Here is a 176,023-nt window from a genome sequence, read left to right on the forward strand (position 1 = left end):
GTTTGCATGAGCACTTTCGAACTCCTCTACCGCACGCGTCATCTGCGCCATCGTGGCGTCACTCTGAAACCCGGCCTGATGAGCCGCATAAAATTTGGAAATTCGCTGTGAAAGCATCCGCTGACGCCCGGCGATATTGACCGCGGAAACGGTCTTTTCGGCCTGTTTGCCCTCAAGCTCCATGACAACCGCCTGATTCAGTCCCAGTAGCGTCTCACTCAATTCGAGCATGGTTGCTCCACCGAACTTGACATAGGGCGCCTGGGAGATCTTGACCATCTTCTCCAGCAACGGGTCAATCTCATCCAGCAATTCCCGCACCCTGGCATCGGTAACCGATTTTTTCAGGACATCGTGATTGTTCACCATCAGGGCAACGCTGCCCTTCATCTGTCGTGTTGCCTTGCCGGCGCGGATCTGTCCGCCCAGAAAGAGATAATCCTTGGCAATACGTTGCGAGAGCATCCGCTGCATCCCTGCGGTATTCACCAGTGCCGCCATGTCGGCCGCAACGGCACCGGAGGCACTCATCGGCAGCCAGAGCAGCGCTGCAAACCAGAGTATTATCAGCGCCTTATATTTTACTTTCATGCTTATCCCCATCCCCTTATTCTGAAATCAAGCTCACAGCCCGGTTATAACAAAAATTTTGCCAGCACAAAAGAAAATTAATCCTGGCAGCCCTGGATCTCGAACCGGAATTGTCTGGGAGACTCGCTACTGAGCGGGGTGTTGATCTGCTGTTGACTGGATATCTTGGTGACTAATTCGACACGAACTTGACTATCTCTTCGGTAATCCGCGCCGCGCCCGCACCATACAGCATGGTGATGTGGTTGCCCGGTACCTCGCTATAGCTGCCCTGGGGCAGGGCGGCAACAGTTGCTTCTGCCTGCTCACGGGGTAGTAACGGAGGCGCGCCGGGCAAGCCATAGCCTCCCGTGGCATTGAGCAACAGGGTCGGCTGACCGATGAGTGGCAGCTTCTCCCGCCACGCCTCGGCCAATACATGCTCCACCGCCTCGGTAATGGCCGCGGGAGATGAGCGGGACACCACCTGGCCACTCGGCAGCGTCTCTATATCTGCGCGAAAATAGCTCTCGATAGCCGGGTCCCACCACTGATGGAAGAAGGGCATCACTTTAACCGCGGCCAGGTAGGTTTCCCATGACGGTACCGGCTTGCCCAGTCGATCAATGGCAGGCTGTATCAGGCGCCGGGTATCCGGATGCATCTCCGCCGCGGCATCGATTACCACAAGCTTCTCCACCCGTTCCGGGTTGTTTGCCGCCAGATAGAGGCCCAGCAGGCCACCGTAGGAGTGGCCGCCGAGTATCACGCTATCCAGCTCCAGCCGGTCCAGCAGGCCAATCACATCAGCCGCATGATCCGCCAGGGAATAGCCGGATTCGGGTTTGTCGCTCAAACCCCGTCCGCGCAGATCCAGCGCCAACAGCCGCACGGCGGGTACCAGTCCGGCACTCACCAGGCCATCAAACGAGTGAGCATTGGCGGTCAGCCCCGGCATCAGCAGCAGAGTCGGACCAGCCGACGCATGATCCAGATAGTGCAGCCTGATACCGTTTGCCTGTAAAAACCGATCCACTCAACACCCCTGAGTTACTGAATAACAATCACGATGGAGAGGGTTGCCTCCATCATGGACAAGACACCACAAAGTCAGAGCCTGGGTCCGCTACATGCCAAGAGGCGGCGTCGCCCCGGCCAGTGCAATACCGGGTAGACGGACGCGGCAGGGTTATGCATTTCCTCCGGCTTAACGTCGAACACCCGCCTTCCTCGAATGCACCGGACCAGCCGGGTAACCTGCTTACTCCTTCGGGGTGATTCTGTCCGATGCATCCAGCTTGTTACTGAACCCGCAGAATCTCCGCAACTTGACGATGGACTCAATCCGTACCTGCTTGTGATCGATCGTCACACCCTGTTCCCGAAGCGCGGTAAAGGTACGGGACAAGCCCTCCTGGGACATCCCCAGAAGCGCCGCCAGCATCTTTTTAGTGTGGGGAAGGATGATGCAGTTTTCCCCCCGACCCTGGTCATAGGCCAGATCCAATAGAAATGCCGCCACCCGCTGCGCGGTGGTGCGCAACCGCTGATTCTTCACCTGACGCACCATGCTGCGGTACTGGGTTGAAAGGGTCGCCATCATGTTGAGGCCGAAGTCACCACCATGCCGGATCAACCCTACCAATTCAGCACCCGGTATCTTGAGTACACGGGAACTTTTCACTACCTCGGCGGACATCAGAAAACGCTTGCCGGTGATCACTGCTGCCAGGATGAAGGAATCCCCCGGATAGAGAATCTCTATCACGGTCTGCTGCCCCTCCGGTCCCTTTGCCGTCATCTGCGCCAGCCCGCTTACCAGCACATAAAGGTACTCCGCCTTATCACCTTCACGGAAAAGGATATTGCCTTTCTCACAGACCAGCTCTTGGGTGTGTTGTGCCACCCGCGCCAGATCCTCGCTACTCATGTCGGAAAAGAGAGGTATCTGCTCCAGTAATTTTGCTGCATTCATAATTGGTAGGTTTATCTAGAGTTGGCATAACCGGCATCCAAGCACCCGACTGCGTCCTGCGGACTATAGAGGTTAACACATAAGCATGAAAAACAGTCTGAATTACAGCGCCAGCGACCGCTGGCGTTAAACGCGGAGGGCTTCTTAAGGGGAATAATGACACCTGATGGTCATGCGGCTAACGACAAAGCCTGGGGAATTCAGTCAATACCTCCACCTCGCCAGGTCTCGACCAGCTGCTGCAGTTTATTCACCAGATAGGGATCCAGCTTGGTTCCGGCCTCTCCCGACATGATATCCAACGTCTCTGCGACCGGACGCGCTTCATGATAAGGCCGGGTTTTGGTCATCGCATCATAGCTGTCAGCCACCGAAATAATGCGGGAGAGAATCGGTATTGTCTCGCCCTGCAGGCCATCCGGATAGCCCCCGCCATTGAAGTGTTCATGGTGATGCCGCACTACCCGGGCAATCAGATCGCCGGCCTTCAGCCCCAGCTCCCTGACGATTCCCTCCCCCTTGGTGGCATGGTCTTTCATCACCTCCATGTCTTCCACGGTGAAGCGTTCCGGTTTTAGCAGAATATGATCGGGAATACCGATTTTGCCGATATCGTGAAAAAAGGCGCCCAGCTCAAGCACCTCAAGATCGGCCCGATCCAGGCCACAAGCAAGGCCAATCAGCCGGGAGAAGCCGGCCACGCGTCGGGAGTGGCACTGGGTGTAGTGATCCCGCTCATTCAGCGCCGCCCCCAATGCCCGGGAGCCGGGATCAAGTTCGAAGTGATGGAGAAACTCATTCATGCCTTGCATTACCACCCAACGGTGCAGATTCATCCTGGATAATATCCGTCAACCTCAATACCGCACGACCACTGGCGATATTGCCACACTTACCCGCCGAAACAGTGACGGCCGTCACACCGAGTATAGCCGATCAGTCATGAAATTCCGGCGTATAACGCCCCGTCCGCAGGCGTATATTGACCCTGTTTCTCCCCTCTAAGCCCGCCTGGGTTGTGGTGACAAACCCGGGGTAAACGACGCCCCGCTATCAAAAAAATGTGTTAATTGCCACATAAATTAAAGAAATAGGCCATATGCCCGAAAACCTAGTATGCCAGCAGGCAGTAACCCCGTCGGGCACGGGACGGCACAAAATGGAGGACCACAGGATCGAATAACACCAGCGGTCACTGACGCGGGAACTGTCACCACAAGCCTCACCAGGGATGAGAGAACCCTGGATAAAATATTATTACAAGTCAGAGACCGAACAATGAGCCTATATACTCAGATCGAAAAGAGTTTCTTCTATACCCTCACCCGTAAAATCATCGGCAATGTGGGTTTTCTGCTTCTTTTTCAGCTCCTTACCTTCTGGCTGGCCTACAGCCATATCACAAACACACGTTCCATACTGCAAGAAGGCACAACGGATGCCGCACTGGCCGACCAACTGACGACCCAGTTGGATAACCACCTGATGTTGATGCTCGGGGTCACCCTGCTGAGTGTCGTGGCAGCGATCGGCATCATGCTCTACATGCGGCACCTGTTTCTGCATCCCATACAGGGGATCACCGATATCCTGAGCGGTATCACCGAAAAGGACGGCGATATCTCGGCCACACTGCCGATCACCACCCAGGATGAGATTGCTGAAATGGCACGCAGCTACAATCGATTTGCGGAAAACCTTCGCAATATCATCGACAAAACCCGCCGCCGTACCGTCAGCGTCGCGCTGGGATCAACCCGGCTGGACAAGATCATTCACTCTGCCCACCTGCGGGTCGACCGGCAGGAGATGAACGCTACACAAGTATTTCAATCCAGCAGCGAGGCAACCCGCGCCATTGATGAAATTGCCCGCCACACCAACGCCATCTCGGAACAGAACAGCGCCAATCTCGAGGTGGCCAACAGCTCATCAGAGCGCCTTGGTGCGGTAACGGAGCAGGTGGCGGCCGTCGGCAAACTGCTGGACGGGTTCAATGACACCGTCAACCTGTTGAGCAAGAACTCGGAAAATATCCGTACCATACTGACCATGGTGCAGGAGTTCTCGGACCAGACCAACCTGCTGGCGCTTAATGCCGCCATCGAGGCGGCACGGGCCGGCGAGAACGGCCGCGGCTTCGCCGTGGTGGCGGACGAGGTGCGCAGCCTCTCGCACAAGGTCAACAGCGCCACCGGCGAGATCAGTAAGAACATCAGCGAAATGTCCCTGTTGGTGGAAAACACCAAAAAGGGCACCCAGGAGATACAGAGTTATACAGAGAACACACAGACGGTGATCGGCGACACCGCCTCCCAGTTTCGCAAGATGGTGAGTGATTTTGATTCGGTCAATTCACAGCTGATTGAGATCAGCGCGGCTATCGAAGAGCTTTCGATCACCAATAAGGAATCTCACCGCAACGTCAGTGAGATCGCCGAACTGAGCAAAAACATCAAGGCCGACATGGATGATTCGGAGAAATATTCCGATGAACTGGAAGTGGCCACCGAACAGACCCAAGAACTGCTCTCCCGTTTCATCATCGGCCGCGGCGGTTTTGAGAACATGATCCTGACTGCCCGGGAGTGGGCCGCCCAGGTACAGCAGATACTCAATGAGCTGGCTTCCCGGGGCACCGATCTGTTTGATACCAATTACCAGCCCATCCCCAACACCAACCCGCAGAAATACAACCTTCCCTACGTATCCGCCTTTGAACCGCTGATCCAGCCGCTGATCGACAGCTTTATCAAGGCGCGCCCCGAGTTCATCTATGCGGTCGCCCTGGACAAGAACGGTTTCCTGCCGGCACACCACAAACACCTGTCCAAACCCATGACCGGTGACTTCGAAACTGACAATCTCAACAGCCGGCATCTCAAAATCTACAACAACAGCCGGGCGGAAAAACGCCGGGCAGCCAATACCGAACCTTTCCTGCTGCAGACCTACACCCGGGACACCGGCGAAGTGCTCAATGACTTGTCACTGCCACTCTATATCGATGGCACGCACTGGGGCGCCCTGATCCTCGGCTTCACCCCGGACCGGCTGCTGGAGCACGACTAACAGGAGCGGGCAAGCATGGCCGCGCGTGGATAGCCGGAGGTGTTATCCACGCTCCCCGACAAACTTCGGTATACTGCCCCGCCAGGAAGTGTGTCAGGCAGGCTGACGCCGGCGGCGACAGGTAAACACCCATGCAGATTCAGTGGTACCCGGGCCACATGCACAAGGCCAGCAAGCAGATCAAAGAAAACCTGCCGAATGTCGATGTCATTATCGAGGTGCTGGATGCACGCATCCCCTACAGCAGCACCAATCCCATGCTCGCCACCCTGCGGGGCGACAAGCCCTGCATCAAGGTCCTGAACAAGAGTGATCTGGCTGACCCTGTAATGACGGAACGGTGGCAGCACTGCCTGGAGCAGGAACAGGGGGTAAAAAGCCTGGCCATCAGCTGCCAGCAACCGGCTACCCTGAAACAGCTTCTGCAACTCTGCCGCCAACTGTTTCCGGCAAAAGCCAAAAGCGTCAAGGGCATTCACGCCATGATTGTCGGGATTCCCAATGTCGGCAAGTCGACCCTGATCAACATCCTGGCCAACCGCACCATTGCCAAGACCGGTAACGAACCCGCCATCACCAAGGCACAGCAGCGCATCAATCTGGGTGACGGCATTGTCCTTTCCGACACCCCCGGGGTACTCTGGCCCAATATTGAAAACCGTAACAGCGGCTATCGCCTGGCCACAACCGGTGCGATCAAGGAGACGGCCATGCAGAATGACGATGTGGCCCATTTTGCCGCCGAGTATCTCCTGTCGGCCTATCCGGACAATCTCCAGCAACGTTATTCCCTGGCGCAGATCCCCGGGACCGAGCAGGAACTGCTGGAACTGATCGGCCGAAAGCGGGGTTGCCTGCGCAGTGGCGGCAGGGTGGACATGGAGAAGGCGAGCAAACTGCTGCTGACAGAACTGCGCGCCGGCAACCTGGGACGAATCACCCTGGAAACGCCGCAGATGATGGAGCGGGAGCAGGAAGAGACCCGGCGCATCCAGGCGGAAAAGGTCGCCAAACGTGCAGCCAGGAAAGCGCGCCGGTCGCCAAAAGGGTGATTGAATCCGCTGCGACCCTGCGGGCCCCGCTATCGGTCTGCACGGCGCCAATCGCCTGCCACTGCATATTTTACGGGGTTGAGATAAGCGGCAAGAATCGGCAAACTGCAGACCCATAAGACAGCGTCGGATCAAGGTCCGTCAGCTTCACCAAACTGCTGGACCGCTGTGATGCGACCTGATCCCAGCCCCGGCCACAATTTCAGACTCGTTGATGAATAACTCACAAGAATCATTCATAACCGGATTTTTCAAGCTCGAATCCGCCGGTGGCATTATCCTCATGGTCGCCGCGGTTTTCGCCATGATTTGCGCCAACACGCCGTTGCAGTCTTACTACTCCCTGATCCTGGATACCCCGGTGGAGATCCGTATCGGCGCATTCGGAATCGCCAAACCGCTGCTGCTGTGGATCAACGACGGCCTAATGGCGGTGTTTTTTTTCCTGGTCGGACTGGAGCTGAAAAGAGAGCTGATTGAAGGTGAGCTGGCCGACCGACGCAACATCATCCTGCCGGGCATCGGCGCCATCGGCGGCATGGCGGTACCCGCAGCGATCTATATCTTTTTCAATCTGGACGACAGCACCGCCATGGCCGGCTGGGCCATCCCGGCCGCGACCGATATAGCCTTCGCGCTGGGGGTTCTGATGCTGTTGGGATCACGCGTTCCCACGGCCATTAAAATCTTCCTCACTTCGCTGGCCATCTTTGATGATATCGGCGCCATTCTGATCATCGCGGTCTTCTACACCGCAAAAATATCCCTCAGCTCCCTGATCGTGGTCGCCTGCTGTATTCCGCTGTTGTTGCTGTTCAACCGGCGCCAGGTCGAGTCGAAGAGCCTGTATATGCTGGTGGGTATCATCATGTGGGCCGCCATGCTGAAATCCGGTGTGCACGCCACCCTGGCCGGGGTGATTCTGGCCATGTTTATTCCGATGAAATCGAAGAGCGACCCGCAACACTCTCCGCTCAAGGAGATGGAGCATGATCTGCACTCCGTTGTAGCCTTCTGGATACTGCCGATATTCGCTTTCGCCAATGCCGGCATCACGCTTACCGGCGTCGGCATGGAGCAACTGCTGCATGATGTACCGGTGGGTATCGCCCTGGGTCTGTTCATCGGCAAGCAGCTGGGGGTGTTCGGTTTCTGCTGGCTGGCCATCAAGCTTAGCCTGACCCGCCTGCCCAGCGGCATCTCCTGGGGTTCACTGTACGGCACCGCCGCCCTGTGCGGCATTGGCTTTACCATGAGCCTGTTTATCGGTTCGCTGGCGTTTGAGGAGACCGATATCAATCTCATTTTCGACGAGCGGCTCGGTATTATTATCGGTTCGCTGGCTTCCGGTCTGATGGGGTATCTGGTGTTGCGACGCAGCCTGCCGAAATCATAGAGGCGGTACGGCACCTGCCCCTACCCTAATGAATGAACCGATGTGTCCGTAGGTTGGGAAGAGCGGAGCGAACCCCAACGAATGAGGGTACCGTTTGACGCCACATGTTGGGGTTCGCGGGCTCACCCCAACCTACGGGCTACGGGCCTAAAATCGTAAGGCATGGGTTCGCGTTGCGTAGAAACGGCTACGGCAACAACACCGTCGCGCCGGTGGTTTTCCGCGCCTCCAGGTCACGGTGCGCCTGCGCCACATCGGCCAGCGGGTAGGTCTGACCGATTCTGACCTTGACCGCCCCGGACTGCACCGCATCGAACAGGTCACCGGCACACTGATCCAGCAGTTCGCGACTGCGGATATAGGTGGCCAGGGTCGGCCGCTGAATATAGAGCGAGCCTTTCTGTGCCAGCAATCCGATATTGAAATCGCTGATCGGGCCGGAGGCATTGCCGAAGCTAACCAGGGTGCCGGTGGGGCGCAGTGAATCGAGGGAAGCCGTCAGTGTCGCCTTACCGATTGAGTCATAGACGGCCGCCACACCCGCGCCACCGGTAATGTCCCGCACCCGGGCGGCCACGTCCTCATCTTTATAGAGGATGGTGTGATGGCAACCGTGCTCCTGCGCCAAGCGGGCTTTCTCCGGACTACCGACACAGCCGATCACCGTGACACCCAGATGATTGGCCCACTGACTGAGCAGCGTACCAACACCACCCGCCGCCGCCATTACCAGAATGGTGTCGCCGGCCTGCACCGGGTAGGAGCTCTTGAGCAGATAGCGCGCTGTCATCCCCTGCAGCATCATGGCCGCGGCGGTCTGGTCCTCAATGCCATCTGGCAGTTTAACCAGCTTGTCGACACTTATCGTTCGTTCGTTGCAGTAAGCGCCCAGGTCCATGGCGTAGGCCACTCGGTCACCGGTGGAAAATCCTTCGACATTCGGCCCGACCGCCTCAATGACACCGGCCGCCTCCATACCCAGGGTCTGGGGAAAAGCACCCAGCGGATAGAGCCCGGTGCGCTGATAGACATCAATAAAATTCAGGCCAATGGCGCTGTGCCGGAGCCTGACTTCCCCCGCCGCCGGACCACCAGCCGTCACGGTCTCCAGGGTCAGGACCTCCGGCCCGCCATATTGATGGATACGTATTGCGCTGTTCACGGGCTCTCCTCCGGCTTGACTGGATATCTGTCATACAAGTGTAACGGCATTGAACCGGTATACCAGCAAAAACTGATATCCCCGCCAGAGAGAGCGGAATGGAACGGTAATGGCCCCGAACTTCAGGCTATTTCAGGGTGGAAATAATCTCTGCCTCAACCGCGTCGAGATCCTTGTGCCGGACATCTTTCCCTTTCACCAGAAAGACTACATAGCGACTGATGTTTTTGGCATGTCCTCCAATACGCTCAAGCGCACGCAATCCCAGCACCACATCCACCATATGTCCGACACTGCGGGAGTCCTCCATGATAAAGGTGGAGAGACGACGCAGTGCGGAGCGGAAATCATCCGACACAATACTGTCGCGCCGGATCACGTCCATCGCCCGATTCAGATCCAGATCGTCAAAGGCATTGACCGAATCCTCAACCATCCGGTTGACGAAATCGGCCATTTTGTTCAGATCATCCAGCAGATGGCGATTGGGTGGAATAACATCCCCATCATAAAAACGAATGGTCAGACGCGCCAATCGCCGTGCCTGATCACCTATCCGCTCCAGGTCACCGACTATCTTTGCCACGGTCATAATCTCTCGCAGATCACGCGCCACCGGTTGACGCTTGGCTATCAGGCGGATAATCTCCTCGTCCGCCTTGATATCCAGCGCGTCGATCTCCCGATCACTGACAATCACGGCCCGGGCCAATTCGACATCCTCATCCTCCAGCGACCGGGCCGCTTCCCTTACCTGTCTACAGGCCAGGTCCTTAATCTGGATCACCAGCTGATGAAGGTGATTCAGGTCCTTGTTGTAGCTGCTGACGATATGGCCGTCGGTCATCTCATTCATACCTTATCCGAACCTTCCGGTGATGTAGTCCTCCGTCAGGCGATGACGGGGATTGGTGAAAATATCATCCGTCTTTCCCACTTCGACCAACTCGCCGAGATGGAAGTAGGCGGTGCGCTGGGAGACCCGTGCCGCCTGCTGCATGGAGTGGGTAACAATGGCGATGGTGTACTGTTCACGCAGCTCATCAATCAGCTCTTCGACCCGGGCGGTGGCGATCGGATCGAGCGCGGAACAGGGTTCATCCATCAGAATCACTTCGGGGGCAACCGCAATGGTGCGCGCGATACAGAGGCGCTGCTGCTGGCCACCCGAGAGACCGGTACCCACCTCATCCAGGCGATCCTTTACCTCGTCCCACAGGCCGGCCTTCAACAGCGACTGCTCGACAATCTCATCCAGCTCGCTTTTGCTGCCGGTCAGACCGTGAATGCGCGGACCGTAGGCCACGTTGTCATAGATCGATTTGGGAAACGGATTGGGCTTTTGAAACACCATGCCCACCTGGGCGCGCAGCGGCACCACATCCAGGCCACTGTCATAGATATCCTGATCATCCAGGCGGATCTCACCCTCTACCCGGCAGATATCGATCGTGTCGTTCATCCGGTTCAGGCAGCGCAGAAAGGTGGACTTGCCGCAGCCGGACGGACCGATCATGGCGATCACTTCGTTTTTGCCGATATCCAGGCTGACGTTGTTGATCGCCAGCTTGTCACCGTAATAGACATTGACATGGCGGGCGGTCATGCGCGGGTCGATGGCGGTGATATCACCCACCGTGCCATTGATCGCCCGTGAGTCATCCGCGACCGGGCTGAAGCCCGCGGCAATGACGCCCGCCGGTGCGGTGACCGTACCCATGGAGTCTGGCGTTACACTTAACATTTCGTCGCTCCTGTTCTGCATTCAGTTATCTACTCTGTTTTTTAACCGTCTTAACTTGTTCACTAAAATCAGTTACCAGCGACGCTCAAACCGCTTGCGCAAGATAACCGCGATCACGTTCATCAGTATCAGGAAGCCCAGCAGCACCATGATGGCCGCCGAGGTCTTCTCCATGAAGGCCCGCTCCGGACTGTCGGCCCAGAGAAAGATCTGTACCGGCAACACCGTGGAGGGATCGAGTGCACCGCCGGGAATATCCACGATGAAGGCGACCATGCCGATCATCAGCAGCGGCGCGGTCTCGCCCAGCGCCTGAGCCATACCGATGATGGTGCCCGTCAGCATGCCGGGCATGGCCAGCGGCAGCACATGGTGAAACACCGTCTGCATGCGCGACGCACCGACACCCAGCGCGGCTTCACGTATTGACGGCGGCACCGACTTCAAAGCCGCCCGGCTGGCGATGATGATGGTCGGCAGAGTCATCAGGGTCAGCACCATGCCGCCCACCAGTGGCGCCGACCGGGGCAGCCCGAAAAAGTTGATGAAGACCGCCAACCCCAGCAGACCAAACACGATGGAGGGCACCGCCGCCAGGTTGTTGATATTGACCTCCACCAGGTCGGTCCAGCGGTTGCGCGGGGCGAACTCCTCCAGATAGACCGCCGCCGCCACTCCGATCGGGAATGACAACAGCAAGGTGACAATCAGGGTATAGAGTGAGCCCATCACGGCACCACCAATGCCGGCCAGTTCCGGCTCGCGTGAGTCGCCACCGGTAAGGAAGGTCAGATTGAACTGTTTTTCTATCGCCCCGGTCGATTCCAGCTGTTCGACCCAAGCCACCACGCGATTATCGAGACGCCTCTCCGACTCCGGCAGTCGGCGATCGATATATCCCTTCACCAGCATGTCGATATCATCATCCACCGGCAGCCAGAGCTGCTCGCGGGTACCGATCAGGCCGGGATCCGCCATGACCCGCCGGCGCAACTCCAGAAAGGCTCCACTGCTGAGCATGCCATAGAGTTCGCGCTTCTCCCCGCGCCCCTGCACGGCAGGGAAAAGCGCCCGCAGCGAAGACTTGACCAGGGCGGCGTAATCTGCCGATGAGAGGGTCGCGGGATCGCGCGCCCCGGTTGGATCAATCACCTCCGCACGGTAGTCGATCTCCAGCAGAATACGGGTCTGCTGAAAAGCGCTGTAACCGTTGCCGATGATGTTCAGGAACATCAGACCGACAAACAGCAGGCCCAGCAAAACCGCGCCGAGACCAAACCGGCGGAAACGGCACTCCCGGTTATAGCGCTGCTTGAGAGTGGCATTGACCCGGTCAATGGTTCGCATCTGTTCAACTGCCGGCTTATTCATAGGCTTCCCGATACCTTCTCACCACATGCAGGGCGACCACGTTGAGAACCAGGGTGATCAGAAACAGCAGCAGACCCAGGGCGAATGCCGCCAGCGTCTTGGGACTGTCAAACTCCTGATCCCCCACCAGCAGGGTGACGATCTGCACCGTTACCGTGGTCACGCTCTGCAACGGATTGGCCGTCAGATTAGCCGACAGACCCGCCGCCATTACCACGATCATGGTCTCTCCGATGGCCCGGGAGACCGCCAGCAGAATGCCGCCGACAATACCCGGCAACGCGGCAGGCAGGATCACCTTGCGCACGGTTTCAGAATGGGTGGCACCAATTCCCAGGGAGGCGTCGCGCATGGTCTGGGGTACCGCATTAATCACATCATCGGACAGGGAAGAGATGAACGGAATAATCATAATCCCCATCACCAAACCGGCCGCGAGGGCGCTCTCGGAAGAGACATCAAGCCCCAGCGGCGCGCCGTTGTTGCGGATGAATGGGGCCACGGTGAGTGCGGCAAAAAAGCCGTACACCACCGTCGGAATACCCGCCAGGATCTCCAGTAGCGGCTTGGCCCAGGCACGGAAATGCGCTCCGGCATATTCGGAAAGATAGATGGCGGACATCAGTCCGATCGGTACCGCCACCAGCATGGCAATCAGGGCGATCAGCAAGGTACCGGCAAACAGCGGGATCACGCCAAAGGCACCCGAAGAGCCGACCTGATCCTCGCGGATGGCCATCTGCGGGCTCCACTCCAGGCCGAACAGAAACTCCGTGATGGGCACCGTCTCAAAGAACCGGATCGCCTCGAACAGTACCGACAGTACAATACCCAACGTGGTGAAGATGGCGATGGTGGAGCAGCCCACCAGTAGCCACTTGACCACCGATTCCACCCGATTGCGCGCCCTGAATTTGGGTGTGATCAGGCGCCACCCCAGGGACAGGCCGGCCAGCGCCAGGCTCAGTACCACGACCACGGATGCGGCGTAACCCGTCTGCTGCAGGCGCTGATAATGCGCCGCCGCCTGCTCCATGGCCGGGTTCACCTCAGCGGAAACGATATTGCCCTGGGCAAGATTCTGGATATCGTTTATGACCAGGCCCAGCTGTGCCGGCGGCAATGCACGCTCCATTTCCGGCAGATCCGAGATCACCAGGTCCCGGATCACCCCGGGCTGCAGCGAAACCCATAGAAACAGCACCAGCAGCGCCGGCAGCCCGCACCAGAGCGCGGTGAAGAAACCGTAATAGGCAGGCAGTGAGTGAAGGGCGCGCACGCCACCGGAACCCGCAACCAGTCGCCGGGAGCGGCGCACGCCCAGCCAATAGGCGAGCACCATCAGGCCAAGCAATATCAAAATGAGTAGGGTGTTAGACATAGTACTTCAGCAACAGCTACTTCCTGGCTTATGCACGACAACACCCTCTGCCGATTCCCGGAAGAGGGCTTTGTCGCGACAGGCTATTCCCGACCGGAACAGCACTTTGCATAAGAGATAAATTTACTTGGCCAACCTGAGAATATTCAGCCCCTTGACATCGGCTGCAAACTGGCTGCGCTCCTGGTTAGGCATCGGGATCATGCCCTTGTCCACCAGGTAACCCTCTTCACCCCAGGCCTTGTCACTGGTGAACTCGGCCAGAAACTCCTGGATGCCCGGGATCTTGCCAACGTGCGCCTTCTTCACATAGAAGTAGAGCGGACGCGAGACCGGATAGCTGCCATCGGCAATCGCTTCAAAGGTGGGTGCCACATTGTCGACAATGGAGCCCTGCACCTTGTCGGCGTTCTGGTCGAGGAAACTGAAACCAAAAATACCCAATGCCGCAGGGTTACTCTCCAGTTTCTGCACAATCAGGTTGTCATTCTCACCCGCCTCGATGAAGGCGCCATCTTCGCGGATGCTGTGACAGATCCCCTTGTACGTCTTCTTGTCCTGTTTCTTCATCGCCTTGATGAAGTCGAAGGTCTTGCAGCCGCCTTCCATGGCCAGTTCCACAAAGGCGTCACGGGTGCCGGAGGTGGGCGGCGGACCCAGCACCTCGATCGCGGTCGCCGGCAGACTGGCATTGACATCCTGCCAGGTCTTGTAGGGGTTATCGATCAGCTCGCCGCCACCGTTGACATTCGGCACCTTCTTGGCCAACGCCAGAAACAGGTCACGACGGGTCAGGTTAAACTGCGGTGCGGACTTGGCATTGGCAATCACGATACCGTCATAGCCGATCTTTACTTCAACAATGTCATTTACGCCGTTGCTGGCGCAACGCTCAACCTCGGAACTTTTGATGCGACGTGACGCATTGGTAATATCCGGATGCTCAACACCCACTCCGGCACAGAACAACTTCAGGCCGCCGCCGGAACCGGTGGATTCGATCTTCGGGGTTTTGAACGCAGTGGTCTTGCCGAAGGTTTCGGCCACCACGGTGGCGAACGGGTAAACCGTGGAAGAACCGACCACGGAGATGTAGTCGCGCGAAGCGGCTTGAACGCTTGATGCGGCGGCAGCGGTCAGTGCGGCAGCCAGGATAAGACGATTGTTGATCACTGAGACCTCCAGGTCATTGAGTAATTGCTATATTCAACCTGGAGAAAATTATCGGGATGTTTTGTTACAGGAGTCTTGGTTTAGTGTTACAGATTCGTGACAGCGCACCGGACCGGCGGAAAGAGTGGTTGGCACGGATCGCTGTGTTAATCGGCGGGCATGGCCCGCCCTATGGAACCGCAAACTTCACGAAGCCACCCGGGCATGTGGAAAACAGCAGGTGAAGACGCTCCCGTTGCCCGGCTCACTCTCCACAACCAATTTCCCATCGTGCCGCGTCAGCACATGCTTGACGATCGCCAAACCGAGACCGGTACCGCCGCTCTCCCGGGAGCGGCCGACATCCACCCGGTAGAAGCGCTCGGTCAGCCGGGGAATGTGCTCCGGTGCAATCCCGATACCACTATCGGTCACGGAGAAACAGGGACCACTGCCCGACAGCCACCAGCGAATACGAATCTCCCCGCCCGCCGGGGTGTAGCGGACCGCGTTATAGACGAGATTGGCAAAGGCACTCTCCAGCTCGTGGCTGTTACCCACCAGACGCAACCGTTCATCCGCTTCCAAGCTGACTTGATGTCCGCTGTCGCCACTCAATTGGCGCGCCCCTTCCACGATTCCGCGTAACAGTGAGTAGACTCCAACTACCCCCTGCCCCTCATTATTGCGCCGCGTCTCCAGGCGGGAGAGCAGCAGCAGATCGTCTACGATCCGCTGCATGCGCAGTGTCTGCACCTGCATCTGGCCGAGGATTCGCTTCCAGGGTCCCAGAAACGCCTCGCTGCTCTCCAGCATGGTCTCCACATAACCGTGCACCACGGTCAGGGGGGTACGTATCTCATGCGAGACGTTGGCCACGAAATCGCGCCGCACGATCTCCAGTTGATGCAAACGGGTAATGTCCCGCGCCTGAAGTAAGCGCTTACCTTTGCCATAAGGAACCACCCGCACCTCAAGACTGATATTGGCATTCACCGGCGCCGGCATCTGCAGCGACCGGCCATAGTGGCCGGCATGCAGATAGTTCAGGAACACCGGATCAGAGATCAGATCATCAATCAGTGCGCCCTTGTCCCGCTTGCGATCGAGGCCGAGAAACTCCGCGGCCACACTGTTCCACCAGTCCAGCCGGCCCTCGTCATTCAGCACCAGCGTGGCATCCGGCAGCGCCCCGGTGGATTCAAGAAAGCCACTGAGCATGCGACTGAGCTTGCGCTTGCGTTTCCGCCCACGGCCGGAGAGTTCGTCCACCCGCTGCATGAGGGGGCGCCAGATACCGAACAGATGGGGGCGCGGATGACGTTTGGGTTTGCCGAGCCAGCGGGTGAAGCGGTAGAGCTGGTAGAGATGCCAACCAAGGTAGAGCGTCAGGCCGCCCCACAGGAGAGGGATCAGGTAGCCGGTGCCCAGACCAAGCAGAATCAGCGGCAGGGCGAAGAAACCGGTACCGACCAGTTCACTCCGCCACGCCTGCTCCAGGCTCATCGAGCTGTAACCTGCTCCGAGAATCGATAGCCTGCGCCACGAACCGTCTGGATCAGACCATCCATGTCAAAGGGTTCGAGGGCCTGACGCAGGCGTCGGATGTGCACATCCACCGTGCGCTCTTCAATGTAAACATTGGTGCCCCACACCTTGTCCAGCAGACGGGAGCGGCTGTAGACCTTCTCCCGGTGGGTCATGAAAAAGTGCAGCAGCTTGAACTCGGTCGGACCCAGCTCGATCGGCCGGTCGCCCATGGTGACGCGATAGGAGACCGGATCAAGCCGCAGGTCACCTGCCTGAACCGCCTCCTCGGTGGCGTGGGGAGCAACCCGACGCAGGATCACCTTGATGCGCGCCGCCAGCTCCTTGGGCGAGAACGGCTTGGTGACATAATCCTCGGCACCGCACTCCAGCCCGCGTACCTTGTCATCCTCTTCGCCACGAGCGGTAAGCATGATAATCGGGATATCGCGCGTCACCGGGTCCTGCTTCAGTTCACGGGTATATTCCACCCCGCTGACCCCCGGCAACATCCAATCCATCAGGATCAGATCCGGTGGCGCATCGGCCATGCGCTCCTTCGCCTTGTCCACGCTCTCCGCGCCGATCACATCGTAACCGGACTGCTCAAGTACGAACTGGATCATGTCCCGTACTGCGGATTCATCTTCAACGACCAGGATCTTTGTCGCCATACGCGTCACTCTGCCTTCTCTGATTGCCAACCGCGGGTTGTGTGAAGCGAATATTACACCGTCACAACATTACAGTTTGATGACAACCCGGCAGGCAGATTCGGCTGGATCAAGACAATACAGGCAGTGAGTAGTTACCAACTGAACAGTACCCACTGGGGAATGGAGATTTTCCCCGGGCGCGCCTCTTCACGCACATCCAGCACGCCATCGCCGTTATTGTCCAGCAGATAGTAGGCCGGGCCGGCGATCGGGGTGATCTTCACCATATAGAGCCGGCCGTTGATACGGTACTCCTCGGTAGTGCCCTTCTCGCTCTCGATAATGGTCACCTCCGGCTCCAGCACCTCGCCGCTCTCCACCTTGGGCGGCAGATCCGGAGGCTCGGGCTGTGCGGCGGACTCCTGCGCCAGGAGCATGTGTGGCGCCACCAGCAGAAGCAGCGTGGCCAGTAATGTTTTTTTCATCTTCTTCTCGTTTCCTTTTTCCGGGCTACCTGATCATATTAGGTATCAGACAACGCCCATGGTTTCTGAGACAGGGGTTCAAACACCAACCATTAACATCCGCTCAAACCCGGCAAAAGGATAGGCGGCAGCCGTTAATATGACGTTACCCTAATGGTAATTTTAGCGGCCCTGGGTGTTTTTTCTGAACCGCGCCCGGACCTGACGGGTAAACGCCGGAAGCGGAATCATATTACAGTTCCAGAAGGATTTCCTGCTCGGAAAATGAGGGTTCAAAACCGCGCGATTCATAATGGGCGAAAATGGCATCCACCACCTCCTGGGGCTCTTCGCAAAGCTGCACCAGTTCCAGGTCGCTGGCGGATATGGTGCCGGTAGCACACATGGTATTGCGCATCCAGTCGAGCAGTCCGCTCCAGAACCCGGCGTTTACCAGAATGATGGGGATGCGCCGGGTCTTGCCGGTCTGTATCAGGGTCAGGATCTCGGCAAACTCATCCAGGGTACCGAAACCACCCGGCATCACCACATAGGCCGAGGCGTATTTCACGAACATTACCTTGCGGGAGAAAAAATGTTTGAAGTGCAGGGAGATATCCTGATAGGGATTGGGCTGCTGCTCCTTCGGCAGCTCAATGTTGAGCCCCACACTGGGCGCCCGTCCCCGATGCCCGCCCTTGTTCGCCGCTTCCATAATACCGGGACCGCCACCGCTGACCACCGCGAAGCCGCTCTCTGACAGCAGATAGGCAATCTGCTCCGCTTTCAGATAATCCGGGCTCTCCCTCCCGGCCCGCGCCGAACCAAAGATACTGACCGCCGGCCAGATACCTGAAAGCTGTTCAAAACCCTCGACAAACTCGGCCATGATCTGGAATACCTTCCAGGACTCCCGGGAGAGTTGGCTCTGTTGCGGCCGCTCAGAGTAATCTTTGTTCTTCGCCATCTGGTCTATCCCTCATCTTTTCCGCATAATACCGGCAGTGACCCGCCAGCACTTCCACACGAACCATTAGATTCTATCCTGTTTTCTGTCCAAAGAGATGTCTGACCTGAATCCCAGCCAGCTAGAGGCTGCACGACACATCGACACCCCGCTGCTGGTGCTGGCCGGCGCGGGCTCGGGCAAGACACGCGTGATCACCCGCAAGATCGCCTACCTGATCGAGACTATCGGCATGCAGCCGCGCCACATCACCGCCGTCACCTTCACCAACAAGGCGGCACGGGAGATGAAGGAACGGGTGGCGGCGCTACTGAAAGGCAAAAACAGCAAGGGACTGAGCATCTCCACCTTCCATACCCTTGGGCTCAACATCATCCGCCGCGAACACAAACTGCTGGGATTGAAATCCGGCTTCACTATTTTTGACGCGCAGGATGCGGAGAGTCTGCTCAAGGAGCTCTTGCGCAAGGGCAAGGGAGATGACGAGGTCGCCTCCAGCTACCAGTGGCGCATCTCCGAATGGAAGAACGACATGCTCAGCCCGGAACAGGCACTGAGCCGGGCCGAGAGCGAGCTGGACCAACGCTCGGCCCTGCTCTATGCCCACTACCAGCGCTCCCTGCGCGCCTTCAACGCGGTCGATTTCGACGACCTGATCCTGCTGCCGGTACGGCTGTTTCGCGAGTCCCCGGAGAGCCTGGAGCAGTGGCAGAACCGCATCCGCCACCTGCTGGTGGACGAGTACCAGGACACCAATCTGAGCCAGTATGAGCTGGTCCGGCAACTGGTCGGCGTGCGCCAATCCCTCACCGTGGTGGGCGATGATGACCAGTCGATCTACGCCTGGCGCGGCGCCCGGCCGGAGAACCTGATTCGCCTGAAGGAGGATTTCCCGCGCCTCAAGGTGGTCAAGCTGGAGCAGAACTACCGCTCCTCGGGGCGCATTCTCAGGGCGGCCAACACCCTGATCGCCAACAATCCCCATGTGTTTGAAAAACGCCTCTGGTGTGACCTGGGCCCCGGTGAACCGATCCGCGTCATGAGTTGCAAAAACGAACTGAATGAAGCGGAAAAAGTGGTCTCCGAGATCATTCACCACAAATTCACCTCCGGCGCCGCCCACGGCGATTACGCCATCCTGTATCGCGGCAATCACCAGGCCAAGCTGTTCGAGTCCGCCCTGCGCCAGCACAACATCCCCTACTTCCTGAGCGGCGGCACCTCCTTCTTCAGCCGTGCCGAGATCAAGGATGTGATGGCCTACCTGCGCCTGCTGGCCAACCCGGATGATGACGCCGCCTTCCTGCGCATCGTCAACACCCCACGTCGCGAGATCGGTGCCAGTACCCTGGAACGGCTCGGCAACTACGCCACCGAGCGGGACGCGGGCCTGCTGGCCGCCTGCGACGAACTGGGCCTGGAGCAGCACCTCTCGGCCCGGCCGCTGGAACGCCTGCGCGAATTTGCCGGTTGGGTCCGACGCTTCCAGCAGAGGGCAGAGCAGGACCACCCGGTAGAGACCGTGCGCGACATGCTCAGGGAACTGCAGTATGAGGATTGGCTGTACGAAAAGGCCTCCAGCGACAAGGTGGCTGAGCGACGCTGGGAGAATGTGCTGGAGCTGGTGCAGTGGCTGGATCAGCTGCACAAGGGTGACCGGGTGGGCGAAAGCTTGACCGAGATGGTGAATCACCTCGCCCTGCAGGATATCCTGGAACGGCAGGACGACGACAGCGGCAACGACCAGGTACACCTGATGACCCTGCACGCCTCCAAGGGACTGGAGTTTCCCCATGTCTTCCTGGTGGGCATGGAGGAGGAGCTGTTGCCCCACAAGAGCAGCATCGAAGAGGACAATATCGAGGAAGAGCGGCGTCTCGCCTACGTGGGCATCACCCGGGCCCAGCGCACACTCACTATCAGTTTTGCCGAGAAACGCAAACGCTTCGGGGAGATAATCGCCTGTGAGCCGAGTCGCTTCCTGAGTGAACTGCCGGAGGCTGACCTGAAATGGGAGGGCCGGCAGGGTGACAGCCTGTCCAAAGAGGAGAAACAGGAACGGGGCAATGCCCATCTGGCCAACCTGCGCTCCCTGCTGGGTAAATAGACAGGTCCATGGGATAAACGAAGCGCGCCATCAAACTAAAAAGGGCATGCCATGGCATGCCCTTTTACCTGCCATCGGCCTGGTTGTTTAGCGCGGCTGCTGACTCAACCAGCCGGAGATCGCCTTCATATCCTCTTCGGAAACGGACGCCATAATTCCCTTCATCGCCGCAGTCTGCCCATTATTGCGGGCACCGCTCTTGATATCTTTCATCTGGTTGAAAATGTACTGTTCGGGAAGCGCAGCCACCTTGGGATAGGTGGACATGATGGGGGTCTTGCCGTCTGCCCCATGGCAAGCGGCACAACCCTTGGCTGCATACAACGCCGCACCTGGGTCAGCGGATGGAGCCGGTGCTGCGGCTGCCGGGGCTGGTGCCGCGGTAGCTTGTGCTGCCGGAGCCGCTGCGGCGGCAGGAGCAGCCTCACCCCGGGGCAGACCGCTCAGCCAGGCCGCCAGCACTTTCATATCCTCTTCGGACACGGCCGCCATAATCCCTTTCATGACCGCGCTCTGGCCGTTGCTGCGGGCGCCGCTCTTGATGTCTTTCAATTGATTCAGGATGTACTGTTCAGGCAGGGCGGCTACCTTCGGATAGGTGGACATAATGGGCGCCTTGCCCTGGGCGCCGTGACAGGCGGTACAGCCCTTGGCCGTATAGAGTGCCTCAGCCGGATCGGCCGGTGCGGCTGGCGCTGCCGCGGTCGGGGTTGCGGCCGCAGTGGATGTGGCTGCGGACTGAACCTGCCCCTCTACCGCGACTTGGCCGACCGGCTTGATACGCTCGATCACCTCGGTTCGATCCTGCGCCATCAGCGGGGTACTCATAACCAGGACGGCAATACCCGCCATAGTCATACTTTTCATATGGGAAACAGCTTTAGGGCTCACAATCTAACTCCTCATACATCGGGATCATATGGATGGGCGTCTGACGCCATACATTGGCCCGCCCCGGATTTAACAGGGCGCAGTATAACGACAACCGTAATAAAGATCGACTGTCAACCCGGTATCACCGCCCGGAAACGGGGGAGATGGGATAGACGTGCCGGGTACCTCAGGGTAAGATACGCCCTCTTCGCCCACCGCAGCGAAAAAACGGTGGGAAGGAATCTCAAGCGCCCGTAGCTCAGCTGGATAGAGTACTGCCCTCCGAAGGCAGGGGTCACAGGTTCGAATCCTGTCGGGCGCGCCATCTTTTCAAAGACTTACCAACACTCCGAGCACCAGAAGTTCCTCATTGGCGCACCTTTGGCACAATGAGCGTTTGCTATTGGGTCAATTCAAAAGCGCGGTACAGCTATCGCAACCTGTCGAAGCAAAAAAACAGATCGAGCATAGCCGCTGAATTTTTCACCAAAACCCTGAACACAAACTCATAGCACCGCAGAAAACCGGGATCCCCGGACTAATCAGCAACGCCCTTTTTTCCTCTGGCCAGGTGGGCAGTGGTACGCGCCAGGATGCCCGCCTCGCGGCGCACTGCTCTCATATCGTACTGCGGGAGGCGGGGAAGAGCGACCGGACTCTTCCTCGGTGTTAACCGCTGTTCCGACTGCCGCACCGAGTGCACCCCCGATAATCGCACCGTCACGACCACCGACCTCGTTGCCAATTGCGGCGCCAGCAGCACCGCCAAGACCACCACCAATCGCGGCGTCCAGGGTTGAACTGTCCGCGGTTGCTTCAACGGCAACCAGGGCGATGGAGAAAATCAGGTATTGTAATTTCATAGTATTCTCAGGATCCCAGATCAAAGTAACGGAACACTCTTAATATTATCCCCATTAACCATTGAACCATAGAGACCCTTGTCACAATCAGGTACCCACCATGACCTGGAGTATTTGCCGATAATCCGTTCGATCCCGCATTTTTCATCGCCGCTACAGCATCGCCACACAGACAATTCCACGCGATACAACGCCAGAAACGACCGGGCCATCAGCGAGACGATAGACCCGGTCCAATCGCGTACGACATACTCACTCCGGACAGACAAGCACCCGCCATCACCAAGCACACCCACTTTACTACCAACAACCATCCGTCTGATCTATCCTAAAGACTCGCCAGTTACCAGATATTAACAGTCGGCAGTCGCGGCCACGCCGACAGCCTGAACCCGATCGACAAGTCTTCGCCAATAAATAACGGAATCCGGATGTCCCACGCTGTTGATATAAAAACCTTGTCGCTTACCGCACTGACCATGACGGCGTTTGCCGCCAACTCGCTGCTGTGCCGACTGGCCCTGGGAGAACAGGCCATTGACGCAGCCAGTTTCACCATGGTGCGCCTGACCTCAGGCGCGTTGATGCTTTGGCTGATCATGCATCTGCCCAGCACCACCCAGAGTCAACCACTTAAAAGCGACTGGCTGGCAGCACTCATGCTGTTTATATACGCGGCCACCTTCTCCTTTGCCTATATCACACTCAGCGCGGGTACGGGCGCACTGATCCTGTTCGGCGCGGTACAACTAACCATGTTTTTTTTCGGACTACGCAGCGGTGAGCCATTCTCCGGTCTCTCCTGGCTCGGTCTGACAGTGGCCCTGACAGGGCTGGTTTACCTGGTGTCACCCGGGGTTACCGCCCCTGAACCGATCGGCACTATCCTTATGGTAATCGCGGGCATCAGTTGGGGCGTCTACTCATTGCGAGGTCGCGGTGTATCCAACCCCTTGCAGTCCACGGCCCACAACTTTCTGCTTGCGGTACCGCTGGGGCTGCTGTTGAGTATTATGTTTATAGACAACTTGCACTTTAGTACCCGGGGATTGGCGATTGCCATCATCTCGGGTGCTATTGCCTCGGGGCTTGGCTATGTCGTCTGGTATGCAGCCCTGCGTGAACTGAAGGCAACCAGTGCGGCAACCGTGCAACTCTCGGTACCCGTCATCGCGGCCTTCGGCGGCGTATTGCTATTGTCCGAGGCAATCACCCTGCGATTACTGATCGCTTCGGCGGCCATTCTCGGCGGTATTGCGATCGTGGTGACACAGCGCAGCACCTCTTAAACCAATGGTCTATTTTTGTTGGGTAGCGATTTCGGCAGACTCTGTCTGACGCGCAATAAACCGCTCGATCATGTGGGCGGACACCACGCCCACCTGCCTTGCAACCACTTCTCCCTGGGGTGAAACCAGGAAGGAGGTTGGCAATCCGGAGAGCGGGCCCAGCGCAGTCTGCTGTGAAGGGGAGGCAACCCAGACAGGATAATTGATGGAAAGCTCGTCCATAAAGATGGTTAAGGCCTCCGCATCCAGTTGTTCCATATTGATACCGATCACTACGGCATCCTTATCTTTATGCCGCGCATGAAACTGGACAAGTTCCGGTATCTCTTCCAGGCAAGGTGTACACCAGGTGGCCCAGTAATTGACCAGCCGCCATTTTCCCTGAAACTCCGCCAGCGACCGTTGATTGCCCTGCAGATCATAGAGTGGCTGCTCTTCCGCACATGCATCAGATAGCAGTGCGAGGCAGAAAATCAGCAAACTGTAACGCGTTATTTGTCTCATGATTGACATCTTTATCACCTGGATAACCTGATCAACGCTATCGCGTCTTTTTCCCGACTCTATTTTTGCGTCGTCAGCGGGATGTTTTCACTACATTGAGAGGGAATATTTCAGGTTGAAACTCAACCGGATCGGCAAACTGATGGAGTCAGGTGACGCCGGCAGGGGCAAGGCTTTTTGCATCGCGCGCTGGGTCGCCTTGTTGAGCAAATTATGCCCCCCCTTAACCTGCAGATCCTGTATGCGGCCATTTTCCGAGAGTGTGAAACTCACCTGCACCAATCCCTCAATACCCCGTCGCCTGGCCGGTATCGGATAATGTTTGTATTGTTCGATATGTCGCAACAACTGTGCAATATAGAGATCCTTTAACTCGGACAGAGTTGGCTGTTGAGTCACCACTGGCTGATCCGTCTCTGGCAGATCCGGCATTTTCTGCTCAACAACCGGCGCACGATCAACCACCTCCTCCTGCTTCGGAACCGGTTCCGGCTTGGGCTTGGGCTTGGGCTTGGGCTTGGGCTTGGGCTTGGGCTTGGGCTTGGGCTTGGGCTTGGGCTTGGGCTTGGGCTCCGGCTTGGGCTCCGGCTCGGGCTCCGGCTCGGGCTCCGGCTCGGGTTCCAGTTCGGGTTCGGGTTCGGGTTCTGGCTCTACCTGTTTCACCACGGGTTTTGGAGAAGGAAAGCTTATCCGAACGGGCGTTGGATCAGCTTGAGCAATTTTTTCAGGCGCACTGATAACCCGGCTCTGCCATATATCCACTATGACCAGGACATGGATGACAATAGAACAGAAAATGGCGAACAGCCGCCAGTTGATATCCCGCGCAGTCACGGCTTCTCGGTTTGAATATCCAGAGCTTCGGCACCTGCCAGACGGGCCGCATCAATAACCTGCACCGCTTTACCGAAATCTGCCTGTTGATCACCCTTTAAGCGGACAAAACTCTTTCCGGGTGAATGCAGCGCGCCCCGCAGCACTTCCGTCAAATCAGTCAACTCCGTAACGCTTCCATCCACCAGCAATTGTCCATCTGGCGTCAGTGTCACCGTTACATATTTGCTGTCCTCCAGCGGCTCACTGCTGCTGGCTTTTGGCAATTGGATATCAATCCGCTCCTCCTCGATGAAGTGGGCGGTCAACATAAAGAACACCAACAATAGAAAGACGATATCGATCAGCGGTGTCAGGTTGAGCACCACATTGGAGTGTCGTCTGGGTTCAGACGCCATCCGTTATCCCTTCCCAATGATGCGGCTGTTCCGACGGGGCATGATAGGCCTGCGCCTTTCCCCTGCGCTCCAGCAACAGGGCGATAGTTGTTTCCATTGATTGATTACGCCGTTCCACCGCACCCTCAAGGAAATGCAGCAAAATCAACAACGGAATGGCGACAGCCAACCCTACGCCCGTGGTAATCATCGCTTCCCAGATGCCACCGGCGAGTGCCTGGGCATCCACTTTACCCCCCGCCTGCTCGATGACCATGAACGCCTTGATCATGCCGGTAATGGTACCCAGCAGGCCGAGCAGCGGTGCGGTATTACCCAGAATACCCAGGGTACGAAGCCCATACTCCATGCGCTGTAGTTCGTCACTTCGCACACGATTACCTACGCTGCGCAGATCTTCCACTTCACCTGCATCCGCATTCGTGATCGCTTGCACAATCCGGTACTCGGGGCCTGGCTTCGCATCCGAGTTATCTAGCTTCTCCGGCTGATCGAGCAGGCATCTCAGATTTTCCTGCAACGCCCGGGGGAGTCTGCGTTGTCGCAAAAACAGCAGCGATCGTTCCAATACAATGGCCAGACCGATTGCAGAATAGCAGACCAGCAACCAGACAACGGGTCCACCCTTGGTTAGTAATTCAGCCATACTCATGGTGCTATCCATCCCATTGCTGTCCCCAGGCCCATAATGAGCAGCAGTCCGACGCTGGCGTTTTCCAAAGAGTTACCCCAGCGGCTCAAATGTTGTTTTAGCTGTTGCCCGAAATGGGCAACACCCAATGAAAAGACCAGTGTTGGTATCAATACCGCACCGATACCAAAGCCAGCCCCAAGCATCATGCCAGCGGCTGCGCTACCGGTGGTTGCCGACGCCAAAATAACGGTAGTGAGTGGCGCGCAGGGATTAAGCGCCATGCCGGCACCCATTAAAAACAACCCACTCGGTAACGCTGGTTCCGACCTGCCCGAAACAGGCGGGGAAACTTCCACCGGGTCAGCACCTCCATGCCTTGAGTTACAACTCAATTGACGTTTATGCCGCCGCCAGATCAACGAAAGCGCCACCGTAATGGTGGCCCCGCCCAGCACCCAGCGCACCCAGGGCGCGGCGATCCAGTCCTGCACAATCAGTCCAAGAAAACCGGAAAAGGCACCCAGCAAGGCATAACCCGTAAGGCGGCCGGCGGAAAAGGGCAGCAGAATTCGCCAGGCGCTGCGGATGCCGTCGCCGGTAGCTGTGAATACCGGCCCCAGGTAAGGAAGGCAGGCAATATTACAGGGGCCGGAGCCAAAACCCAGACCAAGCAAAAGCACGGCGCTGAAGCTGAGTACAACCGGCTCAAGCGGCATCATGGTTCGGTCACCCCGCGTTGTTTTGTTTTTGAAAACAGCGAACGCAAGGTGCGCTTTTCCCACACGCTCTGTGCCTTTTTACGTACCTTGAAATATTGCGGATCGGCCTTGAAGACCGGAAACATGGCATATTTCAGCTTCAGCACATCCTTGTCGGGACAAAACTCCACGCAACGACCACACAGTGTGCAATCCTCAAATGTGACATCCTTCTTGACCATCTCCGTATGGATCTCCTTGATATCCATCGGACACGCTTTGGCACAGAGTCCGCATTTTCCGCAACGTGGCGAGGCCTCCTTGACCAGCCGCAACAACCCCACTTTCCGGAACACGGCATGCAGTGCCAACATGGGACAGATGCGGCAGAACGGTTGACGGACTGTCAGTGCCAGCGCAATCATCAGACCAAACAGAAAATCCGCGATCAGGGTAAGCACGATGGTTGTTGTGCTCGCGGAATCGACCACCAGCTGGCTGGCGTCGCCATTGGCCAGGGTGGTGAGAATCCGGCTGGGACAGATCTTGCAGAACGGATCGCCCAGATCATGATTGAGATAACCCAACCCGGTCATTAACGGAAAGCCGAACACCAGCAGCGCAAGAATCGCCCACTTCACTGGCCGTGTCTTCTGTACCACGCCCGGGTCTACCGATTCTGTTCGTTGCAACCCCAGCTTCTGCCCCAGGATCTGCACCAACTCCTGGAATGTACCCAAGGGGCAAATCCAGCCACAGAACGCCTTGTTCAGAACCACAAAAAATATCAGGAATGTACCCAGGGTAATCAGCGTCGGCATCAACCCCATCAGTATATCGCCGCCCTGGTTAATTACCGGACCCAAACGGTGGTCCATCTGGTGTTGAAACGGGATCAACGCACAGAGATCCGAGCCATTCATGTCATAGGCACAACTCAATGCCGGCAGCGCACCAGTGATCTTGTCGGCCAGATAAAAACTGCCCAGGGCACTGCCGTAGACCAGCAGCAAAAAGGCCCCCAGTTGAACCAGTTTACGAATAACAGAGAGGTTTTTTATCGGGTTCATTTCGCTCCCCCTTTTTTATGGCGCGCTATACGGCGGGTTAAAAAACCACCGAACACAAACCCGATACCAGCAACCGCGACGCCCCAGGGTTTTGATTGCCAGTGCTCAGGAGACACCCGATATTCCGCAGTCAAGACACTGTTATACTGGACACCCTCAGCCTGGTACTCCGTACTGACACTGAGCTCCGCTCCGCGTTGATCCCTTTCACCCGGCACGACGTCGGAAAAATCATCCGGTATCTGGAACACCACCCGTCCCTCGCTATCCGATACCCCATTCACGGAACTGCCATTACTGGTCTGTAATACCACCGGGTGATTGGCCAGCACCTGGTCTCTATAACGCAGAATAAATGCCGCCTCGGCCCTGGAGTAATAACGATGGTGCTCCCTCGGCAGCGGATCCGGCACTACCTCGACCGGCGTCTTAACCGCCGAAGTTAATTTGCGCGGACTCTCGCCACTGGGCTTACCTCGCATATACTCATAGCGAACGATGGCATCAACCGAATCGCCCCAATCACGTTCCACCACAATGGCGTGATAATTGTCCACGCCGGTGGGCGGCAGGGTAATCATGCCCATCTTGGGCTCGAGCTCACGTTTACCGAGATCGGGTTTCCAGAGCGTGACTACCGCCCCATCCGCGTTGGACAAGGCCAGTCTCTTGGGGCCGCGATTGTGTTGCATGGCCTGGGCGGGCGGCTTTTTTTCCGCGCCCCCAGCGGCGCCTTGAGTTTGTGCCGAGGCCATGCCACTGCTCCAGCCGCTCACAACAAGGGCTGTGAACATCACCAGCGCCGGACGATAATTCAACCAGATCATGCAGACCCCCGTTAAAAGCTGTAGGTGTAGTTCAGCATTGCGGTACGGGGTGAACCCGCACTATAGGTTTTGGTGCCGCTGGTATCCTTTTTCACCTCGGTGGCGAAACGCTTGTCGAACAGGTTATCCACGTTCAACGACACCTTGTGCGCACCGGTCTCATAACCGAGCATCAGGCTGGTGAGAAAATCGTACCCGTCATACTTTTCCGTATTGGCGTTATCCATGTAATAACTGCCCCAGGTGTCGGCCTGGATACGCGCCCTGAAACCGGACGGGTGATCATAGTCGAGACTCAGGCTGTACTGGTGATTGGGCACGAAGGGGGTCTGGTTGCCTGAACGGTCGAAGGGAGTAAGAACCCCCATTATTCTCACAAGCTCATTGAAGTCCTGATAGCGGTAATCACTGTAGGCGTAGTTGGCACCCAGCCAGAAGTGCCGGCCCAGTGCCACATTACCGCTCAGCTCAAAGCCCTTCTTCAGGGTCTCTCCCGCATTCTGGAATTCACTCTGGTTACCAGGCTGAAGCACCGAGACAATCTCGTCTGTCACAGTGGTCCTGTAGAGGGAGAGATCAAGGTTCCAATCCTTTGCTCTGGCCTTTAAACCAATCTCCACATTGGTTGCGGTTGCCGCATCCAGATTGGAGTTGCTCTGAATTTCCGACTCCGATGGCACCTGGCCGGACTGCGCCACCATGCCGTAGACGCTGTAGGTCTTGTTCAGGGCATAGGTGGCACCCAGTTTGGGCGAGAAAAGATCAAAGCTTGTGTCTGTCTTGGTGGTGACCGGCGCGCCGAAGGTATCGTAACTTTTGGTGCCCCAGTCATATTCACCATAAGCGATCTCCTCAATATCGAAATTCATCCGGTCAAAACGGAACCCGGCGTCGATGGTCAGCCGGTCGGTCGGTCGTACCGTCTCCTGCAGGAACAGGCCAAACAGGGTGTTGGCGGAGTCCTCCGTGGATAACAGGGCACCCTTTCGATCAGAGAGAGTTCGGACAATCTGATTGACGAACGGACTTGGCCCGAAAGGTCCATCTGGATCAACAAAAACGGTGTCGACGTCCGCATACTGATATTTCTTGGACCCGTCTGTCTTGTCCAGCCGCGCGGTCACACCACCCACCAGGGTGCTGTCGCCCAACAGGTTATGGCTGTAGGCAAACTCCAGATCGGTGCCAAACACATTGGTGCCGGGATTGTCGTTGATCGCCCCGGTGACCGGATGATAGTGATCCCAGCTGTTGAAATAGAAGCGGGGCTTGAATACCAGGTCGCCGAACTCCTGCTCATAACGGGTATTGAAGAACCAGATGGTTGAATAGCGACCGCTGTGTTGCCACTGGCTGCTGGTGTTGTGCTGTTCGCCGGTGTTGCGGTAGGTTTCAAATTCAGCTTCGGTAAGCGACCCGGGCAACTGCAGGTCCGCCTGGGAATAGCTGAGTTCGGTTTCCAGCGTCGCACCGCTATCCAGCATCAACCCATGCTTCAGGCTCAACTGCTGGGTATCGAAGTTATTCCAGTCACGCCAGTTGTTATCGGCGGCCCGATGGGAGCCGGTCAGCAGGACACTGTTGCTGTCATTCAACTCCTGACTGTAACGAAAATGCAGATTCTCCTGTCCATCTTCACCAATTCCGAGCTTGACCCGGTTGCCATCCACGTCGAATACGGATTTGGAAATAATCTGGATCGTACCGCCCGATGAACCGCTGCCGTACAACGACCCGGGTCCTTTGGTGATTTCAATACGTTCGATATCCTGGGTATCGATAAAATCGAAGCGTGAGAAACTGTCGGGATCGGTCATGGGTACGCCATCACGAATCACCATGATTTCACGCACACCGTAGTTGGCTTTTTGACCGGCTCCCCGGATGATCAGGCGCGAATCGTAACCGCCATTTTTCGATTCAATCAGTACACCCGGAGTGCCCCTGATCGCATCCTTGATGTTCTGCATCTGCTCAGCATCAATACGCTTGGAATCGATCACGTTGATCGCCGCCGGCACCTCTTTGGTGCCACGGGCGATTCGGGACGCTGTGACACTGATGGTGTCTATCGCTTCGTCGGATACCGGATCCGCATCACCACTCTGGGAATCTGCCGCGAACAGGCTGTTACTGAATATGAGTAAGGAAGAGGCAAGGGATGATTTAAAAATACTGTTATATTTATTGAGATGCATAACTACTTCGCAACCTAATTAAAATTATCAAAAGGACTTGCGAACGAGGCCACTACCCATCCGCAAACAAAACACCCGATACTCAGGTTAAATTCCCTTTAAAAATGAGCGGTAAAATTGTATTGCCCTGGATCTGAATGTTCAGAAGTATGTTGGTAGCCAGTTGACGAACTAATTTATTAATTCTTTGATATTCATCAACTTATAAAATTGACGGCGGTCACATTCCTATCTCGCCTGAGTTAAACAACACATTTAGTACGCCAATTAACCCAAAAATATTTTCTGTAGCGCCGACCGCAAACGCCTCCCTCACCATCGATCACTCTTTTGAACATGGCCATGCAGGGCATTAATTGGGGGTACCCGACGCGCCCTGATTGACCACGGCTAAGCCGATCGACGAGAACACCCCGCTCAAAAAACAGCGCTTGCCATAGTCGGACGAATCGCTAAAATATATATCTAAATTGGTATATATAGATATTTATAGATATGGAACCCAGCACCTTCTTCAAGGCCCTCTCCGACCCCACCCGCCTGCGCTGTATTGCCCTGCTCAGCCGTCATGACGAGCTCTGCGTCTGCGAACTGACCGAGGCGCTGGATCTGCCTCAACCCAAGATCTCCCACCACCTGGCCGCGTTGCGCAGGGCCGGGCTGGTGATTGATCGCAAGGAGGGGCTGTGGATTCACTACCGCATCAGCCCCGGCCTGCCGGAGTGGGCTGCCGGGGTGATCCAGACTACCGCCGACGGAATCGCTGACCAGGAGCCCTTCGCCGGAGACAGCAACAAGCTGCATGCAACAAACCAGCGCGCCACCGAGCTTTGCACCGGCTGACGCAACCTCATCATCAACACCTGACCAGCGGGAGCCCCCATGTCCAGCCAGTGTGAAACCGTCGCCAAACAGCAGAGTGGCGCCAGGATGGGATTTTTTGAACGCTACCTGACCCTCTGGGTCTTTCTCTGCATCGTTGCCGGCATCCTGCTGGGCCATCTGCTGCCCGTCCCGTTCCAGCTGCTGGGTCGGATGGAAGTCGCCCAGGTCAATATCCCGGTGGCCGTCCTGATCTGGCTGATGATCATCCCCATGCTGCTGAAGATCGATTTCAGTGCCCTGCACCAGGTCCGGGAGCACTGGCGCGGGGTCGGTGTCACCCTGTTCGTCAACTGGGCGGTCAAGCCCTTCTCCATGGCCCTGCTGGCCTGGCTCTTCATCCGCGGCCTGTTCGCCGACTGGCTGCCGGCCGATCAGATCGACAGCTATATCGCCGGACTGATCCTGCTGGCCGCTGCCCCCTGCACCGCCATGGTCTTCGTCTGGAGTAACCTGTCGGACGGTGAACCCCACTTCACGCTGACCCAGGTGGCGCTGAACGACACCATCATGATCTTCGCCTTTGCCCCCATCGTCGGGCTGCTGCTGGGACTCTCCGCCATCACTGTGCCCTGGGACACCCTGTTTCTCTCGGTAGTGCTTTACATCCTTGTGCCGGTGGCATTGGCCCAGCTGTGGCGCAAACTGCTGCTGAACAGTGGCGGCCCGGCCGCCCTGCAACGCACCCTGGAGCGGCTTGGTCCCGTCTCCCTGCTGGCCCTGTTGATTACCCTGGTGCTGCTGTTCGGCTTCCAGGGCGAGCAGATCCTGGCGCAGCCGACCATCATCGCCCTGCTGGCGGTGCCGATCCTGATCCAGGTCTACTTCAACTCCGGCCTCTCCTATCTGCTCAATCGCCGATTCGGTGTCGCCCACTGCGTGGCGGCACCCTCGGCCCTGATCGGTGCCAGCAACTTCTTTGAACTGGCGGTGGCCACCGCCATCGTGCTGTTTGGTTTCGAGTCCGGCGCCGCGCTGGCCACCGTGGTCGGGGTGTTGATCGAGGTGCCGGTCATGCTCTCGGTCGTCAAGATCGTCAATAACACAAAAGGCTGGTATGAATCGGCCATAAAATCACCTGGAGGATAACTGTGAATCTGATCAACAAGGGACTTGCCGCCCTGCTGTTTCTTTTACCCACCCTGGGCTGGGCCGCCCCTGCCTTTCTGGTCGATTCGGAGTGGCTCGCAGAGCATATCGACGAGGAGAACCTGATCGTCCTGGAGGCGCGCTATCATCCGCACCGCCACTACACCGTCGGCCATATCCCGGGGGCAGTGCAGGTGCAACGCTTCCGGGACCTGGGGGACAACCAGGGCAGCCCCCTGATGCGCTTCCCCTCGCGGGAGGCGTTCCAGGCGACCCTGCGCCACTGGGGGGTCAACGACGACTCCACCCTGGTGCTCTATGACGACTCCAACACCGCCCTGGTGTCACGCCTCTACTACCTGCTGGAGCTGTACGGCTTCGACATGGCGCAGGTGAAGATCCTCAATGGCGGCACCGTAGAGTGGAGCGCCTTTGAGGAGATGAGCAAGGAGCCGACGCCACAACGGGCGACGGGGAGCGTGACCCTGAAAGCGGCCAACCCGGCCCTGTTCGTCGAGTGGACCGATGTTTATGACGACGTGCTGTCGCGGCGTGATCCCGGGGTAGTGCTGCTGGATGCGCGGCCCCGCGACATGTACACCGGCCAGGTGATCGCGCACGCCATCCAGGGTGGCCATATCCCCGGCGCGGTCAACGTGGTGAGCCTGGAGGGAACCAGTGGTCAGAAGTGGAAATCCGATCAGGAGCTGGCGGCGCTGTACCGGGATGTGCCAAAAGAGAAGACCATCTACGCCTACTGCCACGACGGTTTCCGCATGAGCCTGGCCTATCTGCAGCTGAAATATCTTGGTCACAAAGACGTGCGACTCTATAACGGCGGCTGGTCCCACTGGGGCAACGAGTTGACCCTGCCGGTGGTACAGGGCGAGGCGCCCTACAGCGGCGACTACGAGTTGTGATCCGCGGCGGGTATTCCGACAGGCAACGAATCCCTAGGTTGGGATGAGGAATGAACCCCAACATCGTGACGCACACACATGAAAACNCGTTGGGGTTCGCAGGCTCACCCCAACCTACAAGTTAACAAGCAGCGAGGCACTGAACAGGCATGACCATCAAGGTAGGCATCAACGGCTTCGGCCGCATGGGGCGGCTGGGCCTGCGCGCCGGCTGGCAGCGGCCGGAATTCGACTTCATCCGTATCAACGAAATCGCTACAGACGCAGCCGGGTCGGCCCACCTGTTGCAGTTCGATTCGGTACACGGCACTTGGGAGCGGGAGGCCACCACGGAAGGGGGACAGGTCCTCATCGAGGGCAAGGCGCTCGACTACAGTAGCAACCCGGGCATAGCCGACAGCGACTGGGCTGGTTGCGACATCGTGATCGAGGCCACCGGCAAGCACCACAAGAAGCCGGAAACCCTGCAACACTATTTCAACCAGGGGGTGAAAAAGGTAATCGTGGCCGCGCCCACCGAGGGGGCCCTGGACATCGTCTACGGCATCAACGACCAGCTTTACGACCCGGAAGTACACCACCTGGTCACCGCCGCCTCCTGCACCACCAACTGCCTGGCGCCGGTGGTCAAGGTGATGCACGAACAGGTCGGTATCCTGCACGGCTCGATGACCACCATCCACGACATCACCAACACCCAGACCATTATCGACAAGGGCCACAAGGACCTGCGCCGGGCGCGTGCCTGCGGCCAGTCGCTGATTCCCACCTCCACCGGCTCGGCGCGAGCCATCACCAAAATTTTCCCGGAACTGACCGGCAAGCTCAACGGCCTGGCAGTACGGGTGCCGCTGCTCAACGCCTCCCTCACCGACTTCGTGTTCGAGGCGGCGCGTCCTGTAACTGTGGAAGAGATCAACGGCTATTTCAAGGCGGCTGCCGAGGGCGAACTCAACGGTATTCTCGGCTACGAAGAGCGACCCCTGGTCTCGGTGGACTATCTTAACGACCCCCGTTCGTCGATCGTCGACGCCCTCTCCACCATGGTTATCGACAACACCCAGGTAAAAATCTACGCCTGGTACGACAACGAGTGGGGCTATGTGAACCGGCTGATGGATCTGGCGAGCAAAGTAGCATCCAGCCTGTAAGCAGTATGGAACAGGGACTTCGCAACTACTTCGTAGTAACCGCCGGCTACTGGGCTTTCACGATTACTGACGGCGCCATTCGCATGCTGGTGGTGCTCTATTTCCACCTGCTCGGCTATTCGCCGTTCGAGGTGGCGATGCTGTTCCTGTTCTACGAGTTCTTCGGCATCGTCACCAACCTGGTGGGTGGCTGGCTGGGGGCACGCATCGGCCTCAACCTGACCATGCACATCGGTATGGGACTGCAGGTGCTGGCGTTACTAGCGCTCACAGTCCCGGATACCTGGCTCTCGGTCCCCTACGTGATGGCGGCCCAGGCGCTCTCCGGCATCGCCAAGGATCTGAACAAGATGTCAGCCAAGGCCTCGGTCAAGTACCTGAGCAGCGGCGGCGAGGGAAAGCTGTTCAAATGGGTGGCGATACTCACCGGGTCCAAGAACGCGCTCAAGGGGGCGGGCTTCTTTATCGGTGCCGTGTTGCTGGAGTGGGTCGGATTTCGCGGCGCCCTGGCCCTGCTGGCCGGGATGCTGGTGATTGTCCTGATCACCACCGCCCTGCTGCTACCGTCCGGCGTCGGCAAGTTGAAATCCAAGCCGAAATTCACCCAGGTATTCTCCAAGGTCGCGGCCATCAACCGACTGGCGGCAGCACGCTTTTTCCTGTTCGGCTCGCGCGATGTCTGGTTCGTGGTCGGCCTGCCGGTGTTTCTCTACGAAGTGCTGGGCTGGTCGTTCAGCCAGGTGGGGGGCTTTCTCGCCCTCTGGGTGATCGGCTACGGCCTGGTGCAGGCCAACGCCCCGCGACTGCTCCGCCTTTTTCAATGGGGTCAGACTCGATTGAAAACAGGTGGAGACTCCGCCCCATTGAAACAAACAGGCGGCGACACGGCGCGCCTGTGGGCCTTTGTGTTGCTGCTGTTCCCGGCAGGTATCGCCCTCGGCCTGCAACAGGACTGGCCGGCGCAGTGGGTATTGATCGTGGGGCTGATTCTGTTCGGCATCGTCTTCGCCATCAACTCCGCCGTGCACTCCTACCTGATCCTCGCCTACTCGGATCACGAGCGGGTCTCCATGAACGTCGGCTTCTACTACATGGCCAACGCCGGCGGCCGCCTGGCGGGTACGGTGCTCTCCGGCTGGGCCTACCAGACCCAGGGGCTGGAGGGCTGCCTCTGGTGGTCGGCGGCCTTCGTACTGGCCACGGCGCTGCTCTCCTTTGGCCTTCCTCAAATCGAAGAGAGCCAAAGGCAGCCGGAGACGCAGAAAGGTTGACGGTAAACCAGGGCCGCGCCCGGGGGCGAGCACTGCGAACCGGCTATCATAGTGATACCATTGGTGACTTCCCCGGAAAGGACGGAGCCGCTGACATGCCGTCCCTACAGAAAATACGGAACAGACACCATGGCAAACTACAGTTTTACAGAGGACCCCAAGGGCGGCGTGGGCCTGGAGGTGATCGCCCGGGACCATAACGAGATGTTCGATGCGGCCTCAACCGCGCTCTGTCTTTTTATGTGGGATCAGGAGACGGTGGAGGAGCGGGAGGAGGTTCCGATCAGTTGGTACGGCTTCGACATACCGACCACCGTGGTCGGCCTGCTCTCGGAACTGCTGTTCCAGATGGACAACGGCTGGGTCTTCAAGCGCTTCGTGACGCAGTCACTTGAAGAGGTGGACGATCTGGATGAGCGTCATCGTAAAAAGCAATTGAAGATCAGCGGTATTGCCTATGGAGAACGGCTTCGCCCGGAACACCACAAGGCCCGCTATCCCGTGCAGGCGGTGCTTCTGCCACGGCTCAAGGTAAAGGAGATCGACGGTGGCGTACGTCTTTATTGTGTACTTGATGCGTAACAGCCACCACCTCAAGCCGGTTGCGAAATATCGTACCGCTTCATCTTCTCCCACAGGTTCTTTCGACTGATGCCGAGACTTTCCGCAGTCTCGGCTATGCGCCATTCATGGTGCTCCAGGGTCTCCCGCAGCAGGCGCTCTTCGTAGTGCTCCATCGCCTCTTTCAGAGAGAGGTGATCCGGTGACAACAACGGCTCCTCCCCGGAAGCGCCAAACTCGCGCGGGCCCAGAACCTCCTGTGGAGAGAGGATGCAGGCCCGTTCCACGGCATTCGCCAATTCACGCAGGTTGCCCGGCCATGGCTGCGCTTCCAGGTAACGCTCGGTCAAGGGCAGAATCAATCGACGCGCCTGGTGTTCATTGAAATAGTTTTCCACGACGCGATGAGCGAGCCAGAGAATATCCTCTTTACGCTCCCGCAGCGGCGGGATGTGCACGTGGGCCACGTTGATCCTGAAATAGAGGTCCTCGCGAAACTCCCCGCGATCGACCATCGCCTTCAGATCCCGGTTGGTGGCGTAGACCAGGCGCACATCCACTGGAATTTGATCCTCACTGCCGATCGGCTGCACCACCCGTTCCTGAATGGTACGCAGCAGCTTGGCCTGCATGCGCGGCGAGGTCTCGCCCACCTCATCGAGAAACAGCACCCCGCCACTGGCCTGCTCGAACATCCCGCGCCGACTCTTGGTGGCACCGGTAAAGGCTCCCTTGACGTGGCCGAACAGCTCGGCCTCCAGCAGATCCTCGGGCAGTGCGGCGCAGTTGATGGCGATAAACGGCTTGTCAGTACCCTTATTGTAACGCTGGGCGAAATAGCGGGCCGCATACTCTTTGCCGACACCGGACTCCCCGGTTATCAGCAGATCCACCCGGTGCGCCGCCAGGCGGTCCAGGGTGTTTTTGATTTGCCGCATTGCCGGGGACACCCCAAGCTCCGCATTGCCCTGATGCATGTCCTCGAACAACGAGGGTGACACCTCCCTCAGTTTCGCCAGCAGATCATCGAGATCAAATGGCTTGGTAATGTAGTCCCTGGCCCCGAGCTTGAGCAGGCGTACCGCCTGGTCGATGGTGCCATACCCGGTGATGAAGATGGTGGGAGGAGGTGGTCGTTCCGAATCCAGCAGCCGGATATAAAGGTTTTCACCGCTCATATCCGGAAGCCGGATATCGCTGATCAGGGCTGCATACTGCCGCTCCGCCAATGCGCCCAGGGCCTCTTCGGCATGGGTGAAGCAGTCGCAGCCAATATCTTCGATCTTGAAACGCTGGCACAGAGAGGCACGCATGATGGCATCATCCTCGACCAGGCACAGACGAGAGGTGTTGATCACTACGTCTCCTTTATCGGCAATTCCACAACAAACTGTGTTCTTCCGCCACGGGATTTTACCTCAATATTACCCTCCAGCTGGTGCACCAGCTGGTAGGTTACCCAGAGCCCGAGACCATTGCCCGTGGCGTTCTCGGAGAAGGGTTCGAACAGGCTCAGCTTCTGCTCCCGGGAGATGTTCGGTCCCTCGTTGACAACGCTCAGGCAGAGCCGGTTTTCACGGTTTTCCACAAGGCAGTGTACCGCCCCCCCTTCCGGGGAGGCCTGCACGGCATTCAGCGACAGGTTGATCAGTACTTGCCTGATCGGCGTCGAGGGCAACGCGACATCCCCCTCCAGGCAATTGCGCCAATCCAGCCTGATCTGCTTTCGACTAACGTCCGCCAGCAGTAGCATGCGCACATCATTGACATCTTTGGGGCTCAGACTGTGGCTGCGCGGATTGGCCTCCACCAGCAGTGCGGAAACGGTTTCCCGAATCTGTTGCAGCCCCCGTTCAATCAAATCAAAAGTTTCCCGGCCCAACGCGTCTGTCTCACTGTAGCGACGAAAGGTATTGAGCGCGTTCAACATACCTCCCAGCGGATTGTTGATCTCGTGGGCCACCCCCGCCGCCAACCGGCCAACGGCAGCCAGCCGTTCAGAAGCCAGCATACCGGATTCCAGGCGCTCTTTCTCATCCAGCTCACCGAGCATCTGTTGAAAACTGGTCCCCAGCCGGCCTATCTCGTCCTTGCCCTGGCGCAGGTCACAGGTAATCTCCTCGTTGCTGCCACGTCCCACCTTGGACATGCAGTTGGCCAGGTGGCCGAGCGGCTTGACCATTCGATTGCCCAGATACCAGCCGAACGGCAACAGCAGAACCGTTACCAGCAGGGCGGAAACCACCACCCGCTCAACGATGGCAATAAACCTTGGCCAGAACAGTGCCCGGTCATAGCCGATCACCAGTGTGCCCATGGCAACCCCGTCACTCAACATCGGCAGGATCACATAGAGGCGCTGGTCATTCGGGTATTCGTAGGGACGCGGCCGCAGGTCGCCGGTCAACCTCAAAACCTCCGCTTCAACACGCGCCAATTCCGCCCCGTGCGCACGCAACGGCGTGGTTACCGCCAGCTCCTTGGGACGATTGGAGACATAGATGCGACCATCCTTGTCCAGCACTACCAGCAAGCGGCTGGATGTCTCCCCGGACCACCCCTCAGCCGCCTGCACCAGGCGGTAGGCGCCCCAGAGATCATCGTGCAACATGGCGTTGGGCAGGCTGTTGGAGAGCACGCTGCCAATCTCCACCGCATTGTTGAACACCTCCTCGCGCAGCTCCTCGTAAGCACGCCAGGTAAGTGCAAGCGTGACTACGCTGGCGGTGATCAGAATCACCAGGGTGAACATCAGCGGCACCTTGATCCGGTAGCTGATATCCCCCATCTTCATTGGGCATCCTCCAGTATCCGCACCGACTCGGCCACGCCATCGTACAGGCTGTCCTCGCCCTCCGTGAAGCCATCCAGATTCAGACGTTGCAACAGTCGCCTGCCTTCGGTAACGGAGGCCATTTTCAACAGGGCGTTGCGCAAGGCGGAAAAATTCGCCGGGGAAATATCCCTGCGCACTACCAGCGGCGGAAACCCGAACAGCGGAGACTTGCTCACCAGGCGGGTGCCGGCTGTCAGCGCCGGTTCATGCCGGGAGAGTGTCTCCCACACATAGCCATCCACCGCGCCACCCTGGGCCACGCCATCGGCCACCGCCTTCACCACATCCCGGTGCGCCCAGGCAAAAAAAGTCTTGGAAAAGAAATGCTTCGGTTCCAGCCCCTCCCTGATCATACTGACCTGGGGGTAGAGAAAGCCGGAATTGGAGTTCGGGTCGGAGTAGGCAAACACCTTGCCCTTGAGATCCACGATACCCTGGCTCACGCTATCGGTGGTGGGAACAATCAGATAGGAGCGGTAGAGTGGCTCGCCGTTAAACAGGGGCACCGCCAGCAGTTTCAGCTGCTCCCGGTTGCGTACATAGGGAAAACCGCAAATCCAGGCCGCATCCAGGTCCCCGCCGAGCAGCAGATCCGTCACCTCCTCGTAGGTCTGGCGCTGGATGAACTGGACCGGGCGCTGCAGGGAGTTGGAGAGGTAGTCCTGCCACTCCTTGAGAAAGGATGTCTGATCGGTAAGGATCACCGCGGTCAGGCCTATTCGATAGGTCTTTTCGCTGCTGGCCAACAGATTACCCGCCATTAGCAGGCAGGCCATCAGCAGAATACAGCGAATTGTTGTTCGGCCCTTGATCATCTCAACAGCACCCGGCAACCCGTCATGTGGCCACTCGCCTTCGACATGAGCGGTCTTGTTGTACCCATCATCGCTCCCGCTCCGCCCTGGTTGGCACGAATCGCGCCAGCTCCACCAGCACCACCTGGTCGGGATCAACCTCGTCCAGCTCCCCCGCCCTGAAGCGATAAACCAGCTTAGCACGAATCACCCCGGCTGCTTCATGCAGCGGGATTTCGAGCACACGGCCCGTACCTGGCGGCAGTGTGTTCTGCCGCCAGCCGGCGCTGGCCGAATGGAGCCATCCGAAGCGGTAGCGCCGACTGTCCAGCATCCGCTCCTGTGCGTCGCGCTGTTCAACCAGCAGCCAGACCGCGCGTCCAGTGGTTCCGCCCGGCAAGGCGTGTCCCGCGCGGTGCCGAATCTGCAGCAGCGCAACCCCGCCCTCCGCATCATGCCGAAAGGCCATCCTCAAGGTGGCGATGCCCTGCAGAAAGCCGGGCCGGGTCGGCCCCCGGAAATCATGACTGTTGCCACTCCCTTGCAGGTGGCAGGTCAGGCAGTCCTCGCCCCGGCGGGCCGCCGGCGAGTCGAGGAAGCCCTGCAGCGTGATCTCTCCCGGCGCATCATGGCAGCGGGCACAGACCTCCGGCACTTGCAGGGCAGGATAGGGGTGTCCATTCGCACCATGGCAATCGGTGCAGATGACACCTTCGGAACCCGAGGGGGAGTGACAACCAAGGCAGGCCTTCGGTTCACCCTTGCGCCGCCATTCATCGAGAAACGTTTCGGTGCGCGCCGCCACGGCCATGCGGCTGCGCTCAAACCCGGCCTGTTGCCGCGGGTGACAAGCGGCGCAAGAGGCCGACTCATCAGGGGGGTAAGCGGTTTCGGAGCAGGCCAGCAGCGGAAAAAAAAACAGAACCACAACCCGTGCCAAATCAAATCCGGACAGATGCTTCCCGACTATTCCTGGGAGGGTTACCGGTCGCCTGACTACTGCGGTCAACATCCTCAATCAAACACCTGGGACGGGCTGCCGCCCTCGCACAAGCCCCTGGGAATAAGAAAGGGGACACTGCCAGGCCGGGTGTAGGTGGATTGCGGAATCTCCACACTACCGCCTGCCTCGACCCAACCCGCGATGCCACCCTCCAGTATCCACACCTGGTGACCGGCGTCGGTGAGACGGGCAAACCAGGCCTCCACCAACTGTTCGGAGGCACCTTCCGGCAGCAACAACACCAGCCCCCCGCCACCATCAGGCAAAAAGCCGCTCGGTTCGACTCCGCCATCCAGCGCCCCGGCAAGGGTTCCGGCACGATACGCAGCGCGGCCACGCACATCCAGGATCAACGGCGGATCGGCTGTATCCAGCCACGCCTGCAACTGCCCGGGGCTGACGCCTGGCCAACGGGCAGAAAGGTCGCCAGACCCCAGCAGCAGAAACACCGCCAGGAGCAGCAGGATAAACAGGGGCCTCACACCGTGCCTGCCGGGGCATCTCCCTGACCTATGCGGATGGGCACCTGCTGCAGCGGCACGCGGGGAATCAGCGCCTGCCTCAGTCGTTCCATGCCGGACTCCCGGGCCAGAGCCTCACCAACCACCACCGCCGATGCGCCGCCAGCCCGGGCCAGGTTTTGCAGGTACTTCAATTCGGAAACACCACCGGACAGCCAGATCGACAGGGGGCCACCCCGAACCCTGTCCAGCACATCCAGATCCAGCCCCTTGCCACGGGACTCGGCCGCTTCGGAGTGCAGCCACAGTGAATCGAACCCCAGCTCGGCGGCCCGGGTGACCGCCTCGGAAAGCAAGGTCTCGCCATCACTCACCCGCCAACCCTTTATTGCCGCCGTATCCGGCATGTAGAAGGAGAACCCTTCGCCGACCGCAGGTCCTGAGAATCGATAACTGGTTTCCGGCTTGAAGACAGTCAGCCGGGGCACCCAGTGCAGGCCGGGCCAACGCTCCTGCAGTCGGGCGGTCGCTTCCAGTCCCTGGTCACAGATCCAGCGGCTACGTTCGCCATCTTCACGCCACTCCACATCACGCGCCGGATCACCCGCCAGCAGCAGCGCGGTCTCAAACACCAGATTCCCCAGCCGTTCCGGGGTGCAGCCGCACGGATTGATCACCAGGCCATCAGCACCGGCCAGCCAGGCGTCCGCCTCCTGTTGCATATCCTCAGCTTCTGGTTGGTACTGTACAAACAGTTTGGTCTCTTCACTCATAACCCTACCTCAATCGATTAATCCGCGGTTTCCCGGATTGGTGGATGCGCCTGGCGGCTTATCCACCCGTACTGGACCAATTTGGTGAACCCTGTAGCGTGGGCACAAAAAGCGAGCCCACCCTTCTACCGAGCTAAGGCCCACCACCTGTAGGAGCGGCGCCCTCGCCGTGATTCGGCCCGGGGCTGACCTCCTACAGCTCGATGGGTGAGCCAGCGAACCCCAGCCTACGAGCCTCTCTTTAACGTGTTTTTCCAGCGTTAATCATCCAACAGATTTTCCCAAAAGGTTTCGTGTTTGGAGCGCATCTCATCGCTGCTCTCCCGCGTCCGGGATGCGCGCTCCCGCCCGACCGCCTCACTCACCTCCAGGGCAAGATCGGAAAAAGCGGCGGCAGCCACGCTTTCGGGACGACCAATCACCAGTGGCAGACCACCATCGGCCAGCATCTGCCCCTCCGGATCGAGTGGCACGCCGCCCAGGAACTTGACATGCTTGCGTCCGGCCAGGGCCTTTGCCGCACCATCGGGGAACAGCGGCTGCACCTCACCACAACATGGGCAGAGGTAGCTGCCCATGTTCTCCACCAGGCCGAACACCGGGATATCGAGGTCGTGAAACATGGCGATTCCCCGGGCCGCATCGACCACCGAGAGTTTCTGTGGAGTGGTCACCAGCACCGCGCCGGTGACCGGAATCTGCTCCAGTATGGTGAGCGGAACGTCACCGGTGCCGGGCGGCAGGTCCACCAGCAGGATATCCAGCTCCGGCCAGGCGATATCGTGGAACATCTGGGTCAGGGCCTGGGTCACCAAGGGTCCCTTCCACACCAGCGCCGCCTCGGGTGGCAGGACGTTACCCACCGACACGGTCCAGACGCCGTGATTCTGCACCGGCAGGGTGCGTCCCTCGTCATCCACCGGGAGCTCGCGGTCGGTACCCATCATGCGGGTGATCGACGGACCGTACAGGTCGGCATCGAGGATGCCGACACGCTTGCCGGCCCGGGCCAGGGCGCAGGCCAGGTTGACGGTGACGGTGGATTTGCCGACCCCGCCCTTGCCGCTGGCCACCAGGACGATATCCTCGATCCCGGCAACCGGCGCCTGGGGCTCGGCATACCAGGCCTGCTCACTTCCGGGATCGCCCCTATTCACCTGCACGTCAATGGGAAACTCCGGTAATCCGCTCATACCCCTGCCTCCTTCCGCACAGCCAGTTTCAGATCATCGGCGATTCGGCTCGCCAGGGCATGGAATAACGCCCCGTTACCGGCACTCTCCCTGGCCACCGGCTCGCCACTGTCAGAACCCACCGCCACCTCCGGAATGAACGGCAGACTGGCCAGCAGCGGCAGACCGGTCAGGTCTGACAGCCCGGTGGCCCCGCCGGCACCAAACAGGGCACCCACATGTCCGCAACGCCGGCAACTGACCCCGGCCATGTTCTCCACCAGCCCCAGGCAGGGGACCGCCAGGTCGGCAAACATCTCCAGCCCACGCCGCACGTCATCGATGGCCACCTGTCCCGGGGAGGTGACGGTGATCACGCCGGACAGTGCCACGACACGGGCCACCGCCAGATGCACGTCCGAGGTTCCCGGAGGCAGGTCCACCAGCAGGATATCCAGGGCGCCCCAGTCTATATCGTTGAACAACTGCGGCAGCCCCTCGTCCACCAGGGATCCACGCCAGATCAGGGCCTGCGCCTCGGGCAGTAGCAGGCCGATCGACATCATGCGTACGCCGAACGCCTCCCGGGGAGCGATACAATCGCCCGCCGCCGTGGTTTCTGCCCGTCCACTCACCCCCAGCAGGGTCGGCGCCGAGGGTCCGTAGACATCGGCATCCAGCAATCCCACGGCGTACCCCTGCTGCGCCAGAGCCACGGCAAGATTGGCCGTCAGGGTTGACTTGCCCACCCCACCCTTGCCGCTGTGCACACCCACCACGTGGCGGATACCCGGCAACGAGTCACGCCCGGCAATGGAGCGGGGGCGCGGCTTTACCACAGCGCGCTCAACACCCGGCAGGGATTCCACCAGCGGGATGATCGCATCAGCCAGCGGTTCCAATGCATCCTCCGCAATCCGCTCCGGGTCCAGCAGCACACGGACGGCACCCGCCGTGGCCACCACGTCATACACCTGGCCGGCGCTAACGACATCCGGACCGCCGTCACTCAGACTGAGTTGGCGCAAGCTTTCCAGCACCTGCTGCTCCAGACTCTGTATCGGTTGATATGAGCAATTCATGGACATATTAAAGCTTCCTTCAGGTAGTCCCGGATAGCCAGCGCCTCCTCGGCACTGATCACCTGGTCGGCGCCGTGTTCATGGCGCATTACATCGACAATGGCTGGCCGCAACGCCGGTTCAAATTCGCACAGACGCGCAATTCGCAGTTCGTGACAACTGGAGCAACGCGCCAGAAACAGCTCCCTCGGTGTTCGCGGCAGCATGGCCCACCAGACGAACACCGCCGAAAGCAGGACCATCAACACCCCGGCACCCATCCACTTCCCCCTACTTTGCATGACAGACAGTGGACAGGTTATGGATCGAACCAGTCCATCTCCGATCCCTTTGCCTGCGCGTCTCTAGCCGGACAGCATGTCGAGCCACTCGTCATCCAGCTCCTGTTCATTGCCACATATCCGGCAGTTCTCTTGTCCCGACTGCTCCGGGACAAAGGGTGTCCCGCAACGACCGCAAGGCCGTTGGCGGAGGTGGATTAACCGCGAACGGCCCGCCTCCAGCTCTTCCAGGGCGAGGGCGGAATGCGGCACCATCGCCCCTTCGGGGCAGATGCGCTCACACAGCAGGCAGTCAGTGCAGAGCAGCGGATCGAAGCTCAGCTCCCGTGCCTGGCCACTCTCAGCGGCCTGCAGGGCACCCGTGGGACAGCGTTCGCCGCAGGCCAGGCAGCCACTGCACAGCGCATTGACCGAACGTGGCGTCCAGGGCAGCGGCGCGTCATCACGCCAGGGTACCCGGCCGATCCGACTCGCCAGCACCGCCTGGTATTGGACCGTGCGTTGCGGATACACACTGCTCTGGTAGAAAGGCAGCACGTCCGCGTCCGCCTCCTCCGGGCGGAGGCCGGGAACGATCCATTCCGCCGCCTGAGTCACCGCCTGGGCGCCACCAAAGCGCAGGAAGGCGCGGCGACTCAGGTGGGGTTGATCCTGGTACTCACGCACCGCCTTGCGCGCCCCGTCAGCGGGGGCCAGATCCAGCAGCGGCGACGCCTCGCCCAGCCATTCGTCGAGGGTCTCGGCAACCTGGCGAAGCCCGTCTCGGGCATCGCCGTAACGGCATTCGGCACAGTGATCCAGTCCATGCAGGGCCAGTATCTCCACCCCCTCCGCCCGGGCCGCGCTGATCAGGCGCGCATCGAGCACGGCATGGCAGGGGATCACCACACCGCCGCCCGCGCCGGTGCTGGCACGGCAGTGCAGATCGACCCGCTGCCGCCCTGCCAGGGCGGAGACAAAACGTTCCGGTACAAAACCGCTGGAGCGCAGGGCACCAGCCGGACAGCTGGGCAGGCAACTGTTGCAACCGGTGCACTTCTGCTGGTCCAGATCCACGGCATCTGCCGACAGCCGCAGAGCATCGGAGGGACAGACATCGCGGCAACGGGAGCAGTGCTCCAGGCGGCCGCGCAAGTTGATGCACAGCTCTTCCTCGACGATCATTTCGGATAGCCTCAGGTAACCGTCGGCCTGTTCGGACGTGGTCATTCGCATGCCGCTTTCTCCCTGGATTCATCAGCCGCCGGCGCGGCGGCGATCTTACGCCCCAGCCAGTAGGTCAGGGCGACGGCGCTGACCATGTTGGTCGCCAGCGGCACGTTGTTCAGATCACAGACCCGGTAGAAGGGCGTGATATCCGGTTCGTCGGCAGCCGGGGTCTCCGGGTCGCGAATAAAATAGACCGCCCGGATCGTATTGGTACAAACCAGACCGCAGAGCTGGATCTCACCACCTTTTTTTCCAGAGAAGAGGTGAGTGACTTCCAGGCCCAGTTCACGCTCTATGGCCTCCCCGGTCTCGCTGGTGGCAAGCAGGCGATACTCACTGAAGACCGCCAAGCGGTTTTTGATCAGTTTGATCAGCTCCGGCAGCTTGCGCTCGTGCGCGATCAGGATCACGGTCTGTCCGGCACCCGCCATGTTATGCACCCCCCAATGTTGTATGGAAGTTGTGTAGGTTGGGGTGAGCCCGCGAACCCCAACGGAGTTTCATGCCTGCATGCCATGATGCTGGGGTTCGTTCCTCACCCCAACCTACGGGCTTCATGGTGCTCTCGGGCCAACAAAAAAAGTGAAACATCCCTGTCTCAAGTTGGTACCGGAGTTCTGTATCTGGTTGCTTATGCATGGCGGGTTCAAACCTCCGAAAGCGGCGCCGGAAAGGCTGGAAGCCGATACGCCTCACCACCCGGCAGACACTCCGAGCGGACTTTCAGGTAGAGCTGCCGGTGGTCCTCGGCAAGCCGGTCGATAGACGCAAGGGGATCATCCATGGCCGCGAGCCTGTCCCTCACCCCGACCAGCCAGCGGGTCTGCTTCAGGCGGCGCTCCATGGCCGCGTGATCATCATGGGCGAAAGTACAACCGTGTATGCCTTCACGAAATTCGGCGCCCTGCACCCGGTCGGAGCGCAGCACCGGCAGACGCAGCGCGGCGGCCAGATCGAGCAGCGGACTCTTGCACTGCTTGACATAGGGCATCAGCAGCAGATCGGCATCCCGGAACAGGGCGGCGACCTCCCGGGGTGCCACATAGCGGTCGATCAGGGTGATGCGGGCGGCACGGCTGGCGGCGTCAAGCAACGCCTCCGATATACCGCCCAGCACACCCTCGCCCGCCACCACCAGATGTACCGTCCCGGGCCAGTGGTTGCCGGCCACGGTTTCCAGCAAACGGTCCAGTCCCTTGCGCCGGCAGCCGTGGCCGAAGAACAACAGTCGACGCTCACCCGCCACTTTTTTCGGAGCAGGCGAATCAGCCTGGCATTCCAGCGCCTGCAGCGCCAGAAAGTTGGGACTGCCGGGCAGTAGCATCAACCGTTCCCCCGGCGTATCCAGCAGCTCCTCCAGGGCCCAGGCCAGGTGTGCGTCACGCGCCACCACCCGATCAATCATGCGGTACAACAACCGGTAGGCGGGCATCAGCAGCCAGCGCTTTTCATGGGGCAGGATATTGTGCGGGGTATACACCACCCGCACCCCCTGTTTGTGCGCCCAGCGCACGAAGCGCAGGGCCCGGAAGGGATTGTCAACCCACTGCAGGTGGACGATGTCGGGACGGGTTTCGATAACCTGCCGACGCACACAGCGCCAGCCGCGCCAACCGCCGTCCAGGCAGGCCTGCTTGTGAAACGGCACCGCCCAGTCGCCCAATTCGTCGCGCCGGCCGGTCAGCAGCTGGGTCTCGATCCCGGCCCGCTGCAGGCCCAGCGCCAGAGCGTGGCTGTAGTGGCTGAGGAATCCGCGACCGGAGGCCTCAACCAGCAACACCCGCGGGTCGTTTCTGCTCATAGTCCGGAGGCCTTGCGGAAATCGGCGTCGTAGTCCAGGCGCTTGGGCTCACGCCGGTTCAGCTCCGCCAGTTCGCGCAGACGCCGTCGTTCTACCCGCTGCTCCAGTTCCGACCAGAGCGCCTGTTCTGCCATCTCCAGCAACCTTTTATAGAACGGCAGCAACGCCGCTTCGGCGGCGCGTCGACACCAGCCCGGCGCCCACTCGGCCAGCTGCTCCAGCAGGAAGGTCTCACGCTGTGTCCGGTACTGTTCGGCCCGTTCGTTATCTCCGGCAAGCCGTGCGGTCGCCTCGGCTTCGGCCAGAAAGGCATAAAACCCGAGCATGGTGCCGATATGATCAGGGAACTCCCCGCTCAGGCGGTTGCGATAATCCAGGCCGGCATGGCGATAGGCCGCCGCGGCGCGATCCGCCGGCTCCTTGAACATGCAACCGGTCTCGACGACCGAGGCGTAAGGGCTGACACAGCCCGGCGCCACGAACAGCCCGGTATACTCCTCGGCCAGGGCCTCCACCAGGGTCGCGGTCGGGGTGTGGTAAAAATCCTCGTCAAATCCCAGGCCGGCCGCGGCCAGCGGCCCGCGCAGTTCGCCGCGGATCAGGTCGATCAGAGCCGCGTCCGCCTCCTCTTCGAGACAGCGTGCCAGAAAGCCGAACAGCCCGGCCAGGGCCTGCGTCTCATCCACCTGCTCTTGTTCAAAACCGTTTTCCATTATTGCTTCCGATGCCATAGTCGTTGTTGTCTGCATCTCTTCTCCTCCCAGTCAGCAAGTACACCCCCGGCATCCGGGACACCGGGGGTGTGGCAGGTTAGTGGCCGCCGCCATGCAGCTCCGGTTCCGGGAGGCTGTTCCAGTCGATATCCACCTCTTTGTGCTTGGCACGGTGGATGTCGCCGGTATAGGCGTAGCGCAGGGTCTCCTCGTAATCCTTCATCGAGGCCTCGACGCTGACATCGGTATCACCGTATTTGTCCCCGGGCTGGGCCTTGGCGACGGTGACCACCGTGTCATACCAGCCCTGGGAACCGCCGATCGGATCCACCGCCAGGCGGATGATCGGATTGGGATGCACTCCCTTGTCGTTCCACCAGACATTGTTGGCGATATCCGCATCCCCGCCCTGCATGTAATCGGCAGCCTGCTCACGCTGTTTCAGCTGCGCCAGACGTCCGTATGCACTGTGGCCGCAAGCGGTGGAGATGGCCACCACATCCGGATGGATTCCCTCGGTGACGTGGGCACGAGTCACGATATAACCCAGCGGAGAGGTGACCCGGATCAGGTCCCCGTCGGAGAGTCCGCGCGCCGCCGCCGTCTTCGGATTGATCCAGGCCGGATTCTTGTGATAGAGCTCGGCCAGGTATTTCAGCGAAGCGGTCCGGCTCTGGGTGTGCACATTCACCTTGTAGGTGGTGAGCACCAGTTCATCCGGCTTCTTGTCCCGGGAAGGCAGGCGCTTGTAGACCGGCAACGGGTTGAAGCCGTACTTGCGGTAGCTCTCCTTGTAGATTTCCATGCGCCGCGAGGGGGTGCCGAAGCCGACCATGTTCCGGCCGTTGACCTGCACACCGATCGCCTGCCCGTCCTTCTTGATGGTGCCGTCGTTATCGACCTCGGCACCGGCCATGTCGGACGCGGAAAGCTCCTTGGTGTAGAGACCGTAATCGGGCTCCACCTCGTTACCGTTCTTGTCCACGATCTTGGCGGTCTCCTTGTCCACCTCGCCATAGATGGGCCAGACCCCTTTCTTCTTCATGAAGTCCCAGCCGCCATCCTCCTTGAGGCCCGGAATCGCATCGAAGTGGGCCCGCATCCAATCCTCGACGCTGTTGAAGGCGAAGTATTTCTTGATTCCCAGGGCGCCATCCGGATCAACCTTGCGGATCACATCGATCAGCGTCTGGCGGAACTCCTGGGTGCCGCCCAGCGGTTTGATCACCGGCTGCCGGATGGAGAGGCAGGGATAGAGCCCGCCGGGCATCGACTCGGGATCGTGCCGTTCCAGGTAGGTGACATCGGGAATGATCAGATCCGCCAGCTCGGTACTCTCCGACATGTAGGGGCTGAAGGATGCATAGAAGGGCACCGTGTTTTCGTCGCTCAGCATCTCCTTCCAGACATGACTCGACGGATAGGTGTAGACCGGATTGTCATAGTAGGTCATCCAGACCGACACCTTGGCCTCGCCCTTCTTGATCATGTAGGGGGCATGCGTCGATACATGATGCGAGGCCAGCGGATAGAGTGGCGGCGCGGCGATTACGCTGGCTGTCTTGCCCTTGGGCGGTACCGGCTGCGGCTGCGGCCAGCCCATGCCACGCGGCAGGCAGTACCCCCCTTTCTTCTCCACGTTGCCGGTGATCACATTCAGCATGTTGATGGCTGCTTCCTGGTAGGAACCCCAGACATGCTTGCAGGGCCCCCGGTAGGAGAAGGTGGTGGCCGGCTTGGTGGTGGCGAACTCGCGGGCGATGCGCCGAATGTCCTTGGCCGCCATTCCCGACTCCTCCTCGGCAAACTCCGGCGTGTAGGGCTTCAGGTGATCGATCAACTGCCGGGCGCTGACGTTGGTCCAGTTATCAATGAAGTCGGCATCGTACAGACCCTCATTCATGATTACGTGGGCCATGGCCAGGGCGATGGCGCCATCGGTCCCCGGGTAGGGGAAGTAGGCCTCGTCGGCGAAGCCCGAGGTGTTGGACATGCGCACGTCGAAGCTCACCAGCTTTGCCTTGTTGCCGACCACACCGTCCACCAGCCGCTGGGCATTGGGATTCATGAAGTAGGCGGTCTCCAGCACATTGGAGCCGAAGTTGAGGATGTACTTGGTGTTGGCCCAGTCACACGACTCAATATCCGGCCCCCAAGTGGGCTCCAGCCCGACCTTCTTGGAGGATTCGCAGATATTGGTGTGGTTGAGCATGGTGTTGGAGCCGAGGGCGTGCATAAAGCGGCCCACGGCGCCGCCGGTACGATCACGCCCCCACTTGAACACCATCTCGTTGAGAATTTCCGGCTTGTGCTCGGCGTTGGCACGATCGATCACCTCGCGCAGTTTGCTGGCTAGCAGGGTGGTGGCCTCGTCGTAGGAGATACGCTTCCACTTGCCCTCGCCCCGCTTGCCGGTGCGCAGTAGCGGCGTCATGATGCGGTCCGGATCGTAGACATGCAGGAAGCCGGAGTTGCCCTTGGCGCACAGCTTGCCACGGGTGTTCGGGTGATCCATGTTGCCTTCCAGCTTGACGATACGGCCGTTCTCCACATAGGCGACACCGCCGTCCTCGATATTGCAGGCCATGCAGGTATAGGGCACCGCCTGGCGTTCCGCACCGGTGGTCGGCGAGTAGTCCTTGCCTCCCAGCTCCTGCTCCATGGCGACCAGGCGACTGCTGGTCAGGCCCAGGGCGCCGGCCGCAGTCCCCACCGCGCCGCCGAACTTGATAAAATCGCGGCGGGTGAATTTTATAGAGTCACTCATCTTTGTCTCCTCAGAAATTGATCTGGGTGAGCTGACCGGCATAGATCAGCACTTCCCTGAAGCTGTAAGCACCCACCGCGCTCAGCACCGCCGCCAGGGTCAGTATTTTTGGATCACGACCCAACTTCGGTATGGCGACCAGCACCAGCGGCGCCAGGATCCCGATCAGGAAGGTCATCCCCCAGTACTTGAAGGCAAACTGCTGATTGATGATCTCCCACGCCTGCTGCTTCTCGCCGGTGCCGTAGTTGAGCACCACCCACTCGGCCAGGAACAGGGCGAAGGTGACCGCCAGGGAGAGGTAGAGAAACGCGTGCAGAAACTCGGCAGCCCGCTGGTCAAGTTGACCGCGCAGCAGCTGGATGACCGCCACCACCGCGGTACCGGAACTCATGGATAGAATTACGAACAGCAGCGGGATGGTCGGGTTGCTCCACAGTTCCCGGGTCTGGTTCACCATCAGATCGAGGCCGGTATAGAGCGGCATGGAGAGTGCCAACAAGGAACCCAGGATACCGGTCCAGCGCATCAGGCCCTGGTTATCCTTTATCGATCCGTAATAAAAACCGACAATACAAAGACCGAACAGCGGCAGGAACAGCGAGCCCCAGGAGAGCGGCGAGGTCCAGTGGAAATAGAGAATCGGGTAGAGGAACCTGGCCGGCTGGCCAAGATCCACGATCAGCAGCGGTCCGCAGATGGCCAGCAGTACCAGGGAGGCGATCAGGCCGACCCTCTGGAACGGCTCCATCGACTTCGCCGCACCGCCAAAAACATTGCCGAATACCACGGGTGCCGCGGCGTAGACAAAGGTCATACCGGCGGCGCCGATCAGGAAGAAGTAGATGACGATTTCGTGCCCCCAGGGGGCGATGTTGTAGTCCATGTACTCAAACATGATGCATTCCCCTATAGAACACCTGAAAAGAACTTGCTGCCCCGGTTGCGCTGGTAGAACGCCTGCGCATCGGAGCGAGCAGCATAGGATTGCGGCGCGCTGAACACCTGCTCGGTCTGGGCACGATCCGGCTTGATGTAGTACACCTGCGGACGGGTACCCTTATCCGGCTTCAGCACCACCGTCTTGTGCCGGGCCACCAGGCGCGAGACCTCGCTGTTGGGGTCGTTCAGATCGCCGAAGATGCGCGAACGGCCCAGGCAGGTCTGTACACAGGCGGGCGCCAGGCCCTTTTCAACGCGGTGATTGCAAAAAGTGCACTTGTCCACCACGCCGCCGATCTTCACCCGGTCCCGGTTTTTCGGCAGCACGTGGCGCGCATTGTAGGGGCAGGCCGCAATACAGGTGCGGCAGGAGATGCAGCGTTCATAACGCTGCAATACAAACCCGTCCTCATGCTTGTAAGTCGCCTGGGTCGGGCAGTTACGGACGCAGGGGGGATTGTCGCAATGGTTGCACAAGCGGGGCATGAAATGACGCTTGGTGTTTGGGTAATGACCGGTATCCTTGACCTTTACAGTAGTGCGCCATACACCAAGCGGCACATCGTATTCAGCCTTGTCTGCACAAACGCAAGCCATGCAACCGATACATCGACGCAGGTCGACGACCATGGCCCAACGTTTTTTACCGGGCACGCCCAGGGATGGTTCAGTCTGAAGACCAACGGGCATGGGATATCCTCCTTAAGTTTTTGTGTTGATGCGGCAAAAAACCGACTGCTGTCAGGAACCTTTCAGGCCATTCTTGTCTGCTTTGCGGCACCGTTCTTGACAGAAGACACTTCAGCATGATCCATACCACAGTTTTTTAGTGTGTTTTTTAACTTATTGTTATTTATAATAATTTATACAACAGCCGCACCCATACACGGCCATTTGCCAATCCCTTTACCCCAGGAGGGTTACAGATCGGTAACGGGCGCCTTTATACTCATTCATTACTTGTTGATTTACATGGTTTTTTTACGCGCCACCCCGATAACGGGCAGATGTTACCCTCTCGTAACGGACGCCACCCCCCCTCCCCGGGCAAGTGACAAACAGACCCGATGTACGACCCCAAAAGGCCTGACCCACCGCATTGCCGCCCGCTGTCGTTACTATTCGGTAACGCTACCTATGCCCAACCGGGCGGCGTGGTTCATCTTAAAAGTTGCACCTGACGGGGGGAGACTATGACCGAAGCGCCCAGCACAACTGTTGGGGGGAGGCACCGCGCCGCACTCAACCGGTGAATTGAATATGCCATGCTGGGCAATCATTGTGTCAGGCTGTATGACGGGGCGATGGGGAGTGGTCTGAGCGCAAGGATCTACTCATGGAGAGATGAATAGAGCTGCCCCGTCAGGCGGGGTGACCGGCTCCCTATACCCACATCCGCGGCAGGTTGTTATGATGCGGCTTATCGGACAAGCTCTGAATGATGCCGCCCTCATACCCGGCAGCCAACCGCAATACAGATGTCAATGAATTCATGAAACCCCTGCTCATTATCAGCCACGTCGCCTGCAGCCGCCCTGGCTATCTGTGCGAATACCTGGACCGGCACCGGCTGCCCTATCAGCGGTTCAGCATCGAATCAGGTGAACCGCTACCCTCACCAGACCGTTTGTCCGGCCTGGTACTGCTGGGCGCCCCGGTGAGCGTCAACAGCGATCAAGCCTGGATTGAACGGGAGATAAGACTGGTGCGCGACTGCGCAGAGCGGAACATCCCGGTGTTCGGTATCTGCTTTGGCGGTCAACTGATCAGCAAGGCGTTCGGCGGCGAGGTATTCACGGCCTCCACCATGCAGATCGGCTGGCATCCGGTCACGATCACCGAGCAGGGCCGGCAACTGTTTAACGGCAATCCGATACCGGCACAGTTCACCGCCTTTGAGTGGCACGAAGATACTTTTACCCTGCCCGCCGGGGCCGTGCCCCTGTTCAGCGGCGGTTGTATCGGCAACCAGGGCTTCCTGTACCGGGGCTGCCTGGCGGTCCAGTTTCATCCGGAGGTCACCGAGGAGATCGTCCGCGAATGGGTGGCCCGCTATGAGGCCTGCGTCGACAATCCCACCCTTTGCCGCCAGGACCACAACGCCATTTTGCAGGACTTGCCGCAAAAACTGACAGCCATGCGGCAGATGTCCGACAACCTGTTCGACTGGTGGCTCAAGCAGGTGAACCCGACACATAATCCCCGATAAACTCCACGGATACTTTTCCCCGTCGGGGCTTCCGCGCCGGGCGGTTTCGGTTAGAATGCAGTTCGCTCGCGGTTTCGCGATTTATTGACTATGGACGATACTCCCCCGGATATCGCCACCGATTCAAATAATCAGCCAGGATTACCGATATGCAATTTCGCCCCTTCAACCCCCCTGTTCGCACCCTGATGGGCCCCGGCCCTTCCGATGTCCATCCGCGTATTCTGGAAGCGATGTCACGGCCAACCATCGGCCACCTGGACCCCGCTTTCATTCAGATGATGGAGGAGGTGAAGACGCTGCTCCAATATGCCTTCCAGACCAAAAACGAGCTGACCATGCCGGTCTCCGCCCCCGGCTCTGCCGGTATGGAGACCTGTTTCGCCAACCTGGTGGAACCGGGTGACCAGGTCATCGTGTGCCAGAACGGCGTATTCGGCGGGCGCATGAAAGAGAACGTGGAGCGCTGTGGCGGTACCGCCATCATGGTCGAGGACACCTGGGGCGAAGCGGTCGACGCGAACAAGCTGGAAGCAGCCCTGAAGGCCAACCCGGACGCCACCATCGTCGCCTTTGTACATGCCGAGACCTCCACCGGCGCCCAGTCGGATGCCGAAAGCCTGGTCAAGCTGGCCCACCAGCATGACTGCCTGACCATCGTGGATACAGTTACCTCACTGGGCGGCACACCGGTCAAGGTGGACGAGTGGGCCATTGACGCCATCTACTCCGGCACCCAGAAATGCCTATCCTGTACCCCCGGCCTGTCGCCGGTGAGCTTTAGCGAGCGCGCGCTGGAGAAGATCCGCAGCCGCAAACAGAAGGTGCAGAGCTGGTTCATGGATCTGAATCTGGTGATGGGCTACTGGGGTGGCGGCACCAAGCGGGCCTACCATCACACCGCGCCGATCAACGCCCTGTACGGTTTGCATGAGGCACTGCTGATGCTGCAGGAGGAGGGGCTGGAGAACGCCTGGGCGCGCCACCGGAAAAACCACCTGGCGCTGCGTGCCGGCCTGGAGGCGATGGGGCTGACCTTCATTGTCAATGAAGCGGACCGCCTGCCCCAGCTCAACGCCGTCTCGATTCCACAAGGCGTGGATGACGCCACAGTGCGTGGCCGCCTGCTGAATGAATATAACCTGGAGATCGGCGCCGGCCTCGGCGCCCTAGCGGGCAAGGTGTGGCGCATCGGTCTGATGGGACACGCCAGCCGTGCCGAGAACATCCTGCTCTGTGTCGGCGCCCTGGAGGCGGTACTCTCCGACATGGGGGCCGATATCAATCAGGGCGTGGCGCTGGCTGCCATGCAGAAGGCGCTCGATTGAATGAAGTGAATTGGTGCGGCACCCTACAAGGCCAATACCTTTAGGGTGCCGGTGAGCCTGAAAACCGTGCCACGCGCTTACGCGGTGGCGGCGGACTTCTCAAACGCCTCGCGGTGCAGGTTGATAAAGCGGATATCCTGCGGATAGGGAAACACATCGGCATGGATGCCACGACCAATATCCAGTTGCCGCTGCTGCCAGTAATGTGCATCAAACAGATCCGGATGCAATTCAAGCAGTGTTTTGCGGATCAGCGGGCTGGCGCTGAGGAAGGTGAGAAACTCCTCCGGAAACACATCGTCATCGGCCACTGAATACCAGGGTTCGCTGCTCATCTCATCCTCGGGGGTGCGCGGCGGCGGGATCTGTCGGAAATTGCACTCGGTCATCCGGGTGATCTCATCGTAATCATAGAACACCACCTTACCCTGGTGCGTCACGCCAAAATTCTTGAACAGCAAATCACCGGGGAAAATGTCCGCCGCCATCAGCTGCTTGATGGCCAGCCCCCAGTCATCCAGCATCGTTCGCACCGTCTCTGGTGAGCCCTCGGCCAGACAGATATCCAGCGGTATCATACGATGCTCGATATAGAGGTGGTTGATAATGACGTTGTCTCCGTCCATCTCCAGTTGGGACGGTATCGACTCCTCCAATTCCGCCATCAGCTCCGGGTCGATACGGTCCCGGGGAAAGGCGGTCTTGGAGAACTCCAGGGTGTCCGCCATCCGTCCCACCCGATCATGCAACTTGACCTGCAGGTAGCGCTCCTTTACCTGGGCATGGGTGATGTTCTTCTGCGGGGCAAAGCGGTCCCGGATCACCTTGAAGACGAACGGATAGGAGGGGAGCGTGAACACCATCATCACCAGCCCCCGGACACCCGGGGCGACAATAAAGCGGTCATTGCTGTCCTTGAGATGGCTCAGCAGGTCCCGGTAAAACTCATTCTTGGCCTGCTTGTGAAAACCGATACTCATGTAGAGCTCTGCCAGCGGTTTGTTGGGCATGATGCTCTGCAGAAAGCTGACCGTGGCCGCCGGAATCGAATTATTTGCCATGAAATAGGCGCGGGCAAAACTGAACAGCGCCTCCACCTCCTCATTGGAGGTGAGCAGACTGTCTACAAAAATGCTTCCCTGGTAGTTCAGCAGAGGCAACACCAGCGGTTGCACTCCCTGATCACTCACTACCCGGCCAATCAGATAGGCCGCCTTGTTACGATAAAAAGGCGCCTCCAGCACATCGATGCGCAAACCGTCATCGGGCAGCTGGCCAAAGGCGGAACGCCGCCTGAAGGCATCGGCGACATGGGCGATATCCCGCTCCATATCCTGATAGGGGATTCTGAAATAGAAGCCGGAGAGGATTTCGCGCAGGCAAGTCTCCAGGCCGCCGTCTTTCAAATGGAACGACATGAAGACCCGATCCCGCCGGGTCAGCTCCTCCCGATCCACCCCGGACTCGATAAAAATCTTGTCATTGTCGAAGTACTGGCGATCGAACATCTTGCAGAACACCGAGTTGTAAAACGTCTCGGCCAGCTCCGGGCGCCGGTAATTGACCAGGAACTGCTGGTACTGGGTCTTCACCTGTTGCCACAGGGCATCGTCCACATGGGAGACATCGAAGGTGGAACGGACCTTGCTGATCGCCTCTTGCACACGCCGGTCATAGAAGCTGATCCGGTCCACCGAGGCCTGGCGAATTGCCTCCCAGTCCGCCTGCTCAAAGCCCTGCCGTACCTGCCGGGTGATCTCCTGAAAAAAGGAGAAGTGGCGCTCGAAGCCGGTAAATATGGTGCGGGCAAGCTGCTGCGCGAGATCTGTCATGTACCCCTACTCCTGATAGATGCGGCCCGAAATCATTAAGAGCATGCCACATTAAAGAATTATTACTACCCCATTTTCTTCTGCAACGCAGCATAAAGAATTTCAATACAAAGGATTAAAGTATTTATCGTTCTTAATACTTCACAATTGCGTATGCTCTATGCCGTTGATATATCTATTTGCTTGTTATTACTAAGGTTTTACCTGAATTCTCGGGTATTTTCCTAATAAGCATCCTGGGAGATACCGGAAATGACAGCTACTCAGCTCAGTACCGATGCATCCAGCCAGCGCATTCGAGTCAACGCACCACTGGCTGAAAATCACCACCGGATACTCGTTCCAGAAGCACTCCAGTTTATCGCTGAACTTGAGCGGCGCTTCGGAAAGCGGCGTAAACAGTTGCTGGGTCTCCGTGCGGATCGGCAATCACGCCTCAACAAGGGTGAGTTACCCGGTTTCAGGGTGGAGACCGCCGAGCTCAGGGCAGCAAACTGGCAGGTAAAAAAAGCACCTGCCGACCTGCAGGACCGCCGCGTGGAGATCACCACCGGCGCAGCAGATCGCAAGGAGGTCATCACCGCCCTCAATTCCGGTGCCAACGGTTTCGTGGCCGATTTCGAAGACGCGCACTCACCGACCTGGAGCGGCACTGTTGAAGGCCAGATCAACCTGTATGACGCTATCAGGGGTCGTCTCGACTACCAGAGTCCGGAAGGGGAACAGTACCGACTGAACCCTCAGCGGGCCACCCTGTGGATGCGGCCCCGTGGCTGGCACATGGAAGAGAAGCATCTGCATGTGGATGGTCAGCCGGCGTCCGCCAGTCTGTTCGACTTTGGCCTGTTCATCTTCCACAACGGTGTACAACTGCATGAGCAGGGTAGCGGCCCCTATTTCTATCTGCCCAAGCTGGAGAGTTATATCGAGGCGCAGCTCTGGGCCGATGTATTCGCCTATGCCGAAGAGAGCCTGGGCCTGAATCACGGCAGCATCTGCTGCACCGTGCTGATCGAGACCCTGCCGGCGGCGTTCGAGATGGAGGAGATGCTCTATACCTTGCGGGATTACGCGGTTGGACTAAACTGTGGTCGCTGGGATTATATCTTCAGTTTTATCAAGAGATTCCACGCCAATCCCGAGTGGGTATTCCCGGAGCGCAGCCAAATCACCATGGAGTCCGGCTTTTTACGGGCCTGTTCACAACTGCTGATCAAGACCTGTCATCGACGTGGCGCACACGCCATTGGCAGCATGGCCGCACAGATCACGGATGACCCCACCGCCGACATCGATGTCCGGGAGAAGGTCCGCAGCGACAAGGAGCGCGAGGCGACCGATGGCCATGATGGCACCTGGGTGGCTCATCCCGGACTGGTGGCGGTGGCGAAAGCCGTGTTCGACCGGGTCATGCCGCAGCCGAACCAGCTTGACCGCCAGCTGAACGAACTGACCGTGAGGGAAGCCGATCTGCTGCAGATTCCGCAGGGACTGATCAGCCAGGCCGGCCTCAGCGACAACATCAGTATAGGCCTGCGTTACCTGGCCGCCTGGCTGGACGGCCGGGGGGCCGTACCGGTGCATAGCTTGATGGAAGACGCCGCCACCGCCGAGATCGCCAGAGCCCAGATCTGGCAGTGGGTACGCTACCCCAAAGGGATCATGGAAGATGGACGCAACATCACCTTCGAGCTATTCAGCGAGGGCGTTGCGCAAGAACTGGAGCAGATCCGCCAGGGAGTGGGGGATGAGGCATTTGCAGCCAGCCACTACCCGGCGGCAGCCGACCTGTTCAGCGACATTGTCGCCAATGACCGCTTTGTTGAGTTCCTTACACTGCCCGCATACCAAACGCTGGCCTGATATAACCACATAACCAAAACCGTAAGTCCCTCCTCCACCCGGAGGAACGATTGAACGGAGGAGGTTTGATGACAGCAATACTGAAGGAGATTGTCCTATGAACCGTAAACAACAGATTGAAGCCTTGGAAAAAGACTGGGCAGAGAATCCCCGCTGGAAAACCGTCAAGCGCGGCTATTCGGCAGAGGATGTGGTCCGTCTGCGCGGGTCGGTCCAGCCGGAATACACCTACGCCAAGCGCGGCGCCGATAAACTGTGGGATCTGGTCCACGGCAGCGCCAAGAAAGGCTACGTCAACTGCATGGGCGCCATCACCGGCGGTCAGGCGATGCAGCAGGCAAAAGCGGGCATTGAAGCAATCTACCTCTCCGGCTGGCAGGTAGCTGCCGACGGCAATACCTCCGAGACCATGTATCCCGACCAGTCACTGTATGCCTATGACTCGGTACCGACCATGGTGCGTCGTATCAACAACGCGTTCAAGCGTGCCGATGAGATTCAGTGGTCCCGTGGCACCGGCCCGGAGGATCAGGGTTATATCGACTACTTCCTGCCGATCGTGGCGGATGCCGAGGCCGGTTTTGGCGGCGTCCTGAACGCCTTTGAGCTGATGAAGAACATGATCGCCAACGGCGCGGCCGGCGTACATTTCGAAGATCAGCTGGCAGCTGTCAAGAAGTGCGGTCACATGGGCGGCAAGGTACTGGTACCGACCCAGGAAGCGGTACAGAAACTGATTGCGGCCCGTCTGGCCGCCGACGTCTGCGGCGTCCCCACCCTGCTGCTGGCGCGTACCGATGCAGAGGCAGCCACCCTGCTGACCTCCGACTTCGATCCCAATGACAAACCCTTTGTCACCGGCGAGCGCACCCCGGAAGGCTTCTACAACGTGAAGAACGGCCTGGAGCAGGCCATCTCCCGCGGTGTCGCCTATGCCCCCTATGCTGACCTCGTCTGGTGTGAAACCGGTACTCCGGATCTCGGTTTCGCCCGCGAATTTGCCGAGGCGGTGCTGGAGAAAAACCCCGGCAAACTGCTGGCCTACAACTGCTCGCCCTCGTTCAACTGGAAGAAGAACCTGGATGATGCCACCATCGCCAAGTTCCAGGATGAGCTGTCCGACATGGGCTACAAGTACCAATTCATCACTTTGGCCGGCATCCACAACATGTGGTACAACATGTTCGACCTGGCCTATGACTATGCCCGCGGCGAAGGCATGAAGCACTACGTGGAGAAGGTCCAGGAGCCCGAATTCGCGGCCCGCGACAAGGGTTACACCTTCGTCTCCCACCAGCAGGAAGTAGGCGTCGGCTACTTCGACGACGTCACCACCACCATCCAGGGTGGCGCATCTTCCGTCACGGCATTGACCGGTTCTACCGAGGAAGAGCAGTTCGAAGGTTAAACCCCTGGCCTGACTGCACGATCGGTCACACCCGCAAGGGTGTGGCCGTTTTTACTCACAGGAGAAAAAAAGATGACTCAGGCACCTACCACCCTGGAAAAGACTGCGGATATTTATGACGAACATGAAGCGGCGATCCAGGTCTGCGAACCGATTTTCAGGGATTACGGCGGCCACATCCGCTTCAGTGGTCAAATAGTCACCATCAAGTGTCATGAAGACAATTCGCTGGTAAGGGAACTGTTGGGTAAACCGGGTAACGGCCGGGTTCTGGTGGTGGATGCCGGCGGCTCCATGCGCTGCGCCATGCTGGGGGATATCCTGGCGCAAAAAGGCGTGGATAACGGCTGGGCCGGGGTGTTGATGTACGGCTGCATTCGCGATGCCCGGGAGATCTCGGAGATGCCGATCGGGGTCAAGGCACTCGCCACCATCCCAAAGAAGAGCGTAAAAAAAGGTGCCGGCGAAGCCGAAGTACCGGTTACCTTTGCCCTGGTCACCTTCCGCCCCGGCGACTGGCTCTATGCCGATGAAGACGGGGTGGTGGTATTACCGGCCAAGGCATAACATCGCCTCTGCAGCCGATCCTCACCGCTCACCCGTACCACTGAACGGGAACCCCACTTCGACTGGGCCGTTGAAGCGGCGCCAATTCACCAGGTCTTCGTCCCACTGAACGGACAACGCGGACCTTGATCAGGCACGCCAGATGAGCGCTATCGCCGTGCAGCAGAACACCCCATTTGAACAGTATCTGCGACAGCAGGGCTTCACCAATCTGACGGTCACCACCAGTGCCGCCCCTCTACCCATCCGCAGGCCACGGGCTGGCCGGGTGGTGGGAGAGCCATGCCTTCGCGGAACCGCCTCATTCAGGCCCCCATCCGGAACAACGTATTTTTTACACCAAAACCGTTTTTTTTACACCGGATAGCCGATTCAGTTTCCGCCGCCCCAGAAATACCTACAATCCTGGTGGTTTTTTCACTGAAATATCAATACATTATTCAAATAACCCCATCATTTTCCGTCGTTGCTCCAGGTTGGCACAACCCTTGTAATACCAAGGTGATAAACCGGTCACCAGTGCCGACGGCGGATTAAGGCCTACACTCCAAAGATCGGAAGTCTATCTATATTTAAGTGACGGAGAGATGTGATGACCCTTGAACTCGATTTACCCGGGACCTTTAATGCCGCGGACTATTTTGTGGATAGAAACGTCCGGGAGGGCCGGGGTGACAAGACCGCCGTGCGCTGCGGCAGCACCAGCCTCAGCTATGCCGACGTCCAGGCGGGAGTCAATCGCTTCGGCAATACCCTGAACCATCTCGGCGTTCGCATGGAGGAGCGCGTCGCTCTGCTGATGTTGGACACCGAGCTCTACCCCCAGGCATTCTTCGGCTCGATCAAGCTGGGCGCCGTCCCTATCTGTCTCAACACCCTGATGCGCCCCAAGGATTATGAATATTTCCTCAATGACAGCCGCGCCCGGGTGCTGGTGATCGACGCCCACCTGCTACCGAGCCTGGAACCGATACGCAACAAGCTGCGCTTTGTACAGCACATCATCGTGGTCAATGGTGAGGCGCCGGCCGGTGATCTGGCACTCGACAGCCTCTGGGCGGACCAGCCGGACCAGATGGAAGCGGCACCCACTACCCCGGATGACGCCTGTTTCTGGCTCTACAGCTCAGGCTCCACCGGCCAGCCCAAGGGCACGGTGCATCTGCAGCGAGACATGGTCTACTCCTGCGAGACCTACGGAAAACAGGTACTGGGCGTAAAGGAGGGGGACGTCTGCTTCTCCGCCGCCAAGCTGTTTTTTGCCTATGGACTGGGTAACGGCCTCTACTTCCCGTTCAGCGTCGGCGCCACCGCAGTCTATATGCCGGACCGGCCCACCCCTGAGGCGGTCTACCGGACCATCAAGGAGCAGCGGCCGACCATTTTCTATGGCGTGCCCACGCTCTACGCCTCCATGCTGGACGCCGAGGGGTCGCTGGACGGGGTACGTATCTGCGTCTCGGCCGGTGAGGCACTGCCGGCGGACATCCTGAAGCGCTGGAAAGAGCGCTTCGGCGTCGACATCCTGGACGGCATCGGCTCCACTGAACTGGTGCACATCTTCATCTCCAACTACCCGGGCGATATCCATCCCGGCAGCACCGGGCGACTGGTGCCGGGCCACGAGGCGAAGATCGTCGACGAAAACATGGAGGAGGTACCACAGGGCGAGGTCGGCACCCTGCTGGTGAATAGCGGCAGTGCCGCGGCCTATTACTGGAACAAACGGGAGAAGACCCGCCAGACCATGCTCGGCCCCTGGTTCAACACCGGGGACAAGTTCTTCATGGATGAGAATGGCCTGTTTTTCTATGCGGGACGCACCGACGATATGCTCAAGGTAGGCGGCATCTGGCTTTCACCGGTTGAGGTGGAGGCCTGCATCATCTCCCACCCGGCGGTACTGGAGTGCGCCGTGGTGGCCGCCACCGATGCCGAGGACCTGGTCAAACCCAAGGCCTATGTGGTACTGAAGGCCGGCCAGCAACCGAGCGACGAACTGGCCGAAGAGATCAAGCTGTACGTGAAGAACACCCTGGCCCCGTACAAGTACCCCCGCTGGCTCGAGTTCATCGACGAGTTGCCCAAGACCGCCACCGGCAAGATTAAACGCTTTGAGCTGCGGAAGCTGGACGACTCATAAGCAATCGGCCAAGGCCATAGGGCGGGCACAGCCCGCCCTATGATTCCCGAACATCACCGGGTATCAAACAATCACCAAAACATGGCGTGAGGCAATCAACAGACACTGAAAACCAAGCGTGACATGGCGTGGACGGGGTAACCCGAGCACGCGAACACAGGCACAAAAGCATCTTTTGCGCTGATGATAATCATAGAGAGGAGAAGCAGATGAGTGATCAGAAAAAAACCGGCATCAGCCGGCGTGACATTATCAAGGGTGGTGCGGCGGCGGCTGGATTGGTGACGGCATCCAGTCTCATCCCCACCCGGTTTGCCATCGGCAACACCGCCAAGGTGAAGGTCGGCATTCTGCTACCCTACACCGGCACCTATGCCAAGCTCGGCGCCAACATCAAGGATGCCCTGCAACTGCGCATCAACGAGGCCGGCGGCAAGCTGGGCGGGCGCGAAGTGGAATATATCAATATCGACAGCGAAGCCTCTCCTCCCAAGGCGCCGGAACTGACCAACAAGCTGCTGAAAAAGGAGCAGGTGGACTTCCTGATCGGACCGGTCCACTCCGTGGTCGGCATGGCAATGGTCAAGGCGGCGCGCAACACCGATGTGATTGCGGTAATCCCCAACGCCGGCGCCAACGGTCTCACCGGAGCGCTCTGCGCACCCAACATCTTCCGCACCTCCTTCTCCAGCTATCAGCCCGGCTTCCCGGGCGGCACTGCCATGCTGGAGGACGGCCACAAAAACGTGGTGCTGATGTACTGGAACTACGGCTTCGGCAAGGAGACCGCGGCAGCCTTCAAGCAGTCGTTTCTGGCCGGTGGCGGCAATATCGTCAAGGAGATTCCCACCCCCTTCCCCAAGGTGGAGTTCCAGGCCTATCTGACCGAAGTGGCCGCCTTGAAACCGGACGCGGTATTCACCTTCTATGCCGGTGGCGGCGCGGTGAAATTTGTCAAGGATTATGCCGCTGCAGGACTGCACAAGAGCATTCCGCTGTACGGTGCGGGCTTCCTCACCGAGGGTGTGACCGGAGCCCAGGGCGAAGCGGCCGAAGGCGTTCGCACCACGCTGCACTACGCCGACACGCTCGACCTGCCGGCCAACCACCGATTCCGTGAGGCGTTCCTGAAGGCAACCGGCAACCAGGCCGATGTCTACGCTGTACAGGGCTATGACGCCGGTGACCTGCTGGTCCAGGGTATGGCCGCCGTGGAGGGGGATGTCAGGGCCAAGGCAGAGATGATCAAGGCGATGGAGAGTGCCACCATCGACAGCCCGCGCGGCAAGTTCACCTTCTCCAAGGCGCACAACCCGATCCAGGACATCTACCTGCGTGAAGTGGTCAACGGCCAGAATCAGGTCATCCGTACCGTGCAGAAAGCGGTGGAAGACCCGGCCGAAGGGTGCAAAATCGGCTGATCGCTAACCGGCCTTGTACGGCCCTTGTTGCCTGGCGGCGAACTGCCGCCGGGCATACCTGACCTCACACTGATTTCCCGAGGCCCCATGGAGAGTTCTTTCTATTTCATCCAGCTGCTGAACGGCATCCAGTACGGATTCCTGCTGTTTCTGATGGCCAGTGGACTGACCCTGATCTTCGGTATCATGGGCATTATCAACCTGGCACATGGCGCCTTCTACATGGTCGGCGCCTACCTCTGTTACTGGCTGACCGGTATCACCGGCAATCTGTTCACCGGTATCCTGCTGGCCATCCCGCTGAGCATTCTGGTCGGCTACGCGGTGGAGCGACTGGCAATCTCCTACCTGTACCGGCGCGACCATCTCTATCAGGTGCTGCTCACCTATGCGCTGATCCTGATAGCCAATGAACTGCAGAGCATCTTGTGGGGCAATGATGTGCATAGCGTGCCGATCCCTGAACTGCTGAGAGGTTCGGTGCAGCTAACCGACAACCAGGCCTACCCGGTCTACCGGCTGTTTATCTCCGCCACCTGTATTTTACTGGCGGCCGTCATGTACTGGGTGATTCAGAAGACCCGCCTGGGCATGACCATCCGTGCCGGCGCGAGCAACCGGGAGATGGTGCAGGCGTTGGGCATCAACATCAACTGGCTGTTCGCCATCGTATTCAGCATGGGCGCCGCCCTGGCCGCCTTCGCCGGCATGCTGGCGGCGCCGGTCAACACGGTCTACCCGGGCATCGGCGACAACATCCTGATCATCTCCTTTGTGGTGGTGGTGATCGGTGGTATCGGTTCGATCAAGGGGGCTTTTATCGGCGCCCTGCTGATTGGTCTGGCCGACACCTTTGGCAAGGTACTGTTACCTGAAATGGCGAGCATGGTGGTCTACACACTGATGGCCGCGGTTCTGTTCTGGCGCCCGCAGGGGCTGTTCGGCAAGGTCTAGACGAGGTCACCCATGCATACCGTTACACGTCCCATTATTATCTTCCTCTGCCTCTGTCTGGCGCTGCTGCTGCTGTTTCCGATGGTCGGCAGCGCCTTTTACACCGGGCTGGTGACCAAGATCATGATCCTCTCGATCTTCACCATCAGCCTGGATCTGCTGATCGGATTCACCGGCCTGGTCAGTTTCGGTCACGCGGCTTTTTTCGGCATCGGCGCCTATCTGCTGGCGATCCTGTTCGGCGACCTGGAGCACATCAACTACTGGTGGTCCCTGACCCTGACGCTATCCCTGACCGGGTTGGCGGCGCTGCTGGTAGGCTGGCTCTGTATCCGCACATCGGGCATCTATTTCATCATGCTGACTCTGGCCTTCGCCCAGATGTTCTTCTACTTTTTCTTCGAGTCGCCTCGCTTCGGCGGGGACGATGGCATTTTCATGATGAACAAACCGGAGATCACCCTGGCCACACGGCAACTGGTGGATCTGGACAATGAACATGACTTCTATTACTTCGTGCTGGCCTGGCTGGTAGGTGTCTATCTGTTCCTCAGCATGATCCTGCGCGCCCCGTTCGGCCATGTGCTGATCGCCATCAAAGCCAACGAGCAGCGGGTCCGGGCACTCGGTTACTCCACCCCCCACTACAAGCTGGTCAGCTTCGTCATCGCCGGCACCATCGCCGGACTGGCCGGCTTCCTGGAAGCGGCGCACACCAGCTTCATCACCCCCGCCTATCTCGGCTGGCATGAGTCGGGCATGGCCATCATGATGGTAATTCTGGGCGGCATGGGGACCCTGTTCGGGCCTGTCATCGGCACCTTTATCGTGGTGTTGCTGCAGGATTTTCTGCCCAACTTCACCGAGCACTGGAAGCTGATTATGGGCGGTATTATCATTTTCGTGGTGTTGTTCCTGCCCAACGGCATCGCCGGACTTATTTACAGTATCAGCAACCGTTTCTTCTCCAGAGAGAACAGCGGGAGGGAGGGTTAATGTCCGAGATCATCCTGCGCACCGAACACCTGTGCAAAAATTTCGGTGGCCTCAAGGCGACCGACGATGTCTCGCTGGAATTCGAGCGGGGCAAGGTGCACGCTATCCTGGGCCCCAACGGCGCGGGTAAAACCACCCTGATCAACCTGCTGTCGGGAGAGCTGCTGCCCAGTAGCGGGCGCATTCTGTTCAAGGGTTACGACATCACCGATGCGCGCCCGGAGAAGGTCTCCCGCATCGGAATCGGCCGCAGCTTCCAGAAAACCAATATCCTGCCGGGCTTCTCCTGCCTGCAGAACTGCTGGATCGGTGCCCAGTCCTGCCTCATCACCTCGATGCGTTTTTTTCGTCCAGCCAAGCACCTGCGGATGGTGCACCGGCGGGCCGATCACGCGCTGCAACTCTGCGGCCTCTCCAACAAGCGCAACCAGATCGCCGGCACCATGAGTTATGGCGAGCAACGCCAACTGGAGATTGCCATGATGTTGGCCACCGAACCGGAGCTGCTGCTGCTGGATGAGCCGCTGGCCGGCATGGGCACGGAAGAGTCGCAACAGGTCACCGCACTACTGAAAGAGCTGGCCAAGGAGCAAACTCTGATCCTGATCGAACATGATATGGACGCCGTCTTCTCTCTGGCCGACCGCATCACGGTGATGGTGGACGGGGCGGAGCTGGAGACCGGCAGCGTTGAACAGATACGTAACAGTCAGGCGGTTCAGGACGCCTATCTGGGTCATGACGAGGAGGATGCGGCATGAGTACGAGTTCCGCCACACCACTGCTGCAGGCCGAGGGGCTGCACACCTATTATGGCGACAGCCACATCCTGCGCGGTATCGACCTCTCCATCGAAGCCGGTGAGACGGTCAGTCTGATGGGGCGAAACGGTATGGGCAAGACCACGACCCTGCGTTCACTCATTGGCCTGACACCGCCACGCCGGGGACGCATTACCATTCGCGGCAAGGAATCCACCCGGCTCAACACCCATCAGGTGATTCGCCAGGGGATCGCCTTCGTGCCCGAGGACCGCGGCATCTTCCCCAATCTGAGCGTGCTGGAGAATCTCACCATGGCGGCCCGTACCGGCCCGGATGGCCGCGACGAATGGAATCTGGACCGGGTGCTGGAGCTGTTCCCGCGACTGGGCCAACGGCTCACCAACATGGGCAACCAGCTATCCGGCGGTGAACAGCAGATGCTGACCATCGCCCGCGCCCTGATGACCAACCCGGACCTGATCATCCTGGACGAAGCGACCGAGGGGCTGGCCCCGCTGATCCGCCTGGAGATCTGGGTGGTAATCCGACACATCAAGTCGACCGGCATCGCCTCCATTATTGTGGACAAGGACATCAACGCGCTGCTGCCGATCTGTGACCGCAACTACATCATCAACAAGGGTGAGGTGGTCTATCACGGGCGCTCCCGGGAGCTGCTGGAGAACCCGGAACTGCACAAGCAGTATCTGGGGGTGTAGCAGGTCGCAGGAACGCCTGCCTGGAATCGGCCCGGGGCGGGCCTCCTACGGGCACATCGCCTTGCCTGACCCGTAGGAGCGGCTTCAGCCGCGAATTGGTTTTCACCACCGGCACGGGTCGCAGCTAAAGCAACTCCTACGAGTATGGTCTTGAGGTAAAGGGATGTATTACAGGCGGCGCCCCCGCTGCGATCGATCCCGGGAATGGCGCAGCAAAAAATGAAACTGTGTAGAATGATGGAACGACTATGCACGCGATCAGCCGACTGTTCTCCACTATCACCATCCGCAAGCCGTTCTGGCTGTGGGTGGCAATCTGTCTGCTGGTGGGAGTCAGCACCGCCGCCCTGATCGGTATCCTGCACACCACCAGCGCAGTCCGTCAGGAGGCGCAAACGCGTTTCTTTGAACAGTACAATCGCCAGCAGCTGATCCTGGCCGAACAGGCCGCTCACTCCATCGAGGAGACGTTCGCCACCTTCCGCAGAAATCTCAGCCTGGTCGCCAGCCTGTTCGAGGAAGACGGGGTTACCCGGGAGCGGGCACAGCTGCTCGGCGGCACACTGCAGCGAATGTATGAAAGCCTGATGGAGACCGATATTATCGACCTGGTGGTATTCGACAAGGCCGGTACAGTGGTGGCCATCAGCCCATCGGACAAGTATACCCTGGGCCGCAACTACGCCTGGCGCAACTATTACCAGTGGGCCCGGGACGAAGGTCGGCCCGGGCAGATGTATCTCTCTCCCTTCATGCGCGTGGAGGGAGGTCAGAGCAGGGGCGACAAGGCACTGATCGTCGCCCAGGGGATCTACAACAAACAGGGCAGCTTTAACGGCGTCGCCATGTTTACCCTGAACTTCGACAAATTGGCCAAACGGCAGGTGCTTTCGGTCACCATCGGCGAACACGGCTTTGCCTGGCTGGTGGATAACGATCAGCAATCGGTACTGGTGGACCCGTTGGGCCGGGTAACCGATCTGGACTTCACAACGACTTTTTTACCGCGCTGGCCAAAACTCTATAACCTGCTGATCTCCATGCAGGACGGCAGGCCAGGCACCGGCAGCTATGACTTTGTTGACCCGGTCGACCCGAAACAGTCGGTAAGCAAGCTGGTGGGTTACCAGCCGATACGCATCGAGGACCGGCTCTGGACCCTGGGCGTGGCCACACCGACCCGGGAAGTGGACGCCCTGCTCTCCTCCTTTCTGCAACAGCAGGAGCGTTACTCGGGTACCCTGGTGGTGATCATCTTCACCGGTACCTTCATCCTGCTCAGCGCCCTGCTGTCATGGAATCACATCCTGGCCATACAGGTGGATCGCCGCACACTTGATTTGGCCGACGCGCGCGACCGCCTGGAATCCACTTTTGACGAACTGCTCTCGTCCAAAAAATTGGCGGCGGTTGGCCATCTGGCGCTCGGTCTCGCCCACGAAATCCGCAACCCACTTTCGGCCATACGCATGAATATCCAGATGATTCGCAAACGCACCAAAGCGGAAGGTCCGCTGGAGGAGCACTTCAGCATTGTCGAAGAGGAGATTCTGCGGCTCAACCGCTTGGTCAACGACGTTATGGATTTCGCCCGGGCCCGCCCGCTGCGACTGGAACAGACCAGCCTCAATCCCATCATTCACCGGGTGATGAAACTATTCGCCCAGCGCTTCAAGGAGGCCGGCATCCATACCGAGCTGCAACTGCGGGACGACCTCACTTTGGTATGCGATCCGGAGCAGATCGAACAAGTGATCCTGAACCTGGTCTCCAACGCCATCGAAGCACTGGAAGAGTGTGACGGTTATCGAGAACTGACCCTGATCCTGCGGCGTCACCGCCCCTACCTGTCACTCCAGGTGATCGATAACGGCCACGGCATTGCCGCGGATGATCGTGAGAAAGTCTTTGATCCTTTCTATACCACCAAGGTTTCGGGTGGTGGCTTGGGGTTGCCGACACTGCAGGGTATTGTACTGCGTCACCAGGGAACCATTACGGTGGACAGCGCGCCGGGCGAGAAGACCTGCTTCACCTTGCTGCTGCCACTGGAAGGCCCACAGGAGCATGACCCACGCCAGCAAAACGAGAGCGAGACATGAATATAAACTCCTTGTTTCAACCGCGAAGAACGCAAGGTTCGCAAAGAAATACAATAACTTATTTCCATTTTCTGCCTCAGGTTTGTATACAGAGCACTGCATCCTCGGCTCTGTTAGCGGTACATCCCAGCACCACCGTTCCTGCACCACTCCTTCGGTCCAACTCTGCGGGTGAAAGATCAGGAGATTACAAGTCGATACTTTCCTTCGCATTCTTTGCGTCCTTAGCGGTTGACATGGGATTTGCAGAATGAAAAAAGCCCTGATAGTCGATGATGACCGCGCCATTCGCAGAACCCTGGAGCTGCACCTGATCGAGGAAGGTTTCGATGTCCTGACAGCCGAAGATGGTCAGCGCGGAGTGGAGCTGGCGCTGGGCGAACCGGTGGATATGGTGCTACTGGATCTGCGCCTGCCCAAGCTGGACGGCTTTGAGGTATTGCAGCAGATCAAACAGAAAAAACCGGCCCTGCCGGTAGTGATGATCACCGCCTATGACGACATGCACACCGCCATTGAAGCTATTCGTCTGGGGGCCATCGACCACCTGGGCAAACCGCTGGACCTGGATCAGCTGGACGAGGTGATCACCAAGATCAGCGAAATGGCCAGCCTGGCGGTAAATGGCATCCCCTTCTGCGATACCACCGAGTGTACCTTTCAGCCCAATGTCATCGTTGGTCGCAGCAAGAGCATGAAGGCGGTCTATAAGACCATCGGCGCGGTGGCCGACACCCGCGCCTCGGTACTGCTGCATGGCGAAAGCGGCACCGGCAAGGAGATGGTAGCGCGGGCAATTCACTTCAACGGCCAGTACCGGAACCACCCGTTTATTCCGCTGGTCTGCTCCTCCCTCGCCCCCAATGTCCTGGAGAGCGAGCTGTTCGGCCATGAAAAGGGCGCCTTCACCGGCGCCATCAAGCAGAAGATGGGCAAGTTTGAACTGGCCCAGGGCGGCACCCTGTTTCTGGATGAGATCTCGGAGGTCTCACCCGATATTCAGCTCAAGTTGCTGCGTTTTCTGCAGGAGCGCGAATTCGAGCGGGTGGGCGGCAACGAAACCATCAAGACCGACGTACGCATCATCACCGCCACCAACAAGGACCTGGCCACCCTGGTAAGTCAGGGCGAGTTCCGCCAGGATCTCTACTACCGACTCAAGGTGGTAACCATCGAACTCCCGACCCTGCGGGAGCGCCAGGAGGACATCCCGCTGCTGGTACAGTATTTCCTGGAGAAGATCCGCCGTGAGATGGGGCGTTCCGTGGAAATGATCCCGGAAGAGACCATGGCGCAGTTGAGAAGCTACTCCTGGCCGGGCAATGTGCGGGAGCTGGAGAATGCCCTGCGGCGAGCGGTGTTGCTGTCACCCAGCGATGTGCTGCTGCCCGAGACCCTGCAACTGGAGAGCAGCACCCCGCAAAAACGCCTGCCGCTGCTGATCAAAAGCATCCAGGAGCTGGAGAAGGAGCATATTGAAAATATTCTCGGGTTTACCGGTTACGAAAAGAAACGGGCCGCGCAGATCCTGGATATCTCCCGCCCCACCCTCAATGCCAGAATCCGCAGCTACGGTATTGAGGTGCCGGAAAAATAGCTTGGGGAAAGTGCAGGGTTCAATAATCGCTGACGAGCAAAAAGCAGTTTTCCACAGTCGGTTAGCGCTGAGCATAGCCTGTTCCTGTCAGGCCCCGACCGCCCGTAACTCATCCGTCAACTGGCGCTCGTCAAGCTGTTGGAAATGGGCCTCGTCCGAAGGCACACAGCCTCCCGCCATCTCATACCAGCCGTAACCGGCACTCCACTCCGGCAGATCCCTGCTCCCCTGCGGTGCACGTGGCAAACAGTACAGGATACCGGGATGGGCGATCAGGTTATAGGGAACCTTACGACCATGCAGTTCCTGGATATGGCGCCACGCCTCCTGTGCCGAATCAAACCGCTCGCAGGCCGCCGGATAGGCCACCTGGCCACCATTGTGCGACCAGTGCCCCGCTGTAATCGGCAACGGCTCATCCCGCACGAACAGGTGGAAATGAAGATGATTGACCGAAGCACAGGCACCATAACTGTTGTAGCCGACGCCGACGCCCGGCAAACCCTGTTGCAGGGCGGCTGTCACCCGCCAGATGTAATCATGATCAGCCTGCTGCAGAAACTGTGGCCGTCCCTCGCGCGCCTCGGGTACCAGCAGGCCGAGCAGCCGGACAAAGGGAAATTTATTGTACAGCAGCGACACATCCCTCCCCTCCAACGCCCCGCGCCAGAAGATCTCTTTTCGCAGAAAGGGTTTGGCAAAATGAAATCCGTCGGGATTGAACGGTGCCGAGAGCCCTGACACCCGCTGCTGAATCATGCGCGGTGGCCGCAGCGATCGAAGGGGGTTGAACTGAAGTTCCCAAGGCCCTTGGCGGCGCAGTCGTATCGGCCCTATCGCGTCAAAACCCAGCGCCATCAACTGGGAAAACACCAGCCGGTCATCCTTGGCATCATCCAGGGAACCACCCTGCTGGGAATCGGCATGGCGGGCACAAAGACGCTCAAACTTCCGCCGCAGTGGCCCGGACAATTCACCCCAGATCGCCGGATCGATCATCGCATTGGCCAGCACCAGAATAAACACACCCAGCTCATCGTATCCGTCCAGCATCTCTCTCAGACCGGCAGCGAAGGCGGTCTGATAAGTCTGCCGTGAATCAAATAAAGAGTTGCTCATATCACTCGATTGGAAATAAAAAGATCCATTGGGCTGGGGGCAGACGCCTGGCCGCAACAGATCCATCCTCCGGCACCTTGCCAGCCAACTCGCGGCGCACCAGCACCAGACCGGCAATATTACTGGCCGGGCCCGCCAAAAGAAACATCAACACGATACCGGGGGAGACCCCGGCAAACAACATAGGGAGCGGATTCAAGGGCCAACGCCGGGCCATTATCGAAAAAGGCAATCATTGCGCTGAATTATAGGGCTGTTGGCGTTCAGGAAAAAACCGTGACGGCCCGCCTGTATTTGTTACCTAACGTAACGAAACACACCCCAGACGCCACACCGTTTCGCTACCTGCGGTAACAGTGAGACACCCCTGAGCACCATCAGAAATCAACCCGCATTCACTATCTGGTTGATAAAAATAGGAATTGTGTTTTCTGGCCTAAATCATGCAAAATGAAGCGCGGTCGCCAGGGGAGGATTCCCGAATCTGTAGTTCAGATGGAATTCGACTTGTTATGCCCCGGTTTTGATGCATCTGTAGTTGACCGGAACATAGCGTCGAGACGAGCGCGCACTACTAATAATCCGGAGGACTTAAAATGAGTACACAAAATACGTCTGGAATGGCCTATTGGAAGGCCAACGTCAGACTCATCACAATCTCTTTGGTGATCTGGGCCGTATGTTCATACGGTTTCGGCATCATCCTTCGCCCCTTACTCGCCGGCATAAAGATTGGCGGCACTGACCTTGGATTCTGGTTCGCACAACAGGGCTCCATGATCGTATTCCTGGTGTTGATCTTTTTCTACGCCTACAAGATGAACCAGCTGGATCGTCAGTTTGACGTCCACGAAGACTAATTAAGGGGTTCGATTAATGGAACTACAAACACTCACATATATCGTCGTCGGTCTGACCTTCGCGCTCTATATCGGCATTGCCGTATGGGCCCGCGCAAGTACGACCGGTGAGTTCTACGCAGCCGGTCGCGGAGTACACCCGGTCGCCAACGGCATGGCAACCGCCGCTGACTGGATGTCTGCTGCCTCCTTCATCTCCATGGCGGGCATTATTGCCTTCCAGGGCTATGACGCCTCCCTGTTCCTCATGGGCTGGACCGGTGGTTATGTACTGCTGGCCATGTTGCTGGCCCCTTACCTGCGTAAGTTCGGCAAATTCACCGTGCCGGAATTCATCGGTGACCGCTTCTACTCCAAGACCGCTCGTATCGTGGCGGTTATCTGTCTGATCGTCGCTTCACTTACCTACGTAATCGGCCAGATGAAGGGTATCGGCGTGGCCTTTGGTCGCTTCCTGGAAGTGGATTACGACACCGGCCTCTACACGGGCATGGCGATCGTATTCTTCTATGCGGTGCTCGGTGGCATGAAGGGTATTACCTATACCCAGATCGCACAGTACTGCGTGCTGATCATGGCCTACACCATTCCAGCCATCTTCATCTCCCTGCAGCTGACCGGTAATCCGATCCCGCAACTGGGGCTGTTCAGCAACACCGTAGCCGATGGCACGCCGCTGCTGGCCAAACTGGACCAGACCATTGTGGATCTCGGCTTCGCGCAATATACCGCTCAGAAGACCAACACCCTGAATCTGGTGCTCTATACCTTCTCACTGATGATCGGTACCGCGGGTCTGCCGCACGTGATCATCCGCTTCTTCACCGTACCCAAGGTCAAGGACGCCCGTTCATCCGCCGGCTGGGCGCTGGTGTTCATCAGCATCCTCTACACCACCGCTCCGGCTGTCGGCGCCATGGCCATGCTGAACCTGGCCAACACGGTACAGCCTGGCCCGGTTGCCGCGGCTGACGGCGCCCTGGAGTATGAGGCACGTCCCCAGTGGTTCAAGAATTGGGAGACCACCGGTCTGCTGACATTCGAGGACAAGAATGGCAACGGCCGCGTCGAGTATCGTAAGGGTGATAGCAACGAGCTCAAGGTTGACCGTGACATCATGGTGCTGGCCAACCCGGAGATTGCCAAATAGCCCAACTGGGTGATCGCCCTGGTGGCCGCCGGTGGTCTGGCAGCGGCACTGTCGACAGCAGCGGGTCTGCTGCTGGCCATCGCCTCAGCCATTTCACATGATCTGTTGAAGGGTATATTCAATCCGCAGATTACTGAGAAAGGCGAACTGCTGGCAGCGCGTATTTCGATGGCAGGCGCCATCGCGGTAGCCGGCTATTTCGGCCTGCACCCCCCCGGCTTTGCGGCACAGGTGGTGGCGTTGGCCTTCGGTCTAGCCGCTTCTTCGATCTTCCCGGCATTGATGATGGGTATCTTCAACAAGCGCATGAACAACACCGGTGCGGTCGTGGGTATGTTGGTCGGTATCACCTCTACCCTGGTCTACATCTTCTGGTTCAAGGGCTGGTTCTTTATCCCCGGTACCGCGATGGCGGCCAATACTCCGGATAACTGGTTCCTTGGGATCTCTCCGGAAGCGTTTGGTGCCGTGGGCGCCATACTGAACTTCGTTTCAGCAGTCGTGGTATCCAAGGTTACCCAGGCTCCACCCGAGCATATCCAGCACATGGTCGAGGACATCCGTACCCCTCGGGGTGCAGGTGGTGCCACCGGCCACTAATCACATAAGTTAAATGTGATGTAAGATAGGGCCTGCCTCGCGCAGGCCCTTTTTTATGTCCAGGGATGGACGTATACCGCGGAGGCCACGGATGGCCGGGAGCGGTATTTAATGATGGACGTATACCGCAGAGGCCACGGATGGCCGGGAGCGATATTTAAAGGTGGACTTATACCGCCAAGTACATCCGCCAACCTGTCATGCGAATGGGAACAGAACATGGAAATCGAACTGATAGAGATACGGGACTTCCTCTCCGCCCATCACCCTTTTGATCAGCTTTCGGAGCAGGCCCTCAACCAGATGCCGGAAATGCTGCAGGTCAGGTATTTCAGACGCGGTACCACCATTCCCGATTCAGGCAGCATCGATGATTATCTCTACCTTGTGCGCAGTGGCGCAGTGGAGATCCACGGCACCCAGGATGAACTGCTGGCCCAGCTGGGTGAAGGCGATCTGTTCGGATACCGCGCCTCTCACATGGAGGGGCATGCGGAGTTTCAGGGCACCGCCATGGAGGATAGCCTGGTCTACCTGTTACCGGCGGCGGATGTGGACCGGTTCTGCAGGGAGCATCCGCAGTTTTCCTATTTCTTTGAGCCGGCGGGCGGTGACCGGCTGCGCGATGCCATCAGCTCCACCGGAGAAGACGGCAGCAGCCAGTTGGGGCTGATGGCTACCCAGATCGGTGACATGATCAGCCGCGAGCCCATCAGCATGCCGCCGACTGCCTCGATCCAGGAGACCGCCAGTGTCATGTCCGATGAGCGGGTCTCCTCTATCCTTATCACCCAGGATGCGAAACTGGTTGGCATCGTCACCGACCGGGATTTGCGCCGCCGGGTGGTCGCCAAGGGGCTCGACACCAGCCTGCCGATCAGCAGCATCATGACGGCCGACCCTAAAACGCTGGATGCAAGTGACTACGCCTTTAACGCCATGCTACAAATGGCCCGGGCCAACATTCATCACCTGCCGATTCTACGTAACGGTGAAGTGGCAGGCATGCTGACGGCTACCGACTTTGCCCAGCGCCACACCACGTCGGCGGTCTATCTGGTCAGCTCAATCTACAAACAGCACGATGCGCAGGGACTGGCCAGCATCAGCGCCAAACTGCCGCAGCTGTTGCTCAACCTAGCCGCCGCGGATGCCACGGCAAACAGTATCGGCCACGTCATCACGGCGGTTGTCGACTCCATTACCGTGCGCCTGCTACAGCTTGCCGAAGAGCGTTTCGGCCCACCGCCGGTGCCCTATGCCTGGGTTGCCGCCGGGTCCCAGGCACGCAGCGAACAAACCGCGAAGTCGGACCAGGATAACTGCCTGGTACTGGATGACGCCTACGACCCGAAAACGCACGGGGAATACTTCAAGGCGCTCGCCCAGTTTGTAAGCGACGGCCTCAATGCCTGCGGCTACGTCTACTGCCCGGGTGAGATGATGGCCACCACCGACAAGTGGCGCCAGCCACTGGCTGGCTGGAAACGCTACTTCAATCAATGGATCAATCAGCCGGAGCCCAAGGCACTGATGCTGACCTGCGTGTTTTTTGACTTGCGCTGTATCCATGGCGAGAAAAATCTGTTCCGCGAACTGCGCCAGTACCTGCTCGACAAGACCCGTGGCAATCAGATCTTCCTGGCCTACATGGCCGGCAACGCACTGAGCTTCAAGCCCCCCCTGGGATTTTTCCGTAATTTCGTCCTGATCAGCGGCGGCGAGCATGACCACACCTTCGACCTGAAACATACCGGCATCGTGCCGATTGTCGATCTGGCCCGGGTCTACGCCCTGGCGGCCGGCAGCCACGCCATCAATACTCAGGACCGACTCAAGGAGGTGGCCTCCGGCGGCGAGGTGTCGCATGGCGGCGCACATGATCTGCGTGATGCGCTGGAATTCGTCAGTTCGCTACGCATACGCCACCAGGCCAGGCAGATCAAGGCGGGCGAGGCACCCAACAACTACATGTCACCGGATGATCTCTCCCATTTCGAGCGCAGCCACCTGAAAGACGCCTTTTCGGTCGTCCGCACCATGCAGAACGTGCTCAGCCAGCGATACCTGAGGTAGTCGGTGTCGATCTGGAAGTATCTATTCAATCTGGAGGAGCGCCGAAACTGGTGGACCCGCAAGATGCCCGATGGTCCGCTACGTGACTATTACGAAACCCCCTTCCCAGCCCGCGACTCCGATTGGCGGCAGGTAGACTACCTGGCAATCGATTTCGAAACCACCGGACTTGAGGCCAGCCAGGACCAGATCCTGAGCGTCGGCTACGCCACTGTCAGGGGAGATCGCCTGATACTGGGTGACGCCACGCATATCCTGATCAGGCCCACCGTGGACATTCCGGAAGCCTCCGCCGTGGTGCACGGAATTCTGGATGACAGGGCGGCGGGAGCCCAGCCGCTGGAAGAGGTGCTGCCGATTATTCTGCATGCCCTAAAAGGCAAGGCCTTGCTGGCCCACCACGCCGCCATCGAGTACGAATTTCTGAATCATGCCTGTCGGAATCTCTATGGGTATCCGTTTCTCTGCCCGGTAGTGGATACCCTGGCGCTTGAGGTGCGCCAATACAGAATGCAGGATCAGGCGATCCGCTCAGGCGACCTGCGCCTGGCCAAGGCGCGCGCACGTTACGGACTGCCACGCTACCCCGCCCATAACGCATTGACCGATGCCCTGGCGGCGGGTGAGCTGTTTCTGGCCCAGGCCGCCTATCGGCGCAGTAAGCGTCCGCCTCGACTGAAGGATCTGATCGTGGTGAGCTGAAGCAAAAGTCCTGGGGTTACTTGCGTCCCCGTCCCAGCGGCTTACTACTGTCCTCTTCCATCCCCAACTCCAACGCCAGTACGTTATCGACCACCCGGAAACCGGTTCGACGCGCAGTGAACAGCAGGAACAGGGTCTGGGTTCCATACAAAAACAGGTAGACGCCGACAATCTGGAAAGGCACGCCCATGTTTATAATCCAGCCGACCAGAAAGAAGCCGAGAAAATAAAGACTCAGGATATAGATATCCCGCAACATGTCCCAATGAATCCGGGTGTTCAGCACCACTGCCTTGCCGTTATGCCGCTGGTAGGCATCAAGCCACACTTCTGTCTGCACCCTGCGACTGAAGCCGGAGTCCTTCACCATGGGAAATTTGGCTTGCAGATCACGCGACTCAAAGGGTTGTTTGCGGGTAGTCAGAAAGGCATCGCTGGCCGGGTGTGGGAACTGGCTACGCGCATAGAGCAGGCGATTTTTCCATAGCTCCGGCAAGCGCTGCACCAGAACCGCCCCGGCCACGGCAATCAGCGCGCAAATGGCCGCTACGTAAACAATCTGCGGACTGAGCTTATCCCAGGAGGCGAGACTGAACAGGAACGGGTCCAGGCCATAAGGGAGCTGTAGCATAAAAAGATAGAGCATGATGCCGTTGAGAGCGGCAAAGACAATGACCAACGCGAGATGAAAAAAGGAGAGAAATTTCATTTAAATGTGTCGTCCGGCTGAATTTATGGGTTGGCCAAACGAGCTATTTCACGTGAATTACCCGCAAATGGCAACCATTCAATCAATACCGGCATATTAGAACTCTCTGCTATTTTGATCATCATTCACAAGTGCCGTTTTTTCGGTAGTATGGTATCAGCCTTGAAGGTCTGGATCGTGTCTGGACTGCAGCCATCGGGACCCCAACAGAAAACAGACACGAGTTAACGCGCTACGATGGTGCCAACCGGTGCTGTGAGCACCTGTGGCAGCGCCACATCCCGACAGGCAAGCGATGCCTCAGGAGTATCGGCATCTGACAATCCAAAAGTATCAAAAGGAGTAGATCATGGGGCGAGTAGCATTGGTAACGGGCGGCACAAGGGGCATAGGTGAAGCGATCTGTGTCGCTCTGAAAGATAACGGGTATGAGGTTGTGGCCAACTACGGTGGTAATGAACAGGCCGCTGCTGAATTTACCAAACGCACCGGAATAAAGGCCGTCAAGTTTGACGTGAGCGATTTTGATCAGGTGGCGACCGGCATCCAGTCCATCGAGTCATCCATTGGTCCGGTCGAGGTACTGGTCAATAACGCAGGTATCACACGCGACGGCACCATGCACAAGATGAGCTTTGAGCAGTGGGACAAGGTGATACAGACCAACCTTGCCTCCTGTTTCAACACTTGTCGCTGTGTGATCGATGGGATGCGCGAACGCAATTTCGGACGCATTGTCAATATTGGATCGGTAAACGGCCAGGCGGGTCAGTATGGACAGGTCAACTACGCGGCTGCCAAATCCGGTATTCACGGTTTTACCAAGGCATTGGCCCTGGAGGGCGCCACCAAGGGGATAACCGTCAATGCCATTGCCCCCGGCTACGTGGAGACCGACATGGTCCGGGCCGTACCGGCAGAGGTGCTGCAGAAAATCATCCGCACCATCCCGGTCGGCCGCCTGGGGCAACCGGAAGATATCGCCCGCTCGGTACTGTTCCTGGTGGATGACAGCGCCGGTTTCATTACCGGCTCGACCCTCTCCATCAACGGGGGTCAGCACATGTATTGAGGGCTTGGCCACGGACGGGACAAGCACCCGGCCGTGGCCGACAGGATCTAGCTGAACTGTGCATGTATTTGAATAAATACCTCATGACCCTTGGGAACAACCTCCAAGAGGCCCGCCTCCCGGTTGACCAACCCCGCATGCCCATATCATCCGATAGTGTCGTGCATTGCCATCTGTCTCCCATCATGCTGCACACACAGGCAACCAAGCATAACCAAACCGCAAAAAGCGGATTTTGACTCGCGCAACACTCCTTCCGATCAAGCAAAACAGAACAAGGCGGTTAATTAGTATAACTATCCAATTATATTTGCCATTTTTTCTATTTTGCACCGCACAAAACAAGCGTTTTCTGCTATTATCCGCGCACACCACAGGTGTTTATTAGGCAGTAAACTCTTCTTTAATCTGAAAAAACAGCGCGCTGGAGCGGGGTTGAGACATGAGCTTGAATGCAAGTGAGCAGTACCTGAATGAGTGGAAAGATCGCCAGAACCTGGCCGAGAAGATGATTCCACTGGTAGGACAGCTTTACCGTGACAGAGGCCTGGTGATCCTGATGTACGGTCGCCGGCTGATGAATGCCACCACTATCGACATTCTCAAGGCCCATCGCTACGCCCGCCAGATGGTAGGGGTGGAGCTGGATATCGCCACCTCCTTTGCCATGCTCGAGGCAATCGCCGGCATGGACCTCTCACCGGCACGTCTCGATCTCGGCAAGCTCTGTAGCGCCTACCTGAGCATGACAGATCGCCCCGGCATGCAGGCGTTCCTGGAGCAGCAGCTGGCTGAGATCAACACCGGCAAGAAGAGCCTGCTGGCCGGCCCCCAGGATGTGGTCCTGTATGGTTTTGGCCGCATTGGGCGCCTGCTCGCACGACTGCTGATCGAGCGCACCGGGGCTGGCAACAAGATGCGTCTGCGTGCCATCGTGGTTCGGGGTGGACGCGAGGGCGATCTGAAAAAACGTGCCAGTCTGCTGCGCCGCGATTCAGTGCATGGCCCCTTTAACGGCTCCATCATCATCGATGAGGAGAGCAAAGCAATCATCGCCAATGGCAATTACATTCAGGTGATCTACGCCGACTCGCCCGACTCCATCGACTATACCCAATACGGGATTAACAACGCGCTGGTGGTAGACAATACCGGCATCTGGAAAGACGAAGCCGGCCTGGGCCTGCACCTTAAATCGAAAGGCACTTCCAAGGTGCTGCTGACTGCTCCGGCCAAGGGAGATATCAAGAACATCGTTTACGGCGTCAACCACGACGAGATCAGCCCGGAGGACAAGATCCTCTGCGCCGCCTCCTGTACCACCAACGCCATTGTCCCGGTACTCAAGGTGCTGAACGACAGCCTGGGCATCAACAACGGTCACCTCGAGACCATCCATGCCTATACCAACGACCAGAACCTGATCGACAACTACCACAAGGCGGAAAGACGTGGACGCAGTGCTCCGCTGAACATGGTGATCACCTCAACCGGTGCCGCCAAGGCGGTGGCCAAGGCGCTGCCCGAGCTGTCAGGCAAGCTGACCGGCAACGCGATCCGCGTCCCCACCCCCAATGTTTCCATGGCCCTCATGAACTTGAATCTTGGCAGGGAGACCAGCCTGGAGGAGCTGAACGGCCTGCTGCGGGATGCCTCGCTAAATTCCACCCTGCGTGAACAGATCGGCTACACCACCTCCACCGAACTGGTCTCCAGTGACCTGGTCGGTTCCACCGAGGCCGGTATCGTGGACTCTGCCGCCACTATCGTCGATGGCAACCGTGCCGTACTCTATGTCTGGTATGACAACGAAGCCGGTTACAGCAACCAAGTGATCCGGGTGATGCAGGACATGACCGGACTCAAGCTGATCAATCTGCCGGCCTGATTCCCCGCTTTCAGGCGCCCCCCAGCCGCCACCGTGGCCAGTTTTTGTCCAGGGATGGACTTATGTCGCGAAACTCAGCCATACGGCGCCCACGGGGCGCCCTATGGGAAAAGCCTTGATGCACGAAAGGGCGCCGGTTGGGATAAGCGGAGCAAATCCCAACGAATCCCGGTTCGATTCAACATCCTGTGTTGGGGTTCGCAAGCTCACCCCAACCTACCGTCGGAGCCATTTATCCGCCGCCCCCCACTTCAGACGCCAGCGGTCCCGTATCAATGCTTATGCCGGCACTCCGACCCGGGCACCGGATCATAGCCCCCCTCATGAAACGGATGGCAGCGCAGGATACGCCGGGTACCCATCCACAGTCCGCGCAGTACCCCGTGAATCTCCACCGCCTCACGGGTATAGGCCGAGCAGCTGGGATAGTAGCGGCAGTTGTTACCCAACAGCGGACTGACCAGATAGCTGTACCCCTTGAGCAGCTGCAGCACCAGGCGTTTCATGAGCGCCCCTGTTCACTGCACCGCAGACAGCGGCCGGTCACTTCAATCACCCGGGAATCGGCCTTGAAACCACACTCCCTGACGGCACTACCCAGGGTGCGATCAACACTCCGGCTCTCCAATTCCCGCACCTCGCCGCAGTCACGGCAGATTAGAAACTGGCTGGCGTGGGGATGGTCCGGATGGACACAGCCGATATAGGCATTCAGTGACTCGATTCGGTGCGCCAGGCCCTGTTGCAACAGAAACTCCAGCGCCCGGTAAACGGTCGGCGGTTTGGCGGCCGGCACCCCGCTCTTCAACAGGTCCAGGATATCGTAGGCGCCCAGCGGCTTGGGGCTGGCGCAAAGGATCTCCAGAACCTGCCGGCGTTGCGGCGTCAGGCGAGCACCCCGCCCCTCACAGAGCCGCTCTGCAACACGCAGCGTCTGTTGACAGTTGGTATGACATGATCCCGGTTTCATTGCACCGCCTTTACCAGTTGCTGGCGCAGCTCTCTGCGTTTCCTGGCCGTGCTGAACAGCAACGAGATCAGATAGCTGACCCCGGCCACGAGGATGATGGTGGCGCCGGCCGGCAGGTCAGGCGCATAGGAGATAATCAGCCCCAGCACGGTGAAAAGGGCACCCAGCAGTGTCGCCAGCAGCATCATTTTACCCAGACTGCGCACATGATGGGCGGCAATCGCCGCCGGCAGCGTGAGCAGGGCGATGACCAGGATAAGACCGACCACCTGAATCAGCAGCACCACGGTTACCGCCACCATACAGAGCAGCAGGAGGTAGAAAAAAGTGACCGGCACACCGCGCAGTCGGGCAAACTCCTCATCGAAAGAGACGGCGAGAAACTGCTGATAACAGAGTGAAACGGTCAGCAGAATAATCAGGTCGATGCCCGCCATCATCCAGATATCGGCCAGGTTCACCATCAGGATATTACCAAAAAGATAGCTCATCAGGCTGACACTGTAGCCCGGCGTCTTGGAGATGAACAGGATACCGATCGCCATACCGACCGCCCACAGGGCGCCGATCAGGGTATCCTCCTGCTCACGCCAGGTCAGCCGTACCCAGCCGATCAGCAGGGCCGAGGCCACGGCCGCCGTCAGTGCCCCACCCAGGGGGCTCAAGCCGAAAAAGAAGGCGACACCCATGCCGCCCAGGACGCTGTGAGAAATGCCTCCGGCCAGAAAACCGATCCGCTTGACCACCACATAGCTACCAATGATACCGCAGCCGATACTCGCCAGCAGGCCGCCGATCAGTGCGTGTTGCAGAAAGGGGTGATCCCAAAGTGCGCTGAAAAATTCCATCATGACCCCACTAGTGCCGATGCTCCACCATCCTTACATCGGCGTCATAGAGCGCGCGGATGGCGTCGCCATCGATGGCGGCGGTGTGGTGACAGATCAGGGTACGGTTCAGGCACGCGACCCGACTCACATAGCCGGAGATGAAGCCGACATCGTGGGAGACCACGATAATGGTCATGTGCCGGTTGAACCGCTTCAGCAAGTCGAATATCTCCGTTTCAATACGCATATCGATATTCGCCGTCGGCTCATCCAGCATCAGGATGCGTGGCTCGCAGGCCAGCGCCCGCGCCATCAACACCCGCTGCAACTGGCCGCCCGACAGGGTGCAGAGCTGCCGCGCGGCGAGATCCGCCACCTCGGTCTCGACCATCGCCTGCCGTGCCACTTCCCGATCACGACGACGGTAGTTACCGAACAGACCCGACATGCCCAGCCGCCCCATCATCACCGTCTGCTCCACGGTGATCGGAAAGTCCCGGCTGAACTGGGGGTACTGGGGAACATAGCCGATCTGGGTGCGACTGCGCTCGGGCGACTCACCCAATACCCGCACCTTGCCCCTGAGCGGTTCCAGCAGTCCCAGCATCAATTTCAGCAGGGTGCTCTTGCCACCCGCATTGGGACCGACAATTCCGATAAACTCATGCTCGCCGACCTCCAGGCTGACGTTATCCAATACACAGGGGCCACCATAGGAGAACGAGACATCCTGCAGCGACACCACCGGGGAAGGGTTCATTGATAGGCCTCGCTGATTGCCCTGGCAACCTGTCGCATATTCTCAATATAGGATTCCGCCAGAGGGTCGAGGGAGACCAGTCGCGCACCCGTCGCGGCCGCCAGCGCCGACGCCTGGCTCTGACTGAACTGCCGCTGCACAAAGATCACCCGGATCTGTTCCGCCCGGGCCTGTTCAATCAGCCGTTTCAGGGTACGGGCGCCCACCTCTTTCCCTTCGCTTTCGATGGGCATCTGCTGCAGGCCAAAAGCATCCGCAAAGTAGCCCCAGGAGGGATGGAACACCATGAACCGGCGTCCCTTCAACGGGCTCAACAGGGTTCGGATCTCCTGCTCAAGTTTCAGCAGTTCCTGATGAAAGCGGGCGTGATTCTCCCGGTAGGCGGACGCATGTGGCGGGTCCAGTGCAATCAACTGGTCAAGCAGATGGCCGATCATAACCCGCACATTGACCGGATCGAGCCAGATATGCGGATCCTCCTGCTCATGTGTATGGCGGTGATCACTATCATGGTGGTGGCCACCTGCCGGTTCCATCTCGCGCAATGTCAGCCCGCGGCGTGCATCCAGCAGGGCAATCCGCGGATTGGCGCTCTGGACGGTATCCATCCAGGCATCCTCAAACGGCACCCCGATGCGATAAAACAGTGCCGCACGGGAGAGTACCGCCATCTGCCGGGGCAATGGCTCGAAGGTTTCCGGGCTCTGGCCCGGCCCCACCAGCACCGAGACCCGCACGTGCTCCCCCCCCAGTCGTTGCACAAAAAACTTCTGCGGCAAGATAGTGACATAAACCGAAAGCGGTTCGGCGGCGAGCACTGAGCCAAATGCAAGCAACAGCAATATCAACAGGCTTCGTATGATCAAATGCATGGACGGAACACGGAATTATTTAGTTGGATTGTTATGTTATCACATAACATAACCAAACAGGGACACTTGGCATCGATATCCGTTACCATGCAGCCTACAAACCGATTTCCAAGGTCCCGACCCACCGATGAATGCCGGATATCTGATTTTTCACCCTACCGCCGACCAGCCCCTGCCGGAGGTTTCACAGTTATTGACCCGACTGTCGGAGACCGGCCTCACCGGCCAGCCACTACCGGGCATGCCGCAGCACTTTCTGACCGGCCCTCACTTCCTGCAGCGCATTACCTTTCTGGGTTGCTCGCCCAGCGTGCCATTGACTGCCAACACCAATAGTGACAATGCCCTCTGCTCCATCCGACTGCTGGGCCCCTATCCGGCCCCACGATTGATGACCGGTCAAAACAGCCGGCCACCCCGCTGCCACGGCTGTCGCCATCGGTTCCATGAGTGGCAGGAGCAGATCGCTGAGCCAGACCGGGAGATTCGCTGTCCGGAGTGTGGGCAAGAAAGCAGTTGGCAGGATCTCAACTGGCGGCAAATGGCCGGGGCCGCCCGGCTGTTTATCGCCATCTCACAGGTATTCCCTGGCGAGGCGGTACCCACTGCCGGGTTGATGCAAACCCTGCAGCAGGGAGGTGAAGAGTGGGATTATTTCTATGTACAGCAACCGTTATTATGGCCGGGTGGGCAAAACCCCGGCGAACTCTGAGGGTTGAATGACCGGATAATCAGTGAACAACAATACAGTCCTTGCCGGCTCGCTTTGCCTCATAGAGCGCCCGATCCGCCCGGGCGAAGACGTCCATCGGGGTATCGCCCTGGGCAAATTGACTCATCCCGCAGGAGATGGTGACCTCGACCCGATTACCCACGGAATGGATACCACTCTCCTTCACTTCGAGGCGCACCGCTTCCGCCACCTTCATGGCATCATCACTATTGGTACCGGTGAGCAGCATGACAAACTCCTCGCCACCAAAGCGGGCGACAAAATCGGTTTCCCGCAAGCCAAGCAACAGACTCTGGCCGATAATACGCAACGCCTTGTCACCGGCATGATGACCGAAACGGTCATTGATCCGCTTGAAGTCGTCAATATCCCAAACCAGCAGGGTGAGCGGCTCCCCAAAGCGTTTCCAGCGGGCGTACTCCTGCTCCAGCCGCTCGTCATAGGCCAGGCGATTGGGCAGCCCGGTCACCGTATCGGTAGCCGCTTGGCGGTGCGCCTCGATCATCTTGGCACGCAACTCACGGCTTTCGCTCTGGACCTCTTCCAGGCGCTTGCGCAACTGCTCTTCCAGCTCGGCTGCCGCCTTATGGCGCTCGGCCTCATTGATCACGAACGTGCCAACATGGGACTCGATCGCCTCCAGATGCTGACCAATCTCCAGGCACAATTGCTGAAGACTGGTGGCGTCGTTCATATTGTCGCGGATACCGCTGACCTGTTGTCGCATCTTCTGGCCCAGGGACTGCCCCTCCACCATCGATTTCTGCCGCAACTCCTTGCTACTGCTGACATGCTTGTCAATCTCCTCCAGACGCTGGGTCAACTCCTTGAGGAAACCACGGGTGTCCTGGATCTCGGTCGTCACCTCCCCCACCGACCGGGAGAGCAATGACAACAGCGAGGAGAGCACCTCAATCCAGGCGGCACTATCCTTTTGTGCCGCCAGTTCCAGCTCCATGCGCCGAATATCCAGACTGAGCTGGGCGGGCCAATCCAGCGTCTCCAGCAGTTTAAGCAGTTGCTGATTTGGGGTAACAGCCTCATCCGGGGAGGCGTCCGATGCGGCCGCAGAAGTGTGGAAAAAGCGGCGTAGAAAGCCCGGTGAACCGTTTCGGTTTTCCGCGCCGGTCAACAGATGCAGAAACCGGTCAACCTGCTCATCTGAGGCACCGCCACCGTCGGCTACAAGCTGCTCCGCCAATTTGCGCAGCTTACCCAGATTCCTGCCCGTCACGCCGGACCGGCTTATCAACCGTGAGAGCAGGTCGGTATCACCTGATGCGACGGGCGCGGGCTCATCATTGGCCCGGATCAGTGCCTCAGAAATGGCACCCAGCTGATCCTTCAAATTCGGCTGTACGCCTTTTCTCACCGCATTGCGAAGCGACGAGAGATGGGGGTCGAGGGCAGGATCCAGTCCGTTAGTGGCGAGGGTCAGTCGGATAATGATACGACAGAGCAGTTTTTCCGTCTCCGCTGCCTCGCTCTTTTCCATCGACTGCTGCTGGGCCAGGTCCAGGTATCGGACCTTCCAGTCCTGGGTGGCAGTTATTTCTTGTTCGTTCATTTTTATCAGGCCGCCAAACGCATACCGGTGGGTATAATTACATCAATGCCAATCGGCAGATGATCCGAAAGCGGATACTCCACCACCTTGGCATTCTCCACCTGCAGTGTATCGGAGACCAGGATATGGTCAATCTTTCTGATCGGTCGCCAACTGGGAAATGTGTTCATGTGGCAGGCCGGCTGGGTAAGTCCACCACCCCGGGTCAACAGGCGCATCTCCTGGGAATCACAACCGAAGTTGAGATCTCCCATCACCACCACGTGCGGCAAATCCGCCACCAGTTCCCGGATATAGGAGACTTGACGCAAACGGGCCCGTCTTCCTAGCGCCAGATGCATAATGCAGACGGTCAATCCGGTGGACCCGCCGAAGTTGCACACGATCACGCCCCGCCCCGGCAAACCGGGCAGTTTGTACTCGGAAATTTCCGACGGACGCAATCTCGATAGCAGGCCGTTACTGTTCTGTGCCAACTTGCCAAGGCTGCGGTTGACCTGTTTATACCAGTAGGGAAACGTCGCCTGCTTCGCCAGGTATTCAGTTTGATCCACGAAACCGCTACGCAGACTTCCAGAATCAACCTCCTGAAGCCCGACAACATCATATCCGTGGATGACCATGGCGATACGGTCAAGATTGAACTGCCGGTCCCGATGCGGCAGGACCTGCTTCCAGCTCTGGGTCAGATATTGGCGGTAGCGCTGTGTATCTATCCCAGCCTGTATGTTATAGCTGAGTAGCTTCAGACGCTGCGGGCCACCACTGTCATCCATTGGAACTCCCCCGGTACAATGTAGTCAGTCTACTGCTTTTTCAGGCTTTTTTCAGTGACTACCTTATCAACAAGATAATCAATCGCCTGCATCTGCAGGTCGCCTTCAAGCCCGCTGGTGCGGTACTTTCCATCTACCACAAAAGCCGGCACACCCCGAATATCAAACCGGCTTGCCAGTACCTCTGCACGGCGTGACTGGGTCTGCACGGCAAAGGATTTCATTGCCTTGCGGTAGGCATCTATATCTACCCCTTTCTGGGCCAGAAAGGCTTCCATCTGCGCACTGTCGGCCAGCTTGTTTTTCCGCACATGAATTTCATCAAACAGCGCTGCGTTCAACTCATCCTCCACACCCATCAGGGTCAGGGCGTAGAAGGTCTTGGCGTGCAGCACTACATCCGCCCGCTTAAACATCGCGGGTATGCGGACGAATTCCACATTATCCGGCTTCTTCTCCAGCCATTTATTGATGTGCGGTTCCAAGTTGTAGCAGTGGGGACAGGCGTACCAGAAAAACTCCAGCACCTGCACCTTCTCCCCTTCACCGCCAGGCTGCGCGGGGATTATGGAGAAATAATGTACTTCTTCTTCAAATTTTGTCTGCGCCGGGGCCTCAAGCGCCAGAAACAGGAGAGCAAACAGAGACAGCACCCGGATAAGCGTATGTTTCTTCATATTAGTACCTCTGTAGGAGTTAAGCGGCCAATCGGCTGAATTATTGAGCATCAATCATATATCCAAGCCACTGATTCTTTCGGACCCGCCAATACGCCCGGGGTTCAACAGTCCCCGGACTCAGCACATCCAACGGTCCTCCCGGCTCCCGGGACAATCTGCGCACTCAGCAATAAAAAAGGGCAGCCTGATCGCTGCCCTTTTTTGTCCAGGGATGGACGTATGTCATGAAGACCAAAGATGGCGGGGAACGACGCTGCGCTTCGCCTACAGGAGGAACATTAGCCGTGAGCAGTAAGCCTTGCCCATCCTATCGTAATCGCACCGTTACCTACACCGCCGGTCAGGTCAGCGCAGCCCCTGCAGATACTGAGCAACGGCTGCGATCTCGTTATCGGTCATGCGTGCAACCACATTGCGCATCATCTTGGCATTATCGTTGGCGCGATCGCCGGAACGGAAATCCTTCAGCATCTTCTCAATATAGGCGGCATGCTGTCCTGAGATACGCGGAAATTCGGCACCCGGGTTACCCATGCCGGAAGGACCGTGACAGGCCATGCAGGCCGCCACGTCGGTGGCGGTGTTACCGGCCCGATAAATAGTCGCACCCAGTTCGACCTGATCAGCCGCGGCCGTACCGGGAGTCTGGGTCTGGCTGCTGAAGTAAGCGGCCAGATCATCCATATCCTGTTCACTGAGCGGTGTGGCCATCGGGGACATCAGGTCGTTCTTGCGCGCGCCACCCTTGAACTCCAGCAACTGCTTTTTAATGTAGCTGGGGTGCTGCCCCGCCAGTTTCGGCCAGAGCGCGTTGGCGCTGTTTCCATCTGCGCCGTGACAGGCGAGACAGGTGGCGGATTTGGTCTTGCCGGCCTCGGCGTCGCCAGCTGCCTGAGCGCCGCCGACTGCCATAGCCAAAAGGATGGAAACTGAAACTAGCCATTTATTCATGGTCAAACCTGCTGTGTCGACTGAGTCACTTCAGTCGTTAGTAAACCCCCCGGTCGGCAATATTCGATTACCCCCCGGAAATCAAACACCCCGGGAATCGATCTTGGATCGCCCGGGGACCGAAAAAAGCCGTGCATGTATACCAGATGCCGCCGCTTCGGGTCAAATTCACCCGACTTATACTGGCCCATAAAAATCATTCGTGACCAGCATATTCAGCGACCTCTGCACCGGGTATGGATGGCGCATCGCGCGGCTTGATAATTATCATATGCAGAAAAATCATCGCCTGATGAAATGCGCCACACTGCCGGAATGCAGTATGATCAGCCCTGTCATTAATACCAGAGGTGGCAAAGCCACATGCCCAATCGGCCATCACTGATCCAGACGATACTGGGCCGCCTTGAAAGCGCCCTGACCTCGCTGCCGCCCAGAGCCGGCAAACAGACCCATGAATTGATCAGTATCACCCTGACAACTCCAGAGCTGCATATGCAGCGGCTGCCGCGACTGGATGGCAACTGGTTTTACTGGGGCGAGCCCAGCCGACAACGTTATCTGCTCGGTATTGGCGAAGCCCTGCGCCTCACCGCAACGGGTGAAGATCGGCTCAGCAGATTGTCCGATCAATTCGAGCAACAACGCGCCAGCTGGCACCACCTGGACCCGGACACGTGCGGATTCCGCGCCGCCGCTTTTACCGGTTTTGCCTTCGACCCGAACGACCCCATGCAGCAGAACTGGGCCGGACTGCCCAATGCCGCGATCTTTTTTCCTGAACTGCTGTTGCACCAGACGCCGGATAACTGCGCCCTGACCTTCAGTTTCAGACACGCCGCCCCGAGACGCGCCAGACTGCGCGCCCGGCACCTGCTGCAGGAACTGACCGACTCCCTGGGGCGTAACCCGGAACCCAGCCGGGGTCCCAATCGACTGGCCAGAACCGCCGCTATTCCTTCCTACGATGAGTGGATAGTTCAGGTCAACGAGGCGACCCAACAGATCCGCCAGGGATGTCTGGACAAAGTGGTCCCGTTCCGGCGCATCAGTGTACGCGCCGACCACCCGCTCAATCCGGCACGCCTGATGGCCTCGCTGGATGATCTCTATCCCAGCAGTCTGCTGTTTTCCATCTGCCTGGACAACAGCACCTTCGCGGCGGCCACCCCGGAACGGCTGATCACCCGCAGCAACCAGCTGATCCGCTGCGACGCCATCGGCGGCACTATCCGACGCGCCACCGAGCGCAACGAGGATCACGAACTGGGCAGGCAACTGCTGAATGACCCCAAATCCCGCCATGAACACGCCCTGGTGGTCAAGGGCATCCTGGCCAGCCTGAACGCACACTGCGACAAGCTGGCGGCCCCGGATAGCCCGGCACTGAAGCGGCTGCGCAAACTGCAACATCTCTGGACCGGGATCAGCGGCGAGCTGCGGGGTGACACCACTCTGCTGCGAATTGCCAGCGACCTGCATCCGACCGCCGCCGTCAACGGCTTTCCCAGCGCCAGCGCAGGACGCTGGCTGAGTACCTACCAGAATGATAACCGGGGATGGTATACCGGCGCGGCCGGCTGGCTGGATCACCAGGGAGACGGGGAACTGGCGGTACTGTTGCGCTGCGCCCTGCTGAATGGCGAAAGTGCCGAACTGTTTGCCGGCGCCGGGATCACCAGTGAATCCTGTCCGATTGCCGAATTCCAGGAGACCGAACTGAAATTCGGCACCATGCTGGAGGCGCTGGAATATGCCTGACCAGCCACAGGGAGTGAGCAACCTCCTGTGGGCCTTTGCACTGATTGATGGTCTTGCCGGCGCCGGGGTAACCCGTGCCGTCATCTCTCCCGGCTCCCGCTCCACCCCGCTGGTATTGGCCTGCGATGCCCACCCGGCCATCGAGATCAGCATTCAGGTGGATGAACGCTGCGCCGCCTTCCTTGCCCTGGGGCAGGCCCGTGCCAGTGGCCGGCCGGTGATCCTGATCGCCACCTCCGGCAGTGCACCTGCCCACTGGTATCCGGCCGTGATCGAGGCGAGCCACAGCAACATCCCACTGATCCTCCTGAGCGCCGACCGTCCGCCCGAACTGCACGGCTGGGGAGCCAACCAGACCACCGATCAGCAGCGGTTGTTTGGCAGCCATCTGCGCGCCTTCCATGATCCGGGCCCGGCCATAGCGGATAGCGCCGCACGAAGGCGTATGCATCGCCTGGGAAACAGCGCCGCCAAACAGGCCCTTCAACCCCATCCCGGTCCACTGCAGATCAACCTGCCGTTGCGGGAGCCGCTAGTACCCGAGTCAAGGGTTGACCTGCCCCAACCGGACGATGCATCCGCCCTCCCGATCTCGCGCCCAGCGCCAGACCCGGAACAACTCAATACCACCCTGGCATTGATCTCTGGCCAAGCGGGGATAATCGTCTGCGGCGCCACGGACCACGACGAGTCCTTTGCCGCCGCCGTCACCCGGCTGGCGCAACAGCTTCATTGCCCGATCCTCACCGATCCCCTGAGCAACCTGCGCTTCGGCGCACACGACAGGCAGACCGTGATCTGTCGCTATGACGCCTATCTGGACGCCAGCAGCGTGGAACTGAAGCCAGGCTGGATTTTGCGCTTCGGCGCCCTGCCGGTCTCCAAGCCCCTGCTGCAGTTCATGGAACGGACCGTTGCCCCGGTTATCCTGTGCGATCCCTATCGGCAGTGGCCGGTTGCCCCACCCAACACCGCGCTGACCCTGGCGGCCGACCCGGCCCTGCTGTGTGACGCCATCCACACGCGAGCGCCTGCTCCCGGCCCCGCCGGCTGGCTGGAGCGGTTCCAGCGGCTTGAGCAGGTCAGCCACAGGATAATGTCAGCTGAAACCCGGGATGACCGACCGTTCGAGGGCTGCCTGATCCAGGACCTGCTGGCGACCCTGCCGGAAGGCAGCCTGCTGTTCAGCGGCAACTCCATGCCGATCCGGCAGCTGGACAGCTGGAGCGGATCGTCCGCGAAACGTCTGCGTATACACGCCAATCGGGGCGTCAGCGGCATCGACGGCAACCTCTCCACCTTCATCGGCATGAGCTGCGGCGACTACCCCGCAGCCGTCGCATTGCTGGGGGACCTCGCCTTCTATCACGACATGAACGGCCTGCTGGCAGCGGCCGGACGCAACCTGGTGATCGTCCTGCTCAACAACAACGGCGGCGGCATCTTCGGCTACCTGCCCCAGTCGGCGCTGGAGAGTTATGAACCCTACTGGAACACCGCCACCAATCTGGACTTTCAGCACAGTGCCGCGCTGTATGACCTCGGTTATCAGCGGGTAACCCGCCAGTCGGGCTTTCGCCCGGCCCTCGAGCAGGCGCTGCAGGCCGGTGGGCCACAGCTGATTGAAGTGATGATCGAGCGAACGTTCAGCATTGAACGCCACCGTCACTACCGCAGTGCCGTGGCCGAGGCCCTGGCCGGCGAAGCGGATGATAGTAAAACCTGATATGCGTGCAGGAGAGCGGCAATCTATCTGACAATATATTGGGTCTCCATTAAAGTACGCCAAAACCGCTTGCCAGGTTACGCCTTCGGCTAACAGGACCTACAACTATTTACCGGGTATCCATGCCTTCCGGCAAAGTTGCTGGTCGGATTACACGTCCGGCCAACCGGATGAACAATCCTAATCGGCATTTTTTATACCCACCCGCGGTGTTTTGTTTAAAATGCCCGCTTTCAGTGATCAGACCATTGGAGTAGTCATGGGCAGCAGCATCGAATGGCAGGTCCCCGAGGGGACTCAATTCAGCGACATTCTCTATCACCAGGCCGAGGGCATCGCCAAGATCACCATCAACCGCCCCCAGGTACATAACGCCTTCCGCCCGGAAACCGTGATGGAGCTGATCCAGGCCTTCCGGCATGCTCACCTGGATCCCAAGATTGGTGCCATCATCCTCACCGGTGCGGGTGAGCGCGCCTTCTGCTCCGGCGGCGACCAGTCCATCCGCGGCGACGGCGGCTACCGTGACAGCAGCGGCGTCGAGCACCTGAACGTGCTGGAGCTGCAGCGCCAGATCCGCACCCTGCCGAAGCCGGTGGTGGCCATGGTGGCGGGCTACGCTATCGGCGGTGGTCACGTACTGCATCTGATCTGCGATCTGAGCATTGCCGCCGACAACGCCCGCTTCGGCCAGACCGGCCCCCGGGTGGGCAGCTTTGACGGCGGCCTGGGTGCCGGCCTGCTGGCCCGTACCGTCGGCATGAAAAAAGCCAAGGAGATCTGGTTCCTGTGTCGCCAGTACGATGCCCAACAGGCACTGGAGATGGGGCTGGTCAACACCGTGGTGCCGCTGGACCAACTGGAAAACGAAACCGTGCAGTGGTGCCGCGAAATGCTGCAGCTGTCCCCCACCGCCCTGCGCATGCTCAAGGCCTCCTTCAATGCCGAGACCGATGGTCTGGCCGGCATCCAGGAGCTGGCCGGCAACGCCACCGGACTGTTCTATCTGACGCCCGAGGCGCAAGAGGGGCGTGACGCCTTTGTGGAGAAGCGCCCGGCCGATTTCAATAAATTCCCCCGCCGCCCCTGATCCCGGCGCTATCCAGGGCCTGTTAACACCATGCAGATACAACAGTGGCTGCTCGCCATCCGCCCCAAAACCCTCGGCATCTCAGTGGTGCCGGTGCTGGTGGGCAGCGCCCTCGCCTGGGCCGAACTGGAGCGGATGGCATGGCTACCGGCCCTGGCGGCCCTGCTGGCCGCGATGCTGATCCAGATCGGCACCAACCTGTATAACGACGCGGCGGATTTCGAGCGCGGCGCCGACACGCCCGAGCGACTCGGCCCGGAGCGCGCCACCGCCCAGGGCTGGTTCAGCGCCCGCCAGGTAAAATTGGCGGCCCTGATCAGCTTTGGCGGCGCCTTTGCCATCGGCATCTACCTCGCCTGGATTGGTGGCTGGCCAATCGTGGTCATCGGATTGCTCTCCCTGCTGGCCGGCTACGCCTATACCGGTGGCCCCCGGCCGATCGCCTACAGTGCCAGCGGCGAGCTGTTCGTCTTTATCTTTTTCGGACTGCTGGCGGTGAGCGGCAGCTACTACCTGCAGACAGGCACGCTCTCTATCGAAACCCTGTTTTGCGCCGCCGCCATCGGCCTGCTCGCCGCGGCTGTGCTGCTGGTAAACAATTATCGCGACCTGGAGACCGATGAGCGGGCCGCCAAGCTGACCCTGGTCCACTACCTGGGCCGGGAGCGGGCACGCCAACTTTATGTCCTGCTGCTGATTCTGCCCTTCGCCCTGCCGATTGTGTTCAATCACCGCTTCGACGGCAGCTGGCTGGTGGTGCTGTGCCTGCCGTTCGCCCTCTGGCTGCTGCACCGTTTCTCGCGGGAGCCCCTGGGCAGGGGGTTTAACACCATCCTGGCCAATACGGCCAAGCTGCAACTGCTGTATGGCGGAATGTTGAGCCTCGGACTGCTGCTCTGATGCGGATTGTCGATGCCGCCCTGACGCCCTATCGACTCCCCTTTGCCACACCCTGGAGAAGCGCCGTCGGCCTCTGGCATGAGCGTCGGGGATGGTTGATCCGTATCACTGACCAGTCGGGACGCTGCGGCTACGGAGATGCCGCCCCCTTGCCGGCATCCGGTACCGAGACGCTCTCCGAGGCCAAACCCTGGCTCGACGCGCAACTCACTACCCTGATAGGGGCGATGCCCGAGCCAGCCTGTCGCCAGTTGCCAACCGGCTGCCCTGCCGCCCGCTGTGGCCTGGAGACGGCGCTGCTGGATCTGCAATCAAAACAGCAGGCGTTGCCGCTCTACCGGCTGCTGGGCGGTCGGGATATTCATCCAGTCCGGATCAACGCGGCTATCGGCGCCCTGGACCAACAGGCCGGCGGACGGGCGGTTGCTGCCGTTGCAGCCGGCTATTCAATCCTCAAGCTGAAGCTCGGTTGCTCGCCAATCAAGACCGAGTTATCGCAGTTGCAACGACTCTGCAGTCAACTACCCGGGGAAGTAAGACTGCGCCTGGATGCCAATCGGGCCTGGCAACTCGATGAGGCCGCCAACCTGATCGAAAAGCTGAATCACCTGCCCATCGAGTGCCTGGAAGAGCCACTGCATGAACCAACCCCACAAGGGCTCAAAGCCCTGCAATCCCTGGCCCGCTTCGACCTGGCCCTGGACGAATCCCTGCCCCGCTATATCCGGGCGCAGCAACTGCAGCCGCTCCCGGTCAAGCGCATCGTCGTCAAGCCTGCCTGCCTGGGCGGCCTCGTCCCTGCACTGACATTGGTCGGGCAGGCCCACCAGTCCGCTGTCGCCTGCGTGATCACCAGCTCCCTGGAGAGCAGCGCCGGCCTCTGGCCCCTTTGTCACCTGTCCGCCACGGCAGATGCACTCACCACCCCGGCTGTCCACGGCCTGGCCACCAGCCACTGGTTTTCCCACGATCTGGGCACCCCGCCTGTTATCGCCAACGGCCGGGTGACGCTTGGATCGGAACCTGGCACCGGTTTTATACTGAAGGCATAATCGACGCTGCAGAGGAGACCGCACAGATGCACGCATTACTGGATCAGCTCCCCAAGGCATCCCTCGGCTTTTGCCCCACGCCGCTGATGAACCTGCAGCGGCTCAGCCGGCAACTCGGTGGACCGCCTATCCTGATGAAACGGGATGATCAGAGCGACCTGGCGCCGGGCGCCGACAAGACCCGCAAACTGGAGTATCTGGCCGTGACCGCCATTGCCGAGGGTTGCGAAACACTGATCACCGGCGGTGCGCCCGCCCCGTCCCCCTATGCCGCCTCACTACTCAACCCACAGGAGTGATCCATGCCGATTGTCACCATTACCCTGCGGGCCGGCCGCCCTGCCAGCGAGATCCGCGCGATCATGGATGCGGTGCATAACGCAACGGTCAATGCCTTCGATGTGCCCGAGACCAGCCGCAACCAGCGACTGGTGGAAATCGCCCCCGAATACCTGTTCTACCCACAAGGACGCTCGGAAGACTTCCTCACGGTGGAGATCGCCTCATTCCCCGGTCGACCGCCCGAACAGAAGGCCGCACTGTTCCAGCAGATCACCACCAATCTGCAGCAGGCGGCAGACATCGCCCCCGGGGACGTGATGATCCTGATCCATGAACCGCCCAAACAGAACTGGGGCATCAACGGCCGTCCGGCCAGTCAACACAAGCCGCACGCATGAGCGAACCGATCGAAGTACGCTTGCCGGCCATGCCGGAGTGCTGGGACAGTTGCGGCAATTGTAGTGATGCAGCGGTGTTGGTGAGCGAAATTCTGGTCAGGCCCGGCGAGCGGATAGAGCGTGACGACCCGGTGATCACCCTGGAGACCGACAAGACCACCCTGGATATCCCCACACCCTGCGCAGGTCGGGTCATCGCCCTGCATATCGACATTGGTGATGCCATCAGCGAAGGCATGCCGATCCTGACCCTGCAGCCCGATTGATCCGGCAGATACCGGCCTGTCCATCCAACCTGAAAACAGTTCAGTCGGATGGGTGTTCAGATGCGGATCCTGACTGCGGCAGCAACTCCCGCAACGCCTGGCGGGAAAGTTTTCCCATCCGGTTGAGCGGCAAGGCTTTGATTCGCATAAATTCCCGGGGACGCAGATGGCCGGGCAGGTGCTGCCGCACCCATTGCTCCAGCTCCCCGGCCGTCACTTCTCCCGTGAACAACGCCACCAGGGTGACACCCCATACCGGGTCCGGCCGTCCGGTCACCCCCACCGCGCCCACGCCCGGACACTGCAGCAGCCGCTCCTCAACCTCGGCAGGATGAATATTCTTGCCGCCACTGACCAGCAGGTCATCGGCCCGGCCAATCACCGTCAGCCTGCCCTGCTCATCCAGACTGCCCAGATCGCCGGTCTCGAACCAGCCCTGCTTCAGCCCCAGACCCGCCATCCCCCGGGGATTGGCATAACCCTGCATCACCGCCGGGCCACGCACGCGGATACGACCCGCTTCGCCGATGGTCACTTCATAACCAGCCAGTGGCAGACCGACCCGACCCGGTGCCAGTCCGGCCTGCGGCGAGCAGTCGGTGGCAAATTGGGAGGCGGTCTCACTCATGCCATAACTGACACAGAGCGGCCAACCGGCGGCATGGGCCCGCTGCGCCAGTGCGCGGGAGAGCGGTCCGCCACCAATCAACACCACCCGAAGCGTTGCCGGCGACATTCGCCCCGCCGACTGCGACAGCAGCCGCTCCAGCATGGCCGGTACCAGCGAGAGATGGGTCACGGCACCGGCCTCAATCCACTGCCAGACCCGAGCCGCATCGAACCCCTCCTCCAACTGCACCCGGGCACCGGCGGCGAGGCAGCGCAGCAGAATCGACAGCCCGCCGATATGAAACAGCGGCAGACAGGCCAGCCAGCAGTCACCCGCCTGCAGCCCCAAACGCTGCTCCGAGGCTGCTGCGCTGGCAGCCAGATTGGCCGCGCTCAGCATTACGCCTTTCGGCTCCCCGGTGGTGCCGCTGGTGGCGATGATCAGCTGTACCTGATCCTCTTCCAGCGGCTGCGGGGGAGAGATCGGTACAGTGTCACCCGTACGCCGGTCAGCAAACAGCGCCTCCGGCAAAAGCCGGCAAACCCCGGCATCGGCCGGCGCCTGCGAGGAGACCAGGTACTGCGCCCGGACAGCGGTCAGCAGCCGGTCACGTCGCCGAACCGCCAGCCCGGGATCCAGCGGTAACAGGGTCACACCCAGATGCAGGGCAGCGTAGAGCAACCGGGCCAGCTGCTGTGCCGAAGCTAGTTGAGCGGCGACGACCTGACCACGGCAGACGCCCCGCTCCTCCAGATGCCTCGCCAGCGCGGCCGCCTCGTCGGCCAGCTGGCCATAGTCGAACTCCCTGCCACCAGATAATAATGCCGAAGTCCGGGAGGTTTGTTCGCTTCTGGTTCTCAGCCAGTTACCTGGTGATAGAAGAGGGGTCACTATTACTACCTTTGGGGTGGGAGTCCGGATGACTCGATGATGATAAAAATAGGGTAAAATGCGTTATTTTGATCAAGATCAAAATAACAGCAACCTGTTTTCTGTTCCAATACGGCCGAATTTTAGATTGCGTATCATACGGTTTTACTTCCGGTTACAGCAGCCCAATTGTTCTCCGACTGTTTTTGAGAAATCGATATCCATGTTTCATCCAAAAGCTCTGATTCCGTTTTCAGCTGTGTTAATGCTATGCCTTATCACCCCGCTGCAGGCACAAACCTACGACTATGATCCAGACAATGGCGAAGAGATCAATGAACTCTGTTCCGGCTGCCACGGCGAGTTCGGCCAGGGCGGCAAGGATGGGGAGTATCCCCGGATTGCCTCACAGCCGCTTGAGTTTATCGCCAACCAGCTGCGGCTGTTCCGCGATCGCAAGCGGAAAAACTTCGCCATGGTGGAGTATATCGATGATCGACAGTTGCCCGAGAGCGACATCTATGACATATCCCGCTATCTCTCCGAAATCACCCTGAAGACCCAGCTCGCGCCGGTGGACGAGAATGCCCCCGATTTCGACGCTTACGCCCGCCTGCTGGAATCGAAGATGACCATGCAGATCCCCAAGGCCGAAGGTGATATCGAACGGGGGGAGAAAATTTACAACAAGGAGTGCGACTCCTGTCATGGCAAGGAGGGCTGGGGCAACCACAAGAATGCCGGTCCTATGCTGGCCGGCCAGTACACCAACTATCTCTGGCGCCAGGTAAAACAGCTACGCACCAAACAGCGGATTCATGACGAGGATTCACCCAACGATGAGCTGCTGAATGAGTTCAGTGACCAGGATCTGACGGATATCTTCGCTTATCTCTCGGTCATGGATGATTGATAAAAGTCGTTCTCACTGAAACAGAGAGCCCGGCGTCAGCCGGGCTCGGTCTTTATAGCGGCTGCACCTTGAATTACTGGCGCATGCGATTGGGGTTCCCGGGCACAAACTCGTCCGGCGTCAAATGGCCATCCCCATTGGCGTCAAAAGATTCAAAGCTGGGGGATGATCCCGCATTGCGCATGGGATAACCCTGTGCGGCCTTATCCGCCTGGCGTGCAGCGCGTGTCCGATCAAACTCCTCTGCCGTCACCACCCCGTCGCCGTTGCTATCAAAGTCGGCGAAGCTCGCCATTCCCCCGGCGCCACGGCCTGCCCCGCCCATGGGCCCCATCGGCCTGTTCATGCGATTTTCCTGCGTCTGCGACAGCTGACCTTTCAGCAACTCATTTTCACTCAGGTAACCATCGGCATCCGCATCAAACTTCTCAAAGGTCGGTGCACTACCCAGGTTTCTCATCATGCCGCCCTGCTTGGCCCGTTCGCCAATCCGGGCATTGCGCGCGGCATAAAACTCATCAGCGCTTATCCTGCCATCACCATTGCTGTCGTAGGCGGTAAAAGGAATTGGCCCCGGTGCGGGCATAGGCGGGGCCGCCATCAGCGCCCCGGCACCCAATAGGGTGGTGATTGCCACTGCCAGTGTAAATACGCGTCTGTTGGTTTTCATTGCCTTACTCCTTTAATCGACTTCTCTTGCTGATTAATAGCTTAGGCCCGGCAGCTGAAACCAGGCTTAAAATAACGCGGATATTGAAAAAACTGTAAACTTTCGGCTAAATGCTCTACAACAGGCTCACACAACTCGTCAACCAACAGCCAGCTGAACTCAACCGCCATGCGCATCTACATGCAGACCCTGCTCTCGCCCGAGCAACCGCTCCGCTATTACCACCTGCACCTGCAGCCCGATCTGCTGGGCGGCTGGAGCCTGGTGCGGGAATCGGGCATCCAGGGCACGCGGGGCCAGGTGACCAAGGAGCATTTTGACGAGCGGGAGGCGGCGGAGCGCACCCTGATCAAACGGCGCGACATGCAGTTGAAGCGTGGCTACCGGGTGGTATTTCGCGAAGGCGCCCCGCGCGAGGCAAGCAGTTGAACAGGACTACAGCGGCAACCTGACCCGCACCTTCAGACCACCCAATTCCGGCGACAGCATAAATCCGATCTCACCCCCATAGAGCTTGACCATATCCTTGGCGATCGCCAATCCCAGACCATGCCCGTCTACCGACTCGTCAATGCGCACGCCACGCTCGGTCAGTTGGGCCAGCGCCTCGGGCGACACGCCGGGACCATCATCTTCCACCTCGATAATAATCGCATCCCGCTGCTCAATCACACAGCGCACCTTTCCCTCGGCCCATTTACAGGCGTTATCCAGCAGATTGCCCAGCAGTTCCAGCATATCTTCCCGGTCGACCGAAAGCGGCCCCGACTCGGGAACCTCGCAATCAATATGCAACTCTTTCTCATGATGAATCTGTCGCAGTACGCGCACCAGTTGGGGCATCTCCAGGGCGGCATTGAAGCGCCCACCGGAGATCCCCGAACCAGCCAGACGAGCCCTCTTCATCTCCCGCTCCATCAATTGCCGGACCCGGGACAACTGAAGCTTCATGGCGGATTTCAGTTCAGGGTGGGGCACCATCTCGTCACTGTCCAGTTGTTGTTGCAACAGATTAATGGGGCCCTTGAAGGCATGAGAGAGGTTTCCGAGCCCCTTGCGCGAGTGCTCCAGCCGCTGTTGAAACAGCTCCAGCAGATGATTGAACTGATCGACCAGCGGACCCACCTCTGCCGGCACGTCGGTGGAGAGAGTGTCGACCTCCCCTCGTTCCAGCCGGGCCATATCCTCCCTGACCCGTTCCAGTCGTCCCATGGCACTGCGCACGATCAACTGCTGGCCGATAAACAACAGCAGGGTAATAATCAGCGTTAACGTCACAAACAACCACTCAAACTGCACCACACGCTGATTCAGCGGCGTCATGTCCTCAGCCACCGCAACCGAGAAGATCTGCCCCTGCTTGTTATAACCGGCAGCCCAGACCAGCAGTTCCTGGTCCGCCGGACCCGGCATGCGCCACTGCCCCTGACTGCCGGGGGCAAACTGTGGAATATCCAGTTGCTCGTCCCATAAAGAACGGGAGCTGACTTTTTTGCCATCCGGAAAGCTGATCTGGTAATAGTGACCGGAGAGGGGCTGGTCGTAGATGGCATCAATACGGCGCCAGCGCACCACTGGCCGCTCGGAGCCATCCAGCCGCATCGCCGCCAGTACAGCCTCGGCATCGTGCTCCAGCCGGGAGGCGACGAAATGGTCGGTCAGGCTGTGTATCGCCTGGACACCACCCCACCACATCACCCCGAACAGCAGCACCAGTCCCAGTGCCAGCTCCAACCTCAGTTGTAAACCGAGGGACCTCATCCGGCATCACCCCGAAACAGATAACCCTGTCCCCGCCGGGTCTCGATGCGCTCCTTGCCGATGCGTTCGCGCAGCCGGCGGATATAGACCTCGATCAGATTGCTGTCACGATCGAAATCCTGCTCATAGACATGTTCGGTCAGCCGGGTCTTGGAGAGTATCTGGCCGGGGTGCAGCATGAAATAACGCAGTAGCCGAAATTCGGTACCGGTCAGGTCAATGGCACGCCCATCCGGTAATACCACCTGCTGGTGCGCTTCATCCAGCTGCAAGCCACCCTGCTTCAGCTCATGGGCAGGCTGACCCGCGCTACGCCGTACCAGGGCCAGCAGACGGGCCACCAGCTCCTCTACATGGAACGGCTTGCCCAGGTAGTCATCCGCCCCTGCCTTAAAGCCATCCACCCGCTCATGCCAGGCATCCCGTGCGGTGAGCACCAGCACCGGAAATGGATTTTCATGCGATCGCCAGTTGGCCAGTACCTCAAGCCCGGGCCGCTGTGGCAGCCCCAGGTCCAGCACCACCACGTCATAGGGCTCCTCATCACCCATGAATTCACCATCGATGCCGTTATCAGCCACATCGACAGCAAAACCGGCCCGCCTCAGGGCCGGTTTCAACCGGGCGACCAGTTCGGCGTCATCCTCAACCAGCAGCAGTCGCATCTCAATCATCCAGCTCGCGTTTCAGCAGTTCACCGGTCGCCGCATCCAGCTTCAGCTCCCACACCTTGCCTTCAGTGTCCAGGAGTTCGACCTCATAGATCACCCTGTTCTTTTTCTGCTCCAACTTGATCTCCAGCAGGCGCCCCGGATACTCATCACGAATATTATTCAGTATCTGCTCCAGAGGCAGGATTTCGCCTGACTCAAGCAGCGCCTTGGCCCGTTCGTGGTCACTTGCCGCAATCACCAACAATGGCAGCAGCAGCGCAACAATAATTAAAAGACGTTTCATCATGATACCCTCTATCCTGCACCCCATGCAGACTCAAGACAATCTTCGCCGGGTGATTTTTGCCTGCGGCAGACCCGCCCAACCCTGTTGATTCACAGGATAGGCCGGCCAGATGAAATCAAGCTGAAAGCACAGACAGTGCGGCGCTGTTTACTTCCCGGTAACACGGATAGTATTTACAGGGCGATCTTGTAGGCCGGTCAGGTGTGATCTAGGCTTATATTAATAATCCCTAACAATCAGACATCAGGAGCGCATCACCTTTCGATGTAACATGATGATGTAGCCCCTCTCACCCAGAGCAGGAGCTAACCATGACGACGACAATTACCGGTGCATTCACCTCAATGGATACCATCCGCAATACCATGGAAGATCTCCTCGCCAACGGCATTGACCGGGAAAAGATGTTTGCCGACAGCGAGCATACCGAACTGAAGGTCATGATCCCGGACGATATAGAGAACGAAGTGCTGGAGATCATTCAACGCCATAGACCGGTCGAAATGGCCTCCTATCACCGCTAACCCCGACGCCGCTGAAACTAGCCCACCAACTGCAGGTAGAGCCAGTCACGCAACCGTTCCGCGGCCTGGCCCTGCGGACCCTGCTTCACCAGTTGCCGGCACTGTTTCAGCAGCCGCACCTGGGTCTTCAGCTCCAGCGACTGCATGCGGTTCAGCCCATCCTCGCGGATCGTCAGCCGTTCGCGGTCGGCATGGCTGCGTGAGAGCATCGCCCGTGCATGACTCAGGGCGCGACCCAGAATCACGAAGGCAAAGTTGGGATCTTTCACCGGACCCAGCAGATGCTTTTCGGCGCTGAACTGCAGCCAGGGTGGCAACTGTTGTTTCAGCCAGTCCAGCCCGAACCAGCCGGACAGGCCACCCAGCACACCACCGCTGATCGCCCCGGTGAGCAGCGAGGCACCACCGAGTCCGACATCCGCCAGCAGCCCTATCGCCGCGCCCGCACCGGCGCTGACCAGCACCAGCTGATTTTTCTCCAACCCCCAGAGGGTCCACTGGGATTCATCCATCAACTCACTTTGATGCACCTCCAGCTGGCCGATATCCGACTCCAGCCGGCGGTACAGGAACAGCGCCTCCAACTGCTGCTGCCCTTCCCGCTCCATACGGTTTAGGTGTTGATTGAAGCGGGTGATTTCATCCGACAATAACCTGGGCAATTGCGCCTGAGCCGCCTGCTCCAACCGGTTGCTTGACTGTTGATAGGTGAGCAGACGATAGAGGTTTTCCACCAGGATGCGCGCCGCCTGTTGCAACTTCAGTTGGCGATAGCGTTCCAGTTGTTCAATCGCCTGGGCAAACCCTTGTCCCTGGTGCGCATCCAGCTCGCCAAAGGTGCGCAACAGTTGCAGGTGCTGGTCGAAGCTGGCGTGCAGCGGATCAAACAGCCGAACCAGGCTGAAATACTGGTTCAGCGCCTGCTGCCACTGTGCCACGTAGGTATCACCACCGATCGGATTGATCAGCGCCAGGCGCGGTCGACCGGTCCAGCGCAGGATCTCCATCTCGGTCTCGTACTCCGGACTGTAGGGCAGTGAACCATCCACCACGTAGATAATTCCGGCGCCCCTGATGATGGGCGTCAGCAGTTCCACCTCGTCGACAAACTGCCCGCTTCCGCAGAACGCTTCGACAAATTCCGCCACCCGGGCCGGTCGCTGATCCGCCGCCAGCTCTTGTGCATTCAGCCAGGCCAGGCATTTACCGGCGCGCTGAAAACCCGGCGTATCCACCAATTCAAACACGGTGCGGTTATCCAGTTTCAGGGTGAAGTGCTGCGCCACCCGGGTGGTACCGGAGAGGGGCGATATCTGCACCTGATCATTCTGGGTCAGGGCAGCCACCACCGACGACTTGCCCTTGTTGGGATGCCCCACCACCGCCATGACCGGGTAATCAGGCATGCACCACCCCGTCCGGCACCCGGCCACTGACCAGATGAAATCGGTCCGGGATCTGCCGCATAAAGGGTTGCCAGGATTGGATCAGCCTGCTTTGGCGTGCCTCATCCATACCGCTCAGCGGGACCGGCCAGAGGAACAGGCGGCTGCGCTGTTGCCCCAGCAGTTGGCAGAGATCGGCCAGCTCGCCGGTGGGTGGTTCCCACCCTTTGCAGAGCAGCAGCAGAGGCTCATCGGGCAGCTCCGCGAACGATGTCTGCACCTCATCAGCCGATGTTCCGCTATCCAGTTCGATCCACACCGCATCCGACCCTTCTCCCACCAGCTGTTCACGCAGTGGCCCGATCAGCTCATCCGGCCAGAGGCCCCAGCAGACAATCTGCCCATAGCGACGGGTCAATGATTCCGTCTCGCTGACTGCATCGACGGCTTCACGCTGATCGACCGCTTCCATCTCCTGGTCGATCAATCCGGTCGTCAGGCGTTGCCGCAGCCCGCTGATCAGCGCGTCATTGTCGCACACCCGATCGTGCATTCTGATCAGGCGAAAACGGGCCAGAGCGGTCGTGAACAGCCGCGGCAGCAACACATATACCAGCAGACACATCAGCAGGAATCGCCACCACTGACCGAACAGGGCAGGCTGCTCAGCGGCCAGCGGGGCGGCGCGGAAATAGTGGGTCTGTTCGATCAACTCAAGGGACGGCACCGCCGCCGGCCAGAGTGTCCGCCAGGGCCAGGCCAGCGTGCTGGTGACCTGATGAATCACGCCGCCGCCCAGGTCCAGGGTCGAAGACCAGCCGAAGGCGAGATCGGTCATCAGCAGATAGAGCAGAAAGGCGATCAGCATGCCGATGGAAAACAGCAGTGACAGCTGCTGACCCAGGGCGATCACGGTCTGCTTCAGCAGCGACCGCAGGGCAGCTGGAAAACTCCCCGATGGCAGGCGATGTTCATACAGGGTGCGCAGGGGAAACGGCACCTGGGCGGTGGTGAAAAAGAGTGCCAGCAGCCACCAGGCAAAGGGCAATAGCACGGCGAGCGACAGGAACCAAAGCAGATTGATCCGCTGAAACGGCTGAAAGACTAGCAGTCCGGCCATCAGCGCAAAGCCGAATACCAGGGCGGCCACACAGCCCCCATAGACAAGCAGGGTGCTGCTGCCGACCGGCGACCCTCCCCACTGCTGCAACCAGCCGTGCAACAGCCGCCAGGCTGACTGCTCCGGCTGCGCCAGCGCCCAACTGCGATCCCGCTTGTGCAGGGTCTGCCAGTCGACCGTGCGCTCGCTCTCCAGATGCCGGCGCAACTGAATCAACAGCAGACTTTTGTCCCAGATATCCATATTATTTTCAGAAATGACTTTTTCAATTTTTATCTTTTGAGTAACTGCTTACCCTCATCACTCATAGCTCCCATAAATTGCATTGTAACCGCCAAGGACGCCAAGAACGCCAAGAAAAAGCCTCGGTTTTCCTTTGTGTGCTTCGCGTTCCTGGCGGTTATCTGCTTTTTGCCGAGCATATCTCTGTGCTCTCTGTATGCGGACTGGGGCGAGTAGTCACTCTTTTGAAATGTATCCAGCAGGTTATCACAGCGCATCATTGATTCCAGCCCGTTGATACTGCTGTTACTATTCCCCCACCTTCCACCACCGTGACTATCCATGCCCCAGAGCGGACAACTGCTTCACCACTGCCGGGACGAATGGGGAGACCTCTCGGTCCACCAGGACGCCGGCCGGCGCATGCTCTGTTTCGGCAACACGGTTGAGCAGAGTTGCATCGACATCCATCAGCCCGCCCGGCTCTGCCACCATTACACCCAGGTGATGATGCTCGGTTTCCTGCTGGCCCCGACAGTCCGACACTGCACCCTGCTGGGACTGGGTGCCGGCGCACTGGCGCAGGCCGTGCTGGCACACCACAGCGGCTGTAAAATCGACGCAGTCGAGATGCGGCCCAAGGTAGTGGAGCTGGCGCAAACCTGGTTTGCACTGCCCGATGACAAGCGGCTGCGCCTGCACCCGAAGGATGCCTGGGAGTACCTGAACCACAACCCCGTCCCGACCGACCTGATACTGACCGATCTTTACCTCGGTGAAGGGATGAACGAGCTGCAGGCGCGGCAACACTTCCTGGCCGCCTGCCGCGGCGCATTGAAACCGAACGGCATATTGATCTGCAACTACTGGTTGAAGAGCAGCCTGACCAGCCATGCGCTGAACGAGGCGTTACAGACCGTGTTTGATCAACAGGTAATGACCCTCAGCATACCGGATGGCAACTGTATCGCATTCGCCTTTGATGGTGGCATCCCGCGATTGCATTCCAAGCAGTTTATGCAGGCGGCGGAGGCGCTGGGGAAAAACATGGACATACCGCTGCAAAAACATGCCCGGGCGCTGCTGCACGAGAACCGGCAGGCGTTTCGTCATTCACGTCTGATCGAACTGAAGTAATTCATTCGTCGGGTTACGCCTTTGGCGAACCCGACCTACCGTGAAGCGGCAGATCGGGTTAACGCCACTAGCGCCCACAATTGAATCAAAAATGATTACTGCAGAATCGGATAGAACTGGGTAAACAGCATATCCTTCTGCGCATTGGCCTGATGACAGGCGGCACAACTGGCCGCCGGTGCCGCCGTTGAGGTCTCGCTGTAGGGCGGCGCATGATGCCCGAAGTTGAAGAACCCCCAGCCACTGGTCGCGCTGAAACGTTTACTGTCCTTCACCATCACATCCATGCCGTTGTACTTATCGGCGAAATAGCCACGACCGGAGGGCGCATCGGAAGAGCCGTCCGGATGCTCGCCCGGTTTGAGTAGCACCAGCTCCTTGGCGACCACGGTACCGTCAGGAAAGGTACCGGTACGCTGATACACCGCGAAGGCGTCGGGATTGACATAAACATAGTGAAACTCCGGAAACGCGGCACCACCCTTGTTCAGTGCATTGGGGGTGAGCGGCGCACCGATAAATACCCACTGACGAAAACCTTCCGGGCGTAGCAGATCGCCCTTGGCATCGAATACCGCGGCACCAATGCCCATTGCCTCTTCGGCGACTGCCAGCGGGGCGGCAAAGAGGCCGGCGCAAAGGACGGCGGTACTGATTACTGTTTTATAGATCGAATGCATTGTAATTCTCCTGTTAATTTTTTGTCCCAGTTATGTATCTTGTTTTGGCTTAGCCTGGAGATTCGCCCGGCAGGGCCTCGCCGCGAATTCGGCCCGGGGCGGGCCTCCTACAGGTCAAACCCCTCTCCGGCGGCCAGGCGTAGCGCTAGGAGTGGCTTCAGCCGCGAAATTCGCGGATAAATCCGCTCCTACAAAAGCACCGCCCCACATACAGCAGCTAACCGGAACAGAGCCTGATTTTTCCTCGATGGGACGACAATCGAGCCATCGGCTCATGCCGCCACCGACAGGGTGATACGGGGAAAATCCACCTCCGTCCCGGCCAGCCGATTGAGGTAGTTGGTCAAGACATTCAGCGCAACATGGCTCACCACCTCGACGATCTGGCCATCATCCAGACCGGCCTTGCGGGCAGCGGCAAGCTGGCCATCACTGATCCCGCCCCGGTTGCGGGTAATCTCCAGCGCCAGCGTCAGGATGGCCGCATCGAGCGGGTTGTCGGCCCGGCCCTGCTGGGCCTGGAGGATCGCCTGATCTTTCAGGCCGGCCCCCTTACCCAGCGCGGCATGGGCGCTCAGGCAATATTCACAACTGTTCTCCTGAGCCACCGCTATCGCCACCATCTCGCGCTGCTGTGCGTTCAGGCGACCGGACGCCAGGGCTTCAGAGAGCTGCAGATAGCCGTTTAGCGCCGCCGGTGCATGGGCAAAAGTGGTGAACATATTGGGCAGGACACCCAGCTTCGATTGCACCGCCTGCAGCGTGGCGGCGGTGGTGGCAGTGGTATTTTCCAGTTGGATCGGTGCGATGCGTGACATGATGAATCCTCTCTGTAGTCGGTGAAGACAATCAAACAGCCCCCTTGGGGCACGGCTTGATATTGGCAGGGAAGCGGCTACTATAGGTATCAATTAATATCTAATTTTATACTTTGAGTATCAACATGAGTGATCGACTGGTCGAACTGCTGAAGTGCTTCTCGCTCAAGGCCCGGGTATTTCAGACCGGCCCGCTATGCCACTCGGCCAGCTTTGACCAGGTGGCAGGGGTTGGCTATATCCATGTCCTTCAAACCGGCCGTCTCCAGGTACGGTCCCAGGCCCACGCCGCCCTGCAGTTCGATGAACCGGTCCTGTTTCTCTACATGAACCCCACCACCCATCACCTGACCCCGCAGGGCCCGGACGTGGAGATGGTCTGTGCCTCGTTTGAATTCGGTGCCGGCCTGAACACCCCCCTGGCCCGCGCTCTGCCCGATGTAGTGGTGATCCGTCTGGCCGATATCCCGGCACTGGACCGCGCGCTGTCGCTGCTGTTCATCGAAGCGGGGGAACACCACTGCGGCCAACAGGCGATCCTGAACCGCATGATGGAGGTGATTATCGTGCTGGTACTGCGGGATCTGATGGATCAGCACCGACTGCAGTTCGGTCTGCTGGCCGGCCTGGCGGATGACCGGCTGGCCAGGGCAATCAATGCCATGCACGCGGAACCGGCCCGGGAGTGGTCACTGGAGGCACTGGCGGAAACCGCCAACATGTCCCGTGCCCGCTTTGCCAACCGGTTCCGGGAGGTGGTCGGCACCACACCGGGGGCCTATCTGGGTGAGTGGCGACTCACTGTCGCCCAATCCCTGCTGCGCCAGGGCAAACCGGTACAGTATGTGGCCGATGTGGTGGGATACGGCAGCGCCAGCGCCCTGTCGCGCAGCTTCAGGGCACATGTGGGGCAGTCGCCCAGGGAGTGGTTGAAGGCGGACCAGGCGCTGGGTGGCCAGATCAACAGCACCGCCGCCTACGCCCGGCAGGAGCGGCGTGGATGACTCCCCGGCCTGCTACTGGATTTATCCCGGACGCGCCCCGAAGCAAAGCGCAGTCCAATGGCAATGCCGGCGAACAGCATGGTCGGGAGAGCGGTTGGGGTGAGGGGAAACAGCCACGGCGAATAAACCAACTCCGGCACCACCCGTAGCCGGTTCGTCTCATAACGCACCAGGGTATCGGGATTCAGCTCGTGCTCGGGCCGAACTGACAGAGGCTAAAGCGGGTGCCGCGATCCCGCAGCTCATGGCACAAGACGCCCAGGATGCCAAAGGTGCGCATCCCCTTATTAGCCGCCTTGGAGTCGGCCTTGTTCAGCTGGCTGGCAACACGCTCCAAGAATTTCTGTTCGGGGTTGCTGGGGTAGAGCTTGCAGAACTTCTGCCACCGGGCATCCTGGGTCTCCTTGACGACGCCCAGCAGACCCTCTCCGTAGAGGGCGAGTTCGCGGTTGTAGTTTTCCGGCTGTCCCAGCAACCAGCCATTGGCCAGTAGTTGCTGAATAATATTGTTCTGAAACGTCAGCTCACTTGCCTTACCAGCCATAAGCGGCCCTTCCCCTTATTACTTGTCCGTTCTACCTAACCGGGCCTAACGCCATGACACGCAGTAGCAATTCATCGGCCAGCGCAATCAACTCTGCCAGTAACTGTGCATCGATATCGAGATGTCCCTCGTACTCGGCGAAGTTTCGACGTCGGTGACACTGATCCAGCACACGCCACCGGGCATCTTCAAACTGCAAGGTGTGTTTCAAGCACTGAAACACGATGAAACGTTTATCCGAACGGTAACCATGCCAGCGAAGCGCAGCCAGTGCCAAGGCATGCGCCGCCCCATAAGCCAAAGTGAACTGGCTATCGGTCGAGAGCCCCGCCAGCCGCACATCCGCCAGTTTGGCCGTTGCCGCCGACACCATGCCATCAAACTCTGTCTGGTCAGGCGGTTCATGATTGAGTTGATGAGTCTTCACCAGATTATCCAATGCTTCCATGCGCTACGCTCCCTGTGCGTCCCTATCATCCCATTCGGGGTTCCGTTTAATCCAAAGCACCTTCTGCCCCATCAGCCGGGTAATAAAGTGCTGCTGCTTGCGCTTACGTTCTGCAAACTCCTGCGGCGTATAGAGTGTCGGGTTTATGGTACGGCCCAACTGCACCTCCGCCTCCGCCAACACCTCCATCACAGCGCCATAGCTCAGGCTATTACTGACCAGCAGCAGATCAATATCACTCCCGGCATGCTCAGCCCCCTTGGCCATCGAACCGTAGATAAGGGCGAGATCGATCTGGTCCAGTAGCGGACCCAGGGCCGAGCCGACAATATCCAGCAACCCGAAACTTTTCTGGGCAATCCCCTTTAACTCCTCAAAAATTGGGTTTTCGGCATTCGCCTGATAGTGGTTCTGGTTGCCGATGCGGGTCACCGTCAGCAGGCCCGCCGTGCAAAGCTTCTCCAACTCACGTATCACCGAACCCTTTCCAACCCCCGCCAGCCGCACCAACTCATTCAGATAGAAGCTCTGTCGCGGCCGTCCAAAGAGCAGCCCCAACACCCGCTGCTGGGTCTTGGTAAAGAGTGCATCACCGATGTTGGTCGTAACAGATTCCATTTGGTCCATGATTGAAAAGTCCCGATTTGGGTACTATAGGTCTCATTTTGGGACTTTTCAACACTCACCGGCGAGCTTTCGGCCCGTTGGTAAACAATTTGCCAAGCATGCCGGGGTATTCGATACACCCTATAAAGTGCACTAACCCCTTGAGATAACGATCATTCGAGTCTAATCCTTTTGGCTATGAGTTTAAGCCCTTAAATCACGCCCGCCTGCTTCTTCAAAATTGAGCTAGGACAAGGCGCCACCAACTGTGGCCCCCTATCCTGACTACCGATATTACCACCTGAAAAAAGGATATATAGTCACATGAGCGAAGAAACCAAGCAGACTTCCAGCGAAGCCAACGGCAGTGAAGCACAGGACAAACAAACCTCTTCCATCAATGTCGAGATTAAGGCTGAGACCACGGAAGAGAAGAAAGAAGCAGATCGCCCTGGCGTCTGCTGCGGCTCCTGCTCCTGACCAGTGATGATTCGGGGGGATGGCGACCGCCTCCCCCCGATCCCGTTTTCCACGGCAAGATCCGTCCAGCCCCCTCGTCCAGACTCTAGATAAAACCCCGCTTTTCGCCCGCTCCGTCCCATCGTAAAAATTGATTGGCGACCGACAGATCGCAGTCATAGAATAGCGCCGCACCCGACGCCCCACACCTGATCGGGTTTTTGGGAAAATACTCGATTGATACAGAAAATTGCCGACTTCAGCGCTGACACACCATCAGAAGATGACAGCCTGTTTGAGCGTATCGCCTGCGGTGTCGAATCCCAGGGCTATGTCATTCTGCCCACCGCGCTACCCGGCCGGGTCGGCGACAGCCTGTTGCATTACCTGAGCCTGCTGGAGGAAGAGCGCTTTCATCAGGCACGGATCGGTCGCGGTATCGAACAGACCCGCAACCAGTTCATCCGCCGTGACAAGATCGTCTGGATGGACAGCCTTCATCCAGAGGCCTGCACCTGGTTCAACTGGACCGCCCGGCTGAAAACTTACCTGAACCGGCGGCTGTTCCTCGGCCTGTTCTCATTCGAGAGTCACTTTGCGCGCTACCGTTCAGGCGACTTCTACAAAAAACACCTGGACGCCTTTCGCGGTGAATCCAACCGGGTGCTGACCCTGGTCACCTATCTAAACAGAGGCTGGGAACCGGGCCAGGGTGGTGAGCTGGTACTCTACGCCCCGGATGAAGGAGCGGAGATCACCAGGGTCGTGCCCACCTTTGGCACGCTGGTGATCTTCCTCAGCGAGGAGTTTCCCCATGAAGTGCTGGCCGCCGACCGGGACCGCTACAGCGTGGCCGGCTGGTTCCGGGTTAACGGTTCCATTAATCAGCAGATTGATCCGCCGCGATGAGTAAAAAAGCCACTCCCTGGGTTGCATGGATTGAGTCCTAAATCACTGCTTCATCGTTATATCAATTACCAGTAGGATCATTCCATTTTCGCAAGCTTCTTGAGTCTGTCCATTATCAGTGTAACACGTGCCTGACCCACCGAATCGTTTGGCATATGCCCAGAAATGGACGCCACAAAACGACGATCTCGCAGCAAACCTTTGAATCGTTCAGCCAGCTCTCTGACCAATGCAGGCCCTGCCCCATCTACTTCAGCCATTAGCTCAGGTCGTCCATCCAATACAGCGACTATATCCTCAATGTCATGACTCATCAGATAGTCGCCCTGCCCACGCCCACCGAAGGCTTCCAGTTTTGTGATGAGAAAATAGGGCGCAGACACCATCCGAATCGATTTTTCAGAAGGCAGATCAACTCTCACCGCATGCTTAATTGCAGAGGCATACCAGCGGTTACTGAAACCCAGAATCGAGCTTTCAGTTGGCATCACATCCAGAATCACCCCTTCTGTAACCCAACGGCATACTGGTGCACCATCACTGGCGTCCTCTCGGAATCCACGTTCACGCAATCTATCGGAGAGGTGAATATACTCTGCCAGAGACGCTACCTGTACGATGGTGTCGACATCACGTGTCGCACGTATTGGCGGGGCAGCCACATCAGTGATCAACAGTCCGGTGGCACAACCACCCAGAAAGACCATCTGCTCTACCAGCGCCCCCAGCCGATCAACTGCGATTTCGAGAATCTCCAGGTTAGGGTTCTGGACTCTTGTCATAGCACTCCATCCTCTTATTGATCTCCCGGATTGCCCAGTCACGCTCCCTGGCCCTGCCGCCGCGAATCGCATCTACCAGCACCAGCCATTCATACAGCAACGCGTCCCTACCGGCTGCCTCGGGTGCAGACTTATAGAGCGGGGAGAACGCCATCCCCCTATCCTCACCTTGGGCGTATGGCCACACCGGTGGTGGTTCCCCATCTGGAACAAAATGCCTGGCCAGCGGCGGCCCCGCATGGACCGTCAACATACCACGGCACATCTGACCGCGCTCCGGGACAAACACATAACGAAGCCCATGCACCAGAAACTCCTCAAGGTTTCTGGTATTTGGCACAATGCTACCCCTCTCCTGATAAGCGAGATTGGCGGCCAGTGCCCGCTTTATTGCCGAATGGACCTCAGACGGACTCATGCACAACTCAAGTGCCAGGCGATTATAAGTCCAAGTCTGATGGCCAATGGCAACCAGCTTCAGCAATACCAATACATCTTGCGGTTTTAAATTCATCGGTTATTCTTTATTTGTGATTCGCGAATAAAGAATAACCTTAAATAGAACATTGAACAACTGAACGTCTCGTCTGGTTCAGTGATTTACAAACAATTGGCCCAGGCAGGGGAACTGGCGGTCTTCCTCAGCGAGGAGTTTCCCCATGAAGTGCTGGCCGCCGACCGGGACCGCTACAGCGTGGCCGGCTGGTTCCGGGTTAACGGTTCCATTAATCAGCAGATTGATCCTCCGCGATGATCAGTCATTAATGGATCAGCTTCCGGCGGCGGCTCGCTACACAAGTAGTGGCCGCTATCGGTCCTGCAGGGGTGACCACTCCACTTCACACTCCCCCGCCTCGGTTGCCACAAAGGCGGAATCCCCGGTGATGGTGACGGACAACGCCATGGTCCTCTGTACCAGCCCGGCCAGCCTGCTGATACCCTTGGCGTCAAAACGAAAAACCGCAACAGGTAACGCGGCAAACTTTGCCTTGGACTGCTCCCACCAGACATCCGACTTGGCATTGAAGCTATAGACCTTGACGCTTTTCGCCAGCCGGGTCGCCTTCTTGATCCGCTCCACGGCCGGCTCGCCCACATCAATCCACAGGGCGATCTGATCATCCAGCGTGCGCACCCAGATGTCCGGCACATCGGGCTCCGAAAGCCCCTTGGTAAAAACCAGTGCCTCCTGCGCATTCAGACAGAACGCCAGCACCCGCGCCAGCATCCGCTCAGGATTTTCCGAAGGGTGTTGCGCCACCGTCAGGTTCAGGGTGTCGTAATAGTTGCGGTTAATATCCGACAGGCTGATGTTGAATTTGTAAATGGTTGGCTTCAGGGCCATCTCTTATCCTTCGCTACGATTGCACAGGGTTCCGGGGCGGAATGAAAGACGGGCAAGGTACCACGTTAACGTGTGGTAACCGAATTAATCCTGGTGCAATTCACGAATCAGGGCCGGTATCTCACTCGGGTGCAGCACCGTGTGGTGGGGCGTGATCCCCAGCTCCGCGTCCAGCGGCTGCTGATGCCGGACCCAGACCGAGGTAATGCAACTGCCGTGGGCACCGGCGATGTCTGCCGCCAGACTGTCACCCACATGGATCGCCTCATGGGCCTCGCAATCGGCCAGCTTGAGGGCCTTTTCAAAGATGGAGCGCGCCGGCTTCTCCTCCGGCTCCTGGCCACCGATAATAATGTGATCCACATGGGCCGCCAGATTGACCGCCTCTATCTTCGGTATCTGGGAAAACACCGGGCCATTGGTAATCACCACGGTGGTGAACAACTGGCGGGCCTCGGCCAGAAACGCCTCGATGCCAGGAAAGAAATCGAAGGCAGCCAAGCGATCACGATCGAACTGATGCTGCAGTTCCTGCGCGGTCGCTTGACTCACCTCGCCAGAACCCAGTTCCGCCAACAGGTCGATCATCAACTGCACGCGAAACGCGTCCTCGCCCCGCTGTTTGATAATCGGCAGATAACGCGCGCGCTGGATATCGCTCCAGCGGCGATAGAAACCCGTCTCATAGCGATCGGCAAACAGCACGCCATCCACAGCGAACTGCGCCCGCACCGTGTTGGCCAACTGCGCCTTGGCCAGATCAGTGGCCTTTCGAGTATCGCAGAGGGTTTCATCCAGATCGAGAAAAATCGCTTTCAGCACACAAGTATCCAGCAAGTAGCGTATGTGGGATGGGTTACGCCGTACCGGCGCCACCCATCCTGTGGATTCACAAATAGTACCACCGCAGGGGCGGCACCCCCGCCGCGATGTTCGGCCCGAAGGCGGGCCTCCTACAGGTGCATTTAACCACAAAGGGTGGTAGTCAGTCTCACTGACTCCGACCCCTGTTCACTCTCGTTCCCACGCTCTGCGTGGGAACGCATACCCAAACATCACCAAACCTTCTCCACCTCCAACAACCCGGCTAACCCGGCATAATCCCGTGCACTGGAATAACGCCAATGTTCCGGTTGATCCACATACCCGCGTTTCACTGGGTTCTGATGAATGTAATCCACCTTCTGCCGCATCATCGTATCACTCTGTATCCACTCAGGGTGACACCCCTCCTGCCAGAACTGATACACCCGATCACCCTTGTGCGCCTTCTTGTAAAACACCAATTGGTCCAGAATTCGTCTGACATTGTGCTCGGCAAAATAGGACAATAACCGCCTTGAAGTGTACGACTTGAACCGTGCCATATCGCGATTCAGATCACTGCTCTGCACGACCATATGCAGATGGTTCTCAAGAATTACGTAGGCATACACTCGTAATCCTTCATTCTTTAAGAATCGAAGCGACTCCAGAACGATCTCCACAGTAGTCGGGCGCGTGAAGACGGGTATCCAGTGGAGCACCGTGCAGGTTACAAAATGCNCANGCGCTGGATCGANGATCCTGTAACGACTCCTTCCCACAACCACCTCCTTGTGTGTTGTTTTTGACTTGGTTCGACATCCATATATCGCACGGTGATTCCGTCACCGTATGCATTCCCACGGGTATCCAGTGGAGCACNGTGCAGGTTACAAAATGCNCACGCGCTGGATCGANGATCCTGTAACGACTCCTTCCCACAACCACCTCCTTGTGTGTTGTTTTTGACTTGGTTCGACATCCATATATCGCACGGTGATTCCGTCACCGTATGCATTCCCACGCAGAGCGTGGGAACGAGAGGTACCGCTGTCTATTGCTCCAACAATTCCATATTCAAAACAGTCCGGCATTTGGGGAACCGGAGCAGCCCCAGAAACGCCACCCCTTCTACGCACCCCGTTTTTCCTCCCGCTCCACATGGCACTACCACACTGCGGACAGCCCTTTTCAGACTCCCAGTCACTAACTATTTGCCAGACATGTCGCGTATGTTTTCTCGTTCCCACGCTCTGCGTGGGAACGCATATTGTTGCCCATTCGACTTATCCGATACCACCAAACAGCGCCTTCAACTTCTGCCATGAATAGTAAGTACTGATGGCGCCAAAGGGAATCTGATTGATTCGGAGATGCAAATCCGCCAAGTCCGCATATAGCAAACCACATTTAACGGCCACTTCCATGCACCTGTCCTGCTCTTCGGTTCCGCACAAGTGGACCGAATCAGCGTAATACCGCCGCGACTTCCCGAAAGCTGTTCAGCCCGGCTTCAATACTCTCAATAATCTCTTCGGCCAAGTCTTCAGGATCAGGAAGGTTATCCAAATCAGATAAGGACTTGTCTTTCAGCCAGAAGATATCAAGGCTGGTCTTATCTCTGGCGACTATCTCCTTGTAGCTAAATTTTCGCCAGCGGCCCTCCGGGTTTCGTTTTGGCGACCAGGTTGCCTTTCTTTCATGGCGATTCTGGGGATTGTAGCAATCGATGAACTCTTGCAGATGCTCCAAGCGCAGCGGCTTCTTTTTAAGGGTGTGGTGAACATTGGTGCGGTAATCATAGATCCAGATATCCTTGGTCCAGGGGCCTTCTCCAATCCGATTGTCAAAAAAGAGCACGTTAGCCTTGACCCCGTTGGCGTAAAAAATACCGGTCGGCAACCGCAGAATAGTGTGAAGCTCCGTAGTCTCCAACAGTTTCTTTCTGACGGTCTCACCCGCTCCGCCTTCAAACAGGACATTATCCGGCACCACCACAGCGGCACGGCCGTTGGATTTGAGCATGGTTTTAATGTGCTGAACGAAATTCACCTGCTTGTTCGAGGTGGTAGCCCAAAAATCCTGTCGGTTGTAAGTGAGGTCGTCTTTCTCCTGCTCACCCTCTTCATTGGTAAAGGTCATACTGCTCTTTTTACCGAAGGGAGGATTGGCAAGTACAATATCCACCGTCATTTTGGGTGGTGAAATCAGCGCGTCATCTGAAACCACGCTCACTTCGCCATCGATCTCACCGATGTTATGCAGAAACATGTTCATCAAACACATTCGGCGTGTACTGGCGACAATCTCATTGCCGTGAAAAGTCTTGTGTTTCAGAAAATCCTTCTGCGCTCTATCCAGACCATAACTTTCTTTCAAGAAATCATAGGCCGACAGGAAAAAGCCTCCCGTACCACAGGCCGGATCGGCAATGGTCTGCATCGGTTCGGGACGCATGCAGGCAACCATCGCCTTGATCAAGGAACGGGGGGTAAAATACTGGCCGGCACCTGATTTTGTATCCTCGGCATTCTTTTCCAGCAGCCCCTCATAAATCGCGCCCTTGATGTCGGCATCCAGTATGACCCAATCGATATCGTTGATCATGTCGATCAAGCGGGACAGCTTGGCCGGATTTTGAATCTTGTTCTGTGATTTGGTGAAGATCTGACCCAGCATCCCCGGCTTGTTGCTCAATTCGGTGAGCAGCATAATGTAATGGGCTTCAAGCTCGGCCCCTTTCTTTTTCAAAAGGCTCGGCCAGGCATACTTAACCGGTATACCGAGTTTACGATTATGTGGAGGCTTACTGTACTCATCCGCCATCTTCAGAAAGATGAGATAAGTGAGTTGTTCCAGGTAGTCACCGTATCCGACACCGTCATCCCGAAGGGTGGTACAGAAACTCCAGACTTTGGAAACGATACTGTCCGCGTTCATGGTTTTATACTCAAAAAAGTTTTAGAATTAGTTTTATGAAACAGAAACTTCTCTCTAAAACCAATCCCTATCTCCGTGGAGAAAAAGCGGCCGGCAGACGCGTACGCAGCCTTGCCAGCTCGACCGCGATAGAGACAGGCAAATCGATCAAGGTGATTGAAGAACGGATCAATCATCTGCGTTCCTCGAAGCGTCGCGTAACACTTGCCTGACCAGTTCTTTCATCGGCTCGTAATTATCCAGTCCTGCTCGAATCGCGGAAAAATAGCGCTCCTTCTGCTCGTCCCATAACGAAAAATCCAGCTCCGGCTTGCCCGCCTGCATCGCCATCACGTTCGCCAAAAGACGGGAGATTCGGCCGTTTCCTTCCCGGAAGGGATGGATCAGGATCAGTTCGATATGGACAACTGCAATCGCTTCCGTGAGCTGTTCGTCGCTCATGCCGATGCAGGGCGTATAACGAGAGAGAAAATCCCGGTCGAGAACCGCCATCAAGCGGTCGATCTGTCCGGCGGCGGCAAACTGGAAATCACCCTTACCCATGTTGACGGTCCGGGACTTTCCTGCCCAGGGGTAGACATTGCCCAGCCAGCGACGGTGCCATTCGCAAATATCCGCACTGGTCAGCGTCTGATCCACCTCCATCGACTCGGGAATTTCGTCATAGAGTTGTCTCAGAAGATCCAGCTCCACGTCATCCATTTCCGAGGCGTCACTGATGCCGAGCTTGTTTTTCAGCACCATGCCGTCGGAGCCCGGTTCGAACTCAGCTTCAGAATTACCCGTAGTGTCATATCGCCCGGGCGTCATTTGCGCCGCCCTCCCCTGGCGATAACCTTCTCGCCCCTACCCTGCGGGGTCAGCTCTTTAGCACGCATCCATTCGAGTCCCCGGAAAAACTTGTCACGCTCGATATTGAGCTTGTCCTTGTGCCAATTTTCCCGAGCTTCGGTAACAATTGCTTCGTCGTTCGGCAGTTGGCCATCCAGTAGCAGGTTGTTCCAGGCGGCGTAAAGAGTGGCAACAACCTCAGATTCCTGGGTATTACGCGGCTTCATAAGATCCAGCAGGGCTTCAACTTCAGACAGACGATCACCAAGAGCAATTTTCGTTTGCTCTACAAGTTCATCAAATTGGGATAAAGGATAAATCGTATGACCGTACTTCTCTCTCCTTACATCGAAGTAACCTGCTTTTCTCGCATGCGGTTCCACCAACCTCCGTAGATGAGGATAATCGTTCGGACCTGCTGCATCTTTAACAGGCGTTCTGCCCAAATCGATCCCCAAATGTGCTTCAACCAAATGGGCAATCTTTTCACCTTTAACATGCTTAAAGTAGCGAGATGCGCTTTTTGAGTTTTCGTAGTGACGATACCCAAGAGCCAAGATACCCGCATGAAGTTTAGTAGTACTGATTCCCTTGAGGCGGGTTTTAAAAGGAAAAACCTCTGCTGGAGACTGCAAGGTTTTTGATTTCCTATCGCTTGTACTTCGCTTCATGGTTTTCGCTGCTGCTTGTGCTCTTTCTGCGGCGATGCGTTCCAGCAGGACACTGGCGGGCTCGTCGTTGGGGTCCTGGTCGACCAGTTGGCCGGAAAAGGCTTTTTTTAGAATGGATTGGCGGAGGGATTCAGATTTCTCTAAGTTTGCATCAATATCTTTTGTCGCTTTATCGATTACTGAAAATTGTCTATTTAATTCAGATACAATTTTTACTTGTTCCTCGTAGCTACATATGGGGATTGGCACAGTTTGTAATATCTTCTGATTTAAGTTCTGCATAGTCGTGCCAATGCTTGAATCCGAAAGATAATCCCTAACTCTGCGAGAACTCAATATGTGGCAATAAAACTCAGTATCTAGTAATTGCATCAACCGTACAAATAGACTTCCTGTCCCACACAGCCAACCATCTTCATTTTCACTTACAATTGCGCAGCGCCCCATCTCGCCTCTTCGACCAATAACAATGTCATATTTTGACATTACATATTTTTCTAATTCAGATATTTTTCGTTCCGACACTGTTAGGCCATTATCAGGAACAATGGTCATATCTTTTATATGGCTTGGGTTAATTAACGGTGTACCGTTCTGAATATAATCTTGTTTATGAAGTAATGACCCAAATGGCCCAATTTGGATTCTTTCAACAACATCAGACAATTGAAGCCAGGCCCATCCATTAGGTAACTCAGGAAGGTTTTCTAGGTCAATTTCTGAAGGTGTTGAAAAAGGAATTAATTTGGATGGTTTTGCAGGTTTCTTAACTTTTTTCCCACCAGCATCCCATTGCCTAACCGCTGCCTTCCATTGTTCCAGTTTTTGCTGGTAGCGTGCCGCACGCGTTTGCTTGATGCGCGCCAGTAGCTGTTCGGCGCTCTCCAGTTTGGTCGCTCTGGGCTCCTGCCCTCCCGCAACACTTGCACATCCCTGTGCGGCGTCCGCATTTTCTCCAGCCGCTTCGGACTCCTGTCCTCTCGCGGCACTTGAACATCCCTGTTCGGCGCGCCACTGCTCGGTGAGTTTGCCTTCAAAGGCGTGTTTGAGCAGTGCCTGGCGGTAGACTATGAGTTGTTCGCGGGCGCGCTTGAGGCTTTCGATGCCTTTATCCAGCTCGGAGAAGAGTTCTTCAATCTTGGCTACTATGCGGTGTTGTTCGTTGGTTGGGGCAATTGGAATAGGTAGTTTCCCAAATGCTGTACCGGATATTTCACGAAATGTTGTGCCAGTCGCATGCTCCTCAGCTAGGTGCTTTGAAGCTTTTAGATAATAATAGATGTACTCATTGTGTATACCACTGGCAGGAACGATACTCCTGAATCCCTGATTTGTGCACATTGGTTGTGCACTGATAACTACATATCCAATAGGAGCTCTAGATGAAAAATGAATACTGCCGGCTGGCATCTGTTTGGCTGAGCAGTTTCGCAGACCTTCCTTGGTGATGCTTTTTGCGCCATTGGAAATGGTTTTGCTGGTGTACCCAGTTAAATCGGCAGGGGAAATCCAATTGATATCGCCTCCCCAGTAGGCATCTATTTTAGTTGAGGGGGTACCGCCAGACACGATTTTACCAATGGACGTTAAGTCAACCCACTCCCATTTCTCAGGAATAATCCAAGGGGTATTCATCAGGCTGCCAACTCACCATTCATTTCATCAATCAACCCATCCATCTCAGCCCCAAACAACTGATACATTTTTCCCAGCCCACCCCGGCTATCAAACGGCGCCATCTCCAGATCATCCCGCTCAAAGTGGAACGAGCTGATGATGTGGTCACGGATCATCTGCAGCCACTGCATCTGCTCTTCGTTGAACTTTTCACCGGCGCCGGCGTGACGCTTGAGCATCCAGTTCTGGAAGTTTCGGCGCACAGTGGCATCGTAGGGGGTAAGCGTTGCGTCGATGCCGCAGACGCGGCGGATCAATGACACCAGCGCAGTGAGTTCGTTGATGGGTTGCGTGTCTCCGCCTTTCGATGAGCGCTCTTCCAGATGGCTGTAGGCATTCCAGACCCGGATCGGGGCCAAGGTGGGTTTGTCGGCCTTAATCCTTTCCATTACTTCCCGGACCATCCGGTAGGTGATCTCCCGGCGGCGATGGGGTTGATCAAAAAAGATCTCCAGGGCATCGATTTCATTTTTGTGTTGTTCAAGGTAGTCGGTGAACTCATTGGCCAGTTGTTTGGCGTTCGCTATGGCGTCCTTGCTCCATTCGGCGCGGATCAGTTCGTCCAGGTTGTCATGGTCGATCTTCTGCTCCTTCTCCCGGCGGATGCTGTCGATCAGCTCGATCAGTTCGCCGTTGAAGACGTTGGCGGCGGCCTTGACCAGTTCGGCCTGGGCCTCCTTGCGTTTGTCGTCGCCCGGATCGGTGCCGACCGGCTGTTGCGCCAGCTCCAGTGCCCTGGCCTCGACAAGGTCGGCGTCGATGGCGTCGAACAGACCGCTGACGATGCGGGTCAGCTCCACCCCTTTGGCCGCTTGTCTGATCCGGGCCTGCTCGTCGGCATCGAGCTGTTTGTTGAGCCGCGCCAGACGTCCCGCAAGAGAACTCACGCTATCGTTATCGCTGGCGCCCATCATCACACCCATGGCCAGGTCTTTCAGGGGAACCGAAGGCTTGGTAATCAGGGGCTGACTGGCGGTCTTCAGTGATTGGGTAACGCCAATGGCATCGACAATCACATAATGCGTCTTGGCGCTGTTGGCCGAGGGAGTGACCTTTCTCAGATCGTCGTGATCAAGGGTGCGGGTACCCCGCCCCTTCATCTGCTCGAAGTAGTTCTTGCTCTTCACATCGCGCATGAAGAGCAGGCACTCCAGAGGCTTGACGTCGGTGCCGGTGGCGATCATGTCCACGGTCACGGCAATACGGGGGTTATAGTCGTTGCGAAACTGGGCGAGGATCGATTTGGGGTCTTCGGCTTCCTGGATCAGCTCGCCCTTTTTATTTTTCGAGTCTTGCGCCGCCCGATAAGTGACCTTCTTGCAGAAGGCGTTGCCCTCGCCGAACTCTTCGCGCACGGTCTGGATGATGTCATCGGCATGACTGTCGGTCTTGGCGAAGATGAGGGTCTTGGGCACTTCGTCCCGGCCCGGGAATATCTCCGGCAGGCTGTTGCGGAAGGCCTGGATCACGGTCCGTATCTGGCTGGGGTTGACGATATCACGGTCCAGCTGCCTCGCGGAGTATGTCTCGTCCTCGTCCTGCTCCTCCCAGCGTCTGCGGCGGCTCTTTTTGTCTCGCCGCTGGATCAGCTGCTTGGCTTTCAGCTTTCCACCCTGCTTGGAGATGTTTGTGTCGATGGTGTAGATCTCGTTGCCCACATTGACACCATCGGCTACAGCCTTTTCATGATCATAGTGGCTAACCACGTTCTGCTTGAAGAAGCCGTAGGTGCGGTTATCCGGGGTGGCGGTGAGGCCGATCAGGTAGGCGTCGAAGTAATCCAGCACCTGTTGCCAGAGGTTGTAGATGGAGCGGTGGCATTCATCGATGAAGATGAAGTCGAAGAATTCGACGGGCACCTTGGGGTTGTAGGCGACGGGTAAGGGTTGTTTGGGTTTGGTGAGCTGCTCGGCCGGATTGATCTCTTCAAGGGCCTCATCCAGCGGCTCCCCCTTGAGAATGGAGTACATGCGTTGAATGGTACTGATGCAGACCTGGGCATCCTTGGGCACGCTGGCACTCTTGAGCCGCTGTACCGCGTAGAGTTCGGTAAACTTGCGGTTATCGTCCATGGGGGTATAGGCAAGCATCTCCTGCTCGGCCTGTTCGCCCAGGTTTTTGGTATCCACCAGAAACAGGATGCGCTTGCTCTGTGCGTGTTTGAGAATCCGGTACATGGCGGTGATGGCGGTGTAGGTCTTACCCGCACCGGTGGCCATCTGGATCAAAGCTCTGGGTTTGTCCAGCTTGAACGACGCTTCCAGATTGGTGATGGCGTTTTCCTGGCAATCACGCAGACCCAGCTCCTTTGCGGGTATCTTGTTCGGATTCAGCGGCGGAATCCGGTTCAGTCGGGCTCTGAGGCTACCGTCCTGTTCCAGCCACTCCAGCAGGGTTTCCGGGTGGTGAAAGGTGAAGACCTCACGGGAGCGGGGCTTGGGGTCCCTGCCATCGGTAAAGCGTGTGATGATACCGGTGCTCTCGTAGAGGAAGGGCAGCGGCTCATTATTACTGACCCATTTGAGCTTGGCCCCGGCATACCCCTCTGTTTGGATTTCGACTTCAGTGATGTTCTGGGCGACTTCTTCGCGTTTAGCTTCGATCACGCCAACCGCTTTCTTAGCCACGAACAGAACATAATCGGCCGGTCCGGTATCGGTGGGGTACTCCCGAATCGCCTGGCCTATTCCCTGGTTCAGATCGATCCTGTTTTTATCCTGGACAGTCCAACCCGATGCCTTGAGCAGGTCGTCGATGGTATCGCGGGCGATCTGTTCCGGGTTTTGGTTGGGCGCCATATTTACTATCCGTCACTGTCCCTGTGGCAAGGGGGAGCCTCTTGGTTCTGGTTTCCCAAGAAAACTCATTCGCGTGAGTGGTGAATGTTGCAGGATACTATCAGAAAGGCGGGGTATTAAGAATAGAGCCGAGCCAGAAGCAATTGGGGTAGGTATCTGATGGGGCGATGGTTATGCGTTCCCACGCGGAGCGTGGGAACGAGGGGGGGGGAGGGGGGGAGGGGAATTGCGCTGTTGTTACCTACCCTCCGTATGCATTCCCACGCAGAGCGTGGGAACGAGGGTAAGGGTACGAAGCAGGATTGCTCAGTGGAGCACCGCCTCCCCGCACTACTGCCCGTCCTGATACTCCATATCCTGATCCAGCTCCAGTGGCTCTTCCTCTGGCGGCGTATTGCGCCAGTCATCAAACGGGAACGGTTTGTGTTCGGTGTTGAAGACCAGGAACTGGTTGATGTCGTAGAGGTAGGTGCTGAGTCCCTGGCCAAATTTCCGCAGGGGTACATTGGTGGTGTCGTTAACGGCGACAAGGATAAACTGCACCACGGCGACGGCAAAGACAATGCCCTTGGCCAGTCCCATGATAAGCAAAAACAGCAGCATGTAGAGGCCGCGTATCCAGATATGATTGGTTGTTGGGGTTACTTCTTGAGTCATGTTGTACTTCCTTTCTGCAGAGTGTCTACAGATTAAGTGGGCCTCTTCCGGGCGATTCACAATAGCTGATTCAACCGCACTTCACGGCGGCTGTCTATGCTGGCTCAGATGACGACATTCACCCCACAACACCATGGACAACGGAAGCCACATGCCGGTAGTCTTCGTTTCGCTCCGCCGCGTTGCGGATTGGCGCAGCTGTCAACGTGCGAATTCATTCGGAATGACGTGAAGCGGGGGGAGCAGACAATGCAGATCATTACTGCAAAACAGGCTAGACTAGCCGCTGTCACATGGACATTACTGACTGGCTGATGACCGAGTTTTTTCAACAGATTCTGGAGTGGGTGACACTCCATCCCGGCTGGTCCTACAGCGTGATTTTTCTCACCGCCATGGCTGAGTCACTGGCCATTGTCGGGCTGATTGTGCCCGGCGTGGCGGTCATGTTCGGCATCGGTGCACTGATCGCCAGTGGCGCTATCGCCTTCTGGCCGGCTATGGGTTGGGCGGTGGCCGGAGCGGTGGCGGGCGATAGCCTGAGCTTCTGGCTGGGACATCATTACCAGGAGCGGCTGACCTCGATCTGGCCGTTCAGCCGCCACCCGGAGTCACTGCAGCGCGGCGTCGACTTCTTCCAGAAATATGGCGGCAAGAGCGTCGCCCTGGGCCGCTTCTTTGGCCCGATCCGCGCCGTCATCCCGCTGATTGCGGGCATGATGGGCATGACACCACTGCGCTTTGTGGTGGCCAATGTGCTCTCGGCCCTGGCCTGGGCACCACTCTACCTGCTGCCGGGCATTGTCTTCGGCGCCTCCCTGGAGCTGGCCTCCGAGGTGGCGATGCGGCTGGTGATCCTGGCCCTGTTGCTGCTGTTTTTCACTTGGCTGGTGTACAACCTGATCCGCTGGCTGTTCCGGCGGCTGCACCCCCACACCACCCGCTGGGTGCAGTGGCTGCTGGCGTGGGGGCAGGCCCATCCGGTGATGGGCGAGATCGCCGGCGCCCTGGCCGATCCCAACCATCCGGAGACTCGCGGACTATCAATCCTTGCCAGCCTGCTGGTGGTCACCTCCATCCTGTTTGTGCTGCTGGTCGGACTGCTTCCCGAGGGTGGCGTACACACCACTATCGACCTCACGGTGCTGCAGACGTTGCAGAGCCTGCGCTCTCCCTGGGCCGATGAGCTGATGGTCTATTCCACCCGGCTGGCAGATACCGGCGTCATGATCGCCCTGTCCGTGGGCGTGTTGCTGTTCCTGTTTTTAAGCGGGCATCGCCGCACCGCCGGCTACTGGCTGGCCGCCGTACTGTTCAGCAGCCTCTCCGCCTATCTGCTGAAGCTGGGCATGCAGATTTCACGTCCGGATGTTATCGCACAGCGTCCTGGCTCCTTTTCATTTCCCAGCGGCCACACCCTCTACTCGGTGGTGCTGTACGGTTTTCTCTCGGTCCTGATCGCCCGCCCGCTGCCGGATCGCTGGCGCTGGCTCCCGTATAGCCTGGCCGGACTGCTGATTCTGGCGGTGGCCACATCCCGGCTCTATCTTGGGGTGCACTGGCTCTCCGACGTGGCCGGCAGCATCACCCTGGGACTCGCCTGGGTGGCCCTGCTGGGGCTTGCCTATCACCGCCATGCCGCCAAAGAGACCCACTGGCCCCGGCTGGTACTGGTCTCACTGCTGGTGACGACCGCTGGCTTCGGCATGGAGACCGTGCTGCACCATGAACGCAATATGGCCCGCTATGAGCCGGCCCGAACAATCCAGCAGATCGACGCAGGCAACTGGTGGGTGGGGGCCGACACCTCGCTGCCGACATTTCGCGCCGATCTCAGAAACCGCGAGGAGCATCCGCTGAACCTGCAATTTGCCGGTTCTCTGGAGTGGTTTGCCCGGCAACTCACCGCCACCGGGTGGACGGCGGCTAACCGCCTCAACGGGACCGACTGGCTGCGCCTGCTCTCTCCCGCGCAACCGCTACAGGCATTGCCGGTGCTGCCACAAGTGCATGACGGACGCCATGAAGTGCTGATGCTGGAGAAGCCGCTACCGAATGACCGGCGACTGGTACTGCGGTTCTGGGCCACCGATTACCGTCTGCGGGGAAGTGAAACACCGCTCTGGGTCGGTAATATCAGCGAACAGCGACAGGTCAAGCTGATCGGCTTCATCACCTATGCCCAGACGGCGCCCAACTTTAATCAGGCACTGGAGCTGTTACGAAGGGACCTGCAGCCACTCAGCGGCGGCGAGGTTCAGGACAGGGGGACAGCGCTGAAGATCCGGCAGACCGCTCCTGAGTCATTATAGGGAAGCGGCTATTGCCCCCAGGGGCGATTCAGCGGGTTGTCGATACCGAGATGACTCAACACCCGCGCCACCATGAAATCCACCAGATCAGCGACCGCCTGCGGCCGGTTATAGAAGCCCGGGCTGGCCGGCATGATCACCACGCCGAGGCGGGAGAGTTTCAGCATATTCTCCAGGTGGATGGGTGAGAATGGCGTCTCCCGCACCATCAGGATCAGCTTACGCTGCTCCTTCAGCACCACATCAGCAGCGCGCTCGATCAAGTTGTTGCTGGCACCACTGGCGATAGCGGAAAGGGTGCCGGTGCTGCAGGGACAGATCACCATCGCCTCGGGCGGATTGGAGCCACTGGCCACCGGCGCGGTCCACTGCTCACGCCCGAATACCCGCACCTGCCCCTCCACCGCACCCAGGTATTCCCGCAGCATCGCCTCCGCCTCCGCAGGTCGCGAAGGAAAACTGAGCGCAGTCTCCATGGGCATTACCACCTGCGCCGCCTTGGAAACCATCAGATAGACCTGCCGGTTCGCCTGCACCAGAGACTCCAGCAGGCGCAAGGCATAGGGCGCGCCGGAGGCGCCGGTGATAGCCAGGGCGATGGGTTTGGTGGATTGATGCATCATGGCTAAAGATTAGTTCCTGCTGGACAGGGCATCCAGCAGACGCTGGTGAATCTGCTCAAAGCCGCCGTTGCTCATGATCAACACCCGGTCACCCGGGGCCACTTCAGCGACCAGGGTCTGGATGATCTCTTCCACACCCCCGAACACCCGAGCCGTGTTGCCCAGGGGCGCGAATACCGCCGCGGCATTCCAATCCAGCGATTCCGGCGAATAGACCAGCACCCGGTCAGCCGCTGCCAGTGACGCAGGCAGTTGCCCGGCATGCACGCCCATGCGCATGGTGTTGGAACGCGGCTCCAGCACGGCAAAGATACGCGCCTCGCCAACCTGGGCACGCAGGCCGCCAAGCGTGGTTTCGATGGCCGTCGGGTGATGGGCAAAATCGTCATACACCTGCACGCCATCCACCTCTCCGCGCAGCTCCATACGCCGTTTCACATTGCGAAATTCCGCCAGCGCCTCAATCGACACGGCCGGCGTCACCCCCACATGCCGGGCCGCCGCAATGGCAGCCAGGGCATTGCTGATACTGTGCCGGCCGGTCAACTCCCAGGCCACCTCACCCACCGGTTCACCATCGCACAGCAGGGTAAAACGGCTGCCATCCGGCGTGATCGGACGGGCACCCCAGTAAGCCGTAGTGTCGGCGGAGAAACGCTCCAGCGGAGTCCAGCAACCCATCTCCAGCACCTCGTCCATGGCTTGCTCCCCCTCGGGGGCGATGATCAGGCCGCTGCCCGGCACGGTGCGTACCAGGTGATGAAACTGGCGCTGGATCATGGCCAGGTCATCGAAGATGTCGGCGTGATCAAACTCCAGGTTGTTCATGACCAGGGTGCGCGGGTGGTAGTGGACAAACTTGGAACGCTTATCGAAAAAGGCGGTATCGTACTCATCCGCCTCCACCACGAAAAACGGCGTTCCGCCGATGCGCGCCGAGAGGCCGAAGTTGAGTGGCACGCCGCCGATCAGAAAGCCCGGCTCCATGCCGGCGTACTCCAGAATCCAGGCCAGCAGACTGGCGGTACTGGTCTTGCCGTGGGTCCCGGCCACCGCCAGCACCCACTTCTCCTGCAGCACCTGTTCGGCCAGCCACTGGGGACCGGAGGTATAGGGCAGGCCCGCGTCCAGCATATACTCTACCGCCGGGTTGCCGCGGGACAGGGCGTTGCCCACCACCACGCAATCCGGGGCCGGCATCAGGTGAGCGGGGTCGTAGCCCTCGCGCAACTGAATGCCCGCCGCCTCCAGCTGGGTACTCATGGGCGGATAGACGTTGGCATCGGACCCACTCACCTCATGACCGAGCGCCCGGGCCAACAGGGCAACGCCACCCATAAAGGTGCCGCAGATGCCGAGTATATGGATATGCATCTCAACTACTCCTTGGAAAAATCAGTTCCACCAACCAGTTGATCAGCATGAAATACCCGATGGAAAGCAGCATGCCGTTGCCGAAGCGGATCTCGAAGGTGTGACGCAGTATGTGCGCCATCACGACCATACCCCAGATCACCAGCATCACGTAGAACAGCACGCCCAGCCCACCCAGCGGCGACACCCGGGGATCATCGCCGATCATAAGTTGCAACGGCATAGCCACCAGATTGATCAGTACCCCACAACCGAACAGCGCGCTGATTGCCTGGGTGAAACGTCCCGTGTGTCGCTGATAGTTCAACGCCAGCCGCACCAGCAGCGCCAGCAGCGCCAGATCCATCAATTGGGCCAGCAGCGCCGGCACGACACTATTGAAGTGGCCGACAATCACAATGGTGCCGGTCAACAGATTCAGTAACAGGGTAAAGGTCACCAGAAACGAGGCGACCGGCAGATCCTGGGGCGCCGCGCGCAGCAGACAGATATCCACAAACAGATTGATTAACCTTTTCACTAACGCCCTGCCTTCCAATTGTTGCGGCCAGGTCCTGCGCCCGCCCGGCTCAGGACAAAATCAGTCCCATCATACCTTTTGGCCGAAAACAGACAAACAGATGACGAGGATTTGTTATGCTTGCCCTCCCACACTTCGCATCCATGAATGGTCCTTATGCTGGAACGCCACATACAAAACGAACAACAACTGAGCGAGCTGTGCGAGCAGCTGGCGCAAAGCCCCTGGCTCGCCCTGGATACCGAGTTCGTCCGTGAGAAGACCTACTACCCGCAGTTCTGCCTGCTGCAGATCAGCAACGGCGACATCGCCGCCAGTGTCGATCCGATTCAGATCAAGGAGCTGCAGCCACTGCTGGATCTGCTCTATGACGAGAACATCGTCAAGGTGTTCCACGCCGGCCGCCAGGACCTGGAGATTTTTCACCACCTCTGGGGCAGACTCCCCACTCCGCTGTTCGATACCCAGCTGGCCGCCTCCCTGCTCGGCCTGGGAGATCAGGTCGGCTACGGCAATCTGGTGGAGAAGCTGCTCAACCAGAGCCTGGAGAAGGGTCACACGCGCACCGACTGGTCACGCCGGCCACTGGATGAAGCACAGCTGCGCTATGCCCTGGATGATGTGATCTACCTGGGAGAACTCTACCTCACGCTAAAACAGCGGTTGCAGGCAGAAGGACGCGAGGGCTGGCTGCGGGATGATTTTGACCAGCTGGCCAATCCCGACACCTACAGCAACCCGCCACAGGAGGCGTGGAAGCGGATCAAGGGGCGGCAACAACTCAAAGGCGTGCAACTGGCAGTGCTACAGGCACTGGCGGCCTGGCGCGAGCGGGAGGCGCAACAGGCCAACCGGCCAAAGCGCTGGATTCTCAAGGATGAAGTGCTGGCGGACCTGGCCCGGCGCCAGCCAAAGGCGCTGGATCAACTGGAGAAGATCCGCGGCCTCGAACCCGGTGCCATCAAGCGACGCGGCGAACTGCTGCTGAAACTGATCGCCGACGCCAGGGCGCTGCCCAGGGAGCAGTGGCCCAGGGACAAGCGCCGAGCCGTCCGGCTCACGCCCAACCAGGAGGCCCTGACCGATATGCTGTACGGTTGCCTGCGGCTGCTGGCGGAGCAGAACAACATCACCCCGGCCGCCCTGGCCGGGCGCAAGGAGATCGAGGCCCTGGTCAGTGGCGAGCGGGAACTGGAGATCCTGCACGGCTGGCGCCGGGTGATTGCAGGCAACCGGCTGCTACAGGTGCTGGACGGAAAATACTGGCCGGAGCTGGACGATGGTCAGGTGATATTGTCCGAACGGAGTCCGGACGCCTGAGCGCTGCGATGATTCAAAGACTCAAACCGCCCCTCCGGCTATTCACCCTGACCGCCCTGTCGGTTACCGCCTGTTCAGAGCAACCCAGCACAGCGCCAGTCGACCCGCTGGAACGCCAGCTTGACACCCGGCAGGAAGTGCTGCACCAGACCCGCGAGGTGATCCGTTACCTGGAGGAAGAAGAGCGGTTGCGGCGGGAGCAACTGAACAGCAGGGCGGATTAGCAGGCGGGATCAGAGTCAAACCACCGGTGGCACAACCAATAACCTCGTTACGCTGAGCGGTTTGACTCCAACCCCTCGATATTAGGGAAGAGGCCGCCTCATTCTATAACCGACGGCGTCTTCCAAACCTAAACAGGGCGCCACCGACCACCAGGCATGAAAACAGCACCACTCCCCAGTTACCGATCCGCACATAGGGGGTCGCCCCCTGCATGGGGATGATCTCGCCGCTCAGCACATGCCGCTGAAAAGCCGGGGAAAAATCCCGCACCTTGCCTTTCGGGTCGATCAGCGCGGAGATGCCGGTATTGGTAGAGCGCAGCAGGTAGCGCCCGCTCTCCAGGGCGCGCATGCGGGCAATCTCCAGATGCTGGGAAGGTGCCAGCGAGTCGCCAAACCAGGCATCATTGCTGGCATTGACCAGGAACGCCGCCTGCGGCAGGGCCTCGATCACCTCTTCACCAAAGGCATCCTCATAGCAGATTGAGATACCGGCCCAGTAGCCGGCCACTCGCAGCAGCGGGCGAGTCGAATCACCGGCGGTGAAATCGGACATGGGTATCTGCAGCCAGTCGATCAGCGGGCGCAGCCACGCCTTCAGCGGCATGAACTCGCCAAACGGCACCAGGTGACGCTTGGCATAGCTGCCCCGCTCCTGTCCCAGGCTGATCATGCTGTTGTAGTAGGCGCCACTCTCAACGTCCCACATCGGTATGCCGATCAACAGGGCGCTCTGGTTGGCCAGCGCCTCTTCTGTGAGGGGCCGCAGCAACAGCTCCTCCACCTGATGGGCGAACGCCGGCACCGCCGTCTCCGGCCAGATGATCAGGTTGCTCTGCCAGTTTTCACGAGTCAGGCCGGTATAGAGGTCCAGGGTCGGGCGCAGCGAGTCTCGCCGCCACTTCGCCTCCTGCGCGATATTGCCCTGAATCATGCTCACCTTGAGCGGCGGCCCCGCCGGCTCGGTCCAGGTCACCAGGCTTAGCAACAGGCCTCCACCCCACAGCAGCGCCAGGCCGCAGGCCAGCCAGAGACGGCCGGTGACCGCCGGACTCAGCAGGCGGAACAGCAGCACCGCACTCAACAGCAGCAGCCAGCTGACACCGTAGACGCCGAACAGCGCGGCATAACCAGCCAGGGGTGAATCGATCTGGGAGTAACCGAGCAGCAGCCAGGGGAAGCCGGTGAGAATCCAGCCGCGCAGCCACTCCCCCAGCACCCAGAGTGAGGGAACCAACCCGAACAGCCACCAGCCACCCATCCCGGCCTGCCACAACCGTGCAGTCAACCAGCCCACCAGTCCGTAATAGAGCGCGATGGCCAGCACAAACAGCAGAGTGATGGCCATCGCGGCGGCGGTCCCCATATTGCCGAACTGATCGATACTGATATGCAGCCAGAACACCCCGAAGCCGAGCAGCCCGAGCCCGTAGGCCCAACCGCTCTGAAAGCCGAACCGGGGGGTGGCGTCACGCCATAGCCACAGCAACAGCAACGGTCCGGCCAAGGCCAGCGGATAGAGGGAAAAGGGGGCGAAGGCAAGCACCGACAGGGCGCCCGCCGCAAAGGCGGCCGTTAACCGCCACGGTGACTTGGACTTAAACCACTGAACCAGACTAAAGGGCACTATCCAGTTGGCGCGGCAACAGCCGGATATTCAGCAGATGGATGCGCCGGCTGTCGGCGCGCAGCACCTCAAAGCGGAAGCGGTCGATCTCCGCCACCTCGCCGCGCTTGGGCAGATGTCCCAGGGACTGGGTGACCAGGCCGGCGATGGTGTCGAACTCCTCGTCCGGAAAATCGCTTTCGAAGTAGTCGTTGAACTCGTCGATGGAAGTGCCCGCCTTGGCGGTGAACTCGGTCTCGCTGCGCTTCAGAATAGTGGTCCCTTCATCGAAATCGTGCTCGTCCTCGATCTCGCCGACAATCTGTTCCAGTACATCCTCGATAGTGACCAGGCCGTCGGCGGCCCCGTACTCGTCCACCACGATGGCCATGTGGCTGCGGCTGGCGCGGAACTCGTTGAGCAGCACGTTAAGCCGCTTGCTGGCCGGCACGAAGACCGCCGCCCGCAGCACATCGCGGATATCGAAACGGCGTTTCTGCTCACCGAAGTAAGTCAGCAGATCCTTGGCCAGTAGAATCCCCTCCACCTCGCCCTTGTCGTCGCCGATGACCGGGAAACGGGAGTGTGCAGAGTCGATGACGATAGGCAGAATGGCTTCCAGCGGGGCATCCCGCTCGATCACCACCATGTGGGCGCGGGGGATCATGATATCCCGCACCCGCAGCTCGGAAACCTGCAGCACCCCCTCCATCATGGAGAGCGCCTCGGTATCCAGAAGGGCGCGGCGTTTGGCGTCCCTGAGCAGTTGAATCAGTTGTTCTCTGTTTTCCGGTTCGTTGCCGAAGGCCTGTAACATTTTTTTCAGCCAGGACCTGGGCATCGAACCGTTGGTAGTGCCGTCGCTACTCATAGTTCCCTTTCAGATTGGTATGGATCGGGGAATCCCAGGGATTCCAGGATCTCCACTTCGAGGCCCTCCATCACTTCGGCCTCCTGTTCATTAATATGATCAAATCCGAGCAGATGCAACACCCCGTGCACCAGCAGGTGCGCCCAGTGTGCTTGCGGCGGCTTGTCCTGGGCGAGCGCCTCTTCAGTTACCACCGGGGCGCAGATAACCAAATCGCCCAGCAGATCGCTCTCCACCACCGCAGGCGCCTCGAACGGGAAGGAGAGCACGTTGGTCGGCTTGTCCTTGCCGCGATACTCCCGGTTCAACTGCCGGCTCTCCTCCCGGTCGACAATCCGCACTACCAGCTCCGCCTGGTCCAGCCGCCCGTTCAGCGCCGCCTCGGCCCAGGACTGAAACTGCATAGCTCCCGGGATACCGTCATCTTCCACGACACGCTGGACCTCCAGTTGCAGGTTCACAGCTTATCCTGGTTTTTGTCGAAATTGTCGTAGGCGCCCACCACCTTCTGTACCAGGGGATGGCGCACCACATCGCGGGCGTTGAAGAAGGTGAAGCTGATCCCTTCCACATCCTTCAGCACCTCGATCGCCTGACGCAGTCCCGACACATGGCCCCGGGGCAGGTCCACCTGGGTCACGTCGCCGGTAATCATGGCGGTCGAACCGAAACCGATACGGGTAAGGAACATCTTCATCTGCTCGGGGGTGGTGTTCTGTGCCTCGTCGAGGATGATAAAGGCATCGTTCAGGGTGCGCCCGCGCATGTAGGCCAGCGGGGCCACTTCGATCACATTGCGTTCAATCAGCTTGGCCACCCGCTCGAAACCGAGCATCTCATACAGCGCGTCATACAGGGGGCGCAAATAGGGATCGATCTTCTGCGCCAGATCCCCCGGCAAGAAACCGAGCCGTTCGCCCGCCTCCACCGCCGGTCGCACCAGCAGAATCCGCCGCACCTGGTCCCGCTCCAGGGCATCCACCGCGCAGGCCACGGCCAGATAGGTCTTGCCGGTGCCGGCCGGGCCGATGCCGAAATTAAGGTCGTGGGTGACCGCCTTATGCAGGTACTCCTGCTGATTGACGCCACGCGGCCGGATCAGGCCACGGCGGGTCTTGATCACCACTTCGGGGACCGTACTCTTGGCCAGTTCGCTGAGCAGGGCATCGATCCCCGACTCCTGCAGATAGAGATGAATGGACTCGGGAGTCAGTACTTCCTGCCGAGCCTGCTGATAGAGCGCCTGCAGCACTTCACCGGCGGCGGCGATCGCCTCCGGTTCGCCCAGCAGCTTGAAATGATTGCCACGATAGTTGATCTCGATACCAAGCCGGCGCTCGATCTGGCGCAGATGCTCATCCAGCTGACCACAGAGGTTGGCCAGCAGCTGATTATCTTCCGGAGTCAACGACAGTTCGAGGGCTTTGGGGTGGGCGGACACGGATTCAGTCCTGGAGGCAGCCTTGGTCATGCGGATCGGGCCAACCCCTCGTCAATGAGTTCTCCCCGCAGGGAGTTGGGCAAGGCCTCGGTGATGCGGATATCCACAAACTGGCCGATCAGCCCCTCGGGACCGTCGAAATTGACCACCCGATTGTTCTCGGTGCGGCCAGCTAACTGCTGCCGGTCCTTCTTGGCGTGCCGCTCTACCAGCACCCGCTGTACGCTGCCCACCATGCGACGGCTGATCTGCTGGGCCATCTCCGTGATTCGCTGCTGCAACCGCTCCAGCCGCGCCTGCTTGACCGCCAGCGGCACATCATCCGGCAGTTCGGCGGCCGGCGTGCCGGGCCGGGCGCTGTAGATGAAGCTGAAAGAGTGGTCAAAGCCGATCTGCTCGATCAGGTTCATGGTGTGCTCAAAATCCTGCTCGGTCTCACCGGGGAAACCGATAATGAAATCGGACGAAAGACTGAGGTCGGGCCGCAGTTCCCGCAGCCGGCGGATCTTGGCCTTGTAGTCGAAGGCGGTGTGGCCGCGCTTCATCATCGCCAGCACCCGGTCGGAACCACTCTGCACCGGCAGATGCAGGTGACTCACCAGCTCCGGGACCTCGCCATAGACGGCAATCAGGCTGTCGGAAAATTCCAGCGGATGGGAGGTGGTGAAACGGATGCGGTCGATACCGTTGATGGCTGCCACATACTGGATCAGCAGTGCCAGGTCGGCGATCGAACCGTCATCCATCACACCCCGGTAGGCGTTGACATTCTGCCCCAGCAGATTGACTTCGCGCACCCCCTGGGCGGCCAGCGCGGCGATCTCGGCCAGCACATCGTCAAACGGTCGGCTGATCTCCTCACCCCGGGTATAGGGCACCACACAGAAGGTGCAGTACTTGGAACACCCCTCCATGATGGAGACAAAGGCGCTGGGGCCGTCGGAACGGGGTTCCGGCAGCCGGTCGAACTTTTCGATTTCCGGGAACGAGATATCCACCACCGGCGCCCGCTCGCGCCGGGCGGTATCCAGCATTTCCGGCAGGCGGTGCAGGGTCTGGGGGCCGAACACCAGGTCTACATAGGGGGCACGCTCACGGATCGCATCCCCTTCCTGACTGGCGACACAGCCGCCGACACCGATCACCAGGTCGGGGCGCTGCTCCTTCCAGGGACGCCAGCGTCCCAGTTGGGAGAACACCTTCTCCTGCGCCTTTTCACGTATCGAGCAGGTGTTGAGCAGCAGCAGATCAGCCTCTTCGGGGCGGTCGGTCAGGGTATAGCCGTGAGACTCCCTGAGCAGGTCCGACATCTTGTCGGAGTCGTACTCGTTCATCTGACAGCCAAAAGTCTTGATATAGAGTTTGCCGGGCATTCGGTTCGTTAAAATATAGGGCGCCAAAGGCGCGGTAGCTTACCTTCTATACTAGCTTTTTTCCAGATAATTGGGGTATCCGCTCAAGGTTGGGCCAACTCAGCCGTTACAAAAGCAGAGATTAATGCCTAAGCTTACCCCTACGGCCCGGTAGTTTTGGGTTATTCAGCAGAGGGACCCTCTGAATCAACGTACCGCTGACAGGCATGGAATATGCGCTACAACACCCCCCTTACAGAGCATGCACTGAGCCAGCAGGTCCAGCTGCTGTACGCCAACGCCCTGCCAGCCAATCTGACCGTGGCCACCATCTCCATCCTGCTTTCCATCAGTCTCTGGGACAAGCTGGACCACCAACTGCTGATCGCCTGGAATAGCGCCATTCTCTTCTTCGTCGGCCTGCGCACCTACCTGCTGGTGCGTCACGCACAGACACCAAAAAGTCACTCGCCAGCGACCTGGGGACGCCGCTATGTGTTCCAAACACTGCTGGTGGGGATCGCCTGGGGGAGTCTGGCTCCGTTGATGCTCACCTCCGATGACCCGTTCGTCCACTTTGTGATTTTTCTGGTCATATTCGGCACCATTTCGGTCGCCGTCCCGGTGCTTGCCGCCAGACTGCCCGCTTTTTTTGCCTATGTACTGCCGCAATCGTTAATCCTGGTGATGGTACTGCTGATCCAGAGTACCCACTGGAGTCTGTTGCTGAGCGTTGCCACCCTGATCTACACCGCATTGCTCGCCGCCACTGGCCGCAACATGAGCAGGCAGATCCGCCGATCCATCGAACTGGAGACCCACAACCAGTCCTTGATTGATCATCTGAGCAGTGAAGTGACCCGACGCAAAGCGGCACAGGAAGCACTGGAACAGCACCAATCGCAACTGGAGGACCAGGTGGGACTACGCACCCGGGAGCTGACCTGGACCAACGAGAACCTGGAAAAGCAGATCAGCATCCGTAAACAGGTGGAAAAAAGCCTGAAACACCTGGCCCATCACGATACCCTGACCAATCTTCCCAACCGGCTGCTGCTGGACGCCCGATTGGAACACGCCATCAAGCATGCCCGGCGCAATCAAGGCCAACTGGCCGTGCTGTTTCTGGATCTGGACAATTTCAAGCATATCAACGACAGCCTGGGCCACGCGACGGGTGACCGGGTATTGCAGCATGTCACCCGGCGCCTGCTCTCGATCACCCGGGAAGACGACACCATAGCCCGGCTTGGCGGCGATGAGTTTGTCCTCCTGATGGAGGAGATCAGGGACACCACCGATGTCATCTGTCTCGCCCAGAAGATCCTGGACAAGATCAATGAGCGTTTCGAGATCAACGGCCAGTCGATCTTTATCGGTTGCAGTATCGGCATCAGCCTCTACCCGCAGGATGGGGACAGAGGCGAAACACTGCTGAGAAATGCCGATGCCGCCATGTACCGCACCAAGGACGAAGGGCGTAACAGTTACAACTTCTATGCCGAGGAGATGACCGCCTCCGCCTATGACCGGATCACGCTGGTGGGGAGTCTCGGACGCGCCATCGAAAAAGACGAGCTGGCCGTCTATTACCAGCCGCAAAAGTCTCTCACGAATGGACGCTTTGTGGGACTGGAGGCGCTGGTGCGCTGGAACCACCCGGAATTGGGCGTTCTTCCGCCGGCTCGCTTTCTGCCGGTTGCGGAGGCCTCCGGGCTGATTGTTCCCCTCGGCAACTGGGTATTGCGAAACGCCTGCCGCCAGATGGTGACCTGGCAACGCAACGGACTGCCCATCGACACCATTTCAGTCAACCTGGCGGGCAAACAGATCCGCCGGGATGATCTGGTGGTGAATATCGCCAGAATACTTGAAGAAACCGGCTGCCGACCCGAATGGCTGGAACTGGAAGTGACCGAAGGTTTCATTATGAGTGAAACTCACGCCTCGATCGATGCCCTGCGCGGGCTGCGCGACATGGGTATTCAACTGGCGATCGATGACTTCGGCACCGGCTACTCATCCCTCAGCTATCTGAAAAAACTGCCCATCAACCGACTCAAAATTGACCGCTCCTTTGTCCGTGACCTGGCCGAGGACAACGATGACGCTGCCATCGTCAAGGCCATTATCAGCCTGGGTAAAAGCCTCCAACTGGCGATCATCGCCGAAGGCGTGGAAACCGTTTTCCAGGAAAACTTCCTCCGGGAACTGGGGTGCGAAATGGGTCAGGGTTACCTCTACAGTCCGCCGATCCCAACCGGCCAGATCGAATCCCTGGTGAACCGCCACAATAAACGCAAGTCCGCCTGAACAGAATTCGCCCCCCGCTACTGCGTCCCCAGGGTATTCCTCCATCACCGGCAATTTAGTCTATGGTTACCTGAAAGACCGAAGACTGCAGGTTATTCTATATGGGCAGGGAGACGCTCCTGCAAGAGTACCGTCGTACCAGGGGTTTCAGCGAACAGCTGTGCCAGCCACTGGCCATTGACGATTACCAGATCCAATCCATTACCGAGACCAGCCCACCCAAGTGGCATCTGGCCCATGTCAGCTGGTTTTTTGAAACCTTTGTCCTGAACCATTTCAAGCCGGATCATGTCCCGTTCAACCCTGACTTTCACTACCTGTTCAACAGCTATTACTACACCATTGGTGCCATGCACCCGCGCCCCCGGCGCGGCCTGCTGTCACGCCCCACCCTGGAACAGGTACTGGAATATCGCCATCACGTTGATACGCAGGTGGAGAAGCTGATCGGCAATAGCAGCGACACCGACATGGAAGCCCTCACCTTCCGTATTACTCTGGGATTGCACCACGAACAACAGCACCAGGAACTACTGCTGATGGATATCAAGCACAACTTCTCGGTGAATCCGCTCAAGCCCGCCTATCGGGACGATCTTCAGCCACCACAAGGGGAAGCCCCAGCGGTCCATTGGCTGGAACAGGAGGGCGGACTGCACTCCATCGGCCACGGTGGTAACGGCTTTGCCTACGACAATGAAACACCCCGCCACTCCGTACTGATCTATGACCACCGGTTGGCCGATCGCCTGGTGACCAACGCGGAGTACCTGGAGTTCATAGAGGACGGGGGTTATTGCAACCCCGCGCTCTGGCTCTCCGACGGCTGGGCCAGGCTGCAGCAAGAGGGATGGCGGCAGCCGCCGTACTGGCAATCAGGGGATGACAGATGGACCCAATTCACCCTGGCCGGGGAGCGCCGGCTTAACCCCCATGAACCGGTCTGTCATGTCAGTTTTTACGAAGCCGATGCCTACGCCCGCTGGGCCGGCAAACGACTGCCCCGGGAGGAGGAGTTGGAGCTGATACTGGCTGAGCTGCCAGTTGCGGGCAATTTTGTCGACAGCGGCCTGCTGCATCCGGCTCCGGCCGATAACGCGGGTCAATGGTATGGTGATCTCTGGGCCTGGACCGCCTCACCTTACAGCCCCTATCCCGGCTTCAGGCCACTTGCCGGCTCCATGGGCGAATATAACGGCAAATTCATGTCCAGCCAGATGGTATTGCGCGGCGGCAGTTGCGCCACCTCCGCCAGACATATGCGTCCTGGCTACCGTAACTTTTTCTATCCCCATGAACGCTGGATGTTCTCCGGCCTGCGGTTGGCAGAGGATGCCTGATGGCCAAAAGAATCACTTTCCACGACCACAAGCCTAAGGCTCTGAGCCTGCAGGAGGCGGTGATTCAGGGCCTCTTGGGCAAGCCCAAATCGATCCCACCGAAGTTTTTTTATGACGAACGGGGCTCGGCCCTGTTCGCCGCCATCTGTGAACAGCCGGAATACTACCCACCGGATATCGAACAGGCGATGCTCGGCCGACTGGCCGAAGAGATCGCCGAACTGACCGGCACCGGGCGCGTCATAGTCGAACCCGGTGCCGGCTCTGCCGCCAAGATCCGGCTGCTGCTGGACGTCCTGAAACCGACCGCCTATGTACCGATGGATATCTCCTGTGAATTCCTCAAGGAGGCTGCATGCGCGCTGGTCGACGAGTTTCCCTGGCTGCCGGTGCATGCCACCTGTGTTGACTTTACTCACTCGCTGCCAATACCGGAAACGGTCTCCACGGGCCCCCGGCTCGCCTTCTTTCCCGGTTCAAGTATCGGTAATTTCACCCCCGAAACCGCCTGTCAGTTCCTCGCCATGGTGCACGACAAGATCGGCCGGGACGGCATGCTGCTGATTGGGGTCGATACGAAAAAAGATCCCCGTATCCTGGACGCGGCCTATAACGATGCCGCCGGCGTCACCGCCGCCTTCAATCTCAACCTGCTGCACCGGATACGCAACGAGACCGGGATCGAGTGCAACCCGCAGAACTTTGAACACCGGGCCTTCTACAACGGCGATCAGGGGCGTGTGGAGATGCATCTGGTCAGCCGCTGCCGGCAGACGCTGCGCCTGAACGGCTACCGCTTCGAATTTGGCGAAGGCGAAACCGTGCATACTGAGAACTCATACAAATACACACCGGAAGAGTTTATTGCCCTGACCGCGAACGTCGGGCTCGATCTGCAACAGTTCTGGCTGGGTGAGCAGGACCTGTTTGCACTCTACCTGTTTGGTAGCCGGTAACCTTTGATTAAGCCGTTCGTAGTTTTACTGCCATCATGATTTAACAGCCATAGCGAATTGCTCCAGTCAACGTCCACCGCTTTGCGCGGTGGGCATTCGCACAGATGGCATTGATAATAACCACCGGGGAAGGAGCGCTTTGCAGAAGCCAGGAGGTTGTCGGGCTTGACCGATCGTAGCGAGGGAAAGCCGGTTTGAGACAGATTTTTTGATCTTTCGAGGCGAATAGTGGACCTATTCAACGAGGAAGATCGGAAAATATGGCTAAATCCGGCTTTTCCACAGTAGATCAGTGTTAAGTCTGACAGGCTCCTAGAGCCCGACCTGAACCCCGTGTCGACTCAGCCAGTCCCGGTCCAACTCCCAGCGCACGCGCTTCGCCTTACCTGACTCCAGGACAATGGCCATAGCCCGTTTCTGCACCCGGGCCAAATCCTGCTGTGCCTGCATAAGATCCGGATTATCCTGCGCCCGATTTGCCAATGGAGGAAACAATATCCCCAGTGCCCGGTAGACCGGAAAATCACTGGAGCGCGGACTGCTCATCGTCGCCACACCATCATGCAGCGCCAGTACCTGAAACCGGTATGGATAGGCGGCCACGTCACTATCCTGTTCGAGGAGTGCGTTCAAGTCCGCAACCAGCGGATCCTCATACAGCGCCCAACCGAGAAAAACGATCAGAATCAGGCCGAGGGTAATTGAGTAGTTTCTGGTAAATCTGTCCATTGACCGGGTTCCGATATTTTATACGTTTGGGGCTCCTGCGGTCAGGGGCCGCATCACTCAACAATAAGTTTCCCGACACAATGGGCAGTGCGCGCTTCAAACACCGGCGCAAGCTCGTTGATACGCGACATCAATGGGGCCACCTTGATTTCGGTTGCCATCATTGATTCCTGAACAGAGGGACGGCCTTCCTGTTTATTCAAACAAATAATTCTTGAGTGATATAGTAAGAATCTGTCTGCCGACGTCATTGATAACTCGCAATGAATAAAGCAGATACGAAGAAAATGGCCAGATCAGGTGTTATGATCCAAGCCTCATCGACAGACTTCCTGATTTTCTGATCCGGACTTGAAGCCGCTCCAGGCAGATATGCAACCGGGTTCGTTTATTCGCTGGATTTACCTATAGCTTCATATATGCAGATAAGATGAATGATAACCATGAGTACCCACTCGAATCATAAGGCCAAGAAAAGATTCGGTCAGAATTTTCTGCACGATCCGGGGGTGATCCAGCGGATTATCGCCTGCATCCATCCAAAGAGTGACGAACATCTGGTGGAGATAGGCCCCGGACAGGGCGCGATCACCCGGGAGCTGCTGAAATGTACCGGCCGGCTGGACGCGGTGGAACTGGACCGGGACCTGATTCATCCCCTGGCCGTCAGCTGTGCTGACCTGGGCGAGCTGAACATCTATAACAGTGACGCACTCAAGTTCGATTTCTCCCAACTCGCCCTGGATGGTCGTCCGTTGCGCCTGGTGGGCAACCTGCCCTACAACATCTCGACGCCGATCCTGTTCCACCTGCTGCAGTACGCCGATGTCATCCGCGACATGCACTTTATGTTGCAAAAGGAGGTTGTCGACCGGATGGCCGCCGGGCCGGGCAGTAAAACCTATGGCCGACTGTCGGTGATGATGCAGGCGTGGTGTCAAATCGAAGCGTTATTCGAGATAGGGCCCGGTGCGTTTAAACCTGCACCCAAGGTGGATTCGGCTATCGTACGTCTGATCCCATACACCGAACCATCCCACACCATCGATGATACGGTGTATTTCTCGCGACTGGTCACCAGCGCCTTTGCCCAGCGCCGCAAAACCCTGCGTAACAGTCTCGGCAAACTGATGCACGCCGACCAGATAACCGCCGCCGGGATCGACCCGTCACTCAGGGCGGAGCGGCTCTCCCTGGCCGATTTCGTGCGGCTTTCCAATCTGGCTTGCAAAACCGCGCCGTCAGCCTGATATAACTTAATTGGATGAGAATGTAATAACCCGGGAACCCACAACCTGTCGCGACCCATACACAGCGGCAGGACAATATCAAAGAGCAGAAAAAAAATGAATGACGACGCGATTGACGCCGAAGCCCTTGACATCATTTCCGAAAATGTACTGGCCCGTCAGGGCGATGTACTGCCCGGCGTGATTCACCTGTTGCCGGTCACAACCCGCCCCTTCTTCCCCGGACAGGCGGTTCCGTTGTTGATGAACGATGAACATTGGGAACAGACCGTCTCTGCCTCTTATGAATCCGGACAGGCCATACTGGGTATCGTCATGACCGACGCCTCTACCTCGGAAGAGGCGGTACCGAGTGACTTCCGCCGCATCGGCACCGCCTGCAAAATCCATCGCGTGCAGAAAGTGGAAGGACGCCTGCAGGTGCTGGTTGAGTGCCTGCAGCGTTTCAAAATCGAGAGTTTTGTCGCAAGGCGCGCCCCGTTTCGGGCCCAGGTCAGCTACTTCACGGAAGAGTCTTCGACGCCCAGTGATGAGATCAAGGCGTATGCCATGGCGGTTATCAACACCATCAAGGAACTGGTACCGCTGAACCCGCTGTACGGCGAGGAGCTGCGCATATTTCTTGACCGGCTGGGACCGGATGATCCCTCCCACCTGGCCGACTTTGCCGCCAGCCTGACCACGGCCGACCGTTTCCAGCTCCAGGAGATACTGCAGGAGATCGAGTTGTTGCCACGCATGGAAAAGGTCCTGCTGTTGCTCAACAAAGAGCTGGAACTGGCCAAGGCACAAAACGAAATCCGCAAGACGGTTGAGGACAAGATCAACACCCATCAACGGGAGTTTTTCCTGCGTGAACAGCTCAAGGCAATTCAGCAGGAGCTGGGGCTGGAAAAGGACGATCGCACCGCCGAACTGGACAAGTTCAAGGAACGGCTTGAAGCGCTGGTGCTGCCGGAGGCGGTCGGCAAGCGGCTGGATGAAGAGATGCAGAAGCTGTCGATCCTGGAGACCGGCTCACCGGAGTATGCCCTGACCCGCAACTATATCGACTGGATCACCCTGCTGCCATGGGGCAAGCACAGTCAGGACAAACTCAATCTGGCCCAGGCGCGCAAGGCGCTGGATAAAGATCATTATGGGCTGGATGATGTCAAGAAGCGCATTCTTGAGTTTCTTGCGGTCGGCATGATGAAAGGTGAAGTCAGCGGCTCGATTATTCTGCTGGTGGGTCCACCCGGTGTCGGCAAGACCTCCATCGGCAAATCGATTGCCGACGCCCTGGGACGCGCCTTCTATCGCTTCTCGGTCGGCGGCATGCGCGACGAGGCGGAAATCAAGGGCCACCGACGCACCTATATCGGCGCCATGCCGGGTAAATTTATCCAGGCAATGAAGGAGGTGGAGACCGCCAACCCGGTCATCATGCTGGACGAGATCGACAAGATCGGCGCCTCCTTTCACGGCGATCCGGCCTCGGCCCTGCTGGAGGCGCTGGACCCGGAGCAGAACAGCGATTTTCTAGATCACTACCTGGACCTGAGATTCGACCTCTCCAAGGTGCTGTTTGTCTGTACCGCGAACCAACTGGACACCATTCCTGCGCCGTTGCGTGATCGCATGGAAATCATCCCGCTCTCCGGCTACATCGCGCAGGAGAAGTTGCAGATCGCCCGCAAGTACCTGCTGCCGCGGCAACTGAAGCGGGCCGGCCTGAAACGCAACCAGCTGAAACTCAATACGGAGGCTCTGAAGGCGATCATAGAGGGTTATGCCCGGGATGCCGGCGTTCGGCGGCTGGAAAAACAGATCGGCAAGATCGTGCGCAAGGCGGTGGTACGAATCCTGGACAAGGAACCGATGCCGATAGTGGTTGAGGAATCGGACCTGAAGGAGTACCTGGGCAGTCCGATTTTTCGCGATGAACGCAATCTGACCGGACCTGGCGTGGTCACCGGACTGGCCTGGACGGCCATGGGCGGGGCCACCTTGAGCGTCGAGGCCGTTCGAACCCACAGTTACACCCGGGGCTTTAAACTGACTGGCCAGCTAGGAGAGGTGATGCGGGAATCCGCCGAAATCGCCTATGGCTATATCGTCGCCAATGCCGAACGACTGGGGGCCGATGCGGATTTCTTTGAAAACAGCTTCATCCATCTGCATGTACCTGCCGGCGCCACTCCGAAGGACGGACCCAGCGCCGGTATCACCATAGCGTCCGCCCTGCTGTCACTGGCACGCAACCAGCCAGTCAGAAATATCGCCATGACCGGCGAACTGACCCTGACCGGCCACGTCTTCCCGATTGGCGGGGTGCGGGAAAAGATGATTGCGGCGCGGCGCGCCCGCATCCGGGAACTGATCCTACCGGAGGAGAATCGGGGCGAGTACGAAGAGGTACCCGAACATATTCGAAAAGGCATTAAAGTCCATTTCGCCTGCAGTTTTGATGATGTCGCCCCCCTGTTGTTTAAAAAATAACCGCCAAGACGACAGTTAACCCAGATCAAGAATAACCGTAATCCAGGTTGACATATTTAGAAACCACTAATACTTTCATTAGAGAGGCCACTACCGAGTAGTGGCCTTCATACCCAAAATTACGAATCAGGGAGAAGAAATTATGAAAAGCATCATGAAAGCTGCCGCCGTTGCGGCCTTGCTTGTTGCCTCTGCCTCCGCATCCGCCTGGTGGGGTGGTCCATGGGGCGGCGGCCCCTGGGGTGGCGGCCCATGGAACGGTTTAGGAGATGGATGGGGTGACGGCACGGGCGATTTCAACATGAACTTCAGCGGCCGTGGCAGCGGTTACGGCAATGCCTATGGTCGTGGTTACGGTTATCCCTATGGTTATGGCGGCTACCCCTACGGTGGTTACGGCGCACCCTATGGCGGTTACGGCGCTCCCTATGGTGGTTATGGCGCTCCCTATGGCTACGCCCCCGCACCTTATGGCTATCCCGCCGCACCGGCTGCCCCGGCAGCTCCCGCAAACTGATCCAGTTACCCGGACAAATCCGCCACCGCACTTCCCTGTGCCTCGCGGAACAAATCCACGCCTGGACAAAAAAACCCTGCATCTTCAAAGATGCAGGGTTTTTTATGATATGTGCTGTTTGTTCTTATCAGACCGAGAAAGAGGAACCACAACCACAGGTAGTGGTAGCGTTAGGATTGCGAATCACAAACTGCGACCCCTGCAGGCTCTCGGTGTAATCAACCTCGGCGCCCATCAGATACTGCAGGCTCATCGGGTCAACCAGCATGGTGACGCCATCGGTATCCACCCGGGTATCGCCATCTTTCATCTCTTCGTCAAAGCTGAATCCATACTGGAAGCCTGAGCAACCGCCGCCCTGAATGAAGACTCGCAACATCAGGTTGGGATTACCCTCCTCTTTGATCAGGGTAGACACCTTGGTCGCCGCTGCATTGGTAAATACCAGCGGGTTCCCGGTTTCAGCTTGCATACCACTCATAACCAACTCCAAAATCTGTAATAAAAACGCTCTCGCCGAGCGATTATTAAAACATTATGCTTTTCTGATCAATTTAGTCAAGTATTACGATCTTCCTGCCGTCAACGCCCCCGGGGCGCCCGCTCCGATTCCTCATCGGCACTATCAAATGCAACCACCCGGGGCTGCGCTCCATCGTCTGGATCCTCCGACTTGATATCCTGGCCGTCATAACCCAGCATCTGCGGCTGGGCATCCTTGGTATGGATCAGTTGCCCGTTGACCTCCGCCCCCATCGCCATCTCCAGCAGATTGTAATAGACCGTGCCGGTAACCTTGGCCTTGGGCGCCAGCTCAACCCGTTCGGATGCGTAAACATCCCCCACCACTGTGCCGTTAAGTATTACATTGGGGACCTGGATATCACCTTCAACCCGCCCCTGCTCACTCAGAGTCAGCGCCGACTCCCCACCCTGCTCGACCATCACGTTGCCACAGACCAATCCGTCGACATGCAGACCACCGGTGAAATTGACATCGCCGTGGATAGTGGTTCCGCTACCGATCACGGTGGCAATCTTTGGAGCCCTGAACTTTTTAAAACGCGCCATCTGTCATCCTCTCAATCGGTCACCAGCCAGCCAAAACTCTCTTTCACTTTCGGCAACCTGTTATTCGTTGGATTGATCTCCACAATAACCCGTTGCGGACTGAAGCCCGCCGGCAGCTGGATTAATCCATCAACATCCTGAAAATGCCTGAAGCGCATTTTCAGTTTTTCATCTTTCTCTTTGGTCAACTCTTTCAGCGTGAGTTCAACAATTTCGCCTTCCTGTTCCCCTTCCAGGGTAAGCAGTATCCATCCCACTGCCGTACCGGCGTTCTTCAACGCCTGACTGACAGTGAAGCGGAAGCGGTAGCTGTCAGGCACATCACTTTTGTCCAGCCTAAAGCGCTGGATATAGAGCCCCTCCGACTTGACTCCGGTATCGACGATACCACGCAGTATCTTGAGTTCCTGCTCCATCTCCAGATACCCGGACTGCCTTTCTCTGAGCGCCTCCCGCACCTGACGTATCGACTCCTGATCGATCTGGCTGGTCCGCTCCAACGCAGCCACCTGCTCGCGCAAACGGTTGCGCTCTGCTTCCAGTAACTTGACCTGATGGCGCTGTCCGGTCAACTCAAGCTTGAGCCGGTGAAGCTGATCCGCCTCCGGTTGCCTGAACTGGATATACTCCCGCCAGCCCGCCAACAACACAGCAGCCAACAGTATCGGCAATATTGCCCAGAGAAAAACCCAGCGACTGCGGGTCTGGACAATGCGGGGTGTTCTGATTTTCATTCCCAGATTCCCGGTCCAGACAGAATCAATGCCTTATGCGCCACTGCATAATGTGTACACACCAGATCATTCAGTTATGGCAACAGGGCTACCGCCTGCAGACCCAGCGTCTCTTCCAGGCCCAGCATGATGTTCATGTTCTGAATTGCCTGGCCGGCTGCGCCTTTCACCAGATTGTCGATAACCGAGAGTACCACTACGGTATCCCCGCCCTGCGGCCGGTGGACGGCTATCCGACAGTGATTGATCCCCCTGACGCTGCGCGTCTCCGGATGCGAACCCGCCGGCAGCACATCGACAAAAGGCTCTTCACGGAAGCGCGACTCATACAGCGCCTGCAGGTCGACCTCGTCTGTCAGAGTGGCATAAAGCGTGGAGTGGATGCCACGGATCATCGGCAACAGGTGCGCAACAAAAGTGAGCTCGACATTGCTGTTTGCAACGGCTGAGAGATTTTGCCGGATTTCCGGCATGTGGCGGTGTCCAGGCACCCCATAAGCCTTGAAACTCTCACCTACCTCTCCCATCAGCATACCGACACTGGCTCCCCGACCCGCACCACTGACTCCCGATTTACAGTCCGCCACCAATCCGGTAAGGCGCACAAGTCCGGACTCGATCAGCGGCAAAAAACCCAACGTCGTGGCGGTGGGATAGCAGCCGGGATTGGCTACCAGACTCGCCGTACGGATCGCTTCACGGTTGATCTCGGGCAGTCCGTAGACAGCCTCGGCGACCAGTTCGGGACAGCTATGAGTCATACCATACCACTGCTCCCAGAGCGCGATGTCCCGGATGCGGAAATCGGCTGCCAGATCAACTACCCTGCAACCCTTTTCGAGCAACTCCGGGACCAGTTTCATGGCTGTGCCATTGGGTGTTGCAAAAAACACCAGATCACAATCGCTTAATGCTGTCAGGTCGGGCTCGGTAAACGGGATATCGAAATGGCCTCGCAGATTTGGGTAGATATCGGAAACCAGACGCCCGGCCTCGGCCCTGGAGGTGATGACCGCGACCTCCACCTCGGGATGTCCCGCCAGCAACCGGAGCAGTTCAACCCCCGTATAGCCCGTACCACCAACAATACCTACTTTCACCATTTTATCGATTCCACACTGAAGAGTGACTAACGGTTGACCCACAGGAGGGCAGCCACGCGAGAGGGGGCGAGACATGTCTCATCCGGATCAGAAAACGTCGTTAATCATACGGTGCCACAGGAAAAATCTAAAGATCCAAACCGATACCAGCTTGGCGGAAACAATAAAAAAGCGGCCCGTGGGCCGCTTAAGCACTGCGTGACGATTCTTTTAATTCCTTCTACCCCGGATATATCTCCGCAGTTGTCACGAACAAGGAATGCGCACACTATATATACACATTTTTTAAAGGTCAATTATTGACTTAAAATTCATACTGATAGAGAACGACTTGCCACAACTGCCGGCACTGGATAGTCATATCCGGCAGGATCCAGGGAGGCGGCTTTTTGCACCACAGCGATTCACGCCGTTAATTCTGATTTTAACCGGCTTGACTCCAACCCCATCCCTTCCTCAAACTTCAATACAACAGTCGCCGACTCCGCACACCGGCGAGACTGGCCAATGGCAACAAGGCGGGAACCGATATGCCTTCACTTCTATCCAATGGACAAACCACGGCCATTAAGGAATTAATCAATGGAAACCATTGAACTTATCTCTCTGACACTGGGCGTGGCCTGGGCCTCCGGTATCAATCTCTATGCCGCCGTGCTGGTACTGGGTTATCTAGGCATGACAGGAGACGTCACATTACCGCCAGGATTGGAACTGCTGAGTGATCCATTGGTGCTGGCCGCCGCCGGCTTCATGTACATGGTGGAGTTCTTTGCCGACAAGACCCCGGGTGTTGATACCGGCTGGGATGTGCTGCATACCTTTATCCGTATCCCTGCCGGTGCCGTGCTGGCCGCCGGGATGGCCCAAGGACTTGAGGTGAGTCAGGCCGCCGAATTCGCCGCCCTCCTGATCGGTGGTGGTCTTGCTGCTACCACGCACTTCACGAAAACCGGCACCCGGGTATTGATCAACACCTCACCGGAGCCGTTCAGCAACTGGACCGCCTCCATCACCGAAGATCTGGTGGTGATTGGGGGTCTCTGGGCATCGCTCCACTATCCCTGGCTTTTTATTGCCGGCCTGGTGTTGACCCTGCTGTTGATAATCTGGCTGCTACCGAAGCTGTGGCGGGCCCTGAAGCGGGTATTCCGCGCCATCGGGGAATTCTTTGGCGGCCGGAAAAATAATACCGACCGAGCTGATCCTGACCGGCCGGCGACAAAGCGTCAGGACATCCTCCGCGCGCTCTACCATGACGCCAGTGAAACGAAAAAACTGAATAATTAATCACTTCCACAATAGGTAATTTACGATGTGGCTAAAGGCCTGGCATTTAGTATTTATGGTGACCTGGTTTGCCGGGGTTTTTTATCTTCCACGACTCTTCGTTTACCACGCTATGACCGATGATGAAGCGGGTAATGAACGATTCAAGGTAATGGAAAGAAAGCTCTACTACTTCACCACGCCCTGGATGATCCTCACCTTGTTATTCGGCTTCTGGATGCTCTATGACTACGCTTGGGCGGCATTCGGCAAAATGCTCTGGCTGCATATCAAACTGCTGCTGATTGGCGTTCTCGTGGCCTACCACCTCTACTGCGGGAAGCTGGTCAGAGAGTTCGCCGAGGACAGAAACAGCCACAGTCACGTCTGGTACCGCTGGTTCAATGAGGTACCGGTGGTAATCCTGTTTGCCGTGGTATTGCTGGCGGTGCTGAAGCCGTTTTAGCCATCCCGTTGACGACCGCAGGCAGCGACCGCCAAGTTTAACAACACCGGCGCCCATCCACGCCCTGCCGGGTGCGCAATAAAAAAGCCCGCGAATAGCGTATTCGTGGGCTTTTTTATTTTTCTGTTCGTCGACGGATCAGGAGCAGCCGCCACCCTGGGCAGCACTGGAGCTGCAACCGCCACAGCCGCTGCTCTCGGCAGGCTTGAGATTGTTGAACACAAAGCTGGCATTCCCTTGTCCGTGATCCACGAAATCAATCTGCACACCAGCGAGATGACGCATGGTCTCGCCATCCACGATCACATCGAATCCGGTGGAATTGAGAATATAGTCGTTCTCATTGATCTGGTCGGTAAAGGTCATGCCGAAGCTGATGCCGCTGCAACCACCCGGAGTGGCATAGACGCGAATCCCCTTCACTTCCTCTTCAACCTGCCCTACCAGCTCCGCCATCTTACCTTGGGCCGTTTCGGTCAGGCTGAGTTCTTCATCCCTCAGCAGGTTAGTGGTTGCTTCACTCATTGGTTTTTCTCCAGACAAAATCAGTAGTATCGCGCGATACTATATCAAACATGGTATTTCATGAACCATTGATTTTTTAGTGAATTTAGCCCTTGAGCCCGATCAAGGCATTTAAAGCTGGTTACGCGAGGCAAGCTCATAGAGGTGACGCTCCGCATCCAGCAGATGCTGGCCCCAATGATCCTGATAACCGCAGCACCAATCATCGAAGGCGCGCTCCGGCTCTCGCTGCTCCTCCAGCAGATGCAGCCCATGCTTCAGTTCACAATAGATGTCCGTCAGATCGTCGGCCAGGCTGCCTGACATACCCTGTTCATCCGGCGCCACATCAAACTCCAGCCAGTAGGCATCACGGTGTCCGAGCAACCGGCGAAGCTGGGCAAACCGCTCAAAACGCTCATCCAGATCTGGGGTGAAGTAGTCTGCACTGCGCGGAGGAGCCCCCAGCGCGGTAACTGCAGCATGGAGCTGCGGCAGCAGGGAAGAGAGCTGTCGCAGCCAACTGATATCGGTTTCGTCGGCGGACTCGATCAGGGCACAATAATCCTTGGCCAAACGGGAGAGTTCATTCATTTGTTTATCCATATCTTCACCAATAGGGACGACTCAGCTGCAGAGCTAAACTCAACTGCTGACATTCGTCCCTTATTCCCCAGGAACCACTTCTGCCCCGGACTAGAGGTATTGAGTGAATGCTGGTTTAATTGTAGCCGACGAATCGGCAGTTTTTACAGATTAATCCCACCGCCCGGCCTGCAGGCAAACAGTGACAGAATGTGAAGCAGACAATTCCCAAACCCATCGTCCTCAGCATTGCCGGACACGACCCATCAGGAGGAGCCGGCATCCAGGCCGATATAGAGACCCTGGCGGCATTCGGCTGTCACGCCGCAACGGCCATTACCTGCCTGACCATCCAGGACAGTGGCAATGTGCATGAACTGATTCCACTGTCCGCTGAGCTGATCACCCGACAGGTCGAGACCCTGGTTCAGGATTATCCCATTGGCGCGATCAAGATCGGCCTCATCGGCAGTGCCGAGGCGGCCTTTGCCATTGGAGAGCTACTGGTGCGCCATCCGGAAATACCGGTGGTGCTGGACCCCATACTGGCAGCAGGCGGGGGAACCGAGCTCGCAGGAGAGTCCCTGGTCGAAGCGATTCTTGGGCAGATTATCCCTCACACCAGCCTGGTCACCCCAAACTCCCAGGAGGCGCGACGCCTGACCCAACGACAGCAACTGGAGATGTGCGCTCATGAACTGCTGGCAAGTGGCTGCGAAGCTGTACTGATCACCGGCACCCATGAAACCACGACAGACGTCACCAATACCCTTTACAGAAAAGGCGTCCCGCATCACAGCGAGCGGTGGCCGAGACTTGACGGCTCCTATCACGGTTCCGGCTGCACCATCGCTGCGGCGATTGCCGCTGGACTGGCCAGAAAATCTCCCCTGGTTGAAGCGGTCAGTGAGGCGCAGCGCTATACCTGGGAAAGCCTCGTCGCCGGCTGGCGGCCGGGTAAGGGCCAGCATATACCGGATCGCTTCTATCGCAGACCAAGTGAGTAATTACTTTTGCACAAACAGGAACAGCTGAAAGGGCTCTACGCCATCACCCGGCCCCATCCGGAGGGATTTGATGCCCTGCTAAAGCAGGTGGCGGACGCCCTCATCGGTGGCACACGTATTGTTCAATACCGGGACAAACAGCCGGGGGGCGTTCGACGAAAATCGGAAGGCGCGGCGCTGCTGGCGCTTTGCCATGAACACGATGCCCTGCTGATTATTAACGACGACGCCGACCTGACCAGGGCTATTGGCGCCGATGGCGTCCATGTCGGGAAACAGGATGGCGACATCGCCTCCGTTCGCGCCACCGTGGGCAGTGATGCTGTGATCGGTATCTCCTGCTATAACCGGCTGGCGCTGGCTGCAGCCGCCCAGAACGCCGGGGCGGATTATGTCGCCTTCGGACGTTTTTTCCCCTCGCTCACCAAGCCCGATGCGGTGCAGGCCGACATCGAATTATTGGACGAGGCCAAACGGAACCTGCGGATTCCAGTGGTTGCCATCGGCGGCATAACCCCGGAAAATGGCGCCACGCTTATCCAGGCAGGTGCGGATATGTTGGCCGTCATCAACGGAATCTTTGGTGCACCGGACATCGCCGCCCGCTGCCGCCGTTTCAGACAGTTATTCGACAGTTCGGAGAGACCACCCTCATGACCGCTTCACACGATCGATTCATTCAGGCCCAGCAGCATATTCCAGGTGGAGTGAACTCTCCGGTGCGGGCATTCAAGGGGGTGGGCGGCGACCCGGTATTTGTCGATCATGCCAGCGGCCCCTATATCTACGATCCCGACGGCAAACAGTACATTGACTACGTCGGCTCCTGGGGACCGATGATTCTCGGACATGCCCACCCGGAAGTGCTGGATGCGGTTGCCGCGGTCATTCGCAAGGGACTCTCTTTCGGCGCCCCGACCCAGATAGAAACCGTGATGGCCGACCGGGTGTGCGAACTGGTGCCCTCCATGGATCTGGTGCGCATGGTCAGCTCAGGCACCGAGGCCACCATGAGCGCCATCCGCCTGGCGCGCGGTTATACCGGCCGTGACAAGATCATCAAGTTCGAGGGCTGCTACCACGGACACTCCGACTCACTGCTGGTCAAGGCGGGCTCCGGCATGCTGACCCTGGGAGAGCCCAGCTCGCCGGGCGTACCGGCCTCCCTGGCAGAGCACACGATTACCTTGAACTACAACGACATCGACCAGGTGCGAGCCACCTTTACCGAAGTTGGCGAACAGATTGCCTGCATTATCGTCGAACCGGTGGCCGGTAATATGAACTGTATACCGCCGGTTCCCGGTTTCCTGGAGTGCCTGCGGGAAGTGTGCGACCAATCCGGCACCGTGCTGATTTTTGACGAGGTGATGACCGGCTTCCGGGTCGCCCTGGGCGGTGTCCAGGGGCTCTACGGCATCACACCGGACCTGACTACCCTGGGCAAGGTAATCGGCGGTGGCATGCCGGTCGGTGCCTTTGGCGGCAAGCGGGAGATCATGGAGAAGATATCTCCTCTGGGCCCGGTCTATCAGGCCGGTACCCTGTCCGGCAACCCGGTCGCCATGACCGCCGGCTTGAAAACTCTGGAGTTGATCTCGGCTCCCGGTTTCTTCGATCGACTCACCGAGCGCACTACCGAGTTGCTGGTCGGCATCCAGGCTGAAGCCGATGCTGCCGGTATTGCGCTAACCACCAATCAGGTAGGCGGGATGTTCGGCCTGTTCTTCACCGAAGCGGACAAGGTGACCAATTTCGCCCAATCGATGGCCTGCCACCAGGAGCAGTTCAAGAGATTCTTCCACGCCATGCTGGAACAGGGCGTCTATCTTGCGCCCTCGGCTTTTGAAGCGGGGTTTGTCTCGGCGGCCCATACCGGCGCAGATGTCGAAGCCACCGTCAGGGCGGCGGCGGCGGCCTTTAAAAAGATCGCCTGAACAATCCATTCCGGACCCTTTCACGGTTAGTCTGTCTGTCGGATTACGCCACGCTAATCCGACCTACCCGAAAGCCCGTCGTAAGTCGGGTTAGCTAGTAGGATGGGCAAAGCTTGCTTGCCCATCCTACTGTGCCGGCCACAGGAGCAGCACCAGCCGCGCTAAAGATCAGTGCATCTTGTGCTTCATGCCGGCATCCTGCATCTTCATCTGCAGCTTCACCACTGGCACCTTGAGCTGTAATTTACTGCCATCCTCGAACACCAGCGCCATATCGATCTGTTCGCCCGGCACCAGCTCCTGCTGCAGGCCGATCATCATGACATGCAGCCCACCTGGTTGCAGTTTCACACTCTGGCCGGCCGGCAGGTCGATCTTCTCCACCTGACGCATCCGCATCATTCCTTCCGACATGGTATGGGTGTGCAACTCAACCACCTTGGCAGCGGGGCTCTCCGCACCTTTCAGCACGATATCACTGGCCGAGGCATTGGTCAGGGTCATGAAACTGGCGCTGTTCGGCTGCCCGGGAGGCACGGCACGCACATAGGCATCAGCGACCGATACCTGGTCCGCGGCACCGGCAAACAGCGGACTGGAAAAACCGAACAAGGCTGACAGCAGCATGACTGAGTTGGCGGTTTTACGCATTGAATATCTCCTCGTACAAAGATTAATTGTTATTGAGTGCTGCCCTGATTGCAGCAAGAATTTCGCCCGGCTGCGTGCCATGGCGAATAGTTGTGCGCAGCTGCCCCTGCCGGTCCACCAGATAGAGATCGGCCGAGTGATCGACAACATAATCGGTTGCCGACTCCTGCTTAACATGGCGATAAGCGGCACCATACATGGCCGCGACTCTCTCCAATTGCTCATGGGCACCGGTAATCCCGAGTAGTTTGGGATGAAAATACTCACCATAACTCCTCAGGTGATCCAGGGAATCACGTTCCGGGTCAACGCTGATAAACAGTGCCTGAACCTGTTGCAACTCCTCCGGGGTCAGCTGATCCAGCGCCGCGCTGAGGAAACCAAGGCTGGTTGGACAGACATCCGGGCACCAGGTATAGCCAAAATAGAGTATCAGTACCTGGCCACGAAGAGAGCGGGTATCAATCTGCCCCTGATAGGAGTCCAAAATAAAATCCCCACCCTTTGGTGCCTCGGCTATTCCGAGAGAGGAGGTAGCCGGCACCTGATGCCCCTTCTGTGGCTGCCAGAACAACAGCAGCCAGATCAGCAAACCGGCCAGCACCACGACCAGTCCACTCAGCAAGACTTTTTTCACTGGCCACCTCCCGGCAACGCAACCCCTTCCTTGACGGTAATAAAGCGAAACGGCGCTGCTAACAGCCCGCGCGGAGTGGTGATCAGCACCCGGGCCTCCCACTCCATGGCTACCCGCACACAGACCGGCAACATGCCCGTACCACCATACATCCCCCCCCCTTTCGCACTCAGCCGGGGACGATTAAAACCCATATTCATGTCGATGCCGATAAAATCGACCTCGACCTTGCTCGCCTCTATTCCTGTCAATCGCACTTCCAGGTCCAGCGGTTTCACCAGCGGAATTCCGGGTGTTTTTATGGCAAAACTGACACTGCCACCTCCCGGTAACTCTGAATGGCAAGGCCCGGCACGCAGGTCACAGCCGCTATCCAGGGCAGCCACGCCTCCCACCTCCGGATTCAGGATCGGCAGCGCCTTGTATGCCGCCACACCGGCAAGCGCCACGAATAGCACCCCGGCAATACCCCAGAGCATGGTTGTCGATTTAGCCACGATTGCACCTCAGATATACACAGGGCGCTATGCTAGAGCGGTTGGACTACGCGGAAATTGATGGCCATCAATGGAATCCGAGCAGAAGGATTGCCCCGCATTTTTGCACATACTGCTTGCGGCATATCACTCAATGCTGCGCAATATGCCGGAAATAGTTCTTGGTGTTACGTACGGGACAGCCATAAGCAGGGGTTGTCTGAATCAGGGCAGGTCACTGCGTCTGAAGTGAAGAAATCCCAACGCCGCACAAACCGTACCCACCAGAACAGGATAAAGCAATGCGTAGGCGATATATCCAACCTGGCCGAAAACATCCAGAATCACATACGCAGAAGGTCCCAACAGAACCAGCTGCGGATCGAATAGCATCATGGTCGCCGTACGAAACACCTGCATCGGGTTAACCAGCGCAATGGCGACGGCTGTTTCAGCCGGCAGATGCTCCTGAATCAGGATGCCGAGCAGGATCAGGTCAAGAAACAGTAACAACGTCAGCCAGACCACGAAGGCGGCACCTTGAGCCACATCCGAACTGCGCGCCAGCGTGGAGATCAGCATGCCGATACCGAGAAAGCACCAGGCCAACGCCATCAGCAGGCCGGTGTAATAGATAAACAGGTCCCACGGAACATTGACGCCCTTGATAGTACCCCAGATGACCGCGCCAACCATGGCCAGCAACACCGGCAAGAACACCACCAGGAAACGCCCGAAAATCTTGCCCCAGAACCAGGCAGCCAGGCTGATCGGCAGGGACAAAAGATACTCAAATACGCCCGCTTCTCGATCCCCGGCGACCGACCGGACCGTTGTGATCAATACAAACACCGGAAGAATCGCCATGGATATCTGAATATAGGTAAGCAACAGCCTGGAGAGTCCGGTGAAACCCATGATGCGGGACTCAGCCAGGCCATAGGCGAACAGCACCACAACCAGGCCACCAAAGACCAGGGTATAGACCATGAACCAGCGCGCCCGCAGTGACTCGACGATGTCGGCGTAAGCAGTTAACCAGAGATGTTTCATGCAACACCTCCCTCGGCAACCACTCCCTGCGTTGCTCTACCTCCTGCATCCATGCAGTCGTGTGCCACACTCTGTCGAGCGGCCTGTGGCCGTGAAAATTGTCTATCCTGCCAATTTTTCATGCGGCACCTCCCTGTGCCACACTCTGTCGAGCGGCCTGCGGCCGTGAAAATTGTCTATCCTGCCAATTTTTCATTGATGGGTCTCACCCGCATTGTGATTATGGGAATCGGGACTATCCGGCTGGCGCTGGTCCTGACGCTCCTCGAGGCGTCTCAACAGATCCACACCATGGAGATTGAAGCGCTCCTCGACGGCAAAAATATGCGCCTTGGCCTGGGCAAAATCGAGCCCGCCTTCAGCGGGTGCATCCTGAGCCCCCAGGCCGTACTCCATGGGAGTGACATCGCCCTTGATATAGGTCGCATTCCTGGCATCGATCCAGCCACTGCCGTTCCGGTCCGTTACCCAGATCTGTGTCTTCGGGTCATCTTTCCAGGGTTTGTCCTCAAGCCAGATGAGCGCGCAGCCGATGTCATCAAACTTCAGCAGCCTGGAGCGCTTTTTATCGGCAGGAAAATAACGGACCTGTGCGGCGTGATTGCGATCACTGAGCACCATCCGGCAACGTTCGCAGGCATCCCGGTCCCACTTGACATCGGCCGGACCGCTGCCCGGGTCACCGCCGCAGGCGGTTAACAGTAGCAGCAATACCCCTGACAGCAGCAGGATAAAACGGTCAGTCATTCACCGCCGCCTCACAATCCCTGGCGGCTTCGGCCTCGCGCATATCGATGCCGGATAGCAGGGCCGCGTAACGTGACAGCACACCAAGGAAGCGCAACCGGTCTGGCCCCGCCACAAGGCCACTCCACTCCCTGCCGTCACTGGACCCCTTGAATCCCCACTCCTGTATGGCCTTGGCAAAGGGCGCCTCAGGGCGAATCAAGCTGATCCTGCAGCTAAGGCGACTGGAGAGCTCCACCAGATCAGCAACCCGGTCATCCAGTACCACCTGCCCCTGATCCATCTCGATTACCCGGTTCACCAGGGAAGCAACCTCGTCCAGCCGGTGACTGGAGATAATCATGGCCGCTTCATGCTTTTTCTCTGCCAGCAGACCGAAAAAGATGTGACGTGCCTCGGGGTCCAGGTTCGCTGCCGGTTCGTCCATCACCAGTAACTCACTGTCACGCCCCAGCGCGATGGCGATCAATAGCTTCTGCTTCTGGCCGCCAGAAAGCTTGACAAAGGGCTGGTGTCTGAAACGTTCCGTATCAAGGCCCAGACGAGCTGCCACTTCAGCCATCCGTTGCGGATTGGAATCACACACACTCGCCGCAAAACGGATCAGTTGCCCAACTGGCATTTTCAGTGGAGGCGGCAATTGCGGGACAAACCCGACCTTGGAAAGTACGGTGCGCCGGTTCTCCCGTGGAACCAGGGAATCCACGGTCACCGATCCTTCGCAGGTATACTCACCCAGCAGGCAACGAATCAGCGTGGTCTTGCCGGCGCCATTGGAGCCCACCAGTGCCACACGGTGACCACGCTCAATGGTCAGGTCAACGCCCTTCAGCACCTCATGACGGCGGAATTTTTTAACGACGCTCTGAAACTCGATCATTCACGGACCCGAAATCTGAATCTGATGCCATCTCGGCATAACGAAAACGCCGGACGGACGTCGGTCTTCGCCTTCGTCCGCCACTTTGGCGCCCGTCGTAGTTTAAATTTTTACCGCCAGGGGACCATGATACAGATCAAACCCGCCTTGGGGCGCCCCTAGCTTATCGCATTTTACAGATGCTTTCCGAGACCTTTTATTTCGAATCGGAGTGAATTGGTGGGGCAGACATCGACGCACATGCCACAGCGCGTGCAGTCCGCACTTACATCCACCTCAGTATGCACCGCCTTGCCCTTCACCGTCATGTCAAGCACGTGGGGAACCAGGCACACCTTGCGGCATTCACCCTCATGATGACAATCCTTCAGTACAAATTTCACCCGCAGTGGAGAGAGTGCCCCAACCACGCCATAGGTGATACCAATAGGACAGACATAGCGACACCAGGCGCGCCTGGAGTAGAACACCTCGAACAACAGCACCAGACCGACCCAGATCAGGGCCACACCGGGACCATAGATCAGTGCCCTGCTTACGATACCGGTGACAGATATGGTTTCAAAAATTGTATAGCCAGTGATCAGGGCCAGCAGCGCAAAGATCAGATAGAAGAGTGAACGCACCTTGCGATTAAACGAATGATCCTTCACCCACCCTTTGTCGGCAAGATAGAGGTGGACACTCTCCGCCCACTCGGACAGCAGGTGGTAGGGACAAACCCAGGAACAGAAAGTACGCCCACCCAGTAAAACCCATAGGACAAAAATCGTTGCGGTACCAATCACCAGGTTCAAGACCATATGCTTAAACGCCAGGGTCACTTGCAAGGCGGAGTTCAGATCCGCCATGTGGAAACCCATGAATCTTGATGCCGTCAGCGCCCCTTCCAGCAATTGGACATCGAAATAGTAGGAGACCACAAACAACAAGTTGATCACAAGCAACGTGGCCCAGCGCCGGTTGCGCCATTTTTTCGCATCCCGGGCATGCGCCTGACGCGCCACATCAAAAGCCTCTTTATCGAAAGGATTCTGCTTTTTATAGACATGGACCGCCAGCGCCTCGGGGGAAATTTCCGATTTTTCAGGGCGCCTGGGTTCGCTACCGAACAGTTGCCGAAAGGATTCTATAATGTAGCTCATGAGGCACCCCGCATGTTGTCCGCATCCTGCATGATGTCAATAACGATTGCCGGCGGTTCCGGGGGACAGATCATTTCACAAACGCCACAACCGACACAGCCATCAAGAATCACCGGTTTCATCCGCTTGATGCCGTCATCACCGCCGAAAGGTTCAAACGCTATTGCATGCTTTGGCGGACACTCATTACCCTGCCGCTGGGCAACCCGGTCCTTGTTCTGCTCACCTTCTGCTTCCGCTGCGGCGCACTGGGCAATACGTATTTCAATCGGACACTGGCGCACACAGAGATCGCACAACTCCAGATCATAGGGATAATCCGCGACCGGAATGGGATTCCACCGGTCAATCTCGTCATACCGCAACAATCCGGTATAGTCGGGACCACGCGCCAGCCCCTTGAATCCCTTGCCCTGAATGGCAAGGCATTTTCTCGGCTCTGCCACCTTTGCAAAACCCATGCGGGAATCCGCGGGGTAATCCAGATCATGGGTCAGGGCTCCCGTGGGACAGGCGAGCACACACTGCAGGCCGTCGCAGGAGAAGTCACACGCCTGTTCACGGGCGTCGATATAGGGCACACCAATGCCTACCCCCTTATCCAGTTCGGCAAGCTTAATCGCATTGACCGGACAGACCTGCACACATTGGCCGCACTTGATACAGGAAGAGAGAAAATCCCGTTCATCCGAGGGTGTTTTGAGCGCGCCGGGCGGCCGCAGCGCCAGACTTTTTCCCTGGACAACCGGCAGCAACCCGACCAGGGAGAATCCCATTACACCTACGGCCAGGGCGGAGGTTCGCAGAAACTCACGCCGGTTTTGTTCAACATGTTTGGCGCTCAGCTTTCGCTTGGCGGGTCTGTTTGATTTGCTCTGCTTGCTCATTATTGCACTGCCTCCGCAGACATCAGCGGCTTTTCATCACGTAAAATCATATCCGGATCGGTAAAGGGAGCGAGGCGCTCAAGAAAATCGAGCACCTCCAATACCGGAGAACCTTTGAAAAACTGCGCATAGGGAACATCCATCCAGATTCGGTCGGCATACCCATACAGTTCGTAAGGCCGATCACCCACGCCGTCGAGATCCTGGTCAAAGCCCTCGTAGTCATCCCAATAGTTACCACTCCAGTCATTCCTTTTAGCGGTTTTGCCACCGCCCACGGCAATCTGGGTGATATTTCCTTTGAACCGGTTTCGCTCGAAAATATTGCCTTTCCAGTCATTCAGAAACTGTATTCCGATACCGCTGAAGGCAATCAGATTACCGGTCAGTCGGTTGGTAGCCTCTGGATCATAAGGCGATATATCCAGATAAATACCGGTAGCGCAGTAGAGGATGCGATTGTCATGCACATCCACATCCGATGTCTCCTTGAAACCGATTCCCATGCCAGTAGGACCGATGGCATGGGCGATATAGTTGTTGCGAATAACGACGCCGTCACTGTACATCAGAAAAATACCCACCTGATTGTCTTCATAGTGGTTCTCCAGCACTTCGTTGTGCTGGGCGTACATGAAGTGCAGCGAATAACGGCCGCCCCGGGCATCATTGCGCGCAATCAGATTATCTTTCGAGTACCAGACCACCATATCGCGCGAGTCACGAATAATGTTATCGGTAATCTTGTTGTTGAAACTGTACCAGAGGCGGATGGCGTCACCGCGAACACCAATCTCAACCGGCTTGGAGGAGATCCGGTTTCGGCGAATAATATTGTTTTCCGCCTGCCCAAGGTCGATTCCAAACAGACTGTTATCAATCACATTGTCCTTGATGACATTGAAGTTGCCACGCACCTGAATGCCTGAATCAATGTCGTTGTGAGAGTCGCCCGAATTGGTCAGTCGCAGCCCTTTAAGGGTAACGCCATCTGAGTCCAGATAAATGACTGAACCCTTGCCTCCGGCATCAATCACCACCTTACCCTGGCCATCGATGACCAGAGACTTTTCGATACTGACCGGACCGGCATAGGTTCCCGGCGGTGGCATCAAGATATCATTTTCATTCGCGGCATCAACCAGCGCCTGAAACGATGGATACTCTTCCGCCGAAAGCAAGGCAGAAAGCAGGGACAGCAGTAAAGCGATAGAAAAACGCAACGTACGCATAGATTCCCGTTTGGTAGTGCCCAGGCACAGTCCTTTCAGACTCATCAAATTCGCGCCCGTTCAACCTTGGAATCGACAGACCCCCGTGTACTCAGGAGAGATTACACGGAGGTGTGTGGGCTATAGACTAAACATCCTTGAACTGCTTCTTTCGTATCAGCGCTGCAACAGCCAGGATGGGAGAGAGCGCCAGCATAATAAAGAAGCCAATATAGGGATAGGAGTGGGTTGCAAACTGCGCAACCTTACCATCACCAAACACTGTCGGCATAAAGGGTTTGACCGCAAAGGCCCCCATTGCGTTCAGCGTATGGCCATACCACCAGAGCCAGGCGGCATAATCGATGACAAAAAATACCGGCAGAGCCATCGGCACCAACACCAGCAGCCAGTAAAGAATTCCGCCGTTCTTGCGTGCCCCAAAGACCAGCAGCACCATCGCGCCCGCGAGACCGATGAATGCCGCATGCAGGGCAATCTTGAGATTGGCCACCATGGGCACGATCTCTTCCTGGTTATTAAAATAGCGGCCCAGGCTTTTTCCGTAATGCCACGTCATGACCTGGAAACTGCTGCCATTCCAGGGCTCATCGACACGCCCATGCTCCAGATCTCTCTCATAGGTAAGCTTGAGATGCTCGATCATGCGCTCTTTATCGGAAACAGCCTCTACCTGAACAGGCGCATCTTTATCGGAAGGCAGATCAACCACCACCCCCGAATCCTCAAGAGATTTTTTCAGAACTCCGACAATACCACCGATCACTATATCCGGCTCTTCCTGCTCATCACCGGCCTCTTGATCCATCGATGTGACCATTGCTTCCACATAGCCCGCGCTCTGGAGATGAAACCCATCCTCACCATAGATTGTGAGGTACATCCACACCAGCAGACCGGCAAAGGCAACACTCATGATGGCCATGCGCAATTTCGGCCTGACGCAGATAAAACCCACCAGCATGATGCCCATAAAGGTCATCAGAAACTGCCCGAAACCTCTCTCCACCGGGCCACCCGCAGCAATCGGATACATGCCGACGTAGTGATTGATGGTATCCATCTCGTGTACACAATCGAGGGCGATATCTTCCTGAATTTCCGCCTTATTGACCTTTTGGCAGCCGTTGAACACACCGTTCATATGGAAATGGATGCGCACCCCATCTGGAAATGCCTCTTCCGGATAGTTGGGCGCCGTCAACGAAACCCACCAGATCGGAGAGTAGAAGATCACAGCCATCAATCCCAGTGCGATAAAACCCAGGACGGCCACAATGATTGTCTGCTTTTTACTATTTACTGCATTCATGGCAAGAGACGCTTCAGGTGTTGAAAAAGAGGCGGGCGATCACCCGGTCGCATGATTCCGTAAATACGACACCACACGACCGGGTAATTTTACTGGATCAATCGAAATCCGGATTCTTCCAGTCTGCGGAAGGAGCCAGATCCTCTTTTTTCACCGGATAGCGGGAGATGTAGTTAATAACCATCTTCATATCCTTGTCAGTGAAGTTCTTGATCTGCTCTACCATGTCGGGATTGGCGTTGCGGCGCTTGCCGTCACGAATCCACTCGAACTGGCGCAGCATGTAGGCATAGTGTTGCCCCTCGATACGGGGATAGAACTTCTCCTTATCGCCTTCACCATGTTCACCATGACAGCGCACACAGTTGTCGGCATAGAGTTTCTTGCCCTGCTCGAATTCAGGCGTACCCTCCGCCCACTCGCCCTTGCCGTTTTCCGGGTTCATTGGCAGCCCTTCGATATAGGCGGTCACGTCGGCCAAGGCCTGCTCGTCACCAATCGACTCGGGTAGTGCGAACGGATACATGGTTGGATTATCGCGATTCAAGGCACGAATATCCGCCAGCTGCTTGATCAAAACCGGACGATGCTGCCCCGCCAACTGCGGGAAAGTACCATCCGTAAAGCCCCAACCTTCCGGCATATGACAGGCGGAACAGACTTCATAAACATCCCGGCCGTTTTCCAGGTCCGGCTCAAGATGCATGGCTTGATCCGTTTCACCGCTCGTGGTGCCCTTGCTCCAACTGGAGGTATCGGCAGCATTGATGCCAAAGCTGAGACTGATCGCCACTGCAGCGGCCAAACCGTTAAGTACAGGTTTTACACTCATCACATTTCTCCTGATTGCCCTATCTAACACGGACAATTACAGCACTAGTTTTGTGCCCGCTATCCGCGGACTCTTAATCTGATCGACTGGATTGCAAATCGACAAATGGTGACGTCCGATAAGGACGCCGGCGAGGTTGCCACAATGAATATAAGATTTCATTGATACAGATCAACCACACCTGTCATGCGATTTTCCGGGAAACCACCCTCTAACCAGTCTGAAGCACTGGTTGAAAGTCTCTCATATCAGCCATGGTTCCTGCATTGAGAACTATCAATAGAGGGCAATTCCCGACGAATATCACTGTTGTGTAGCCAGCCAATCAGCCAAAACTCGCATCTCTTCCTCATTGACCAGGCCCATCACTCCCTTCATGGCCGCCGTCTGGCCATTGGAGCGTGCACCGGACTTGATATCCTTCATCTGATTGAACATGTAGTCCGCATTCTGGCCAGCCAGAGAGGGATAAAAAGGCATCAGCGGGGTTTTCGCGTCCTTGCCGTGACAGGACCAGCAGGTTTTGGCCTTATAAAGTGCCGCACCATCTGCCGCCACTGCGGCAGCACCCACCATCAATGAAGTCACCGCAGTCAAAGCTACGGCCAAGAGTTTAATTTTGTTCATAACGAATACCTCACAACTATAAAGGTTTGAGAGAATACAAAAGGAGAGGGGCTCCAGCAAGAGCCCCTCTCCCCTTTCAGGTCAATTACCTTATGGTATTAAGTAAACTACTTGGCTTCGACCTTAACCGCACCATTTTGCTCAAGGTGGGTCTTGGCACGCAGGCCCATATCGGCAGTCTTCACCTGATACTGCCACCACTGACCTGCCCAGAGTGTTGCATTCTGGTAGTCACCTTTGGCGGCAAAGCCTTCGGCCTTTTTCTTGGCCTCATCCGCAAAGCCAAGCTGCTCGGTGGCATCTTCAACCAGTGCAACAACCGACGGGAAGTCCTTGAAGTTGTGGCTGGTGATGAAGGCGACTACTGAGTCAATAACCGCTTGAGTCTCTACGTTGGTTTTAACCTGCTTCTCATAGTCAGCCTTGGTGTACTGCTCACCTTCCACCATTGCCCCTTCCTTGGCCTGGTAACCTTTTGGCTTAACCAGCAGGTAACCCTGCATCTCCAGATGGAGTGCGGAGCAGAACTCGGTGCAGTAGTACGGATAGACACCGGCCTTATCAGCAGTAAAGGTGTAAGAAGCTGTCTTACCCGGCTCGATCGACAGGTTGACGCTCTGACCATAGAGTGCGAAACCATGTACCTCGTCCTCAGCACGCTCAAGATTGGTGAGATGGATAGAGACCTTATCACCCTCTTCCACTTCGATGATCTCGGGTGTGATGTGCGAACGAATCACCGTACCGTAAACATGGGTTACGCCGTCTACTTTTTCGGTTTTCTCACGACCGGCACGGGTCCGGAAGGGAGAGCGCTCATCGGTACGACTGTTCCAGCCGGATTTATAACGTACGGCCGGTTTCAGCTTGTCGGCCTTGATGGCAACCGCATAGTGGGGTTCGCCCAACGGCAGCGGCATATCATAGAGCAGCTGCATCTTGTCGCCACTGATATCGATCAACTGATGGTTCTGCGGATGCAGCGGGCCCACCGGATTGAACCGATCAATAGCCAACTTATTCAATGAAACCAGATACTTGCCATCCGGAGTCACGGAATCACCCTCCATCGCCATCAAGTGACCGATGTTGTAGTGAATATGCAGTTGATCCAACACCTTGCCTTCACAGTAGTCCCACTTGGTGACCATGGAGTCCACGTAGATTGAGGTGTAAACGGTACATTTCTTGGAATCATACTGGGTGTGCAGCGGCCCGAGACCCACAGCCACCTGAGTATGCAGGGCATCCTTCAGGGCGATAATGGGTATGCCGTAGGGATCTTTCCCTTCGAACTTCTTGGCCGCCATCGCTTTCTGGATCTTTTCCCAACTGTAAACCCATGCATGGCTATCCAGTTTACCGGATACGATGATATGGGTACCGTCAGGATTGACGTCGACGCCGTGCGGGCTCTTGGGCTCTGGCACCAGATAGACCAGCTCTTCCTTGATCGCCTGAGCCATCGGGATCATGTAGGAACCGTTAACTTTTTCAACCTTGCCTGCAGCGACCAGTTCGGCAGCCTTCTTCCAGTTGGTGATATGCAGGAAGTCGGTATCCTTCTGGGAACAACCAGCCTCGAAAGGAGGACGACCCTTTTCGATACCACCCACATAACGCTCAGAACAGAATGAGTTGGTGAAACCCCAGCCATAGGACGCATTCTTACCGGCATCCGACAAATCCTGACTGTAGGGAGGCAATTCAAAAGTAAATGACTGGGCAGGATCAATACGCCCTTTCTTGTCATCGAACTTCCAGTAGGTCACACCACCACGATACTTGTCATTAAATTCCGACAGCGGCACAAAGTCGGTGCTGAAGGGTGCTGCGTACTGCGCGGCCTCCATCACATACTCGCTGTTGGGTGTAAAGAAAGCACCACCGTGCGAAGACTTGAAGAAGGGGTTAACCACGATCTGCTTGGTTTCGAAGTCGTGCAGATCAATCACCGCGAGACGGGGATTGGCCTTGTCGTTGATAACCAGGTACTTGCCGTTGTACTCGCCCTCAGTCTCAGTGAATGCAGGATGGTGGGTATCACCCCAGGTGATATCCTTGCCCTGAATACGCCCCTGCTTGAGAACCTCTTTGGACTCATCATCAAAGCCATAGCCCTGCCAGGGTTCCGGGGTGAATACACCGATGTACTTCAGGATACGCATGGACGGAATACCGTACACGATCACCTGACCACTCTGTCCGCCGGAAGCGAAAACGAGATACTCGTCACGACCGCCAGTAGGGGTGTAGGTCTTAGCCGCAGCCAGCAGATCTTTCTGCGTCAGGCCACGCGCTTTCATGACATCTTCGAGCGACGCCTGGGAATATGCACTTGACGTTGCGCCCAGACCCATTGCCAGGCCCAGCATCAGCGACAATGCTCGCTTTTTGTTCACTTTCATGAGACACGTCTCCGTTTAAGGACTTTATTCTTGCGCTATAAACGCTATTGTTAGAATTGCAGTGGCATGGTGCGCTGAGGCTCGAACGAAATCATTGACTTCGATCAATCAATCAAGGCATATACCAAAATAATTGCGGCAAATAACACATTTGTTTTTGACGGGGTGATTTATATCAGAAAAATACTCGGCTACCAAATCTACCGTACTGCCCAATAAAATTTTTAGTGGCAAAACATAAAAAACGCCGGACAGTCTCCGGCGTTTTTTATTCAATTGCAATAGTGGGGCTTAGATCACTGCGCGGCCAACCACTCAGCGATCGCCTGCAGCTCTTCTTCACTCACCGACATGACAATACCTTTCATGGCAGCGGTCTGACCATTGTTACGGGCACCGCTTTTGATGTCCTTCATCTGGTTCAGCGCATACTGTGCATTCTGGCCCGCCAGCTTCGGGTAGACCGGCATGATTGGAGTCTTGCCATCCGCACCATGACAGGCGGCACAGCCCTTGGAAGCATAGAGCGCGGCACCATCAGCGGCAGCAGCGTTACCGGCGAGACCCAGTGAGAGCAGGGCAGCGCCTGCGAACATAGCAATGGTTTTCATCTGTACATTACCTTTCTTCAGTTGAATAAAACCGCCCCGTCATCATAACCACGAATCGAAGAGCCGCATTGAAAAATAGGAATCTATACTATCATTCTTCCCCGACTGTCAATCCATAACATTTCCATGGTTGAAATCAGCCGGCTTCCCGTCGGGGACTGGACACCCGGCCTTATCCGTTACCCGAAGTCCTGGTCCGCACACTAAATATGAGCGGCATTAGAAAATAGCCCTCGATGGGCGTATCCTTCCGCCCTCGAAAAAAAGGGACGACAGCGGATCATGACAAAGCATAACTTCATCCCGGGACAGCGCTGGATCAGCGATACCGAACCTGAACTGGGTCTGGGCATTGTGACAGAAAAGTCAGGCCGCACCCTGACCTTGCGGTTCAGCGCCGCTGCGGAAGTCAGGACCTACGCGATCGACAACGCCCCGTTGACCCGTGTACTGTTTCAGGTCGGTGACACTATTGAATCCGACCAGGGCTGGTATCTGACAATAGACTCGGTCCATCAATCCGGCGACGGCCTGCTGACCTACGCCGGCACTCGAGCAAACGCGGTAGCAGGTACGCTTGATGAACAGTCTATCAGCGCTTTCATGCAGTTTAACCGCCCCCAGGCTCGGCTGTTTACCGGCCAACTGGATGGCAATATCTGGTTTGAGTTGCGCAAGGCCACCCTGACCCGACAACAGGTTCTGAAGCAATCCGATCTGATCGGACTGGGTGGTGCCCGCACCGAACTGCTGCCCCATCAGCTCTATATCGCCCATGAAGCGAGCCGCCGGCTTGCCCCCCGGGTACTGCTTGCGGATGAAGTGGGACTGGGCAAGACCATTGAGGCGTGCCTGATCCTGCATGCCCAACTGCTGACCGAACGGGCGCACCGGGCGCTGATTGTTGTGCCACCCCCCCTGCTGCACCAATGGTTGGTGGAACTGCTGCGCCGCTTCAATCTCAGGTTCAGTCTGTTTGACGAAGAGCGCTGCCAGGAAATCGAATCCTCAAACGAAGGCGACAACCCTTTCCTCTCCGAACAACTGGTACTTTGCGGGCTTGATCTGCTTACCCACTCTCCGGACAGACTGGACCAGGCCCTCGCTGGCGAATGGGATATGCTGATCGTGGATGAGGCGCATCACCTGGAGTGGCATGAACAAAACCCCAGCCCGGCCTATCAGGCCATCGAGTCACTGGCCGGCAGGATCCCGGGGGTATTGCTGCTGACCGCGACCCCTGAACAACTCGGCCGCGACGGACACTTTGCCCGATTGCGACTGCTCGACCCGGACCGATATCCCAGCCTGGCGCAATTTCAACAGGAGCAGACCCGCTACCAGTCCATTGCCGATGCCGTCGACTGCCTGGTCTCGGACAGGCCCATATCCGAACCGGAAGCTGAACTGCTGGCGGACACATTAGGGGAAGCACCGTCAACCCCCCTGCTCACCGACATCCGGAATGCCCAAGCATCTGCAGCACAGCAGCAACAGGCCAGAACCCGGTTAATCGAGCTGTTACTTGACCGGCATGGTACCGGGCGCGGTATGTTCCGCAATACCCGCGACCGGATCAAAGGTTTTGCACCACGGCTGTTTCACAGCTATCCACTTACGCTGCCCGACATCTACCAGTCCGGCGAACGCACCGCGTTAGCGGCGTCCCGGCAGCTGCAGCCGGAGTGCGGACTGAAACAAGCGCCCGGCAATGAGTGGTGGCGCAGCGATCCGCGGGTGGCGTGGCTGATCGACCTGCTGAAGCAATACCGGCGGGAGAAACTGCTCCTGATCTGCGCCCACGCCTCGACCGCCATCGGCCTTGAGCGGGCGCTGAGAGTCCGGGAAGGCATGCATGCCGCCCTGTTTCACGAGGGGATGAGCATCATCGAACGCGACCGCGCGGCAGCCTGGTTTGCGGACCGGGAACAGGGGAGCCAGATCCTGGTCTGTTCAGAAATCGGCAGCGAAGGCCGTAACTTTCAATTCGCCCATCACCTGATTCTGTTTGACCTGCCCGAAAACCCGGACCTGCTGGAACAAAGGATTGGCCGGCTGGACCGGATCGGCCAGAAGCGACAGATTGAACTGCACGCACCCTATTTCAGGCACAGCGCCCAGGAGGTACTGCTGCGCTGGTATCACGAGGGGCTCAATGCCTTTGTACACACCTGCCAGGCTGGACAGCAGATTCTGGAACAGTTGAGCCCTGCGCTGCACCAGGCCTGCACGACCTACCCGGACAACCCGGCTGATCTGCATCGGCTGCTGGAGCGGACCAGGCAGCTGCACGAGGAGATCAGCGCCACGCTGAAAAATGGCCGCGACCATCTGCTGGAATTGAACTCATGCCGGGAACAGGTGGCTAACCGGCTGGTGGAACGGTTGAGCATGATTGACCGGACATCCGGACTGGCCGGTTACATGGAGCAGATCTTCGCTGCCTATGGCGTGGAGGCCGAGCCCCACTCCAGCCAGAGCCTGGTAATCCGCCCGGGCCAGCAGATGCTGACCGAACAGTTCCCCCATCTGCCGGAAGAAGGGGCAACCCTGACTTATGACAGGGATACTGCCCTGGCCCATGAAGACCGGCTGTTCTTGACCTGGGAACACCCCATGGTACTGGACGCCATGGGTATGATTCTGGAAAGCGGGCACGGCAACTGCAGCGCCATGGGCATTCGCCACCCTACCGTCCCGTCCGGGACACTGGCACTGGAGATGTTGTTTGTCCTCGAATGTCCCGCCCCCGGGGTATTGCAGGCCGCGCGCTTTCTGCCACCGACACTGCTTCGAGCGGTCATTGATCAGCGACTCACCGAGCGCGGCGATATCATCGAACAGGCCGTTCTGGAAACGACGCCCCACCCGCTGCCAAAGCCGGTCATACATAAAATCGTCACACCGTTGCGTAAGCATATCCTGGCGATGATTTCACAGGGCGAACAGGACATTGCCAACCAAGCCAGGCCACGACTACAGCAAGCAAAGACGGCAATGAACCACTACTACGCAGAAGAGATCGATCGCCTCAAAGCCCTTCATAAGGTGAATCCCTATGTCCGGCAGGCAGATATTGATCTACTCGCCAACCATCAGGATGAGTTGAACAGCCATCTGGATTCATCGCGTGTGCGGCTGGACAGCATTCGGTTGCTGATCGGACTCTAACCCGGCAGAGAAAGCAGCAGTAGGTCGCGTTAGCCGCAGGCGTAACCCGACAGCCGGGGCTCATGACCACGGCGCAGCCGGCCAAATTATTCGGCGGATTACGCTGCGCTAATCCGCCCTACGGCGATGAAACATGAAGTAGTGCAGATCGCATTAACCGAAAGGCGTAACCCGACAGCCGGGACTCATGACCACAGCGCAGCCGGCCAAAATATTCGTCGGATTACGCTGCGCTAATCCGCCCTACGGCGATGAGTCATGAAATGGTGTAGGTCGCGCTAGCCGAAAGGCGTAACCCGACAGTCGGGACTCACGGCCACAGCGCAGCCGGCCGATATCTGTATTCAGTTGCTGATCGGACTCTAGTCCAGCAGCAGCTTGCCGTCTTTATCGGCCAGCGGCATCGGCCGGGCGATGCCATAGCCCTGGGCAAAGTCCACTCCGATCTCCCGTAGCAGTCCCAGCACCTGGTCGTTTTCCACAAACTCTGCAATGGTCATCAGCCCCATCACCTGGCCGATCTGGTTAATCGCCTGGACCATCGCGCGATCGATCGGGTCGCTGGCCAGGTCCCGGACAAAGGCTCCATCAATTTTCAGATAATCGACCGGGAGGTTTTTCAGATAGGCGAATGATGAGAGACCACTACCAAAATCATCCAGGGAAAACCGGCAGCCGGCCTGCTTCAAAGTACGAATAAAATGGCCGGCCGAAGCAAGATTGGCGATGGCGGCGGTCTCCGTGATCTCGAAACTGATCATCCCGGCCGGAATTCTGAATTCCTCCAGTTTTTCGCCAATATAGGCCAGGGTATCCGCATCATTCACCGAGCCCCCGGAAAGGTTGATGGCGAAGCAGTAACCACCCGGCACCAGGGTTTCATACTCACGCCCGATCAGGTTGAACACCTGATTGACCACCCAGCGATCAATCCGTGGCATCAGGCCAAACCGCTCAGCCGCCGGGATGAACTTGTTCGGCGGCACCAACGCGCCGGCCTCATCCCGCATGCGAATCAACACCTCATAATGACCACTGTGGGTCGAATGCCCGTCGATGGGCACGATGGGTTGCGCATAAAGACAGAACCGACCCTCGTCCAGGGCGCTGTGTATACGCGCCACCCAATGCATCTCACCCTGGCGCTCTGCCGCCTCACCGACATTGGACCGGTACACATGTACCTGATTCCGCCCACCTTCCTTGGCCGCATAACAGGCGGTATCCGCCGCGCTCAAAACCTGCTCGGCCCGTTCGCTCTCCGCGGTAATCGAGACAACACCGATACTGACACCAATCGCGTATGACTTGTCATCCCAGGCAAAGCGCAAATCTATGATCGACTGGCGCATCTTGTTGGCGATTTCCAGCGCAGCGGATTCAGCGCAATCAACCAACAACACGCCGAATTCATCGCCACCGAGGCGGGCAAGCGTATCGCCGGCGCGGATATGCTGTGAAAGCCGGGTAGCTATCTGCCGCAGCAGTTCATCTCCCGCAACGTGCCCGCAGGTATCGTTAACAATCTTGAACTGATCAAGATCGAGATACAGCATGCCATGTACTCGCCCCGTCTCCATGGCATCCCGCAACAGGTTATCCAACCTGCTGTCGAAACTGCCCCGGTTGACCAGGCCGGTCAGCGTATCGTGTGATGCCTGCCAACTGACCTGCGCCGCCAGGCTCCGGGTCTGACTGACATCACGAAATACCAGAACAACACCGTGAACATGCGCCTGCTCGTCGCGGATCGGGGCCACCGACTGCTCAACAGCAATGCCGATACCATCCCGGTGCAGCAGAATCAGCTCCTGATGCCGTCCACCCGCCCGTGGCCGGTTTTCCAGACAGCTTTCAATACTGTTTTTCAGGCGTGCGGCACCCTCGTCCATGGCCTGAAATACCTGTTCCAATGGCAACCCCCTGGCGGTCTTAAGGCGCCAGCCGGTCAACTTTTCGGCCACCAGGTTCATGTAGGTAATATGACGCACCCTGTCCGCGATGATCACGGCATCCGTAATAGCGGAGAGAATGGAGCCTGTAGCCAAATCCAATCCCTGATGCACCCGCATCGGGGATGGTGACCAGGCAGTTTCGTCCGCCGGATCACTCTGATCAAATACCTGAACCAGCACAGGCCCGGACTGATCCGGCAGTGGTTTGACGACGATCATCTGGTTCAGGTCCAGGCCGGACCTCCGGTATAGCGGCAACAGGGGGACGCCGGGGGAGGCGTGCAACACCGCCGACTCGCCTCTCAGCAATGCAGCATCGATTGCCCGTTCAAGTGCAGAGCCGGAAACTTCCGGCAGCAGATCCGACAAGAGACTATCCACAGCGGGTGCAACGCCAATACCGGTGGCCGACACCATCCAACGATTCCAGTTGACGATACGACCATCTGCTCCCAGTACGAACAGCCCGACGCTGCAGTGATCCAGCACCAGGGGTGCCAGGGAAAGATCGTCATCCAGGTTCGTTTCAGCCATCCGTCACTCTGCAGTATTCCAGGTCGCGCACCAAACCACCCCGGCCCCTAGTCCGGTCAGAAAACCAAAAAAATGGATTTCACTGGACAATCTGGAGCCGGAACGGCATTAGGTGATTATGGCGAGATGTAGCGACAGCAGCAGCCCGTTCTTTACCCCGCACCAGCGGAACAGGTACAGAAATCAGACCGGGTCCACAAAAATCCACCGCGAATGAATGTAGGTCGATGAGATGGCCTCCTCCCCCCCGTACCGGCGTCGATGCGCCATGATGGAAGNGAACCAACCATCAAAGGTGGAGGAGAAGGCCATGAAACAGCTTATGACAATCGGTTTGGATTTGGCAAAGCATACGTTTTTTATGGTAGCACTGAACAGTGCAGGTCAGCGGCAATGGCGCAAGAAGCTCCGTCGCAAGCAGCTGCTGAGCCACTTTGCCCAGCNCCCCCCATGCCGTGTGGCGATGGAGGCCTGCGCNGGCGCCCACTACTGGGCCAGAGGGTTGCAGCAACTCGGTCACGAGGTGGTGCTGCTGCCCCCGCAGCACGTGAGGGCTTACCTGCGCGGGCAGAAGAACGATTACAACGATGCTGAAGCCATCGCGGAGGCGTGTCTGCAGGGACGGATTCG

169 protein-coding genes, 1 tRNA gene and 1 pseudogene (1 of these 171 running past the window's edge) are annotated in these 176,023 nt (G+C 58.1%); 65 read left to right on the forward strand and 106 right to left on the reverse strand.

Translation table 11 applies throughout. The features are described from left to right. The 4 genes from A3GO_RS0109020 to A3GO_RS0109035 all read right to left on the reverse strand — a co-directional run. Positions 1-591: the 5' portion of a type IV pili methyl-accepting chemotaxis transducer N-terminal domain-containing protein gene (locus A3GO_RS0109020; protein WP_029133120.1), read on the reverse strand. It extends 210 nt beyond the left edge of the window; 591 of the gene's 801 nt are visible here — the first part of the coding sequence; its start codon is at positions 589-591; the stop codon falls past the left edge of the window. Between the two features lie 172 nt (positions 592-763). After that, positions 764-1,606: an alpha/beta fold hydrolase gene (locus tag A3GO_RS0109025; protein WP_029133121.1), complete on the reverse strand. Its 843-nt coding sequence runs from the start codon at positions 1,604-1,606 to the stop codon at positions 764-766. A gap of 225 nt (positions 1,607-1,831) precedes the next feature. Further along, the gene (locus tag A3GO_RS0109030) at positions 1,832-2,545 is read right to left on the reverse strand and encodes a cyclic nucleotide-binding domain-containing protein (protein ID WP_084609961.1); all 714 of its coding nucleotides are present in this window, start codon (positions 2,543-2,545) and stop codon (positions 1,832-1,834) included. 200 nt (positions 2,546-2,745) lie between these two features. After that, positions 2,746-3,348 (reverse strand): HD-GYP domain-containing protein, encoded by a 603-nt coding sequence (locus tag A3GO_RS0109035; protein WP_051302111.1) that lies wholly within the window; start codon positions 3,346-3,348, stop codon positions 2,746-2,748. 475 nt (positions 3,349-3,823) lie between these two features. Between A3GO_RS0109035 and A3GO_RS0109040 the strand changes: the two genes are divergently transcribed. The 3 genes from A3GO_RS0109040 (at position 3,824) to nhaA (ending at position 8,065) form a co-directional block, all read left to right on the forward strand. Then, positions 3,824-5,617 carry a methyl-accepting chemotaxis protein gene (locus tag A3GO_RS0109040; protein ID WP_029133124.1) on the forward strand — a complete coding sequence of 598 codons (1,794 nt, stop codon included), beginning with the start codon at positions 3,824-3,826 and terminating at the stop codon, positions 5,615-5,617. 131 nt (positions 5,618-5,748) lie between these two features. Beyond that, a complete protein-coding gene (gene ylqF / locus A3GO_RS0109045; protein ID WP_029133125.1) occupies positions 5,749-6,669 on the forward strand; it encodes a ribosome biogenesis GTPase YlqF in 921 nt (306 codons plus the stop codon). Between the two features lie 214 nt (positions 6,670-6,883). Continuing rightward, the gene (gene nhaA, locus A3GO_RS0109050) at positions 6,884-8,065 is read left to right on the forward strand and encodes a Na+/H+ antiporter NhaA (RefSeq protein WP_029133126.1); all 1,182 of its coding nucleotides are present in this window, start codon (positions 6,884-6,886) and stop codon (positions 8,063-8,065) included. Between the two features lie 187 nt (positions 8,066-8,252). Here nhaA and A3GO_RS0109055 read toward each other — a convergent pair whose 3' ends face one another. The 10 genes from A3GO_RS0109055 to A3GO_RS0109100 form a co-directional block, all read right to left on the reverse strand. Further along, entirely contained in the window at positions 8,253-9,227 is a 975-nt protein-coding gene (locus tag A3GO_RS0109055) for a quinone oxidoreductase family protein (RefSeq protein ID WP_029133127.1), read from the reverse strand. 127 nt (positions 9,228-9,354) lie between these two features. Continuing rightward, on the reverse strand, positions 9,355-10,083 hold the full coding sequence (phoU, locus tag A3GO_RS0109060) for a phosphate signaling complex protein PhoU (RefSeq protein WP_029133128.1): 729 nt from the start codon (positions 10,081-10,083) through the stop codon (positions 9,355-9,357). Between the two features lie 3 nt (positions 10,084-10,086). Next, positions 10,087-10,947: a phosphate ABC transporter ATP-binding protein PstB gene (pstB, locus tag A3GO_RS0109065; protein ID WP_051302047.1), complete on the reverse strand. Its 861-nt coding sequence runs from the start codon at positions 10,945-10,947 to the stop codon at positions 10,087-10,089. A 96-nt stretch (positions 10,948-11,043) separates the two neighbouring features. Then, positions 11,044-12,342: a phosphate ABC transporter permease PstA gene (gene pstA, locus A3GO_RS0109070; RefSeq protein ID WP_029133130.1), complete on the reverse strand. Its 1,299-nt coding sequence runs from the start codon at positions 12,340-12,342 to the stop codon at positions 11,044-11,046. After that, the gene (pstC, locus tag A3GO_RS0109075) at positions 12,335-13,723 is read right to left on the reverse strand and encodes a phosphate ABC transporter permease subunit PstC (RefSeq protein ID WP_029133131.1); all 1,389 of its coding nucleotides are present in this window, start codon (positions 13,721-13,723) and stop codon (positions 12,335-12,337) included. Before pstC ends, pstA begins: the two co-directional genes overlap by 8 nt. A gap of 123 nt (positions 13,724-13,846) precedes the next feature. Continuing rightward, a complete protein-coding gene (locus A3GO_RS0109080; RefSeq protein WP_335340029.1) occupies positions 13,847-14,893 on the reverse strand; it encodes a PstS family phosphate ABC transporter substrate-binding protein in 1,047 nt (348 codons plus the stop codon). 189 nt (positions 14,894-15,082) lie between these two features. Next, a complete protein-coding gene (gene phoR / locus A3GO_RS0109085) occupies positions 15,083-16,381 on the reverse strand; it encodes a phosphate regulon sensor histidine kinase PhoR (protein WP_051302051.1) in 1,299 nt (432 codons plus the stop codon). Beyond that, the gene (gene phoB / locus A3GO_RS0109090; RefSeq protein WP_029133134.1) at positions 16,378-17,076 is read right to left on the reverse strand and encodes a phosphate regulon transcriptional regulator PhoB; all 699 of its coding nucleotides are present in this window, start codon (positions 17,074-17,076) and stop codon (positions 16,378-16,380) included. The genes phoR and phoB overlap by 4 nt, the downstream gene beginning before the upstream one ends. Before the next feature lie 134 nt (positions 17,077-17,210). Then, the gene (locus A3GO_RS0109095) at positions 17,211-17,543 is read right to left on the reverse strand and encodes a DUF2782 domain-containing protein (protein WP_029133135.1); all 333 of its coding nucleotides are present in this window, start codon (positions 17,541-17,543) and stop codon (positions 17,211-17,213) included. A gap of 232 nt (positions 17,544-17,775) precedes the next feature. Continuing rightward, positions 17,776-18,489 (reverse strand): LOG family protein, encoded by a 714-nt coding sequence (locus A3GO_RS0109100; protein WP_037375019.1) that lies wholly within the window; start codon positions 18,487-18,489, stop codon positions 17,776-17,778. A 97-nt stretch (positions 18,490-18,586) separates the two neighbouring features. On the opposite strand from A3GO_RS0109100, the gene rep reads away from it, so the two are divergent. Further along, on the forward strand, positions 18,587-20,596 hold the full coding sequence (gene rep / locus A3GO_RS0109105) for a DNA helicase Rep (RefSeq protein ID WP_029133137.1): 2,010 nt from the start codon (positions 18,587-18,589) through the stop codon (positions 20,594-20,596). A gap of 87 nt (positions 20,597-20,683) precedes the next feature. On the opposite strand, the gene A3GO_RS26555 is transcribed toward rep, so the two are convergent. Continuing rightward, the gene (locus tag A3GO_RS26555) at positions 20,684-21,463 is read right to left on the reverse strand and encodes a c-type cytochrome (protein ID WP_169720391.1); all 780 of its coding nucleotides are present in this window, start codon (positions 21,461-21,463) and stop codon (positions 20,684-20,686) included. 254 nt (positions 21,464-21,717) lie between these two features. On the opposite strand from A3GO_RS26555, the gene A3GO_RS0109120 reads away from it, so the two are divergent. After that, a tRNA-Arg gene (locus A3GO_RS0109120) sits at positions 21,718-21,794 on the forward strand. A gap of 217 nt (positions 21,795-22,011) precedes the next feature. Here A3GO_RS0109120 and A3GO_RS25725 read toward each other — a convergent pair. Further along, entirely contained in the window at positions 22,012-22,332 is a 321-nt protein-coding gene (locus A3GO_RS25725; protein WP_037375020.1) for a glycine zipper domain-containing protein, read from the reverse strand. A 431-nt stretch (positions 22,333-22,763) separates the two neighbouring features. On the opposite strand from A3GO_RS25725, the gene A3GO_RS0109125 reads away from it, so the two are divergent. Next, on the forward strand, positions 22,764-23,621 hold the full coding sequence (locus A3GO_RS0109125; protein WP_029133138.1) for a DMT family transporter: 858 nt from the start codon (positions 22,764-22,766) through the stop codon (positions 23,619-23,621). A 9-nt stretch (positions 23,622-23,630) separates the two neighbouring features. Here A3GO_RS0109125 and A3GO_RS23295 read toward each other — a convergent pair whose 3' ends face one another. The 8 genes from A3GO_RS23295 to A3GO_RS0109165 form a co-directional block, all read right to left on the reverse strand. Next, positions 23,631-24,125: a TlpA family protein disulfide reductase gene (locus A3GO_RS23295; RefSeq protein WP_169720392.1), complete on the reverse strand. Its 495-nt coding sequence runs from the start codon at positions 24,123-24,125 to the stop codon at positions 23,631-23,633. A gap of 90 nt (positions 24,126-24,215) precedes the next feature. Then, positions 24,216-24,959: an energy transducer TonB gene (locus A3GO_RS23300; protein WP_051302055.1), complete on the reverse strand. Its 744-nt coding sequence runs from the start codon at positions 24,957-24,959 to the stop codon at positions 24,216-24,218. Further along, on the reverse strand, positions 24,956-25,327 hold the full coding sequence (locus A3GO_RS0109140) for an ExbD/TolR family protein (protein WP_169720393.1): 372 nt from the start codon (positions 25,325-25,327) through the stop codon (positions 24,956-24,958). The genes A3GO_RS23300 and A3GO_RS0109140 overlap by 4 nt, the downstream gene beginning before the upstream one ends. A gap of 19 nt (positions 25,328-25,346) precedes the next feature. Then, entirely contained in the window at positions 25,347-26,009 is a 663-nt protein-coding gene (locus A3GO_RS23305) for a MotA/TolQ/ExbB proton channel family protein (protein ID WP_245621699.1), read from the reverse strand. Further along, a complete protein-coding gene (locus A3GO_RS0109150) occupies positions 26,006-26,710 on the reverse strand; it encodes a sulfite exporter TauE/SafE family protein (RefSeq protein ID WP_029133140.1) in 705 nt (234 codons plus the stop codon). Before A3GO_RS0109150 ends, A3GO_RS23305 begins: the two co-directional genes overlap by 4 nt. After that, a complete protein-coding gene (locus A3GO_RS0109155; protein ID WP_029133141.1) occupies positions 26,707-27,759 on the reverse strand; it encodes a 4Fe-4S binding protein in 1,053 nt (350 codons plus the stop codon). Before A3GO_RS0109155 ends, A3GO_RS0109150 begins: the two co-directional genes overlap by 4 nt. Further along, positions 27,756-28,586 carry a hypothetical protein gene (locus A3GO_RS0109160; protein ID WP_029133142.1) on the reverse strand — a complete coding sequence of 277 codons (831 nt, stop codon included), beginning with the start codon at positions 28,584-28,586 and terminating at the stop codon, positions 27,756-27,758. Before A3GO_RS0109160 ends, A3GO_RS0109155 begins: the two co-directional genes overlap by 4 nt. Positions 28,587-28,597: 11 nt before the next feature. Next, positions 28,598-30,784, reverse strand: coding sequence for a TonB-dependent receptor (locus A3GO_RS0109165; protein WP_051302057.1), 2,187 nt, complete (start codon positions 30,782-30,784; stop codon positions 28,598-28,600). Positions 30,785-31,279: 495 nt separating this feature from the next. On the opposite strand from A3GO_RS0109165, the gene A3GO_RS23310 reads away from it, so the two are divergent. The 6 genes from A3GO_RS23310 (at position 31,280) to A3GO_RS0109195 (ending at position 36,679) form a co-directional block, all read left to right on the forward strand. Further along, positions 31,280-31,627, forward strand: a complete 348-nt coding sequence (locus tag A3GO_RS23310; RefSeq protein ID WP_051302059.1) for a metalloregulator ArsR/SmtB family transcription factor — start codon at positions 31,280-31,282, stop codon at positions 31,625-31,627. 39 nt (positions 31,628-31,666) lie between these two features. Further along, positions 31,667-32,755, forward strand: coding sequence for an ACR3 family arsenite efflux transporter (gene arsB, locus A3GO_RS0109175; protein ID WP_029133144.1), 1,089 nt, complete (start codon positions 31,667-31,669; stop codon positions 32,753-32,755). 2 nt (positions 32,756-32,757) lie between these two features. Next, entirely contained in the window at positions 32,758-33,675 is a 918-nt protein-coding gene (locus A3GO_RS0109180; protein WP_169720394.1) for a sulfurtransferase, read from the forward strand. A gap of 149 nt (positions 33,676-33,824) precedes the next feature. Beyond that, the gene (locus tag A3GO_RS0109185) at positions 33,825-34,826 is read left to right on the forward strand and encodes an ArsJ-associated glyceraldehyde-3-phosphate dehydrogenase (RefSeq protein ID WP_029133146.1); all 1,002 of its coding nucleotides are present in this window, start codon (positions 33,825-33,827) and stop codon (positions 34,824-34,826) included. 5 nt (positions 34,827-34,831) lie between these two features. Next, positions 34,832-36,097: an organoarsenical effux MFS transporter ArsJ gene (arsJ, locus tag A3GO_RS23315; protein WP_037375021.1), complete on the forward strand. Its 1,266-nt coding sequence runs from the start codon at positions 34,832-34,834 to the stop codon at positions 36,095-36,097. Between the two features lie 129 nt (positions 36,098-36,226). After that, positions 36,227-36,679 (forward strand): archease, encoded by a 453-nt coding sequence (locus A3GO_RS0109195; protein ID WP_029133147.1) that lies wholly within the window; start codon positions 36,227-36,229, stop codon positions 36,677-36,679. 11 nt (positions 36,680-36,690) lie between these two features. On the opposite strand, the gene A3GO_RS0109200 is transcribed toward A3GO_RS0109195, so the two are convergent. The 16 genes from A3GO_RS0109200 to A3GO_RS23330 form a co-directional block, all read right to left on the reverse strand. Further along, positions 36,691-38,016, reverse strand: a complete 1,326-nt coding sequence (locus A3GO_RS0109200) for a sigma-54-dependent transcriptional regulator (RefSeq protein ID WP_321527339.1) — start codon at positions 38,014-38,016, stop codon at positions 36,691-36,693. Continuing rightward, complete coding sequence (locus A3GO_RS0109205; RefSeq protein WP_029133149.1) at positions 38,016-39,452, reverse strand: HAMP domain-containing sensor histidine kinase; 1,437 nt, start codon at positions 39,450-39,452, stop codon at positions 38,016-38,018. Before A3GO_RS0109205 ends, A3GO_RS0109200 begins: the two co-directional genes overlap by 1 nt. Beyond that, a complete protein-coding gene (locus A3GO_RS0109210) occupies positions 39,449-40,309 on the reverse strand; it encodes a substrate-binding domain-containing protein (RefSeq protein ID WP_245621700.1) in 861 nt (286 codons plus the stop codon). Before A3GO_RS0109210 ends, A3GO_RS0109205 begins: the two co-directional genes overlap by 4 nt. Positions 40,310-40,376: 67 nt before the next feature. Further along, on the reverse strand, positions 40,377-41,300 hold the full coding sequence (locus tag A3GO_RS0109215) for a hypothetical protein (protein WP_037375023.1): 924 nt from the start codon (positions 41,298-41,300) through the stop codon (positions 40,377-40,379). 2 nt (positions 41,301-41,302) lie between these two features. Next, positions 41,303-41,773 (reverse strand): rhodanese-like domain-containing protein, encoded by a 471-nt coding sequence (locus tag A3GO_RS0109220; protein WP_029133152.1) that lies wholly within the window; start codon positions 41,771-41,773, stop codon positions 41,303-41,305. Next, complete coding sequence (locus tag A3GO_RS0109225; protein ID WP_029133153.1) at positions 41,770-42,525, reverse strand: HisA/HisF-related TIM barrel protein; 756 nt, start codon at positions 42,523-42,525, stop codon at positions 41,770-41,772. Before A3GO_RS0109225 ends, A3GO_RS0109220 begins: the two co-directional genes overlap by 4 nt. 260 nt (positions 42,526-42,785) lie before the next feature. Next, the gene (locus A3GO_RS23320) at positions 42,786-43,718 is read right to left on the reverse strand and encodes an Mrp/NBP35 family ATP-binding protein (protein WP_051302061.1); all 933 of its coding nucleotides are present in this window, start codon (positions 43,716-43,718) and stop codon (positions 42,786-42,788) included. After that, a complete protein-coding gene (locus A3GO_RS0109235) occupies positions 43,715-44,779 on the reverse strand; it encodes an Mrp/NBP35 family ATP-binding protein (protein ID WP_169720395.1) in 1,065 nt (354 codons plus the stop codon). Before A3GO_RS0109235 ends, A3GO_RS23320 begins: the two co-directional genes overlap by 4 nt. Further along, complete coding sequence (locus A3GO_RS0109240; RefSeq protein ID WP_029133155.1) at positions 44,776-45,039, reverse strand: hypothetical protein; 264 nt, start codon at positions 45,037-45,039, stop codon at positions 44,776-44,778. The genes A3GO_RS0109235 and A3GO_RS0109240 overlap by 4 nt, the downstream gene beginning before the upstream one ends. An 84-nt stretch (positions 45,040-45,123) precedes the next feature. Beyond that, the gene (locus A3GO_RS0109245) at positions 45,124-46,275 is read right to left on the reverse strand and encodes a 4Fe-4S binding protein (protein WP_084609964.1); all 1,152 of its coding nucleotides are present in this window, start codon (positions 46,273-46,275) and stop codon (positions 45,124-45,126) included. Further along, entirely contained in the window at positions 46,266-46,700 is a 435-nt protein-coding gene (locus tag A3GO_RS0109250) for a methylglyoxal synthase (RefSeq protein ID WP_037375025.1), read from the reverse strand. Before A3GO_RS0109250 ends, A3GO_RS0109245 begins: the two co-directional genes overlap by 10 nt. A gap of 215 nt (positions 46,701-46,915) precedes the next feature. Beyond that, positions 46,916-48,070, reverse strand: coding sequence for a glycosyltransferase (locus tag A3GO_RS0109255; RefSeq protein WP_029133158.1), 1,155 nt, complete (start codon positions 48,068-48,070; stop codon positions 46,916-46,918). After that, on the reverse strand, positions 48,067-48,819 hold the full coding sequence (locus A3GO_RS25310; protein WP_084609966.1) for a TorD/DmsD family molecular chaperone: 753 nt from the start codon (positions 48,817-48,819) through the stop codon (positions 48,067-48,069). Before A3GO_RS25310 ends, A3GO_RS0109255 begins: the two co-directional genes overlap by 4 nt. 61 nt (positions 48,820-48,880) lie before the next feature. Then, on the reverse strand, positions 48,881-51,550 hold the full coding sequence (locus A3GO_RS0109265; protein WP_037375027.1) for a molybdopterin-containing oxidoreductase family protein: 2,670 nt from the start codon (positions 51,548-51,550) through the stop codon (positions 48,881-48,883). Between the two features lie 10 nt (positions 51,551-51,560). Continuing rightward, a complete protein-coding gene (gene nrfD / locus A3GO_RS0109270; protein ID WP_029133160.1) occupies positions 51,561-52,448 on the reverse strand; it encodes an NrfD/PsrC family molybdoenzyme membrane anchor subunit in 888 nt (295 codons plus the stop codon). A gap of 11 nt (positions 52,449-52,459) precedes the next feature. After that, a complete protein-coding gene (locus A3GO_RS23330) occupies positions 52,460-53,182 on the reverse strand; it encodes a 4Fe-4S dicluster domain-containing protein (RefSeq protein WP_084609968.1) in 723 nt (240 codons plus the stop codon). 748 nt (positions 53,183-53,930) lie between these two features. Between A3GO_RS23330 and A3GO_RS23335 the strand changes: the two genes are divergently transcribed. Both A3GO_RS23335 and A3GO_RS0109285 read left to right on the forward strand, forming a co-directional pair. Next, the gene (locus A3GO_RS23335; RefSeq protein WP_051302066.1) at positions 53,931-54,701 is read left to right on the forward strand and encodes a type 1 glutamine amidotransferase; all 771 of its coding nucleotides are present in this window, start codon (positions 53,931-53,933) and stop codon (positions 54,699-54,701) included. Positions 54,702-54,850: 149 nt separating this feature from the next. Continuing rightward, complete coding sequence (locus tag A3GO_RS0109285; protein WP_029133161.1) at positions 54,851-56,029, forward strand: pyridoxal-phosphate-dependent aminotransferase family protein; 1,179 nt, start codon at positions 54,851-54,853, stop codon at positions 56,027-56,029. 77 nt (positions 56,030-56,106) lie between these two features. On the opposite strand, the gene aceK is transcribed toward A3GO_RS0109285, so the two are convergent. Continuing rightward, positions 56,107-57,861, reverse strand: a complete 1,755-nt coding sequence (gene aceK / locus A3GO_RS0109290; RefSeq protein ID WP_029133162.1) for a bifunctional isocitrate dehydrogenase kinase/phosphatase — start codon at positions 57,859-57,861, stop codon at positions 56,107-56,109. Between the two features lie 252 nt (positions 57,862-58,113). Between aceK and aceB the strand changes: the two genes are divergently transcribed. The 11 genes from aceB (at position 58,114) to A3GO_RS0109345 (ending at position 72,395) form a co-directional block, all read left to right on the forward strand. Further along, the gene (gene aceB, locus A3GO_RS0109295) at positions 58,114-59,724 is read left to right on the forward strand and encodes a malate synthase A (protein WP_084609970.1); all 1,611 of its coding nucleotides are present in this window, start codon (positions 58,114-58,116) and stop codon (positions 59,722-59,724) included. 97 nt (positions 59,725-59,821) lie between these two features. After that, a complete protein-coding gene (gene aceA / locus A3GO_RS0109300) occupies positions 59,822-61,132 on the forward strand; it encodes an isocitrate lyase (protein ID WP_029133164.1) in 1,311 nt (436 codons plus the stop codon). A gap of 72 nt (positions 61,133-61,204) precedes the next feature. Continuing rightward, positions 61,205-61,699, forward strand: a complete 495-nt coding sequence (rraA, locus tag A3GO_RS0109305) for a ribonuclease E activity regulator RraA (RefSeq protein ID WP_029133165.1) — start codon at positions 61,205-61,207, stop codon at positions 61,697-61,699. Positions 61,700-62,291: 592 nt separating this feature from the next. Then, complete coding sequence (locus tag A3GO_RS0109310; RefSeq protein ID WP_029133166.1) at positions 62,292-63,842, forward strand: benzoate-CoA ligase family protein; 1,551 nt, start codon at positions 62,292-62,294, stop codon at positions 63,840-63,842. 209 nt (positions 63,843-64,051) lie between these two features. Beyond that, the gene (locus A3GO_RS0109315; RefSeq protein WP_029133167.1) at positions 64,052-65,263 is read left to right on the forward strand and encodes an ABC transporter substrate-binding protein; all 1,212 of its coding nucleotides are present in this window, start codon (positions 64,052-64,054) and stop codon (positions 65,261-65,263) included. An 87-nt stretch (positions 65,264-65,350) separates the two neighbouring features. Next, entirely contained in the window at positions 65,351-66,217 is an 867-nt protein-coding gene (locus tag A3GO_RS0109320; RefSeq protein ID WP_029133168.1) for a branched-chain amino acid ABC transporter permease, read from the forward strand. Between the two features lie 12 nt (positions 66,218-66,229). After that, positions 66,230-67,213 carry a branched-chain amino acid ABC transporter permease gene (locus A3GO_RS23340; RefSeq protein WP_051302069.1) on the forward strand — a complete coding sequence of 328 codons (984 nt, stop codon included), beginning with the start codon at positions 66,230-66,232 and terminating at the stop codon, positions 67,211-67,213. Further along, positions 67,213-67,974, forward strand: coding sequence for an ABC transporter ATP-binding protein (locus tag A3GO_RS0109330; protein ID WP_029133169.1), 762 nt, complete (start codon positions 67,213-67,215; stop codon positions 67,972-67,974). Before A3GO_RS23340 ends, A3GO_RS0109330 begins: the two co-directional genes overlap by 1 nt. Further along, positions 67,971-68,696 (forward strand): ABC transporter ATP-binding protein, encoded by a 726-nt coding sequence (locus A3GO_RS0109335; protein WP_029133170.1) that lies wholly within the window; start codon positions 67,971-67,973, stop codon positions 68,694-68,696. The genes A3GO_RS0109330 and A3GO_RS0109335 overlap by 4 nt, the downstream gene beginning before the upstream one ends. 248 nt (positions 68,697-68,944) lie before the next feature. Further along, positions 68,945-70,798 carry a sensor histidine kinase gene (locus A3GO_RS23345; RefSeq protein ID WP_051302071.1) on the forward strand — a complete coding sequence of 618 codons (1,854 nt, stop codon included), beginning with the start codon at positions 68,945-68,947 and terminating at the stop codon, positions 70,796-70,798. A 250-nt stretch (positions 70,799-71,048) separates the two neighbouring features. After that, positions 71,049-72,395, forward strand: coding sequence for a sigma-54-dependent transcriptional regulator (locus tag A3GO_RS0109345; RefSeq protein WP_029133171.1), 1,347 nt, complete (start codon positions 71,049-71,051; stop codon positions 72,393-72,395). Positions 72,396-72,482: 87 nt separating this feature from the next. Here the strand turns inward: A3GO_RS0109345 and A3GO_RS0109350 are convergent, their stop codons facing one another. Both A3GO_RS0109350 and A3GO_RS0109355 read right to left on the reverse strand, forming a co-directional pair. Then, the gene (locus tag A3GO_RS0109350; RefSeq protein WP_029133172.1) at positions 72,483-73,514 is read right to left on the reverse strand and encodes a GDP-D-glucose phosphorylase 1 family protein; all 1,032 of its coding nucleotides are present in this window, start codon (positions 73,512-73,514) and stop codon (positions 72,483-72,485) included. A 1-nt stretch (position 73,515) separates the two neighbouring features. After that, positions 73,516-73,713, reverse strand: a complete 198-nt coding sequence (locus tag A3GO_RS0109355) for a hypothetical protein (protein WP_157606770.1) — start codon at positions 73,711-73,713, stop codon at positions 73,516-73,518. Between the two features lie 397 nt (positions 73,714-74,110). Here A3GO_RS0109355 and A3GO_RS0109360 point away from each other — a divergent pair, with 397 nt between their 5' ends. The 4 genes and pseudogenes from A3GO_RS0109360 (at position 74,111) to A3GO_RS0109375 (ending at position 78,902) form a co-directional block, all read left to right on the forward strand. Further along, complete coding sequence (locus A3GO_RS0109360) at positions 74,111-74,374, forward strand: DUF4212 domain-containing protein (RefSeq protein WP_029133174.1); 264 nt, start codon at positions 74,111-74,113, stop codon at positions 74,372-74,374. A gap of 16 nt (positions 74,375-74,390) precedes the next feature. Beyond that, positions 74,391-76,124: pseudogene (locus A3GO_RS23350) on the forward strand (sodium:solute symporter family protein). Between the two features lie 219 nt (positions 76,125-76,343). Next, entirely contained in the window at positions 76,344-78,200 is a 1,857-nt protein-coding gene (locus A3GO_RS0109370) for a putative nucleotidyltransferase substrate binding domain-containing protein (protein ID WP_029133175.1), read from the forward strand. A 3-nt stretch (positions 78,201-78,203) separates the two neighbouring features. Next, on the forward strand, positions 78,204-78,902 hold the full coding sequence (locus tag A3GO_RS0109375) for an exonuclease domain-containing protein (RefSeq protein WP_245621701.1): 699 nt from the start codon (positions 78,204-78,206) through the stop codon (positions 78,900-78,902). A 16-nt stretch (positions 78,903-78,918) separates the two neighbouring features. Here A3GO_RS0109375 and A3GO_RS0109380 read toward each other — a convergent pair whose 3' ends face one another. Next, on the reverse strand, positions 78,919-79,611 hold the full coding sequence (locus A3GO_RS0109380) for a hypothetical protein (RefSeq protein ID WP_029133177.1): 693 nt from the start codon (positions 79,609-79,611) through the stop codon (positions 78,919-78,921). 349 nt (positions 79,612-79,960) lie between these two features. Here A3GO_RS0109380 and phbB point away from each other — a divergent pair, with 349 nt between their 5' ends. Further along, entirely contained in the window at positions 79,961-80,683 is a 723-nt protein-coding gene (phbB, locus tag A3GO_RS0109385; RefSeq protein WP_029133178.1) for an acetoacetyl-CoA reductase, read from the forward strand. Between the two features lie 442 nt (positions 80,684-81,125). After that, a complete protein-coding gene (locus tag A3GO_RS0109395) occupies positions 81,126-82,571 on the forward strand; it encodes a glyceraldehyde-3-phosphate dehydrogenase (protein ID WP_029133179.1) in 1,446 nt (481 codons plus the stop codon). Between the two features lie 272 nt (positions 82,572-82,843). Here A3GO_RS0109395 and yidD read toward each other — a convergent pair whose 3' ends face one another. Genes yidD through A3GO_RS0109420 form a run of 5 tightly spaced genes read right to left on the reverse strand, consistent with a single transcriptional unit; the run spans position 82,844 to position 86,003 of the window. After that, positions 82,844-83,077, reverse strand: coding sequence for a membrane protein insertion efficiency factor YidD (gene yidD, locus A3GO_RS0109400; RefSeq protein WP_029133180.1), 234 nt, complete (start codon positions 83,075-83,077; stop codon positions 82,844-82,846). Further along, positions 83,074-83,541: a transcriptional repressor gene (locus A3GO_RS0109405; RefSeq protein WP_029133181.1), complete on the reverse strand. Its 468-nt coding sequence runs from the start codon at positions 83,539-83,541 to the stop codon at positions 83,074-83,076. Before A3GO_RS0109405 ends, yidD begins: the two co-directional genes overlap by 4 nt. Further along, on the reverse strand, positions 83,538-84,392 hold the full coding sequence (locus A3GO_RS0109410; protein ID WP_157606771.1) for a metal ABC transporter permease: 855 nt from the start codon (positions 84,390-84,392) through the stop codon (positions 83,538-83,540). The genes A3GO_RS0109405 and A3GO_RS0109410 overlap by 4 nt, the downstream gene beginning before the upstream one ends. Before the next feature lie 7 nt (positions 84,393-84,399). Beyond that, positions 84,400-85,131, reverse strand: a complete 732-nt coding sequence (locus tag A3GO_RS0109415) for a metal ABC transporter ATP-binding protein (RefSeq protein WP_029133183.1) — start codon at positions 85,129-85,131, stop codon at positions 84,400-84,402. Continuing rightward, on the reverse strand, positions 85,128-86,003 hold the full coding sequence (locus A3GO_RS0109420) for a metal ABC transporter solute-binding protein, Zn/Mn family (protein ID WP_037375029.1): 876 nt from the start codon (positions 86,001-86,003) through the stop codon (positions 85,128-85,130). Before A3GO_RS0109420 ends, A3GO_RS0109415 begins: the two co-directional genes overlap by 4 nt. Before the next feature lie 127 nt (positions 86,004-86,130). Here A3GO_RS0109420 and A3GO_RS25315 point away from each other — a divergent pair, with 127 nt between their 5' ends. After that, positions 86,131-86,715 (forward strand): FmdB family zinc ribbon protein, encoded by a 585-nt coding sequence (locus tag A3GO_RS25315; protein WP_051302073.1) that lies wholly within the window; start codon positions 86,131-86,133, stop codon positions 86,713-86,715. A 19-nt stretch (positions 86,716-86,734) separates the two neighbouring features. Here A3GO_RS25315 and A3GO_RS0109430 read toward each other — a convergent pair whose 3' ends face one another. The 4 genes from A3GO_RS0109430 to A3GO_RS0109445 form a co-directional block, all read right to left on the reverse strand. Further along, positions 86,735-88,303, reverse strand: coding sequence for a diguanylate cyclase (locus A3GO_RS0109430; protein WP_037375031.1), 1,569 nt, complete (start codon positions 88,301-88,303; stop codon positions 86,735-86,737). 5 nt (positions 88,304-88,308) lie between these two features. Further along, on the reverse strand, positions 88,309-89,079 hold the full coding sequence (locus A3GO_RS0109435) for an endonuclease/exonuclease/phosphatase family protein (RefSeq protein WP_029133186.1): 771 nt from the start codon (positions 89,077-89,079) through the stop codon (positions 88,309-88,311). Between the two features lie 29 nt (positions 89,080-89,108). Further along, a complete protein-coding gene (locus A3GO_RS23360) occupies positions 89,109-89,756 on the reverse strand; it encodes a thiol:disulfide interchange protein DsbA/DsbL (RefSeq protein ID WP_051302076.1) in 648 nt (215 codons plus the stop codon). A 348-nt stretch (positions 89,757-90,104) separates the two neighbouring features. After that, complete coding sequence (locus A3GO_RS0109445) at positions 90,105-90,710, reverse strand: c-type cytochrome (RefSeq protein WP_029133187.1); 606 nt, start codon at positions 90,708-90,710, stop codon at positions 90,105-90,107. 363 nt (positions 90,711-91,073) lie between these two features. Between A3GO_RS0109445 and A3GO_RS0109450 the strand changes: the two genes are divergently transcribed. From A3GO_RS0109450 to A3GO_RS0109485, 8 genes are all read left to right on the forward strand, one after another. Then, entirely contained in the window at positions 91,074-92,471 is a 1,398-nt protein-coding gene (locus tag A3GO_RS0109450) for an isochorismate synthase (protein ID WP_029133188.1), read from the forward strand. After that, positions 92,464-94,197, forward strand: coding sequence for a 2-succinyl-5-enolpyruvyl-6-hydroxy-3-cyclohexene-1-carboxylic-acid synthase (menD, locus tag A3GO_RS23365; RefSeq protein ID WP_037375032.1), 1,734 nt, complete (start codon positions 92,464-92,466; stop codon positions 94,195-94,197). The genes A3GO_RS0109450 and menD overlap by 8 nt, the downstream gene beginning before the upstream one ends. Positions 94,198-94,456: 259 nt before the next feature. Beyond that, positions 94,457-95,287, forward strand: a complete 831-nt coding sequence (gene menB, locus A3GO_RS0109460; RefSeq protein WP_029133189.1) for a 1,4-dihydroxy-2-naphthoyl-CoA synthase — start codon at positions 94,457-94,459, stop codon at positions 95,285-95,287. A gap of 30 nt (positions 95,288-95,317) precedes the next feature. Beyond that, complete coding sequence (locus tag A3GO_RS0109465) at positions 95,318-96,187, forward strand: 1,4-dihydroxy-2-naphthoate polyprenyltransferase (protein ID WP_245621702.1); 870 nt, start codon at positions 95,318-95,320, stop codon at positions 96,185-96,187. Continuing rightward, positions 96,187-97,239, forward strand: a complete 1,053-nt coding sequence (menC, locus tag A3GO_RS0109470; RefSeq protein WP_029133191.1) for an o-succinylbenzoate synthase — start codon at positions 96,187-96,189, stop codon at positions 97,237-97,239. Before A3GO_RS0109465 ends, menC begins: the two co-directional genes overlap by 1 nt. A 26-nt stretch (positions 97,240-97,265) precedes the next feature. Continuing rightward, on the forward strand, positions 97,266-97,538 hold the full coding sequence (locus tag A3GO_RS0109475; protein WP_029133192.1) for a PALP domain-containing protein: 273 nt from the start codon (positions 97,266-97,268) through the stop codon (positions 97,536-97,538). Positions 97,539-97,541: 3 nt separating this feature from the next. Next, positions 97,542-97,919, forward strand: coding sequence for a tautomerase family protein (locus tag A3GO_RS0109480; protein WP_051302079.1), 378 nt, complete (start codon positions 97,542-97,544; stop codon positions 97,917-97,919). Beyond that, the gene (locus A3GO_RS0109485) at positions 97,916-98,185 is read left to right on the forward strand and encodes a biotin/lipoyl-containing protein (protein WP_029133194.1); all 270 of its coding nucleotides are present in this window, start codon (positions 97,916-97,918) and stop codon (positions 98,183-98,185) included. Before A3GO_RS0109480 ends, A3GO_RS0109485 begins: the two co-directional genes overlap by 4 nt. A 40-nt stretch (positions 98,186-98,225) precedes the next feature. On the opposite strand, the gene menE is transcribed toward A3GO_RS0109485, so the two are convergent. Next, entirely contained in the window at positions 98,226-99,686 is a 1,461-nt protein-coding gene (gene menE, locus A3GO_RS23370; RefSeq protein ID WP_051302081.1) for an o-succinylbenzoate--CoA ligase, read from the reverse strand. Positions 99,687-99,930: 244 nt separating this feature from the next. Here menE and A3GO_RS0109495 point away from each other — a divergent pair, with 244 nt between their 5' ends. Beyond that, the gene (locus A3GO_RS0109495) at positions 99,931-100,578 is read left to right on the forward strand and encodes a c-type cytochrome (protein WP_157606773.1); all 648 of its coding nucleotides are present in this window, start codon (positions 99,931-99,933) and stop codon (positions 100,576-100,578) included. Between the two features lie 73 nt (positions 100,579-100,651). On the opposite strand, the gene A3GO_RS0109500 is transcribed toward A3GO_RS0109495, so the two are convergent. After that, positions 100,652-101,248 (reverse strand): EF-hand domain-containing protein, encoded by a 597-nt coding sequence (locus A3GO_RS0109500; RefSeq protein WP_029133196.1) that lies wholly within the window; start codon positions 101,246-101,248, stop codon positions 100,652-100,654. Between the two features lie 168 nt (positions 101,249-101,416). On the opposite strand from A3GO_RS0109500, the gene A3GO_RS0109505 reads away from it, so the two are divergent. Next, a complete protein-coding gene (locus A3GO_RS0109505) occupies positions 101,417-101,677 on the forward strand; it encodes a WGR domain-containing protein (protein ID WP_029133197.1) in 261 nt (86 codons plus the stop codon). Between the two features lie 6 nt (positions 101,678-101,683). Here A3GO_RS0109505 and A3GO_RS0109510 read toward each other — a convergent pair whose 3' ends face one another. From A3GO_RS0109510 to A3GO_RS0109520, 3 genes are read right to left on the reverse strand one after another with little or no spacing between them, the layout of a single operon-like run. Beyond that, positions 101,684-103,009 carry a sensor histidine kinase gene (locus A3GO_RS0109510; protein WP_029133198.1) on the reverse strand — a complete coding sequence of 442 codons (1,326 nt, stop codon included), beginning with the start codon at positions 103,007-103,009 and terminating at the stop codon, positions 101,684-101,686. Further along, positions 103,006-103,674 (reverse strand): response regulator transcription factor, encoded by a 669-nt coding sequence (locus A3GO_RS0109515; protein ID WP_029133199.1) that lies wholly within the window; start codon positions 103,672-103,674, stop codon positions 103,006-103,008. Before A3GO_RS0109515 ends, A3GO_RS0109510 begins: the two co-directional genes overlap by 4 nt. A 1-nt stretch (position 103,675) precedes the next feature. After that, positions 103,676-103,969, reverse strand: a complete 294-nt coding sequence (locus tag A3GO_RS0109520) for a PepSY domain-containing protein (protein ID WP_037375033.1) — start codon at positions 103,967-103,969, stop codon at positions 103,676-103,678. Positions 103,970-104,280: 311 nt separating this feature from the next. Between A3GO_RS0109520 and A3GO_RS0109525 the strand changes: the two genes are divergently transcribed. Then, positions 104,281-104,493 carry a hypothetical protein gene (locus A3GO_RS0109525; protein ID WP_029133201.1) on the forward strand — a complete coding sequence of 71 codons (213 nt, stop codon included), beginning with the start codon at positions 104,281-104,283 and terminating at the stop codon, positions 104,491-104,493. Between the two features lie 17 nt (positions 104,494-104,510). On the opposite strand, the gene A3GO_RS0109530 is transcribed toward A3GO_RS0109525, so the two are convergent. Continuing rightward, positions 104,511-105,899: a GTPase/DUF3482 domain-containing protein gene (locus A3GO_RS0109530; protein ID WP_029133202.1), complete on the reverse strand. Its 1,389-nt coding sequence runs from the start codon at positions 105,897-105,899 to the stop codon at positions 104,511-104,513. Then, positions 105,892-107,241 carry a DUF2868 domain-containing protein gene (locus A3GO_RS0109535; RefSeq protein WP_029133203.1) on the reverse strand — a complete coding sequence of 450 codons (1,350 nt, stop codon included), beginning with the start codon at positions 107,239-107,241 and terminating at the stop codon, positions 105,892-105,894. Before A3GO_RS0109535 ends, A3GO_RS0109530 begins: the two co-directional genes overlap by 8 nt. Positions 107,242-107,562: 321 nt before the next feature. Here A3GO_RS0109535 and A3GO_RS0109550 point away from each other — a divergent pair, with 321 nt between their 5' ends. After that, the gene (locus tag A3GO_RS0109550; protein ID WP_157606774.1) at positions 107,563-108,357 is read left to right on the forward strand and encodes a spermidine synthase; all 795 of its coding nucleotides are present in this window, start codon (positions 107,563-107,565) and stop codon (positions 108,355-108,357) included. 95 nt (positions 108,358-108,452) lie between these two features. Here A3GO_RS0109550 and A3GO_RS0109555 read toward each other — a convergent pair whose 3' ends face one another. Together A3GO_RS0109555 and A3GO_RS0109560 are read right to left on the reverse strand one after the other, a co-directional pair. Further along, entirely contained in the window at positions 108,453-109,037 is a 585-nt protein-coding gene (locus A3GO_RS0109555) for a cytochrome P460 family protein (RefSeq protein WP_051302082.1), read from the reverse strand. A 272-nt stretch (positions 109,038-109,309) separates the two neighbouring features. Further along, on the reverse strand, positions 109,310-109,855 hold the full coding sequence (locus tag A3GO_RS0109560) for a carboxymuconolactone decarboxylase family protein (RefSeq protein ID WP_029133207.1): 546 nt from the start codon (positions 109,853-109,855) through the stop codon (positions 109,310-109,312). 125 nt (positions 109,856-109,980) lie between these two features. Between A3GO_RS0109560 and A3GO_RS23375 the strand changes: the two genes are divergently transcribed. Next, positions 109,981-110,859, forward strand: coding sequence for an AraC family transcriptional regulator (locus A3GO_RS23375; RefSeq protein WP_051302121.1), 879 nt, complete (start codon positions 109,981-109,983; stop codon positions 110,857-110,859). Positions 110,860-111,043: 184 nt separating this feature from the next. Here the strand turns inward: A3GO_RS23375 and A3GO_RS0109570 are convergent, their stop codons facing one another. From A3GO_RS0109570 to A3GO_RS0109580, 3 genes are read right to left on the reverse strand one after another with little or no spacing between them, the layout of a single operon-like run. Then, the gene (locus A3GO_RS0109570; protein WP_029133208.1) at positions 111,044-111,403 is read right to left on the reverse strand and encodes a hypothetical protein; all 360 of its coding nucleotides are present in this window, start codon (positions 111,401-111,403) and stop codon (positions 111,044-111,046) included. A 31-nt stretch (positions 111,404-111,434) separates the two neighbouring features. Beyond that, complete coding sequence (locus A3GO_RS0109575; protein WP_029133209.1) at positions 111,435-111,851, reverse strand: hypothetical protein; 417 nt, start codon at positions 111,849-111,851, stop codon at positions 111,435-111,437. 3 nt (positions 111,852-111,854) lie between these two features. Further along, complete coding sequence (locus A3GO_RS0109580) at positions 111,855-112,478, reverse strand: nucleotidyltransferase domain-containing protein (protein ID WP_029133210.1); 624 nt, start codon at positions 112,476-112,478, stop codon at positions 111,855-111,857. Between the two features lie 303 nt (positions 112,479-112,781). Here A3GO_RS0109580 and A3GO_RS25730 point away from each other — a divergent pair, with 303 nt between their 5' ends. Then, positions 112,782-112,937 (forward strand): CCGSCS motif protein, encoded by a 156-nt coding sequence (locus tag A3GO_RS25730; protein ID WP_084609976.1) that lies wholly within the window; start codon positions 112,782-112,784, stop codon positions 112,935-112,937. 216 nt (positions 112,938-113,153) lie between these two features. Continuing rightward, entirely contained in the window at positions 113,154-113,825 is a 672-nt protein-coding gene (locus tag A3GO_RS0109590; protein ID WP_051302083.1) for a 2OG-Fe(II) oxygenase, read from the forward strand. A 77-nt stretch (positions 113,826-113,902) separates the two neighbouring features. Here the strand turns inward: A3GO_RS0109590 and A3GO_RS0109595 are convergent, their stop codons facing one another. Together A3GO_RS0109595 and A3GO_RS0109600 are read right to left on the reverse strand one after the other, a co-directional pair. Beyond that, a complete protein-coding gene (locus A3GO_RS0109595) occupies positions 113,903-114,607 on the reverse strand; it encodes a hypothetical protein (protein ID WP_029133212.1) in 705 nt (234 codons plus the stop codon). After that, positions 114,585-115,025 (reverse strand): hypothetical protein, encoded by a 441-nt coding sequence (locus tag A3GO_RS0109600; RefSeq protein WP_245621703.1) that lies wholly within the window; start codon positions 115,023-115,025, stop codon positions 114,585-114,587. The genes A3GO_RS0109595 and A3GO_RS0109600 overlap by 23 nt, the downstream gene beginning before the upstream one ends. A 177-nt stretch (positions 115,026-115,202) precedes the next feature. Between A3GO_RS0109600 and A3GO_RS25735 the strand changes: the two genes are divergently transcribed. Then, on the forward strand, positions 115,203-115,361 hold the full coding sequence (locus tag A3GO_RS25735) for a 2OG-Fe(II) oxygenase (RefSeq protein ID WP_335340025.1): 159 nt from the start codon (positions 115,203-115,205) through the stop codon (positions 115,359-115,361). 54 nt (positions 115,362-115,415) lie between these two features. Here the strand turns inward: A3GO_RS25735 and A3GO_RS0109610 are convergent, their stop codons facing one another. The 4 genes from A3GO_RS0109610 to A3GO_RS0109630 all read right to left on the reverse strand — a co-directional run bounded on the left by A3GO_RS0109610 (position 115,416) and on the right by A3GO_RS0109630 (position 119,696). Further along, positions 115,416-115,952 carry a YaeQ family protein gene (locus A3GO_RS0109610; RefSeq protein ID WP_029133214.1) on the reverse strand — a complete coding sequence of 179 codons (537 nt, stop codon included), beginning with the start codon at positions 115,950-115,952 and terminating at the stop codon, positions 115,416-115,418. Positions 115,953-116,036: 84 nt separating this feature from the next. Next, a complete protein-coding gene (locus tag A3GO_RS0109615; RefSeq protein WP_029133215.1) occupies positions 116,037-116,774 on the reverse strand; it encodes an HAD family hydrolase in 738 nt (245 codons plus the stop codon). Between the two features lie 233 nt (positions 116,775-117,007). Further along, a complete protein-coding gene (locus A3GO_RS0109620) occupies positions 117,008-117,544 on the reverse strand; it encodes an REP-associated tyrosine transposase (protein WP_418064554.1) in 537 nt (178 codons plus the stop codon). Between the two features lie 679 nt (positions 117,545-118,223). Next, a complete protein-coding gene (locus A3GO_RS0109630; protein ID WP_029133217.1) occupies positions 118,224-119,696 on the reverse strand; it encodes a class I SAM-dependent DNA methyltransferase in 1,473 nt (490 codons plus the stop codon). A gap of 35 nt (positions 119,697-119,731) precedes the next feature. On the opposite strand from A3GO_RS0109630, the gene A3GO_RS26100 reads away from it, so the two are divergent. Further along, positions 119,732-119,908 (forward strand): hypothetical protein, encoded by a 177-nt coding sequence (locus A3GO_RS26100; protein ID WP_157606775.1) that lies wholly within the window; start codon positions 119,732-119,734, stop codon positions 119,906-119,908. On the opposite strand, the gene A3GO_RS0109635 is transcribed toward A3GO_RS26100, so the two are convergent. From A3GO_RS0109635 to A3GO_RS0109650, 4 genes are all read right to left on the reverse strand, one after another. Continuing rightward, positions 119,865-120,506, reverse strand: a complete 642-nt coding sequence (locus A3GO_RS0109635) for a Fic/DOC family protein (RefSeq protein WP_029133218.1) — start codon at positions 120,504-120,506, stop codon at positions 119,865-119,867. The two genes, A3GO_RS26100 and A3GO_RS0109635, sit on opposite strands and share 44 nt — an antisense overlap. Further along, complete coding sequence (locus A3GO_RS25320; protein ID WP_051302087.1) at positions 120,503-122,833, reverse strand: restriction endonuclease subunit S; 2,331 nt, start codon at positions 122,831-122,833, stop codon at positions 120,503-120,505. Before A3GO_RS25320 ends, A3GO_RS0109635 begins: the two co-directional genes overlap by 4 nt. Further along, on the reverse strand, positions 122,833-125,673 hold the full coding sequence (locus A3GO_RS0109645; protein WP_029133219.1) for a type I restriction endonuclease subunit R: 2,841 nt from the start codon (positions 125,671-125,673) through the stop codon (positions 122,833-122,835). The genes A3GO_RS25320 and A3GO_RS0109645 overlap by 1 nt, the downstream gene beginning before the upstream one ends. Before the next feature lie 330 nt (positions 125,674-126,003). Further along, entirely contained in the window at positions 126,004-126,330 is a 327-nt protein-coding gene (locus A3GO_RS0109650) for a DUF4389 domain-containing protein (protein ID WP_029133220.1), read from the reverse strand. A 293-nt stretch (positions 126,331-126,623) separates the two neighbouring features. Here A3GO_RS0109650 and A3GO_RS23385 point away from each other — a divergent pair, with 293 nt between their 5' ends. Next, positions 126,624-128,642, forward strand: coding sequence for a bifunctional DedA family/phosphatase PAP2 family protein (locus tag A3GO_RS23385; RefSeq protein WP_051302088.1), 2,019 nt, complete (start codon positions 126,624-126,626; stop codon positions 128,640-128,642). A gap of 8 nt (positions 128,643-128,650) precedes the next feature. Here A3GO_RS23385 and A3GO_RS0109660 read toward each other — a convergent pair whose 3' ends face one another. The 3 genes from A3GO_RS0109660 to A3GO_RS23390 are packed head-to-tail and all read right to left on the reverse strand — an operon-like array spanning position 128,651 to position 131,159. Further along, positions 128,651-129,262 (reverse strand): flavin prenyltransferase UbiX, encoded by a 612-nt coding sequence (locus tag A3GO_RS0109660; RefSeq protein ID WP_029133221.1) that lies wholly within the window; start codon positions 129,260-129,262, stop codon positions 128,651-128,653. A gap of 12 nt (positions 129,263-129,274) precedes the next feature. Then, complete coding sequence (gene mpl, locus A3GO_RS0109665; RefSeq protein ID WP_029133222.1) at positions 129,275-130,639, reverse strand: UDP-N-acetylmuramate:L-alanyl-gamma-D-glutamyl-meso-diaminopimelate ligase; 1,365 nt, start codon at positions 130,637-130,639, stop codon at positions 129,275-129,277. Position 130,640: 1 nt separating this feature from the next. After that, positions 130,641-131,159 carry a hypothetical protein gene (locus A3GO_RS23390; RefSeq protein ID WP_051302090.1) on the reverse strand — a complete coding sequence of 173 codons (519 nt, stop codon included), beginning with the start codon at positions 131,157-131,159 and terminating at the stop codon, positions 130,641-130,643. A 156-nt stretch (positions 131,160-131,315) separates the two neighbouring features. On the opposite strand from A3GO_RS23390, the gene rnd reads away from it, so the two are divergent. Together rnd and A3GO_RS0109680 are read left to right on the forward strand one after the other, a co-directional pair. Further along, positions 131,316-132,479, forward strand: coding sequence for a ribonuclease D (rnd, locus tag A3GO_RS0109675; protein ID WP_029133223.1), 1,164 nt, complete (start codon positions 131,316-131,318; stop codon positions 132,477-132,479). An 8-nt stretch (positions 132,480-132,487) separates the two neighbouring features. Next, positions 132,488-132,703 carry a hypothetical protein gene (locus A3GO_RS0109680; protein WP_029133224.1) on the forward strand — a complete coding sequence of 72 codons (216 nt, stop codon included), beginning with the start codon at positions 132,488-132,490 and terminating at the stop codon, positions 132,701-132,703. A gap of 103 nt (positions 132,704-132,806) precedes the next feature. On the opposite strand, the gene lnt is transcribed toward A3GO_RS0109680, so the two are convergent. Genes lnt through miaB form a run of 5 tightly spaced genes read right to left on the reverse strand, consistent with a single transcriptional unit; the run spans position 132,807 to position 137,994 of the window. Next, positions 132,807-134,330: an apolipoprotein N-acyltransferase gene (gene lnt / locus A3GO_RS23395; protein WP_245621704.1), complete on the reverse strand. Its 1,524-nt coding sequence runs from the start codon at positions 134,328-134,330 to the stop codon at positions 132,807-132,809. Further along, positions 134,320-135,180 carry an HlyC/CorC family transporter gene (locus A3GO_RS0109690; RefSeq protein ID WP_029133225.1) on the reverse strand — a complete coding sequence of 287 codons (861 nt, stop codon included), beginning with the start codon at positions 135,178-135,180 and terminating at the stop codon, positions 134,320-134,322. The genes lnt and A3GO_RS0109690 overlap by 11 nt, the downstream gene beginning before the upstream one ends. Continuing rightward, positions 135,177-135,641 (reverse strand): rRNA maturation RNase YbeY, encoded by a 465-nt coding sequence (gene ybeY / locus A3GO_RS0109695; RefSeq protein ID WP_029133226.1) that lies wholly within the window; start codon positions 135,639-135,641, stop codon positions 135,177-135,179. The genes A3GO_RS0109690 and ybeY overlap by 4 nt, the downstream gene beginning before the upstream one ends. Then, the gene (locus A3GO_RS0109700; protein ID WP_245621705.1) at positions 135,638-136,651 is read right to left on the reverse strand and encodes a PhoH family protein; all 1,014 of its coding nucleotides are present in this window, start codon (positions 136,649-136,651) and stop codon (positions 135,638-135,640) included. Before A3GO_RS0109700 ends, ybeY begins: the two co-directional genes overlap by 4 nt. Then, on the reverse strand, positions 136,648-137,994 hold the full coding sequence (miaB, locus tag A3GO_RS0109705; RefSeq protein ID WP_029133228.1) for a tRNA (N6-isopentenyl adenosine(37)-C2)-methylthiotransferase MiaB: 1,347 nt from the start codon (positions 137,992-137,994) through the stop codon (positions 136,648-136,650). Before miaB ends, A3GO_RS0109700 begins: the two co-directional genes overlap by 4 nt. A 213-nt stretch (positions 137,995-138,207) precedes the next feature. On the opposite strand from miaB, the gene A3GO_RS25325 reads away from it, so the two are divergent. The 3 genes from A3GO_RS25325 to egtD all read left to right on the forward strand — a co-directional run bounded on the left by A3GO_RS25325 (position 138,208) and on the right by egtD (position 142,582). Next, positions 138,208-140,286: a putative bifunctional diguanylate cyclase/phosphodiesterase gene (locus A3GO_RS25325; protein WP_051302091.1), complete on the forward strand. Its 2,079-nt coding sequence runs from the start codon at positions 138,208-138,210 to the stop codon at positions 140,284-140,286. Between the two features lie 101 nt (positions 140,287-140,387). After that, positions 140,388-141,626: an ergothioneine biosynthesis protein EgtB gene (gene egtB, locus A3GO_RS0109715; RefSeq protein WP_029133229.1), complete on the forward strand. Its 1,239-nt coding sequence runs from the start codon at positions 140,388-140,390 to the stop codon at positions 141,624-141,626. Beyond that, entirely contained in the window at positions 141,626-142,582 is a 957-nt protein-coding gene (gene egtD, locus A3GO_RS0109720) for an L-histidine N(alpha)-methyltransferase (protein WP_029133230.1), read from the forward strand. The genes egtB and egtD overlap by 1 nt, the downstream gene beginning before the upstream one ends. Positions 142,583-142,894: 312 nt before the next feature. Here the strand turns inward: egtD and A3GO_RS0109725 are convergent, their stop codons facing one another. After that, complete coding sequence (locus tag A3GO_RS0109725) at positions 142,895-143,311, reverse strand: hypothetical protein (protein WP_029133231.1); 417 nt, start codon at positions 143,309-143,311, stop codon at positions 142,895-142,897. A gap of 53 nt (positions 143,312-143,364) precedes the next feature. Next, the gene (locus tag A3GO_RS26105) at positions 143,365-143,514 is read right to left on the reverse strand and encodes a hypothetical protein (protein WP_157606776.1); all 150 of its coding nucleotides are present in this window, start codon (positions 143,512-143,514) and stop codon (positions 143,365-143,367) included. A gap of 240 nt (positions 143,515-143,754) precedes the next feature. Between A3GO_RS26105 and rsmA the strand changes: the two genes are divergently transcribed. The 3 genes from rsmA (at position 143,755) to A3GO_RS0109745 (ending at position 147,559) form a co-directional block, all read left to right on the forward strand. Next, positions 143,755-144,561, forward strand: coding sequence for a 16S rRNA (adenine(1518)-N(6)/adenine(1519)-N(6))-dimethyltransferase RsmA (gene rsmA, locus A3GO_RS0109735; protein ID WP_029133232.1), 807 nt, complete (start codon positions 143,755-143,757; stop codon positions 144,559-144,561). Positions 144,562-144,657: 96 nt separating this feature from the next. Continuing rightward, on the forward strand, positions 144,658-147,042 hold the full coding sequence (gene lon / locus A3GO_RS0109740) for an endopeptidase La (RefSeq protein WP_029133233.1): 2,385 nt from the start codon (positions 144,658-144,660) through the stop codon (positions 147,040-147,042). Positions 147,043-147,184: 142 nt separating this feature from the next. Further along, positions 147,185-147,559, forward strand: a complete 375-nt coding sequence (locus tag A3GO_RS0109745; protein WP_029133234.1) for a sulfur globule family protein — start codon at positions 147,185-147,187, stop codon at positions 147,557-147,559. A gap of 127 nt (positions 147,560-147,686) precedes the next feature. On the opposite strand, the gene erpA is transcribed toward A3GO_RS0109745, so the two are convergent. The 4 genes from erpA to argC form a co-directional block, all read right to left on the reverse strand. After that, the gene (erpA, locus tag A3GO_RS0109750; RefSeq protein ID WP_029133235.1) at positions 147,687-148,040 is read right to left on the reverse strand and encodes an iron-sulfur cluster insertion protein ErpA; all 354 of its coding nucleotides are present in this window, start codon (positions 148,038-148,040) and stop codon (positions 147,687-147,689) included. A gap of 101 nt (positions 148,041-148,141) precedes the next feature. Continuing rightward, positions 148,142-148,630, reverse strand: coding sequence for a bactofilin family protein (locus A3GO_RS23405; RefSeq protein WP_051302095.1), 489 nt, complete (start codon positions 148,628-148,630; stop codon positions 148,142-148,144). A gap of 11 nt (positions 148,631-148,641) precedes the next feature. Continuing rightward, positions 148,642-149,364 carry a DUF6776 family protein gene (locus tag A3GO_RS0109760; RefSeq protein WP_029133236.1) on the reverse strand — a complete coding sequence of 241 codons (723 nt, stop codon included), beginning with the start codon at positions 149,362-149,364 and terminating at the stop codon, positions 148,642-148,644. Between the two features lie 74 nt (positions 149,365-149,438). After that, positions 149,439-150,467, reverse strand: a complete 1,029-nt coding sequence (argC, locus tag A3GO_RS0109765) for an N-acetyl-gamma-glutamyl-phosphate reductase (protein WP_029133237.1) — start codon at positions 150,465-150,467, stop codon at positions 149,439-149,441. A 582-nt stretch (positions 150,468-151,049) separates the two neighbouring features. Between argC and A3GO_RS0109770 the strand changes: the two genes are divergently transcribed. Both A3GO_RS0109770 and A3GO_RS0109775 read left to right on the forward strand, forming a co-directional pair. Further along, the gene (locus tag A3GO_RS0109770) at positions 151,050-151,757 is read left to right on the forward strand and encodes a DUF4126 domain-containing protein (RefSeq protein WP_029133238.1); all 708 of its coding nucleotides are present in this window, start codon (positions 151,050-151,052) and stop codon (positions 151,755-151,757) included. A gap of 25 nt (positions 151,758-151,782) precedes the next feature. Next, on the forward strand, positions 151,783-152,202 hold the full coding sequence (locus tag A3GO_RS0109775; RefSeq protein WP_029133239.1) for a CopD family protein: 420 nt from the start codon (positions 151,783-151,785) through the stop codon (positions 152,200-152,202). A 138-nt stretch (positions 152,203-152,340) separates the two neighbouring features. On the opposite strand, the gene A3GO_RS0109780 is transcribed toward A3GO_RS0109775, so the two are convergent. Both A3GO_RS0109780 and A3GO_RS0109785 read right to left on the reverse strand, forming a co-directional pair. Then, the gene (locus tag A3GO_RS0109780) at positions 152,341-152,727 is read right to left on the reverse strand and encodes a HesB/IscA family protein (RefSeq protein ID WP_029133240.1); all 387 of its coding nucleotides are present in this window, start codon (positions 152,725-152,727) and stop codon (positions 152,341-152,343) included. A gap of 111 nt (positions 152,728-152,838) precedes the next feature. After that, positions 152,839-153,312 (reverse strand): DUF5063 domain-containing protein, encoded by a 474-nt coding sequence (locus tag A3GO_RS0109785; RefSeq protein WP_029133241.1) that lies wholly within the window; start codon positions 153,310-153,312, stop codon positions 152,839-152,841. A 191-nt stretch (positions 153,313-153,503) separates the two neighbouring features. Between A3GO_RS0109785 and thiD the strand changes: the two genes are divergently transcribed. The 3 genes from thiD to hemL are packed head-to-tail and all read left to right on the forward strand — an operon-like array spanning position 153,504 to position 156,235. Continuing rightward, positions 153,504-154,298 (forward strand): bifunctional hydroxymethylpyrimidine kinase/phosphomethylpyrimidine kinase, encoded by a 795-nt coding sequence (gene thiD, locus A3GO_RS0109790; protein WP_245621706.1) that lies wholly within the window; start codon positions 153,504-153,506, stop codon positions 154,296-154,298. Between the two features lie 6 nt (positions 154,299-154,304). Then, positions 154,305-154,955 carry a thiamine phosphate synthase gene (thiE, locus tag A3GO_RS0109795; protein ID WP_029133243.1) on the forward strand — a complete coding sequence of 217 codons (651 nt, stop codon included), beginning with the start codon at positions 154,305-154,307 and terminating at the stop codon, positions 154,953-154,955. After that, positions 154,952-156,235, forward strand: a complete 1,284-nt coding sequence (hemL, locus tag A3GO_RS0109800; RefSeq protein WP_029133244.1) for a glutamate-1-semialdehyde 2,1-aminomutase — start codon at positions 154,952-154,954, stop codon at positions 156,233-156,235. Before thiE ends, hemL begins: the two co-directional genes overlap by 4 nt. A gap of 168 nt (positions 156,236-156,403) precedes the next feature. Here the strand turns inward: hemL and A3GO_RS0109805 are convergent, their stop codons facing one another. The 14 genes from A3GO_RS0109805 to A3GO_RS0109870 all read right to left on the reverse strand — a co-directional run bounded on the left by A3GO_RS0109805 (position 156,404) and on the right by A3GO_RS0109870 (position 169,733). Further along, positions 156,404-156,886 (reverse strand): copper chaperone PCu(A)C, encoded by a 483-nt coding sequence (locus tag A3GO_RS0109805; protein WP_029133245.1) that lies wholly within the window; start codon positions 156,884-156,886, stop codon positions 156,404-156,406. A 22-nt stretch (positions 156,887-156,908) separates the two neighbouring features. Then, a complete protein-coding gene (locus tag A3GO_RS0109810; RefSeq protein WP_029133246.1) occupies positions 156,909-157,523 on the reverse strand; it encodes an SCO family protein in 615 nt (204 codons plus the stop codon). After that, entirely contained in the window at positions 157,520-158,020 is a 501-nt protein-coding gene (locus A3GO_RS0109815) for a hypothetical protein (protein WP_245621707.1), read from the reverse strand. The genes A3GO_RS0109810 and A3GO_RS0109815 overlap by 4 nt, the downstream gene beginning before the upstream one ends. 204 nt (positions 158,021-158,224) lie before the next feature. Next, on the reverse strand, positions 158,225-159,052 hold the full coding sequence (locus A3GO_RS0109820; protein WP_029133248.1) for an ABC transporter permease: 828 nt from the start codon (positions 159,050-159,052) through the stop codon (positions 158,225-158,227). Positions 159,053-159,244: 192 nt separating this feature from the next. After that, the gene (locus A3GO_RS23410) at positions 159,245-159,799 is read right to left on the reverse strand and encodes a multidrug ABC transporter ATPase (protein WP_051302096.1); all 555 of its coding nucleotides are present in this window, start codon (positions 159,797-159,799) and stop codon (positions 159,245-159,247) included. Continuing rightward, the gene (locus tag A3GO_RS0109830; RefSeq protein WP_029133249.1) at positions 159,792-160,679 is read right to left on the reverse strand and encodes an ABC transporter ATP-binding protein; all 888 of its coding nucleotides are present in this window, start codon (positions 160,677-160,679) and stop codon (positions 159,792-159,794) included. Before A3GO_RS0109830 ends, A3GO_RS23410 begins: the two co-directional genes overlap by 8 nt. A 173-nt stretch (positions 160,680-160,852) precedes the next feature. Next, on the reverse strand, positions 160,853-161,824 hold the full coding sequence (locus tag A3GO_RS0109835; RefSeq protein ID WP_029133250.1) for a NapH/MauN family ferredoxin-type protein: 972 nt from the start codon (positions 161,822-161,824) through the stop codon (positions 160,853-160,855). Next, positions 161,821-162,711 (reverse strand): 4Fe-4S binding protein, encoded by an 891-nt coding sequence (locus A3GO_RS0109840; protein ID WP_029133251.1) that lies wholly within the window; start codon positions 162,709-162,711, stop codon positions 161,821-161,823. The genes A3GO_RS0109835 and A3GO_RS0109840 overlap by 4 nt, the downstream gene beginning before the upstream one ends. Continuing rightward, positions 162,711-163,988 carry a nitrous oxide reductase family maturation protein NosD gene (nosD, locus tag A3GO_RS23415; protein WP_245621708.1) on the reverse strand — a complete coding sequence of 426 codons (1,278 nt, stop codon included), beginning with the start codon at positions 163,986-163,988 and terminating at the stop codon, positions 162,711-162,713. The genes A3GO_RS0109840 and nosD overlap by 1 nt, the downstream gene beginning before the upstream one ends. An 82-nt stretch (positions 163,989-164,070) precedes the next feature. After that, positions 164,071-165,255, reverse strand: coding sequence for a hypothetical protein (locus A3GO_RS0109850; protein ID WP_029133252.1), 1,185 nt, complete (start codon positions 165,253-165,255; stop codon positions 164,071-164,073). Between the two features lie 97 nt (positions 165,256-165,352). After that, a complete protein-coding gene (locus A3GO_RS23420) occupies positions 165,353-166,087 on the reverse strand; it encodes a c-type cytochrome (protein ID WP_051302099.1) in 735 nt (244 codons plus the stop codon). 303 nt (positions 166,088-166,390) lie between these two features. Beyond that, positions 166,391-166,714, reverse strand: coding sequence for a c-type cytochrome (locus A3GO_RS0109860; protein WP_029133253.1), 324 nt, complete (start codon positions 166,712-166,714; stop codon positions 166,391-166,393). A 107-nt stretch (positions 166,715-166,821) separates the two neighbouring features. Then, the gene (gene nosZ / locus A3GO_RS0109865) at positions 166,822-169,122 is read right to left on the reverse strand and encodes a Sec-dependent nitrous-oxide reductase (RefSeq protein WP_029133254.1); all 2,301 of its coding nucleotides are present in this window, start codon (positions 169,120-169,122) and stop codon (positions 166,822-166,824) included. Between the two features lie 296 nt (positions 169,123-169,418). Further along, the gene (locus tag A3GO_RS0109870) at positions 169,419-169,733 is read right to left on the reverse strand and encodes a c-type cytochrome (protein WP_029133255.1); all 315 of its coding nucleotides are present in this window, start codon (positions 169,731-169,733) and stop codon (positions 169,419-169,421) included. A 282-nt stretch (positions 169,734-170,015) separates the two neighbouring features. On the opposite strand from A3GO_RS0109870, the gene rapA reads away from it, so the two are divergent. Then, positions 170,016-172,904: an RNA polymerase-associated protein RapA gene (gene rapA, locus A3GO_RS0109875; protein WP_029133256.1), complete on the forward strand. Its 2,889-nt coding sequence runs from the start codon at positions 170,016-170,018 to the stop codon at positions 172,902-172,904. A 362-nt stretch (positions 172,905-173,266) separates the two neighbouring features. Here rapA and A3GO_RS23425 read toward each other — a convergent pair whose 3' ends face one another. Further along, the gene (locus tag A3GO_RS23425; protein WP_051302101.1) at positions 173,267-175,393 is read right to left on the reverse strand and encodes a bifunctional diguanylate cyclase/phosphodiesterase; all 2,127 of its coding nucleotides are present in this window, start codon (positions 175,391-175,393) and stop codon (positions 173,267-173,269) included. A gap of 322 nt (positions 175,394-175,715) precedes the next feature. Between A3GO_RS23425 and A3GO_RS0109885 the strand changes: the two genes are divergently transcribed. Beyond that, positions 175,716-176,023: IS110 family transposase (locus A3GO_RS0109885; RefSeq protein ID WP_245621710.1), on the forward strand; the 308-nt coding region annotated here is incomplete at its 3' end.

It is taken from the genome of Sedimenticola selenatireducens DSM 17993 (assembly GCF_000428045.1).
GTDB lineage: Bacteria > Pseudomonadota > Gammaproteobacteria > Chromatiales > Chromatiaceae > Sedimenticola > Sedimenticola selenatireducens.

Bases quoted from the DNA above. Each gene is read 5' to 3' on its own strand.
- A3GO_RS0109030 (WP_084609961.1), bottom strand. From the start codon at position 2,545: ATGAATGCAGCAAAATTACTGGAGCAGATACCTCTCTTTTCCGACATG.
- A3GO_RS0109035 (WP_051302111.1), bottom strand. From the start codon at position 3,348: ATGAATGAGTTTCTCCATCACTTCGAACTTGATCCCGGCTCCCGGGCA.
- A3GO_RS0109040 (WP_029133124.1), top strand. From the start codon at position 3,824: ATGAGCCTATATACTCAGATCGAAAAGAGTTTCTTCTATACCCTCACC.
- ylqF (WP_029133125.1), top strand. From the start codon at position 5,749: ATGCAGATTCAGTGGTACCCGGGCCACATGCACAAGGCCAGCAAGCAG.
- nhaA (WP_029133126.1), top strand. From the start codon at position 6,884: ATGAATAACTCACAAGAATCATTCATAACCGGATTTTTCAAGCTCGAA.
- phoU (WP_029133128.1), bottom strand. From the start codon at position 10,083: ATGAATGAGATGACCGACGGCCATATCGTCAGCAGCTACAACAAGGAC.
- pstB (WP_051302047.1), bottom strand. From the start codon at position 10,947: ATGGGTACGGTCACCGCACCGGCGGGCGTCATTGCCGCGGGCTTCAGC.
- pstA (WP_029133130.1), bottom strand. From the start codon at position 12,342: ATGAATAAGCCGGCAGTTGAACAGATGCGAACCATTGACCGGGTCAAT.
- pstC (WP_029133131.1), bottom strand. From the start codon at position 13,723: ATGTCTAACACCCTACTCATTTTGATATTGCTTGGCCTGATGGTGCTC.
- phoR (WP_051302051.1), bottom strand. From the start codon at position 16,381: ATGAGCCTGGAGCAGGCGTGGCGGAGTGAACTGGTCGGTACCGGTTTC.
- phoB (WP_029133134.1), bottom strand. From the start codon at position 17,076: ATGGCGACAAAGATCCTGGTCGTTGAAGATGAATCCGCAGTACGGGAC.
- A3GO_RS0109095 (WP_029133135.1), bottom strand. From the start codon at position 17,543: ATGAAAAAAACATTACTGGCCACGCTGCTTCTGCTGGTGGCGCCACAC.
- A3GO_RS0109100 (WP_037375019.1), bottom strand. From the start codon at position 18,489: ATGGCGAAGAACAAAGATTACTCTGAGCGGCCGCAACAGAGCCAACTC.
- rep (WP_029133137.1), top strand. From the start codon at position 18,587: ATGTCTGACCTGAATCCCAGCCAGCTAGAGGCTGCACGACACATCGAC.
- A3GO_RS26555 (WP_169720391.1), bottom strand. From the start codon at position 21,463: ATGAAAAGTATGACTATGGCGGGTATTGCCGTCCTGGTTATGAGTACC.
- A3GO_RS25725 (WP_037375020.1), bottom strand. From the start codon at position 22,332: ATGAAATTACAATACCTGATTTTCTCCATCGCCCTGGTTGCCGTTGAA.
- A3GO_RS0109125 (WP_029133138.1), top strand. From the start codon at position 22,764: ATGTCCCACGCTGTTGATATAAAAACCTTGTCGCTTACCGCACTGACC.
- A3GO_RS23295 (WP_169720392.1), bottom strand. From the start codon at position 24,125: ATGAGACAAATAACGCGTTACAGTTTGCTGATTTTCTGCCTCGCACTG.
- A3GO_RS23305 (WP_245621699.1), bottom strand. From the start codon at position 26,009: ATGAGTATGGCTGAATTACTAACCAAGGGTGGACCCGTTGTCTGGTTG.
- A3GO_RS0109150 (WP_029133140.1), bottom strand. From the start codon at position 26,710: ATGATGCCGCTTGAGCCGGTTGTACTCAGCTTCAGCGCCGTGCTTTTG.
- A3GO_RS0109155 (WP_029133141.1), bottom strand. From the start codon at position 27,759: ATGAACCCGATAAAAAACCTCTCTGTTATTCGTAAACTGGTTCAACTG.
- A3GO_RS0109160 (WP_029133142.1), bottom strand. From the start codon at position 28,586: ATGATCTGGTTGAATTATCGTCCGGCGCTGGTGATGTTCACAGCCCTT.
- A3GO_RS0109165 (WP_051302057.1), bottom strand. From the start codon at position 30,784: ATGCATCTCAATAAATATAACAGTATTTTTAAATCATCCCTTGCCTCT.
- A3GO_RS23310 (WP_051302059.1), top strand. From the start codon at position 31,280: ATGGAACCCAGCACCTTCTTCAAGGCCCTCTCCGACCCCACCCGCCTG.
- arsB (WP_029133144.1), top strand. From the start codon at position 31,667: ATGTCCAGCCAGTGTGAAACCGTCGCCAAACAGCAGAGTGGCGCCAGG.
- A3GO_RS0109185 (WP_029133146.1), top strand. From the start codon at position 33,825: ATGACCATCAAGGTAGGCATCAACGGCTTCGGCCGCATGGGGCGGCTG.
- arsJ (WP_037375021.1), top strand. From the start codon at position 34,832: ATGGAACAGGGACTTCGCAACTACTTCGTAGTAACCGCCGGCTACTGG.
- A3GO_RS0109195 (WP_029133147.1), top strand. From the start codon at position 36,227: ATGGCAAACTACAGTTTTACAGAGGACCCCAAGGGCGGCGTGGGCCTG.
- A3GO_RS0109205 (WP_029133149.1), bottom strand. From the start codon at position 39,452: ATGAAGATGGGGGATATCAGCTACCGGATCAAGGTGCCGCTGATGTTC.
- A3GO_RS0109210 (WP_245621700.1), bottom strand. From the start codon at position 40,309: ATGATCAAGGGCCGAACAACAATTCGCTGTATTCTGCTGATGGCCTGC.
- A3GO_RS0109215 (WP_037375023.1), bottom strand. From the start codon at position 41,300: ATGTTGACCGCAGTAGTCAGGCGACCGGTAACCCTCCCAGGAATAGTC.
- A3GO_RS0109225 (WP_029133153.1), bottom strand. From the start codon at position 42,525: ATGAGTGAAGAGACCAAACTGTTTGTACAGTACCAACCAGAAGCTGAG.
- A3GO_RS23320 (WP_051302061.1), bottom strand. From the start codon at position 43,718: ATGAGCGGATTACCGGAGTTTCCCATTGACGTGCAGGTGAATAGGGGC.
- A3GO_RS0109235 (WP_169720395.1), bottom strand. From the start codon at position 44,779: ATGAATTGCTCATATCAACCGATACAGAGTCTGGAGCAGCAGGTGCTG.
- A3GO_RS0109240 (WP_029133155.1), bottom strand. From the start codon at position 45,039: ATGGGTGCCGGGGTGTTGATGGTCCTGCTTTCGGCGGTGTTCGTCTGG.
- A3GO_RS0109245 (WP_084609964.1), bottom strand. From the start codon at position 46,275: ATGCGAATGACCACGTCCGAACAGGCCGACGGTTACCTGAGGCTATCC.
- A3GO_RS0109250 (WP_037375025.1), bottom strand. From the start codon at position 46,700: ATGGCGGGTGCCGGACAGACCGTGATCCTGATCGCGCACGAGCGCAAG.
- A3GO_RS0109255 (WP_029133158.1), bottom strand. From the start codon at position 48,070: ATGAGCAGAAACGACCCGCGGGTGTTGCTGGTTGAGGCCTCCGGTCGC.
- A3GO_RS25310 (WP_084609966.1), bottom strand. From the start codon at position 48,819: ATGCAGACAACAACGACTATGGCATCGGAAGCAATAATGGAAAACGGT.
- A3GO_RS0109265 (WP_037375027.1), bottom strand. From the start codon at position 51,550: ATGAGTGACTCTATAAAATTCACCCGCCGCGATTTTATCAAGTTCGGC.
- nrfD (WP_029133160.1), bottom strand. From the start codon at position 52,448: ATGTTTGAGTACATGGACTACAACATCGCCCCCTGGGGGCACGAAATC.
- A3GO_RS23330 (WP_084609968.1), bottom strand. From the start codon at position 53,182: ATGCCCGTTGGTCTTCAGACTGAACCATCCCTGGGCGTGCCCGGTAAA.
- A3GO_RS23335 (WP_051302066.1), top strand. From the start codon at position 53,931: ATGATGCCGCCCTCATACCCGGCAGCCAACCGCAATACAGATGTCAAT.
- A3GO_RS0109285 (WP_029133161.1), top strand. From the start codon at position 54,851: ATGCAATTTCGCCCCTTCAACCCCCCTGTTCGCACCCTGATGGGCCCC.
- aceK (WP_029133162.1), bottom strand. From the start codon at position 57,861: ATGACAGATCTCGCGCAGCAGCTTGCCCGCACCATATTTACCGGCTTC.
- aceB (WP_084609970.1), top strand. From the start codon at position 58,114: ATGACAGCTACTCAGCTCAGTACCGATGCATCCAGCCAGCGCATTCGA.
- aceA (WP_029133164.1), top strand. From the start codon at position 59,822: ATGAACCGTAAACAACAGATTGAAGCCTTGGAAAAAGACTGGGCAGAG.
- rraA (WP_029133165.1), top strand. From the start codon at position 61,205: ATGACTCAGGCACCTACCACCCTGGAAAAGACTGCGGATATTTATGAC.
- A3GO_RS0109310 (WP_029133166.1), top strand. From the start codon at position 62,292: ATGACCCTTGAACTCGATTTACCCGGGACCTTTAATGCCGCGGACTAT.
- A3GO_RS0109315 (WP_029133167.1), top strand. From the start codon at position 64,052: ATGAGTGATCAGAAAAAAACCGGCATCAGCCGGCGTGACATTATCAAG.
- A3GO_RS0109320 (WP_029133168.1), top strand. From the start codon at position 65,351: ATGGAGAGTTCTTTCTATTTCATCCAGCTGCTGAACGGCATCCAGTAC.
- A3GO_RS23340 (WP_051302069.1), top strand. From the start codon at position 66,230: ATGCATACCGTTACACGTCCCATTATTATCTTCCTCTGCCTCTGTCTG.
- A3GO_RS0109330 (WP_029133169.1), top strand. From the start codon at position 67,213: ATGTCCGAGATCATCCTGCGCACCGAACACCTGTGCAAAAATTTCGGT.
- A3GO_RS0109335 (WP_029133170.1), top strand. From the start codon at position 67,971: ATGAGTACGAGTTCCGCCACACCACTGCTGCAGGCCGAGGGGCTGCAC.
- A3GO_RS23345 (WP_051302071.1), top strand. From the start codon at position 68,945: ATGCACGCGATCAGCCGACTGTTCTCCACTATCACCATCCGCAAGCCG.
- A3GO_RS0109345 (WP_029133171.1), top strand. From the start codon at position 71,049: ATGAAAAAAGCCCTGATAGTCGATGATGACCGCGCCATTCGCAGAACC.
- A3GO_RS0109350 (WP_029133172.1), bottom strand. From the start codon at position 73,514: ATGAGCAACTCTTTATTTGATTCACGGCAGACTTATCAGACCGCCTTC.
- A3GO_RS0109360 (WP_029133174.1), top strand. From the start codon at position 74,111: ATGAGTACACAAAATACGTCTGGAATGGCCTATTGGAAGGCCAACGTC.
- A3GO_RS0109370 (WP_029133175.1), top strand. From the start codon at position 76,344: ATGGAAATCGAACTGATAGAGATACGGGACTTCCTCTCCGCCCATCAC.
- A3GO_RS0109380 (WP_029133177.1), bottom strand. From the start codon at position 79,611: ATGAAATTTCTCTCCTTTTTTCATCTCGCGTTGGTCATTGTCTTTGCC.
- phbB (WP_029133178.1), top strand. From the start codon at position 79,961: ATGGGGCGAGTAGCATTGGTAACGGGCGGCACAAGGGGCATAGGTGAA.
- A3GO_RS0109395 (WP_029133179.1), top strand. From the start codon at position 81,126: ATGAGCTTGAATGCAAGTGAGCAGTACCTGAATGAGTGGAAAGATCGC.
- yidD (WP_029133180.1), bottom strand. From the start codon at position 83,077: ATGAAACGCCTGGTGCTGCAGCTGCTCAAGGGGTACAGCTATCTGGTC.
- A3GO_RS0109405 (WP_029133181.1), bottom strand. From the start codon at position 83,541: ATGAAACCGGGATCATGTCATACCAACTGTCAACAGACGCTGCGTGTT.
- A3GO_RS0109410 (WP_157606771.1), bottom strand. From the start codon at position 84,392: ATGATGGAATTTTTCAGCGCACTTTGGGATCACCCCTTTCTGCAACAC.
- A3GO_RS0109415 (WP_029133183.1), bottom strand. From the start codon at position 85,131: ATGAACCCTTCCCCGGTGGTGTCGCTGCAGGATGTCTCGTTCTCCTAT.
- A3GO_RS0109420 (WP_037375029.1), bottom strand. From the start codon at position 86,003: ATGCATTTGATCATACGAAGCCTGTTGATATTGCTGTTGCTTGCATTT.
- A3GO_RS25315 (WP_051302073.1), top strand. From the start codon at position 86,131: ATGAATGCCGGATATCTGATTTTTCACCCTACCGCCGACCAGCCCCTG.
- A3GO_RS0109430 (WP_037375031.1), bottom strand. From the start codon at position 88,303: ATGAACGAACAAGAAATAACTGCCACCCAGGACTGGAAGGTCCGATAC.
- A3GO_RS0109435 (WP_029133186.1), bottom strand. From the start codon at position 89,079: ATGGATGACAGTGGTGGCCCGCAGCGTCTGAAGCTACTCAGCTATAAC.
- A3GO_RS23360 (WP_051302076.1), bottom strand. From the start codon at position 89,756: ATGAAGAAACATACGCTTATCCGGGTGCTGTCTCTGTTTGCTCTCCTG.
- A3GO_RS0109445 (WP_029133187.1), bottom strand. From the start codon at position 90,710: ATGAATAAATGGCTAGTTTCAGTTTCCATCCTTTTGGCTATGGCAGTC.
- A3GO_RS0109450 (WP_029133188.1), top strand. From the start codon at position 91,074: ATGCCCAATCGGCCATCACTGATCCAGACGATACTGGGCCGCCTTGAA.
- menD (WP_037375032.1), top strand. From the start codon at position 92,464: ATGCCTGACCAGCCACAGGGAGTGAGCAACCTCCTGTGGGCCTTTGCA.
- menB (WP_029133189.1), top strand. From the start codon at position 94,457: ATGGGCAGCAGCATCGAATGGCAGGTCCCCGAGGGGACTCAATTCAGC.
- A3GO_RS0109465 (WP_245621702.1), top strand. From the start codon at position 95,318: ATGCAGATACAACAGTGGCTGCTCGCCATCCGCCCCAAAACCCTCGGC.
- menC (WP_029133191.1), top strand. From the start codon at position 96,187: ATGCGGATTGTCGATGCCGCCCTGACGCCCTATCGACTCCCCTTTGCC.
- A3GO_RS0109475 (WP_029133192.1), top strand. From the start codon at position 97,266: ATGCACGCATTACTGGATCAGCTCCCCAAGGCATCCCTCGGCTTTTGC.
- A3GO_RS0109480 (WP_051302079.1), top strand. From the start codon at position 97,542: ATGCCGATTGTCACCATTACCCTGCGGGCCGGCCGCCCTGCCAGCGAG.
- A3GO_RS0109485 (WP_029133194.1), top strand. From the start codon at position 97,916: ATGAGCGAACCGATCGAAGTACGCTTGCCGGCCATGCCGGAGTGCTGG.
- A3GO_RS0109495 (WP_157606773.1), top strand. From the start codon at position 99,931: ATGCTATGCCTTATCACCCCGCTGCAGGCACAAACCTACGACTATGAT.
- A3GO_RS0109500 (WP_029133196.1), bottom strand. From the start codon at position 101,248: ATGAAAACCAACAGACGCGTATTTACACTGGCAGTGGCAATCACCACC.
- A3GO_RS0109505 (WP_029133197.1), top strand. From the start codon at position 101,417: ATGCGCATCTACATGCAGACCCTGCTCTCGCCCGAGCAACCGCTCCGC.
- A3GO_RS0109510 (WP_029133198.1), bottom strand. From the start codon at position 103,009: ATGAGGTCCCTCGGTTTACAACTGAGGTTGGAGCTGGCACTGGGACTG.
- A3GO_RS0109515 (WP_029133199.1), bottom strand. From the start codon at position 103,674: ATGCGACTGCTGCTGGTTGAGGATGACGCCGAACTGGTCGCCCGGTTG.
- A3GO_RS0109520 (WP_037375033.1), bottom strand. From the start codon at position 103,969: ATGATGAAACGTCTTTTAATTATTGTTGCGCTGCTGCTGCCATTGTTG.
- A3GO_RS0109525 (WP_029133201.1), top strand. From the start codon at position 104,281: ATGACGACGACAATTACCGGTGCATTCACCTCAATGGATACCATCCGC.
- A3GO_RS0109530 (WP_029133202.1), bottom strand. From the start codon at position 105,899: ATGCCTGATTACCCGGTCATGGCGGTGGTGGGGCATCCCAACAAGGGC.
- A3GO_RS0109535 (WP_029133203.1), bottom strand. From the start codon at position 107,241: ATGGATATCTGGGACAAAAGTCTGCTGTTGATTCAGTTGCGCCGGCAT.
- A3GO_RS0109550 (WP_157606774.1), top strand. From the start codon at position 107,563: ATGCCCCAGAGCGGACAACTGCTTCACCACTGCCGGGACGAATGGGGA.
- A3GO_RS0109555 (WP_051302082.1), bottom strand. From the start codon at position 109,037: ATGCATTCGATCTATAAAACAGTAATCAGTACCGCCGTCCTTTGCGCC.
- A3GO_RS0109560 (WP_029133207.1), bottom strand. From the start codon at position 109,855: ATGTCACGCATCGCACCGATCCAACTGGAAAATACCACTGCCACCACC.
- A3GO_RS23375 (WP_051302121.1), top strand. From the start codon at position 109,981: ATGAGTGATCGACTGGTCGAACTGCTGAAGTGCTTCTCGCTCAAGGCC.
- A3GO_RS0109570 (WP_029133208.1), bottom strand. From the start codon at position 111,403: ATGGCTGGTAAGGCAAGTGAGCTGACGTTTCAGAACAATATTATTCAG.
- A3GO_RS0109575 (WP_029133209.1), bottom strand. From the start codon at position 111,851: ATGGAAGCATTGGATAATCTGGTGAAGACTCATCAACTCAATCATGAA.
- A3GO_RS0109580 (WP_029133210.1), bottom strand. From the start codon at position 112,478: ATGGACCAAATGGAATCTGTTACGACCAACATCGGTGATGCACTCTTT.
- A3GO_RS25730 (WP_084609976.1), top strand. From the start codon at position 112,782: ATGAGCGAAGAAACCAAGCAGACTTCCAGCGAAGCCAACGGCAGTGAA.
- A3GO_RS0109595 (WP_029133212.1), bottom strand. From the start codon at position 114,607: ATGACAAGAGTCCAGAACCCTAACCTGGAGATTCTCGAAATCGCAGTT.
- A3GO_RS0109600 (WP_245621703.1), bottom strand. From the start codon at position 115,025: ATGAGTCCGTCTGAGGTCCATTCGGCAATAAAGCGGGCACTGGCCGCC.
- A3GO_RS0109610 (WP_029133214.1), bottom strand. From the start codon at position 115,952: ATGGCCCTGAAGCCAACCATTTACAAATTCAACATCAGCCTGTCGGAT.
- A3GO_RS0109630 (WP_029133217.1), bottom strand. From the start codon at position 119,696: ATGAACGCGGACAGTATCGTTTCCAAAGTCTGGAGTTTCTGTACCACC.
- A3GO_RS26100 (WP_157606775.1), top strand. From the start codon at position 119,732: ATGAAACAGAAACTTCTCTCTAAAACCAATCCCTATCTCCGTGGAGAA.
- A3GO_RS0109635 (WP_029133218.1), bottom strand. From the start codon at position 120,506: ATGACGCCCGGGCGATATGACACTACGGGTAATTCTGAAGCTGAGTTC.
- A3GO_RS25320 (WP_051302087.1), bottom strand. From the start codon at position 122,833: ATGAATACCCCTTGGATTATTCCTGAGAAATGGGAGTGGGTTGACTTA.
- A3GO_RS0109645 (WP_029133219.1), bottom strand. From the start codon at position 125,673: ATGGCGCCCAACCAAAACCCGGAACAGATCGCCCGCGATACCATCGAC.
- A3GO_RS0109650 (WP_029133220.1), bottom strand. From the start codon at position 126,330: ATGACTCAAGAAGTAACCCCAACAACCAATCATATCTGGATACGCGGC.
- A3GO_RS23385 (WP_051302088.1), top strand. From the start codon at position 126,624: ATGGACATTACTGACTGGCTGATGACCGAGTTTTTTCAACAGATTCTG.
- A3GO_RS0109660 (WP_029133221.1), bottom strand. From the start codon at position 129,262: ATGCATCAATCCACCAAACCCATCGCCCTGGCTATCACCGGCGCCTCC.
- mpl (WP_029133222.1), bottom strand. From the start codon at position 130,639: ATGCATATCCATATACTCGGCATCTGCGGCACCTTTATGGGTGGCGTT.
- rnd (WP_029133223.1), top strand. From the start codon at position 131,316: ATGCTGGAACGCCACATACAAAACGAACAACAACTGAGCGAGCTGTGC.
- A3GO_RS0109680 (WP_029133224.1), top strand. From the start codon at position 132,488: ATGATTCAAAGACTCAAACCGCCCCTCCGGCTATTCACCCTGACCGCC.
- A3GO_RS0109690 (WP_029133225.1), bottom strand. From the start codon at position 135,180: ATGAGTAGCGACGGCACTACCAACGGTTCGATGCCCAGGTCCTGGCTG.
- A3GO_RS0109700 (WP_245621705.1), bottom strand. From the start codon at position 136,651: ATGACCAAGGCTGCCTCCAGGACTGAATCCGTGTCCGCCCACCCCAAA.
- miaB (WP_029133228.1), bottom strand. From the start codon at position 137,994: ATGCCCGGCAAACTCTATATCAAGACTTTTGGCTGTCAGATGAACGAG.
- A3GO_RS25325 (WP_051302091.1), top strand. From the start codon at position 138,208: ATGCGCTACAACACCCCCCTTACAGAGCATGCACTGAGCCAGCAGGTC.
- egtB (WP_029133229.1), top strand. From the start codon at position 140,388: ATGGGCAGGGAGACGCTCCTGCAAGAGTACCGTCGTACCAGGGGTTTC.
- egtD (WP_029133230.1), top strand. From the start codon at position 141,626: ATGGCCAAAAGAATCACTTTCCACGACCACAAGCCTAAGGCTCTGAGC.
- A3GO_RS0109725 (WP_029133231.1), bottom strand. From the start codon at position 143,311: ATGGACAGATTTACCAGAAACTACTCAATTACCCTCGGCCTGATTCTG.
- rsmA (WP_029133232.1), top strand. From the start codon at position 143,755: ATGAGTACCCACTCGAATCATAAGGCCAAGAAAAGATTCGGTCAGAAT.
- lon (WP_029133233.1), top strand. From the start codon at position 144,658: ATGAATGACGACGCGATTGACGCCGAAGCCCTTGACATCATTTCCGAA.
- A3GO_RS0109745 (WP_029133234.1), top strand. From the start codon at position 147,185: ATGAAAAGCATCATGAAAGCTGCCGCCGTTGCGGCCTTGCTTGTTGCC.
- erpA (WP_029133235.1), bottom strand. From the start codon at position 148,040: ATGAGTGGTATGCAAGCTGAAACCGGGAACCCGCTGGTATTTACCAAT.
- A3GO_RS23405 (WP_051302095.1), bottom strand. From the start codon at position 148,630: ATGGCGCGTTTTAAAAAGTTCAGGGCTCCAAAGATTGCCACCGTGATC.
- A3GO_RS0109760 (WP_029133236.1), bottom strand. From the start codon at position 149,364: ATGAAAATCAGAACACCCCGCATTGTCCAGACCCGCAGTCGCTGGGTT.
- argC (WP_029133237.1), bottom strand. From the start codon at position 150,467: ATGGTGAAAGTAGGTATTGTTGGTGGTACGGGCTATACGGGGGTTGAA.
- A3GO_RS0109770 (WP_029133238.1), top strand. From the start codon at position 151,050: ATGGAAACCATTGAACTTATCTCTCTGACACTGGGCGTGGCCTGGGCC.
- A3GO_RS0109775 (WP_029133239.1), top strand. From the start codon at position 151,783: ATGTGGCTAAAGGCCTGGCATTTAGTATTTATGGTGACCTGGTTTGCC.
- A3GO_RS0109780 (WP_029133240.1), bottom strand. From the start codon at position 152,727: ATGAGTGAAGCAACCACTAACCTGCTGAGGGATGAAGAACTCAGCCTG.
- A3GO_RS0109785 (WP_029133241.1), bottom strand. From the start codon at position 153,312: ATGGATAAACAAATGAATGAACTCTCCCGTTTGGCCAAGGATTATTGT.
- hemL (WP_029133244.1), top strand. From the start codon at position 154,952: ATGACCGCTTCACACGATCGATTCATTCAGGCCCAGCAGCATATTCCA.
- A3GO_RS0109805 (WP_029133245.1), bottom strand. From the start codon at position 156,886: ATGCGTAAAACCGCCAACTCAGTCATGCTGCTGTCAGCCTTGTTCGGT.
- A3GO_RS0109820 (WP_029133248.1), bottom strand. From the start codon at position 159,052: ATGAAACATCTCTGGTTAACTGCTTACGCCGACATCGTCGAGTCACTG.
- A3GO_RS23410 (WP_051302096.1), bottom strand. From the start codon at position 159,799: ATGACTGACCGTTTTATCCTGCTGCTGTCAGGGGTATTGCTGCTACTG.
- A3GO_RS0109830 (WP_029133249.1), bottom strand. From the start codon at position 160,679: ATGATCGAGTTTCAGAGCGTCGTTAAAAAATTCCGCCGTCATGAGGTG.
- A3GO_RS0109835 (WP_029133250.1), bottom strand. From the start codon at position 161,824: ATGAGCTACATTATAGAATCCTTTCGGCAACTGTTCGGTAGCGAACCC.
- A3GO_RS0109840 (WP_029133251.1), bottom strand. From the start codon at position 162,711: ATGAGCAAGCAGAGCAAATCAAACAGACCCGCCAAGCGAAAGCTGAGC.
- nosD (WP_245621708.1), bottom strand. From the start codon at position 163,988: ATGAGTCTGAAAGGACTGTGCCTGGGCACTACCAAACGGGAATCTATG.
- A3GO_RS0109850 (WP_029133252.1), bottom strand. From the start codon at position 165,255: ATGAATGCAGTAAATAGTAAAAAGCAGACAATCATTGTGGCCGTCCTG.
- A3GO_RS23420 (WP_051302099.1), bottom strand. From the start codon at position 166,087: ATGAGTGTAAAACCTGTACTTAACGGTTTGGCCGCTGCAGTGGCGATC.
- A3GO_RS0109860 (WP_029133253.1), bottom strand. From the start codon at position 166,714: ATGAACAAAATTAAACTCTTGGCCGTAGCTTTGACTGCGGTGACTTCA.
- nosZ (WP_029133254.1), bottom strand. From the start codon at position 169,122: ATGAAAGTGAACAAAAAGCGAGCATTGTCGCTGATGCTGGGCCTGGCA.
- A3GO_RS0109870 (WP_029133255.1), bottom strand. From the start codon at position 169,733: ATGAAAACCATTGCTATGTTCGCAGGCGCTGCCCTGCTCTCACTGGGT.
- rapA (WP_029133256.1), top strand. From the start codon at position 170,016: ATGACAAAGCATAACTTCATCCCGGGACAGCGCTGGATCAGCGATACC.
- A3GO_RS23425 (WP_051302101.1), bottom strand. From the start codon at position 175,393: ATGGCTGAAACGAACCTGGATGACGATCTTTCCCTGGCACCCCTGGTG.